This is a genomic window from Lacrimispora sphenoides JCM 1415, assembly GCF_900105615.1.
In the GTDB taxonomy this organism is placed as follows: domain Bacteria; phylum Bacillota; class Clostridia; order Lachnospirales; family Lachnospiraceae; genus Lacrimispora; species Lacrimispora sphenoides.
Window position 1 is genome coordinate 346,028 of sequence record NZ_LT630003.1, and the last position, 230,686, is coordinate 576,713.

At 41.9% G+C, this 230,686-nt stretch carries 207 protein-coding genes, 3 pseudogenes and 1 riboswitch (2 of these 211 cut by a window edge); of the genes and pseudogenes, 187 read left to right on the top strand and 23 right to left on the bottom strand.

Annotated elements, in window-relative coordinates; genetic code table 11:
• A protein-coding gene (gene mgtA, locus BMX69_RS01465) for a magnesium-translocating P-type ATPase (protein ID WP_100041352.1) crosses the window boundary here: on the bottom strand, window positions 1-2,543 show its 5' portion. Its footprint begins 175 nt before the window's first position; 2,543 of the gene's 2,718 nt are visible here — the first part of the coding sequence; the start codon lies at window positions 2,541-2,543; the stop codon falls past the left edge of the window.
• A 349-nt stretch (window positions 2,544-2,892) separates the two neighbouring features.
• Between mgtA and BMX69_RS24305 the strand changes: the two genes are divergently transcribed.
• The 4 genes from BMX69_RS24305 to BMX69_RS01480 all read left to right on the top strand — a co-directional run bounded on the left by BMX69_RS24305 (window position 2,893) and on the right by BMX69_RS01480 (window position 5,682).
• On the top strand, window positions 2,893-3,069 hold the full coding sequence (locus BMX69_RS24305) for a hypothetical protein (protein ID WP_166433160.1): 177 nt from the start codon (window positions 2,893-2,895) through the stop codon (window positions 3,067-3,069).
• Window positions 3,068-3,232, bottom strand: a riboswitch (M-box (ykoK) riboswitch). It overlaps the preceding gene by 2 nt.
• Window positions 3,233-3,489: 257 nt before the next feature.
• Window positions 3,490-4,086 (top strand): hypothetical protein, encoded by a 597-nt coding sequence (locus BMX69_RS01470; protein ID WP_147297045.1) that lies wholly within the window; start codon window positions 3,490-3,492, stop codon window positions 4,084-4,086.
• A gap of 166 nt (window positions 4,087-4,252) precedes the next feature.
• Complete coding sequence (locus BMX69_RS01475) at window positions 4,253-5,122, top strand: NAD-dependent epimerase/dehydratase family protein (RefSeq protein WP_054791447.1); 870 nt, start codon at window positions 4,253-4,255, stop codon at window positions 5,120-5,122.
• Window positions 5,123-5,130: 8 nt separating this feature from the next.
• Complete coding sequence (locus tag BMX69_RS01480) at window positions 5,131-5,682, top strand: VanZ family protein (RefSeq protein WP_100041354.1); 552 nt, start codon at window positions 5,131-5,133, stop codon at window positions 5,680-5,682.
• A 153-nt stretch (window positions 5,683-5,835) separates the two neighbouring features.
• On the opposite strand, the gene BMX69_RS01485 is transcribed toward BMX69_RS01480, so the two are convergent.
• The 3 genes from BMX69_RS01485 to BMX69_RS01495 all read right to left on the bottom strand — a co-directional run bounded on the left by BMX69_RS01485 (window position 5,836) and on the right by BMX69_RS01495 (window position 12,148).
• Window positions 5,836-6,687 carry an NAD-dependent epimerase/dehydratase family protein gene (locus BMX69_RS01485; RefSeq protein WP_100041355.1) on the bottom strand — a complete coding sequence of 284 codons (852 nt, stop codon included), beginning with the start codon at window positions 6,685-6,687 and terminating at the stop codon, window positions 5,836-5,838.
• Between the two features lie 70 nt (window positions 6,688-6,757).
• Window positions 6,758-7,726 carry an aldo/keto reductase gene (locus BMX69_RS01490; protein WP_100041356.1) on the bottom strand — a complete coding sequence of 323 codons (969 nt, stop codon included), beginning with the start codon at window positions 7,724-7,726 and terminating at the stop codon, window positions 6,758-6,760.
• Window positions 7,727-8,767: 1,041 nt separating this feature from the next.
• Window positions 8,768-12,148 (bottom strand): collagen-like domain-containing protein, encoded by a 3,381-nt coding sequence (locus BMX69_RS01495; protein ID WP_100041357.1) that lies wholly within the window; start codon window positions 12,146-12,148, stop codon window positions 8,768-8,770.
• 481 nt (window positions 12,149-12,629) lie between these two features.
• On the opposite strand from BMX69_RS01495, the gene BMX69_RS01500 reads away from it, so the two are divergent.
• On the top strand, window positions 12,630-12,887 hold the full coding sequence (locus BMX69_RS01500) for an amidohydrolase family protein (RefSeq protein WP_054791955.1): 258 nt from the start codon (window positions 12,630-12,632) through the stop codon (window positions 12,885-12,887).
• A 144-nt stretch (window positions 12,888-13,031) separates the two neighbouring features.
• Window positions 13,032-14,048, top strand: a complete 1,017-nt coding sequence (locus BMX69_RS01505) for an aminoglycoside phosphotransferase family protein (RefSeq protein ID WP_157724379.1) — start codon at window positions 13,032-13,034, stop codon at window positions 14,046-14,048.
• 113 nt (window positions 14,049-14,161) lie between these two features.
• Here BMX69_RS01505 and BMX69_RS01510 read toward each other — a convergent pair whose 3' ends face one another.
• A complete protein-coding gene (locus BMX69_RS01510; protein WP_054791957.1) occupies window positions 14,162-15,640 on the bottom strand; it encodes a DUF1846 domain-containing protein in 1,479 nt (492 codons plus the stop codon).
• Window positions 15,641-15,957: 317 nt separating this feature from the next.
• Here BMX69_RS01510 and BMX69_RS01520 point away from each other — a divergent pair, with 317 nt between their 5' ends.
• The 14 genes from BMX69_RS01520 (at window position 15,958) to BMX69_RS01585 (ending at window position 32,258) form a co-directional block, all read left to right on the top strand.
• A complete protein-coding gene (locus tag BMX69_RS01520; RefSeq protein ID WP_054791959.1) occupies window positions 15,958-16,830 on the top strand; it encodes a methionyl aminopeptidase in 873 nt (290 codons plus the stop codon).
• Window positions 16,831-17,397: a DNA-3-methyladenine glycosylase I gene (locus BMX69_RS01525; RefSeq protein WP_100041359.1), complete on the top strand. Its 567-nt coding sequence runs from the start codon at window positions 16,831-16,833 to the stop codon at window positions 17,395-17,397.
• A 200-nt stretch (window positions 17,398-17,597) separates the two neighbouring features.
• The gene (locus BMX69_RS01530; protein WP_100041360.1) at window positions 17,598-19,073 is read left to right on the top strand and encodes a putative glycoside hydrolase; all 1,476 of its coding nucleotides are present in this window, start codon (window positions 17,598-17,600) and stop codon (window positions 19,071-19,073) included.
• Window positions 19,074-19,088: 15 nt separating this feature from the next.
• Window positions 19,089-19,610, top strand: coding sequence for a DUF1653 domain-containing protein (locus BMX69_RS01535; protein WP_054791960.1), 522 nt, complete (start codon window positions 19,089-19,091; stop codon window positions 19,608-19,610).
• Between the two features lie 9 nt (window positions 19,611-19,619).
• Window positions 19,620-21,491, top strand: coding sequence for an excinuclease ABC subunit UvrC (gene uvrC / locus BMX69_RS01540; RefSeq protein ID WP_100041361.1), 1,872 nt, complete (start codon window positions 19,620-19,622; stop codon window positions 21,489-21,491).
• Window positions 21,492-21,550: 59 nt separating this feature from the next.
• Entirely contained in the window at window positions 21,551-22,483 is a 933-nt protein-coding gene (hprK, locus tag BMX69_RS01545; protein WP_025231831.1) for an HPr(Ser) kinase/phosphatase, read from the top strand.
• An 8-nt stretch (window positions 22,484-22,491) separates the two neighbouring features.
• Window positions 22,492-23,403 (top strand): UDP-N-acetylmuramate dehydrogenase, encoded by a 912-nt coding sequence (murB, locus tag BMX69_RS01550; protein ID WP_100041362.1) that lies wholly within the window; start codon window positions 22,492-22,494, stop codon window positions 23,401-23,403.
• Window positions 23,404-23,422: 19 nt separating this feature from the next.
• Window positions 23,423-24,304, top strand: coding sequence for an RNase adapter RapZ (gene rapZ, locus BMX69_RS01555; protein ID WP_025231833.1), 882 nt, complete (start codon window positions 23,423-23,425; stop codon window positions 24,302-24,304).
• A gap of 2 nt (window positions 24,305-24,306) precedes the next feature.
• Window positions 24,307-25,275 (top strand): DNA-binding protein WhiA, encoded by a 969-nt coding sequence (gene whiA, locus BMX69_RS01560; protein WP_054791961.1) that lies wholly within the window; start codon window positions 24,307-24,309, stop codon window positions 25,273-25,275.
• Between the two features lie 28 nt (window positions 25,276-25,303).
• Window positions 25,304-25,561 carry an HPr family phosphocarrier protein gene (locus BMX69_RS01565; RefSeq protein ID WP_054791962.1) on the top strand — a complete coding sequence of 86 codons (258 nt, stop codon included), beginning with the start codon at window positions 25,304-25,306 and terminating at the stop codon, window positions 25,559-25,561.
• A 219-nt stretch (window positions 25,562-25,780) separates the two neighbouring features.
• Window positions 25,781-29,263, top strand: coding sequence for a DNA polymerase III subunit alpha (locus BMX69_RS01570; RefSeq protein WP_100041363.1), 3,483 nt, complete (start codon window positions 25,781-25,783; stop codon window positions 29,261-29,263).
• Window positions 29,264-29,328: 65 nt separating this feature from the next.
• A complete protein-coding gene (gene pfkA / locus BMX69_RS01575; protein ID WP_025231836.1) occupies window positions 29,329-30,303 on the top strand; it encodes a 6-phosphofructokinase in 975 nt (324 codons plus the stop codon).
• A 27-nt stretch (window positions 30,304-30,330) separates the two neighbouring features.
• Window positions 30,331-30,924: a lactate utilization protein gene (locus BMX69_RS01580; protein WP_054791963.1), complete on the top strand. Its 594-nt coding sequence runs from the start codon at window positions 30,331-30,333 to the stop codon at window positions 30,922-30,924.
• 197 nt (window positions 30,925-31,121) lie between these two features.
• Complete coding sequence (locus BMX69_RS01585) at window positions 31,122-32,258, top strand: glycoside hydrolase family 88/105 protein (protein ID WP_100041364.1); 1,137 nt, start codon at window positions 31,122-31,124, stop codon at window positions 32,256-32,258.
• A 62-nt stretch (window positions 32,259-32,320) separates the two neighbouring features.
• Here the strand turns inward: BMX69_RS01585 and BMX69_RS01590 are convergent, their stop codons facing one another.
• Window positions 32,321-33,187: a helix-turn-helix transcriptional regulator gene (locus BMX69_RS01590; protein WP_100041365.1), complete on the bottom strand. Its 867-nt coding sequence runs from the start codon at window positions 33,185-33,187 to the stop codon at window positions 32,321-32,323.
• Between the two features lie 96 nt (window positions 33,188-33,283).
• Here BMX69_RS01590 and BMX69_RS24310 point away from each other — a divergent pair, with 96 nt between their 5' ends.
• From BMX69_RS24310 to BMX69_RS01620, 7 genes are all read left to right on the top strand, one after another.
• Entirely contained in the window at window positions 33,284-33,421 is a 138-nt protein-coding gene (locus BMX69_RS24310; RefSeq protein WP_166433161.1) for a hypothetical protein, read from the top strand.
• Window positions 33,418-34,800: an ABC transporter substrate-binding protein gene (locus BMX69_RS01595; RefSeq protein WP_100041366.1), complete on the top strand. Its 1,383-nt coding sequence runs from the start codon at window positions 33,418-33,420 to the stop codon at window positions 34,798-34,800. The genes BMX69_RS24310 and BMX69_RS01595 overlap by 4 nt, the downstream gene beginning before the upstream one ends.
• A gap of 96 nt (window positions 34,801-34,896) precedes the next feature.
• Window positions 34,897-35,565, top strand: coding sequence for a hypothetical protein (locus BMX69_RS01600; RefSeq protein ID WP_100041367.1), 669 nt, complete (start codon window positions 34,897-34,899; stop codon window positions 35,563-35,565).
• A gap of 3 nt (window positions 35,566-35,568) precedes the next feature.
• On the top strand, window positions 35,569-36,468 hold the full coding sequence (locus tag BMX69_RS01605; protein WP_025231842.1) for a carbohydrate ABC transporter permease: 900 nt from the start codon (window positions 35,569-35,571) through the stop codon (window positions 36,466-36,468).
• Between the two features lie 5 nt (window positions 36,469-36,473).
• Entirely contained in the window at window positions 36,474-37,325 is an 852-nt protein-coding gene (locus BMX69_RS01610; RefSeq protein ID WP_025231843.1) for a carbohydrate ABC transporter permease, read from the top strand.
• Window positions 37,326-37,436: 111 nt separating this feature from the next.
• The gene (locus tag BMX69_RS01615; RefSeq protein WP_100041368.1) at window positions 37,437-38,990 is read left to right on the top strand and encodes a glycoside hydrolase family 28 protein; all 1,554 of its coding nucleotides are present in this window, start codon (window positions 37,437-37,439) and stop codon (window positions 38,988-38,990) included.
• A 14-nt stretch (window positions 38,991-39,004) separates the two neighbouring features.
• The gene (locus BMX69_RS01620; protein WP_100041369.1) at window positions 39,005-39,841 is read left to right on the top strand and encodes a sugar phosphate isomerase/epimerase family protein; all 837 of its coding nucleotides are present in this window, start codon (window positions 39,005-39,007) and stop codon (window positions 39,839-39,841) included.
• Between the two features lie 116 nt (window positions 39,842-39,957).
• On the opposite strand, the gene BMX69_RS01625 is transcribed toward BMX69_RS01620, so the two are convergent.
• The gene (locus tag BMX69_RS01625) at window positions 39,958-41,448 is read right to left on the bottom strand and encodes a tagaturonate reductase (RefSeq protein ID WP_100041370.1); all 1,491 of its coding nucleotides are present in this window, start codon (window positions 41,446-41,448) and stop codon (window positions 39,958-39,960) included.
• Window positions 41,449-41,533: 85 nt separating this feature from the next.
• A complete protein-coding gene (locus BMX69_RS01630; RefSeq protein ID WP_054791967.1) occupies window positions 41,534-43,015 on the bottom strand; it encodes a UxaA family hydrolase in 1,482 nt (493 codons plus the stop codon).
• A 287-nt stretch (window positions 43,016-43,302) separates the two neighbouring features.
• Here BMX69_RS01630 and BMX69_RS01635 point away from each other — a divergent pair, with 287 nt between their 5' ends.
• From BMX69_RS01635 to lysS, 5 genes and pseudogenes are all read left to right on the top strand, one after another.
• Complete coding sequence (locus BMX69_RS01635) at window positions 43,303-44,310, top strand: LacI family DNA-binding transcriptional regulator (RefSeq protein ID WP_054791968.1); 1,008 nt, start codon at window positions 43,303-43,305, stop codon at window positions 44,308-44,310.
• Window positions 44,311-44,401: 91 nt separating this feature from the next.
• Window positions 44,402-44,758: a DUF6145 family protein gene (locus BMX69_RS01640; RefSeq protein WP_054791983.1), complete on the top strand. Its 357-nt coding sequence runs from the start codon at window positions 44,402-44,404 to the stop codon at window positions 44,756-44,758.
• The gene (gene dusB, locus BMX69_RS01645) at window positions 44,755-45,735 is read left to right on the top strand and encodes a tRNA dihydrouridine synthase DusB (RefSeq protein WP_054791969.1); all 981 of its coding nucleotides are present in this window, start codon (window positions 44,755-44,757) and stop codon (window positions 45,733-45,735) included. The genes BMX69_RS01640 and dusB overlap by 4 nt, the downstream gene beginning before the upstream one ends.
• Before the next feature lie 97 nt (window positions 45,736-45,832).
• On the top strand, window positions 45,833-46,315 hold the full coding sequence (gene greA / locus BMX69_RS01650) for a transcription elongation factor GreA (protein ID WP_025231851.1): 483 nt from the start codon (window positions 45,833-45,835) through the stop codon (window positions 46,313-46,315).
• A 72-nt stretch (window positions 46,316-46,387) separates the two neighbouring features.
• Window positions 46,388-47,884, top strand: a pseudogene (gene lysS / locus BMX69_RS01655) (lysine--tRNA ligase); the annotation flags it as partial.
• 331 nt (window positions 47,885-48,215) lie between these two features.
• Here lysS and BMX69_RS01660 read toward each other — a convergent pair.
• Window positions 48,216-48,401 carry a helix-turn-helix domain-containing protein gene (locus BMX69_RS01660; RefSeq protein ID WP_100041371.1) on the bottom strand — a complete coding sequence of 62 codons (186 nt, stop codon included), beginning with the start codon at window positions 48,399-48,401 and terminating at the stop codon, window positions 48,216-48,218.
• Between the two features lie 270 nt (window positions 48,402-48,671).
• Here BMX69_RS01660 and BMX69_RS01665 point away from each other — a divergent pair, with 270 nt between their 5' ends.
• Both BMX69_RS01665 and BMX69_RS01670 read left to right on the top strand, forming a co-directional pair.
• Entirely contained in the window at window positions 48,672-48,953 is a 282-nt protein-coding gene (locus tag BMX69_RS01665; protein ID WP_054791972.1) for a hypothetical protein, read from the top strand.
• Window positions 48,935-49,474, top strand: coding sequence for a relaxase/mobilization nuclease domain-containing protein (locus BMX69_RS01670; RefSeq protein WP_054791973.1), 540 nt, complete (start codon window positions 48,935-48,937; stop codon window positions 49,472-49,474). The genes BMX69_RS01665 and BMX69_RS01670 overlap by 19 nt, the downstream gene beginning before the upstream one ends.
• 317 nt (window positions 49,475-49,791) lie before the next feature.
• Here BMX69_RS01670 and BMX69_RS01675 read toward each other — a convergent pair whose 3' ends face one another.
• Window positions 49,792-50,100 carry a helix-turn-helix domain-containing protein gene (locus BMX69_RS01675; RefSeq protein ID WP_100041372.1) on the bottom strand — a complete coding sequence of 103 codons (309 nt, stop codon included), beginning with the start codon at window positions 50,098-50,100 and terminating at the stop codon, window positions 49,792-49,794.
• Window positions 50,101-50,308: 208 nt separating this feature from the next.
• On the opposite strand from BMX69_RS01675, the gene BMX69_RS01680 reads away from it, so the two are divergent.
• The 5 genes from BMX69_RS01680 (at window position 50,309) to BMX69_RS24880 (ending at window position 57,590) form a co-directional block, all read left to right on the top strand.
• Complete coding sequence (locus BMX69_RS01680) at window positions 50,309-51,259, top strand: helix-turn-helix transcriptional regulator (protein ID WP_100041373.1); 951 nt, start codon at window positions 50,309-50,311, stop codon at window positions 51,257-51,259.
• Between the two features lie 28 nt (window positions 51,260-51,287).
• A complete protein-coding gene (locus BMX69_RS01685; RefSeq protein ID WP_100041374.1) occupies window positions 51,288-52,547 on the top strand; it encodes a hypothetical protein in 1,260 nt (419 codons plus the stop codon).
• A gap of 18 nt (window positions 52,548-52,565) precedes the next feature.
• On the top strand, window positions 52,566-53,402 hold the full coding sequence (locus BMX69_RS01690) for a hypothetical protein (RefSeq protein WP_100041375.1): 837 nt from the start codon (window positions 52,566-52,568) through the stop codon (window positions 53,400-53,402).
• A 181-nt stretch (window positions 53,403-53,583) separates the two neighbouring features.
• A complete protein-coding gene (locus BMX69_RS01695) occupies window positions 53,584-55,146 on the top strand; it encodes a ferredoxin (protein ID WP_100041376.1) in 1,563 nt (520 codons plus the stop codon).
• Between the two features lie 428 nt (window positions 55,147-55,574).
• The gene (locus tag BMX69_RS24880) at window positions 55,575-57,590 is read left to right on the top strand and encodes an N-acetylmuramoyl-L-alanine amidase family protein (RefSeq protein ID WP_100041377.1); all 2,016 of its coding nucleotides are present in this window, start codon (window positions 55,575-55,577) and stop codon (window positions 57,588-57,590) included.
• Between the two features lie 464 nt (window positions 57,591-58,054).
• On the opposite strand, the gene istB is transcribed toward BMX69_RS24880, so the two are convergent.
• On the bottom strand, window positions 58,055-58,831 hold the full coding sequence (istB, locus tag BMX69_RS01705; RefSeq protein WP_054792194.1) for an IS21-like element helper ATPase IstB: 777 nt from the start codon (window positions 58,829-58,831) through the stop codon (window positions 58,055-58,057).
• Window positions 58,828-60,306, bottom strand: a complete 1,479-nt coding sequence (gene istA, locus BMX69_RS01710) for an IS21 family transposase (RefSeq protein ID WP_100041379.1) — start codon at window positions 60,304-60,306, stop codon at window positions 58,828-58,830. The genes istB and istA overlap by 4 nt, the downstream gene beginning before the upstream one ends.
• Window positions 60,307-60,496: 190 nt before the next feature.
• On the opposite strand from istA, the gene BMX69_RS01715 reads away from it, so the two are divergent.
• The 30 genes and pseudogenes from BMX69_RS01715 to BMX69_RS24315 all read left to right on the top strand — a co-directional run bounded on the left by BMX69_RS01715 (window position 60,497) and on the right by BMX69_RS24315 (window position 91,020).
• Window positions 60,497-61,429: a DUF932 domain-containing protein gene (locus tag BMX69_RS01715; RefSeq protein ID WP_100041380.1), complete on the top strand. Its 933-nt coding sequence runs from the start codon at window positions 60,497-60,499 to the stop codon at window positions 61,427-61,429.
• Between the two features lie 76 nt (window positions 61,430-61,505).
• Window positions 61,506-61,652 carry a hypothetical protein gene (locus BMX69_RS24020; protein ID WP_157724380.1) on the top strand — a complete coding sequence of 49 codons (147 nt, stop codon included), beginning with the start codon at window positions 61,506-61,508 and terminating at the stop codon, window positions 61,650-61,652.
• Between the two features lie 9 nt (window positions 61,653-61,661).
• Window positions 61,662-62,225 carry a JAB domain-containing protein gene (locus BMX69_RS01725; protein WP_242941337.1) on the top strand — a complete coding sequence of 188 codons (564 nt, stop codon included), beginning with the start codon at window positions 61,662-61,664 and terminating at the stop codon, window positions 62,223-62,225.
• A gap of 62 nt (window positions 62,226-62,287) precedes the next feature.
• Window positions 62,288-63,217: a YqaJ viral recombinase family nuclease gene (locus BMX69_RS01730; protein WP_054789635.1), complete on the top strand. Its 930-nt coding sequence runs from the start codon at window positions 62,288-62,290 to the stop codon at window positions 63,215-63,217.
• A gap of 87 nt (window positions 63,218-63,304) precedes the next feature.
• Window positions 63,305-63,928, top strand: a complete 624-nt coding sequence (locus BMX69_RS01735; RefSeq protein ID WP_278280704.1) for a recombinase RecT — start codon at window positions 63,305-63,307, stop codon at window positions 63,926-63,928.
• Window positions 63,929-63,938: 10 nt separating this feature from the next.
• Window positions 63,939-64,106 carry a recombinase RecT gene (locus tag BMX69_RS24885; protein WP_278280705.1) on the top strand — a complete coding sequence of 56 codons (168 nt, stop codon included), beginning with the start codon at window positions 63,939-63,941 and terminating at the stop codon, window positions 64,104-64,106.
• A gap of 117 nt (window positions 64,107-64,223) precedes the next feature.
• A complete protein-coding gene (locus tag BMX69_RS01740; protein WP_100041381.1) occupies window positions 64,224-65,168 on the top strand; it encodes a DUF5688 family protein in 945 nt (314 codons plus the stop codon).
• Between the two features lie 251 nt (window positions 65,169-65,419).
• A complete protein-coding gene (locus BMX69_RS01745; protein WP_100041382.1) occupies window positions 65,420-67,288 on the top strand; it encodes a hypothetical protein in 1,869 nt (622 codons plus the stop codon).
• A 380-nt stretch (window positions 67,289-67,668) separates the two neighbouring features.
• Window positions 67,669-68,322, top strand: a complete 654-nt coding sequence (locus tag BMX69_RS01750) for a hypothetical protein (protein WP_054789641.1) — start codon at window positions 67,669-67,671, stop codon at window positions 68,320-68,322.
• Window positions 68,313-69,503: a hypothetical protein gene (locus tag BMX69_RS01755; RefSeq protein WP_100041383.1), complete on the top strand. Its 1,191-nt coding sequence runs from the start codon at window positions 68,313-68,315 to the stop codon at window positions 69,501-69,503. Before BMX69_RS01750 ends, BMX69_RS01755 begins: the two co-directional genes overlap by 10 nt.
• A gap of 1 nt (window position 69,504) precedes the next feature.
• The gene (locus BMX69_RS01760; RefSeq protein WP_100041384.1) at window positions 69,505-70,530 is read left to right on the top strand and encodes an ATP-binding protein; all 1,026 of its coding nucleotides are present in this window, start codon (window positions 69,505-69,507) and stop codon (window positions 70,528-70,530) included.
• Window positions 70,531-70,554: 24 nt separating this feature from the next.
• Window positions 70,555-70,752, top strand: a complete 198-nt coding sequence (locus tag BMX69_RS01765) for an excisionase (RefSeq protein ID WP_054789645.1) — start codon at window positions 70,555-70,557, stop codon at window positions 70,750-70,752.
• 73 nt (window positions 70,753-70,825) lie between these two features.
• Window positions 70,826-72,082, top strand: coding sequence for a tyrosine-type recombinase/integrase (locus BMX69_RS01770; protein WP_054789646.1), 1,257 nt, complete (start codon window positions 70,826-70,828; stop codon window positions 72,080-72,082).
• A gap of 877 nt (window positions 72,083-72,959) precedes the next feature.
• Entirely contained in the window at window positions 72,960-75,014 is a 2,055-nt protein-coding gene (gene qatA, locus BMX69_RS01775) for a Qat anti-phage system ATPase QatA (RefSeq protein WP_100041385.1), read from the top strand.
• A gap of 13 nt (window positions 75,015-75,027) precedes the next feature.
• Complete coding sequence (gene qatB, locus BMX69_RS01780; protein WP_100041386.1) at window positions 75,028-75,828, top strand: Qat anti-phage system associated protein QatB; 801 nt, start codon at window positions 75,028-75,030, stop codon at window positions 75,826-75,828.
• Between the two features lie 2 nt (window positions 75,829-75,830).
• Window positions 75,831-77,189: a Qat anti-phage system QueC-like protein QatC gene (qatC, locus tag BMX69_RS01785; protein WP_100041387.1), complete on the top strand. Its 1,359-nt coding sequence runs from the start codon at window positions 75,831-75,833 to the stop codon at window positions 77,187-77,189.
• Window positions 77,183-77,911, top strand: coding sequence for a Qat anti-phage system TatD family nuclease QatD (gene qatD / locus BMX69_RS01790; protein WP_100041388.1), 729 nt, complete (start codon window positions 77,183-77,185; stop codon window positions 77,909-77,911). The genes qatC and qatD overlap by 7 nt, the downstream gene beginning before the upstream one ends.
• A 740-nt stretch (window positions 77,912-78,651) precedes the next feature.
• Complete coding sequence (locus BMX69_RS01795; RefSeq protein WP_054789654.1) at window positions 78,652-78,861, top strand: helix-turn-helix domain-containing protein; 210 nt, start codon at window positions 78,652-78,654, stop codon at window positions 78,859-78,861.
• Between the two features lie 15 nt (window positions 78,862-78,876).
• Window positions 78,877-80,742: a DNA cytosine methyltransferase gene (locus BMX69_RS01800; protein ID WP_100041389.1), complete on the top strand. Its 1,866-nt coding sequence runs from the start codon at window positions 78,877-78,879 to the stop codon at window positions 80,740-80,742.
• Window positions 80,743-80,745: 3 nt separating this feature from the next.
• Complete coding sequence (locus tag BMX69_RS01805) at window positions 80,746-81,906, top strand: hypothetical protein (protein ID WP_100041390.1); 1,161 nt, start codon at window positions 80,746-80,748, stop codon at window positions 81,904-81,906.
• Between the two features lie 232 nt (window positions 81,907-82,138).
• Window positions 82,139-82,680: pseudogene (locus BMX69_RS01810) on the top strand (IS256 family transposase); the annotation flags it as partial.
• 573 nt (window positions 82,681-83,253) lie between these two features.
• Window positions 83,254-83,772, top strand: a complete 519-nt coding sequence (locus tag BMX69_RS01815; RefSeq protein ID WP_054789661.1) for a hypothetical protein — start codon at window positions 83,254-83,256, stop codon at window positions 83,770-83,772.
• A complete protein-coding gene (locus BMX69_RS01820; protein WP_054789662.1) occupies window positions 83,773-84,405 on the top strand; it encodes a hypothetical protein in 633 nt (210 codons plus the stop codon).
• 131 nt (window positions 84,406-84,536) lie between these two features.
• Window positions 84,537-84,851 (top strand): hypothetical protein, encoded by a 315-nt coding sequence (locus tag BMX69_RS01825; protein ID WP_054789663.1) that lies wholly within the window; start codon window positions 84,537-84,539, stop codon window positions 84,849-84,851.
• 256 nt (window positions 84,852-85,107) lie between these two features.
• Window positions 85,108-87,186 carry an McrB family protein gene (locus BMX69_RS01830; protein ID WP_100041391.1) on the top strand — a complete coding sequence of 693 codons (2,079 nt, stop codon included), beginning with the start codon at window positions 85,108-85,110 and terminating at the stop codon, window positions 87,184-87,186.
• On the top strand, window positions 87,167-88,477 hold the full coding sequence (locus BMX69_RS01835; protein WP_054789664.1) for a 5-methylcytosine restriction system specificity protein McrC: 1,311 nt from the start codon (window positions 87,167-87,169) through the stop codon (window positions 88,475-88,477). Before BMX69_RS01830 ends, BMX69_RS01835 begins: the two co-directional genes overlap by 20 nt.
• Before the next feature lie 81 nt (window positions 88,478-88,558).
• Window positions 88,559-89,305: a hypothetical protein gene (locus BMX69_RS01840; RefSeq protein ID WP_166433162.1), complete on the top strand. Its 747-nt coding sequence runs from the start codon at window positions 88,559-88,561 to the stop codon at window positions 89,303-89,305.
• Between the two features lie 138 nt (window positions 89,306-89,443).
• Window positions 89,444-89,905 carry a PD-(D/E)XK nuclease domain-containing protein gene (locus BMX69_RS01845; RefSeq protein ID WP_100041393.1) on the top strand — a complete coding sequence of 154 codons (462 nt, stop codon included), beginning with the start codon at window positions 89,444-89,446 and terminating at the stop codon, window positions 89,903-89,905.
• Between the two features lie 322 nt (window positions 89,906-90,227).
• A complete protein-coding gene (locus tag BMX69_RS01850) occupies window positions 90,228-90,458 on the top strand; it encodes a tyrosine-type recombinase/integrase (protein WP_330387723.1) in 231 nt (76 codons plus the stop codon).
• 397 nt (window positions 90,459-90,855) lie between these two features.
• Complete coding sequence (locus BMX69_RS24315) at window positions 90,856-91,020, top strand: hypothetical protein (RefSeq protein WP_166433152.1); 165 nt, start codon at window positions 90,856-90,858, stop codon at window positions 91,018-91,020.
• A 92-nt stretch (window positions 91,021-91,112) separates the two neighbouring features.
• Here BMX69_RS24315 and BMX69_RS01855 read toward each other — a convergent pair whose 3' ends face one another.
• Together BMX69_RS01855 and BMX69_RS01860 are read right to left on the bottom strand one after the other, a co-directional pair.
• Window positions 91,113-92,423, bottom strand: coding sequence for a M56 family metallopeptidase (locus BMX69_RS01855; RefSeq protein WP_100041394.1), 1,311 nt, complete (start codon window positions 92,421-92,423; stop codon window positions 91,113-91,115).
• Between the two features lie 10 nt (window positions 92,424-92,433).
• Complete coding sequence (locus tag BMX69_RS01860) at window positions 92,434-92,793, bottom strand: BlaI/MecI/CopY family transcriptional regulator (RefSeq protein ID WP_100041395.1); 360 nt, start codon at window positions 92,791-92,793, stop codon at window positions 92,434-92,436.
• Between the two features lie 504 nt (window positions 92,794-93,297).
• On the opposite strand from BMX69_RS01860, the gene BMX69_RS01865 reads away from it, so the two are divergent.
• The 19 genes from BMX69_RS01865 to BMX69_RS01955 all read left to right on the top strand — a co-directional run bounded on the left by BMX69_RS01865 (window position 93,298) and on the right by BMX69_RS01955 (window position 111,030).
• A complete protein-coding gene (locus BMX69_RS01865) occupies window positions 93,298-93,978 on the top strand; it encodes a hypothetical protein (protein ID WP_100041396.1) in 681 nt (226 codons plus the stop codon).
• An 898-nt stretch (window positions 93,979-94,876) separates the two neighbouring features.
• Window positions 94,877-95,371, top strand: a complete 495-nt coding sequence (locus BMX69_RS01870; protein ID WP_100041397.1) for an HD domain-containing protein — start codon at window positions 94,877-94,879, stop codon at window positions 95,369-95,371.
• Window positions 95,372-95,390: 19 nt separating this feature from the next.
• Window positions 95,391-96,059, top strand: coding sequence for a class I SAM-dependent methyltransferase (locus BMX69_RS01875; protein WP_197678656.1), 669 nt, complete (start codon window positions 95,391-95,393; stop codon window positions 96,057-96,059).
• A gap of 338 nt (window positions 96,060-96,397) precedes the next feature.
• A complete protein-coding gene (locus BMX69_RS01880) occupies window positions 96,398-97,693 on the top strand; it encodes a LysM peptidoglycan-binding domain-containing protein (protein ID WP_100041399.1) in 1,296 nt (431 codons plus the stop codon).
• Between the two features lie 66 nt (window positions 97,694-97,759).
• Window positions 97,760-98,020, top strand: a complete 261-nt coding sequence (locus BMX69_RS01885; RefSeq protein ID WP_330387583.1) for a (2Fe-2S)-binding protein — start codon at window positions 97,760-97,762, stop codon at window positions 98,018-98,020.
• A 320-nt stretch (window positions 98,021-98,340) separates the two neighbouring features.
• Window positions 98,341-99,420 (top strand): sulfurtransferase, encoded by a 1,080-nt coding sequence (locus tag BMX69_RS01890; RefSeq protein ID WP_054789675.1) that lies wholly within the window; start codon window positions 98,341-98,343, stop codon window positions 99,418-99,420.
• 10 nt (window positions 99,421-99,430) lie between these two features.
• Window positions 99,431-99,916 carry a hypothetical protein gene (locus tag BMX69_RS01895; protein WP_100041401.1) on the top strand — a complete coding sequence of 162 codons (486 nt, stop codon included), beginning with the start codon at window positions 99,431-99,433 and terminating at the stop codon, window positions 99,914-99,916.
• The gene (locus BMX69_RS01900; protein WP_054789677.1) at window positions 99,909-100,589 is read left to right on the top strand and encodes a TVP38/TMEM64 family protein; all 681 of its coding nucleotides are present in this window, start codon (window positions 99,909-99,911) and stop codon (window positions 100,587-100,589) included. The genes BMX69_RS01895 and BMX69_RS01900 overlap by 8 nt, the downstream gene beginning before the upstream one ends.
• Window positions 100,579-101,580 (top strand): heterodisulfide reductase-related iron-sulfur binding cluster, encoded by a 1,002-nt coding sequence (locus tag BMX69_RS01905; protein WP_054789678.1) that lies wholly within the window; start codon window positions 100,579-100,581, stop codon window positions 101,578-101,580. The genes BMX69_RS01900 and BMX69_RS01905 overlap by 11 nt, the downstream gene beginning before the upstream one ends.
• Window positions 101,573-102,277: a TVP38/TMEM64 family protein gene (locus BMX69_RS01910; RefSeq protein WP_054789679.1), complete on the top strand. Its 705-nt coding sequence runs from the start codon at window positions 101,573-101,575 to the stop codon at window positions 102,275-102,277. Before BMX69_RS01905 ends, BMX69_RS01910 begins: the two co-directional genes overlap by 8 nt.
• Window positions 102,278-102,303: 26 nt before the next feature.
• Window positions 102,304-102,732 carry a C-GCAxxG-C-C family protein gene (locus BMX69_RS01915; protein WP_100043742.1) on the top strand — a complete coding sequence of 143 codons (429 nt, stop codon included), beginning with the start codon at window positions 102,304-102,306 and terminating at the stop codon, window positions 102,730-102,732.
• Window positions 102,733-104,070, top strand: a complete 1,338-nt coding sequence (locus BMX69_RS01920) for a TIGR04283 family arsenosugar biosynthesis glycosyltransferase (protein WP_100041402.1) — start codon at window positions 102,733-102,735, stop codon at window positions 104,068-104,070.
• 10 nt (window positions 104,071-104,080) lie between these two features.
• On the top strand, window positions 104,081-105,085 hold the full coding sequence (locus BMX69_RS01925) for an aminoglycoside phosphotransferase family protein (RefSeq protein WP_054789681.1): 1,005 nt from the start codon (window positions 104,081-104,083) through the stop codon (window positions 105,083-105,085).
• A 138-nt stretch (window positions 105,086-105,223) separates the two neighbouring features.
• Entirely contained in the window at window positions 105,224-106,126 is a 903-nt protein-coding gene (locus BMX69_RS01930; protein ID WP_054789682.1) for a rhodanese-like domain-containing protein, read from the top strand.
• Window positions 106,127-106,215: 89 nt separating this feature from the next.
• Window positions 106,216-107,409 (top strand): ABC transporter substrate-binding protein, encoded by a 1,194-nt coding sequence (locus tag BMX69_RS01935; protein WP_408610335.1) that lies wholly within the window; start codon window positions 106,216-106,218, stop codon window positions 107,407-107,409.
• A complete protein-coding gene (locus BMX69_RS01940) occupies window positions 107,409-108,278 on the top strand; it encodes an ABC transporter permease (protein ID WP_054789684.1) in 870 nt (289 codons plus the stop codon). The genes BMX69_RS01935 and BMX69_RS01940 overlap by 1 nt, the downstream gene beginning before the upstream one ends.
• Before the next feature lie 3 nt (window positions 108,279-108,281).
• Complete coding sequence (locus BMX69_RS01945) at window positions 108,282-109,103, top strand: ABC transporter permease (RefSeq protein WP_100041403.1); 822 nt, start codon at window positions 108,282-108,284, stop codon at window positions 109,101-109,103.
• Between the two features lie 28 nt (window positions 109,104-109,131).
• Window positions 109,132-110,154 (top strand): ABC transporter ATP-binding protein, encoded by a 1,023-nt coding sequence (locus BMX69_RS01950; protein WP_100043743.1) that lies wholly within the window; start codon window positions 109,132-109,134, stop codon window positions 110,152-110,154.
• 6 nt (window positions 110,155-110,160) lie between these two features.
• The gene (locus BMX69_RS01955; RefSeq protein ID WP_100041404.1) at window positions 110,161-111,030 is read left to right on the top strand and encodes a nucleoside hydrolase; all 870 of its coding nucleotides are present in this window, start codon (window positions 110,161-110,163) and stop codon (window positions 111,028-111,030) included.
• Window positions 111,031-111,130: 100 nt separating this feature from the next.
• On the opposite strand, the gene BMX69_RS01960 is transcribed toward BMX69_RS01955, so the two are convergent.
• Window positions 111,131-111,502 (bottom strand): helix-turn-helix domain-containing protein, encoded by a 372-nt coding sequence (locus BMX69_RS01960; protein ID WP_092246859.1) that lies wholly within the window; start codon window positions 111,500-111,502, stop codon window positions 111,131-111,133.
• A 179-nt stretch (window positions 111,503-111,681) separates the two neighbouring features.
• On the opposite strand from BMX69_RS01960, the gene BMX69_RS01965 reads away from it, so the two are divergent.
• The 56 genes from BMX69_RS01965 to BMX69_RS02235 all read left to right on the top strand — a co-directional run bounded on the left by BMX69_RS01965 (window position 111,682) and on the right by BMX69_RS02235 (window position 183,994).
• Window positions 111,682-112,464, top strand: a complete 783-nt coding sequence (locus BMX69_RS01965) for a LytR/AlgR family response regulator transcription factor (protein ID WP_092246862.1) — start codon at window positions 111,682-111,684, stop codon at window positions 112,462-112,464.
• Entirely contained in the window at window positions 112,461-113,765 is a 1,305-nt protein-coding gene (locus tag BMX69_RS01970) for a sensor histidine kinase (protein WP_100041405.1), read from the top strand. The genes BMX69_RS01965 and BMX69_RS01970 overlap by 4 nt, the downstream gene beginning before the upstream one ends.
• A 78-nt stretch (window positions 113,766-113,843) precedes the next feature.
• Window positions 113,844-114,005, top strand: a complete 162-nt coding sequence (locus tag BMX69_RS01975; protein ID WP_174715195.1) for a cyclic lactone autoinducer peptide — start codon at window positions 113,844-113,846, stop codon at window positions 114,003-114,005.
• Window positions 114,006-114,611 carry an accessory gene regulator ArgB-like protein gene (locus tag BMX69_RS01980; RefSeq protein WP_100041406.1) on the top strand — a complete coding sequence of 202 codons (606 nt, stop codon included), beginning with the start codon at window positions 114,006-114,008 and terminating at the stop codon, window positions 114,609-114,611. It abuts the gene before it with no gap.
• Window positions 114,612-114,790: 179 nt separating this feature from the next.
• Window positions 114,791-115,060 (top strand): hypothetical protein, encoded by a 270-nt coding sequence (locus BMX69_RS01985; RefSeq protein ID WP_054789692.1) that lies wholly within the window; start codon window positions 114,791-114,793, stop codon window positions 115,058-115,060.
• A gap of 20 nt (window positions 115,061-115,080) precedes the next feature.
• On the top strand, window positions 115,081-116,913 hold the full coding sequence (locus tag BMX69_RS01990) for a vWA domain-containing protein (protein ID WP_100041407.1): 1,833 nt from the start codon (window positions 115,081-115,083) through the stop codon (window positions 116,911-116,913).
• 80 nt (window positions 116,914-116,993) lie between these two features.
• Window positions 116,994-119,177: a transcriptional regulator gene (locus BMX69_RS01995; protein ID WP_100041408.1), complete on the top strand. Its 2,184-nt coding sequence runs from the start codon at window positions 116,994-116,996 to the stop codon at window positions 119,175-119,177.
• A gap of 45 nt (window positions 119,178-119,222) precedes the next feature.
• Window positions 119,223-119,654 (top strand): hypothetical protein, encoded by a 432-nt coding sequence (locus tag BMX69_RS02000; protein ID WP_054789695.1) that lies wholly within the window; start codon window positions 119,223-119,225, stop codon window positions 119,652-119,654.
• 24 nt (window positions 119,655-119,678) lie between these two features.
• Entirely contained in the window at window positions 119,679-120,107 is a 429-nt protein-coding gene (locus BMX69_RS02005; RefSeq protein ID WP_054789696.1) for a hypothetical protein, read from the top strand.
• Window positions 120,108-120,186: 79 nt separating this feature from the next.
• Window positions 120,187-120,639, top strand: a complete 453-nt coding sequence (locus tag BMX69_RS02010; RefSeq protein WP_157724381.1) for a J domain-containing protein — start codon at window positions 120,187-120,189, stop codon at window positions 120,637-120,639.
• Between the two features lie 37 nt (window positions 120,640-120,676).
• A complete protein-coding gene (locus BMX69_RS02015) occupies window positions 120,677-121,231 on the top strand; it encodes an FHA domain-containing protein (RefSeq protein WP_054789698.1) in 555 nt (184 codons plus the stop codon).
• A 76-nt stretch (window positions 121,232-121,307) separates the two neighbouring features.
• Window positions 121,308-121,844, top strand: coding sequence for an FHA domain-containing protein (locus BMX69_RS02020; protein WP_100041410.1), 537 nt, complete (start codon window positions 121,308-121,310; stop codon window positions 121,842-121,844).
• 15 nt (window positions 121,845-121,859) lie between these two features.
• Complete coding sequence (locus BMX69_RS02025) at window positions 121,860-122,696, top strand: PP2C family protein-serine/threonine phosphatase (RefSeq protein WP_100041411.1); 837 nt, start codon at window positions 121,860-121,862, stop codon at window positions 122,694-122,696.
• A gap of 43 nt (window positions 122,697-122,739) precedes the next feature.
• A complete protein-coding gene (locus tag BMX69_RS02030) occupies window positions 122,740-124,650 on the top strand; it encodes a PP2C family serine/threonine-protein phosphatase (RefSeq protein WP_100041412.1) in 1,911 nt (636 codons plus the stop codon).
• A 14-nt stretch (window positions 124,651-124,664) separates the two neighbouring features.
• Entirely contained in the window at window positions 124,665-125,990 is a 1,326-nt protein-coding gene (locus tag BMX69_RS02035) for a hypothetical protein (protein ID WP_100041413.1), read from the top strand.
• Window positions 125,987-126,679, top strand: coding sequence for a hypothetical protein (locus tag BMX69_RS02040; RefSeq protein ID WP_054789705.1), 693 nt, complete (start codon window positions 125,987-125,989; stop codon window positions 126,677-126,679). The genes BMX69_RS02035 and BMX69_RS02040 overlap by 4 nt, the downstream gene beginning before the upstream one ends.
• A 138-nt stretch (window positions 126,680-126,817) precedes the next feature.
• A complete protein-coding gene (locus BMX69_RS02045) occupies window positions 126,818-127,348 on the top strand; it encodes a hypothetical protein (RefSeq protein ID WP_100041414.1) in 531 nt (176 codons plus the stop codon).
• 82 nt (window positions 127,349-127,430) lie between these two features.
• Window positions 127,431-128,825 carry a phage baseplate assembly protein V gene (locus BMX69_RS02050; RefSeq protein ID WP_100041415.1) on the top strand — a complete coding sequence of 465 codons (1,395 nt, stop codon included), beginning with the start codon at window positions 127,431-127,433 and terminating at the stop codon, window positions 128,823-128,825.
• A gap of 11 nt (window positions 128,826-128,836) precedes the next feature.
• On the top strand, window positions 128,837-130,123 hold the full coding sequence (locus tag BMX69_RS02055) for a hypothetical protein (protein ID WP_100041416.1): 1,287 nt from the start codon (window positions 128,837-128,839) through the stop codon (window positions 130,121-130,123).
• Window positions 130,124-130,134: 11 nt separating this feature from the next.
• The gene (locus BMX69_RS02060; RefSeq protein WP_100041417.1) at window positions 130,135-130,725 is read left to right on the top strand and encodes a hypothetical protein; all 591 of its coding nucleotides are present in this window, start codon (window positions 130,135-130,137) and stop codon (window positions 130,723-130,725) included.
• A 31-nt stretch (window positions 130,726-130,756) separates the two neighbouring features.
• Window positions 130,757-131,287 (top strand): hypothetical protein, encoded by a 531-nt coding sequence (locus BMX69_RS02065; RefSeq protein ID WP_100041418.1) that lies wholly within the window; start codon window positions 130,757-130,759, stop codon window positions 131,285-131,287.
• A 48-nt stretch (window positions 131,288-131,335) separates the two neighbouring features.
• Window positions 131,336-132,721 (top strand): DUF4280 domain-containing protein, encoded by a 1,386-nt coding sequence (locus BMX69_RS02070; RefSeq protein WP_100041419.1) that lies wholly within the window; start codon window positions 131,336-131,338, stop codon window positions 132,719-132,721.
• 28 nt (window positions 132,722-132,749) lie between these two features.
• Window positions 132,750-133,985 carry a hypothetical protein gene (locus tag BMX69_RS02075; protein WP_100041420.1) on the top strand — a complete coding sequence of 412 codons (1,236 nt, stop codon included), beginning with the start codon at window positions 132,750-132,752 and terminating at the stop codon, window positions 133,983-133,985.
• Between the two features lie 89 nt (window positions 133,986-134,074).
• Complete coding sequence (locus tag BMX69_RS02080) at window positions 134,075-135,283, top strand: tetratricopeptide repeat protein (RefSeq protein ID WP_100041421.1); 1,209 nt, start codon at window positions 134,075-134,077, stop codon at window positions 135,281-135,283.
• Window positions 135,284-135,514: 231 nt separating this feature from the next.
• The gene (locus BMX69_RS02085) at window positions 135,515-136,210 is read left to right on the top strand and encodes a hypothetical protein (protein ID WP_100041422.1); all 696 of its coding nucleotides are present in this window, start codon (window positions 135,515-135,517) and stop codon (window positions 136,208-136,210) included.
• A gap of 68 nt (window positions 136,211-136,278) precedes the next feature.
• Complete coding sequence (locus BMX69_RS02090) at window positions 136,279-136,872, top strand: hypothetical protein (protein WP_100041423.1); 594 nt, start codon at window positions 136,279-136,281, stop codon at window positions 136,870-136,872.
• Window positions 136,850-141,781, top strand: a complete 4,932-nt coding sequence (locus BMX69_RS02095; protein ID WP_100041424.1) for a DUF6531 domain-containing protein — start codon at window positions 136,850-136,852, stop codon at window positions 141,779-141,781. Before BMX69_RS02090 ends, BMX69_RS02095 begins: the two co-directional genes overlap by 23 nt.
• A 44-nt stretch (window positions 141,782-141,825) precedes the next feature.
• A complete protein-coding gene (locus BMX69_RS02100; protein WP_100041425.1) occupies window positions 141,826-142,608 on the top strand; it encodes a hypothetical protein in 783 nt (260 codons plus the stop codon).
• A gap of 40 nt (window positions 142,609-142,648) precedes the next feature.
• Window positions 142,649-143,020 (top strand): RDD family protein, encoded by a 372-nt coding sequence (locus BMX69_RS02105; protein WP_100041426.1) that lies wholly within the window; start codon window positions 142,649-142,651, stop codon window positions 143,018-143,020.
• 93 nt (window positions 143,021-143,113) lie between these two features.
• The gene (locus BMX69_RS02110) at window positions 143,114-143,578 is read left to right on the top strand and encodes a DUF5071 domain-containing protein (RefSeq protein WP_100041427.1); all 465 of its coding nucleotides are present in this window, start codon (window positions 143,114-143,116) and stop codon (window positions 143,576-143,578) included.
• Between the two features lie 53 nt (window positions 143,579-143,631).
• Complete coding sequence (locus BMX69_RS02115; protein ID WP_100041428.1) at window positions 143,632-146,250, top strand: Hsp70 family protein; 2,619 nt, start codon at window positions 143,632-143,634, stop codon at window positions 146,248-146,250.
• A 10-nt stretch (window positions 146,251-146,260) separates the two neighbouring features.
• On the top strand, window positions 146,261-147,037 hold the full coding sequence (locus BMX69_RS02120; protein ID WP_100041429.1) for a hypothetical protein: 777 nt from the start codon (window positions 146,261-146,263) through the stop codon (window positions 147,035-147,037).
• A 455-nt stretch (window positions 147,038-147,492) separates the two neighbouring features.
• A complete protein-coding gene (locus BMX69_RS02125; RefSeq protein ID WP_100041430.1) occupies window positions 147,493-149,310 on the top strand; it encodes a glycoside hydrolase family 125 protein in 1,818 nt (605 codons plus the stop codon).
• Window positions 149,297-151,432, top strand: coding sequence for a glycoside hydrolase family 65 protein (locus tag BMX69_RS02130; RefSeq protein ID WP_054789734.1), 2,136 nt, complete (start codon window positions 149,297-149,299; stop codon window positions 151,430-151,432). The genes BMX69_RS02125 and BMX69_RS02130 overlap by 14 nt, the downstream gene beginning before the upstream one ends.
• Window positions 151,433-151,458: 26 nt before the next feature.
• Window positions 151,459-152,463 (top strand): LacI family DNA-binding transcriptional regulator, encoded by a 1,005-nt coding sequence (locus BMX69_RS02135; protein WP_054789735.1) that lies wholly within the window; start codon window positions 151,459-151,461, stop codon window positions 152,461-152,463.
• Window positions 152,464-152,518: 55 nt separating this feature from the next.
• Window positions 152,519-153,790: an ABC transporter substrate-binding protein gene (locus BMX69_RS02140; protein ID WP_100041432.1), complete on the top strand. Its 1,272-nt coding sequence runs from the start codon at window positions 152,519-152,521 to the stop codon at window positions 153,788-153,790.
• 30 nt (window positions 153,791-153,820) lie between these two features.
• Window positions 153,821-154,738, top strand: coding sequence for a carbohydrate ABC transporter permease (locus BMX69_RS02145; protein WP_100041433.1), 918 nt, complete (start codon window positions 153,821-153,823; stop codon window positions 154,736-154,738).
• On the top strand, window positions 154,728-155,552 hold the full coding sequence (locus BMX69_RS02150; RefSeq protein WP_054789736.1) for a carbohydrate ABC transporter permease: 825 nt from the start codon (window positions 154,728-154,730) through the stop codon (window positions 155,550-155,552). Before BMX69_RS02145 ends, BMX69_RS02150 begins: the two co-directional genes overlap by 11 nt.
• On the top strand, window positions 155,549-157,159 hold the full coding sequence (locus tag BMX69_RS02155; protein ID WP_100041434.1) for a glycoside hydrolase family 31 protein: 1,611 nt from the start codon (window positions 155,549-155,551) through the stop codon (window positions 157,157-157,159). Before BMX69_RS02150 ends, BMX69_RS02155 begins: the two co-directional genes overlap by 4 nt.
• Window positions 157,160-157,218: 59 nt before the next feature.
• A complete protein-coding gene (locus BMX69_RS02160) occupies window positions 157,219-160,458 on the top strand; it encodes a TIM-barrel domain-containing protein (protein WP_242941339.1) in 3,240 nt (1,079 codons plus the stop codon).
• Window positions 160,459-160,469: 11 nt separating this feature from the next.
• Window positions 160,470-164,300 carry a TIM-barrel domain-containing protein gene (locus BMX69_RS02165; RefSeq protein ID WP_100041435.1) on the top strand — a complete coding sequence of 1,277 codons (3,831 nt, stop codon included), beginning with the start codon at window positions 160,470-160,472 and terminating at the stop codon, window positions 164,298-164,300.
• 34 nt (window positions 164,301-164,334) lie between these two features.
• On the top strand, window positions 164,335-164,469 hold the full coding sequence (locus BMX69_RS24890; RefSeq protein ID WP_278280706.1) for a hypothetical protein: 135 nt from the start codon (window positions 164,335-164,337) through the stop codon (window positions 164,467-164,469).
• A 229-nt stretch (window positions 164,470-164,698) separates the two neighbouring features.
• Window positions 164,699-165,754, top strand: coding sequence for a LacI family DNA-binding transcriptional regulator (locus tag BMX69_RS02170; RefSeq protein WP_100041436.1), 1,056 nt, complete (start codon window positions 164,699-164,701; stop codon window positions 165,752-165,754).
• Window positions 165,755-165,809: 55 nt separating this feature from the next.
• Window positions 165,810-166,697 carry an ABC transporter permease gene (locus tag BMX69_RS02175; RefSeq protein ID WP_242941419.1) on the top strand — a complete coding sequence of 296 codons (888 nt, stop codon included), beginning with the start codon at window positions 165,810-165,812 and terminating at the stop codon, window positions 166,695-166,697.
• A gap of 14 nt (window positions 166,698-166,711) precedes the next feature.
• Complete coding sequence (locus BMX69_RS02180; RefSeq protein ID WP_100041438.1) at window positions 166,712-167,647, top strand: carbohydrate ABC transporter permease; 936 nt, start codon at window positions 166,712-166,714, stop codon at window positions 167,645-167,647.
• A 31-nt stretch (window positions 167,648-167,678) separates the two neighbouring features.
• A complete protein-coding gene (locus BMX69_RS02185) occupies window positions 167,679-169,151 on the top strand; it encodes an ABC transporter substrate-binding protein (RefSeq protein WP_100041439.1) in 1,473 nt (490 codons plus the stop codon).
• 80 nt (window positions 169,152-169,231) lie between these two features.
• Window positions 169,232-172,342 carry an alpha-mannosidase gene (locus BMX69_RS02190; RefSeq protein WP_100041440.1) on the top strand — a complete coding sequence of 1,037 codons (3,111 nt, stop codon included), beginning with the start codon at window positions 169,232-169,234 and terminating at the stop codon, window positions 172,340-172,342.
• Window positions 172,343-172,411: 69 nt separating this feature from the next.
• Entirely contained in the window at window positions 172,412-174,865 is a 2,454-nt protein-coding gene (locus tag BMX69_RS02195) for a glycoside hydrolase family 2 protein (RefSeq protein WP_100041441.1), read from the top strand.
• 354 nt (window positions 174,866-175,219) lie between these two features.
• Window positions 175,220-175,921, top strand: coding sequence for a VanR-ABDEGLN family response regulator transcription factor (gene vanR, locus BMX69_RS02200; protein ID WP_100041442.1), 702 nt, complete (start codon window positions 175,220-175,222; stop codon window positions 175,919-175,921).
• A gap of 1 nt (window position 175,922) precedes the next feature.
• The gene (locus BMX69_RS02205; RefSeq protein WP_166433221.1) at window positions 175,923-177,044 is read left to right on the top strand and encodes a sensor histidine kinase; all 1,122 of its coding nucleotides are present in this window, start codon (window positions 175,923-175,925) and stop codon (window positions 177,042-177,044) included.
• 221 nt (window positions 177,045-177,265) lie between these two features.
• Entirely contained in the window at window positions 177,266-177,976 is a 711-nt protein-coding gene (locus tag BMX69_RS02210; protein WP_408610320.1) for a M15 family metallopeptidase, read from the top strand.
• Between the two features lie 298 nt (window positions 177,977-178,274).
• Window positions 178,275-179,294 carry a LacI family DNA-binding transcriptional regulator gene (locus BMX69_RS02215; protein WP_100041444.1) on the top strand — a complete coding sequence of 340 codons (1,020 nt, stop codon included), beginning with the start codon at window positions 178,275-178,277 and terminating at the stop codon, window positions 179,292-179,294.
• A 119-nt stretch (window positions 179,295-179,413) separates the two neighbouring features.
• Window positions 179,414-180,487 carry an ABC transporter substrate-binding protein gene (locus BMX69_RS02220; protein ID WP_054789740.1) on the top strand — a complete coding sequence of 358 codons (1,074 nt, stop codon included), beginning with the start codon at window positions 179,414-179,416 and terminating at the stop codon, window positions 180,485-180,487.
• 37 nt (window positions 180,488-180,524) lie between these two features.
• Window positions 180,525-182,036: a sugar ABC transporter ATP-binding protein gene (locus BMX69_RS02225; RefSeq protein ID WP_100041445.1), complete on the top strand. Its 1,512-nt coding sequence runs from the start codon at window positions 180,525-180,527 to the stop codon at window positions 182,034-182,036.
• A 5-nt stretch (window positions 182,037-182,041) separates the two neighbouring features.
• The gene (locus BMX69_RS02230; RefSeq protein WP_054789741.1) at window positions 182,042-182,992 is read left to right on the top strand and encodes an ABC transporter permease; all 951 of its coding nucleotides are present in this window, start codon (window positions 182,042-182,044) and stop codon (window positions 182,990-182,992) included.
• Window positions 182,993-183,010: 18 nt separating this feature from the next.
• The gene (locus BMX69_RS02235; protein WP_054789742.1) at window positions 183,011-183,994 is read left to right on the top strand and encodes an aldo/keto reductase; all 984 of its coding nucleotides are present in this window, start codon (window positions 183,011-183,013) and stop codon (window positions 183,992-183,994) included.
• A 115-nt stretch (window positions 183,995-184,109) separates the two neighbouring features.
• On the opposite strand, the gene BMX69_RS02240 is transcribed toward BMX69_RS02235, so the two are convergent.
• Entirely contained in the window at window positions 184,110-184,379 is a 270-nt protein-coding gene (locus tag BMX69_RS02240; RefSeq protein WP_054789743.1) for a hypothetical protein, read from the bottom strand.
• A gap of 484 nt (window positions 184,380-184,863) precedes the next feature.
• On the opposite strand from BMX69_RS02240, the gene BMX69_RS02245 reads away from it, so the two are divergent.
• From BMX69_RS02245 to BMX69_RS02255, 3 genes are read left to right on the top strand one after another with little or no spacing between them, the layout of a single operon-like run.
• Window positions 184,864-185,439: a TetR/AcrR family transcriptional regulator gene (locus tag BMX69_RS02245; protein ID WP_100041446.1), complete on the top strand. Its 576-nt coding sequence runs from the start codon at window positions 184,864-184,866 to the stop codon at window positions 185,437-185,439.
• A gap of 14 nt (window positions 185,440-185,453) precedes the next feature.
• Window positions 185,454-185,702, top strand: a complete 249-nt coding sequence (locus BMX69_RS02250; RefSeq protein WP_025231926.1) for a zinc ribbon domain-containing protein — start codon at window positions 185,454-185,456, stop codon at window positions 185,700-185,702.
• A gap of 18 nt (window positions 185,703-185,720) precedes the next feature.
• Window positions 185,721-186,032, top strand: coding sequence for a carboxymuconolactone decarboxylase family protein (locus BMX69_RS02255; RefSeq protein WP_054789744.1), 312 nt, complete (start codon window positions 185,721-185,723; stop codon window positions 186,030-186,032).
• A 185-nt stretch (window positions 186,033-186,217) separates the two neighbouring features.
• Here the strand turns inward: BMX69_RS02255 and BMX69_RS02260 are convergent, their stop codons facing one another.
• Window positions 186,218-186,877, bottom strand: coding sequence for a DUF3298 and DUF4163 domain-containing protein (locus tag BMX69_RS02260; RefSeq protein ID WP_100041447.1), 660 nt, complete (start codon window positions 186,875-186,877; stop codon window positions 186,218-186,220).
• Window positions 186,878-186,977: 100 nt separating this feature from the next.
• Here BMX69_RS02260 and BMX69_RS02265 point away from each other — a divergent pair, with 100 nt between their 5' ends.
• The 4 genes from BMX69_RS02265 to BMX69_RS02280 all read left to right on the top strand — a co-directional run bounded on the left by BMX69_RS02265 (window position 186,978) and on the right by BMX69_RS02280 (window position 192,212).
• Window positions 186,978-187,442, top strand: coding sequence for a YbhB/YbcL family Raf kinase inhibitor-like protein (locus tag BMX69_RS02265; protein ID WP_100043747.1), 465 nt, complete (start codon window positions 186,978-186,980; stop codon window positions 187,440-187,442).
• Window positions 187,443-187,705: 263 nt separating this feature from the next.
• On the top strand, window positions 187,706-188,548 hold the full coding sequence (gene licT, locus BMX69_RS02270; protein ID WP_054789746.1) for a BglG family transcription antiterminator LicT: 843 nt from the start codon (window positions 187,706-187,708) through the stop codon (window positions 188,546-188,548).
• Between the two features lie 250 nt (window positions 188,549-188,798).
• Window positions 188,799-190,682, top strand: a complete 1,884-nt coding sequence (locus BMX69_RS02275) for a beta-glucoside-specific PTS transporter subunit IIABC (protein ID WP_100041448.1) — start codon at window positions 188,799-188,801, stop codon at window positions 190,680-190,682.
• 63 nt (window positions 190,683-190,745) lie between these two features.
• The gene (locus BMX69_RS02280) at window positions 190,746-192,212 is read left to right on the top strand and encodes a glycoside hydrolase family 1 protein (RefSeq protein ID WP_100041449.1); all 1,467 of its coding nucleotides are present in this window, start codon (window positions 190,746-190,748) and stop codon (window positions 192,210-192,212) included.
• A gap of 87 nt (window positions 192,213-192,299) precedes the next feature.
• Here BMX69_RS02280 and BMX69_RS02285 read toward each other — a convergent pair whose 3' ends face one another.
• Window positions 192,300-192,722: a pyridoxamine 5'-phosphate oxidase family protein gene (locus BMX69_RS02285; RefSeq protein WP_054789747.1), complete on the bottom strand. Its 423-nt coding sequence runs from the start codon at window positions 192,720-192,722 to the stop codon at window positions 192,300-192,302.
• A 97-nt stretch (window positions 192,723-192,819) separates the two neighbouring features.
• Here BMX69_RS02285 and BMX69_RS02290 point away from each other — a divergent pair, with 97 nt between their 5' ends.
• The 33 genes from BMX69_RS02290 to BMX69_RS02450 all read left to right on the top strand — a co-directional run bounded on the left by BMX69_RS02290 (window position 192,820) and on the right by BMX69_RS02450 (window position 224,298).
• On the top strand, window positions 192,820-193,761 hold the full coding sequence (locus BMX69_RS02290) for a helix-turn-helix transcriptional regulator (RefSeq protein ID WP_100041450.1): 942 nt from the start codon (window positions 192,820-192,822) through the stop codon (window positions 193,759-193,761).
• Between the two features lie 321 nt (window positions 193,762-194,082).
• Window positions 194,083-194,871, top strand: a complete 789-nt coding sequence (locus BMX69_RS02295) for a PTS mannose/fructose/sorbose/N-acetylgalactosamine transporter subunit IIC (RefSeq protein WP_100041451.1) — start codon at window positions 194,083-194,085, stop codon at window positions 194,869-194,871.
• A complete protein-coding gene (locus tag BMX69_RS02300; RefSeq protein ID WP_100041452.1) occupies window positions 194,864-195,703 on the top strand; it encodes a PTS system mannose/fructose/sorbose family transporter subunit IID in 840 nt (279 codons plus the stop codon). Before BMX69_RS02295 ends, BMX69_RS02300 begins: the two co-directional genes overlap by 8 nt.
• 36 nt (window positions 195,704-195,739) lie before the next feature.
• On the top strand, window positions 195,740-196,165 hold the full coding sequence (locus tag BMX69_RS02305) for a PTS sugar transporter subunit IIA (protein WP_054789749.1): 426 nt from the start codon (window positions 195,740-195,742) through the stop codon (window positions 196,163-196,165).
• A 23-nt stretch (window positions 196,166-196,188) separates the two neighbouring features.
• The gene (locus BMX69_RS02310; protein ID WP_054789750.1) at window positions 196,189-196,662 is read left to right on the top strand and encodes a PTS sugar transporter subunit IIB; all 474 of its coding nucleotides are present in this window, start codon (window positions 196,189-196,191) and stop codon (window positions 196,660-196,662) included.
• Between the two features lie 27 nt (window positions 196,663-196,689).
• Window positions 196,690-197,544 carry a MurR/RpiR family transcriptional regulator gene (locus BMX69_RS02315; RefSeq protein WP_100041453.1) on the top strand — a complete coding sequence of 285 codons (855 nt, stop codon included), beginning with the start codon at window positions 196,690-196,692 and terminating at the stop codon, window positions 197,542-197,544.
• Window positions 197,545-197,553: 9 nt separating this feature from the next.
• The gene (gene murQ / locus BMX69_RS02320) at window positions 197,554-198,465 is read left to right on the top strand and encodes an N-acetylmuramic acid 6-phosphate etherase (RefSeq protein WP_100041454.1); all 912 of its coding nucleotides are present in this window, start codon (window positions 197,554-197,556) and stop codon (window positions 198,463-198,465) included.
• 4 nt (window positions 198,466-198,469) lie between these two features.
• Window positions 198,470-199,474 (top strand): serine hydrolase domain-containing protein, encoded by a 1,005-nt coding sequence (locus tag BMX69_RS02325; protein ID WP_054789751.1) that lies wholly within the window; start codon window positions 198,470-198,472, stop codon window positions 199,472-199,474.
• A gap of 331 nt (window positions 199,475-199,805) precedes the next feature.
• Complete coding sequence (locus BMX69_RS02330; protein ID WP_054789753.1) at window positions 199,806-200,429, top strand: HD domain-containing protein; 624 nt, start codon at window positions 199,806-199,808, stop codon at window positions 200,427-200,429.
• 201 nt (window positions 200,430-200,630) lie between these two features.
• Complete coding sequence (locus tag BMX69_RS02335) at window positions 200,631-201,482, top strand: aminoglycoside 6-adenylyltransferase (RefSeq protein WP_054789754.1); 852 nt, start codon at window positions 200,631-200,633, stop codon at window positions 201,480-201,482.
• Between the two features lie 58 nt (window positions 201,483-201,540).
• The gene (locus tag BMX69_RS02340) at window positions 201,541-201,951 is read left to right on the top strand and encodes a DUF3795 domain-containing protein (RefSeq protein ID WP_054789755.1); all 411 of its coding nucleotides are present in this window, start codon (window positions 201,541-201,543) and stop codon (window positions 201,949-201,951) included.
• A gap of 131 nt (window positions 201,952-202,082) precedes the next feature.
• A complete protein-coding gene (locus BMX69_RS02345) occupies window positions 202,083-203,027 on the top strand; it encodes a Gfo/Idh/MocA family protein (protein WP_157724382.1) in 945 nt (314 codons plus the stop codon).
• Between the two features lie 213 nt (window positions 203,028-203,240).
• Window positions 203,241-203,939, top strand: a complete 699-nt coding sequence (locus BMX69_RS02350) for a histidine phosphatase family protein (protein ID WP_100041456.1) — start codon at window positions 203,241-203,243, stop codon at window positions 203,937-203,939.
• 77 nt (window positions 203,940-204,016) lie between these two features.
• The gene (locus tag BMX69_RS02355; protein WP_100041457.1) at window positions 204,017-204,778 is read left to right on the top strand and encodes a DeoR/GlpR family DNA-binding transcription regulator; all 762 of its coding nucleotides are present in this window, start codon (window positions 204,017-204,019) and stop codon (window positions 204,776-204,778) included.
• 391 nt (window positions 204,779-205,169) lie between these two features.
• Complete coding sequence (locus BMX69_RS02360; RefSeq protein ID WP_054789758.1) at window positions 205,170-207,524, top strand: glycyl radical protein; 2,355 nt, start codon at window positions 205,170-205,172, stop codon at window positions 207,522-207,524.
• A gap of 32 nt (window positions 207,525-207,556) precedes the next feature.
• Window positions 207,557-208,483 carry a glycyl-radical enzyme activating protein gene (locus tag BMX69_RS02365; RefSeq protein ID WP_100043748.1) on the top strand — a complete coding sequence of 309 codons (927 nt, stop codon included), beginning with the start codon at window positions 207,557-207,559 and terminating at the stop codon, window positions 208,481-208,483.
• A 19-nt stretch (window positions 208,484-208,502) separates the two neighbouring features.
• Window positions 208,503-209,183 (top strand): fructose-6-phosphate aldolase, encoded by a 681-nt coding sequence (locus BMX69_RS02370; RefSeq protein ID WP_100041458.1) that lies wholly within the window; start codon window positions 208,503-208,505, stop codon window positions 209,181-209,183.
• A gap of 73 nt (window positions 209,184-209,256) precedes the next feature.
• Entirely contained in the window at window positions 209,257-211,206 is a 1,950-nt protein-coding gene (locus tag BMX69_RS02375; protein WP_100041459.1) for a BglG family transcription antiterminator, read from the top strand.
• Window positions 211,207-211,363: 157 nt separating this feature from the next.
• Window positions 211,364-211,807: a PTS sugar transporter subunit IIA gene (locus tag BMX69_RS02380; RefSeq protein ID WP_054789762.1), complete on the top strand. Its 444-nt coding sequence runs from the start codon at window positions 211,364-211,366 to the stop codon at window positions 211,805-211,807.
• Window positions 211,808-211,820: 13 nt separating this feature from the next.
• On the top strand, window positions 211,821-212,888 hold the full coding sequence (locus BMX69_RS02385) for a PTS fructose transporter subunit IIC (RefSeq protein WP_054789763.1): 1,068 nt from the start codon (window positions 211,821-211,823) through the stop codon (window positions 212,886-212,888).
• A 14-nt stretch (window positions 212,889-212,902) separates the two neighbouring features.
• Complete coding sequence (locus BMX69_RS02390) at window positions 212,903-213,214, top strand: PTS fructose-like transporter subunit IIB (RefSeq protein WP_100041460.1); 312 nt, start codon at window positions 212,903-212,905, stop codon at window positions 213,212-213,214.
• Between the two features lie 489 nt (window positions 213,215-213,703).
• The gene (locus BMX69_RS02395) at window positions 213,704-214,936 is read left to right on the top strand and encodes an ABC transporter substrate-binding protein (protein ID WP_100041461.1); all 1,233 of its coding nucleotides are present in this window, start codon (window positions 213,704-213,706) and stop codon (window positions 214,934-214,936) included.
• 4 nt (window positions 214,937-214,940) lie between these two features.
• Window positions 214,941-215,831: a branched-chain amino acid ABC transporter permease gene (locus BMX69_RS02400; protein ID WP_100041462.1), complete on the top strand. Its 891-nt coding sequence runs from the start codon at window positions 214,941-214,943 to the stop codon at window positions 215,829-215,831.
• An 11-nt stretch (window positions 215,832-215,842) separates the two neighbouring features.
• Window positions 215,843-216,859 (top strand): branched-chain amino acid ABC transporter permease, encoded by a 1,017-nt coding sequence (locus BMX69_RS02405; protein ID WP_054789765.1) that lies wholly within the window; start codon window positions 215,843-215,845, stop codon window positions 216,857-216,859.
• A gap of 23 nt (window positions 216,860-216,882) precedes the next feature.
• Window positions 216,883-217,668 carry an ABC transporter ATP-binding protein gene (locus tag BMX69_RS02410; protein WP_197678668.1) on the top strand — a complete coding sequence of 262 codons (786 nt, stop codon included), beginning with the start codon at window positions 216,883-216,885 and terminating at the stop codon, window positions 217,666-217,668.
• Window positions 217,661-218,359 carry an ABC transporter ATP-binding protein gene (locus BMX69_RS02415; RefSeq protein ID WP_100041463.1) on the top strand — a complete coding sequence of 233 codons (699 nt, stop codon included), beginning with the start codon at window positions 217,661-217,663 and terminating at the stop codon, window positions 218,357-218,359. The genes BMX69_RS02410 and BMX69_RS02415 overlap by 8 nt, the downstream gene beginning before the upstream one ends.
• Before the next feature lie 12 nt (window positions 218,360-218,371).
• Entirely contained in the window at window positions 218,372-219,034 is a 663-nt protein-coding gene (locus tag BMX69_RS02420; protein ID WP_100041464.1) for a cytidylate kinase-like family protein, read from the top strand.
• Window positions 219,031-219,888 carry an aminotransferase class IV gene (locus tag BMX69_RS02425; protein ID WP_054789767.1) on the top strand — a complete coding sequence of 286 codons (858 nt, stop codon included), beginning with the start codon at window positions 219,031-219,033 and terminating at the stop codon, window positions 219,886-219,888. The genes BMX69_RS02420 and BMX69_RS02425 overlap by 4 nt, the downstream gene beginning before the upstream one ends.
• 6 nt (window positions 219,889-219,894) lie before the next feature.
• Window positions 219,895-220,986, top strand: a complete 1,092-nt coding sequence (locus BMX69_RS02430) for a DUF4392 domain-containing protein (RefSeq protein ID WP_330387594.1) — start codon at window positions 219,895-219,897, stop codon at window positions 220,984-220,986.
• Entirely contained in the window at window positions 220,974-221,663 is a 690-nt protein-coding gene (gene pxpB, locus BMX69_RS02435) for a 5-oxoprolinase subunit PxpB (protein ID WP_054789768.1), read from the top strand. The genes BMX69_RS02430 and pxpB overlap by 13 nt, the downstream gene beginning before the upstream one ends.
• A gap of 4 nt (window positions 221,664-221,667) precedes the next feature.
• Entirely contained in the window at window positions 221,668-222,696 is a 1,029-nt protein-coding gene (locus tag BMX69_RS02440) for a 5-oxoprolinase subunit C family protein (protein WP_054789769.1), read from the top strand.
• Between the two features lie 32 nt (window positions 222,697-222,728).
• Window positions 222,729-223,538, top strand: a complete 810-nt coding sequence (locus BMX69_RS02445) for a putative hydro-lyase (protein WP_054789864.1) — start codon at window positions 222,729-222,731, stop codon at window positions 223,536-223,538.
• Between the two features lie 10 nt (window positions 223,539-223,548).
• Complete coding sequence (locus BMX69_RS02450) at window positions 223,549-224,298, top strand: 5-oxoprolinase subunit PxpA (protein WP_054789770.1); 750 nt, start codon at window positions 223,549-223,551, stop codon at window positions 224,296-224,298.
• Window positions 224,299-224,499: 201 nt separating this feature from the next.
• On the opposite strand, the gene BMX69_RS02455 is transcribed toward BMX69_RS02450, so the two are convergent.
• The 5 genes from BMX69_RS02455 to BMX69_RS02475 form a co-directional block, all read right to left on the bottom strand.
• Window positions 224,500-225,156 (bottom strand): phosphatase PAP2 family protein, encoded by a 657-nt coding sequence (locus BMX69_RS02455; RefSeq protein ID WP_054789771.1) that lies wholly within the window; start codon window positions 225,154-225,156, stop codon window positions 224,500-224,502.
• A gap of 256 nt (window positions 225,157-225,412) precedes the next feature.
• A complete protein-coding gene (locus tag BMX69_RS02460; protein WP_100041468.1) occupies window positions 225,413-226,027 on the bottom strand; it encodes a helix-turn-helix domain-containing protein in 615 nt (204 codons plus the stop codon).
• Window positions 226,028-226,378: 351 nt separating this feature from the next.
• Complete coding sequence (locus BMX69_RS02465; RefSeq protein ID WP_100041469.1) at window positions 226,379-226,870, bottom strand: pyridoxamine 5'-phosphate oxidase family protein; 492 nt, start codon at window positions 226,868-226,870, stop codon at window positions 226,379-226,381.
• 25 nt (window positions 226,871-226,895) lie between these two features.
• Window positions 226,896-227,804 (bottom strand): AraC family transcriptional regulator, encoded by a 909-nt coding sequence (locus tag BMX69_RS02470; RefSeq protein ID WP_100041470.1) that lies wholly within the window; start codon window positions 227,802-227,804, stop codon window positions 226,896-226,898.
• Between the two features lie 124 nt (window positions 227,805-227,928).
• Complete coding sequence (locus BMX69_RS02475) at window positions 227,929-228,453, bottom strand: GNAT family N-acetyltransferase (RefSeq protein ID WP_330387595.1); 525 nt, start codon at window positions 228,451-228,453, stop codon at window positions 227,929-227,931.
• 301 nt (window positions 228,454-228,754) lie between these two features.
• Between BMX69_RS02475 and BMX69_RS02480 the strand changes: the two are divergent.
• The 3 genes and pseudogenes from BMX69_RS02480 to BMX69_RS02490 all read left to right on the top strand — a co-directional run.
• Window positions 228,755-229,057, top strand: a pseudogene (locus BMX69_RS02480) (ABC transporter permease subunit); the annotation flags it as partial.
• A gap of 366 nt (window positions 229,058-229,423) precedes the next feature.
• Complete coding sequence (locus tag BMX69_RS02485) at window positions 229,424-230,137, top strand: LytR/AlgR family response regulator transcription factor (RefSeq protein WP_160117904.1); 714 nt, start codon at window positions 229,424-229,426, stop codon at window positions 230,135-230,137.
• A 285-nt stretch (window positions 230,138-230,422) separates the two neighbouring features.
• Window positions 230,423-230,686 carry the start of an ATP-binding protein gene (locus BMX69_RS02490; RefSeq protein ID WP_242941420.1) on the top strand. Its footprint extends 756 nt past the window's final position, so 264 of the gene's 1,020 nt are visible here — the first part of the coding sequence; the start codon lies at window positions 230,423-230,425; its stop codon lies beyond the right edge, outside the window.

The following is a 230,686-nucleotide window of genomic DNA, read 5'->3' on the forward strand; positions in this document are numbered from 1 at the left end:
AAGGTGAGCAGTGTCACCGACAGGGAAGCATGGCTCTGGATAAAAGGAATCTTAGGCGTTCTAATCATATGAATGACAAGCGTCTGGCTCCACATGGATTCCACAAACCAGCCGGCCTGGAACAGTGCGATAAAGTATGCCTGCATAGCCGGGTCAGTAAGCTGATGGAACATAAGTCCGCCGGTCATGGCCGGGCAGATGATGAAATACATCAGCAGGTAGGTGGTGATGTCAAACACCGAGCTGGTAGGTCCGATCCATATCATGAATTTTCCGATGGAGGAAGCGTCCCATTTCCTCGGTACAGCAAGGTACTCTTTATCTACATTATCCCACGGAATTGCTGTACAGCTTAAATCGTAAATCAGATTCAACAGAATCAGATGGATGGGCAGCATGGGAATGAAGGGCAGGAAAGCACTGGCTGCAAGTACTGAGAACATATTGCCGAAGTTGGAGCTTGCTGTCATCTTGATATATTTGATCATGTTGGCGTAAGTTTTGCGGCCCTCGATAATGCCTTTTTCTAATACCATTAAGTCTTTTTCCAGAAGAATGACATCAGCAGACTCTTTGGCAATGTCAACCGCTGTGTCAACGGAAATGCCCACGTCGGAAGCCTTCATAGCTGCCGCGTCGTTGATGCCGTCGCCCATATAGCCAACGCTGTGTCCGTTATTCCGTAAGATTGTAATAACACGGGCTTTCTGCTGCGGAGACAGCTTGGCAAAAACGCTGACTCTTTCGGCGGCGCTGCCAAGTTCTTCATTGGACATGTTGTCAAGATCAGAGCCCAATAAGATGCGGTCCACGGAGAGGCCTACCTGCCGGCAAACGCAGCGGGTCACCTTATCGTTATCGCCGGTCAGAATTTTCACGTCTACGCCATGCTCTTTTAAGGCGGCGAGTGCTTCCGCCGTGGATTCCTTTGGAGGGTCAAGGAAAGCAAGATATCCCATCAGCACCATATCCGATTCGTCGGCCACGGAAAACGTGCCTACGGGAGAGGGATTGGTCTTTTGCGCAACGGCGATAACCCGCATTCCATCCTCGTTTAAATCATTTACCTTTTTAAGGATATATGCCTTGATGTCGTCGGTCAGCGGCATCACCTTTCCCTCATACTCGGCATAACTGCAAACCGACAGCATTTCCTCCACCGCGCCCTTGGTGATCATCTGTGTCTTGCCGTTTTTCACCACTACGCTCATGCGACGGCGCTCAAAGTCGAAGGGGATTTCATCAACCTTGGTAAACTGATCGGTAAGGCCGCGAAGTTCCGCTACCGTTTTCTGTTCTTCCAGGGTGCGCTCAATGACGGCGACATCCATGAGATTTTTCAGTCCTGTCTGGTAGTAGCTGTTTAAAAAGGCATGGCGCAATACGCGGGTATCTTCCTCCCCGTGGATATTCAAGTGGTATTGCAGCGCCACTTTATCCTGGGTCAGGGTTCCGGTCTTGTCAGTACAAAGAATGTCGATGGAACCAAGATTCTGGATCGAATTTAAGTTCTTGATGATTGTCTTTTCCTTAGACATAGCCACTGCGCCTTTGGCAAGGCAGGTGGTAACAATCATCGGCAGCATCTCCGGTGTCAGGCCTACCGCTATTGACAGGGCAAACAGGGTTGCCTGCATCCAGTCACCTTTGGTGAAACCGTTGATGAACAACACGATGGGTACCATGACCAGCATGAAGCGGATGAGCAGCCATGATACAGAGTTAACGCCTTTTTCAAAGTTGGTCTGAACAGGCTTATCACTGACATTCTTTGCCATATCTCCGAATATCGTGTCATCACCCGTTGCAACAACCACTCCTGCCGCGCTGCCGCTGATGACGTTTGATCCCATAAAGGCCAGGTTCGGATACTCTGCCAATGTATCGTGTTCCACACTTACGGCCCCTGGAATTTTCTCTACTGCCACACTTTCGCCAGTCAGTGCCGACTGGCTGACAAACAAATCTTTGGCCTGGATAATCCGCATGTCGGCGGGAATCATGTCTCCTGCAGCCAGGTGGACAATATCGCCCACAACGACTTCTTCCAGCGGTATTTCCGCGTTGCCAGTCTCCATCCGCCGGACGTTTGTGGTCGTCTTGATCATTTTTAAAAGCTTATCAGCGGCGTTGCCGCTTCTTGTTTCCTGCACGAAGCGCAGAATTCCGGAAATCAGCACCATTGTCATGATAATCACAACAGTCAGCGGATCTGCTTCTCCCGGATCTGCGAGAATGATGTCGGTAAATGCTGACACCGCCGTCAGCCCGATGAGGATGGCGGTAAAAGGATTGATGAACGCCTCGGCGATGCGTTTGGGCAGGGATACTTTTTTTCCGTGGGTAACTTTATTGTCGCCGTACTGTTCACGGGAAGCATCCACAAGATCCTCACTGAGTCCTTCCGTCGTCGTGTTCAGATTGTGAAACAGTACATCCGCTTTAGCAGCGGCGGCAGATTTTAACCTGGTTGCGATCTCGTCACGGCGTACCATGTCCTGGGTTACTTTTAACGTTTCTAAATTGTTTTTTACTTTTTGCATTGGTCTGCACCTCCATTTTAGTTTTTGTAAGATGTGAGGAAGCACAGCCCATACACTGATGAGCCTCGTCTATATTCAGGCCGCCGAAATGGAAAAAGGGTTCCATTCCGGCTCAGGCCTTCGGTTTCGCCCGTCAGGATCAGGGCCGCATTTACTTCCGGTTTCCATTTCGTTCACCTCGCTTGTTTTAGTAGTATTTATATAAACCCCAATGGGGAGAGTTTTTTTGTTAAAAAAGGGCATAAAAAAACCATCGTCAGTTTTTTCAAACCAAACGATGGACAACACGCAAAGCAGCAATAGGAGTTATGGCCTATAAAAGCCTTTGCCTAAAGCACTGGTTTTGGGCATGAGCACACAAAAAAAGCGCACTTATGTCACAAGCGGTATCATCCTGTCCATCGTTTATACGCTTACTACTTCCGTCGTCCATGTCCTCACCTCCAAATATAAAAATCCCCTGCCGTCATATAAAACGACGACAGGGGATAACATCCCTATAAAAACGCCTGACTGTATTATGTAAAGCGTTTCCCGCCATCGTTCAAGCTTTAGCTTCGCAGGGCAATGTAATTGCATTATTCCATGCCTTGTTTTTCGACATGGACTGTTCACCTTCTCATAGTGTTTCCACTATTTTGCGGCAGCAACCCGTATCCCTGCGGTAGCCTCACCTACCGAAACGGTCAAATTATTCATTAACCTGTTCTAGTATATGTCCCCGGTATCAATTTGTCAACCATTTCTTTACAATCCATATAAATTCAAATTGAGTACAAGAAAAATTAGTTTGAGAACAATATAATTCCGGAAAAATATAATATTTAATATTCTTATCTGGAAAAGTTTATAATTAGGAAATTCAGCTTTGGAGGAAATCCTGATCCGACAGATGAATAAGCAGATGAAAAGGACTCAATCCAGAAAAGAGGGAGGAAAAATATCAATGAGAAAAATTGATACGGGATACTTTATAAAAATTTTGGGGCTCAGGCTGGTACTTTTGGCAGCTGTACTCATAGCAACGGTCTATATGTTGTTATGGGAGCTGCCGCAGAAGCAATCTCTGATATGGACTTTTTTAACATTTGAATTTCTTTATTTTTTCTTTTGGCTTCCCAATAAAATCCTGGATTCTAACCTGGCGAAACATTCGAATCTCCATGAGCAGGTCCTGAAGGAGCAGGGGATTGTCATTGATTATTGTTTCAGTGCAAACGATGGAGTTTTTTTTCTGGATGTTGATAACGGCAAATTCGCTGTGGTTTTTAAATACAACCCCAAGGAACTGCAATACATTGACGGAGCTACCTTAGACAACATCTGTACGAATGACGGAGAGCAGTTCAATAACGGGACCAGACTGGTCAGCTGCCGGTTCTCAATCAACGGCCATAAACACAAAATAGTTACCCTTCGCGTTGCCGGAGGTCGTCAAATACATATGAAAGATCTCACGGTCTTGGAGGCTATTTCAAAAGCGGATATGCTGTGCGACCGGTTAACTGCAATAAAAAGCAAAGCCACATTGCCGAAAGGATAGACCAGGCGTGGACAAGGTCAGTTTACAAGGTTGGTTTACAAGAGTGACAATGAATAAATGCTCATAAATATTCGCCGCTATATTTCCATACCGATGTATGGTATACTTTATTAAATCGAAATTTGAAGTACAGACCATTTAAAAATATGGCGGATCGGAGAGCAGAATGGAAATTTTAGTTTTGGGCGGGACAAAATACTTTGGCATACATATGGTTGAAAAACTCATCAAAAAAGGGCATAATGTTACGATTGCAACAAGGGGAGTGACAAAAGATACTTACGGGAACAGCGTACGCAGATTAGTTGTTGAACGCAGCTCTGCCAAAAACATGGAGGAAGTATTTAGCAACAAGACGTTTGATGTGGTATGCGACAATATTGCCTATTGTTCCAATGACGTAAAATATGCGCTGGACTCTATAAAATGCAAACGCTATGTAATGACCTCCTCCATGTCTGTATATGATGATCTCCATATCAACACAATGGAAAGCGACTTCAATCCTCATGAAAAGCCGTTAAAATGGTGCAATAGAGCGGATTATCCATATGGTGAGGTGAAAAGGCTCGCAGAGTGCGCTTTATTTCAAGCTTATCCATCACAAAACGGCGCAGCCGTCAGATTCCCTTTTGTCATTGGTACCGATGACTATACAAAACGATTGTATTTCTATATCGAACATGTTGTTAAGGGGATTCCCATGTTTATTGACAATATTGACGCACAGATGGAATTTGTCAGTTCAAATGAAGCGGGCCGGTTTCTGGCTTTCCTGGCGGAGCAAGAATGTACAGGCCCAGTCAACGGCAGCAGTTCGGGAACAATATCTCTCCGAGAGATAATTGCATATGTTGAAGGAAAGACCGGAAGTAGAGCTATTTTGTCGAAAGCGGGAGATAACGGTCCTTACAACGGTGCGCCGGATTACAGCTTAAATACCAGACTCGCATCAGAATGGGAATTCGATTTTTCTCCGTTAAAATCGTGGATTTATGATTTGATTGACAAATATATTCAGGATGCAATGGCATAGGAGGTCTTATGAATAAACGAGAGCGAATTGAAACAGTCTTTTTATATGGTGTTTTCATTTGTTATATACTTTTGTTATTTAAAATACTGTTCCTATCAAGAGTTTCGCTTTTGGAGTTATTTCATAGACAAAGGACTATAGGCAGGTCAATTAACCTCATTCCTTTTCATAGTATAATGGAATATATATCTGGTGGTTCTGAGAATCTAAAAAGATTTGCTTTTGGTAATGTGATTGGCAATGTAGCTATTTTTGTTCCCTTTGGTATATATTTCCCATTATTTAAAAATGATAAAAGAGTTATGACCAATTTGCTGTTTATTTTTTCAGTGAGTTTATTGGTTGAGATCATTCAGGGGCTTTTGGGCATCGGAGCATCAGACATTGACGATGTAATTCTAAATTGTCTGGGCGGCTGGATAGGTATTTTAGGCTATAAGTTTTCAATACTTCTATTACGAGATGAGAAAAAAGTACGTACTACAATTACAATACTATCTACGATTATAGGATTACCTGTTATATTATTTTTTTTATTTGTAATTAAAATGAGATTCTAAATAAAGCATAATACGATAAATTCCTAATTTCATAACAGCTTGGAATGATGGGTTATAAGTCTGAAAGCTTGCAAATACTAAAAAGATTAGCATTTGCAAGCTTTACTTATTATATATATAGTACGATGAAATTTTTTGGCCATCGCTTACGTATTATTCCTGAGGTACATTTTCTCTCCAGAAATGAACAGGCTTCCAACCCAGGATCTTTTTTGCCTTTTCATTGGAATATAAGGTCTGATATTCATCAATTGGGGTACGAATGTCAGTCACGTTTGGATATTCAGCTTTCATCAGATCACAGCTTTTGATGTCCATACAGTTATCATCAGCGGCAAGATTCATTACGATAGAACCGAGTCCATCTTTTTCGATAGCAAGGCGGCATGCCACAGCGATGTCACGAGCGTCAATATAATTCCACATAAGTTGTTTGCGTTTCTCAGAATTATGTATAAAACCGGGGAAGTTCAAATATTTCTCCTTGTTTATAATATTGCCGATTCGAAACGAGACGATCTGCATTCCGCAGCGGCGGTTAATCGCGTCAGCAATTGTTTCTCCAACTATTTTTCCAAGGCCATAGCTGTCTTCAGGAAGTGCCGGGTGTTCTTCATCTACGGGAACATAAACAGGTGCCAAACCCTGGCGGGAGTTGCAGATTCCATAGGTACATTCGCTGGAGGCAATAACAGCTTTTGTAATTCCTAATCCTGCCGCCGCTTCGAGAATATTATAAGTGGCCATTACATTATTTCGAAATGTAACCTCATTGGGGAAAATGTATGCTGTAGGGATTGCAGCAAGGTGGATCACAGCATTTGCGCCTTCTAAGATTCCGTAACATTCGCCAAGGTTGGTTAAGTCAGCTGTCATATGACGTGTCAAAGGCTCGGCCGGCTTTCCTTTGTCTACACTCAGAACCTCATATCCCTGCTCTAAAAAATGCTTAACTACGTAGGGGCCAAGAAGACCCGCTGTTCCGGTTATCACTATTTTTTTCATATATAAATCCTCTTTCTATAAGTGATTAAAATATGTTACTAAGCTTATTACTTTTCCGTTTTTAATATTGTCATCGATTGTATCCAAAGCGTGTACCCGCCAGGGAATGCCATACAGCATCGCAAGCCTGCAGCATGTCATCATGAAGTGCGGCTCCCTCCAGTGAAGATATATTCTGTTCTAACTGTGAGAGCTTGCTGACACCGCTGATCACGCTGGTGACTTTGGCGCGGTTTGCACACCATTTCATGGAAAGTTCTAGAATACTAATACCATTCTCTGAAGCGATTTCTGTCAGCTTTTCAACAGCTGCAAAATTCTCATCTGACCAGTAGCGTTTATAATAGGCTTCACTGTTTGCGAAACGGGTATTCTCTGCCGGGGCGCCTGGCTTATGTTTTCCGGCCAGAAGTCCGCCTGCGATAGGGTTGTATACTGCCATTCCAAGTTCATGCGCCTGCAAAAATGGAATGAGCTCCGTCTCTACGCCGCGCGTAATGAGGTTGTATACGTTCTGCGTGATGACCGGTGCGATGTATCCCCGCTTATCGCAGATAGCCAGCATATCGGCAATCTGCCAGGCGGCAAAATTACTGGCACCGATATAGCGGACCTTTCCAGACTTAACAAGGCCAGTCATTGTCTCCAGAGTTTCCTCAATCTTTGTTTCGTAATCTGGGGCGTGCATATAATAGAGGTCAATATAATCCGTATTCAGGCGCTTTAAGCTGGCATCCACAGCGGAGACAATATTCCGGCGCGAAAGGCCCCTGTCATTGGGATTTACGCCCATCTGGCCGTTAACTTTCGTAGCGAGAATGATTTTATCGCGCCGTCCTCTTAAGGCCTTGCCGACGATTCGTTCGCTTTCGCCCTGATTGTACACATTGGCAGTGTCCCAAAAGTTTACACCTTGACCGCAGGCATAATCCATGATGGCGAGACTGTCAGCTTCACTGGTCTGAGCGCCGAACATCATCGTGCCAAGGCTTAGTAATGAAACTTTAATACTTGTTCCGGGCAAATTGTTATATTGCATATAGATTCCTCCTTTCGGAATGAGGAGCCGCTATCATAAAGCAACTCCAAAATCTGGCTACTCTGCTGAATTTAAGCTGTACACTACACCGCCTTAAGCAAACAGCATAGGCAGTAGACAGGCTGCCATAGTCATCATGTTTCCCGTTTCCCCTAAAGTATTTTGATATGCTCATTGGTAATGCTTGTGATAATTATAAACCTTAATGTTAACTTTAAGTCAATCGTTGTTTGTTTAGAAAACCGTAAAATGAGAAGATTATGAGAAGGCTATGAAAAGAATGAAAGGACTAAAAAGTAAATTGACCCTAATAGCTTGTCCACATTGTGCAGATAGCCTTTGTGACACATTGGAATGCCAGTAGATCATGCCTATGCCTATCCAGCCAGTCAAGAGTCGAGTAGTATTTTGCTGTCGCAAAATCTTTACTCTTAACCCCTTGACTGGCTGGATTTGCTATGTCATTGCGCTGTCGATAACAGGGAACAGGATTAAGCTCTGTCCCCGCCGTCGTTCTGTCGCTTCAAATACCCTTGTCTGTTTTTGAAACTTATCATTCAATCAAAGGGAATGGCTGGTCGTTAAGGCGCCGCCATAAGCAGTTTGACACTAAGCGATGCGTTTGCAGCGGCTGCCAGTAATAAGTCCCTGGGAATTTAAAAAGGAGAAGATAATTTTAATAAGTTATTTAAATTAAGTATCATGATAAGAAATTTCAAGGGTCAAAACAATGCTTTCGGAAGCTTCAGCGAGTCAAAAGCATACTGGTTTGAACAAAGTGAAGGCCAGCATCTAAAAATGCTGGCCTGACTATAAAGGTTTATTACCATCGTCTTACCAACCGTTTACGGGTGATTGAGACTTTCACTATTAATAAATAAGGGTATATTTCTTCCATTTGACTTTTTTACTGAATAAACAGGCCTCCTGAATAGAAGAAAGGAAAGCTTTACGCCTGAGTGCCACCGATGGTTATAAATCCCAGACTGTACTGCTGGGGTAATGGAACCATTAAAAATTAAGCATACCTAATAATCATTATCAAAGGCTTACATTCGTGAAGATTTGGTATATCCAAATGGTGACTCTAGCGCTGCCATTGGAAGCGAAAAGGTCTATTTCGTGCAAGGACCATAAGCCGGTAACTGGATTCTGCTGCCGTAGCCAGGTTCTATGCATTTCCCTGGACGAATTGAACACGATGGTGTCAATATCTAAGCTAGCTGAAAGCGTAAAGTTATCTCTGGTAAACGCATCAACTCCGGTTGTGTCAAATTGGCTGGAACGTTTCAAATCTATTAGTACAGGTACAGTGGCTGGTATTAAAAATAACGTCAACTGAGTGGCAGTGCTAAATTGTAAATGATAAATGACATTCCCCACCGGCACATCAATAAAGCTGCCGGAAGCGGAGAGATCGGCATTAAAAAACGCGGTTGGAATGGCACCGCTGGCTCCTGTTGGCCCAGTAGGTCCAGTAGGTCCAGTCGGTCCAACAGGTCCCTCAATTCCTTGTGGTCCCTGAGGTCCTTCTGATCCCTGAGGCCCAGTAGGTCCAATAACTCCTTGAGCGCCTGTAGAGCCAGTAGGCCCAGTAGGTCCAGTAGATCCAGTCGGCCCAGTAGGTCCAGTGGGTCCAACAGATCCTTCAATTCCTTGTGGACCCTGAGGTCCTTGAGGTCCAGTCGGTCCAATCGGTCCCTGGGCACCAGTAGTACCGGTAGAGCCAGTCGGTCCGGTAGGTCCAGTAGGTCCTTGGGCACCAGTCGGTCCGGTAGGTCCAACAGGTCCTTCGATACCTTGTGGTCCCAGAGGTCCCTGAGGTCCAGTTGGTCCGGTAGGTCCCTGGGCACCAGTAGCGCCGGTAGAGCCAGTAGGCCCGGTAGGTCCTTGGGCCCCTGTAGCACCAGTGGGTCCGGTAGGTCCAACAGGTCCTTCAATACCTTGTGGTCCCTGAGGTCCTTGTGGTCCAGTAGGGCCAGTCGGTCCCTGGGCACCAGTAGCGCCGGTAGAGCCAGTAGGCCCGGTAGGTCCTTGGGCCCCTGTAGCACCAGTAGGCCCGGTAGGTCCTTGAGCCCCTGTAGCACCAGTGGGTCCGGTAGGTCCCTGGGCACCAGTAGCGCCGGTAGAGCCAGTAGGTCCAGTAGGCCCGGTAGATCCTTGGGCCCCTGTAGCACCAGTAGGTCCGGTAGGTCCAACAGGTCCTTCAATACCTTGTGGTCCCTGAGGTCCCTGTGGTCCAGTAGGTCCAGTCGGTCCCTGGGCACCAGTAGCGCCGGTAGAGCCAGTAGGCCCGGTAGGTCCTTGGGCACCGGTAACGCCAGTAGGTCCAGTAGGCCCGGTAGGTCCTTGGGCCCCTGTAGAACCAGTGGGTCCGGTAGGTCCAACAGGTCCTTCAATACCTTGTGGTCCCTGAGGTCCCTGTGGTCCAGTAGGTCCAGTCGGTCCCTGGGCACCAGTAGCGCCGGTAGAGCCAGTAGAGCCAGTAGGCCCAGTAGGCCCGGTAGGTCCGGTAGATCCAGTAGGTCCAGTAGGTCCAACAGATCCTTCAATACCCTGTGGTCCCTGAGGCCCCTGAGGTCCAGTCGGTCCAATAGGTCCTTGGACACCAGTCGGTCCAGTCGGTCCAGTCGGCCCCTGAGCGCCGGTAGCCCCGGTCGGTCCAGTCGGCCCCTGAGATCCAGTAGCTCCGGTCGGTCCAGTCGGCCCCTGAGCGCCAGTAGCCCCGGTCGGTCCAGTCGGCCCCTGAGGTCCAGTCGCGCCAGTCGGCCCCTGGGCGCCGGTAGCCCCGGTCGGTCCAGTAGGTCCCTGGGCGCCGGTAGAGCCAGTCGGTCCAGTAGGTCCCTGGGCGCCGGTAGAGCCAGTAGGTCCAGTAGGTCCAGTCGTGCCAGTCGGTCCAGTCGGCCCCTGAGGTCCAGTAGGTCCCTGGGCGCCGGTAGCCCCGGTCGGTCCAGTAGGTCCCTGGGCGCCGGTAGAGCCAGTAGGTCCAGTCGGTCCCTGAGCGCCGGTAGCGCCAGTAGGTCCAGTAGGTCCCTGGGCACCGGTAGCGCCAGTAGGTCCAGTAGGTCCCTGAGGTCCAGTCGCGCCAGTAGGTCCAGTCGGCCCCTGAGGTCCAGTAGGTCCCTGGGCGCCGGTAGCCCCGGTCGGTCCAGTAGGTCCCTGGGCGCCGGTAGAGCCAGTAGGTCCAGTAGGTCCAGTAGGTCCAGTCGGCCCCTGAGCGCCGGTAGCCCCGGTCGGTCCAGTCGGCCCCTGAGGTCCAGTCGGTCCAGTAGGTCCCTGGGCGCCGGTAGCCCCGGTCGGTCCAGTAGGTCCCTGGGCGCCGGTAGCGCCAGTAGGTCCAGTAGGTCCCTGGGCACCGGTAGCGCCAGTCGGTCCAGTAGGTCCCTGAGGTCCAGTCGCGCCAGTAGGTCCAGTCGATCCCTGGGCGCCAGTAGCGCCGGTCGGTCCAGTGGGTCCCTGAGCGCCGGTCGGTCCAGTCGGTCCAGTAGGTCCCTGAGGTCCAGTCACGCCAGTCGGCCCAGTAGGTCCCTGGGCGCCAGTAGCGCCGGTCGGTCCAGTGGGTCCCTGAGCGCCGGTCGGTCCAGTCGGTCCAGTAGGTCCCTGAGGTCCAGTCACGCCAGTCGGCCCAGTAGGTCCCTGGGCGCCGGTAGCGCCAGTCGGTCCAGTAGGTCCCTGAGGTCCAGTCGCACCAGTCGGTCCAGTGGGTCCCTGAGCGCCGGTAGCGCCAGTCGGTCCAGTGGGTCCCTGAGGCCCAGTCGGTCCAGTAGGTCCCTGGGCGCCGGTAGCGCCAGTCGGTCCAGTCGGTCCCTGAGCGCCGGTAGCGCCGGTCGGTCCAGTCGGTCCCTGAGGTCCAGTAGCGCCAGTAGGTCCCTGGGCGCCAGTAGCGCCGGTCGGTCCAGTCGGTCCCTGAGCGCCGGTAGCGCCAGTCGGTCCAGTCGGTCCCTGGGCGCCAGTAGCGCCGGTCGGTCCAGTCGGTCCCTGAGCGCCGGTAGCGCCAGTCGGTCCAGTCGGTCCCTGGGCGCCAGTAGCGCCGGTCGGTCCAGTCGGTCCCTGAGCGCCGGTAGCGCCGGTCGGTCCAGTCGGTCCCTGAGCGCCGGTAGCCCCGGTCGGTCCAGTCGGCCCAGTAGGTCCAGTTGATCCGGTAGGCCCAGTGGGTCCAGTTAGTCCCTGTAAACCTCTAGGTCCAGTCGGTCCGGTAGGCCCAGTCGGTCCAGTCGGTCCAGTAGGCCCCTGTAAACCTCTAGGTCCAGTAGGTCCAGTAGGTCCAGTGGGTCCGGTGGGACCCTGCGGTCCTCTAGGTCCAGTCGGTCCGGTAGGCCCAGTTGGTCCAGTAGGCCCTGTCGGTCCCTGGGGGCATTTAGGTCTGCAACAACAGCATCTATCAAAACAACAAAAATCGTCGTTATTTCTACAGTTATTCATTATATCTCCCTTCTGTTAAGGTGTGATTTGCGAGTTCTAACTTAAAACCTTCTTTAACAAGGTTAAAATCATAATATAAAGGGTTTTTCACCGCTTTATAATGTATCATATGTGTTGAAAGACAAGTTTGTCAGACTAAAGACCTTTCATCATAAACTCAGGAGTAATTCAGCTAACGGACAAAGGTTTATGTCTTCTGTTAATTAAGTAAACCCAAATTGGTTAAGTCGGGAATATATGAAGAATACATTTCTATCATCGTTTTTTTGTTAAATGTTTGATATCTTAGTGAACTAATTGGAATCTATTTTTTCTGTGAAATGTGGACAGAAGTGTCTTCCCGAGATTTGATATGACTGATCAGGAGTCTTGCAGATAAGAGCCATTCTACAGTGGCAAATAGTAAAGGGCGCATTTTAACCTCCCATACCCATGTGACAGATGGGACGATTCGCCGCGGAATCACCTTCATCGAGCACACATGATGATGGATGTTGAATGCATTGAAATGATTGTGAAGCATGGAGTTTATTTGGTACCCACGATTATTGCAGCAACCAAAATCATCGAGATGGGATCAGCTGTCGGACTTACTAAGGAGACTGTGGAAAAAGCAATGATGTGCGTAGAGCACCATGGAGAGGATAAAAAGTGCCGGAAGGCAGGTGTGAAGATTGTTGTTGGCACGGATGCAGTTGCTGCAGAAGTAAGCCCATGGTATGATATTACAAGCATATAGAAGATTTGTTATGAAAGAGGGAAATGTATATAAATATGAGCCGTAAGAGCAGATTCAATAATGGTTTCATTTGCCGGTTATCTGACTTCATGCACGGTGACCCTATCAACTGCAAGGGATAATCTTTATAAGAGGAATATTCGCATGAATTTAAAAGAATTCTTTGAAACGATTTTAATGAGTTTTAACATGGGTAAAATGGTTTCGGAACCTGAAAAGGTTACAGGTGGTCTTACACATAAGATGTACAAAATTAGCACTGATAAGGGAAACTATATCATCAAATTATTAAATCCTAACATTATGAGCAGAGCTACCGCTATGAATAACTATAATCAAGCGGATATTATTGAAGAAAAATTAAAACAAAATAATGTTCCGGCAATATACTCTTTGATTTATAACAAAAAGAAAATGCAGGAATTAAACGGACAATATTTTTATGTATATAATTGGTATGATGGAAAATCATTAAAAAATAATGAGATAAAAGAAGTTAATTGTAATAAAATAGGAGAAGCTTTAGCCAAAATCCACAATATCGATTTAAAGAATAATGAATTCATAAGGAATGAAATCCATGTGGATTTTAATAAATATATTGAGTTAGCAAAGAAAGCAAATTCACCAATCTATGATTTGCTGCAAGATAAAGTTGAAATTTTAAATGCAAGTATGAATTGTGGTAATAAGGCAATAAAAAGTATGCCTAAGGTATTGAGTATCTGTCACAATGATATGGATAGTAAAAATGTATTATGGATAAAAGACGATTATAAAATAATTGATTTAGAGTGCCTGGGATATTCTAATCCATATTTAGAATTGTTTGAGCTTGCATTATGCTGGTCTGGTTATGAAAAATGTAATATCTATTACGATTTGTTTAATTCCTTTTTCAATTCTTATTTTAGGAATACAACACTAGATACCAATATTGATTGGGAAACTGTTTATTATTGTAATTTTGGAAGACTTGAATGGTTAGAATTTAATATAAAAAGGGCATTAATGATTGAATGCGACACAAAAGAAGAACAGGACTTAGGAATAAACGAAGTAAAAGAGACTATAGAACATGTTGTTTATTATGCAAAGGCAAGAGCTGAAATTCTAAACAATATTAACCAGTATAAAAGTAAAAACATAAAAAGCAGATAGGCTTACATCGAAAAAGCAAGGATATGGAATCCTTGCTTTTTCAATAGGAAGTTATTTTATTACATAAGTTAAATGGAGCAGCATGTCCTCGAGCACCAGCAGCATCTTCCTAATTAATGATAGATTTTCTTCTCTTCATAAATAGGTTCGCAGGTCAGATTTACACCCAATTTCTTAAACACCTTAACATCCACATCGGAAAGCAGTACCGAAGTATGGGCGTCACACCCCTTTAATTTCGGAAGCTGTTCCAGGGCAATCTGAGCATTGGGATCGGTTGCAGCACTGGCGGACAACGCAATTAGAACCTCATCCGTATGAAGTCTGGGATTTTTGCTGCCCAGATAGTTGATCTTTAATTTCTGAATCGGTTCAATGGCAGATGGAGAAATTAGATGGATGTCATGAGGAATATCTCCTAAAACCTTGACTGTATTTAACAGGAGAGCAGCAGATGCACCTAATAAGTTGGTCGTTTTTCCTGTGACAATGGTTCCGTCCTCTAATTCAAGGGCAGCAGCCGGAGAGCCTTTTACTTCGGCCAGCTTGTTGGCAGCATTCACAACCTTTCTCATGTCAGCAGTTATTTTTGCCTGCTTCATAAGAAGCTCGATTTTATAGACCTCATCTTTGGAACCCATATCCCTTGCTAGACGGGAAAGGGCCTGGTAATAACGCCTGATGATTTCCTGCATGGAAGCTTCCCTGCATACTTCATCATCCACCATGCAGAAGCCGACCATATTTACGCCCATGTCAGTGGGGGATTTATAAGGGCATTCTCCGTAGATTCCCTCAAAGATAGCACTTAGTACCGGAAAGATCTCTACATCACGGTTGTAATTAACGGTGGTCTTTCCATAGGCCTCCAGATGAAAAGGATCGATCATATTAACATCGTTTAAGTCTGCGGTAGCAGCCTCGTAGGCCAAGTTTACCGGATGCTTTAAGGAGATATTCCAGATGGGGAATGTCTCAAATTTCGCATATCCTGCCTTGATTCCCCGCTTGTTCTCGTGGTAAAGCTGGGATAAGCAGGTTGCCATCTTTCCGCTTCCAGGTCCTGGTGCAGTAATAATAACAAGGGGCTTTGTTGTTTCTATATAATCATTCCTGCCATATCCTTCGTCGCTGACAATAAGAGAAACATTGCTTGGATAACCGTCAATGATATAGTGGCGGTATACTTTAATTCCCATTTTCTCCAACTTACTTTTAAATAAGTCAGCAGCCTTCTGGCCGGAATACTGTGTGATAACAACGCTTCCCACATATAGCCCTTTATCCGTAAAGGACTGGATCAGTCGTAAGACATCCACATCATAAGTGATGCCCAGATCATGGCGGATTTTATTCTTCTCAATATCCGCAGCGTTGATAGCGATCACGATTTCTGCCTGGTCTGACAGCTGCATCAGCATGCGGAGCTTGCTGTCAGGTTCAAACCCTGGGAGCACCCTGGAAGCGTGATAATCATCAAACAGCTTGCCGCCGAATTCCAGATAAAGCTTGTCGCCAAACTGGCTGATCCGTTCCCTGATGTGTTCTGACTGCATGGTTAAATACTTATTGTTATCAAATCCGAATTTCATTTGTCCCTCCATGATGTGTGCTTACAGTTCAGTCATGCAGAAACAATTGTGTAATTATTTCCAGAGGGCAGACGCCCAACATGAATAATTTGGCGGCAAATACATATACCTTTCGGAAATATGTTTTATCCGCCAAATTAGAAATGGCATGGTTGAACCATATCGCATACACGAACTTTTTGACCATAGTACTTATAAATTGTATCATACAAATTATGAAATTACCACGGATTTTTTCCTATCACCTTCTTTTTCCTGAAACCCTTTACAACCGGCCTCAAACGTGTTAAAACGTTGTAGTAAGAAGGAGGATGGAAATGTTTAAAATAGGAAGAAATGATGCATGTTGGTGCGGTAGCGGAAAAAAATACAAAAACTGCCATCTGCCCTTTGACCAAAAGCTTGAAAACTATGCGGTCATGGGAGATGAGGTTCCAGAGCACTATATGATAAAAACGCCGGCTCAGATTGAAGGAGTCCGCCGTGCAGGAATTGTAAACAACCAGATTCTTGATCTGGTGGATGAGATGATAAAGCCTGGCATCAGTACGGAAGATATTAATACACTGGTACACGAGAATACTATCAAAATGGGAGGAATCCCCGCTACCCTTAATTTTGAGGGGTATCCCAAAAGTGTGTGCATATCCATCAATGAGGTAGTATGCCACGGAATTCCGGATTCTAACCGGATCTTAAAGGATGGGGATATTGTCAATGTGGATGTGACCACCATTGTTGACGGTTTCTACGCCGATGCCTCCAGAATGTTCTGCATCGGAAATGTATCGGATGAAGCATTAAGACTTGTCCGTGTCACAAAGGAGAGTGTGGATCTGGCTGTGAAGGAAGCCAGGGCATGGGGCCATCTGGGAGATATCGGAGCAGCTATCTCGGAACATATCTATGCCAATGGCTTTACGGTAGTGCGGGAGATCGGCGGACACGGCGTGGGCGTGGATTTCCATGAGGAGCCATGGGTAAGCCACATCGGCACACGGGGAACCGACATGCTTCTTGTACCAGGGATGATATTTACCATTGAGCCAATGGTAAATGCCGGAAAAGCCGATGTAGTACAGGATGACACTGACGGTTGGACCATCTATACAAAGGATGGAAGCCTGTCTGCCCAGTGGGAATATACTGTTTTGATCACGGAAGAAGGAGCGGAGGTGCTTGCAAGATAAATGGAGAAAAAACGATGCTTTTGGGTGGATGAATCCTCGCCGGTTTATGTGAAATATCACGACGAAGAGTGGGGAGTTCCTGTTTATGATGATAAAAAGCTTTATGAGATGTTCCTTTTGGAAACCTTTCAGGCAGGTCTTTCCTGGATCACCATACTGAGAAAGAGAGAATTCTTCCGGGAAGCCTTTGATGGCTTTGATGTGGAAAAGGTGGCATGCTACGGTGAGGAGAAAATAAATAGCTTAATGGAGAATACCGGCATTATAAGGAACCGGAAAAAAATAGAAGCTGCAGTAAAGAATTCCCGCGCTTTTATGGAGATCCAGCGGGAGTTCGGCTCTTTTTCCGAGTATCTATGGGGATTCACAAACAAGGAAGTCATCATCAATCAGGATGACAACTTCCCGGTAAAAACGGAGCTTTCCGACCAGGTTTCGAAAGATTTAAAGAAGAGGGGAATGGCCTTTGTAGGTTCTGTTACCATCTATTCCTATCTTCAGGCAATTGGAGTGGTCAATGACCATGAGCTTTCCTGTTTCTGCCGGGAGAGCAGTCAGAACGGCTGAAAACAGAGGCAGATCATACAAAGGAAAAGTGGGGAATTATTTGGATAAAGAGTACATAGCTTATGAAATAAGAGGCTAAAAGAATAAGGCTGCATCCGGAAAATGTAATTTTTATTGGAAAATTTTACAAATTGTGGTAAAATGTTAAATATTTATTACATTCAACACCTGAAACCATAAAGAAAGTGAACAGGAGTATTATGAAAAGATGGCTTTTGGCAGTGATTGCATTCTCATTGGTAACCTCCGGATGCAGCAGGTACAAAGGAATTTCCGACCCCCCAGAGAAAGACAACAAAACAGAAGAATCTCAGCAGAGTACAGAGGAATCCGAGCAGAGCACAGAGGCAGAGGCTGGGAAGCTTCCTGTTGAAGTTTCCGCAAAACCGGGAAAGAAGCCGGTAAAGGTAAAGGGAATCTATATTTCCGGATATATGGCCGGCTCTGAAGGGCTCCAGAAAATATTGGACAAGATCCAGGGTACTGAGATTAATACGGTTGTCATTGATGTGAAGAATGATGACGGGCGGATTACCTTTGCCATGGCGGATGCACCTACGGTTAATGAGATCGGTGCCACAGAAAAGTACATCAAAGATATTGATAGTCTCATGGCTCAGTTAAAGGCCAGGGGGCTTTATACCATTGCCCGGGTGGTGGCGTTCAGGGATCCTTATCTGGCCGAGAAAAAGCCGGAATGGGCACTTAAGAACAAGGACGGAAGTTTACACCGGGATAACAAGGGACTGGCCTGGGTGAACCCTTACCGGACAGAGGTATGGGATTATCTGGTGGAGGTGGGAACCGAAGCTTCCAAGGTTGGATTTGATGAAGTCCAGTTTGACTACATCCGTTTTTCCACGGACAGCTCCATGAAGCAGGTGGTATTTGACGAAAAGGATACCAGGGGCCGTTCCAAAACAGATATTATTACGGAATTTATCCAGTATGCATATGACAAGCTGTCTTCCCGCCATGTTTTTGTTTCGGCAGATGTGTTTGGCACCATCATCGGAAGCAAGGTGGACGCAGAGGCAGTAGGGCAGATCTATCAGGAGATGGCATGCCACCTGGATTATATTTGTCCCATGATCTACCCTTCCCATTACGGTGACGGTAACTTTGGAATCGATCATCCGGATATGGAGCCATACCGTACCATACGAGCCGCTTTAAAGCTGTCCAGGCAGGATCTGGAAACTGCCAGAGTGGCTGGGAAGCATCAGGCCATTGTCCGTCCCTGGCTCCAGGATTTTACGGCTTCCTATCTGGAACACCATATTACTTACGGGGCTAAGGAAGTAAGAGCCCAGATCCAGGCGGTCTATGATGCAGGCTATGATGAGTGGATTCTTTGGAGTGCATCCAACCGGTATACCTGGGATGGTTTCTTAAGCCGGGAGGCGGCGAAGGAGGAGGCAGAGAAGCTTGCCAGAATAAGAGAAACGGAAGCGACCTCTTCCATATCAGCTGAGGTATCAACAGAAGTAACAACTAAGGTATCAACAGAAGCTCCAACTGAGGCACAGACGGTAGGTAAAGAAGAGAGAACAGAAAAGAGCCTGGAAGGAAGCACAGCAGCAGAGACGGAACAGGAGACGAAGAAGGAAAATAAAAAGAAAACCAGACCCAAGCCCGATGTTGTCATTGTGACCACAGGCGGCTTAAGGGATTAGGAAGTGAGGAAAGCCATGGACAGAGCACCCAGACCAGGAGATTTTTACCGGCATTTTAAAGACAAGATGTACCAGGTGATAACCGTTGCGGTTCATTCCGAAACAGGAGAAGAGTTGGTTGTTTATCAGGCGTTATATGGATCCTTTGGAACATATGCCCGTCCGTTGTCCATGTTTATCAGTGAGGTGGACCATGAAAAGTATCCGGATGTAAAGCAGAAATACAGGTTTGAACGGGTGGACACCGGTTCTGAACAGCCTGTAGCGGAAGCCAGTCTCCAAAGTGTGGAGAGTTTGCCCCCGGATGATTGCCATCATGAAAATAAAAATCTCCTTGCATTTCTTGATGCCGGGACGTATCATGAGAAGTTGGAGGTTCTTGAGAATCGGAAGGACCATTTTTCTGCGGAAGAGCTTTTGGCAATCTGCGAGATTATGGAGATCGGAAGGCCGGATTCAGAACCTGAGGAGAAATATTATGCAGTGAAAAGGTATCTGGAGCTGCAGAATAAATACGAGGGATCAAGATTGAGGTGATTTGTTTCAGTGGACCACAGGTCATTTAATATAGAAGAAGAATTAAAAAAACTGCCGTCCCAGCCTGGCGTGTATATCATGCACGACAAGCGGGACGAAATCATCTATGTGGGAAAAGCCATCAGCTTAAAAAAAAGGGTCAGGCAGTACTTTCAGAGCAGCAGAAATAAAACGGCAAAAATCGAACAAATGGTGTCGAGGATCGCCCGGTTTGAATACATTATAACAGACTCTGAGCTGGAAGCCCTCGTGCTGGAATGCAATCTCATTAAGGAACATCGTCCCCGTTACAATACCATGCTAAAGGATGATAAGACCTATCCCTATATCAAGGTAACGGTTTACGAGGACTATCCCAGGATCTTATTTTCCAGGGATATGAAAAAAGATAAAAGCAAGTATTTCGGACCATATACAAGCGCCGGAGCGGTAAAGGATACCATTGAGCTGATCCATAAGCTTTATCAGATAAGAACCTGCAACCGGAATCTGCCAAGAGACATCGGGAAGGAACGTCCCTGCTTGAATTACCATATCAAGCAGTGTTCGGCCCCGTGCCAGGATTATATCAGCAAGGAAGATTACTGGAAATCCATAAACCGTGCCCTGGACTTTTTAGGCGGAAAATATGGACCTGTAATTAAGATGCTGGAAGAGAAGATGCAGGCGGCATCGGAAGAAATGGATTATGAAAAGGCCATTGAGTACCGGGATCTGTTAAACAGTGTAAAGCAGATCTCCCAGAAGCAGAAGATCACGGACAGCGGCATGGAAGACCGGGATATCATTGCTATAGCAAAGGATGAAAAGGATGCCGTGGTTCAGGTATTCTTTGTCCGGGAAGGCAGGCTTATCGGCCGGGAGCATTTCCATGTAAGTATCGCAACGGCAGAGGATAACAAGCAGATCCTGACCAGTTTTGTCAAACAGTTTTATGCAGGAACTCCTTTTGTTCCAAAAGAGCTGTGGGTGCAGACCGATCTTGAGGATGAAAGCGTCATAGGGGAATGGCTTTCTGCAAAGCGCGGTCAGAAGGTCAGAATCGTAGTTCCCCGGAAAGGCCAGAAGGAACGCCTGGTGGAACTGGCGGAGAAAAATGCCGCACTGGTTCTTTCTCAGGATAAGGAAAAGATAAAGCGGGAAGAGCTTCGTACCATCGGCGCCATGAATGAGGTAGGCGGCTGGCTCGGCCTTTCCGGCATTAAGCGGATCGAGGCATTTGATATTTCCAACATAAGCGGCTTTGAGTCTGTAGGCTCCATGATTGTCTATGAAAATGGAAGACCCAAGAGAAATGATTACAGGAAGTTTAAGATCAAATGGGTCAAGGGTGCCAATGATTATGCTTCCATGAATGAGGTGCTCACAAGAAGATTTTCTCATGGCCTTAAGGAAGCGGAAAGCTTAAAAGAAAAGGGCGTGGATGAGGAGCTTGGAAGCTTTACCCGTTTCCCGGACTTAATCATGATGGATGGAGGACGGGGGCAGGTAAACATTGCCCTGGAGGTTTTAAAGGAACTGGATATTTCCATTCCTGTCTGCGGTATGGTAAAGGATGACAATCACAGGACAAGAGGGCTTTACTATAATAACGTGGAAATTCCCATTGACAGGCATTCCGAAGGATTTAAGCTGGTCACCAGGATCCAGGATGAAGCACACCGGTTTGCCATCGAATACCATAGAAGTTTAAGAAGCAAGGGACAGGTAAAATCCATTCTTGACGATATTCCTGGCATAGGCCCCAATAGGAGAAAGGCGCTGATGCGCCGGTTTAAAGGGCTGGAAGCCATAAAGGAAGCGACCGTGGAGGAGCTTTCCGAAGTACCGGGTATGAATGCTCTGGCAGCGAAAAGCGTTTACGAGTTCTTCCACATATAGCTTTTCAAATGACGAAATCTGTGTTAGTATGAAAAAAACAGATGGAAAAGAGGAGCGCCATGCATGGAGTAGCTATTACTGATTTGATAAAGAAGATGAATTTCCGGAACATGACTCCGGAGATTGACGCGGAAAAAATTGTGATCAGCCATCCGGATGTCAATCGTCCGGCTTTACAGTTAGCCGGATTTTACGACCATTTTGACAACGAGCGGGTGCAGATCATCGGTTATGTGGAACAGGAATACATTCATCAGATGGAACATGACAGAAAGCTTGAGATGTACGACAAGCTTTTATCCAGCCAGATTCCGTGCCTGGTATACAGCCGGAGCCAGAGTCCGGACGAAGATATGCTGGCGTTTTGCAACCATTACGGCGTGCCATGCCTTGTATCAGATAAAACCACTTCCGATCTTATGGCGGAGATCATCCGCTGGCTTAAAGTGAAGCTTGCACCCTGTATCAGCATTCACGGGGTTTTGGTTGACGTATTCGGCGAAGGCGTGCTGATCATGGGAGAAAGCGGCATTGGAAAAAGCGAGGCGGCTCTGGAACTGATCAAACGAGGTCACCGTCTTGTAACCGATGATGTGGTGGAAATCCGCAAGGTTAGCGATGAGACGCTGATTGGAACCGCACCGGAGATTACCAGGCATTTTATTGAATTAAGGGGCATCGGCATCATTGATGTCAAGACGCTGTTCGGCGTGGAAAGTGTAAAGGATACTCAGGCCATAGATATGGTGATCAAACTGGAGGACTGGGATAGAGATAAGGAATACGACAGAATGGGAATCGAGGACCAGTATACGGAATTCCTTGGAAACCGGGTGGTATGTCATTCCATTCCGGTGCGTCCGGGACGTAATCTGGCCATTATTGTTGAATCTGCTGCCGTCAATTACAGACAAAAGAAGATGGGGTACAACGCGGCTCAGGAATTATATAACCGCGTTCAGGCAAACCTTTCAAGAAAACAGGATGATTGAGGTGTCTGATGACTGGATTTTATGAAAAACTTCTTGGTGCAGCTGATAAAGACCATATAAAAGTTGGGGAAGAGATGCGAAAGCATACCTCATTCCGGGTGGGGGGGCCTGCCGCCTGCTTTGTGATTCCGGCAGATGAGAAAGAGCTTGCTGCTGTTATGGCTCTTTGCCGTCGGGAAGAGGTGCCTTTTTTCATACTTGGCAATGGAAGCAATCTTCTGGTTGGAGATGAAGGCTATGATGGAGTGGTCATTTCCATGGACCGCTTAAACCACTGCCAGGTGGATAAAGAGACAGGGGTTTTAAAAGCTGGAGCCGGAGCACCGCTTGCCCGGATTGCACTGGAAGCATATAGGGCGACCTTAACCGGTTTTGAATTTGCAGCCGGGATACCGGGCACCCTAGGTGGAGCTGTGGTGATGAACGCCGGAGCTTATGGTTCGGAGATGAAGGAGGTTCTCCGGTCTGTTAGAGTATTGACACCGGAGGGAGAAGTAAGGGAGCTGCCTGCTGACCAGCTTTCTTTAGGATACCGAGCCAGCTGCATTATACCAAAGCAATATGTTGTGTTGGAAGCCAAGATCCGGTTAAGGGATGGAGATGAGGTTTCAATTAAAAACCGGATGGATGAACTGGCCCGCAGGAGAAAGGAAAAACAACCTTTGGAATATCCAAGTGCGGGAAGCACCTTTAAGAGACCGGAAGGGCATTTTGCCGGCAAGCTCATAGAGGAGGCCGGATTAAGAGGTTTTTCCCTGGGCGGCGCTCAGGTTTCGGAGAAGCACTGCGGTTTTGTCATTAACAAAGACGGCGCAACTGCAGCTGATATCAGAAACCTGTGTGAAGAGGTGAAAAAAAGGGTATTAAAAAATTCCGGAGTAGCTCTTGAGATGGAGGTAAAGACACTGGGGAAGTTTTAACGGTGCAAAGGAGAACAACGTGAGGCTTGTAATTGTAACAGGCATGTCAGGCGCAGGAAAGACCCAGGCGCTTAAGATGCTGGAGGATATGGGATTTTATTGCGTGGATAATCTTCCCATTCCCCTGATTGAAACGTTCGCAGAGCTGACCCTGAGCAATCAGGGAGGGATCCGGAACGCAGCTATGGGGATTGATATCCGAAGTGGAGAGGATTTATCGGTTTTAAACAGGATTTTTGATGATTGGTCAAGAAAACGGGTACCCTTTGAAATTCTCTTCCTTGATGCAGGTGACGAAACACTGATTAAGCGCTATAAGGAAACCAGGAGAGCCCATCCCCTGGCGGCTGGCGGAAGGATCGACAGCGGGATTGAAAAAGAACGGGTAAAGCTGGGGTTTTTAAAGGAAGAAGCGGATTTTATCATCGATACCAGCCGGCTTCTTACAAAGGAACTCAGGCAGGAGCTGGAAAAAATATTTGTGAACCGGGAATCCTACCGGAATTTATATATCACGATCCTTTCTTTTGGATTCAAGTATGGGATTCCGTCGGATGCGGATCTGGTATTTGATGTAAGGTTTTTGCCAAATCCCTACTATGCAGAAGATCTGCGGCCTAAAACCGGAGAAGAAAAAGAAGTGCGGGACTATGTGATGCAGCATGGGACCGCTGCCCTGTTTTTAGACAAGCTTAACGATATGCTGGAATTTCTGATTCCCAATTATGTACTGGAGGGAAAGAACCAGCTGGTAATTGCCATCGGATGTACAGGCGGCAAGCACCGGTCGGTCACCATTGCCAGGTCTGTTTATGACAGGTTTAAGTCCAGGGAGGAATTTGGGATTAAGATCGAACACCGGGACATCGATAAGGATAATATACGGAAAAGGATGGTCTAGCCATGTCATTTTCTTCCAAGTTAAAAGAAGAGCTTTCCAGACAGATCAGTCCGGCAAGGCATTGCCAGATTGCTGAGATGGCTGCGATCATAAGCCTTTGCGGAAAAATAATCATATCGGAAGACGACCGCTATACGATTAAAATTAATACGGAAAATGTGGCAGTTGCAAGAAAGTACTTTACATTATTGAAAAAAACATTTAATATAAGTACTGATGTGTCCATTAGAAGAAATGCTTATTTAAATAAAAACCGTACCTATACGGTGACAATCCGGGAACATGAGGAGGCGATCCGTGTTTTACATGCCACAAAGCTTCTTGATGAAAACGGAGAAATAGGGGAAAACTTAAATCTTGTAAGGAATGTTGTCATTCAGCAGTCCTGCTGCAGGAGGGCATTTATCCGTGGTGCATTTCTCTCTTCCGGATCCATAAGTGATCCTGAGAAATTCTACCACTTTGAAATCGTATGTGCAACAGAAGAAAAAGCACAGCAGCTAAAGTCCATTATCGCGACCTTTGACCTTGAGGCAAAGATCGTTAAGAGGAAACGCTATTTTGTGGTTTATATAAAAGAAGGAAACCAGATCGTAGATATTCTGAATGTTATGGAAGCTCCGGTGGCCTTAATGGAACTGGAAAACATCAGGATCTTAAAGGACATGCGCAACAGTGTGAACCGACAGGTCAACTGCGAGACTGCCAATATTAATAAAACGGTATCAGCTGCGGTAAAGCAGATAGAAGATATAACATATATCAGAGATACAATCGGACTTGATAATCTTCCGGACAATTTAAGCGAAATTGCCAGGGAACGGTTGGAGAGGCCGGAAGCAACATTAAAAGAGCTTGGAGAAGCTCTGGACCCTCCTGTAGGCAAATCAGGAGTGAACCACCGACTTAGAAAGCTTGGCGACCTGGCAGGGCGGCTGCGCGGGACAGGCATTAGCAGCGGAATGGAATAATCCGTTCATAGGATTGAGGAGGATAATTATGGTAAGAAAAACAGTCACCGTTGAACTTGCATCAGGCTTAGAGGCAAGACCAGTTGCTATGCTGGTTCAGGTTGCAAGCCAGTATGAAAGCAACATTTATGTTGAAATCGAATCCAAGAGAGTAAATGCAAAGAGTATTATGGGCATGATGACTCTGGGACTTGCAGCGGGAGAACAGATTACGATCACTGCGGACGGTACGGATGAGGAACAGGCGGTTGCCGAAATCGAAAAATACTTAAGCAATCACGAGTAATATTTAAAGAATACTGTATGTTCCAGGCGGAGGCTCTGATATTGGAGGCTCCGCCTCTTGTGCGTGCGTTACAATTCAGATATAATCTGGTACAAAAGGTTTTCCGGCATGTTTCTTTATGGTATACTATTTACAAAAGCAATGAGCAGTGTGAAACAGGACTCTCAGGCTTTCACTGCGGCCTTATACATACATAGGTAAAGAAGAAGGGAGGCACAAATGGCATTTACACATTTACACGTCCATACGGAATACAGTCTGTTGGACGGCTCCTGTAAGATAAAAGAGCTTGTGGCCAGGGCAAAGGAGCTTGGAATGGACAGCATGGCCATCACTGATCATGGGGTGATGTATGGCGTCATTGATTTTTACAGGGCGGCCAGAGAGGTGGGAATCAAGCCCATCATCGGGTGTGAGGTATATGTGACCTCTGGATCAAGGTTTGACAGGGAAACCGTGGGCGGGGAGGACCGTTACTATCATCTGGTCTTATTGGCGGAGAATAACCAGGGCTACCAGAACTTAATGAAGATTGTCTCAAAGGGCTTTGTAGATGGATTTTACTATAAACCAAGAGTGGATTATGAGATTTTAAAGGAATACAGTGAAGGGATCATTGCATTAAGTGCCTGTCTGGCAGGAGAGGTACAGAGGCTGGTCGGCCGCGGACAGTATGAGAAGGGAAGGGAAGCGGCCCTTCGCTATCAGGAAATATTCGGGAAGGGGAATTTCTTTCTGGAGCTTCAGGATCACGGAATACCGGCTCAGAATACGGTAAACCAGAACCTTTTACGGATGAGTCAGGAAACCGGGATCGATTTGGTGGCCACCAATGATATCCACTATACCTATGCAGAGGATGCCACACCTCATGATATCCTGCTGTGTATTCAGACCGGAAAAAAGGTGGCGGATGAGAACCGCATGCGCTACGAGGGGGGCCAATATTACTGCAAATCCGAAGAGGAGATGCGTACGCTCTTCTCCTATGCAGGAGAAGCCATTGACAACACTTACAAGATTGCAGAGCGCTGTAACGTAGAGATTGAGTTCGGCGTAACCAAACTGCCAAAGTACGATGTGCCGGATGGGTATGATTCCTGGTCCTATTTAAACAAGCTATGCCTGGAGGGCTTTGAGCGCCATTATCCCCAGGATGACGGGGAACTAAAGGAAAGGCTTGATTATGAGCTGGATGTCATTCATACCATGGGGTACGTGGATTATTTCCTGATCGTATGGGATTTCATTCATTACGCCAGGTCCCAGGATATTATCGTGGGGCCGGGACGGGGATCCGCAGCTGGGAGCATCGTGTCCTACTGTTTGGGGATCACGAACATCGACCCTATCCGCTATAACCTTCTGTTTGAGCGTTTCTTGAATCCGGAGCGAATTTCCATGCCTGATATTGACGTGGATTTCTGCTTTGAACGGCGTCAGGAAGTTATCGACTATGTGGTCCGGAAGTATGGAAAGGACCAGGTGGTCCAGATCGTGACCTTTGGTACCCTGGCGGCCAAGGGTGTGGTAAGGGATGTAGGAAGGGTGCTGGACATGCCCTACGCCCGTTGCGACACCATAGCAAAGATGATCCCGGGAGACCTTGGCATGACCCTTGAAAAGGCTTTAAAGCAAAGCCCTGACTTAAGAAATGCATACGAGGAAGATCCTGAGGTCAAATACCTCATTGACATGTCTATGCGTCTGGAAGGCCTGCCCAGGCACACGTCCATGCATGCTGCCGGAGTTGTGATCAGCCGGACTTCTGTGGATGAATATGTTCCTCTTTCCAGAGCAGCCGACGGAACCATTACCACACAGTTTACCATGACGACTCTGGAAGAACTGGGGCTTTTAAAAATGGACTTCCTTGGGCTGCGCACTCTGACCGTTATTCAGAATGCGGTAAAGGGCATAGAGAAAAACAGGCAATTATCCATTGATATGGACCGGATCAATTATAATGACAAGGCAGTGCTGGATTCCATTGGTACCGGAAAGGACGATGGAGTGTTCCAGCTGGAAAGTTCCGGTATGAAGAGCTTTATGAAGGAGCTGAAACCGGGAAGCCTGGAAGATATTATTGCCGGAATATCCCTTTACCGCCCAGGTCCTATGGACTTTATTCCAAAGTATTTAAAGGGGAAGAACGACTTAAGCTCCATAACCTATGAATGCACCCAGTTAGAGCCCATCTTAGGTCCTACTTATGGCTGTATCGTATACCAGGAGCAGGTAATGCAGATCGTAAGGGACCTTGCCGGATATACCATGGGCCGCAGCGACTTAGTGCGAAGAGCCATGTCAAAGAAGAAGACTTCTGTCATGGAAAAGGAACGGCAGAATTTTGTTTATGGGAATCCAGAAGAGGAAGTAACCGGGTGTATCTCCAATGGAATCGATGAAAAGACGGCAAATCAAATCTATGACGAGATGATCGATTTTGCCAAATACGCCTTTAATAAGTCCCATGCGGCAGCTTATGCGGTGGTATCTTATCAGACCGCCTTTTTAAAATATTATTATCCCCAGGAATTTATGGCAGCACTTCTTACTTCGGTCATGGATAACGTAACAAAAGTATCCGAATATATATTAAGCTGCAGACAGATGGGAATCTCCATTCTTCCGCCGGATATTAACGAGGGAGAAAGCGGGTTTTCCGTTTCAGGAGGATCCATCCGCTACGGCTTGTCGGCCATTAAGAGCGTAGGAAAGTCCGTGGTAGAGCAGATCGTTGCGGAACGGGAACAAAATGGAATATTTCACGATATGGAAGATTTTATTGACCGGATGAGCAATAAAGAGGTCAATAAAAGGACTCTGGAAAATTTCATAAAATCCGGATCATTGGATACTCTTCCAGGTACAAGAAAGCAGAAGCTTTTGATTGCACCGGAGCTTTTGGAGCATAAAGCCAAGGAACGGAAAAATACCATGGAAGGCCAGATGACTCTGTTTGATATTGCAGGGGAAGAAGAAAAGAGCCATTTTCAGATTACGTTCCCTGATGTGGGAGAATTCATAAAGGAAGATCTTCTGGCATTTGAGAAGGAGACTCTTGGCATTTATTTAAGCGGTCATCCCATGGAAGCTTACGAAACCACCTGGAGAAATAATATTACCGCAACCACCATAGATTTTGTTGTGGACGAGGAAACTGGAGATGCCGGTGTTTCCGACGGTTCTTACGTGACCATCGGAGGTATGATTACAGGAAAGACAGTAAAAACTACTAGAAACAACAAAATGATGGCATTTCTTATCCTGGAGGATCTGGCAGGATCCGTGGAAGTAATCGTGTTCCCCAAGGATTATGAGAGCAAGAGGGAGCTTTTTGTGGAAGACTCCAAGGTCTTCATACAAGGCAGGGTATCCGTGGGAGAGGATCCGGTGGGAAAACTGATCTGTGAGCGGGTAACTCCATTTTCAGCTCTGCCAAAGGAACTGTGGCTGAAATTCCCTGATAAGGAATCCTATATGGTGGTAGAACGGGAAATCTTAAATGACCTAAAGGAATCAGAGGGCGATGATTCAGTCATCATCTATCTGGAAAAAGAACGGGCCAGAAAGGTTCTGCCGGCCAACCGGAACGTGAACGCGGGAGATGGACTCCTGGATGCTCTGGTTAAAAAACTTGGTGAAAAAAATGTCAAGCTTATAGAAAAAAAACTTGAAAAGATTGGGAAAATGAATTAGAATACAACATGTATGCAATGAAAAACTTACAATAACAGATATCCGTGAATCAGGAGGAAGCTACTATGGCAAAACAAGTGAAAACCATCGGCGTATTAACCAGCGGCGGTGATGCACCAGGTATGAACGCTGCAATCCGCGCAATTGTCAGGACTGCAATCCATAAAGGATTGGAAGTAAAGGGAATCATGAGGGGATACGCAGGCCTTCTGCAGGAAGAAATTGTTGATATGAACAGCACCAGTGTATCCGATATTATTCACCGCGGAGGAACCGTTTTATATACAGCCAGATGTCAGGAGTTCACAACTGCCGAAGGGCAGAAAAAGGGTGCTGAGATCTGCAGAAAACATAATATCGACGGCATTGTGGTCATCGGAGGAGATGGTTCATTCCGGGGAGCCGGTAAGCTTTCCGCGCTTGGGATCAATACCATTGGACTTCCTGGAACCATTGACTTAGATATTGCCTGTACGGATTACACCATAGGCTTTGATACGGCTGTCAACACAGCCATGGAGGCCATTGATAAGGTACGTGATACATCCACTTCCCACGAGCGCTGCAGCATCATCGAGGTAATGGGACGTAATGCAGGCTATATTGCCCTTTGGTGCGGTTTTGCAAACGGCGCCGAGGACATTCTCTTGCCGGAGCGCTATGACGGCGATGAACAGGCCCTCATTAACCGTATCATAGAGAACAGAAAGCGGGGCAAAAAGCATCATATCATCATCAATGCAGAGGGCATCGGCCATTCCTCCTCTATGGCTAAGAGAATCGAGGCTGCCACAGGCATTGAGACCAGAGCTACCATCCTGGGCCATATGCAGAGAGGCGGCGCGCCTACCTGCAAGGACCGTGTCTATGCTTCCATTATGGGCGCAAGGGCAGTAGAGCTTCTGTGTGAGGGAAAAAGCAACCGTGTCGTAGGCTATAAGCACGGAGAATTCCAGGATTTCGATATTCAGGAAGCCCTCAGCATGACAAAGGACATCCCGGAAGACCAGTATCAGATCAGCAAGATGCTTGTAAGATAATTGAGTCAGATTCAGCTGGAGGCGAATATGGAATATACGGTGATCAGGCAGAATTTTGAAAAACACGGGTTTTCCACACAGCTTTTTCCTACAAAAGAAGAAGCACGTGATTATCTTGTGGACGCTTTAAAGAACCAGACCATTGGATTTGGCGGAAGCGTGACCCTTTTGGAAATGGGTCTATATGAAGCACTGCTTAAGAACAATGCCGTGGTATGGCACAACAAGGTGCCTTCCAGAGAAGTGCGGCATCTGGCAAACTGCGCCAATATCTATATAACCAGCGCCAATGCCGTATCGGAGACCGGGCAGATCGTTAATATCGACGGAACTGGAAACCGGGTGGCTATGACCGCTTTTGGACCTCAGACATGCTATTATGTTGTGGGCAAAAACAAAATTACCCCCAACTTGGAGGACGCCATTTACCGAAGCAGGAATGTGGCTGCTCCGCAAAATGCCCAAAGAATCCATGCGAAGACGCCGTGCGCCCAAAAAGGAGATAAGTGCTATGACTGTAACAGCCCTGAACGGATCTGCCGAATAACGGCGGTGATCGACCGGGCTCCTATGGGCATGAAGTGCGAAATCATCTTTGTGGATGAGGCACTGGGTTTTTAATGAAATGAAATAGAATGAATTGGCGAGAGCAAACGGGATTTTTAGTAAATTCCCGGCTGTTTCCCGCCATTTTTTATTGTCTGTTTTTTAATGCAATTTGACAACCGGGTTTTTTCCGGTTATGCTTGTATTAAAATGACCATAGCGAAACGAACGCTTAAGGGGAGAAAAGGGAAGAAAATAAGGAGAAGAAGAACATGGATGCAATTGAAAGGTATATCAATGAACTGATGGAGAAGAGTACACCGGACCGTCCGTTATGGAACGTTGAGAAGCTGCTTCAGGGGGAGAAGACCGGATGGAATTACATAGACGGCTGTATGATCAAATCCATTTTAGAAATGTACGCCATTACCGGGGATTTAAAATATCTGAATTTTGCGGACACATTTATCGATTACAGGGTGAGAGAGGATGGGACCATTGACGGATATGATGTGGAAGAACGGAACATTGACAATGTCAATGCAGGAAAAACCCTGTTCGAGCTTTACGACCTGACGGGTAAGGAAAAATACAGAAAAGCCATTGATCTGGTTTACAGCCAGATCGGAAAGATGCCGCGGACAAAAGAGGGAAACTTCTGGCATAAGAATATTTATCCAAACCAGGTTTGGCTTGACGGTCTGTACATGTGTCAGCCATTTTATATGGAATACGAAACCCGGTTTAATCAAAAGGAAAACTGCGGCGATATTTACAGCCAGTTTGCCAATGCGATGAGGATCATGAGGGATACGGAAACCGGTCTTTACTACCATGCGTACGATTCTTCCAGAGAGATGTTCTGGTGTGACAAGGTGACCGGGCTGTCCCAGAATTTCTGGCTGAGAGCGTTGGGCTGGTACGCCATGGCTCTTTTAGATACCATGGACAAGTCAGATCCGTCGGATAAGGAAAGCTTAAAGGAGATGGAGGAAGCCTTCCGTGACCTGATAGACTCTATGTTAAAGTACCAGGATGAAAGCGGTATGTGGTATCAGGTGGTAAACTTAGGCGGCATGGACCGGAATTATCTGGAAACCAGCGGAAGCGCCATTTTCTCTTATGCCATTTTAAAGGGAGTCCGTTTGGGTTATCTTCCGGAGTCCTATGCCGGTTCAGGCAAAAAGGCCTTTGAGGGAATCTGCAATACCTATCTTCATCTGGAAGAGGGGGATATAAGCCTGGGAGGAATCTGCCTGGTGGCCGGACTTGGCGGCAAAGAGAGAAGAGACGGAACTTTTGATTATTACATGTCCGAGCCCATTGTTAAAGATGATGCCAAAGGGGTAGGACCCTTCCTTCTTGCCTATACGGAGATGAAAAGAACCGGCTGGGTATACAATCAATAAAGAAACAGGAATATAAATGGGGATTGGGTCCCGGATTACCGGGTTCCAATCCCCAAATCATATTATCTTAAACTATTCTGTGAATATTTCTTCGGTGAAATCCCCACTTTTCTTGTAAAAGCTTTAAAAAAATTACTGTAGTCGTTAAACCCGCACATGCTGTAAACCTCATTGACGCTGTAGCCGCCTGACAGAAGTTTCTGGGCCAGTTCGATGCGGCGGGAGATTATGTAGGAATTGATGGTTGTACCGGTGCTTTTCTTGAACAGCCTGCAAAGATAAGAGGTACTTAAATAAAAATGGGCCGCAATATCTCCGATGCTTAGCTGGGAATCGATGTTGTGGTGGATATAGGCGATGATGTCGGTCACCTTACTGCTGAAATACTGTTTCTGTTCTACCGATTCCTTTCCAAGAAAGGCCTCTGCAGCCAATTTTGTCATGAAAACCATATACTCGGCAAAGGCAGAACGTTCCACCACATCCTGACCGAATCCCTCTTCCACAGCTATTTTATTAAAAAAATACATGAAATGCCGCTGCTGTCCATGGTTTAAGGCGATACGGTGGGAAAATCTCTCAGGTCTGTGGGTAAAACAGTAGGTCAGATCCGTCTGCGGCGTTGAGATGCTCTCCAGATAGGAGGGGTCTATGAATATAACAAAACGTTCCTGAGGGCTGGTGGTATCCATCTGCAGCAAATGATGCTTTTCATATTGGCTGATCATGAACAGGCTCCCCGGTTCAATCAGGTAATTTTTATTATCGATCAAGAATGTGCTGCCTCCGCTTAAGGAAAAGTGAAACTCGTGGCAGCGATGACTGTGCATGCTTAAAACTCCCAACTCGTTGTGGAGATGTACAATCGAGAATGACCGGGAGGCAATGCATTGATCTATTCCATCTGAAAAAGAGGTAAGTACTTTCATAAACCATAAATTCCTTAGCTATTTATACTAAAGTTATACCATAGGATGTCAATATTTGCAATGTTTTGTGCGAGATTTGAAATGAAATATAAGTAGATGGATGTTATAATAAGGAAAAAGCTGAGTGTAAGCGCTTACGCAAACATGTTAAAAAATGTAGAAAAAGTGGAACCACTTACACAGGGCTTTGAAGAACTCAATTATGAGGGTAAGAAAAAGGAGAGAAAACTATGAAAAAAATCAAACAGTGGGCTGCGATGGGGTTAGCAACTGTTATGACAGTGTCCTTAAGCGCCTGCGGCGGGGGAAAGAGCACAAGTGGGACAGCAGCTTCTACAGCGGCAGAGACAACTGCTGCAGCGGCAGGTGAAGCGACAACGGCGGAGCCAACTACTTCCGGAGAGCCGGTAGAGCTTAAGTTTTCCTGGTGGGGCGGCGATACCAGACATGCTGCAACAGAAGAAGCGATTAAGGCATTTGAAGCGAAATATCCAAACATCAAGGTGACCCCTGAGTATGGCGCATGGACCGGCTGGGAAGAGAAGCAGTCTTTAAATATTTTAGGCGGAAATGCTGCTGATGTTATGCAGATCAACTGGAACTGGATCGAATCCTATAGCCAGGGCGGAACAGCATTTGCCAATCTGGAGGATTACTCCGATGTTCTTGATTTAAAACAGTTTACACCGGAAAGCCTTGACCTCTGTAAGGTTGACAATAAGTTAATGGCTGTTCCGATTTCATTAACAGGACGTGTATTTTATTGGAATAAAACTGCATTTGAAGAAGTAGGCTGTGACATTCCTACTGATCTGGATTCCCTGTATGCAGCAGGTGCAGCATTTAAAGCAAAAGATCCGGATATGTATCCTTTAGCCCTTGGCGAATACGATCGTATGATTTTAATGGTTTATTATCTGGAATCCAAGTACGGTAAAAACTGGGTTGAAGGCGGAGAGGTCAACTATACGGAAGATGAAGTTAAGGACGGAATGGATTTCATTACCGAACTGGAAACGAAGCATGTCATTCCGACGTTGGCAACCATTCAGGGTGATATGGCTGACTCTCTTGACAAGAATGCAAAATGGATCGATGGCAAGTATGCAGGTATCTTTGAGTGGGATTCCTCTGCTTCTAAATTCATGGCAGCACTGGAAGGCAGCGTAAACAAGCCTGGCCAAAAGTTCGTAGTCGGTGAGTTCGTTAAGATGGGCGATAACAACGGAGGCTTTACAAAGATTTCCATGGCATTTGCTGTTGCAGGTAATTCCAAGCATCCAAAGGAAGCAGCAATGTTAATCAACTTCTTGTTAAATGATGAGGAAGGCGTTAAGATCGTTTCCACAGAGAGAGGGATTCCTTGCTCTACAGAGGGCTTAAAGATTCTTGAGGCGAACAAACTTGGCGATTCTCTGACCATTGAAGCTAATACAAAGGTTATGAATTACAGCAAGTTCAACTTAGACAGCAAGTTCGAGCACAATGATTTAAAAGCAAATCCTGATGGCGTTTACTATAAAGTATTTGGTAAGTTAAGCACAGGGGAAATTGATTCCAAACAGGCAGCAAGTGAACTGATTAAGGGCATTACAGAGACTCTTGAGAGTTAGTTAAGAATTCTGACAGTTTGAATAAGTGATACATATTTCATACGAGCCGCCATAATTTTATGGCGGCTCCCATAAAGAAAAGGGCAGACAAAAGTTATGGAATGCAGAATTAAGAGAATAAAACCATACCAGCTGACGGGGGCAATACAGATGTATGAAGCTACCGGCGAAGAGGTCTGTAAGGAGGCTGTAATGACTTATCTAAGCGGACTGGAAGCTCCGGAAGGATTGGCAGAAGGTCTGCCGATACAGGATAGCCTGGCCTGCTTTTTTGCTTTGGATCAGACAGGGAATGATAAATACAGACAGACGATAGAGTCATTCATCGGGCAGAATGATTGGACCTTAGATTTTATGCCCTTTGTAACAGCATACGAGACAAGGTATAAAAGAAAAGAACATTATAATGAGATTGCAGCTTTGTTCCGGGGGGAAGAAAGGCTTGCAGGAAGTGATCTGATAGCTCTAATAGAAACAATTGGCCAGATGTCAGAAGAAATCTATGAATATTATAGGGAATTAAGGGATTTATTTAAAACCGCAGTCAAGGAAAAAGTAAAGGAACTCCCGGATTCTTCTGAAGCCCTGGAAATCGGTTATTCCATCTTGAGAGCATGCAATATGGGCGTGCTTCAAAAAGAGAAATACAGTGATTTCGGGGAATTAATATGGAAAACGATCGAAAGTAACGATAAAGATACATGCGCAGGCCTACAGGAAATGCTCAAAGCGCAACATACTATATTAAAAAAACAGGAGGAATAAAGTATGAAGTCAAAAGGTATCCGTAAGGTTCTGGCAGACAATGCAGGATTCTTTTTCATCTTACCATGGCTGGTCGGATTTATACTTTTCAAAGTTTATCCGTTCGCCTCTTCCCTATACTATAGCTTTACAAACTATGATTTGTTTAATGGCATATCGAAGACAGGTATGATGAACTATAATAAAATTTTCACAGATTCCGACATTAAAAAAGCATTTTATGTTACATTTAAATATGCAATTTTCGATGTTCCCTTAAAGTTGATGTTCGCATTGTTCATCGCATATATCCTGAACTTTAAATTAAAAGGAGTTAATTTCTTCCGGACTGCGTATTATGTTCCGTCTATTCTGGGAGGATCCATTGCCATCGCAATTTTATGGAGAGCCGTATTCAATACAGACGGCCTGATTAATACCGTTCTTGGCGTATTTGGTGTTGAAAAGATCAACTGGATGGCAAGCGGAGGCGGTGCCCTGACCGTGATTGTACTTTTAAGGGTCTGGCAGTTTGGTTCTGCCATGGTGATCTTCCTCGCAGCCTTAAAGGGTGTCTCTGAAGACTTATACGAAGCAGCTTCCATTGACGGGGCAGGAAAGTGGACACAGTTCTTTAAAATTACGGTTCCTTTAATTACACCGGTTATTTTCTACAACCTGATCACTCAGTTATGCCAGGCGTTCCAGGAATTCAACGGGCCATTCCTTGTAACAAAGGGAGGACCTAACGGTGCGACTACTTTGATCTCCATCCTGATTTATAACAACGCATTCTTACGGCATAAGATGGGTATGGCAAGTGCACAGGCCTGGATCCTGTTCCTCATTGTTATGACCTTTACGGTAGTAGCGTTTGTAAGCCAGAAGAAGTGGGTTTATTATTCAGATGAGGATGGGAGGTAAATGACATGACGAAAGAGACTAAGAGAAAGATCAGTGCAGCGATCCGTTATGCATTACTGATTCTTGTCGGATTTATTATGGTATACCCCCTGATCTGGATGGTAGGTGCTACTTTTAAGACAAATTCGGAGATTTTTACCAGCGCATGGTTTTGGCCTAAAAAGCCTGTGACCGATGGTTATGCCAATGCATTTGTAGATTACGGCGGAAAGATCAATCTGATCAAATCCATGCTCAATACATACAAGATTGTTGTGCCAAAGGTTCTTTTCACCGTTGTATCAGCCACGATCACGGCTTATGGTTTCGGCCGGTTTGAATTTAAGGGAAAGGGAATCCTGTTTTCTCTTATGATTTCCACCCTGTTTCTGCCTCAGGTAGTGTTAAATGCTCCCCAGTATATCATGTTCAATAAATGGGGCTGGACCAACTCCTATTTACCGTTAGTGGTTCCCTCCCTGTTTGCAGGAGATACCTATTTCTTATTCATGCTGATACAGTTTTTAAGAGGTGTGCCAAAGGAACTGGAGGAAGCTGCCAAAATTGATGGCTGCAGTTCCATTAAAACCTTATGGCATGTGATTGTTCCCATGTTAAAGCCATCGCTGGTGTCCGTTGCACTGTTTCAGTTTATGTGGACGTCCAATGACTTTATGGGACCGCTTATTTACGTTTCCGATATGCCCAAATATACGAATTCCATATATTTGCGCATGTCCATGGATGGTGATGTAGGATTCCAGTGGAACCGGATTCTGGCGATGTCTTTAATCTCCATTATTCCTTCCCTGATTGTATTCTTCTGTGCCCAGGATGCCTTTATTGATGGTATCGCAGCAGGAGGCGTGAAAGGATAATGAAAAGTACGGGCGTGGTAAGTAATTGCCGCGCCCTTTTTAACATCATCAAGTAGGATCACGGATTGCTAATATCCGATTGACGCAGGAAAAAGTAGAGGTGAAGTCAGAATGGAAATAAAAATTGTCTTTAAAACGGCACGGTCCGTAACCCTGGAGACTGTTACGGAGCAGATTTATGAATTTGAAAAACCGGGAAAGATTCTGGTAAACGGAAATGTTTATGGAGAAACGAAACGGGTTGTCTTTACGTTGTTTGACTTAAAACCTGATATGGATTATAATATTTCTCTGGAAAGAAATGGGGAAAGGGCGGAAGCCAGTTTCCATACCGACTATGAATTTGTAACATTAAATGTAAAAGATATGGGAGCCAGGGGCGATGGAATCCAGGATGATACCTCCTTTATCCAGGCGGCTGTCATGGCTTGTCCGAAGGACAGCCGGGTACTGATTCCAAAAGGAAAATACCGTATTACCAGCCTGTTTCTAAAAAGCCATTTAAGGCTTGAGCTGGCGGAGGGAGCGGAACTTCTGGCAGATACGGACCGGAACAAATATCCCAGATTTCCTGGAATGATCGAGAGCTATGATGAAAAAGAGGATTACAATCTGGGGACCTGGGAAGGTAATCCTCTCCCGATGTTTGCAGGAATCATAACCGGTATCGATGTGGAAGATGCGGTGGTCTATGGCAGCGGCCTCATCAATGGTCAGGCTTCCTTTGATAACTGGTGGGATAATGTCCGCCGGATGAAGGTGGCATTCCGTCCACGCATGGTATTTTTAGAAAGGTGTAAAAACGTTACCCTTCAGGGCTTTTCCTTAAAAAACAGCCCTGCCTGGGTGCTTCATCCATATTTCAGCCAGGACTTAAAATTCCTCAATCTGGATGTTTATAATCCGGCAGATTCTCCCAATACGGATGGTCTGGACCCGGAATCCTGCAAGAACGTGGAAATACTGGGCCTTCACTTTTCTTTAGGAGATGACTGCATAGCAATCAAGTCTGGAAAAATCTACATGGGCCGCAGGTATCAAACACCTTCTGAAAACATCGTGATCCGCCAGTGTCTGATGGAAGACGGCCATGGGGCGGTGACTGTGGGAAGCGAAGTGGGTGCAGGTGTTAGGAATATCCGAGTGGAGCGCTGCCTGTTTTCCAATACGGACAGAGGCCTTCGGATCAAGACAAGAAGAGGCCGGGGAAAGGACTCTGTGCTTTCTGAAATTTATTTTGACCACATACACATGGATCATGTCATGACACCATTTGTTGTAAACAGCTTTTATTTCTGTGATCCCGATGGAAAGTCTGATTATGTACAGTGCAGAGAGGCCCTTCCTGTTGATGAACGGACCCCAGAGATCAAGAGGCTGTACTTTACCAACATCAAGGCGGAAAACTGCCATGTGGCGGCTTCCTTTCTCTATGGGCTGCCGGAGAAAAAAATTGAGCGCATTGAATTTAAAAATGTTGATATTTCCTTTGCGTACGAGGCAAAGACAGGAGCCCCCGCCATGCTGTCCGGAGTAGGAGAGTGCAGGAAAAAAGGATTTCTCATCAGTAACGTAGACACCCTGATCTGTGATCATGTGAAGATTTCCGGCCAGGAAGGGGAAGCCTTTGAGTTAAGCAGTATCAATCATTACGAAGTGAGATAAAGGAGGAGTTTATTATGCAGATCGGAATCCGGTTACATGATGTCGCACCTGGAACCCTGGAGGAACGGGTGAAGATTGCCCACGAACAGGGATTTACCTGTGCCCATTTGGCCCTGGCAAAAACTGTGCAGGAACATTCCGTGGAGAATTCCGCGCTGACGCCAGGCTATGCTTCACATTTGCGTAAAAAATTCGCAGAACATGATGTGGATATCGCAGTTTTGGGCTGCTATTTAAATCTGGCTCATCCAGATCCGGAAGAAATCAAAAAAATCCAGGAGCGTTATTTCGCGCATCTGCGTTTTGCCTCTATTTTAAGCTGCAGCGTTGTCGGAACCGAAACTGGCGCACCGAATAAGGAATATTGTTATGAACCGGCCTGCCACACAGAGGAAGCCCTTCAGACATTTATCACCAATTTACGTCCGGTTGTGAAGTGTGCGGAAAAATTCGGTGTGATTCTGGCAATCGAACCGGTGTGGAGCCATATTGTATACAATTCGAAACAGGCACTAAAGGTACTTAAAGCCATTGATTCGCCTAATTTAAGAATTATCCTGGATCCGGTTAATCTTTTGTCAGTAGAAAACAGCGGTAATTACGAGCAGGTAATAAGAGAAGCCATTGAGGATTTAGGCTGCTATACAGATGTTCTTCATATGAAAGACTTTGTAGTGGAAGATGGCCGCATCATATCCGGCGCTCCGGGAACCGGTGTTATGAAATACGATGCGATCCTGGATTTTGTGAAAAAGGAAAAGCCGTATATCCAGATGACCATTGAGGACAGCAGGCCGGATAATGCAGAATGGTCAAGGAAATTTCTTGAAAGCTACGCTGCGGACTCATAATAAATAAAAAAAGAAACCGGGTCCTTGTTCAGGACTTCCGGTTTCTTTTGATTTGTGGGAGATATGTCTTATTAATCAAGAAATGCTTTGCTACGCATGGCTACACTTTCTTCCAATCAGTTTAAACATTCCTTCATAACTTCATATGCGCCTTTTTCTTTAATACCTGTTAAATAACCAGCTACGGCTTCTTCAAATCCTGGAATTTCACTTAAATCCTCATCCCAGAAGTCTGCATTGGTGCAAACCGCGTGAACAAGGGAAGCCGCATCGTCATCCTTATGATCATAGAAGAACTGAAGAATCGGCTTATCATCCTTGATGGTGTATTCATCACCAGCAGGACGTACTGCAACAAGGCCGTCGACCGTAAGGTTCATTCCGTTGTAGAATGCAATGTAGAAAGCGAAGGAGGCTGTTATACATTTAGGTAGTGTGCCTGTTTTCTCCACGTAGCTTTTAAGGGAAGGCATAACACGGGCTTTCCATTTGGAGGTGGTATTTAAGGAAATGGATAACAGGGCATGATCAATAAATGGGTTTTTGAAACGCTCCGTAACAGAGGATGCAAAACTCATTAATTCTTCCTTTGGAAGGGTCAGGGTAGGAATGATCTCATCATAAATGGTCTTATTCATAAAGCCGCAGATCACTTCGTCATCCATGCAGTTGCGGACAATATCCTGTCCGGCAAGGTAAGCGCCTAATACAAAAGATGTATGTGCGCCGTTTAATATGCGGACCTTTCTCTGCTTATATGGCTTGTGATCGTTACAGATGATAACAGGGAGGCCTGCTTCTTCAAAAGGCAGTTCTTTCTTTAAGCTGTCCGGTCCTTCGATGACCCAGAAGCCGAAGACTTCACCGGTATCGATGATGTTATCCTGATAGCCTAATTCTTCACAGATGGCAGCAGCTTCATTTCTCGGATATCCGGTTACGATGCGGTCTACCAGAGTGGAGCAGAAGATGTTCTCCTCTTTGATCCAGTGAATGAATTCATCGCCCAGGTTCCATTGCTCTGCGTATTTTAAAACACACTTTTCCAGCTCTTTTCCGTTGTTATCGATCAGCTCGCAGGAGAGGATAACAAAGCCCTTTCCGGCTTCCTTTCCGAACTTTTCAAATCTTCTGTAAAGGAACTGGGTCAGTTTTCCAGGGTAGCTGTCAGCCGGAACATCTGTAAACTGGCAGGAAGGATCGTAGGTAATACCTGCTTCAGTGGTATTGCAGGCAATGTAACGCAGGTCAGGATTATCCGCACAAGCCAATACGGACTCATAATCTGCATAAGGATTTAAGCATCTGCTTACACAGGAGATCACCCGTTTGGCATTTACCTTCTGCCCGTTTTCAAAACCACGGAGAAAGAGGGTATAAAGTCCTTCCTGTTCGTTGATCATATCCGCAAGACCTGGTGCAATGGGCTGGCATAAAACAACCTTGGAATTAAATCCGGTTTTTTCATTCAGGACATCGATAAAATAATCCACAAATGCCCTTAAGAAATTGCCTTCGCCGAACTGCAGCACACGTTCCGGGGCTTCCTTTAAAAGATATCCGTCATACCCAGGTTTTTCCAGTGTTTTATAACATAACTTTTCCATTGAATTTATCTCCTTTTTTCTTCATTGCATATTTCAATCCGCATTCTGCATTCATATAGGGACACAGAATGGCATAGTAGTTGAATTATAAGGTCACGCCTTGCTTAAAGATAGCCATGTCATGGAAACCTGCTTCTTCGGATTTTACCTTTTTGCCGGAAGCTACCTCGATGACAAAATCAAAGAATTCATTTTTAAGGGTATCCATATCCGTACCCTCGACCAGTACGCCGCAGTTGAAATCAATCCAGTTACTTTTCTTTGTGCTTAAGGCAGTGTTGGTGGAAATCTTCATGGTCGGTACCGGGCAGGCAAATGGTGTACCGCGGCCTGTGGTGAACAGAACGATGTGGGCACCGGAAGCGGCCAGTGCCGTGGAGGCCACTAAGTCGTTACCGGGAGCACTTAAGAGATTTAAGCCCTTATCGCGTACCGGTTCCCCGTATTTTAATACATCTACGACCGGAGCGCTGCCGGATTTCTGGACACAGCCTAAGGATTTGTCCTCCAGGGTAGAGATACCGCCCTTTTTGTTGCCAGGGGAAGGATTTTCGTAAATGGTCTGGTTATGGCTGGTGAAATAGTTCTTGAAATCATTGATCAGATCCACGGTTTTATCAAAGGTCTCTTCATTCTGGCAGCGGTTCATAAGAAGCGTTTCCGCACCGAACATCTCGGGAACCTCCGTCAGGATGGTTGTTCCGCCTTTGGAAACCAGCATATCGGAGAATGCTCCTACCGTGGGATTGGCCGTGATTCCGGATAAACCGTCGGAACCGCCGCATTTCATACCAATGATGAGTTCGCTGCAGCTTACAGGCTCTCTGTGGAACGTGCCTGCGTATTCAGCCAGCTGTCCGATGAGCTCCATGGCATCAACCATTTCATCCTCAGACTCCTGAGTTACCAGGAATTTCACTCTGTTCTCGTCGTAATCGCCGATATAGGGTTTCAGTTCGGAAACGCTGCTGTTTTCACAGCCAAGTCCCAGGACCAGAACGCCTCCGGCGTTGGGATGGTTGATTAAATCAGCCAGAATGGTTCTTGTATATTCCTGGTCGTCACCCATCTGGGAACAGCCGTAAGGATGAGGGAATGCGGCGATTTCGTCAATGGAGCCGCCTACGTATTTCTTAGCCATACGCTCCAGAGCAGTGGCTATGTTATTGACACAGCCAACAGTGGGAATGATCCAGATTTCATTGCGCACACCCACTTTACCGTCCGGCCTACGGTAGCCTTGAAAGAAACGTTCTTCTGTGGGGATAACAGCCGTTTCCTGTTTCTCGTACGTATAAGCAAGTAAATCCCCCAAACCTGTTTTTAAATTATGCGTGTGAATCCAGGCCCCTGTCTTAATATGTTCCTTTGCCATGCCAATGGCACAGCCGTATTTGATGACGGATGAGCCGGCAGGTATATCGGCGAGGGCGAATTTATGACCCTGTGGGATATCTTCCAGGAGTGTAACGGTATTTCCGCCTATCTCTGCGGCAGTGCCGGAAGAAAGCGGCTTTAATGCAACTGCTACATTATCTCCGGAATGAATTTTGATAAAATCCTGCATAAGCTTCCTTTCCTTTCTTGGTACCAGAATCAATCGGTACATGTAATGTAAGTACTTACATAAAACATACACTATTTTGGTGCAGACGTCAATAGGGAAAGAAAAAAAGAGATTTTTCTTTTTATTTAGGGGAACAATTTAAGAAAAAAACAGATTTTTTTAAGAAATAAAATCAACAATAACAGTTGCTTTACAGAAATTTATCCTGTATAATGAAGCGAGAAAAGTGTAAGCGCTTACGCTTGCTTTGTGTGTGGAAATTTTGATGAGTAAAAGGGACTACCAGGATGAACATTTATGACATTGCAGAACTTGCAGGAGTTTCCATCGCTACCGTATCCCGGGTGGTGAACGACAGCCCCCGTGTGAGTGAGAAAACAAAACAAAAAGTCAGGACGATTATGGAAGAACATGGCTATACTCCCAATGTATTTGCCAGAGGCCTTGGGCTTGATTCCATGAAGACCATTGGGATTTTATGTCCAGATGTATCAGATGCATATATGGCTACAGCGGTAGCCCATTTAGAGAGCCGCATGCACGAGCATGGTTACGACTGTATTTTGTGCTGCAGCGGATTTGAACAGTCCGTAAAAGAAAAGTATGTCAGCCTTCTTCTTGCGAAGCGGATTGATGCGCTCCTCATGGTTGGTTCTACTTATGCAGGAACAGGGGAATCGGATAAAAATACGCAGTATGTCCGCGATGCAGCAAAGCAGATTCCGGTATTTTTGATCAACGGATTTTTGGATGGTGAGAATATTTATTGTGCTTATGGAGATGATTATCAGGCAACCTACGATGTGACCAGCCAGATGATTGAGACAGGACGGAAGAGAATCTTGTTTCTATGTGACTCCCATTCTTACAGTGCAAATCAGAAATTGGCAGGCTATGAATCCGCTTTAAAAGCCCACGGGCTTCCTGTGCTGGGAGATTTAAAGCTTTATGTAAAGAACCGGATCCATACGGTAAGGGATATTCTTCTGGAACGCCGTGATTTACGATTTGACAGCGTGGTAGCTACAGATGACGGTCTTGCCGTAGGTGCGATTAAGTATGCCAATGCAAAGCTATTAAAGGTACCGGAAAATTTGTGTATTACCGGATTTAATAATTCCGCCCTGTCGATCTGCAGCGATCCGGAGCTTTCTTCCATTGATAACCGGGTCGAGGAATTATGCAACATCTCCGTCGATAATATGATGAAAATTCTTCTGGGAGAAGAAACGGAAGTTAACAGGAATAACCGGATTCCATGCCGGCTAATCAAGCGGTGTACCACTGATTTTTAGCCTATTGTCATTTCTTTCCGTGTATGCTAAAATATAATCTCAGTAAATATTGGAAATGCGCATTAATAAGGAAAGAGCGGTGGCAGAAACGATGGAGCATGATGGAGATAATGTGGTGCTTTGCGGCGCCAATTCCTATGAGCAGAAATATTATTTTAACCAGCAGTTTGTGGCCCTCCCCGAAAGCATCAAGCAGGATCTTCAAATTATGTGCGTGCTTTATACCGAAGATGTAGGAGGAATCCTTATCATGGAATACGATGAGGATGGCACCCTGGAATTTAAGGTAACAGCAGAGGAGGGGGATTATCTGTTTGATGAGATCGGAAGCGTGCTGAAGATCAAACAGTACCGGAAAGAGAAAAGAGAACTTCTGGAATCTTTGGAAATGTATTACCGGGTGTTTTATCTGGGAGAAGAATTGGAAGGCGGAGAAATAGATACGTGAAGCTTAGAATTGGAAATTTGACGTTGGACAACAACCTGATACTGGCACCGATGGCAGGAGTTACGGACCTGCCATTTCGTTTTCTCTGCAGGGAGCAGGGCTGCGGTATGGCAGTAACGGAGATGGTCAGCGCCAAGGCAATTTTATATAAAAACAGAAATACAAATGAGCTGCTAAAGGTGGCCGATGGGGAAGGCCCTGTCAGCCTCCAGCTTTTTGGTTCTGATCCGGATATCATGGCGGATATCGCTGCTAAGGTGGAAGAAGGGCCCTATGCATTCATTGATGTGAACATGGGATGTCCCATGCCGAAGATCGTTAATAACGGCGAGGGGTCGGCGCTGATGAAGGATATCAGGCTTGCAGAGCGTATTTTAACCGCTATGGTAAAGACCGTTAAAAAGCCTGTGACCGTAAAATTCAGAAAAGGCTTTACAGATGAGGATTGCAATGCCGTGGAATTTGCCAAAATGGCGGAAAGCTGCGGAGTGGCGGCAGTTGCTGTTCATGGCAGGACCAGGGAACAGTATTATTCAGGAACAGCGGACTGGAATATTATAAGGAAGGTAAAGGAAGCTGTCTCAATTCCGGTCATTGGAAACGGCGACGTATTTAAGCCGGAGGATGCCAAGGCTCTTCTGGAGGAAACCGGCTGTGACGGGGTGATGATCGCCAGAGGAGCCAAGGGGAATCCCTGGATCTTTAAAAGGACCCTTCATTATCTGGAAACAGGAGAACTGCTTCCAGCACCCACCAGAGAAGAGATTTCTAATATGATCATCCGCCATGGTGCCCTGGAGATGGAGCACAAAGGGGAAGCGGTGGCCATGCGTGAAATGCGCGGGCATATGGCGTGGTATACAGCCGGACTTCCTCATTCTGCAAAGCTTAGAAATGATATCAACCAGGTGGGAACCATGGACGAATTAAGGCATTTTGCGGAAGATAGGATCGGAAAATTCCGATCAGAGAAGTAGAATAAGGAATAGTTACATTCTTGACATTTTTAGATGTTTACGCTATAATATTTGGAATGCGAATGAGCGAGTATGAAACCAGGAGGAATCAAAAACCATGGTAGACAAGAAAAATATTTTAACCTACGAAGGCCTTAAAAGATACGAGGATGAGCTTCATAATTTAAAGGTAGTAAAAAGACAAGAGGTCGCCCAGAAGATCAAGGAAGCCAGGGAGCAAGGTGACTTATCCGAGAACGCTGAGTATGATGCCGCTAAGGATGAGCAGAGAGACATTGAGATGCGTATTGAAGAGCTGGAGAAGCTCCTTAAAAATGCAGAGGTAGTGGTTGAGGATGAGATTGATTTAGATAAGATTAATATTGGCTGCAAGGTAAAAGTCTACGATGTTGATGAAGACGAAGAAATGGAATTCAAAATCGTGGGTTCCACAGAGGCAAACAGCCTTCAGAATAAAATTTCTAACGAATCCCCGGTTGGTCATGCACTGATGGGCAGGAAAGTTGGAGATGTGGTAGACGTTGAGACACAGTCCGGCGTGATCCAGTATAAAGTTCTGGAAATCCAGAGAGTGTCTTAGAAAATTAGCCGTTCGATGAGCCGATTGGCGAATCGAACTTCCTTAACATAGTTCACAAAGGAGTGCAAACAGGTGGCAGAACAGCAGAATCAAAACCAGAATCAGGTGAAAGAAGAGGACTTAAACCATTTGCTGAAGGTCCGCCGGGAAAAGCTGGCAGAGCTTCAGGAATCGGGAAAGGATCCGTTTAAAGTTACAAAGTACGATGTTAACGTACACAGCGGTGAAATCAAAGAGCATTATGAAGAATGGGAAGGTAAGGAAGTATCCATCGCAGGACGTCTTATGTCAAAGCGTGTAATGGGGAAAGCTTCCTTCTGTAATGTACAGGATTTAAAGGGCAATATTCAGTCCTATGTGGCCAGAGACAGTATCGGAGAAGAGGAATACAAGGAATTCAAGAAGCTGGATATCGGTGATATCGTAGGCATTAAGGGAACTGCGTTTACAACAAAGACGGGAGAGGTTTCCATCCATGCTGAGAGCGTTATCCTGCTTACCAAGAGCCTTCAGATTCTTCCGGAGAAATTCCACGGTCTGACCAATACGGACATTCGTTATAGACAGAGATATGTGGATCTGATCATGAACCCTGAAGTAAGGGATACGTTTGTAAAACGTTCCCAGATCATCAAGTCCATCCGTGACCATCTGGATGCCCAGGGCTTTATGGAGGTGGAGACACCTATGCTGGTTGCTAATGCAGGCGGCGCTGCGGCAAGACCATTTGAAACTCACTACAATGCTCTTGATGAAGATGTAAAGCTGCGTATTTCTTTGGAACTTTACTTAAAGAGACTGATCGTAGGCGGTCTGGAAAGAGTTTATGAAATCGGACGCGTTTTCCGTAATGAAGGCGTGGATACCCGTCATAACCCAGAGTTTACTTTAATGGAATTATATCAGGCTTATACCGATTACCACGGCATGATGGATCTGGTAGAGGATTTATTCCGGTCAGTTGCCCTTAAGGTCCTTGGAACGGCTGTGGTGAACTATGATGGTGTGGAAATTGACTTATCAAAGCCATTTGAACGCATTACCATGGTAGATGCTTTAAAGAAATACAAGGATATTGATTTTACCACCATTCATACGGATGAGGAAGCTAAGGCTCTCGCAGACCAGTACCATGTGGAGTATGGGGCACACCATAAGAAGGGCGATATTTTAAGCATGCTTTTTGAGGAATTTGTTGAAGAGCATCTGGTACAGCCGACCTTTATTATGGACCATCCGGTAGAGATTTCTCCTCTTACCAAGAAAAAGCCTGATGATCCGGAATATACGGAGCGTTTTGAGCTGTTCATTACAAAGCGTGAGATGGCAAATGCTTACTCTGAGTTAAATGATCCTCTGGATCAGATCGAGCGCTTTAAGGCTCAGGAAGCACTTCTTGCAGCTGGAGACGATGAAGCGAATTCTATGGATGATGATTTTGTAAATGCACTCATGATCGGTATGCCTCCTACTGGCGGTATTGGTATCGGTATTGACAGGTTTGTTATGCTGCTTACGGATTCTTATGCGATCAGGGATGTGTTGTTGTTCCCGACGATGAAGTCACTTGAGAAGTAATAGATTGCGAAAAGCTAGTATAATCAAGGCTTTTAAGCAAGATGGCTATTTGATTAATTATACTTTTTTACCAATTTTGTACCAATTAGAACAGAATTAATGCAACTTAGTAAATGAATGAGCTATTATACGACATTGCTTGTATAATAGCTCATTCATTATTTTTTTGTCATATAGGGACTATCTATTTGATGTAGAATAAAGAGTAGCAAAGATAGAAAGCTGTGAATAATCTGAAATTGAAAATGGATAAAGAAATGACCCCCTGGTAGGATACAATTCTATCAGGGGGTTATTATGGTGAAAATATAGAGTCATTGCACTACTTCATATTTGCTGCCGCCAAAATATAAGATTCCACAGCTTTTTTGGGAATCTTGTAAATTCGACCAACTTTAAAGGCAGAAATGGATTTTTCTCTAATTAGCCGATAGGCAACATTCTCACTGATTTTTAAAACTTCACAAAGCTCGTTTAGTGTTAGGATATCTCCGTAGTCATTAAGCATTTTATTTTTTCCTTTCAAGTTTATTTGATAATTATTATATAAGATGTTCGTATTCTAATATGTAAAAATGCTAATAAAGGTCACATGATTTTAGATACTGCTGTTTTATTTTAAATATGGCATAACATATTTGTAAGCAAAGATAATAGACTGTCCGACAGTTTTCCTTTGCTTGCCAGAGTATGTATCCCAGAGATACAAAAGTATTAGAATCATGAATATTGATATGTAACCAATGAATGTAATAATTTAAAGTAACAGGAGGAAAAAATGGAAGTTACAAAGAAAATAACTATACGCTGTCCCCAAGATAGATATATAAATCTGAAGGAGAAACTGGAGAAGTTAAATATGACGCAATCAGAATATTTAAATACTCTGATTGAAAATGACTTAAAGGATAATAATGTTGTATTAAATCAAAAAGAGCTAATATGTGCAATAAGTAGGATATCTACATGTATAAATCACCTGGGAGAAAATTATCCAGAAGATGAAGATGTCAGGGAATTAAAAGAGGAGGTACGTTCATCATGGCGAATATTATCATAGTAAACCAAGATTATCAGAATGAAGATGCAATTTATAATACAATTAATTATGTATTTGGCTCTGAATATTATCAGTATTCCGGAGCGGTAGGCTTATTATGGTATCCATCCTTAAGACAATGCCAAACTGACAAAGTATTGGGTGTAAATGAAATAGACAGTAATATAAAGTATTTAGCAGATTCGTTTCGAGCTGTAAAAACGGCATATAACAAATTGGATGGTCAGCAGGTGGTTCATATTGTAGTGGGATTTGAATGCAAAGATATTATGAATCCGACGTTGGCTTATATTTTTGCAGAACGGTTTGCTAATTACATAGGGCAGAGATTTCAAGTGATATATGGTGTTCATCAAGGCAGTGATTATAGTAAATATTATCTTCATGTGCATTTTATAATTAATACAATTAGCTATGTGGACGGGAATAGATTCTATGATCGGCGAGGAGATTATTATGATCTCGGTAATGCTGCAAAAGAAATCATGCCAAACGCTAAGTGGAATGTCTATAAGAAGTAAAATGAGTCGTTTAATAAAGCATAAAGGAAATCTAAGCAGCCGAAGCGTAGGAGCCATGAAGGCGCTACGGAGCGGAGAGAGTCTGCTTAGGTTTCTTATATGAGCAATGTAACAAGGATATTGATGTATGGATATACTGAAAGAGATTAGTTATATATTATATAAATGGCACTGCTGAGTGCCTCAACAGCTGCACCGGTTCATAGAAATAGGGTTCGTACTATGTATAGAGATGAACTAAAAAGCATAATTTTAAAATCTCACTAAAATAAAATATATAGTAAATTTTATTTTAAGAAGCTACGTAAACACTGAATTTATTTTTTCAATCTTTTAGCCAGATATACTAATGCTAAAAGATCACTTTCGGATAGAGAAGAAGCTTCTTCAACTAACTGTGAAATGAGAATTGGATTTTCTCCATCCGAATCAAAGAAATATTTCGGAGTAACTTCAAGGTATTCGCATATGTATAAAAATTCCGTCATGGACGGCAGTGATTTTCCTGTTACAATTCCGTGAATATATGACCGAGAGTGACCTAAATCAAGGCTCATGCGGTGTTCGGAAACATCTTTTTTAATTCTAAGTTCTGTAATTTTCTTACGTATATAATCTGCATCCATTACTTTACCACCCCTTTGTCTATCATAAGGCTTGATCGTTAATATTGCGCATTTTTAAAAACTCTATTTTAAATCATATTGAACGCTATAAGAATCAATGATATACTATTATCATAAAATTTGTGGAAATTTGTAAGATTTTGATAGAGTGACATATTCTGTCCATGGTAATATGCTATAAAATAGTCATAATAGCAAGGAGGGTACGATGGGGAAATATGAATATGATAGAAAACAGGAACGCCTTTTAACGTTGTACACAAAATTAATAGAAGGAGAGGTTATATGTAAGAAAACCGAAGCAGAATACTTTCATGTCAGCCCCCGTTCATTACAGAGAGATATTGATGATTTGAGAATATTTTTGGCAAATCGTTCGGTTAAGACTGGAAGTATGCAGCAACTTATCTATGATAAGAAGTTAAAAGGTTACAGGCTTGTAGACATCCGGAATTTAAAAATGACAAATGGAGAACTTTTGGCATTGTGTAAGATTCTTTTAGAAAGTCGTTCTCTTACCAAAGAAGAATTTTTTCCACTTATTGAAAAGCTGTTAGAAAATTGTTCTTCTCCAGAAAATAAGCGGGATATATCTACTCTGATTGCAAATGAAAAGCATCACTACATAGAACCTCATCACCATACAAAAATTATTGATGCAATATGGAATCTTGGGGAAGCAGTTCGCAATCAAAAGTGTGTAAAAATAGAATATAAGAAGCTTAAAAGCAAAGATACTGTAAATCGGATGGTGAAACCGGTAGGAATTATGTTTTCAGAATATTATTTTTATTTAATAGCCTTTATCGGTGATAATAAGAAGGAAAGTGAGAGTCAAGTAGATCTATTTCCCGCAATCTATCGAATTGACCGGATTCAGAATTTTACTGTTTTGGAAAAGCATTTTTTCCTTCCATATAAAGGGAGGTTTGAGGAAGGAGAGTTTAGAAAGAGAGTGCAGTTCATGTATGGAGGGAGTCTTCAGCGGATTACTTTTCAGTATTCGGGACTTTCTATTGAGGCGGTTTTGGATCGCTTGCCTACAGCGCAGATTTTGGAAGAAAAGGATGGGGTTTATACGGTAACAGCGGAAGTGTTTGGAAACGGGATTGAAATTTGGCTTAGAAGCCAGGGAGATGTTGTAAAGATTAAAAATTGAAAATATATTTGAAAAGAAGGTGATATCCATGGATGATGAAAAAATTGTTTTTTCATATTCTTCAGCATATGGAGTCTTAGACGATTCTAAAAAAAAGGTACGTTATTATCAAGCTTTAAAAAATACTCAAAAGCAATTGGAAACCTTAAATATGTCAAGAGGTGGTAAAAATACGAGTGGTTTTGTTTTTGAAGCATTGGATTCTGCGGATACAACAGTAAAAGGCATATCTTCTGGGAAAATTCGGATGATGGTCAATGATAATGGGGTTGCTGATTTCACGACTATTAGATCTGATGGAACTACTACTTTACAACAAGCTAAAATGGGATATGAAAATAACCCGTATCAAATTCACGTTGATAAATATAAAGAGCAGACATTTGTAATTAATAAGGGAAACACCAAGGTAAAAACTTATCTTGAAAGAAAAGGGGTTATTGTAGAGGAATCTCCAATTTCAAAAGGCCAAGCTGATCTGACCACTAATATCATGAAAAACGAAGCAAAAGTCAATCAAAAGATTACTGGTAATAATACAGCACCTATTACGAGTAAATTGGTTGGTATGGTTAATCAAATGCAAGCTGCTCATCAATTTGGTATATCTGCAGCAAAATGTACTGCTGCATTTACTGCGGGCTTTAGCTTTGGCAATAATGTGTATGAATATATTGAAGGTAATAAAGCTTTTCAAGATTTAATATTAGAAACAGCGAAAGACATTACTCTTTCTGCTGGTGCTACCTATGCTTCGACTACAGGTGGATATCTAATTGCTGGTGCTTTAGCGGACACTGTCATAGGAACCACAATTGGAACAGTTGCTTCTCAAGCCACAGCAGTCATGGTTAGCACAAGCATTGGTTCAACATTGGTTTCTGTAGGCTCAATAATAGTATCAATGTCAGCGGCCATGGGGCCTGCATTTATTTTTGGGATGGCAATAGGTACAGGATATTCTACTATAAAGCTATTGAAAGACAGTTCCGAAAAAATTAGTTATAAGATGTCAGGTATTAATCATGTAATTAATGAAGCGCTAGAGAGCATGGAATATGCTCAAAAAGAGGTGGCTACTTTGATTGATGAGACTTTTAGAATTTGGGATTGTAAGTTTGAAGCTAGTTTTAGACAAATCCTCAAAGCTACTCTTGATAATGATTTTGAGGAAATGTCATCTGGTTTAAACACCATTTTAGAGGTATTTGGAGAGTCTGTTATGTTTAAGACCATAGATGAATTTGATGATTTTTTCTTTGACGATAATACTATATTAAATTTATAACTGTATTGGAGGAAGGATATGATAGATCCTATAACTGGCGCCATTGTAGCAGGTGTCCTGGGGAAAGTAGTCAATGATTTTTGTCAAAGTGATAAACTTAGTTCCCAAGCATCAGAAAAAAACTTAAAATCAATGAATCAAATTGGAGAAGCCAGAGCGGCACAACGTCTAAAACAGGAAGAGACAAGGCAGGCAATGATAAGATTAGGCAATCGTAAAAAAGGAATATTGTCTAGTTCTATGAAAAAATTTTTAGGTGTTTATGAACAATTAAAAAAAATAAATTTTGTAGTTACAGATGGAATTGCTGAACTATCAAATTTGCCTTCCACTTTAACTGAAGAAGTTTCTGGTCAAATTTTATATGTCAGTACCCACATGACTGAGAAAGAGCTGATCTCAACTTTTGTTTTTAATTCTCTCATTTGGGGTGTGGTAGGGGGAATCAGCACTTCTATTAAAAAGGACTCTCAAAGAAAATTAGATATGGCACAGGCTAGGGCTAAGCAAGCCAGAGCAATAGCTGAACAGGCGACTACGATAGGTATGGCTTATGAAGCAGTCTTTGAACGTGCAAGCAGGATTACAGATGTATTAACAAAATTAAATTTACTTTTTCTAAAAAGCCTATCAAATACACAGGATATTATAGAAAAGAATGGAACTGATAAAAATAATTATTCTTTGCAAGAACGTGAAAGCTTGGCTACTTGTATTAATTTGGCAAAGGCAGTTAAATCTATAATTGATACTCCGCTATTGGATGAATCTGGTAAAATTACCATTCAGTCTTTAAAAGCAATTGAAACTGGTCAGAACTATCTTCAAAAGATTAATTGTGAAATGAATCAATAAGTTATGAGAAGAAACTCCGCTATTAATTTAAATACGCTAAAAAAGATAACAATATTATCTGCCACTAAATAACTAATATGGGCTTGTTGTAGAAGCCTTTTTAACAGTTTGTTTTTTTCGTTCATACAAACGTATTGAGTGTATTTAAAAATAATTCTAATGTAAGAAGGAGATTTATATTATGGGATCACATTCACAGACATATTACGGAAGAAGAGTCTCTATTGCAACGGCAGGAAGTTCTGATAGAGTTGCGAGAGAAGCTCTTGCAAGATCATTTAAACTCACAAAAGTACCACCATTAAATATTGAAGTAACAAAAGATGCCAATGATACTAATTGGGAGAAATTTACATTTAATGGCGGCGGAATAAGATATTCAGAAATCATCAATAGTATTACCTGCTTTGATGCAAATGCAAAGATACTTGAGGTTGAGGATGATATGATTGGACTTGGTATTAATACGGATGAAGATCTTGAGTACATTATGAAGTATTATGAGACTGAGCTGAATAAAAAACTAAAAGAGGTTTCTACAGATCAGCCTGAATTCTTGGTGACTATAGAAGAGCTAAAAGTCTTACCAGAGGTTTTGTTAGAAGATGAGATAAGTATACCAGAAAACGAAGATATGATAAAAGAAAATGCAAATGAAATATCTGATCATTCTCCAAAGTTTATAAGTAAAAAGGTTAAGGAAAAACCAATTGTTGATAGTTTGCAAGCATCTCACAGGATTAGAATTGATTCTGGCTGTATTGCATGTGGAATTTGTCTGGCTTCTAGTAATTTTTTTCAAGAGAATACAAATGGTACTGTTAAGGTTTGTGGAGCAGGTATCATAGATGCGATAGAACTTCCTACTGCTCAACAAATCATAGATGATTGTCCTGTACATGTTATTCGCTTGGAAACGATAAAGGGAAAATTAAGACAAGAAGTTGAAATGCTAATTCATGATAAATTAGAGAATTATAGTTTGCCTATTCCTGTACGTTCAGAATTTGAATTTGACAAAAAAAATATACATGTTTCTATACCATGGTCTCAAAATGAGAGAAAATATATTTATTCAAGCGATAATCGAGCAAAGGCTGCAGGGCTAGAGGAATTTAACCGATTAATGTTTACGCAAAGGGAGAATATCATTCAACAAATTTTTGTTGAATATAAGGCTAATAAACTTCTTCCTTATTCTCGTTATGAGAAAACCAGCAATAATTTTTATTTTAAGGTTGAACAACAAATCAGTGAGCTACTGGAAAATGTAAGCGCAGAAGTAAAAACATTGAATTCTCATATAAAGATTTCTAAAGATTTTTCTAATTTTACATTGAAGTTTAATCCAAATGAAGCCGACGTGATAGGTTATTTTAAAACGGGTTTGGAGATATTGCAATCCAATCGAGTATTACAATATCTTTCAGGAGAGTACTATTCCCTTTCTTCCTATGAAATTTATTTTAATACTGATGATTCAGAGGAATATGTGGGTACGGGACTGTTTGGAAATGATAAATACATTACTAAATACTGTTTTTATAATCTAAAAGAGGCTTTTGAAACATTGGCTAAGGATATTACTGATGGCTGTCAAATAAAAGGATCCGAAGCAGTTGAAGATGCATATGGAATGCTAAGGTCTTTTTTTGAAGAAGCGGAAAAAGATATCAAGCAGCAGCTTTTATTAAAAGCTTCACAGTTAAAGCAAGCAATAAAATCGGTTGAAGCATGTATTTAGTGATTTAAAACCAGACTTCATAAGCTATATGGTAATTATTTAATCGAGCAATTACATATGTATTTATCATGATTTGATTTTGGATATCGAAATTTCATTTCTGGAACTGGAGAAGTTTGAATAGAACAATTACCAAAAAATACTTACAGTGAAGATACAAAACAATTCATCCAGGATTTCAACAGATGCAGACTAATTATTACGCGATGATTCTATTTGGAAGTAAATATAAGTAATTTCATTTATATATTATCTTATTGAATAAGTAAAAAACTATTCAATAAAAATAATTAGTGAGGTTTTATATGAGGAGAAGAAAACGTTATGAAGTGGTATCTGGAATTTACGAGAGGGGGATTCCACCCTAAAGAAAAGTAAGCGTAAGCTATTGTGTGGTTAAAAGAGCCATAATATAAAGGAGACAAAAGATGAGAAAAAATTATAAAAGGTTGATTGGTACAGTTTGTAGTACTGTGGTGCTGTGCTCTGCCATAGGGTTTAATGCATTTGCTGATAAATCTGAGGGCTTTAAAGAGGATGGAGTCCCGATAGCAACAGGAAGCACAGCTTCACCTAATATAACCACACCCGAAAGTGGTACAGAAGAGATTCGAGGAGAGCAAGAAGATGCAACAAGTAATACTGAATCTGGAGAGGCAAAACCGAAAGAAACAGAGACAGAAACAACAGTACAGGAAAAAAATGTGTTAAATAATAAGACTTTAAAGGATAAACAATTCCCCACTTATACAAAAGGCGATATTAATGCAGGTCTATTGGAAGAAACGCCCCAATTTATACCTGTTACAAATCCACATTGGATATCAGATCAACCAGGAATGGCAACGTGGGATGAATTAGAATCAGAACAACAGCAAAATGTAAAGGGAATTTTTCTGGTTATTTATAAGGATGGTAAAAAGATCGGACAAAGAAATGCTAATGTTGGATATGCAACAAGTTTGAAACTATTTGAAAGTTTTGATGGGGATGGATCCTATCAGTTTAAAGCTGTATACCGCATGTCGGATCAATATGACGGAGAAGAGGATTATTTATCTGATTTGAGTGATAGTTTTGAATATTCACTTACCGGAAAGACCATGCCTATTCCGACCGGATTCCACTGGAATAAAGACGGCAGCGTTACATGGAACTCTATTAATACGTCTGATTTACCAGGCTGGGACACCAATAGCTTCATAACTTATAGCGTCTCATTTTATGAGGGCAATGCCGATAAACCTTGGGATACATGGTTTATGAATGCAGCTCCCAGTGTACGCCAGATTCTAAAGATGCAACCTGGAAAATCATACAGATTTCGTATTTCAGCAACAGGAGATGGACTTAACTATAACAACAGCGAATTGTCTGATTTTAGTGAATTCTTCGTTATGCCTGTTTCAGAGTCTACAGTAAAAGTTAAACTGGATGCTCTTAACCAAGTTGGGGATGCAAAATTAAGTGCGACAATTAATAATTTCGCTTTAACTGATGATGAACGAGAAGCGATGAAAACTGCCATCCAAAACAATGAATCTGCTGCGGAGCAACTAAAGGAATTGGAAAATCGTTATAAGGCAGCCAATGGAAAAAATATTTTTATTCAAGCAGAAAGCAGTATCGTAGACAGCAGCCAGATTAACATAGCAGGTGCGGTCCTTAACAATGCGTCCAAGATAATGTTCACACCCACCCAGTCAACGGATACCACATTAAACCAATACCGCAATCAGGTATCTATGAATATATCTCTTGACACCAATGAATTGAAATTTCCGGTACTGATTACTATGCCTGTTCCTGATAATATGAATGTAGAAAAAGTGAAAATTTATCATTACCATGAATCTGGACCTACTGAAATAATTATCCCAAGGATTTTTGTTGACAATGGCGTAAAAAAAGTAGAGTTTGCTGTTAGTGGTTTCAGTGTATTTACCTTTGTAGATACATCGTCCGCTAACACTTCGTCTGGAGGAAGTTCATCCGGAGGAAGTTCGTCTGGCGGCGGTGGAGGAATGACTTCATCAAAAACAACTTCTGGTGTTCCTAGTTCCGCTCCTGCGCTTACTGGAATATGGGTAAAGAATGAGACAGGTTGGTGGTTTGAAAAGACAGATAAAAGCTATCCCAAAAATCAATGGGCTAAAATTAACAATACTGTTTATCGCTTTAATGAATCTGGATATATGGTGGAGGGCTGGTTTGTACTAAATGGAAAATGGTATTACCTTATCCCGTCTTCTGGGGCTATGGCCACTGGCTGGGTAGATATTCAAAATAAATGGTATTATCTTAACAATGATGGAAGTATGGCTGTTGGTTGGATCAAAATTGCAGATAAATGGTATTATTTGAATGCAGATGGAAAAATGGCAGCAAATACCGTGACACCAGATGGTTATCATGTAGACGTAAATGGAGTATGGATTCAATAACAGATTTCATAGGTTACAAAAAGGGTATGGCTCAATTAGTCATACCCTTTTTGCATTATTGGTTGATTACGTACCTGTTTTTGAACAGCCATTAAGTTGTAACTATTAACATTTGTGAATGTCAATGAAAATATTTACCACCTGACATTTTGAAAGTTTACCAGGTTGATACCGAATTAGTTTACCATTCCAACGATTTTGACATTCAAAAAGTTTACCACTCGTGACACTGAAAAAGTTTACCATTTGACAGTGAAAGAGTTTACCACTTTGCTTCTGATAAAGGGGAATACCCTGGAGCATTCCCCATATGTTATTACATTGTAACAACGACATCTGTCAATTCATCAAGTGCCTGGCAGTAATCATCGATTTCCTGTTACAGTTCTTTGATCTCCATCTGCTGATCAAAAATGGTTTCAAGCGCCTCTTGGTATTTGATATACAACTGGTTGTATGGTAGGTTATTCATGAACAGATTCCTCCTTCCCGTTTTCTGATACCACAGCGGCATGTTCTGCACGGTAAGGATTATCCGAATTCATATTTAATACATGTGACCGAAAAGTAAGCCTGTCAATTAATGCAGTTACCATGGTCTGGTTTTCAAACATGGTAGTCCATTCGGAGAACCGTAGATTTGTTGAAACGATGACACTTTTCCGCTCTGCACGGTCTGCCACGACTTTGAATAGTAGCTCTGACTGATGCCGGTTAAAGGTCAGATAGCTCAGCTCATCAATAATAAGTAATTCAGCTTTGGATATCTGTTTTTCCAATCGAACCAACCGATGATTGTCCTGAGCTTCAATGAGCTCATTGGAAAGATTAGCTGCTGTATAGAACTTTACATTCATGCCCTGCATACAGGCCTTCACGCCAAGCCCTATGGACAGGTGGGTCTTGCCGGTTCCAGGATTGCCTATCATTACGATATTCTGTTTCTTTGTAACAAAGTCGCAGGAGGCAAGTTCTTTTAAAAATGCTTCGTCCATGTGTTCGAAGCGGGAAAGATCCAGTTCATCCATGGTCTTTATATAAGGGAAAGAAGCCACTTTTATTTTTCGTTTGCGAGTGCTTTCCTGTCTGGAATCCAGTTCCAGTTTCATCAACTGTATGAGGAAATACTCATAGCCCTGATTCTTATCTAACTGTCGTATAACATCGGCGTAATTGTTGAACATCGGTGTCCGCAACTGCTTAGAATACATTTCAATGGTTTGTACCTGCAATTCTTTCAATGTATAGCCACCCCACATTTCTCATCGTATTTGGTGAGATCCATCTGAGTAACCGGAATTTCATTACTTAGATATACGATATTTGATTCTGGGTTCTCATGGAGCTGGCTCCGTATCATATCCACGGACGGCACGATGTTTTTTGGAAGCTGTTCCCTGATGGAAAGGATTCTTTCTTCGCCATAGTCAACGCATAGACGCAGGAGCTTTACCATCTCCTTATTGCCGCCCGGAAGCAGTCTTCCCCAGTCGAGCAGTTCCTTGGTCACATTTCGTCTGACAGGCTTTGCCTGAAATACAGCGCGTGGCTTTCTTTCCAGAAGGTCGATGTAATGCTCCAAACGGTATTCTATTTTACCGGATCCATAGAGCCGACAAAAGGTTGAAGCCAACTCCCCCTCATGGAAGATACATACCTCATTGGCATAGCCTTTTACAGTCATCTGTTTACGTAGATAGCGGACAGGGACCGAGTAATCATTCTTATCAAACCGGAGGGTTGAATAATCTCCAACTGTTGGAGTAGCAATACGGCTGGTATCGTAGCGGTAAGCTGGGATCTGCTTTAAATAGTACCATTCTTCCTCATAAGCTTCCTTTACGGTGCAGGAGCGTGAATCTACCTTGTGAGCGTTCCGATAATTCAGACAATCCTTGATAAGATGTTCATTCAACTCTGCAAGGTTAGCGACTCTTGGAACCGGCACCATGAAATTTCGGCGGGCATAACCCACCAGATTTTCTACCAGACCTTTTTCATTACCACTGGCAATGTTACAGAAATCTGTTTGGAAAGCATAGTGGGCGGCAAATGACCTATACCCTTTCGTAGCTCTGGCATGCAGACCAAAACCGTCACTTACAGCTACCTTGGCATTGTCAAAGATGAGCCTTTTAGGAATGCCCTTGAAATAATCAAACATTCTCTGCTGGGCTTCCAGAAAGGACTCCAGATTCTGTGAATAAAATGCCTGTACAAAAATGTCGCAGCTGTAGCAGAGCCTTCCGCAGAAGAAGTTGATTTTTGTTTTCTTACCATCCAGATAGATGGTGGCTTCACCCCAGTCGATTTGAATGGCATCGCCTGCATCGTATTCCAATGGGATATCGGCCTGGGGAGGGACAAGATGTTCAGCCCGTAGATTTCGTACTACTTCCCGAACTGTAGAGTAGGAACCAGTAAAGTTTTTTTCTACAACAAGCCGGTCATATATTCGTTTGGCAGTATGCTGTTGTTTGGACAGCTTTTCTTCCATGTCCTGCTTTATGCAGGCAATGATAAAGCTTTTGATGTCATTTGTAATGACGTTGTTTGTGCGGGTGTAAGATTTGCGCACATTTGGATGTGTACTGCCTTCGCAATACTTTTTGACGGTCTGTCTGGAAATGCCTAGACGTTTGGCAATAGACCGCTGGGATTCACCCTCCGTATGGAGAGTGCGGATTTGGGAGTATAAATCCACTTCAATAATCACCTTTCTTTCATCTCCTTGTAAGATTTTTGTACTTCTCAATCTTACAGGAATTTATTTCAAGGTGGTAAACTAATTCAGTGTCAAATAGTGTTGAAGTGGTACACTTTTATAATATCATTTACAAACATTCATGGATATATATTATCTCCTTGAATATTAATCAATAGATCAATTCAAGGAGGTAATTTTTATGTCAGCAAATGTAGAAACAATGTTTTACACAAGAGAAAGACCCTGGCACGGATTGGGGAAGATGGTAATGGAAGCTCCTACATCAAAAGAAGCACTGGCTTTGGCGGGACTGGACTGGCAGGTAATACAAAAGCCGATTGTAACAGAAGATGACATTCCCATTCCAGGCTTTAAGGTAAACATCCGAAATATCGATGAAAAAATTTTGGGAGTCGTTACAGATCGCTATAAAGTGGTTCAAAATGAGGAGGCTTTTGCTTTTACAGATGAGCTTCTTGGCGAAGGAGTCACCTATGAAACTGCAGGGAGTCTTCAGGAAGGGAGGCGTACATGGATATTAGCAAAACTCCCTCACCGCTATATTATCTCTGGGGATGAGGCTATTCCGTATCTTGTTTTTATGAATAGCCATGATGGAACTGGGGCGATTAAAGCTGCCATGACTCCTATCCGGGTGGTTTGTAATAACACACTAAACCTTGCACTAAAAAATGCAAAACGGATATGGTCCACAAACCATACTGGAAATATTTCCAGAAAATTAGATGATGCCAGAAATACATTGTTTTATGCACATCTTTATATGGGAGAGTTAGGAAAAGAAATTGACAGGTTGAATCAGATCAAATTATCAGAAAGACAGGTGTATGAATATATTGATGCTTTATTTCCACTCTTAGAGCAGCCAACCGAACAGCAAAAAAAGAACCTGATGCAGATGAAAGAAGATATGAAGCTTCGATATTTTGAAGCACCGGATCTTGCCCATATAGGAAAAAACGCCTATCGGTTTCTTAATTCTGTCTCTGACTTCGCAACGCATGCTAAACCACTTCGCGAACGTGCCAATTATAAAGAAAGTCTGTTTTCCCGAACCGTAGAAGGAAATGCTATGATTGACAGAGCCTATGAACTGGTACGGGCATCTTAAGTGTCCTGAAAAGTGGCCCAATCTTCAACAGTGCAAGGACTATTCTGAGATATGCAGTCATTTTAGTGTGGAAGAAATGAATCGTTTTGAAGAACAATTAACAGAATATTTATGTATGGGTGATATAACGGAAGAATTTTTGCTTGTCGTTCCAAGGGTAGTGTGCTGGTATGAAGGGCTGCTGGAAACAAAGGATTTTATAGAAGAAGCAATATTGTTATGAGGGGATACCATGAAAGCGGTATCCCTGATTATTTTAGAGAGGGAAAGATTAATGAAAGAAAAAACTCAGATAGAAAGAATTACGGATTTGATGAGAAAGCCTGAAATCAAGAAGAGAATAGGAATTGTTCATCTACAAATGGTAAAAGACAGCAAAAGCTTATGTGGATTATCACCGTTTACAAGTCCCCAAAAAGCAGTGGATATGATGAGGCCTTTGTTTGAAATGTCGGACCGGGAAATAGTTGCCGTATTGTCTTTGAATGTAAAATTGGAACCTATGGCAGTGGAAATTGTGGCAGTAGGTGGAATTAGTACCTGTATGGTGGATGTGAGAAATATTTTCAAACATGCACTTCTTAACAATGCTTCCTATGTAATCTGTTTTCACAACCATTTATCTGGAGATCCACAGCCGAGTCATGAGGATCATATGGTTACAGAAAGAATCCAAGAAAGCGGAAAATTGCTTGGTATTCCTCTGCTTGATCACCTAATAATAGGAGCGTTTAGCTTTTATAGCTTCAAGAAATCGGGGCTGATTGAACCGTACAATTCTAATGATGCAGCATAAGAGGAAAATTTCAAAAGAGTAAATAAGAGAGCAAAATGATTTTAGAAAAATAGGAGGCATCTATGTCTATAAAAATTTCAACAACAGATTTAACTCATGAAGAGTGGCGTCGATTAAGAAAGGCAGGGATTGGTGGGTCAGATGCCGGGGCGATTTGCGGACTGAATCCCTATTCGAGTCCAATGAGCGTTTACTATGAAAAGACATGCTTAGAGACAGAAGATTTTGATAATGAATTTATGAGACAAGGGCGTGATCTGGAAGATTATGTGGCTCGGCGTTTTATGGAAGAAACTAGTTTGAAGGTACGCCGTTCTAACGTCATGTATCAAAGTGAGACATATCCGTTTATGCTGGCAAATGTAGACCGTTTAATATCCGGAGAAAATATGGGATTGGAATGTAAAACGGCAAGCGCATACAGTGCAGATAAATGGGTGGAAAATTCCGTACCGGCTCATTATGAACTCCAATGTCACCATTATATGGCTGTGACTGGCGCTAAAGCGTGGTATCTGGCTGTCGTAATACTTGGAAAGGAGTTTAAGTATAAAAGAATCGACAGGGATGAGGAACTGATACAAAATCTTATTACTATAGAGCAGGACTTCTGGGAGAATCATGTTTTAACCCGAAATATGCCTGATCCTGATGGCAGTGGCATTTCAAATGAAGTGATTAACCGTTATTTTCCTTCAGCTGTTAAAAAGTCTATCCCTCTTTCCGCTAACTTAAATGAACAGCTTAAAAGGCGAGAAGAAATTATTCATCTGACAAATAAACTAACACAGGAGCAGAACCAAATTGAGCAGCAGATCAAGCTTTACATGGGAGAATATGAAATAGCATTTAATGAGAATTACAGAGTTACCTGGAGTAATGTGGATACGGTCAGGATTGATAGCAAGCGGTTAAAGGAGGAACGTCCAGATCTTTACCGGAATTTTGCAAAAAGTAGCCAATCCAGGCGTTTTACTGTAAAGGTTGCTTAAACAATGCTAATTTAGTTTTTGGATTATTAGAGAGGGACCATCTTACGGAAAGCAGGATGGTTCTGTTTTAGTGAAGGAGTGATATATATGGCAGATGTAAAGCAGGAGTTGGAGAAAAGGGCGGCAGGAAGTGGAGGACAATCCGTAAAATTGACAAAAAACATGACAATTGTTGACATGGTAAAGGCATTGGAGCCAGAAATCAAGCGAGCACTTCCCTGCATACTTACACCCGAAAGGTTTTCTCGTATGGCATTGTCAGCAATTAACAATACTCCTAAGTTGGGGGAATGTACTCCTATGAGTTTTATTGCGGCTTTGATGAATGCAGCACAACTTGGACTAGAACCTAATACACCACTGGGGCAGGCATATCTGATTCCCTATAAAAACAAGGGTGTGCTGGAGTGCCAATTCCAGTTGGGATATCGGGGATTGATAGACTTAGCATATCGTAACGAACGGATGCAGAGTATTGAGGCGCAGGTGGTCTATGACAATGATGAATTTTCCTATGAACTGGGACTTCATCCGTCTTTGATACATCGTCCAACTTTTGATGAGCCGGGAGAAATCCAGGCTTTTTATGCTATATTCAGGCTAGATAACGGCGGTTTTCGATTTGAGGTTATGAGTAAGAACTATGTTGACTCTTTATGCCATGCGCTATTCAAAAGCATTTACTTCAGATTTCAGTCCCTGGAAAAATAATTACGAAGGAATGGCAAAAAAGACTGTGATTAAACAACTTCTCAAGTATGCTCCCATCAAGTCAGATTTTCAAAAAGCCATTACTCTGGATGAGACAGTAAAAACGCAGCTATCTGTTGACATGAGTGAGGTTCATAATGAAGAATTTATGGAAGGTGATAATTCTACAACAGTTTAGCAGGTAAGGATAAGATAGGTGGCTGAGAATAGTTGGTAATAAGAAAAAGGTTAAAATATGTAAAGGAGCATATCTGACAGTAGGCTTCTTTTTATTTACATAAAAACAGGAGAAAATATGGAGGAAGAACAAATGAGTTACAATCAATTTTTGGAAGAAATAAGGGTGGCAGTACAGGAGATATTAGGGAGAGGTTATAATATTCAGATTCAGCAGATCAGAAAAAATAATGGCGTCTTGCTGGATGGACTGATTATTGGGAAAGCAAAAAACAGTGTTGCACCTACCATTTATTTAAATTCCTATTATATGGACTACTCTCAGGGAAAATCAATAGATAAGATTTTGGAAGACATTATGTTCATATATAAGGAAAATTCAGATGTGAACCTTGGAGAAATGAGAAAGCTTTTGGACTTTAGCAATTTGAAAGATAGGGTTGCTTTTAAACTAATACAGAAGGAAAAAAATCAGGAACTCTTGAAGGAAATACCATATTTTGAATTTTTGGATCTGGCAGTAGTGTTTTATCTTCTTTTGGATGAAAATCACGGAGGGCAGATGACAGCATTGATTCATAATTCCCATATGGAACAGTGGGGATTAACTATAAAGGAGTTAAGTTGTTTTGCCAAGAAAAATACTCCTGTCCTGTTGCCACCTGAGATTCGAACAATGGAGGAGGTAATAAGAGATATATTTACAAAGCAGTTAAGCGAGTTCAGTGATGATTTGTTTGAGGACTTGTTTGGAATGGATCAGAGCAATCCCTCTATTTATGTGCTTTCAAATAAAAACCAGATCAATGGTGCAGTATGTATTTTATATGAAGACTTATTGAAACATTTTGCTGAAGAACAGAAATCGGATATAATTATTTTACCATCGAGTGTGCATGAAACCTTGTTAATTCTGGACCGAGAAAATCTGAAGTATGAAGAACTGAAAGAAATGGTTTGTCAGATCAATCAAAGTGAAGTACCGGAAGAAGATATGTTATCTAATAGTATATACCGCTATGAAAGAAACATGGAACATATTGTCCTTGTTAAGGTAGAGTAAAATGATTATAGAAGTCGTTTTATCCGATTTATTAGATTTAAGGACTATACAAAAAAAGATGAGTAAAGAATTGAATTAGTGGCAAGAGCCATGTATAATAGTGGCACAAAAGAATACTTTATAGGAAATTTTCTATTCATAAAAAGGCTTCAATTTTATGGAGTAATAATTGGAGCCTTTATAATGTATGAGGAATGATGAAGAAATTATGAGCTGTTACAATAAGAACATTTAAGGCAGGAGCATAAAAAGTGAAGGATAATAAAGCAAAAGAAAGCATCCAGAAGACCGTTTTCATAAATTTTATATTAGAAGAATTGGAAAAGAAAGGATTAGATATAACAAAGGATGCTTACAACCAAAAATCAGCATCTAAAGAGCTTGAACATGAGTTTGTAATGGAGGAAGGAGTATTGATATCAAAAGCATGGTGGATTGAGAAGAACATTGTTGGTCAAGATCGCTTAAGAAAAATTTATGGAAAGTATACTCTAGGGATTACGCATAGTTTTTCTGCTTTAGAATTAAATGATAGTATTTGGATTAGGGATCTCGTAGATACGTTAGATAATGATGAATGGGATGAATTTGAAATAGAAAGATATTTTTATCGAAAAGAGGAAGATGGATGCGGACTTGTGTGTCGGTTACAAAAGTTGGGAATTGATTTACAAAGGTTTCCAAATGACGGAGAAAAAGTGAAATTATTATTTTTTCTATGCTGTTTTGAGAAACAACGTCGTATTAAAATGATACCATTTCTCTCTAATCCAACTCTTGAAAATGTTGACAATGGAATTATAGGTGGCATTACAAGAAATGGTGCATTAATATCAGAAATTAAAATCAATATCCAAAAGGAAATCACTAATAGGTATATAAAAGACTCAAAAGAGAAGTTGAAAAATATTTCATACCAATGGCAGAATATAATTGAGCGAGTATTGTATAAGTTGGATTTAGATGTGGGGGGATGGAATGAAAAAGACTTGGAACGTATTGATTTACAACTCCAGTTTGTTCAATCTATGTTTCTAAGTAATAAAATTATACAATATAAGGATACTTTATTAGAAACGTTTTATTTAAAAATATTGCAGCATGAGAATCTTGGTCGAGAAAACGATATTATAGATATTCAAGAAGTAGACAGACAAGGAGATGATCCAGATGCAAGTTGGGTTAATCAATATAAAAAATTGTTGAACCAGGTAGTGAATGAAGGAGAAATAAAAGAATTTATTAAAGATAATAGAAAAAAGCTGGCAAACATGGTTTTTCGCAAAAAAACATCAAGTAATGATTTAAAAAAATTTGATGGGGCCTCAAATAAGATTGTTTTTTACCTGGGAATGTTAGAGGATAATACGCTATGGAAAAGAGAAGATGGGATTCCGGTGTTAATAATTATAAGTTGTATTCAGGAAATTATTGAGTTAAATAAAAACGAAAAGGTTAAAAATCAGTTTTATCGATATAAAACGGAAGATTTGAGGACCTTGAATACTGAATTATATCGGGGTAAGGAGGCATACGCAAAAAGTCAGATTGCATGGGTTGAAAAAGTTCGATACCGCTATAATAGTAATTTGGGAAAAAGGGACAGAGCTATAATTACATATAAAATCATAACTCATTTGGACAATCTTATAATAAAGATTTACGAAAGCAACAGTTTGGAGGATATGCAGGTTCTGCATTCATATTTGTTGATGCTTGTGCATGCTATTGTGGATGATAATGAGGTGATTGAAAAGAAGTTCACATGGTTTTCTGATATTGCAAGTAGAGAGTGTGTAGGGTATAAATTAATTGCTGATGATCAAATAAAACAGTTTTTTATTGGGATATTGGGTAAGATGCCTTATTTTGATAATTTAGCAGAGCAGACAGGTGATTTTATTAAAGAGGTAGAGAAAGGAAGTCGTAAGGGAGAAAAGTATTGGCCGTTTGAAATAACAACAATACCATATTTAGACAGACTGGAAGGTTATTTGTGCGTTACAGTTGATTCTATTCAAAAAATTATTGTTTTAAGAAAATTGAAGCTCACATCATCGGAAAACATAAGACTTATATTATATTCGGCAGGATATTCTGTTGGTTTTTGTCTGGAGTAAAAATATTGCTTATGTGACTAAAGAGGGCATCTTTATGATTCATCGTTAATTTACAAATTAATGATAGATCATAAAGATGCCCTCTTTATTGGCATATCTAAAGTTTAATTGCTATTTTCCATTTTAACTTATGCTTTGTAAGAATAAGTTAAAACTTTACATTTTTGTGGTTTTCGATTAAATCAAAATTCTGGTACCATCGCATATGTAGCAAGGTTAAGGCAAAAAGGATTTCTAATCTGCTTTTTTATATAAACCCACAAAAAGCAGAAAAAGGAAAGAAATTTCTTAAATAACAGCCTTTTACCACAAAAAAACCAAGAATAAAAATTATTTCTGTGGGTTTTGGCAGAAATAATTTCTCAAAGGAGGAAAAGCAGATGGGCAATATACCAGTGTTTAGAAATCATGGCTATAATGAAATACAAAGTCAGATAATGCGTCAGACGTCTATGCAGGAGGCAGAAGATCGCTTATGGTTCCAAAATGAATCGGCAAGAATTGAATTGCAGAAGCAGGCGGAACTTTCGACAATAAAGGTGTATGAAAGCGAGCATAAAGCAAAGGTCTGCGCTGATATTGCAACGAGGAGAGAATTTTTGTGTACAAAAATCCTTGTTGGAAAGGACGGAACTGTAAGTCTTAATAAAGAACTGTTTGGTGCTGATGCAAAAGGGAAACTTCCGATAAAAATTTTGCAGGCGAAGAAGTTGATGGCTATGGGAAGTAGGCATGGCTCTGGCATTCTTATTATTCAGGTAGAAAGTAATATAGGCCTGGAGTGCGATTTGATTTTTAGTCCAGACCATCTGGACAATCGGTTTATTAACAGGCAATTTGATAAAAGGGGAATCTCTTTCGGCTTTGGCTTGAAAAAAGAACTTGAGGTTAGAAGAGAACTGATTCTTCACCTGTTACGCGAAGCTGAGGTAATAGAAATTCCTGTAAAACATGGCTGGTATCAGGAACAAGGGGTGTGGCAATATGCTTTTCCTGAGAGTACAACTTGGAAAGAGGTGTTAGCATGGATGTGAAAGATGTATTTAGTACATATATTCAAGAGTTATATACAAGGTATGAAAAAGAAGAGGGGGATAAAGCTATGATTACTAAAATTGCTTTTCTTATTTATCCGATTTTAAAAGAGATGGGATTCGGTAGTACTGGTTCGGTTGCTCTTGTGACAAATACAGAAAATGCAAGAAAAATAGTAATGCGTGATTTAAGTGGGCTATCGGAATACAGTTTATATCCAATTACAATTTCGCCGAAAGAGATTAAGAAACTCATGAATGATGCGGAATATGAACTACTAGCTTTTGCATATGTAAGAGGTTCAAACAGCAAAAGTAATCTTGAAATGCTGAAGGCAGCGTGCCATGCTGAAGCGATTCCAGACCATAAGTTCACAGCGTTGCCAATAATTACTTTTTGTGGGGGGATTCCAGATGATGCCAAAGACTTTTTAACTGGACAGATAAGTATTCAACCGAAAGCAGACGCCATACTTGCAGGAGTTCACAATAATGACTGTGGAGTAAATTTCTCGAGGATGATAATAGAATTTGTTTGCTGCAATTGGGCTGTATTGCAAATGGGGATAAGCAGATTGTCAGAGGACAGCTCCTTCCAAAGGACAGAGCTTGATAATCCAGGGGTGGGTATGTTTTTTATCGCAGAAAAACTGTTAGAAGTGTTTCTAGAGTGCAACAAATATTCTCCTGAAGAAAGAGAGATGCTTGCTTTGCAATGGCAAAGTTCTTTGAAGAGTATTGTAAATGAGTGGCAGATTATTTCGGATGGCTTGCCATGGCTGGAGGTTCTATGTAATATGATTCGCGGTGCGAACACAAAAGTTTCAGGAATCCTTGACCGAAATCAGGTGAGTGCTTGTGAAATAGTTAACGTTGAGACAAAGCCGCTATACGATGATCATTATTATTATTTGTCCAGCAATATTTTTGATGAACTCTGTTTGCCAATTACTGAGTCGATAAGTCTGAAACAAATAAAGGGGTTATTGAACGAATCAGGAATTTTGATAGGAGAGGGAAGGGAAAGGCAATACCTAACTGTAAAAGTACCTGTTATCACGGAATATGGTACGATTCTATATCCAAGAAAGATTCGATTGTGTAGGGAGTGGCTTGATCCTGTCGGCGAATTGACCTGGAAAGAAATAATAGAGGCTAATGTAGAAAGTGAGGAAGATTAATATGATAACACCAACACTGGGACATGTATTAGGATTAAATAAAAATATTAAGTTATCTCCGTCTGCTTTAAATCAACATATTCTTATTACTGGGAAATCGGGAAGTGGAAAGACTGTGGCGCTAAAAAAGATAGAGGAAGGTATTGCGTTACAGGGCGGGCGCGTTCTGGTATTGAATTTTAGCGGAACACATGATTCGTTGCAGGATAAGAGTGGAGTAAAATTCATCAACGCACGTACAGATGGAATTCCCTTATCGTTATTCTCTCCTGTAATTCGTTCGGATGGGAACAGGGAAGATGCCGATGATATTTGTGAAGCAGTAGTTGACGTGTTTTCAAATCTAGGGAAATTTGGAAGCAACCAGAAACGTATTCTTTCAAGGGCCTGTTATAAAGCAATAGAAAATCATATGCTTTGGGATAATGATATGGATTGCTTGTATGCTTTTCTTGAAGAGAGCGATGATGATGGAAGCCAGGGAATTATCGACAAATTCTGGAATGTGTTGAGAAAAGGGAAGTTTATAGAAAATGGTACATTATGGGAAAAAGAAGCGATTACCGTAATAGACTTTTCAGAATTTAATTTATCATCACAAGTGCAGCTTGCCGAGATGGTCATTGCAATTCTGTGGCGTCAGCATAGAATTAACGGAAAGCAGGCAGAGGAACCCGTATGGCTTGTTTGTGATGAATTCCAATCTCTGAATTTAAAAGAAGGGTCTGTGCTAACGCAAATTCTTCGTGAAGGCAGAAAGTTTAAGCTATTTCTTCTGATGGCTACGCAGACGCTATCATCATTTGATGTCGGCTGTCGTGCTATTCTGCAGCAAGCTGGGACGAAGCTCTATTTTCGCCCATCCGAAAGTGATGTTCGAAAGGTATCAAAGGATATTCCGGGTATTCAACAGGAGAAAGTACAGCAGTTACTTCATGGTTTGACAGTTGGTGAATGCGTTGCCATAGGAGAATTCCTGATTGGAACTCTCAGTGTGGAAAAGGTTTTAAAACTATCTTTTCGTTAGAGGATATTGTAAGGAGGAATCACTATGAAAGTGGAAGTGCCATTGTGGGAAAAATCTAATTTAACGCTGGAGGAGGCTGCACTTTATTCCGGAATTGGACAGGCTAAACTAAGAGAATTGACCAATGACGAAAAGTGTCCGTTTGTTCTCTGGAATGGCTCTAAACGGTTGCTAAAACGCCGAAAGTTGGATGAATATACCGATAAGGCGTATTCGCTCTAAAGTCAAGGAGTCATATGGTAATATGAAAATTGCCTTATGGCTCCTCTTTATAAAAAGGAAGGGGATTAGTTACATGGCAGGAAATGACAAAAGAAAAGATAAGGATAGAAAGGTACTCCGCACAGGAGAAGGCCAGAGGAAAGACGGTTATTATATTTACCGTTGGACTTCCAGAAACGGAAAGCGTCATTGCTTAACAGCAAAAACTTTGACAGAACTCAGGGAAAAAGAAGATGCCATCACGAAAGATAAGAGTGATGGCATCAGAGTAGATGCTCAAAATGTGACGGTAAATGATATATTCAATTTATGGTGTAGCATGAAGCGTGGCTTGAAAGATAACACATTTCAAAATTATAAATATATGTATGGAATGTTTGTTGAACCGGATTTTGGAAAGCTTCGCATAGTCATCTTGAAAAAATCTGATGTAAAGCATTTTTATAATCTTCTGGCAGAGGAAAGATATCTTAAAGTCAGTACGATAGATTCCATACATACTGTGCTTCATCAGGTACTGACTGTTGCTGTAGATGATGGATATATTCGCAATAATCCGGCTGATAATGTTCTAAAAGAGTTAAAGCTCTCACACAACTTTGATACTGAAAAGAGAAAAGCTCTGACGGTTGAGGAACAGGAACTTTTTCTGAATTATTTAAGACGGAATAATCAATACAGCCATTGGCATCCTATATTTGCAGTAATGATAGGGACTGGTATGAGAGTCGGAGAAGTGACCGGGCTAAGGTGGGAAGATGTAAACCTGGAAGATGGTCTAATTGATATTAATCACACGCTGGTGTATTATAATCATGAGGTCGATGGGTGCTATTTCAATATCCATACGCCAAAGACTAAGGCAGGAAAAAGACAGATTCCCATGCTTAACTATGTAAAAGAAGCATTTCTGGAAGAAAAGCAGTATCAGGAGTTTAATAATATTCATTGTGAGGTAACGATTGATGGATATACGAATTTTATATTCGTTAATCGTTTCGGATCGGTTCAGCATCAAGGTACATTAAATAAAGCTTTGCGCCGGATTATAAGAGATTGTAATGATGAACAGCTGGCTAAGAATATAAAGAATCCTGTTTTGCTGCCAAGATTTAGCTGTCATTCACTGCGTCATACGTTTACAACACGCCTTATAGAGAACAATGTTAATCTGAAGGTTATCCAGGATGCTTTGGGACATAAAGATGTCCAGACTACATTAAATATATACGCTGATGTAACGACTGCATTGAAAAAGAAAGAATTTAGCAGCTTGGAAAATAAAATGATGTGGAAAGAAGTTATTGAAGAAGGGAATGATGTGGAATAGGTTTTTTGTACTAAGGTAAACAGGCTTCTATAAATATTTTGGAAATTTATGTATTGACTGAAAAGAGTGATGGTTTTGAAATTAGGGGGATGCCGTACTAGCCAAAATGTTTAGCTGGGCGGCAGCCCCTTCCAATGATGAAAAGTTTAGACAGGTAAAAGCCCTTGCGATTAAGTGTAAATGGTAAATAACCAGTCTACTTTTGGTTTTCTCGTTTGAGGCAATAATGATGTAAAGTTTAAAAAGTTTCTAACAAACTTTTCACACAGAACTTAAGGAGAAACTCCAAATGGACACACGACTTGCAATCAACCAGATCCGACTCAGTAAGTGGACCAGAATTATTAAAGACCGTTGTCAAAGTGGTCTGAAAATCGATAAATACTGTGAGCAACACTAGTTATCACGTCATGCCAATTGCTGGCTAAGAAAAGTGAAAGAAGCAGCTCTGATACATAAGCAGTTTTATTGAACTGCCGGTACTCCCGGAAAAAAATGGTCCCAACAACAAGTGAAAATCTTTTTACTTATTAAATGACCATTGCTATTGAAAATACTATATTGGTAGTCTGCGTATCCACTCCAATGGAACTTCTTTCTAAAGTTCTGGAGGTGGTTAGTAATGCTTAATGAACAAGGGCATTTTTTGTTTGGATAAATTTTTTTAGTACTGGACCTGTGTCAATACTTTGGACACAGAAAGTTGATCTTCTCCTCCCCACCTAGAATAATACGGAGAGTATTAGATTAACGACTGTTTTGCTGGCGATTGCTGATTAGTTTTATCGCGTTTATGACAGTTCATGAATGTAAAAAACTATACATGGATTACAAATAATGATATAATTTTTTATAAAGTTAAGGGGTGGTGAAGCAAATGATTTTATCAGATAATGAAACAAGAATAGATCGTTTGAATAACATGGCAATTGCTAAGACAATTGTAGCTATTATTAAAGACAGTAATAAATCAATTTCGATTGGGGTACATGGAGACTGGGGAGCAGGTAAATCAAGCGTATTGGCTATGGTTGAAGATCAAACGACATTAATTTGTCAAGATAATGCATCAATGTATGCAATTGTTCGATTTAATAGTTGGCAATATCAAGGATTTGAGGACGCAAAAATTGCGTTAATGAGTGCTATCGTGTCACAGCTAGAAGAGATGGCTGAATTATATTATAAGGAACATAAAGTTGAAGATAATAAAGAAGATATAAAAGAAATTGGAAAAAGATTGTGGAAGAATCTTGATAAGCTAAGTCTTGCCAAGGGGGTTGGCAAAATTGGTGTTTCTTTAGTGACCGGAACAGCACCATTAGTTATAGCGGAGAGTATTATTGGCGTAATAAAAGAAAATGTAACAGATCCAGATAAGGCAGGAACATTAATAGAAAAAATAGGAAGTTTAGTTAAAAATCCATCAGAAGAACCATCAGGATATAAAGAGATAGACGAGTTTCGTCAGAATTTTAAAGAATTGTTTAAAGCCGCTCATGTTAACAAACTTGTTGTACTAATTGATGATTTAGATCGTTGTTTACCTAAGGTTGCAATAGAAACGCTTGAGGCTGTGCGTATGTTTCTGACTTTGGAAAATGCAGCTTTTATCATTGCAGCTGATGATGCGATGATTCGCTATTCTGTAAAGGAGTATTTTCCAGGAATATTAGAACAAAATAATTTAAGCTTAGATGCTGATTTGAGATCAGATTATAATCTGTTCGCAGATAAATATTTGGAAAAGCTTATTCAGATTCCATTACATATACCGAGAATTGGACTAAAAGAAGCGCAATTGTATATCATGCTTTTACTAATAGAATCTAAATTAGGTGAATCAGATAAATTAGAAAGAATTGGAGATGTTGTCATTGAAAAACTTCACAAGCCATGGGCACTGGAACAACTATCTACAGAAGAGATTAAAGAAGCTTTAGTGGATAAGTATGATGAGGCAATTGAGAATATCAAAATTGCAAAAAGCATTGATAAAATATTATCTAAACACACAAATGGAAACCCGAGGAATATTAAACGCTTTATTAATATGCTTCTATTAAGAAATGAGATTGCTCAGAATCGCGGATTTGATGCAAATGATTTGCAAATGGCGGTATTGGCTAAAATGATGTTAGCAGAGCAGTACAATAGTGAATTTTATAAAGCCCTGGCAGGAGAATTAGATGAGAACGGACATTGTAAAGCATTTGAAACCTTTGTGGAGCAGGAGGAACAGGAAGATCATCTAGATAATGAAACTACGAAGAAAGTTGTTAATACAAAGCTTACAAGTACTATAGTATCTAAGATGAATTCACAAAATGCAAAAGAAGTTGAGCAAGAAGTAAAAAAAGAAATGAAAGAGGATAATAAGCGTACTATAGTAAAACAAGAAACATTTAAATATTTTCTTGGGCAAAGAGACGTTATTAATTGGATACAAATTCCGCCATCCTTAGTTAAAGTCGATTTAAGACCCTATTTTTTTGCTTGTACAGAAAAAGTTGATTTCTTCTTTAGCAATTCCACAGAGCAGTTACAGGAATTAGTTTCTATAGTTCGATCGGGTAAGTTGAACACTGCAAGAAAAAAGGAAGATATTTTAGCTTTAAATAGTACAGATGCCAAGAAATTATTTAAAATAGTGTCACAGGATGTATTCACTCAAAATTTATCGGATACTAAACCGCCTAGAAGTATAGAAGGAATTAGACTTTTGGTTGAGTATCGATCAGAACTTCAAAATGATTTGGTTGAATTCCTTTTGACATTACAACCTGATAAATTAGGCATATGGGCTACGGGTGAATGGGATTCATGTATTCCTAAAAAATCAGAAGCACGCGAAAAATTAAAAAAGTTTTTAAATGGCATCGCAGAGAATAGTAGCGATCCAATTACTAGAAGAGCTGCAAAATATGTATAGGGGGAGATAGATTATGGGAACATCTACAAGGAACAAAGGCCAATCTGGACACACGCCGTTAGTACCTTCTTGGTTAGAGGAGGATGATATAGAAGGACAGACACAATCAGATGAACAAATACCTCAAGATGGAGACGAAAATCGATTTTCAGGACCTAGAAAATCATTTACACAATATGTAAATGGTGGAGGTCGTGATGGTAGCTCAATGAGGAGCTCAGTATCGAGGTATATTAGTCATTCGTTAGGCGGGAGCTATAGAGCAACTACTCGTCTAGGATCTGCAAGAAGTAGCACTGCAAAACTGTATAATATATTATATACGTTGTCAGGAAGTAATGGTGTAAGAAAAGTTGGACAACAACTTTCACTGAATAATTTGACCAATCTTCCTGCATCAGAATTTTTCGTAGAAATAGCATTATTTATTTGTCCAGATGGAGGACCAAATGATGAGGGGATTGCAAGAGCTGCATATTATGATGCAATAGCAGAAAACCCGGAATTATATGGAAAACTAACAGAAGAATTGACTGCTGAAGATTGTTTTTCGGTTTTGCAAAATTATATGGAAAAGGTAGTCTTAGAACACGTTATAAATGATATTGCTAATAAAACAATAGTTCTTCCAGATGACATTGATCAGGTTTCAAATATTGAAAAAAAGTTAGAGCAGTTGATTAAACAGGGTATATCAGATGCTTGTGCAGAGGTTACACAAAACAAAATAGAAATGACAGGTGATAAAGCGCAGGAAATTACAGATTCGATTTATCAGAGGACATATGAAATATTAGAAAGTCAGGAGGATTAAGTATGTACAGATATCATTTGATAGCTTCGTTTAACAAAGAGCTAAAACTGCCAAAATATAAAATAATTTCGGAAAAAAGTAAAGTTCAAGCACAACTGCCAATGTTGACAACTGCTGGGAATTTTCGATATGGTCTTCAAACAACCATTAATGAACTTAAGAGGCAGAATATATATCCTTCAGAAACTGGATATGATGCAATTATCTTTGGATTAATGGTATATATTGCAGATATGAAAATATCTAGGATTAAACAATCACAGGATTCGTGGACAAGGGAAATTATCTTGTCTATACCAGTTTATGATAATCGTTGGGAAAAACATAAAGAAATTTTAGAACGAATGCTTAGATTTTTAACAGGAGATATATGGACAATAGAATTCAGTAAAAGAGGATCAGAGTTTGTTCAAAAAGAGAAACGGAGTATACGTACAGAAAAATATGAAACAGCATCATTATTTTCCGGAGGTATGGATAGCCTCATAGCTTCTATAAATTATATGGAGCAAAAGCAACCAACACTTCTGGTAAGTCATGCTGGAGAATCAAGGGTAAGAAGTTGGCAAACGAATTTGTTAAAAATTTTGGATCACGAGTATCCAGATGTGTGCCATGAAAATGCATATTTATGGACTAGTCTTAGAGATATTGAATTACCAGAAGCGGATCAAGATAAAAATCAGCGAAGTAGATCTTTTCTATTTATTGCAATAGCAATGTTTGCAATGAGTGGAACAAAAAATTGTACAAGATTGTTTATGCCAGAGAACGGATTAATAGCATTAAATGTACCACTAGACTCCACTCGTGTTGGTTCACATAGTACAAAGACGACACATCCTTTTTATCTTAAGTTATGGAATGAAATTAGTCAGGATATGTTTGGTATTTCTATCACAAATCCATACTGGAATAAAACAAAGGGTGAGATGGCAGCGGAATGTTTAAATAAAGACATACTCAAGGTTGCAATGGGTGAATCGTTTTCCTGTTCGTCAGTTAATAATGCTAGTATTAGGGGGGGACATTCTCAGCATTGTGGGCACTGCTTACCGTGCATTATTAGAAGGGCTGCAATGTATCATGCGTTTGGAGCTTATGATCCATCGGAGTACTTATATTCTGAAATTAAAAATATTGAGAACAATCGAGAATTAGTGGGTGAACAGTTGCGTTCTTTTCAATACGCAATTCGGAAAGTAACACAAACACCAAATGCTAAAAAAATATTAATTCATAAGTCAGGTCCACTAAAAAATGATGAGAAATATCTTACAGAGCTATCGGATATGTATTACCGAGGCCTTATGGAAGTAGAACAATGGATTCAGGATAATGGAGGAAAGAATAATTGCTAGTTGACACACATTTTCATTTGGATTTGATGGAAAATATGCAGTCTTTAATAAAACAATTTCGTGGAGTGGATGTTGGAATAATTGCTGTTGGTACAACACCATTGGCTTATAGTAGAGAATTAGAATTTGTTTCTGGAATTAATAATATTAGGGTTGGACTAGGGTTTCACCCTCAGCTTGTGGAACAAAGAGAGTATGAAATTGATTTGTTTTTACAAGAATTAAAAAAGACAAGATACGTTGGTGAAGTTGGACTTGATTTCAATAAAGACAATATTAGATCGAAAAAACAACAACTTTATTTTTTTCGAAAAATAGCTCAAACATGTGCAAAACAGGGAGAAAAAGTTATATCTATTCACAGTGTTAATGCTACTAATGAAGTAATCAACATTCTTGAAGAAGAAGGTACATTTAAAAACTGTATATGTATATTGCATTGGTTTACTGGAACAGCAATACAGAGAAAAAGAGCAGTTGAGAATGATGCTTATTTTTCCATTAATCAAAAAATGGCGAAAACAAAGTCAGGTCAACAAACAATTCGCAATATTCCTGCTGATAAATTATTATTAGAGACAGATGCTCCATTTACGGGAATGATTAGTTCGGTAAATAATTTACAAAACGAACTTGAAAGTATTATTCAAGATATTTCACTGATTCGTCGTGAAAATATGATGCAACAGATAAAATGTAATTCTGAAAATATTTTTGATTAAATAGGTGTGTTTAATTGCATTTCTTGTTATGTGCTGGGGATCTTCAAGCCAATTAACAGTGTTTATGGTCCTATGTCAAGATTTAGCACAAGTTAAAATGAGAATCGAATCCTCATATTAATCAGCATGCAAGATTCCATCTTTCAGACTCTTTTGATAAAGTTTCTCATAATCGTCTAGTGACATATAATTGCAGTGACTGTGAATCTGCTTGGTATTATAAAAAGCTTCCAGATATTCAAAAACAAGCTGATATGTGTGTTTGAAATTCTGGATTTTAAGAGTGTGTGATGAAAAGTTTGTAAATGCAGATCTTCTATGATAATTACTGAGCTGGAGGGCTATGAATGTAGCTTCCAGCTTGAGACCGTTTCAAGTTTTGAGTAAACAAAACAAACTGATATAAGATAAGTTAATAGTTATGAAAGGGCAGAGCTGATTTGTATTGGATCTGCCCTTATCTGCGTGTGCCCGGTGGGCACACGTTCCAACGAGTGTAGGTCTTGTCCGATACGGTATTGCAGCTTATTGTCATGACTTTTTGCCTCCAATTAAGAAAAGCCGACAAAAGCACTTGAACCATAGAATGCAACTCTATTTCAAAAGAAAAACTATGATGATTAATTTGCGTTCTAAATTTGAGATTCTCAAATCTAGATTTTTTTTTGAATTTCATTGAGAAAATGGAGGTATTCTGATATAATTTCTATGTCGTTAGATTAAGGATAAGGAGAAGAAGAATGAGTGTAAATTATGACAAATTATGGAAACTCCTCATAGATAAAAAAATGAAAAAAACTGATTTCATGAGAGAAGCAGGAATAAGTTCTAATGCTTTAGCACATATGGGAAAAAATGAGTCGGTTTCACTTGATTGCATTGAAAGAGCATGTAGACTGTTTGGTTGTAAAGTCGATGATTTATTAGATTTTGTTGAAGAAGAAAAGTGAATGTGAGGTAAGAGAATGAAAGACAAGCATACAATTCGTACATTGAGTTTGTTCTCAGGTGCGGGTGGCTTAGATATAGGTTTTCATAAGGCGGGATATGATATTGTTGGTTGCGTAGAGATAGAAAAACAGTATTGTGATACTTTGATTGCAAATCGAAATATGAAGAGATATTTTAATCCAAATGCAAAAATATATTGTCAGGATATAAGACAATTTGATGCAAACGAATTTGTTAATATGGGAATTGAATGTGTTATTGGAGGACCACCATGTCAACCTTTTTCAGCAGCTGGGAGAAGAGCAGGTGGCGTTCCGGGAATGCAAGATGAAAGAGGAATGTTATTTGAAAGTTATTGTAATGTATTAAGGATTCTTAAGCCAAAAGTATTTGTGTTTGAAAATGTTTATGGATTAAAGGGTGCAAATAATGGAGAAGCATGGAATGAGATAGTAGCTTCTTTTTCTGAAATAGGGTATATAATAGAAGCAGAAATTTTAGATGCAGCCGATTACGGAGTTCCGCAACACAGAGAGAGATTGATTCTTGTAGGAAGACTTGACGGAGATTATTCGTTTCCAGAGCCAACTAATGGACCAGATTCTTCATCAGGTAAACAATTAGTTTCAATTTTCGATGCAATAAAGGATCTAAAAGACGAAGCAAGTGGGAGTGAGGATTTAGGTGGCATGTACGGTCATCTTTTACCACTTATACCAGAAGGATTAAATTATTCCTTTTTTACAAAGGAAATGGGGTATCCAGAACCATATTTTGCTTGGAGATCCAAATTTCATGATTTTTTGTATAAGGCAGATAGGAATAAACCTAGTAGAACATTAAAAGCACAGCCAGGCAAATTTACAGGACCATTTCATTGGGATAATAGGCATTTTTCAATACATGAATTAAAAAGGATTCAAAGTTTTCCTGATGATTATGAATTAACAGGAACAAATACACAAGTCATAGCACAGATTGGTAATTCAGTCCCACCAAAGCTTGCTGAGGTAATTGCAGTATCAGTTCGGGAACAATTACTGCGTCCTACTGATAATCTAACATATAAGACTCGAGATGTTGGATTTAAATCAACATTCAGAAAACGTCAAAGAGAAACAAGTAATTATTATAAACAAGTTGCAGAAAACGAAATAATTAAAAGATTTGGTTCAATAAATGCTGATAAAATAATTGGTGCGTACTTTGGTTTCGATAATAGTTATTATATTGGATATATATCAAAATTTTCGAAGGAGACACTAAAAAAGAAACCAAGTATAAAGCAGACGGAAAAATATCAATCTGTATATAAAATCCAATCAAAATGCCAAAACGAGAATATTGATATTGATATGACAATGTGTAATGGTAAAAATTTACTAAAGGGAACAATATGTATTAGAGGTCTTCGTAAATACTTGTTAAAAGTTGATACTCTTCAATTGACATTTAAAATAGGAGATATATGTAATATATTTGATGTGTGGGATGTAATTCAAAAAGAGTTAGTAGACATGAGTCAGTTCTATTCATTAATTGATATTTATGGTCATTATGCAAATCGTGGAGATACAGTTAAAGTTTCTACATTATTCCAAGAGATACCAGATAATGAAACATTAATAAAAGAAATTAATTTTTTCGGCGACTCGGATAACTGTGGTTTATATATATCAAGAGCAGATGTATCGGAAAAAATGGGATTATCAATCGAAGATATAGACAAATTTGTTGAGAAAATGAGAAATCTACGTTTTGATGTACGAACCGCAAAAACACATCCTACAATACGAACAGATGAAATTATTTGTACTTATCCATTTCCAATGTTATCAGAAAGAGTTTTATTTAATAAAAAAAGTGTGAGGGAGGCATAAACTATGTGTGACAATTCAGAAAAGAAAGAAATTGCTTCAGACGTTTCGGAACAACAAGAGAAAGAGTTGCTAAATAATATTCTTTCAAAATGTTATGATGAAGCTGAGAATGAATTTAAAAAAGATAATCAGACAGACTTAATAACCTATATTGGTGATGAGGATGCAAAAACAATTATTGAGTTAGCAAACATAAAACATGCATCAAGAGGAGCGGCACTTACGCTTGCAATCTATAAAATTCTTCATCCAGAGCAGGATATTAGAAATCATAAGTCCGAATATGAAAACGGCTTTTCAGCAAGGGGGGTAGATACAAAAGTAACAGTTCCTTTTTTACTTGAACACGGATTACCATATAATGTAGAGTCGCATTGGCTTAGTCAGACATTGTCATTTGCTGGTCCATTTTTGCCGGATTCAGTTCTTAAAACAGTTCCCAAAAAAGCAGGACCTGATTTAATCATAACTGCTAATCTAATACAGAATGCAGACAGTAATGAACGTTTAGAAAAAATTGTTATCTTAATTTTAGAGAAAATGATTGAGGAGAGGAACAAAGGGAAAATACCACTAACGAAGCCAAAAAACTTAAGTATAGACCAAGTGATGCAATTATTGCATGAACATTTTAAGAGTCCTTATCAGAAAAATGCTCCTAGACTCCCTCAAGTTGCATTGTATGCAATGTACCAATGTCTAATGAAGGACGTTGGAAGATATTCTGATTTTGAGTTAAAACCGTTGGAGAGAATGAAGACTGCAAATAGAAAAAGTGGTACTGTAGGTGACATTGATATCTGGAAAGATGGGAGACCGATTGAAGCTGTAGAAATAAAATTTGAAATTCCAATTAATAAGTCACATGTAAGTGAAACAATGCAAAAAGTTAGAGCAGAATCAGTTGAAAGGTATTTTATTTTATCTACGGCAGAGACATTACCTAGCGATATAGATGAAATACAGAGAATGAAAGATGATTTTATGAAAACAAATGGATGCGAAATAATAGTAAATGGTGTTTATGGTACATTAAAATATTATTTACGTTTACTAGAATCAACAAATGAGTTTATAAATTCATATACGGATTTATTGTCTATTGATGAAGATGTTAATTATGAGCATAAGAGTGCGTGGAATAAAATATGTGCTGAAAGATAGTGAGTGTAAAATAACCAGAGTAATATTCTGGTTATTTTTTTGTGTGCAGAGGTGCAACCTTTGACGGAGTTGAGAGGCAGAGCCTTCAACAAGTTAAGGGCGGTAACCATTGCCCAGGTTAATAATGCTTGCGTCATTAAATACTGGGTATTACGATGACGTATAATTAATTACGCAAATTTTTTTTAATAGACATGGTCTATAGTCGTTTGGTAAAATTAAGTCACCACAACCAAATACTCTCAACGCCTTGCTGGATCATGAAGCAGATGAACTCGTTAATGCTGAAAAATACGAACCTTCCGGTGATCACAAAGGGTATCGTTCCGGACATAACAGCAGAAACTTTCAACCACTGCCGGTGAGGTCAAATTGAAGATGCCAAAGTTAAAAGGCGTTCCGTTTGAAACTGCCTTTATTGAGCGATATTGCCGCAGAGAATGCTCTGTGGAAGAAGCCCTCATTGAAATGTACCCCGCGGGTGTTTCTGTCCGCCGCGTTGAAGACATTACCGAGGCGTTATGGGGAACCAAGATTTCACCTGGAACTATAAGCAATCTAAATAAAAAGGCCTATGAACATATTGAAACGTGGAGAAGCCGCAAACTTACCGGTTCTTATCCGTATGTCTTTATAGATGGTGTTTACTTAAAGCGTAGCTGGGACGGCGAAATACAAAACGTCTCTATCCTTGTTGCCATTGGAGTCAACGAGGATGGATGTCGTGAAATTATTGGCGCGGCCGAAGGCATGAAGGAAGACCGTGAAAGCTGGTGACATTCTTTGTATAATTATCCTGAAAGGATTGCCTAATGGGTATTAGTCGAAAAACCGGAAGCTTGCAGCAAATATGTCAATGGTGCAATTGATAATGAACTTTATCGTGCGATTGAACAAATTAATTTGTTGTTTGAAGAATATACAAAAACTATTATATAGTCTTTGATTAATGTTATCTCTACCCTCCTGGGAGTCGGGCAGATGGGTTGGGTGGTCGGAATGGTATACAAAGAAAAGGGAATCTTTGATAAATATACAAGTTTTTGGAACTAAAAAAATGTAATGAAACAAAGAAGTTAGAGAGATATTTTAGAACCCAGCATTCAATATCAGCTAATTGATATGATTGAAAAAAGCTAAAGAAAAGGTGAATTTGTCGACGTTTTAAACACAAATGGAGACCTAGATCCCTGGCCCTTTTATAATATATTGCTGGTGGTAAAAAGAGAAAAAATTCTTGAAAATCAACATTAAATTAAAACTGCAATTGTCAGAAATGGAAAACTTATAAACATTGATTATCATATGAAACATTGGACAACATGGACATAAAAAAGGAAATAAAATATGATTCTTTCAGATAAACATCAAGCAAGAAAATTAATTGAAATTATTGAATCAAACATTAAAAAAACAAAGGATCAAATTGTAGCTATTCTTGCTGAAAATGAAGCAAAAGATGCCCTTGCAAATCTTAAATTTGATAAAACATCTTTTGATCCATTAAGTGGTGAGCCAATTAACTTTATTGAAATGCTTAACCAGGCGTATTCAGATCTTGTGGTACTAAAGGCTGTTGAAGATCTTATGAGTAGATACGAGGACAAAGCCTTAGAGCTTAATATGGGTGCATTAACTGGCTTTGATATTGTATCTACAGACAAGAAAGTTGTTGCAGAGTGTTTTGCAACAGTAACAGCCTTCAATAACCAAAAAATAAAAAAGGATTCTAAGAAGCTGATGCAGTTAAATGATGACGTTAAAAGATACATATATTTCTATTCAAGAGAAGATTCACAAGATAGAATAGTAGCTTTTACTGAAAAATATGGAAGCATAAAATACATAAGAATTGAGGCGTTTTAAGTGAGTGAATCAATTACACTTAGTGAAGTTAAAAAAATATGTTCTACAATTAATGTAGGTAAGCTATTGAAAGACAGTAAACAGAGTTACGCTGAGATTTGTCGATTTGGGAGTATTACTGATAGGAATCAAATAAAAAGCATTCAGAAAACAATAAGAAAACATAAATTATTTGATTATGTTGATGAAGATCAAAAACATTTATGGGCTTTTTATGGTTATATCGGAGCTGATGATTGGGTTTGTATTGAAGTTGGGAGTAGCGATGATATTTTAGAAGAGATCTGTGGAATTGTGAAGTTGATGTATGAACCTTCTTGTGATGTGGATAAAAGATCTGTTCTTCATAAGGATGTAGTAATATATAAATCAAAGAGTTATACGGATAAGATTTGCTATAAATATCGATACATGAACAAATTGTTTAATGAATTCTGGTGGATTGAAATTAATGTAGATAATCACCAAGATGGTAATGATAATGGATATGATAAAATTAATTTTGCAGAAGTGTCATATGCAGTTAAGAATAAGGCTCTGATTTGGAATCCGGCACCAACTACTACAGATAGAAAAAATAGAACAAATACAGAAAAACAGATTTTAGCTGAGGTTTACAAAATAAATTCGTAAATAAGTAGAATATATATTTGACGTAAATAAGAGATCTTAGAATTTTGCAAAAAGGAAAAGCGCAAGGTAACAGCGAAGGATATTATTAATGCTTTGTTTCCCGGTAAACCACAGCCGTTTTTAAAGCAAATATGAAGGTGGCCTTTATCAATTTAATTCCAGTTATTATCTATGCTGCTGTTATTACAGGTCAGTTTATGGATAAGTTCTCTGGAGGTATTAAAATCGGTGTGGGAATTGTTTTTGTTATTGCGTATATGGCATTAACATTGATTCCTTATGTTCCTTTTGCAGTAAACATTGCAAGCACGATAATGTATGCAGGTCTGCTTTGGGCTTTGTGTGATAAGGTTGGAGCTACTGTGGTAAGAATCTTTTTGAAGGTGATTACCGCTGGATTTGTTGGTTTATTAGAGCTTAGCATTGCAATGGCGAGGAAAGATTAAACCTTGTTATGCTTAACGATGCAGTTCCTGCAGGAGTTAAATTAGAGTAGGTTATAAAACTAGTGTCTTAGATTAAATATCGATATCAAATATATTAAATATCTAGGACGCATTTTATTTTTATTGAAAGTATTCGCTAAGACGAATATAATCAAAAATAGGTATATTGTTGTCTAATCGGAGGATAGATAATGGATAATGGGACATAAAAACAAATAGAATAGAAGCTGGTAATAAATGTAAAGGAGGAAGAACAATGGCTATTCCAAAATTTGATGAGAAAAGTATAATTGAGGCACTTAAGTTCATTGATGAGAATGGTGTACCTGACAAAAATAAAAGTACACAGTATGTGCTCGTAACAGAAGACGGAAAAAAGTATCCTCCTAAATATGTAATTGCAGTGGCAGATCATATTGAAAACGGAGTAGAAATAGCAACTGACGGATATAATGCAGTTGAAGCAAAGGGATACTTTGAGGCACGTGGATATAAAATTGAAATTAAACAGGAGAAGTTTGAGCTTACGATCACAGCTGAGTCTATTGTTTCAACAGATAATAGATTTATTATTGATGATCTTGGCTTGGGAGATAACTATGAGCCAATAGATGCTTATTTTATATCCGCAAATAAAGAGACTATTCGAAGAAAAAGAAATAAAAGTGAAAATAGAATATCAAATCAGTCTTTACCAAGATTGGCTTTCCAGATTTATGAAAAGCAGATTGTGTCTTTGTCTGATTTAGATAAAAAGGAGTTCCCTGTATGTAAGTATAATCCTAACCAGGATTATGTTCGTGGAATATTCCCAAGTGAAGAAGCGTATAAACAGTACAAAAATTCTATGGAGTTTTTAACATACTGGAGAGAAAATGGTCCTAAGTTTATTATCTACTCTTGGAATGTATTTTCAACACTTATCTTTGTTCAGGAGTGCTTAAAACGATTCGGAAATACAGGAGATAAGTTCATTTTGGTTTATAGAGATAAGACCAAGACTGAAAATACTGTAGCAAAGGCTGTAGAAGCAGAAGAGAAAAAATCTTCACAAGAGTGTAAGAATCCTTATTCTAAACTGTTATTAGAATCGAAGAATATCATCTTCAGAGGAGCTCCTGGTACAGGAAAGTCTTATCTTGCCAAGCAAATTGCTGCAGATATTATTAGTAATGGGTACACCAATCAGTATGCTGATTTAACTGACGAACAGAGAAGACAGGTTGAATTTGTTCAATTTCATCCAAGCTATGACTATTCGGATTTTGTGGAAGGTCTTCGTCCAAAGATGAATGAAGATGGAAGCATGGGATTTGAATTACAAGATGGTATCTTTAAGAGCTTTGTTGATAAAGCAAGAAGCAACTTTGAGGATTCTCAGAAGTCAAAAGAAATCAGAGAACAAGAGGTTTCTGCAAAAACCATTATGGCTAATTTCTTTGCCAATATTGAATATGGAGACAATGAGTATCAGACAATTAAGGGAAGTAAGTTCTCTATTACAAATGTAGATGATAAACATATTTACATTTCAATTCCAGGTAATGAAACAGCTGACAAGCTTAGTTTGAATATTGCTGAAGTTCGTAAGATGCTAGAATCAGGCATGGAGTTTAATAAGGTCAGTGATATCACAAACTTTTTTGGAAAGCAGTTTGCAACTCAGTCTTATTCATATGACTTTGCACTTTTTAAGGCAATTAAAGAGGCTGGATCAGATGGGATAAAAGCTTCTGTTGCACCGGAAGAGTTGAAAAAATATATCTTCATTATCGATGAGATTAACCGTGGTGAGATTTCAAAGATTTTTGGAGAATTATTCTTCTCAATCGATCCTGGTTATCGTGGTAAATCAGGTGAGGTTGCTACACAGTATTCAAATATGCATGCAAATCCTGATGAGAAGTTCTATATCCCAGAGAATGTATATATTATTGGAACAATGAACGATATTGATAGATCTGTGGATAGCTTTGACTTCGCAATGCGTAGAAGATTTAGATTTATTGAAATCAAAGCAGATGATACGCAGGACATGCTGGAATCATTAGAGAATGAAGAACTTAAGAATGATGCTGTTAATAGAATGGATAAGCTGAATGCAGAGATTCTTAAGGTAGATGACTTGAATGAGAACTATCAGATTGGTGCTTCATATTTCCTTAAATTAAAGACATTAAGCTTTGATGATCTTTGGACTGACTACCTGCATCCGTTATTACAAGATTATGTTCGTGGATTATACGACGAAGAGGGCATCATGAAGAGATTTGCCAGAGCATATGGATATCAAGCTTTAGGTGAAGGTGATGCAGATGAAGCAACTGAAAATTAAGGATAATCAATATAAATTAAAAGAAGAGTTCTTTGAAGTTAAATCCGTAGTAGATCGAGTTGCAGATAAAACATTAGAACAGCTTGAGCGAGAGGGCATTTTTGTATTTCCTGATATAATTAAAGAAGCAGAGGATATAACAAAGGATCAGATGATTCTTCAAAGCTATAATGATATGTATTGCTCTGGAAATGTCATGGGATTCCTTGGCTCAGGTGATGAACGTCTCGCAATCGAGTCCAGATTTAGCTTGGGTGAGAATGATTATTTCTTTCAGTATCTATTAGAAAAAGTGCTGGATTTTCCCAACTTTATTAACTTAAATACTAATGCTAATCAGGACGACAGAATGTTTAACTTGCTGTTATTCCTCTTCCCACATTACCTCAAGAGTGCTGCGCGCAAAGGAGCATATAAGACTTATATCCGTAATGAATATAATGATGGGAATGTAAGAGGAACAATCGATGTGGCAAGGCATATTAAAAAGAATATTCCGTTTGTGGGGAATATAGCTTATAGTCAGAGAGAATATTCATTTGATAATTATTTGATGGAGCTCATTCGTCATACAATCGAGTTTATAAAGAGCAAACCTTATGGTTATAAGCTGCTTAATACAGCAAAAGATGAGGTTAAACTGATAGTAGACTCGACACCGGAATATCATGTTGCCGATATAAGATCAATTATTGAAGCAAATAAAAAGAAAACGCTTAGGCATGCATATTATCATGAGTATAGAGATCTTCAAAGATTATGTATTTTAATCTTACAGAATCAGAAGCATCAGTTTGGATTCGTTAATCGAAAAGTATATGGCATTCTCTTTGATGGAGCTTGGCTTTGGGAAGAGTATGTTAATACGCTTATTGGAGATATCTTCTATCATCCAATGAATAAAGCTGGAGCAGGTGCTCAACGCTTATTTGCTGGTGGAATTGGTTTGATCTATCCGGATTTTATCGGAAGAGATTCAGAAAACAGAATCATTGCAGATGCTAAGTATAAGCCAATAGATAATATAGGAAACAAGGATTATCTTCAGGTGCTAGCATATATGTTCAGATTCGATGCAAAGAAGGCATATTACCTATATCCAGATGCAAAGGAGTCTGGTGATTTTCTTTTGATGCTCAATTCGGGTTCTACATACGAAAAGAATGTATTAGCCAGAGAAGACATTAGTATTACTAAGCATGGCTTAAAAATACCGAGTGACTGCGCAAATTATAATGACTTTGTAGAACAAATAAAGATTAGTGAAAGGACTTTTAGTTCATCATTGTAGTACTAGTTAAAGGGGGAAATAAGCTTGAGTGAACAGAAAGTACAATGTAGACTGTGCGAGCAGTTTTTCGATGATCTGGATATGAGTGAAGAGCATTATCCTGCTCATAGTGTTGGAAATGATGATATTATTCAGTTAGATTTTATTAAGCTCGCAGATGATTTCATGGGTGAAAACAAAGAATTAAATAGAAAGATTGGAAATGCGATTAGGAATGGAGAGAATTTGCAAAGTACAGCGGAAGAATACTTTGATAATAGTCTAGCGGAAGATTTGTATCCAAAAGGAAGAACTGCACGTACATTATGTCGGAAATGTAATATGTTTTTTGGCAAATATGACGAGGCATATAAAAAATTCTTTGATGAAGATGGTAATCCAAAGAAGATAAAGGGTTTTCAAGAGCAGACGAAGCTTCAAATTGTAAAGGCATTATACGCTAAGTTTTTATCGATACCTGAGACACAAGGAATAAAGTTTGATTTTTTAGATTTTCTGAGAGATCCAGATGCTAAGAAATACAACGGAGAATGGCGGCTTTACTTTGTAAAGCGTGATTATTCTACAGATCCAATGGGATTTAAAGATATTCAAACAGGTAAGATTGACTGGAATATGGATGGTAAGATGCTAGTATTCGAGTTATCTGATGAAAAGTTCATATTCAATTTACTTAACTTCGAAAAACATGATGCATTTGAAATGAATAATATTTTTGACATCATGGAAAAAAACTACTCTTTGGTTGTAGGATGTCATGATATGTCAGGGGGATATCATGGTCAAATGATGCTTAAAAGAGCATTTAGCGGTATGGAGATGACTTAATGTAATAGCTTGTGGTCACGATGACCACAAGTGACCTAAGATGGTGTGAGGTGAAAAGAATGTATGAAGCATTAACTGAGTATATTACTAAATTAGATCGTTCAGAATACGGTGGTGAAAATACCTAATGATGAAGTGATGTCAGAATTTCAAGTATTGATCGCAGAAATATCAGGTGTTGACGGACTGGACTTGCAACAAATGCTTTCTTGTCTGATTAATAAAGATATGAAACGGTTTTTTGAATTGTATCAGGATATTGTAATATCCTGTACCAGTTATATGAATGCAAAGGAAAATGCATATCATATGCTGTTTTTAGGGATGTGCATTGCACTTAGAGGAGCTTATAAAGTAACAAGTAATATAGAGGCTGGATATGGAAGAAGCGATATCACCCTGGAAGCATTAATGAATGCTCGCAGCCATGTAATTATTGAATTTAAGCAAGGGGAAGATCTGGAACGTCTGAAAGAGGAGGCGTTAGAGCAGATTATTGAGAACCAATATTATACAGGATTAAAGGGGGAAGTTATTTGCATTGGACTAGCGCATGATAAAAAACGATGTAGTATGGTGCATAAGACTTTGCAGATTTAATAAATATATATTGAAGAAAGTTATTTAAGGTTAGGAGCTTATTTCATGTAATTTTAAAAATAGTTGTAAGATTTTCTCAAGAGTGGTTGATTTGATAAAATGTTTGTTACTGTTAAGTCAAAAACAGCTTATAGGTTGTCATTTCAACAAAGCCTGGAGAGAACCAACTATGTGCTTACGATTTTTTTGTAAATGTCTTCACATAAAAGCGTTGCAACTTTAATGCGATCTGATCTTCGAGAGAGAATAAAGCTTGAGGATTATAAAATTTGATCGACAATAAACTTTGGCTGATAGTAGTTGGCTAAGAATAAATCCTGTTTTGCTGCCAAGATTCAGCTGTCATTCACTTCGCCATACATTTACGACACGCCTTATAGAGAACAATGTTAATCTGAAGTTTATTCAGGATGCTTTGGGACATAAAGATGTCCAGACTACTTTAAATATATACGCTGATGTAACAACTGCATTGAAAAAGAAAGAATTTAGTAGTTTGGAAGATAAACTGATGCGGAATGAAGTGGCTGGGTTAAAGAATGATGACGAATAGGAACCATGTACCAATTCTTTACCAATTTTGTACCAATGTGAACATGCTTGTACGAAGATGTATGAAGAGTTATAAATTGACGTATAAGTGCGTTGGTTTTGAAAATTAAGATATGAAGATATATGCAGACATATGTTTTTCATGTTTTAATCTTCCCTACGATGAAGAGCAAAGATATTTAAAAACATGTAAAATGCTTGTATTTACTGGATATTATGAATGTGGAAAAATCAAAACATTAAAATTTAAATGTTTGACACCAATTTCATAAGAGCCTTGGAATAATAAAATTTATAAGTCCATATGTTTGTATGTAAAATATGAGCATGTGGGCTTATTTTAGTGCCTGAAATTAAAACCTCTATATAACAGTAACAGGTAATACAGCGTATACTTTTTGGAATGGGATTTACAACAGGTTAGGGATACGCCAGAAGAATCATTTGAGGAATATAAGAAGATTAAACAGGCAGATGTATTATTGATGGCTGCCAAATACAAGAATAGGGTTCCAAAGCATATTTACGATCCATTGCTGAAGGTGGAAGTAAAACCATATTAGATATATAATGTTATGGATAGGGTAGTAGCATAGAATCACCTCGCTACTACCCTTTGTACTAATTAAGTTTTTATGAGCATGAGATTCAATGTTTAATGAGGGCATTTGGTATATTTAGCTTCGCTTTCAAGAGAACCTAATTTCATAGACCCACATTTACTGCATCTTTGTGCTGAATAGGTTTTTGTCAAACAGCTTCCATTTTTATTTTTTGTATGTTTTGAATATTTACCATCTACAAAAGTATGTGTGCATTTTTTTCTTGTAAGTGGACGATCATCAATACGATAAGTATTTCCATATATATCTACAAATTGTGAGTTATATGTAATTTGTAGGTTTTTTGAATTTTCAGGTTGCAGATTACTTGAAAACATAACCATCTGGTTTGAGTCTGTAAGATAGACATCATCAGATGGCTGCTCTGCCCATGTCATCGTATGTGGTTTGTCATAGGCAAATACTGTAAAGCTGCTACATGCTACTGCCACAATGGAAAGTAAGATTGCCAACCTGTTTTTCTTTCTTTGTTCTTTCATAATTAAGTTTATCCTTTCTTTTATCTTTTTTTTATTATTGCTAAAGGAGTTAATATAGTTCATTGGCCCAATTGGGTTTAGCGCAGCCATATCAATAATTAAATGCCCATATTTTCTTTTGTTTTCTCTACTTAGAGATTGAGTTATGGCCTCATCACATGCGAATTCACATGACTCATCTAAATAAGAATCCAGTTTATATACTAGTGGATTAAACCAATAGATTCCAATTGCTATTGTACGAAAAAGCTTGACTAAAATATCATATCTTCTAATATGATATAGTTCATGTTTTATAATTAGTTCATGTTTAAAAGTATCTTTGAGTGTAGGCATTACAATGATAGGCTTATATATACCAATGGTGAATGGTGAAATATTAATATCTGAAAGATAAACTCTTATGTTTCTTTTGATATGTAATTGGTTTCTGTACTTTTCTACAATATTCAATAATTCGGGTGAAAATGTTTCATGGTTAATGTGAAGAATAAACTTTCTAAATCTTCGATGTTTCCATATATGATATGAAAGGGATATAAAGGTGATTCCTATCCATAGATAAGTAACAATCATATTAATTCCATAAGAGCTATTAAAACGAGATCCTTCTGGTGTTATCATAATTATTGGGGCATTTCCTTTAATCAATAATTCAATTTCTTGACAATCGAGAAAATACTGAAATAACAAAGCGATAACCACCTTTATATACCCAAGCGGAATAAGCATCATGAATAAGGCTATCTTCAAGATCGTATATCGTTGGTATTGACTAAAGAGATTTTTATTATAATAATCCAAAATCATAAAAATAATAAATAATGTGTTGCTTGATATTATCATTGTAAAAATTATATTCATTAACGTTTACCTAATCCAGATCGTTTAAATAGTCCTTTAATTCATTGGCCTCTTCGGAGCTTATATTTTTATTTCCAGCTAAAGCTACTATTAGTTGTTTTAATGAGCCATTAAACATAGTATCTAGCACTTCTTTTGCCTTCTTTTGCGCAAATTCTTCTTCGGTAAAGGCATACATATATTTTTTCTTATTTTTCACCAGAAATCCTTTCTCCTCCATACGTACTAAATACGTATGTATGGTCTGCCTTTTACATTCTTTTCCATTATTATTAAAATAAACCCAAAAATCTGCGGCGGAAAACCATTGCTTCTTTTGCCAGAGTAATTTCATAATATCTTGTTCCGTTTGTGATAAAGTATATTTCATTTTTGTACATCCTTTTTCTTTATTTAATTAAATATTACTACTTGAATGTAGGAATGTCAATTAGTGTAAGTTAACTTTCGTGAAAAAAGTATTGACATGTGTTAAAATAGATGCTAGCATTAAATTACTACACATAGTAGAAAAAGTAGAATGAGGGATTTGTTTGTGAGGTGAGCAGTTGTGATAGCTGGTTTTATTGATTGGGATATTTGTCTTTTTGGATAGTAAATTTCAGTTCAAAGAGATAAAGAAATTATATATTATTAAATTAAAAAAGAAAGTGAGGTGATTCCAATGGACTTATTTTCCTGGCTTAATTTGTATCGACAGACTGGAAATTCATTGCTGAATATAGTATTTTATGATTCTAAGTATCAGTTATCAGTTCCATAAACAAACCTTTGGGGCTTGGGAAGATCATATCATAGCTTAGATATTGAAATTCCTTACCCGGAATCAGCGTTTTTCAAGATTGAAAAGATGAGTATATTTAAAGGAGGATACATGAAAAGTAAAATAGCAACAATTGTATTGGCAGGAATGATGGCAGTAAACGCATATATTACAGCTTTAGCGGGTATACCATCTACAAACGGTTTAACACAAAATGCCGACGTTTTTATGGCAGAACTCGAGCGAGCTATTGAATCATCTCCTATATTAGACATTAGTAATTATGATGTTAGTATTACTGGAAAAACAGCAAGAAACATTAGAAGTAGTAATGGTCAGATTGTTTTAAGAAATGTTGATGAGATTGTTAGATTCCTAGAACAACAAGAATTGGATCAGAAAAAATTTTACGAAAGCGTTGAAACTATAACTGAAAATAATAAAGCACGTGCTGCTGGTGATGTAACAAAAACTATAAAATATACTAGATCGCTTATTACGAAATATGTTTTATCTGCCAAAGTAAAAGTAAATAAAAACACTGGTATTATTAGCAAAGTTTCTTCTCCGAAATTAACAATGACTGGAGGTTTAGGAGTTAAGATTGAAGATCAAACTTATTATACGGATATCATTGATCAGAAGGCAGCATATGTTGAGTGTGAATATACAAATGTAAGTGAGATTAAAATTCCCGGCGTAACAGATATTGAAATTCAACGCAAGGGCTATCGCACATATATGCATTATCGTTATGATACCGTTTACGATACTGGAAATGAGGCGCTGTAGAATTGGATAAACAATTATTGTTTGATATGGTTGTAACTGGTGCCAATGTTATTATCCCGTTGGTTATTGTTATAATTATTATACTTATACTTTGTATACTATATAAAAATAAAAGAAAGTGAAAATATACTCAAATTTCAAAGGTATTGTCGGTATTAGCTTAAATATTTAAAGAAATATATAAATTTAGGGGTTTGCATGTAAATGTGATAAGTCTGTTTCGATGTCTGCGTAAACTCAAATACTGATATAAGATAACCTTTAACTTCCATGGGGAGAGATTATTTTTTTGACCCCTTTGTTTGTATGTTTCTGAGTATATCAAGAAGAGTTGACTTATGACGCATTATTCAATAAAGGGTACCAACTCAAAAAACGTAGGACAATATATAGGTTCACTTGTAGGTATATTTATTGTATTTAGTTTTATTTTATATTATATAATAAAACCACTTACAATAAATGATGTATTTCAGCATAAAAAGCGAATGAAATTTTAATATAGGAGATAAAATAAGAGTTTATTATGATGGGAGTATTGCAGAGAGTTACAGATCCTAGATCCGGATGGTAAGGGACGAATCCTATTACTGTTCACGACGATAAGTCATTGGAGAAATAATTTGATACCAATTGAACAAGAGCCTTGGTATGGTATAAATCAAATATTTGGATATTAGCATAAGTCCTTTATCAATTGTAGAAATATGATTGATAGAGGACTTATTTTAGTGCTTTAAATTATAGTTTAAGATTTCAACTATCAAGATATGAAGGTTTTTTTATTGTCCAAGATCAGGTAAGTTAAAATTTCACAGATTAAGTACTATTTTTTTGAGTGGCAAACGGAAATATGATATAATTGAGACTATACAACTATGGAAGGATTCTATATGAAATGAATAAACAACATGGATTGGGTAGTACTGATAAAATGCCGAGAGAATACTTGGAAGCTTTATTTTTGAGTGATAAAGAATTACAATTGTTAGAAGATGAACTTTATATAATCTCTCCAGAATTAATTGTTTGCAAAGATTGTGAACAAAATATGCCGGCTCACCGTGTACCAGTGCTTGCCCATACCTATGAGATAGTAAACGGCGTAAGGAAAGATATCACTCTGAAACTGGCTGCTTTGTTTCATGATATCGGCAAACCATATACCAAGAGAACAATCAATGGAGTTGACAGCTTTAAGGGGCATGAGAAGGTCAGTGAATTACTGGCGGATTTGATTTTGCAGAGACTGGGCTTTGAAGATAATATCCGACAGGATGTTTGTTTATTAATTAGATTTCATGATTTTGATTTATCCCCCACGAAAGAAAGTATTGATGATATCACACAAAATATGCAGAATTTGAGAGATTATGTTCCTCTCCTTTTTTAATGGAAAAGAGGTATTAAATATGAAAGCCTATGAACGTGAGACCGATATGTGGAACAAAATTTTTGAAGAATATCAGCCATTGGATCTAAGAGAGATAGAACTAAAGGTTGAACCAATGTTTGACGAAGCGTTGAAATTGTTTGCCAGCAGAACAAAACGAGTATTGGACTTTGGATGCGGAACTGGTGATGTTTCTTTTCAATACCTTCAGTATCAACCAGATCATCAGATTGTCGGAGTAGATAAAGCAGAAACTGGTATTAGATTTGCAAAAGAAACAGCCAAGCTAAGTCATTATAGAAGAACCCATTTCTTTACTGGAGGAAAGGAATTCTTAGATCAGTTTGAGAAAGAGGAGTTTGATGGAATTATTTTATCAAATGTTCTGGATGTAATGCCTAAAGATGTCTCCAATGAGACGATGCTTAAGTTAAACAGTCTCTTGAAACATGACGGCTGCTGGTTTATCAAAATGAACCCTTATTATTCCAAAGAAGAACTTGAATCGTTTGGATATCAGAAAAAAGGGGGAAATCTATATGAAGAAGATGGGATTCTTCATCTTCGGCAGGCCACTACAGAATATTGGAAGAAACAGTTATCAAGATTTGGTGAGATGATTGCCTATTTAGAATTCCAATATACCTGGCAGAAAGGCATGAATAGGCTCTTTATTATTAAAAAATAAACATTTAGTGGAATGTCAGTTACTTATAGATGATATCCGGAACATCCCTTCCCGCTCCTTTGCAATGCACATAAAGTCCCTGAAATACAGCAGATCAGGCTAAAAATACTAATTGACATTAGTATACAACCAAACGGAAAAGCTATCCCTTAACGCAAATAGGGGATAGCTTTTAATCCTTTCGAATTGCTCTTTTGAAGGTGTAAACCTGGACAAGGGCTGTCTAGTCCCGCTATTAAATATGATTATCAAAAAATTATGTAATTGTTTGTAACATATTGTTATGAACAGGTAGGATTGGCATATAATAGAATTAATAAGATCATTTGAGGATAGCTATGATCATACACGTTGTCCAACCTGGTGAAACCATCTTTACAATATCAGAGTATTACAAAATCCCTATTGACAGATTAATATTGGAAAACGGAATTATTAACCCAGACAATTTAGCAATAGGCCAAACGATTGTGATTGTTCAACCTGAAATAGTTTATACCGTCCAGGATGGTGATACTTTAGAAAGTATTGCAGAGAAGCACGGTGTTTCAACAATGGAATTATTAAGAAATAATCCCTATCTCTCCGATAGAGAATATTTGTACTCCGGTGAAACGATTGTTATAAAATATCAAACGGATAAATCCAAAACAATTGCCACCAGTGGTTATATCTTTTCCTATATAGATAAATCTGTTTTAATAAAAACACTTCCTTTTTTAACGTATTTGACTATTTTCAATTATAGAGCTACAAGTTTAGGAGAGATTATCGCAACTGCTGACGACACGGAACTTATCCAGCTGGCTAAATCATATGGTGTTGCGCCCATGTTGTTTGTTTCCACGATTTCGGGAGAGGGAATAGCCAGCCGTGAAGTGAACTATGAAATTTTAAATAACCCTACTATACAGGATAGCCTTATTAATAATGCTCTTCAAATAGTAAAAGCAAAAGGTTATTATGGTATCAACATATATGTCGAAGACATCACCTTAGACAATATAAATAATATTGCAGAATATTTGAAAAAAGCTTCAGCGATATTTCATTCAGAGGGTGTCAGGATCGTGATCACCACAACACCGGTTACGAATAGTGAAACCCCATATGCCAGTTTTGAAAAATTAGACTATTCAAAATTTGCTGAATATGTGGATGGAATTATATTTTCATCTTATGACTGGGCAAGGACTTACAGCTATCCAAGCTCAATCTTTCCGGTTGATTTTTTGAGAGGCTTGTTAGATTATGCGGTTAGTATTATTCCATCTGAATTAATTTTTCTAGGTATCACTACACTTGGTTATGATTGGACACTTCCCTATGTTCCCGGTGCCACAGAAGCCACTGTAATAACCAATGAAAATGCGGTACTAATTGCAGCGGAAAATAATATACCAATACAATTTAATGAAGCGGCGCAATCACCTTATTTCTATTATATTGACAGTAGTGGAATTATGCATGTAATATGGTTTAAAGATGCAAGAAGCTTTGATGCACGGGCAGCGCTGGCTGGAGAATATAATCTCCAGGGTTTATCTCTTTGGACTGTTATGAGATTTGATGCCCAAATGTGGCTTATTATTAATAATCAATATTATATAGAGAGACGTTTGGGAATTAGTTAAACAATCATGTGATTTTTCAATATTGTTGATAACATGAACAGAAGTATGGTAAAATTCTAATTCAGCATGATTAACCAAAATGGCTTAAATTTAGATAAAGGAAGGAAAAAGAAAACAATGGACAATCAGGAAATTATTGATAAATTAACGAAGGTATGTATCTGCAAAGGAGTTTCTAAACAAACAATAAAAAAGGCAATTTCAGAAGGTGCAGATACCGTTGAAAAAGTATGGAGTAAGACGAATACTGGCAATGGCAGCTGTAAAGGAAAACGCTGCGGAGAAAAAATTCAGCAGATTTTGGATAACTGGGAAGAAGAAAAGTAATTTTCACATTGATTTTATGACCCGGCTAAGTGCCTCCATCTAATTAATTTATCGGGTGATTATAGGAAAACATTGCTATAATAATTTGTAAAAAGGCTGTTGCAAAGTGATTTGCAATGGTCTTTTTTTAGCCAAGAAAGTAACAGTTTGAACGTTTATCCTATGAAAAGATTCTGTTTCGTGGTATGCAGATAAAAAGTATTTATAGATAGAATCTATAAATGACTGGTTACTTATCGATTAAATCAATTGGACTCAAAAGCAGTACCTACTTATAATTAATATAGCTAAAAATTATACATATTGGGAGAAGAAGTATTATGAAAAAAAGGGTACTGGGTGTATTGCTGTGTCTTTCCATAGCAGTATCACTGACAACAGGATGTGCAGCAAAGACTGAAAGTAAACTTGCTGAAAGCGAAAAGAAGACGGAGAAGGAAGAAAAGACTGATGTAAACGCTGATCCGGTGGATAAAAAAAAGGTGTACGTATCACCGGACTGGGTGCAGAGCGTAATTGAAGGGAATCAGGAAGAGTCAACTGATTATGTAATTCTGGAATGTGCATGGGGAGAGGAAGCAGATAATCCTGCATATACAGAAGGACATATCAAGGGTGCCTATCATATGAATACGGATTACATAGAATCAGAAGAATATTGGAACATCCGCACACCGGAGGAAATAGAAAAGCTGATGGCTGATTACGGTATTACAAAAGATACGACAGTCATATGCTATGGAGCGGATGGAATAAATTCTGCAGATGACAGAGTCGCATTTACTCTGCTCTGGGCAGGAGTAGAAAATGTAAAATGCTTAGATGGCGGGTTTGAGGCCTGGACCAAAGCCGGTTACGGCACGGAAAAAGGCAGTAATAAGCCGAAGGCAACAGACAAGGGATTTGGAACAACAGTTCCTGCCCATCCGGAATATGTTATTTCCATTGATAACGTAAAAGGAAAGCTTGAAAGTGACAGCAATTTCAAATTAGTGAGTATCAGGAGCAAGGCGGAATTCTCTGGAGAAACCAGCGGATACGGATATATCGATAAGGCAGGAGAACCCAAAGGCGCGATTTGGGGACATGATACGGACGATGGTTCTTATAATAAGGCAGATGGAACGACAGTCGGTATGGATGTGCTGGAAGGATATTTAAAAGAATCCGGAGCCTCTCTTGACAATGAACTGGCATTTTACTGCGGAACGGGCTGGAGAGCCACAATCCCATTTTTGATCTGCTACGAAAACGGCTATACCAACGCAGAGCTTTATGACGGAGGCTGGTATCAGTGGCAGATGGATGACAGCTTACCGGTGCAGGTGGGAGATCCTGTAAGCGGTAAATGTGAATATACCACGGTAGGTAATCTTTCCAAGGACAAAGCAGCAAAATAACAATAAGTATATGAGCGCTGGACGCGGAAGCGGCAGCGCTTATTTTAACATGGGAAAATGCAAAATGAAAAAGTTTGGATATTTTATTATAACCTTTGCAGAAATTCTATTTTTAGCGGGTGCATACATCATCCAATATTTTACCCGGAAAAAAATGGGGATGGCAAGATATGTGATCTATAAAAGTCAAGGCTGGGAGCGCTCGTTTCCCATGGAAACATTGAAATACACTTCTATTTCAGTATTGACAGCATTGACACTTCTGCTTTTGGCAGCTTTGGTTATCCGGCGCGGGCAAAAGGGGAGACTGGAGATTGCAATGCATGTTGCTATGGTTATACTTACAGCGTTTTACGGAACTTATACTTATATTGGATCCACAAAGACGATGAGAGCGTACTATTTTATCAGCCTGATGTTCGGAGCGGCAGCGCTGCTGCAAATCATAAAAACAGGGGCGGTACATGTGATGCGGAGAAAGAAAAAGGATGAATAATAAAAAAGTGTGGGTATTTGCAGGAATCATCGTTATGATTCTTTGCTTTAATCATGTATTTGGGTGGTCCTCCTATATCAGTAATATGGATAATCTGGCTTTTCTAAAGCAGGCGGTAGAGGATAATCTACCCTATGCCATTGCAATCTATATGCTGCTCACCATTGCAGGCTGTGCCTTTCTGGCCCTTCCAGGTGTCACATTTGCAATATTTGCCGGTCTGTTATTTGGCCCTGTTCTGGGTACGGTATGTTGTTCTGCGGCTACCACAATCGGGGCGGTTTTTGCATTTGCGGCGGGTAGGTTCTTTTTAAAAGACACCGTCAGACCAATGGTGGTAAAGAATAAATATCTGAATAAATGGTTGTTTGACAATTCTGGAAAAAACCAGTTGTTTGTCCTCATCATTACAAGGCTTGTTCCGGTATTTCCCTATAACCTCCAAAACTTTGCCTACGGTATTACAGATATTAAATTCAGCACTTATATGATCGGTTCTCTGGTTTTCATGCTTCCGGGTACCGCGATGTACACGGTTGGAACGGCCGGGCTTGCGGACAAAGAAAACCGGATTCTGTATATGGGGATCGCGGCTGTATTGGCAATTGGGGTGATGGGAATGGGGGTATTTTTAAAGAGGAGATACATACAGGAGGAGCAAGATGGAAGATAAGCCGAGAATCATGGATCCGGATGCATGCGTTCATTGCCATATCTGCCGGCAGCACTGTCTCTTTCTGGAAAAATATAACATAGATATCGGTGATAAAGAAAAGCTGGAGGAGCTTTCTTATCACTGCTTTTTATGCGGCAGATGTTCTGAAGTCTGTCCCAAGGGAATTGACGGAAGAGAAGTCGTTTTAGGGATGCGAAAGGAGCAGGTTCGCAGGAATGATGGACAACTTCGTGAAAAAGGCTACGGAATGCTTGTAAGGGAGAAACAGAACTATTTATTTCAGAACTACGGTCTTGGGGCGAAAAAGAGCGTCCTATTTCCGGGCTGTAATTTCCCGGCCTATTATCCCAAGACGACCAGGTACCTGATGGAACTGTTTCGGGAAAGAGCAGGAGCAGGGACGGTATTTGACTGCTGCGGAAAGCCAATTGCAGAACTGGGAATGGAGAAGCAGGAAGAAGAGATTATTGGAAGAGTGGAGAGAAAGCTAAGAGAAAACGGCGTGGAGGAGGTGATTACCCTCTGTCCAAACTGCTACGCTTATTTAAAACCCCGCCTGAACGTAAACGTAGTGAGTATATATGAAAAACTTCGGGAGCTTGGAATCGGGAAGATGATTGAGGGAAGGCTCACCATATTTCCGCCTTGTCCGGACAGGGAAAATAAAGAGCAGTTGGACTTCATACGGGCGTTTTTAAAGGAAGAACCGGATCTGATCTCTCATGTGCAGTGCTGCGGGCTTGGAGGCTGCGCCGGGAGCAAAGAAAAGGATCTGGCAAAACAGATGGTATGCAGCATCGGGCAGGAGAGTGAGAGGACCATATATACTTACTGTGCTTCCTGTTCAGGGAACTTTGTAAGAAAAGGATACAAGGATACAAAGCATATACTTTTAGAAATACTAGAGAGAAACGAGGGGCCGGACACAGGCAGATCTGTGGTAAACCGAATAATGACAAAATACCGGAGAGAGAAAAATAATGAATAAAAAGAGTAAATGGATTAAGAAATTCGTGTTGATATTGGGGATTGGGGCTGCGATAGCAAGTTATTATGGGATACCATCAGTAAAAGAAACTATGAATCTGGTATTTAAAATGTTTGCAAGCGGCGATTTTGGAGTAGTGAAAGATTTCATCGCATCCTGGGGGGCGTATGCAGCTGTAATATCCTTTGGGCTTATGATATTTCAGTCTATAGCGGCTCCTCTGCCAGCCTTTCTCATTACCTTTGCAAATGCCAATCTGTTCGGTTGGTGGCAGGGAGCGATCCTCTCGTGGACAAGTGCCATGGCGGGAGCAGCGCTGTGCTTTTATATTGCAAGAGTTCTGGGAAGAGATGTGGCAGAAAAGTTTACAAGCAAGGCCGGATTAAAGCAGGTGGATGCGTTCTTTGAAAAGTATGGAAAAAGTACGGTTCTGGTCTGTCGTCTTTTGCCCTTTGTATCCTTTGACCTTGTAAGTTATGGGGCAGGACTTACTTCCATGTCCTTTGGCTCCTTCTTTCTTGCAACCGGAATCGGTCAGCTTCCGGCGACCATTGTGTATTCCTATGTGGGAGGAATGCTGACAGGCGGAGCAAAATTATTAGTAACAGGGCTTATGATCTTGTTTGCATTGTCGGCGTTCATAGTAATGGCAAGAAAAATATACGTGGAAAAGCAAAGACAAAAAGGAGAGAAGTAAGAATGGGTACTTATGAAAGACAGCATATCACCTTTGAAGAAATCCAGGAATTATTCCTCCAGGGATTTGACTGTTCTCAGGTAGTTGCAGGGGCGTTTGCGGATGAATTAGAAGTCGATAAGAAACTGCTTAGGAAGGTTTCTGCCTGCTTTGGGGGAGGTATGCAGTGCGGGGAAACATGCGGCGCTGTTACGGGGGCTTTGATGGTGCTTGGAATGAAATACGGGCATAGTGAAGAGGGAGATACCGGGCAGAAGCAGGTAATGAAGCAGAAAACCGGGGAATTTAAGAGGCTGTTTGGGGAGAAATATCCTTCCTGTATCTGCCGTGTTTTACTGGGGCATGATATTTCAAAGAAGGAAGAACTGGCAAAGGTGATGGAACAGGGGTTGCTTCTTCAGTTCTGCCCCAAAGTAGTGGAAGATACAATAGAAATTTTAGGAAAGATTATATAAATGAGACGGGCAATTATCATATTTACAAGGGTACCAATACCGGGAAGTACGAAGACCAGGATGATGCCCCAGCTTCGTCCGCGGCAATGTGCAAAGCTTCATATCTGTTTTTTGAATGACATAAAAAAGGAATGTGAAAAGTGTAAGGCTAGTATTTTTGTCTGTTATACTCCGGATGAAGATAAACAAAAAAGGGATCTAGAAGAAGTAATGGGAAAGCAAAGAGGGTACTTTCTGCAGCGGGGGGAACATCTGGGAGAACGGATGTATCGTGCATTTGAAGAAGTATTTGCTATGGGGTATGAGGAATGCATTCTGATTGGAACCGATGTGCCGGAGCTTCGGTCCGATGATCTTAATCGGGCATTTGAAGTGCTTCAGACCCGGGATGTGGTGTTCGGGAAAACCTATGACGGAGGATATTATCTCGTAGGGATGAAGAAAGCCCGGCGGGAGGTCTTTGGCCTTGACCGGTATGGGCATGGAGCAGTTTTAAAGGAAACCATAAAGGCACTTTCCCAGGCCGGAATTACGGTGGGCTATACGAAGATGCTTTGGGATATGGACACCCCATCGGATTTAAAACAGTACCGGAAACGAATGCGTGTTAAGAAAGAACTGAAACAGACGGAAACCGGGCGGTATGCGGCTGGAATCACTCCGGTCTCTATCATTATCCCCATATATAATGAAGAAAAAAGAATTGTAATGTTTCAGGAGCAGTTAAAGGAACTGCAGGGAAAATGTGAAATATTGTTCGTGGATGGGGGAAGCACAGACCGCACACTGGAATTAATAGATCCCGGATATACCGTGCTGCATAGTGAAAAAGGCAGGGGAAGGCAGATGAACGCAGGAGCGAAAGTAAGCTGCGGAGATATTCTGTTTTTCCTCCATTGTGACAGTGAGCTTCCGCCAAAGCCACTTGCGGAAATCAGGCGGGTGATGCGGGATCATCAGGCAGGCTGCTTTGGGATAGCATTTCACTCCCATAACTTTTTCATGTTTACATGCAGGGTGATTTCCAACCACAGAGTTAAGGACCGAAAGGTCATGTTTGGAGATCAGGGAATTTTTGTGGACCGGGAGTTATTTTTTGAAGCTGGAATGTTTCCCGAGATTCCGATCATGGAAGACTACCAGTTCTCACTGACATTAAAGGAAAAACAAGTGAAGCTTGGGATGACAGGAAGAAGAATTTATACATCGGACAGGCGTTTTCCAAAAGGGACCGTACCAAAGCTGAAGCTCATGTGGAAAATGAACCGGCTACGAAAAATGTACCGGGACGGAGTATCCATAGAACAAATCTCGGATATGTACCGGGATATCAGATAGGGGTGGAGATATGGATCAGGTAAAGGGATTAAGAGAATACATCAAATGGAAGGGATATCGGGAAAGACTGGGGCTTTTGGAGGAGGTTACAGAAGAATACCGGATACTGGCTCAGGGTGAGTATAACAGAAACTACCTGTTTCTCCATCCGGTGACAGGGAAAAAGCTTATTCTGAGAGTGAATTTTGGAAGCCAGATGCATCTTGAAGATCAGATTGGGTATGAATTCCGTGCTTTGGAGCTGTTAAAGGATTCGGGACGCACGCCAAGACCCTTATATGTGGATGGGACTAAGGAGAAGCTTCCCTTTGGAGTAATGGTAATGGAGTATCTTCCCGGACATGCATTGGATTACGAAAAGGAACTGCTTTATGCAGCAGACTGCCTGGCGGATATACACAGCATTGACCTTGGGAGGGAGACGCCGCTGGTGGCGCCGGACAATCCTTTAAAAGCAATTTTGGAAGAATGCGAGGAGATGTTCCGGACGTATGAAGAGTCTGCTCTTGGAGACGAAGGAAAGAAAAGAAAAATACGCAGGATGCTGGACAGAGGCTGGGGAAGGGCAGACAGCCTGCCAAAGCCAGCCTACCGGTGCTGCATTAATACGGAGCTGAATTCAACGAATTTTCTTATTAACGGAGTAGGAAAAGGGAATTACTTGATTGACTGGGAAAAGCCGATCTACGGCGATCCGGCACAGGACCTTGGGCACTTTCTTGCACCTACCACAACCTTCTGGAAGACAGATGTGATTCTGGAAAGTGAACAGATGGAGAAGTTTACAGATGCGTATATCAAAAAGGCAGCAGGGAGATTTAATATTGACGGCCTGAAAGAACGGACCTGGGCGTATATTCCCATTACGTGCCTGCGGGGCATCACCTGGTGTGCAATGGCCTGGGTGGAATATAAGCAGCCGGACAAAGAAATAATCAATGAGTCAACAGCCCGTAAACTGGAGGCGTATTTAAGCTATGGATTCCTGGATAAAATAGCAGGATTTGTTGGCTGATAGTAGATATATAAATATATGGAATTAATGAATCGGTAACTATGGCGATTTCGCTTAAATGAAGTGAATTGCCTTTATAATCATCATAACGGTGCTGAAAAAATATATACGCACCGGAAAACTAAGGAGGAAATATTTATGAAAAAGAAGTTTTTATCAGCTGTTTTAGTGTCAGCAATGACGGTATCTATGATTGCGGGATGCAGCTCTGGAAATGGAGCAGAGAAGAAAGAAACAACGGCAGTGGAAAGTACAGCAGCAGAAAGCACAGTGGCAGCAGAAGGCACAACGGCAGCGGAACTTACATCAGCAGCAGAAAACACAGGGAAAGAAGAATACCAGTTTGTATCTGCCGGGGATGCAGTAAAAGCGGGGGCTGACGGAAAAACACATGTCCTTGATGTAAGGGAGTGGTCTAATTACGGAACAGGAAGAGTTGCCAATTCGGAATGGTGTCCCATCTTCCCGCTGGAAGACGAATCCCTGACAGATCAGATGAAAGCATATGCGGAAGAAAATTTAAAGGACGGAGAGAAAATCTATATTATCTGCAACAGCGGGCAAAGAGGGGCTCAGAAGTCAACAGAGGTGTTAGAAGAAGCCGGAATCGATGCAGGTCTTATCTATACAGTTGAAGGGGGAGCAAAAGCCCTGGCAAAAGAAAAAGGGGCGCTGACAACAAACCGTGCGGAAGAAGGTATAGACTGGCAGTATGCAAAAGCAGCAGATGTGATTGCAAAGAAAGATGCTCAGATCGTGGACGTGCGTGATGATGATACATATGCAGGAAGCCATTTGGAAAATTCTCTTCAGGTGAATTTAAAAGATTTTGAAAGTGCAGATGCACAGACCGCAATGTATGAACTGGCGGCAGAGAAGCTTAATAAAGATGAGCCGGTATATTTCTTATGCTACAGCGGAAATAAATGCGCAAAGACAGCGATTTCCGTATTAAAGGATGCCGGCTTTGATGAAAAGAATCTGTTTATCATTGAAAACGGGGCAAAAGACGGTGACGTTCAGGCAGCATTTGTAAAGTAATAAACCTGCAGTAAGACAGTGAAAGACGGAGAAACGATATGAAAAAAAGAATTTCTGCATCGCTTCTGGCGGTTGTTATAGCTCTATCCATGACAGCCTGCGGGAACAATGAAGGACCAAAAGAAGAGAAAAAAACGGCTTTAGAAACAGAAGAGATGTCCTTCGACAGAATGAAGGAGGAAGCAAAGGGCACTACCGTAACATTTTATGGATGGGGCGGGGATGAGAAGCTCAATGAATGGCTGGACAATACCTTCGCAACGGTAATGAAGGAAACGTATGACATTACCATGGAACGTGTCCCAATGGATATTGATCAGGTGTTAAGCCAGTTGTCAGGAGAAATCCAGGCGGGCGAAAAGGACGGAAGCATTGACATGATCTGGATCAATGGAGAAAACTTCCGTTCTGCGAAAGAAAACAATATGCTCTATGGGCCTTTCGCGGATAAACTTCCCAATTTTCAGGATTATGTAGATGTAACGTCCGAAGATGTAACGCTTGATTTTGCATACCCCATTGAAGGGTTTGAAGCTCCTTATGGAAAAGCGCAGATCGTTCTGATTGCGGATACGGCTGTAACCCCGGACATGCCCAAAAGCGCTGAAGACTTTAAGGAATTTGTCCGGAAGTATCCGGGAAAGGTGACTTATCCGGCGCTACCGGATTTTACAGGAAGTGCGTTTGTAAGAAATATGATCTATGAGATCTGTGGATATGAACAGTTTTTGGATATGAAAGGGGATAAGGAAACGGTAAAAGCTGCTGTAGAACCAGCTATGGCATATTTAAGGGAGCTGAATCCGTACTTATGGAATGAAGGAAAAACCTTCCCGGATTCCTCAACGACCCTGGACAATATGTTTTCAGACGGAGAGGTTGTGCTGAACATGACCTATGATGCCTACGGAACTGCTGTTAAGATAGCGGACGGGGCATATACGCAGACAACACAGTCGTTCCAGTTTGAGAAGGGGACCATCGGAAATACCAACTTTATGGCTATTGCAGCAAATTCCGGAAATAAGGCAGGTGCAATGGTGGCAATCAATGAAATGCTGTCTCCGGAAATTCAGGCTGACCGTTATGATACATTGAAGGTCATACCGGTTCTTGATAATTCAAAGCTTTCAAAGGAACAGAAAGCATCATTTGATGAGGTGGAGCTTGGAAAGGGAACGATTCCCCAGGATGAGCTGTTATTAAAACGTCTTCCGGAAATGCCGGCTGAGCTGGTTCCCATTATTGAAGAAATATGGACAGAAGAAGTGGCAGGAAAATAATGAAAGATAAGCTGATGCCATACTTGCTTTTGGCTCCCCAAATATTGCTTACCATTTTGTTTATGATTGGTTTAGTAACTGGAATTACCCAAAGCTTAGGGGTAATTCCAGCTTTTGGGTTAAAGAAGCCAACGCTTTTGTATTATAAGGAGGTTCTGTCACGGCCGGATATGATGAGATCGGTGCTGTACAGCCTTAGGATTGCACTGTTTTCATCGGCTCTTGCAACGGCAGGCGGCGTATTTTTTTGCGGTGTATGCGTCATGGGAAAGAAAACTCAGGGAGCAGTTATGCGTATCATCCAGCTTCCGATCATCGTGCCTCATGTGGTTGCGGCGCTTTTTGTCATCAATATTTTTTCCAGGAATGGAATCCTGGCCAGGGCTGCCTATGCGTTTGGCATGATACAGGAACAGCAGCAGTTTCCAATGCTAATCTATGATCCTCACGGGATCGGAATCATCATGGCATATCTGTGGAAGGAAATTCCCTTTATTATTTATTTCGTCCTCGCACTGATGGCTAATATAAACGGAAGTCTGGGAGAAGCGGCGACAAATCTTGGAGCGAAAACGTGGACGGTGTTCTGGAGGGTGACGCTGCCCTTGTGCAGAAATACAATTATAAGCGGATTTTTGATTATTTTTGTTTTCGCACTGGGGGCGTATGAGCTTCCTCTTTTACTTGGGGCCACGGTACCCAAGGCATTGCCGGTTATTGCGTATCAAGAGTATATTCATCCGGAATTAAGACACCGGCCTTATGCCATGTCTTTAAATGGAATTATTATCATAATCTCCCTTATCAGCGCACTACTATATTTTCTGATGATGCGGAGAAATGTGAAATGTTTAACGGAAGAACAATAGACCATGAAGAATAAAAGAAAATCAATATTTATAAGCATGATGCGGTTCATTTTGCTGGCTGCCATTCTTATTCCGGCGGTTACTCTGTTTCTATGGATTTTCACGGAGCGGTGGACATGGCCGTATCTGGTGCCTCAGGTGTTTTCAAAGAGAGCTATTTTAGAAATAGCAGGAAGAAAAAAGGAGCTTTTGCAAATCCTCTGGTCGAGCATTCTGATTTCCACGGTTGTAGCTGCCTTATCTGCGGTGATCGGCATTATGACGGCGAGAGCCATATTGTTATACCGTTTCCCCGGAAAACAGCTGGTGTATTTTTTCACCATCCTTCCATTTATGGTTCCTGCCACCGTATTTGCAATGGGGATACAGATTACATTTATTAAAATGGGGTTAAACAACAGGATTGCAGGGATCATCATTGCTCATCTGATCTGTTCGCTCCCTTATGCTGTGCGCCTCATCATGGATGGGACGGCGGCTGTAGGAAGCAGGCTGGAAGAACAGGCCAGAGTCCTGGGAGCCTCTCCTTTTCAGGCCTTTTACAAAACGTCTCTGCCGATGCTGACGCCTGTGATTCTTTCAGCGGTCAGCATGTCATACATCGTTTCTTTCAGTCAGTATTTTGTAACGCTGTTGATTGGAGGAGGAAATGTAAAGACCTTTACGATCCTTATGGTTCCCTATCTGCAAAGCGGTAATAGAAACATTGCCTGTATTTACAGCACCTTGTTTCTGGGCGTGACATTGCTCGTGTTTGGGGTGTTTGAATGGGCGGCAGGCCGCTATATGAAACATGGGGCCGGAGAATATTATACATCGGAATGAGATGACAAAAGAAAAGGGTGAGATAACAATGAGCCTTATGGTAGAAGATTTAAAAGTAGTACTGCAGAAAAAAGAGATTCTTCATGGGATCAGCCTGGATATACGGAAAGGGGAATTCATCTCACTTCTTGGTGCATCCGGGTGCGGGAAGACGACACTTTTGAAAAGCATAGCGGGACTTCTGGAAATCGAACAGGGAGAAATCCGGATCCAGAATGCATCTGTTGCGGGGGTTCCCCCTGAGAAAAGAGGGACAGTCATCGTATTTCAGGATTTACGGCTGTTTCCCCACATGACTGTGGTACAGAACATTGCATTTCCCATGGAGCTTCAAAAGGTGGCGAAAGATGTTCGGAGGGTAACGGTGAAAAAGCTGTTGGAAGAAGTACAGCTTACGGGATTTGAGAACCGGAAAATAAAAGAAATGTCCGGGGGGCAGATGCAGAGAGTTGCGTTGGCAAGAGCCCTTGCTGCAAATCCGAGAGTGCTGCTTTTGGATGAACCGTTTTCAGGACTGGATGAGTGCTTAAGGCTGGAGATGGGAAATCTTGTGAAGAAGCTTCACCAGGAGCGGAAGATTACCACGATTCTTGTGACCCATGAGAAAAGAGAAGCGATGCAGATGTCGGACAGGATTGCGCTCATGAGTGAGGGACGGATTTTACAGTACGACACGCCAAGGAATATGTTCTGTCATCCGGTTTCAAAAGCAGTAGCGGAATATTTCGGCAGGGTGAACTATGTGAAAGGAAGAATGGAAAACCGCTGGTTCAGCAGCAGTCTGTTTGAGATGAGTGCAGAGCTGGAAGACGGGGATTATGAGGCGATGATTCGGCCGTTTTCCGTGAAGCTTGAAAGAGAAGGAGCTTACACAATTATCGGAATTTCATTTATGGGAGAGATGGTGGAAGTGAAGATAGAAGTACCGGAGGGCATAATATTAAGTCAGGTCACGAGTCACGAGCTGGATAGGCTGGGACTGGAAGAAGGGGACCGGGCCGGTATTTTTATCGAGGAAAACGGAGTGACTTGGTTTCGGAAAGGAGCGTAACATCAGATGAAGCATGTGGTATTTGACTGTGACAATACGTTTGGGGTAAAGGACTGTGATGTGGATGACGGTCTGGCCCTGATGTACCTTCTTGGCTGTCCGGAAGCGAAAGTACACGGAATTACGGCAACTTATGGGAATAACCGGTTGGATATTGTATACAATACCAGCCGAAACATGTTAAAGGAACTGGGACGTGTGGACATTCCGGTGAAAATGGGCGGGGAAAAATGCGGAGCGTACGAAAGTGAGGCGGCAGACTACCTTGCAGAGATGGCGGATAAGTATGCAGGAGCTTTATCGATTCTTGCAACCGGCTCTCTTACGAATCTCCGGGGGGCTTATGAAAGGGACAATCATTTTTTTGAGAAGGTAAAAGAAATCGTGGTAATGGGAGGAATTACAAGCCCGCTTGTGTTTGAGAAAAAGGTGATGAATGAGCTGAATTTCTCCTGTGATCCCTTTGCCACGTGGACGGTGCTTACGAAAGGAAAGAATGTCTCGGTGATCACAGGGAATCATTGCCTGAAGGTGTTGTTTACAAGGGAAGAATATAAGGAACGTTTATTCGGCTCAGACAACAGGGCCGCCGAATTCATTCGGGAGAAGACGGATTATTGGTTTGGATATAATGAGGAGGACTATGGCATCGGCGGATTTTATAACTGGGATGTGACCGCGGCAGTATATCTGATGAATCCGGAGCTGTTCGTGGATGAGAGAAAGGCGCTGTTGATTTCGACGGAGGATTTGAAGCGAGGGTATCTGCAGGAGGCGGAAAAAGGAAACTGTGTGTGTAATCTTCCGGTGATTGATGGGGAAAAGGCGTTTAAGGATCATATTTATGATGCATGGATGCGGGTTCCCATGGATTAAGGCGGTGGGGGTGGAGATGATACTTTGATATTCTTGGAATATTGGTATGCGAAGACGATAAATGACGCAGTGAAATGGTTGGGAGACCTTTTTCACTGCGTCATTCAATTTTTGTAAATTCAATGATAAGTCCATTGAAAATATCAAGCTGCCTTGTAGTCAGTCCTTTGGATACATATTTAGGCTTACTGCTGTGAAACTCCTTCATTAATGTATTTATGATATTGATCTGGCTAGTCGTTAAGTTATTGACCATAATTGTTTTTCCTTTTTCTTTTCCTGCCAGAAAATCCAGGCTTACATCAAAAAGTACAGATAAATCGATTAATGTCTCTAAGGTAGGCAATTTTTGATTGTTTTCGTATTTGCTTATCAACGATTTACTTTTATTGATCTTTTGTGCCAATTGCTCCTGAGAGTATCCTTTTTCTTTCCGTAACTGTTTTAACAGCTCTCCAAAATCATACATCATGAGCCTCCAATACCAGTTTTTTTTGTTTGTTATTAGTATATAACGCAAACGTTGACTATTTGGAAACTTTGTAATAATATATAGTTGTTAATCGGAAACATTGAGGTTTTTGAGAACAATTATTCGTATATTATGGTATAATTTTCAGAGATAATACAAGAGATAAAAGAGGAAACAGTATGAAAATAGCTATATGCGATGATTGTCAGGAAGATATCAGACAACTGGAGGAGTGCATCAGAGAAAGCAAATTCTGCCCCCAAAGCCAAGATTTTTATGAGTATTCCAGTGGGGAAGCTCTGCTGGCCGATTATAGGGATTTCGATATTGTATTTCTGGATATGAAAATAGGGGAAGGGATGAATGGAACTCTTACAGCTCAAAACATACGAAAGCGTGATACAAAGGTAATTATTGTATTTTATTCTGATTTTGAATCACCAGCCAGCAGAATATCTTCTGTACGGCCTTATGATTATCTGCTGAAGAGGTATTCGAAAGAAGAATTGTCCCAAAGTCTGGATATGGTGTTGGAAGAAGTACAGAACAAGGAAGAGTCACCCAAGCTGCCTGTTGTGTGTGATGGGAAAGTATTTATTTTACAGATATCAGATATTATATACGTTCAAATCTATAATAAGGGAAGCCAAATATGGCTGACAGATAAAAAAGCAGAGGAAATCTGGGGAGGTGTATCCTCAGAAAAGGAGCTTAAACAAACGATTGAAACTAAAACGAAATTAAAGGAGTACTACCAGGAACTAAGAAATTACGGTTTTATTTATGCCAGTGAAAGCTACATCATCAATGCTGAGAAGGTCGTATCCCGGCAGAAAGATTTTGTTCGGATGGAGGGTGGCCACAATCTTACAGTGGTCAGAAGAATGAAAAAAGTGTTTGATGAAGAACTTGGGAAATATTATGGAGTTAGGTATATTCGGGAGAGGATAAAAAAGGAATGAATATAGCACAAATTATATATGGGCCGGTGATGTATCTAAACTGCGTGTTTGAAATCTTTTTATTATACAACTTATTGGAAGGCGTATTCCAGCCGTATGAAGACCGTAAAAATGTCAGGCTTCTGGAAATAGCAGCATGCAGCACGGTGATTTTTTTAATCAACAGTTTAAATCTGCCCACTGTAAATTTATTTTGTGTACCGCTTATGTATATGTTCTTTGTATGGTTAATGTTTCGTATAGAACTAAAATATAATTTTCTTTATGTTTTATTTTACTATGTAATTTTAGCGGTAACAGAATTTACATTTCATCATATCTATACGTTGCTGGAAATTGATGTTTCCAAAGCATATTTTAGTATGGTGCTTTTTTTAATCATTCAGAAGACATTCGAATTTGCAGTAGTACAGATAATAAAAAAGCGTCACCAGGGCCCTTATGAAAGCGGCAGCTTTCAGTATTTAAAATATTTATTTATACTTCCTATTGCATCTTTGGTTTTGCTGAATGGATTTTTATTACCAAAGCAATATTCCGGCGGCTATCTTTTAATCTGTTTCGGTGGGGTATTATTAATTCTATCCAATGTAGTTGGTTTTTCTACTGTGGAAAAATTATTAAACGCAGAAAGAGTGGCCAAAGATGCGGAATTACTGGCGTTAAAAACTAAATTGGAACGAAGCCACTATCAAAGGATGGAGGAAATGAATCAGGATTACGCAGAATATTTACATGAAATGAACCGTGTAATCCGAATCATGGAGCAACTGTCATGCACAGAGGATCAGGGCGCGGTTAAAGGTGCGATGGAGAAAGTATCGCAGATGGGTAAGACTTCTATGAAACAATGTTATATCAGTGACCAGATCACCAATGCTATTTTTATAGAACGAGAGAAAAATGCCATGGATAAAGGCGTAGATTATCAGGTGGATATCCAATCAGGAATCGATGTGAGCTTTATTGACGATTTAGATAAAATCAGTATGATTGGTAATCTGCTTGACAATGCGCTGGAGGCGGCCGAAGAGTGCAAGGAAGGTTATGTATTTGTAAGCTTATATAAGGGAAATGAAGCACTTGTCATATTAAGGATAGAAAATAATTTTAAAATCAGGCCCCATAAGATAGGAGAGAAATATTTTACCACAAAAATTGAAAAGAAAAAGCATGGTTTCGGGATCAAAAAGGTAGAAGAATTATCAGAAAAGTATGGAGGTATATTAAATTGTTATGAAGAGGGAGACACCTTTGTAGCGGTGCTGATGTTATCAAGCATACCAAATTTGGCAAATTAACGACCAAATTCGGCCAAGCTGTTGATTCCTCTGATAAAAACATGGTATGCTGAATAAAAATACATAGGGGGTATCTTTATGAGTAAAATAACGAAGAAGTTGAAAAGCCAAAATTGGACTGTTTTTATGATGAATGCTTTAGCACTGCTAGTGGTAGCTCAGAATGTAAATGCAGCGTGTGCCTGGCTGCAGCATCAACCCGAGGTACCAGAGGAAGCCAAACGTTTTAGAAAATTTTAGGTGACAGCAAAGACCATGATTGAAAAGTTAGCAAAAAAAGTTGTGACCTGGCAGGTGCAGAAAGATTATCTGTTAATAAAAGATGAAACATTATATATATATGCATATGAGCTGCTAATTGGGCAGGCTGTCAATATACTGATTGCCTGCTTTTTGGCAATTGTTTTCCATGCATATACTACGGTGTTGATATTTCTGGTATCTTATATCCCTCTGCGTTCTTATGCGGGAGGTCATCATGCCAAGTCATATAATATGTGTACGATAGCTTCTACGGTGATGGTATGCATCGTTTGCATTGCTGCAAAAGTAATACCAGACGATACCATTATTTGGATAAATCTGGCGGGGGGAATGATAAGCGGGATTCTGATCTTTATGCTGGCACCGGTGCAGGATCACAATAAACCTTTGGAGCAGGTTGAAAGAGAATGCTACAGGAGACGCAGCAGGGTAATCTGGGCGGCAGAAACTGCATTGTGGGCGGTTTGCTATTTGTTAAATGCCAGAAATATCAGCCTTGCTGTTATATTAGGGCATTTAGCCTTGTCTGTTATGTTATGTATGGGTAGTGTGAAAAATAAAATATATACAGAAGAATCATGATACGGATGAGAAAAAGGCGTTGCTGGAGCAGCGCCTTTTTTTAGATCAAGAGAAGCTAAGTCGACCAAATTCGGAAAGTTAGTGACCAGATTCAGCCATCGCATTGTATTGTTTAAAATAGTGTGATATTTTGTAAAAAAATGTAAAAAAATAGTGCTTTTTGTAGCGAGAGGTGTTTTATGCCATTTACAAAAATTAATCAAAGCTTTTATCGGTATGAAATCACTTACCGAATTTTAAACTGGGACAAAACAGAAGAGATCAGGACGGATAGTCTGGATACGGATATTTTGTATAATAAACTGAATTTCTGGAACAAAAAGCGCCATATGAGGGATTGTGAGAGAAAAGTGATCAGTAAAGTAATTCAGGATGGCCGGATTTCCAGGCTCCAGATATTGAACGAGAATTTTATCCTGATTCCCAGATATATCTGCAGGGTTAACTAGAACTTTAAGAGGAGGGCGATATGAAAATATGGAGAAAAATCTTTCTGGCTACAGGGATGATTATTTTGCTGTTTACAGTCAGGCAAATCACGTCGGTGGCGGGAGTAAACCAGGGATTCAACGAAACTGAAGGTGAGGTGGTGTTTCTTTTGGACACCAGCGGTTCCATGAATACCTATGACAAAAAGCGCCTGGCAATTGATGCGATCCGACAGGCGGCCTACAGCCTCCCCTCAAATTATAAAGCTGGATTGGTATCTTATAATACAGGAATTCAGACAATCGCTCCGATGGGTACCGGACTGGAACAGATGGATGCGCAATTAGCGGCTATTACATACAAAGGCTATACCAACGCCGGAGAAGGATTGAATCAGGCTGTGGGACTTTTTTCAGACAAGGAGGGTATGGACCGCAGCATCGTCATGTTGACGGATGGTGAAATTGATATGCCTGACCAGCAGGCAAAAGAGTCTTCCCGTATCCTATATTCAGATGCGATGAAGAGGGCAAAGGAAGCCGGTGTGAAAATTTACATTATTGCCGTAGGCAGTGAGTTAAATGACCCTCAGATGCATATCTTTGCCGGTGCTGAGATGACGGACGGGGCCATCTACTGGCAGGGTCAGTCAGGTACTCTGGTGCAAATTATGAACCGTATCCTGTATGAGCGTATGAACATCCCAAAGAAATCCGTGGGGGTGACGGATGGAAATGGCGGCAGCCTTCATGCGGAACTGCCCTCACCGGGGGCAGAGCATGTGCGAATCATTCTGACTGCCAGTCAGGGGATTCAAAATGTTACTGCGGATTATGCGGCAGAAGAAGGCCGTATTACCGGCGGGCAGAACTTTGCGGTATTGGAGATGACCAGACCAGCCGAAGAAGCTGTGGAGGTCCATTTCCAGACGTCGGAGTTAGCTGGAGTAGAAGCATATATGACCGTGGAATATACGGCTGAACCTGTAATAGAAGTCTCTTATCGGAGGGAAGCTTCCGAAGCGGGGGAAGAACGTAACGGGAGAACAAAAGTACCTTTGGCTGATAAGCAGTATGCCGACCTGAAAATATGGCTGAAAGATATAAAGGGAAAAAACGTCAACCTCTGGAATGCTCCTTATTATGAGGGACAGGAAGTGCCTTTCCGTGTCAATGGAGTCACGGAAACAGGAAGAATAAATAACGGAATTATACCTTACTCCCTCCACATAGACGGGATCGATGAGCTTTCAATTGAAATTGATTCTGGTAGTTTTGAAGAGCATTATGTGATCACCCAACCGGCATTTATAAAACTTGCGCCACCCCAGGAGCCTGTACCGGAGCCGGATTACCGCCCATTGTGGATCATTTTAGGAATACTTGCGGCGGCATTGATCCTCATACTGGCCTTGTGGGTGAAGAAAAAGAATACCACAGTGGTCTATGTGGCACAGTCCCCGGCCTCAAGGGAGCCTGCAAAGAAGATGGAGACTAAAGCCTGCACTTATTCAGGGAAATTCAATCTATACGTGGTAAGAACTGTGGATGGCAGGGACGTGCCTCCCCAGACTTACCAGCTATTCGGTAGAAATAGTGGCCGTATGACCTTGGATCAGATTCTTTCCGCCTGTAAGATCAAGTTGGGGAAGATCGGAGAGGAGGACATTATCATCTATCCTGGGCCGGATCATTCGGTAATAATTATGGATCAGTCGGAGCGGTGCACTGTGCTGCGGGGGATGGAGATTCTAAAAAAGGGTATGGGATACCCGGTGTTTTATAACGAAAAGATTACCATTACCTTTGAGGACGAGTCCACGGAGATGGAAATCCATTATAAAAACTTAAAGCCAAGTGAGAGGAAAGCGTAACAATGAAAGGAGCGCGGAAGGCGTTCCGGTCAGCGTGAACTTGCTCTTTCAGATAGATAACAAAAGGAGGAATAAGCAATATGGGAAATGTAATAAAGCAGACCAACCGGACCATGCTGATGGAGGTCATTAATCCGGAAAAACTGGATTTATTAACTTTGGTTGGAGATGTCCGGGGGGTGGAAAGCCTTTCCGATGAAAAAATCAAGGAAATCAACGACTCCTTAATGGTTCGCAGTTTTGATGAGCTTTTGGAGAAATTTGCACCGACTGTTTATTGTTACTATAACGCCAACAACCAGAGAGTGGTTTATCAGTTGGATAAACCGGAGCAGGTGCCAGAGGAAATGCTGACGGAAATTCCATTAAACCGTCAAAATGAATTTATGGGAATGCTCATGTCCATGGTGGAAACCAAGCGTTCTGAGGGGACCATCAACGTGGATTTTAAGTTTGAAAAGCTTACGGACATGATTTCCCCGAAAAAGGTAATGGATGCAATCAAGCAGAACCGAAAGGAGCTGCAATATACTTATGGCGAATACGCCAGGCTGGATGAGGAGGATCCCCAGAAGAGAGATTTAGGGGATAAGCTGAATGTCATGTTTGAAGAGGCGAGCGCCAATTATAACAATATCATGGCCTTGCTTCCCCTGGCGATAGAGGACATTAAAACCAGGCTTCTTTTAGGAGACGGAGGAGATAAAAAAGACAGTACCCCCCTTGCCTTAGGCGTCCTGAGTATGGGGGAGCAGGGAGAACTGAGGGTCTTAGAGGCACCTAAGGTGGAAACGACAGCCTTGGTTACGATTGATGATCATGTGAATATGGGATTAATCGAAGCTTTAAAAGAGGACTATGAAGCTCTGAATGAGGAGAACAACGACTATGTAGGGGCTTTGGTAGCGAGAACCTTTTGCCCATTGTCCTCCACCATGGAGAGCAGTATTGACATAGCAACAGAGGTTGCCAATTATAATTCCTATCTGGAATTTTATAAGGAATCCAAGGATGCCTTCATTAAGACCGTAAAGCCGCTGATCGAAAGGCTGCTGGGCGCCTGGTGCTATTTTGAACAGTATCCGAAGGAGCTGAAAGGAATGCGCCCTTCCATGTTGGTGACAAATGTTTCCAATGAGATGCTTGCAAAGAGCAGCAATATCCCCAGGCTGATTACATACTTAACCACAGTGAATGCAAAGAATGATTTCACAAATACAGTATGGTATGCCATCGTACCGAACGTATCCTTAGACCAGAACAGCAAGATGAAGCTGACCAGAGAGCGGTTTAAGGGAAATTCTAAAACAGAAAAGAATGATACAAACAGTGTGGAATCCTTAATAAGGCTTCTTGATGTCTTTAAAGATTACAAAGTGCAGTGTTTCTTCAGTTATGAGACTGATGACACCACTACATTCAATGCCTTGGCAACCGAGGGGATCGGTAAGTATGAGGATCGCTGCGCTGCTCTTATGGGCAAGGAGTACAGTGAGTTTGCCATTCCCTGTCTGCCCAACTATACGATTATTCCGAAAGATAAATCAGGCGTCGTCTTAGACAGCCGGATGGTAGTCGGTGATAACCATACGGCAGAGCTTTCCAGGGAAAAAGAAGACATTATGAAGCTGTGGATTGACGGGGTTTACGTAGGCGCTGCCTATGTGGCGGCAGGTATAGCAGCAGCTTATCAATGCCCGGAATACTTAAAGTCAAAGTTTGGGCCAGGCGTTAAGCTGGATATGGAACTGCCAGGAGTGAGGTTTGACATTGAGGCCGATGATCATGGGCTTATTGCCTGCACTACCATGGCAAAAGAGATTACCGGATTCACCAATTCCATTAAAAATGATATCAACCGGAAGAACTTTGGATTTATATTCAGTTCGGAGAATGCTTCTTATAAAGGCAATGACATAACAAAGATCATGATTTACAAGGCCCGGAATCTGATGTCCGATGGTTCCATGTTTGAGCCGATTTATAAAACACAGGTGACTACCTATATTGAACGGGTGATGCGCCACGGAACCGGGGACTTTAAAGAGGATTCCATTGTCCAGTTCTTTTCCAATAATCCCAACAGCCAGAAAAGCCGGTGGCTTTCCAGAAGGGAATACTTAAACGGAATCCTTGGAGCAGGAGATGATATCAGCTGTAACATCAACGAGGAAACAGGTTTCTGCACCCTGGATATCACCTTTAATGGCAATGTAAAGAATTTGGAAGTAGAGATTAACCGATTATCGGCGAATAAGGCGTAATGGCCTTTGAAGCATAAATTTTTCAGAAGAAAAGGAGGAAATAAGATGGGATTTCGAATGAAAATCACCGGAGGACCAGAGGAAATCGTGTTTGATGAGCGGAGCATTACAAAAGTGGATTTTGACTCCATTTCCTCGGCGGACTCCAACGCAAGGGCCACAGATTTCGGCCTGACAGTGAAGGTATGGGGCAAGATGCTCTACAAGCTGGGAGGAGAAGGAAACGATCCCACTTTGGGGCTGGTAAAGTGGTCCCAGGTGCCGTCTGAGAAGGCAGACTGCTATAGGAATGCTGAAGTCACCGTAGTATCCGCCAGCCAGGTGGTGCGTCAGTTCACTCTTCCAAATGCATTCGTCATGGAATACACCGAGGAGGTGGATGACGAGAGTGGTGTTGGAACCTTCTTCATTCACATGAAACAGAAGAAGGATGAAAACGCGGCGACTAAAATTGAAGGCGGCTTTGGCGGCGAATAATAGAATCGAAAGGAGGTAACAGACATGTCATACATAGTAAAAATCGAGGGACAGGAAAGCTTTGAAATTGCAAAAGAAAGTGTTCGTAGTGTGAAGTTCACCACGGATATTCCGTTGGATTCCAATGCCAGGACCAAGGACGTGGGCAGCACTCTGACCATAACCGGAAGGATTTTAACCGCAGTGGATGGAGATCCGTTTGACAGCACCAGAAAGCTGGCCCTGTGGTCAGTGGTGCCTGCAGAAAAATCCGATTGCTACCGGAAGGTGACGGTGGAACATATAGCAGCCGGAATCATGGAAAGAAAATACTATTTCCCAAATGCCTTTGTGATTGATTATAAGGAGGATTTTGGGGATGTGGAAGGAACTGGAACGTTTACATTAACGATCAAACAGAAGAAAGATAAGTTAGGCATGATTACGGTGGAAGGTGGATATCCGGCCGCATAAGGGACAAGAAGGGTGCAGCCGGGAAAATCGGTTGCGCCCTTTTTCCAAAGGTCAATAGATGGCACGAGCAGGGAAGGATATGGACAGAATGAAGAATTTATACCATGTGTTGGGAATTACAAATACAGCCACAGAGGAAGAGATAAAAAAAGCATACCGGACGCTTTCTAAGAAATACCATCCGGATGTCAATCCGGGAGATAGTGAAAGAGAAGAGCGGTTTATGGAAATATCGGAAGCCTATGCCATTTTGCAGAACTCTCAGAAGAGACAGGAATATGACAAGATGCTGATGGCAGAGGAAAAAAATACAACAGTAAAAAAGGAAAAAAAGATTACGGACGACCCATCAGCAGAAAGTTCCATGCATTTTAATTTCAGCCGTATGGATGAGCAATTTGCACATTTTTTTGGTTTTCAGCCTAAAAACGGGAAAGTGGATGAGAAAGCGTTTAATAAAAGTGGGAAAACAAAGACAAATCCAATTGATATGACGGAGATGTTTGAAAGATATATGGGCATAAAGAAATAAATATGTCTGCTGGGTGAAAAAAACGGGAGGAAAGAAGATGAACCAAAAGCGCATGATAGATTTAGAGGCAGCAGCAGTCTGGTTAACATTATCTTGGGTGACATGGTCGTATCCAAATCAGTTCCAAGGCCAGAGAGCGGTGATGTGGGCCGCTGTCATCCTGACATGTGTATTTCTAGTTCTGGCGTTAAAGGACCGGAGGCGAAAAGGATCGGTAGGACGGATCCCCAGCGGTCTGCCGACAGATTCGGAATTGATAACAGAGCTTGTGCTGTTAAGTGAAGAGGATAAGTCTCGGATGGTCTGGGAACTGTATGGAAAAACCACTGCGGTAATCGGACGTGATGTAAAGGAAAATCATGTGGATGTGGATTTGAGCGGCAGCTCTTTTGCCAGTATGGTGGACATCGAGCATGCGGTGCTAAACTTTTCCTCTGGAAACTGGTATGTGGAGGATTTGGGCAGTGCCAATGGGATTAGCGTGAGAAAAGCTGGGGACGGCCGGCTTTACAGACTATCGGCCGATACTCCATGCCGACTGGATCGGGGGGACTGTTTGTATGTTGGGCTGAACCGGCTGTTGCTGCGATAAACCTAATATTAACAGCCGGAGGCCGGCAGGATACAGGAATAAATGTTGAAAAGAAGAGAAAAAGGAGCTGAAGATAATGAGCAATCTGATCCGGTGCCAGAACGGGCATCTATTTTCATCGAGGAGATATGGGACAGTATGTCCGTACTGTAATATTGAAACTGCTACCAAAGAAAAACAGGAAACAGGCGGTAAAAGCGGGGAGGAGCTGGAGGAACTCCTGTTTGTTCAGGAGATATCCCCGGTATGCGGTTGGATTGTCTGCATCTCCGGTCCCAGGCAGGGGAAGGACTATAAGATCAAGTCCGGAAAGAACTTTGTGGGCCGGGCGGATGATATGGATATACAGATATTGGGTGATAATAAGATTTCCCGCAGGAATCACGGGGTAATCGTGTTTGACCCGAAAAAGAAGGAAACCGTTCTTCTGCCGGGGGACAGTAATGGACTTGTGTACCATAATGATGCGGCTGTCTATACCCCAACCATATTAAATTCCTTTGATGTGATTGAAATGGGTGACAGCAAGTTTGTATTCGTTCCCTTCTGCGGAGAGAATTTCATGTGGAATGATAAAGGCAGGAATACGCCGGATAGAGGGCAGGAACAGTAAGGATGGGAGGAAACCATGACAATTCCTGGATACATAGCCATTGCTTTAGGGACAGCCGGCAGTGGCCTGACATTATACCGGTTTTGGTTGTCGGTAGCTTTAGGGAGAAAAGAACAATTGAAAAGCTGTGAAATGGCAGCAAGTATGACCATCGGAACTCGTGAGATTCAGGAGGATTCCTATGGGTTCGTGGAGTCGGAGGAAGGGCTGATTGCAGTCCTTGCTGACGGACAGGGTAAGCATTATGGAGGAAAGATCGCCAGCAGGACGGCCGTGGAGGTATTCCAGGACATATTCCGGGACAACAATGCATTCTACAATCCCCAGTATTATTTTCGAAAGGCATTCCAGGGAGCAAACAGGGAAATCCTGAAGCAGCTGGAGGAAAATCAGGGCTGCGCCTCTGTGGCAGCCGCATTAATCAGGGAACGGAAACTCTATTATGCTACGGCAGGCAATATAAAGATTGCTGTCTACCGGAATAAGGAACTGGTTCCGGTAACTGCAGGTCATACGATCAATGTGCTGGCCAGACAGAAATTCATGGAAGGTAAGCTGACCAGACTGGAAGCGGTTTCCCTTTTGGAGCATCATCGACTGTATAACTATGTGGGTCAGGACGGATTTCATGATGTTGAATTTTTTGATACCCCTATTGCGCTTAACAGTGGAGAATATGTCCTTCTTATGAGCGATGGACTATATGAAGGGGTGAAGTGGAAGGATATCGAGGAATGCCTTGAAGAGACAGGAACATCTCAGGAGAAAGCATTCCGGTTGGTAGAAATGATCAACACGAGCCAGGAAGAGGATAAGGATAATTCGTCCGTTGTAATAATCCGAGTCAGATGAAAGACCAAAGGGACAGGAAAAAGGTGCAGGAGGTTCATACAGGATGAGGAAGCAGAACAGTACGTTCAAGACGGCATTTATTTCGGAGGCGGGCTCTGAGCTGGAAAACAACGATTATTTTGCATTCGTAGAACTGGAACAATATGGATGTTATGTGATTGCGGATGGGTTAAATGAAATACCGGATGCCAAGAGTGCCAGGCTGGCTATTGAAACGGTGCTTCTGGCATTTCAGGAAAATCCTTCTATCAAAAAAAGGGCGGTCCTTTCTTATTTAAAAGTAGCGGACAAGGCACTTAGGGAGGCGGACAGCCGGAAACGGCTGAAGGCTTCTGTTGCCGTAATCGTGACGGATTATGCAAAGATCCGCTACGGCTATGCAGGAAATACCAGGCTTTTCCTATATCGGGATGGGAAGATGAAAGAACAGACGCAGGATATGTCTTTGGGAAACGATTTAAAGAAGGAGAAAAAACTTCCTGAGGATGTGCTTGCCAGACATGAGGAGCGGAATAACCTATATACTTATTTTGGTCAGGGAAAAGGGTTTACCCCATACGTGTCTAAAAAGATAAAGCTGGTAAACGGAGATATTCTTGCGCTGTATACACGTGGCATATGGGAAAATTTAGACGGCGGAGAGTTAAATGATGTATTTTCTGAGGCTAAAGGGGAACCCCAGGAGAGCCTGGACAGCATTGAAGATCTGCTTTTGTCCAGACAGCCCAAAGAACTGGGGAATTACACGTTTGCTGCTATTTTTGTAGGCAAAGTATTTCTGAACCCTAATCAAAAGAAACGTATTAATAAGATGATTACGGTGGGTACTGCTATTCTGACACTTGTACTGGTTGGGAGCCTGATCTTATTTATCTTTTATAGGCAAAGGCAGGCTCAGATTGCAAATATGGAACAGAAATATTTTAATACCATTGAATATATCCAGGACAATAATTATCTGCGTGCAAAGATCGAGTGCGAAGAGGCATTGAAGGTAGCGGAGAAGCTGAAAGATAAGAAGCGGATACGGGAAATTTACGATTACCAGAAGCTGATTGAGGCAGTGAACGCTGCGGACAGCGCTTATAGTAATAAGAAATATGAAGAGGCCCAGACAGGCTATACAACGGCAAAGGAACGGTCCCGGTACGCGGACCGGATTGCAGATGAATATATAAATAAGCAGCTTGACATGATCACTGATTATCGTTCCGTGTTTGACTATATCCAATTGGGGGACATCCTGGTGGCCCAGGGGGATTATGCAAGGGCAGAGGAAAAATACTTACAGGCTAAGAGCCTGGCTACGAGGAGCTATTTTGAGGAAGGTCGCAAGGATGCAATAAAGGCATTAGAGGACATGTATGCCAGCCGTGACAAGGCAGAAGAGGCAGACACCCAGGAAGCAAAGGCAAAAGCATCTGATGAGACAGGAGCGGCACAACTTGCCTCTCAAGGGGATAAGGCGTTCTCGGAGGGAGATTATGAAGGAGCAAAGGCTTATTATGCTATGGCCCTCGAGAAATATCAACAATTGGGAGATATGGTTCATGGGGATCTAGTCCAGACCAGGATTGCTTCCAGCGAACAGAAATCTACAGAAAGCAAAGAGAAGGAACAACAGGCAGAGGGGTATGTGAAAGCCGGCAGGGAACAAGAAATAACAGGCGATAAGCTGGAGGCAAAAAAACAGTATCTGCTTGCAAAAAACCTTTACAAGGAATTGAAGCTGGACGGCAAGGTAACGGAAATAGAGGGACTATTGGAGCTTCTGGATATAGCTGCCATGCAGGAGAATGTAAAAAAAGAAAGCAAGATGTCTGCTGAAAATAATGGTCAGAAGGAAAGCCTTCCGTCAGGAGAAGACTCTGATGTGATAAAAAAGGAAGGTGGAGAGATCGGACCAGGAGTAAGGGGCTTAGAGGCCCCCAAAAAACCGAAGGATCAGCAGTGATTGGAGGTGGCAGAGTGGATAAATGGGATGATAATAATCTATCAGATATATTAGAATATCCATTTGATTTTGAACGCTACATAGAGGAACGTTTACGGGAAATTGATGATCTGGATGAAAGACGGTTTGCCAAGACCGTCCTGTTAGATGGTTTGGGAAAACTGATACAATGTACGGAAAGTAAATACCGGGAGCTGGAGCGCCGGGTATATGAGGAGGTTGAGACCCGGGATAATCAGTATGAAACGGTCATGACGGTGGTTTGCCGGGATCATTATGATCCTACAAACGGAACTCTTTTTCCTGTAATTGACATGGACTTAGAGACAGAAAACCTGGCGGAGCAGCTATGTGCTGAAGGGAAAGTCTATCTTGGGACCATTTTTCTAAAGGCGGATGAAGAGGCGAACCGTCGGTTTCGGGCAGCAGGTCCGTTTGCCGGTACTCTTTTGTGGAAAGGAGAGGAACAAGATGCAGCTTTTCTTGCCTGCCCGGCGGGAAGGTATCGGGATAGGATGGAACAGATTTATCAGGTGTTTCAGGATAATCATATTTTGTGGGAAACCATTAACACAGGATTTCTGGACAAATTCTACGATGTGTATCTGGATACATGGGGATCTATCGGCAGTATAGATTTAAAACCCGGTGAGGTGTCCCTTAAAGAGGCCATCATAAAGCTGGGAGAATTCGCAGTTGCCGTCCGGCATGACATTATTCCTCTTTGGAACATGGAATGGATCAGTTTTGACAGTGCCGACTTTATGCTCCCTTGTATCAGCGGAACCTATTACGAGCATGAATTTTCTTTAAAGGATGCCGAGGAAAAGGATGGTTATCTGATCCAGACTAATGAGGAAATCCTGGAGATTCGCCATGAAAAAGAAAAAATCATCATCAAATCTCAGAAGGAAACCTTTGAAGGCTGGAAGGCATTGCACATCATCCAGAGGAAAACCGTCCGGTCTTTAGATTATAATGAGCCGCTTCTCACGAATCATAAACGTGATACATTCTTCCGCCGGTATTCGGAGAATCGTTCCGTGCAGCTCATGACAAAGACGGATCTCTTTCGGCGGATCATGGAGCTTGACATTAGGGAGTACATCGAGGTGGTTGGATATGAAATCTGTGACAATGGAAAAGAGTATCCGGCGGAGGAGGGAATGAACTGGTTTGTGAAGGATGAGTTGTTTCCCATGGAAAGCCGGAAGGTCTTGCTGTTAAAGTTTGAGGAAAAAAAGCCAGAATGCTTTTTGAATGACAGCATGGTGCGTTTTGTTATATCTCAAATACAGATGGAAATCAGTGAGTACCGATGCATAGGGGTGATGGCATGAACTATATTTGGGAGGCGGCTCTGGCAGCAGACAGAGCTGGGACTGAGAGAGAAGCAGTGAGGTTTATCTCTGTTAGAAATGGAAGCCCTTATGCCGAGGTGGTGTTAGAAAATATCAACAGCCTTGAGCTGGAACGACCGGAGGTAGAGGTTAATCCTCTTTACCGGTTTTCCAGGGAGTTTTCGGGAGTGTTTGACATCAATAATGAGGGATACCAAAAGACCAGGGAACTGTTTTTTGATGTGGCGATGCACTATATGGTGCAATTGGATCTGCGTCAGGGGCTTTCAAAACAAGAGTATGCCCTGCGTTTTCTATTGAAAGACTTACTAGAGGGGGTGTGTGGGAGTCAGGCAGCTAGTGTTATCAAGGGGTTTGAAAAAGAGAAAACCAGGCGGCTTCTACGTCTGATCTTAAAGCTGTACCAGTGTGGAAGCTCTATTTATCTTTTCAGAGAGGTTATGCGGTGCATGTATCCGGATTCTATGGTATATGCCAGCAATGAGGCGGTGCGTCAGGTGTTGATATATGTAGGAGCCAAAGAAACGGATGTTGAACGGGAGCGGTTGGAATTTCTTTGGGGTATGTTCCTGCCTGTTAATTTTGAGGTGTTCCTGTTTTGGGAGCACCATTTTGGGATTCTTGACGTGGAAGAGACTATGAGATTGGATGAGATAATATTATTTTAGGCAATAGAAATAATACAGTTTTTATTGGATGAGTGGCAGATATTAACGATGTAATACTTCATATTTTTACGTTTATATATATTCAATATTTTTGGAAAAGGCTAGAAATATAAGAAATGGCAGGGGGGAAGACACTTAGTGAAATATTTTATACTCAAACCAGATGAAAATTTTTTTGATGGACCAATATTAAGGAATCAGAGAAATACATTTAATCATAGATGGATATGCAAAGAACATTTTTATAAAATACCAAAGAGAAATATTATTTCTGTTACCACTACAAAAGATACAATATTTCCAGCCATCATCACTTCTCCATATTTGCTGGTATCGGAAGTGTTCCGATCTGTAATCGAAATGTATGGCGACATGGTTTTGGCAAAAGATGTTGTGTTAGTAGATTCTGAGAAAGGTTACATAAAGCAATATTTTATGGTTGTCTTGGAAGAGTTGGCTGGCGAGATTGAGACTGAAAAAAATGCAGGAGTTTTAAAAAAGACAATTATCCTTCGGAGTGAAGGGATACCTTTGAAAGAACGAAATATTTTTATGATGGAATTGGATAGATGCAGGGATATTGTTATTAGTTTGGATTTTGCAGAAAGTATATTAAGACGAAAGGTCCAGGGGATTTGTGTTGAGGAGATTGAACTGAGGGAAAAATAAAAGGGAGCTTAATGTCCGGGAATCCTATATATTTTGGCAGCTTGCCTGGATCTAATAAATCATCAGAAACAAAGGAGTAAATATGGGTGAGAGAAGAATAGCAATTAAACCATTTGAAATGATTTCTATATTAGATTATGTGGGAATACAGGAAGTGAATGAACACGGAATTGTAAAAGTTAAAGGGCTGATTCGGGCAGAGTATAAGGAAGAATATATCAGAATGGCTGCTGGAGAAACATGGGTACAGATACTGGCATATGATGACAATGGAAATGAAAGCATCCTGTTTTATGGTGTACTTACAGATTTCAGCATTCAGTCGGCAGGAAACGGCTGTGTTATGGAACTGATTCTTTTTACTGGTACAAGGCTGATGGATTATAAAAAACATTTCAGAAGTTTTCAGAAAGATAGTTATACATACAAACAAATAGTGGAGATATGTAATGAAAGTTATTCTCAGTCAGGAGTGATTATGACGGAAGGAAAAGACAGTTTCCTGCCTGGTTTTGTTCTGCAGTATGAAGAAACAGACTGGGAATTTCTGAAAAGAATTGCAAGTTTTCATAATACGGTAATTGTGCCAACATGCAAGGTAAAAGGAGAAAGATATTTTTTTGGACTTCCAGATAGAAAGGCAATGATCGAATTTGATACAGAAGACTACACTGTTCGACAGGAAGCAGAAGAGTATACTCGTAAAAGTGCAGGAGGGCTAAATATCGGAAAGGCAGACGCTGTCAGTTATATCGTAGAAAGCAGGGAGTTCTTTGAATTAGGGGATAAGGTAACTTTTCAAGGTATGAACTTATATGTGGCTAAGATTCAAACATCATGGTTGGGAAATGAGCTGTCACATAAATATTATTTAAGAACCCCAAAAGGGCTGAAAGTGATTAAGTCATATCTTGACGATATAATTGGACTGTCGTTGTTTGGAACTGTGACTGCGGTGAAAGATGAGCGGGTGAAAGTTTCAATCAGAGATGATGAAAATCGACAAAGTGGAAACCGGTGGTTTTCGTATTCAACAGTCTATTCCTCACCAGACGGCGCTGGCTGGTATTGTATGCCTGAGACAGGAGATACAGTGAGACTGTATTTTCCGTCAGAGGATGAAACAAATGCATATGTAATCAGTGCATTTCAAGAAAATCAGGGGGCTGGGATAAGAAGAAATCCAGATAACAAGATTTGGAGAAATAAAAAAGGGAAAGAAATCCGCATAACGCCAGATCAGATTCTTATTACCAATAATAAAGGAATGTCTGTGGAGCTTTCTGACCGGAAAGGGATCAAAATCGTAAGTGATTCCTCAGTTTCCATAAAAGCGGCCGATGACATCTGTATCAACAGTATGAATGCGGGAGTAGAATTGTCTGCTTCGAACAGCATTGTATTAAGACAGGGAGATACTGTGATGAGAATGGCAGATGGAATCTCCTTCAACGGTGCAAAAATTAATCTGCAATAGGATGGTGGAGTATGAATATAAGGATTAATCAGGAAATTTCATTGGAAACGGAAATTCCATTTCTATCAATTCAAGAGTTTTTCATGACATGGGAAATAAATAAACATTCAGAAGTAAATATATCAGGAATTATAAGAAGCAGTACAAACAGGCTGTTAAATCATGATTATTCACAGGGAGAAATAAAGCTTATAATGGCTGGAAATGAAATGGAGGAAGCTTCTAAAGTACTGTTTTGTGGATTAGTTGAAACGTTTGATTGGAAATACAGTCATGGTGTAACACATATGATGGTAAAGGCAATATCTGCATCTGTACAGTTGGATGAAAAGAAAACCAGCTGCACGTTTCAGAATTCAAACAAAACATATGCAGAAGTGGCCAGAGATATGAGTAATTTGGTAAATGGGAAGGTAATATCAACTACGGGAAATGAGAAAATAGAAAAGCCAGTTATTTGCTATAAAGAAACCATTTGGGAATTTGAAAAAAGAATGGCGAGCCTGCAAAGCAGTTATATTATTTCAGATGTAGTAACTGGTCGTCCGAACATTTGGTTTGGAATGCGCAGAGGAGAAGAAATTAATGAGAAAGATCCGGATTTAAAGGTAGAGATTAAAAAGAATTATGCGGATGGAGAAAAAGGAAGAGCGATTCGACGTTATTGCATGGAAAGCAGAATCAGTTATTCATTGGGAGACTGGCTTCTTATTTATGAAAAAAAATGCGTAATCTATAAGAAAATTGTAAGACTGGAACATGGGGAGACCCGGTTTGTCTATTGGCTTTCGGAAGAGAAAGATTTAAAGACAGAACCCTACTATAATAGTAGATTTACAGGCATGGGATTGATAGGAACAATTGAAAAGACGAATAAAGAAACATTCAGAATCCGATTTGATATGGATAACAAAAGAGGAGATTATTCTTATACATGGAGACCGGAATCAGGAAATTCTTTATATGCTATGCCAGAAGAAGGCAGCAAAGTAGAGGTGCAGTTTATGAATCATGATGAGAAGCAGGGAATTGGCGTCAGGTGTTTGCACAGCCTGAAAAATCAGGATGCGAACACCGAAAATAAGTTATTTGAAACATCTGAAGTAAAAATTGGCTTATTTAATGACAGCATCGAGCTGGCAACATCAGAGGAATCACTGAATATACTTGATGATTCCGTAATAGATATAGAAGGAGACAATCTGGCAATTAAATCTAGTGGAAAAGTAAAATTATATGCTAAGAATATCAGGTTATCTGCTTCTACTGAGGTCAAAGCACTTACAGGTTTGCAATAAGGAGATCAGATATGGTGGAATACGATGATGAGCAGATTATCGCAGTAAAAAAACAAATGAAAGCTCTGCAGACTGCTAACATAAAAGAACAGGGAATTTACATTGGCGAAGAATATTTTAAGTTTCAGTCAGTTCATATTTTTGATAATGTCAGTATTTACTTGCCGGAAAGTTTTATTGAAATGCCAGATAAAATAAGAAAAATGAAATATCCATCTGATAACCGGCCTGATGTAATTAAAACGAACTTAAATACAAATATCAATTTTGCATTCAATTGGCTGGAGAATTTAAATTGTATCAATCAGGGAGAGGAGTTGTCTGGACAGATAAAAGATGTACTTATTAAAACGAATCCTTCATTTGTTTTTTATGAAGACCGTAATGGAAAAACCTACAGTGGAAATATAATTAAAATGTTTGATTTTAAAAGCTATGGAATTGACGAACAAATGTACAATATGATGTGCACTATATCATTTCATGGCGGTATATTGCATGGTATCTTTAATTGCCTGGATAGGGATTCCGAGGATTGGAAGGAGGTTGCCTGGCAGGTATTTCAGACATCTATGGAATCTGAACAAAGCAGCGACAGTTAAATCAGTAAAATAGCCAATGGAAGGAGACCGTATGGTAGAAGAGAACAGGAAGATAAGCAGCTTGGATACGCAGGAAATAAGCTATCATCTTTCTGCAAACCTGGAAAAATATCTGGAAAGGTTTGAGAAAATCGAAAAGAGGGAAAGGACTTTTAACTTTTGTGCCGGATTTTTTACAAATTCCTGGATGGCCTATCAGTTTATGCTTCCAGAATGTCTAATTGCTTGGTCCATAGAATTTGGAGCACAGTTTTTCATAAGTATGTGGTTGCTATATGGTAATGTAAATGACAGGTATTTGTCTTTAAAAATAAGATTGGGATTTTATTTGTTTTGGATATTAAAATTTATTTTATTCGGATTTTTTGGTGACAGATGGCTGTTTAAAAGTATAAAAGTAAGAATTAAAAAAGCCCGTGAAGGTAAGGTTGGAGTGGTCTCCTATATGACAGCTTCCGAGAAGGCAGTTGTCTTTCGGGGCGTTTCAGTGGTAGCGTGTTGGATCATCATGCTGCTTTCGGAGCAATGGCAGTTATTTCTCATTGATCTGATTGTATATTGATGGAAAATATAAGGAAATGTCTTTTATTGATAATTGAGAGGGAATTTTATGGAAGAAAAAGAGATTCTTAAGCAGATGGCGGCAAGCCAAAACTTACAAAATACAGCTAGTGAATATGTAGTAAGGGGAGCAATGATAAAGTGTTCCAACGGAGAAAAAGCGGCAGTGCTCAATCTACCGGAAGATCATGGAGCTTACATACAAGGGCAGCCGCAAATTAATGTGCAGGATAGTAAAACGGCAAATATTCATGGATTTGGAACATGCAAAATGACCGATAAAAAATGTACTCCTGAGCTGTCAACTTGGCTAAATGGGAGCAATGAAAACCAAATGTTTGATAAAAATACTCTGAAATATGAAAGCGCTGTTCCTTTTCGTGATTCCTATTGCATTTGTATGAGACAGGGGGGAATTGTAGAACCGATCAATTCGGGTCAGGTTATTCGTAATCCGGTTCCGAAAAGGGTATATATTACGGATGACAGAACTGCTATTGTAGCCAATAATATTAGATTTCAAATTTATGACCCAACTAAAGGAGTGGCGATTGGCCCTGTAGAAACTTGGGAAACAATACTGGAATGTGAAAAAATGAAAACAGAATTTGATGTAGTAAAAGCAATACTTGGCTATTCTTTTAATATTGAAGATTTAAGCAGGGAAGAGTTAAGTATTGATGAATATGGTACGGAATGGACAAAACAAAATAAACCGAAACCTATTCAAGATAAAAAAGTGATAATACCTACTGTTCCCGGGGCAGGAAGTTCAATGCAACAAAAAGTCAATATTATGTATGGATTTCAAGCAGGGATGGATATTTTGAAGAATATTGCTAATGCAATTGAACGTACTTATGTCAACTTTTATTTTGAGAGATCTAGTCTAGGAAAACATAGAGTTACTATATTGGCTGGAACACAATCAGAATTCTGGAAATATTATAATTATGAATTTTTTGATAGAGATAGAAGTTTTGTATATGATGTTTGCAAACAAGTTAATAGTTTTATGAGTTATAAAGCTCTAAACGATTACTTTCAATTTGTAACGGAACAATACAGGCAGGCAATTAAAAATGGAAAATCAAGAGCAAAACTTCTTGTGCAGGAGGAAGAATTGCAGCTAAAAAAGAAAGAACATTATGACTTGATTATTAATTTGAACTTTGAAAGGAAAATACAGCGCTTTCAAGTCTACCTATTTTCAAGAGAGAAAAAAATGAGCCAAAAATTAGTCACATTACCACATGAATCTATAGCCATTGTTAAGAGGATAGGTTATAGCGGAAAAATAACCAAATTGATAGAATTAATTGATGCCACGGTTACTACAGAAGGAAATGATAAGTTTTGGGAATTGATGGAAAAAGCATTAGAAGATGCAAACGATAAGAAGACTAAAATTAATTTAGCGGATTTATCAGATTAATAATTAATAAATTTAAATGGAGGAGTGAATGAAGAAGAGAAGATTCATTTGTTTCACTATAATAGTTTTGTGTATCATAATCCTTTTTGCATATGTTAGAAACCGCCAAAGAAACGTAATACTTATGGATGATACATGGTATGCTTTGGACGGTAGTTGGATATTGCTATTGAGTCATGGAGAACCAGTTCAAAAGGATTATGTGGAAATAGCAAAACAATTAAAAGGCAATTACCTTGATGTGAATGAGGCAATAAATAAACTGTCTAAATTAGAGCAGACAGTAGATGTTCAAAATGCACTTGCAGTGGGTTATATACGCCTTTTCAAAGCAGAAGAAGCTGAAGCAATTTTAAGGAGTATTTTGGAAGAAAAAGATACTGATGAAGAAAGAAGTGTCTGCGTACTTTCTAATCTTGGAGTAGTCGAATCAATGAAAGGTAAATCAGAGGAATCCTATAAATACTTTTTCGAGGCCAGTCAGAAAAAGATTCAAGATCCCTTTCAGCAGCTTGTAGTTCAATCGAATTTGGTTATTAGGAATGCTTATGTTAAGAAAAGAAGAGGCGAGGGTATATTAAATGAAATAAGGGAAATTAAAAAATTGATAGCAAATGAAAGAAAAATACTAGGATCTAATCAGATGCTTGGAATTTATAATTATCAATCGTTAGGAATTGCGAGCGGTATGTATGATGGTAAGTTTAATAAAGGTATTGAATATATGAAAAAGGCTCTTGAAATAGCAAAAGTAACTTACCATTATCCAGATTTAGAGGCTTCTATTGAATACTGTTTAGCACTTATTTATGAGGAAGGTGAAAAAAATTATGTTGAGGCGTTAGAACATATCAATCAGGCTATTGTTATTATCAATGGCTGGCTTCCTAATAATCATGAAAGTGTTATATCATACTATTTAGAACGCGGAAATATATTAACAGATTTACGACGTACAGATGAAGCTATGAGTGATTATACATTTGTATTAGATAATAGCAGCTCTTCCTCACAGTATTCTGTTCTTGCATATTATTACATGGGATATGAGTATGAAGAACAGGGAGAAACAGAACTTGCTATAGATGCTTATATCAATGCATATTGCGTAAATCAAAAACTAGGGGAGAAAAAAGTAGAAGAGGACTCTTATGATAGGCTTCTTCATTTATACACAGAAGGTAACTATAAGGAGGAAGTAATTGATTTTGAGGAATGGCTTGAAGAAAAAAAAATAGAATATTTTCAAGATAGTGTCAAGTAAATTACGTGTTTCTTTATCGTTTGTTCAAAAGAGTGAAACAAAGTTAGCGTTTGACTTAATGGCTATTATGGTTAATGAGGAAATTTAAAATGCGGTGTTTTAAGTATTTAGTATTTGTATTTAATATCTTAATACTAATAACTGGTTGTAGCAGAAATCAAACGGGCCTGATAGATGATACAGAGTTTATTGTAGACGATTCTGCAATTTTAATGCTTTGTAAAATAACAGGTCAAGAGGCGAATAAAAAATTAATGGTACAACTGAAAGGTAATGGGGATTCTTTAATTGAGGTAATCAAAGTTTTAGAAGATATGAAACAGGATGCAAGCATAAAGAATGCTTTAGGTGTCAGTTATCTGCGATTGAGGAGGTTTCAGGAAGCAAATAGTAAATTTCAGGAAGCACTTCGCATTGCTGTTTCAGATGAAGAGAAAATGTGCATTTTGTCAAATATGGCTGAAGTCATGTTATATCAAGAAAATAGGGATACTGCTAAATATTATGTAGAAGAAGCTCTAAAACTGGAGGTAGACGATCAGGTAAAAAAGCTGGTTTTACAATCGAATCTTACAGCTATTGAATTGCCTTTTAAAACAGATTTTATCCAAGAAATAGGAAATATAAAAGAACTTATTAAGAAAGAAAGGAAAATACTGGGTTCAAATCAGTTTATTGGTATTTTCAATTATAAGACATTATCTTGGGCCTGTTATTATGCCGGTAATATGAAGAAATGTGAGTATTATATATATAAGGCGTGTAAATTGAATGATAAACTGTATCAGTATATTCCTGTTGAAGCTAATTTATACAAAACTTTGTCATTTATGTATGAACCAGATTATAATTTGAATAAAGCCTATGATTATGTAAATAAAGCTATAGATCTTTTGGAAATATGGCAAGTGCAAGATCATTATGATTTATTAAATTTATATGAATTAAGAGGTAATATATATTTGAATTTAGGGTGGGCCAAACTAGACTTGGCAATCAATGATTATGAGCATGTTTTAGAACAGTGCTTGCCTTACCATGACTTAGTTGCAGTATCTTATTATAACTTGGGAAACGCATATGGGTATTTAGGAGATACAGATATGATCATTGAATCATATGCGAGAGCTTATTACATTTGGAATTTGGAAGGCTATGAGAATTCTAATCAGAAAATAGAAGAAGCGTTAAGAAGAATATATGAGAAACAGGACGACAAAGATGATGATTATGAAAGCTGGTTTCAGACTCAAATTATACAGGGAAAAGAAGATTTAAACAAGCTATGGAAGGAATGATATGTCAGCCTATTTGACTTAATGGGGAGGAAATATATATGTAATATTAATGCTTTCGAAACATCATAATATTTGGAATTTAGGAGGCAATGAGGATTCCAATCAGGAGATAGAAGAAGCGATAAGAAAAATATAAACAAAACAGGTAAACAATTCTGATGATTACGAGGGTTGGTTCCAGAAGCAAATAATCCAGGCAAAAGATGACTTAAGAAAACAGTGGGGAGAATAATGGATACGTTTATAAAGAAGAGAAAAAATTATTATATATTAATGATATTAACTGGTATGTTTTTATATCTAGAAGGGAAAATGATATTTATTGAACACTTGATAATAGGTATAATTAATATTTTATACCCATTGATGGATTTAAGATTTGAGGTATTCAGTACTTTTATTGAGTTGGTAATTATATATGGGGAAATAGTGATATTATTATTAATTTTATCCCGATGGTGCTCAAATAAATATGATGCATGGAGCGGATTCAGAAAATCTTTATATTTTTATATTGGCGCTTCAATAATTCTAGAGAAAATTGTTTTATATTTATTTTATTATGTTATTTCAAGTTTGCTAAATACAATATTAGGAATTGTAATATTAACCACAATGCTGAAGATATTGATTATTTTTTCTATAATGCTGATAATATGTAAAATTTCGATTAAAGATAAAAAGCAGGCATTTTTCAAGGAAAAGAAAATTCAAAAAAGTTTTATCATAGTAGTTTTAATTACAGTTTGTATTTCGATTTTTGTTATATTGGGACAATGGATTGGCTACACTTTTAGCTCGGCAAATTTTAATGATTTATTTAATCTAATGACAGGTGCTACACCTGAATATCTGATAATTGACAAATGGATTCTCCCCTATTTATGCAGAATATGTGCAGTACTTTTTCTAGTGGACAGGAATTAATTAAAAAGTCACCAGGAGATTGAAATAGAAGAGTATCAGCAGAAATTATTTGATAGAAAAGAGGACATATGACACGTCTGGAAGCAATGGAACGGTACTTAAAACCATTTATAAACGATCAGATAAAAAGAAAGATAACAGATGTAAAAAAACAAAGACTTGATATTATTCCAAATGAAATAGTGGAGATTTTATCAGTAGCCCTTGAAAAACAGAAGAAGCAGATATGGGAACCTGCTTATATGTCCATCTTTCATTTACATAGCAGTTTAATGACCGGTACTTATGAATATCAGATTTGCCTTATGAATGGACGAATGTATTTTGATGACGAATGTGTCAGTTATAATTGGTTTCCGGCTTTTTTATATGATAACCTGGATGAAGAGAGATCTGCTTTATCAGGAGAATTAATGAAAAAATTTGTAAGAATAAAAGAATATGAAATTGATTATGCAGTTCGCCAGTTAGCAAAAGGATATAAAAAAGTAATGGAAGTATATTTAACGAAAACGCTTGTTGGCTTGTATCAAAATGAAATATTTATAAAATTAAAGAAAGAAGTACCATTTCACTTTATATTTGGAGATTACATGGGAGAAATACGGTCTATTCTAATTTACGAAGGGGGAAGTGTCGGTGAAGAACATTTTGGGAAATAGCTTTATCATAAACCAGGAAGTAAATATTATTGGAAAGAAGACTGAAGTAAAAACAAAAGGAAAAAGCTGGCCGGATATTTCCTTAAATAACAATGCGGAACCAGTTAATATTCCAGCCATTGTTTCTGCTGCACTAGGAGCATTACCTGTTTGTTCCGGAGCAAAAAATATATCACCAGCGCTTATGGCGGCTATGGGAGCAATTGGTACAGCCGGAACCATACAGGTAACACAAAATCAAACAACAGGACAGTATAATTCCAGTTATATCCTGTCACTTATGAAAGTATTGAATGGTGCGTATGCGAAGAGTGGAAATCTGAGCGAAGAAGAATTAAAAAAATTAATTATGTTTATGATAAATCAGATGCTAGAAAAAGCAGGTCCTGGATTTTCTCAGTGGAATCAGGTACTTATAGAACTTATGCAAAGTGCAACTCTGGCTGACTTTATGAAAGGGGTACAGTCCGCTGTATGTGCGATTACCGGAGACCCTGTCAATGCTAATACTGGAAATTTTATTTATGAAAAAGAAGATATTCATATAAATGCCACTGTACCGTTGTGTTTTAAACGAACCTATAACCGGATTGATAAAAGAGAAGGCTGCATGGGAGATGGTTGGCGTCATAATTATGAGATAGAGCTTCTGATCGAAAATGACCGCTACGTTATTATTTGGGAAGATGGACGGGAAGAGATTTACATAAGGTTGGAAGAAGGTGGGATAAAAGCACTATTTGGCTGCATCTGCCGTCTGGAAGAGAAAGAAAAGGGCTTTTGGTATAAAACTCAGGAAGGCATGGTCTACATATTTGATCAGAAAGGTCGTTTAACTGCTAAGAATGATACAAATGGCAAGGGATTGTGTTTTACTTACGGAAGAAATGGAAAACTGGAATGTGTTTCAAATGGTTATGGGATAAGCATAAGTTATGGATATGACAGTGTATCGGGACGGCTGATTTCCGTAACAGACCATACGGGACGCAGCATTACACTTGGTTACGAAATGGGGCGTTTATGCTATGTTACAAATGCCGGCGGTGAAAGCTACTGCTATTATTATGATAATGATAAGACACTTTACAGGATTCAGAACCCAAGAGGTGTAATGGTTCTGGAAAATGAATATGATGATCAGGGCCGTACGCTTTGTCAACATTTTACTGATGGGGGAAAGATTTACTATGATTATCAGGAAGAAAGTAACCGTACCCTTGTAACCGAGCAGAATGGAAGCAAGGTTGCATATATCCATGATGAGCGATTCCGCAACATCAAAACAGTCTATGAAGATGGAGAAGAAAGGTTTGCATATAATGAGCGTAACCAGATGATCCAGTATGCTGATAAGAATGGAAACAAGACAAGGTTTTCCTATGATGATAAAGGAAATATGTCCCAGGTTATTTACCCGGATGGTTCTAAGAATAACATGACTTATGATGCGAATAATCGCCTTCTTATGTTGTCAGTTAATGGTATTGAAAAACTTAAAAATGTATATGATTCAAAAGGGAATCTGTTAAGAACTTCGGACGCATTGAACCGGCATCGGGAATTTGAATATGATAAAAGCGGGAATGTCATACAAGTGAAGCAGCCGGATGGCAGTGTAACATCATTAGAATATGACAGTCGTGGAAACATCACCAGTATTATTGATGAGGCAGGAAGACAGTTGAATTATGAGTATGATGATTCTAACCGGGTCATTCGTACAGTGGATGGAAATGGATATTGTACCAGGTTTGCCTATGACAATTGTGATCGAATTTTCTGTGTAACAAATGCTCAGGGAAAACGGCGTATCTATGAATATACAAAGAATGGGAAAGTAACAAAGGTTATAGATTTTAACGGGGCTGTTGCCAGCCAGAAGTACAATTGCATGAACCAGGTTGAAGCTTATAGCGGACCGGATGGGGAGGTACTTAGTGCAGAATATGATCTAATGCAGAACGTCATCCGTAGGATTCTGCCAAACGGAGCAGAGTTGGTTTATACCTATGATGGGTTAAACCGCATGGAGCAGATGACGCTTCCTATGGGAGGAGTCATCTATTATGAATATGATCCAAATGGAAACCGTACTGCAGTAACCGATCCAAATGGGAACCGCACAGATATGGAATATGATGAGCGTAATCGGATTACCAAAGTAACCGATCCTTCTGGTGCATCCACCCAATATGAGTATGATATGGAAGGACATTTAATCAAAGTTACTAACGCTATGGGCAAATCTCATACCTATGTTTACGATGAAGCAGGACAGCTCATCAGCGAGACAGATGTTCTTGGTAATAAGACTTGCTATGATTATAATGCCTTAGGAAAGCTATCCTGCGTTATAGATCCGGAGAAACGAAAGACCATCTATGAGTATGCTCAGGGAGGGGATCTTTCCAGAACGATCTATCCAGATGGAACGTTTGAAACTTATTTATATGATAAAAACGGTAATCTGATACGTCGCCAGAATCATAAAGGAGATTTTCTTGAGATCACCTTTGACTGCCTGAATCAGCCCATTACGGTAAAAAGCAGTTTTGGGCAGGAAAAGCGTTATACATATAATGCTGTGGGAAAAGTGACATCAGTAACAGATACTTTGGGACATGTGACCCGTTATTTGTATTCACCAGGAGGGAAACTGACCTCTGTGATCGATGCTGCAGGGAACCGGACGGAATATGCTTATGATGCGTTAGGAATGCTGATTACCATATGCCAGCATCAGGGGAAAGAATTCCTGTTAAATGGAGCAGATCAGAAATTTGTAAATGATTCCGAATGCAAGAATCATATTCATATTACCCAATATGAACGTAATCTGGCCGGAGAGATTGAAACTATTACGAATCCTCTTGGATTGCAGGAGCATTATACTTATGATTTGGCCGGGCAGATGATATTAAAAAAAGATAGGGAAGGATATGAGACACATTACGCATATCATCCATCGGGGGACATCGAAAAAGTTACCTATGGGGATGGCCGCAGTGTAGCATTTTCTTATAATTCTCTTCGACAGCTGAATGAGATACAGGACTGGCTTGGAACAACTAGAATTGAGCTGGATGAGATAGGCAGGGCGAAAAAAATTACTGACTATAAAGGACGTGAGATTTCCTATCAGTGGGGCAAAATGGGAGAACGGAAATCCTTGGTTTATCCGAATGGGCGTAAAATATCCTACGAATATGATGAACTGGCACGTTTAAGCAGGCTGACTGATGGAGAACGGGAAATTAGTTACTGCTATGACGAGGATGGACATTTATCAAAAAAGATTTTTCCGGATGATATAATCAGCAGTTACAGCTACAATTCCAGGGGATTATTGGAGAGCTTGATTCACCAGCAGAACAGAGAATTGCTAGAGAAGTACGAATATGAATATGATCTGATGGGAAATAAGACAGCAATAGGAAAAAGGCGAAAAGCAGTATCTTCCTTGTCAGGTATTCCAGCAGAAACAGAACGGCGCATGCAGGAAGAAAGCGGAAATTATGAGTATCGGTATGACAGCATGAACCGGCTCATAGAAGTGAGGAAGGACCGGAAGCGAATCAGCCAGTATGAATATGATGCTTTTGGAAATCGTGTTGGGAGGCAGACGGAAACAGAAAATATCCGTTATCATTATAATGCGGCCAATCAACTGATTCATGAGGAAGGGATTTTTCCTGAACAATCCTATCAGTATGACGCAAGAGGAAATCTTACGGCGATTCTTCAGGGAGAGATAACAGCCAATCAGTATGTTTATGATGAGACGAACCGTCTTGCAGCGGCTTTTCATAAAAAAGGGCAGGCCGTCCGGTATGAGTATGATGGGCTTGGCAACAGGGTTGGCAGAAAAGAATATGTTTTTGATAAAACAAACTTTGTCAATCAGTTCCAGGCAGGAATGATACCTGTGGAGAATCCAGCCAGAGAAGTGGAGTATCTTCTGGACTTGACCAAGCAGTATTATAATCTGCTGGAAAAAACGGAATCAGAAGAAAATGATGCATATACCCAAAGCTATATCTGGGATAATAATGCGGCATTTATGACAGAAGTGAGTAGTACGCATATTTATCTGCAGGATGAACTGGGAAGTACGGTTCGTCTGGTTGGAAGACAGGAAAAAGGACAGATGGTATATGGATATGATGAGTTTGGTCAGGATTTATATGGAACGCAGGGGGAGGTACAGCCTTTTGGATATACAGGATATCAGAGAGACCGGACAGCTAACACATATTTTGCACAGGCAAGAGAGTATATGCCTGAGATTGGGAGATTTACGGGGGAGGATATTATAAAAGGGACTGTTAATCATCCATATACTTTAAATTGTTATGGATATTGTTGGGAAAATCCTATGAAATGGGTGGATTTAAATGGAAAGCGTCCTAAAAAGCTGTCAAGTTCCGATTACTGGGGATGGTATCTGGAAGAATTAGGTGAATCTGCAGACAGGGCATGGAAAAAAATGTGTCAGAATATCCAGGATGAGATTGATAAAATTGTGGATATTAATGCAGAAGTAGGTATGGGGATTGGTGGAAACTATTATATAGGTCCGGTAGAAGGCACTTTTATAATGAAGCTTGGTTGTTGGGAAATTGATGAGCATGGAAAAGTAGAGATGAAAACTGAAGGAGAATTAGGTGTTAATTTATTTGATTTAGGTTTTTCAGGAGGTGGCTCTTATAACTATACAACAAAAAAAAGTTATGGCTCGATTGGATTAGACAATTTTGAATTTGGTGATGGTATAAAGTGGACTTTGGGAGCCAGTGCTTATGTAATTTTTGGTGGCGGAGGCAGCGTTTCAATTAATATTAGTGAAATAGGGAACTTATTGTACCGCGGTATAGAAAAAGTTCTGAGCTGCGATAGTCAAAAGTAATAACTCGAAAATTGATTCACCATCGTTAATTTATGGAGGATTCTATGAAAAAACAATTAATTAGTATCATATTCTTGATAATTATTGCTGTAAATTTTGGGTTTCCAAAAGTAATAAGCGCTGCCAGCCAAGATATCAATGATACCCAGGACGAAGTATCAAATCAGTATTTGGAACCATTGCTGGCCGCATTAAAAAGTCGCAATAATGAAGAAATGCGTAAATTATGGATTGAAGAAATGGGAAAGGCGGAATCTAAGGAAGGCGATCAGACCTTTGAAATGCTTTTCGATATGTGGAATGGAAAAGATTGGACTTCCGTAGAAAAACTGGATGAAAAAAGGAGGCTAGCAGAGGGGGACACACCAAGCGCAACAATATACCGCTATAAAGTGATGAATAAAGAAAGCACCACTAAAATAGAGTTTGCTGTTGAAGATGCCAGTAAGAGAATAGATGCTATGAATATTAGCCTCGATCTTCAAACAACAGCGGCATTACTAATCAGAAGGAATTTTGGCGTGACTCCATGTTTATTTATAGGTCTGGTGGTTGCTGAAATTGGATTTTCATTGTATGTGGCATTTTTATGCATAAGAACTAAACCCAAACTATGGGGAATCTGGTTAGCTTTTATATTAACTATTTATGGCGGAATTGCGATTGCTACAAAAGGAGATTTAATTGTATCATTTTTTGTTTATACTTTTGCTTTTCCTAGGTTATCAATTCATCAGAATTCGGTAAGTAAGGTATACCTATCTGTGCCTATTGGCGCCATTATATATTTAATAAAATATAAAAGGAAAAGCATCAAAAATCAGTAAATCTATTAGAAAAACCAGAAAAGAAAAAGTTGGAAAATTCATGAGATGTGTATGTGCGGCAGGGATTGATCATGTTATTCTTACATTAATAGGTATGATTATTATGGCTTTATATACCGGTGGAATTACTTCACAGTCAAATTCGATTTTTTTCAATAAACAGCTACTTATTATAATCATATTGGTATTATTGTATTATTTTACGCAGGATTTATTTTTTCAGGGGAGAAGTTTGGGTAAAATGCTCGTTGGTTTGAATCTGAAATATAAAGAAATGACTATCGGATTTGCCATGAAACATACATTTTTTAAATGGTTTGCTTGCGTGATTTGGCCAATCACTCTGATATATTATTGTTCAGAACATTGTATGTTTTATGACCGTATTTTAGGAAAAAGAGAAGAGCAGTAAGTTCATATATCACTTAATATAAATATAATCTGTCTGAGGAAAATCACCCAACCTATTGCAGGGTCATAAATAAAAATACTGGGAGGCTCTTTAGTGTCAATTGATGAATTATTAAAATTACATGAATATGATATATACAATAATAGAAATATTGACCCAAACATATTATGTGAATTGGCAGAAATTTTTTCAGAAGAATCTATAGATATACTTAAATACTTTTCTTATACTAAATTTTCTTCTAAATTTTGTTGGACAAATTTTATATTTATCATTAAGGAAATGAAATATCCACAAAAATTAAAAGGACTGCCATGCTTATTTGAGTTGCTGCAGGATATAAATTGGCCGATTTTTCAGGAGGTAGCTGCTGCATTGATGTCTTTTGATAAAAAAGACATTATTCCTTTTATGGTAAGGTACTTATATCAAGCATATTCGGAAGAAGACGGAATGTGGATTTCAGGGATATATATGATTGCACGAATTATGAATATTCAACCTTCAGATTTTCAAATTGGGAAAACTTGTGATTTGCTTCATTATAGGGATGTTTAAACAATATGATTATCATATTAAAAGATTAAGCGAAAGATTAGGATGAAATAAAAATGGACAAATATGGATATGTGTTAAACCGGCAGGAAGAAAAGGTTCCAGACAAACGCTATCACAAAGCAGATCTGGAACTGATGACGACATTCCAATTGCGTGAAATCTGCCGGAAGGAGAAAATCATCCAAGGAGTTTTAGATCCAATGGATAAAGAAGAACTGATCCGGGTTATCTTAAGGTACCGGGGGGCGGATGAATACTTCCTGATCCAGAAACAGGATGAGAATGGCCTGCAGGCTCTGGAAGGGGTGCTGCGGGGAACAAAACTTCAGGAAAAGCAGGATATCAGATTGCAGTGCAGCTCCAGGATTGTGGCTTATGAAGGGCTTGCAATCGGTTTCTATGACGGTCTGACGCTGCCTTATGACAAGGAGCTGGCTGGTACCAATGTCCTGGTAGTAGGGGGAGATATGACGGTCTGTGCAATCTTAAATCTAATGCCCATGGGGGATCGGACAGATTGCCTGCACTTAGTCAAAGCTGCAGAGATCACCTGCCGGGAATCCAGTGTAAAGAACTACAGCCTTTACTGTATGGGGCGGCGGGAATCGGAGATGCTTTATGATATTTATAATGGAAGATATAGTTACATGCCGGAGCATATGGAGGTTTACCGGGTCCAGCTTCTGGATTTTGATGTAAGGAAGCCGGTTCCTTTATCCATGCCCATAGCCATGGATTTTGGAACCACCAATACGACAGCCGGGGTCTATCTGGATAACCAGTATTTTGAAAAAGCCGGGGTGAATGACGGGGAAAGAGGACTAAAAGAAAATGACATTAACTATGCCCTGTTCTACGATACCTCCGGAGACTGGCAGGAAACCACCCTGTTTCCCAGCGTGGTAGGGGTACTTTCCGTAGAAGCCGGGAGACCGAAGTTTCTGTTTGGATATGAGGCCATACGCCTGGCAGATTCTAGCTATATTGACGAGGGTTTCTGCGTATTCTATGACATTAAGCGTTGGATCGGAGACTATGAAAGGCAGGAAGAAATCACAGACTGCCAGGGGAGAAGGGGATTTGTTTCCAGAAAGGAAATCCTGAAAGAGTATTTTGACTATGTCATTCAAGCGGTAAGAGACCGGTTCAAGTGTGAGGTCCAGACAGTACATATTTCCTGCCCGGTGAAGCAGAAAGCCCGGTTCCAGAAACTGTTTGCAGAAATTCTGCCAGACTACGGAGTGGAAGGAAAGGACATGATCGACGAAGGCGTGTCTGTTTTGTACAACACTATATCCGAAATGATCCGGAAAGGCACAGTGGAGGAAGGGGAAGAGTATAAGGCTCTGATTATTGACTGTGGCGGCGGAACCACTGACTTGTGTTCCTGCAGGTTCCGGATTTGGGACAGGCGCATGGCTTATAGTGTAGAGATTGACACTTCCTATGAGAATGGGGATACGGATTTCGGGGGAAATAACCTGACCTATCGGATCATGCAGTTGTTAAAAATAGCAATCGTGAATCGTCTGTATCCGATGAATTTGAATCAGGAAGGGCATATTCTGGCTGGATACGACATGGATGTATTCCGTTACGTAGACCAGCACGGTACGAAAGAACTGTATAGGGAACTGGAGAAAAATTATGAAGAAGCGGAGGAATTTCTGCCCACCCGTTTCCATGAATATGAGAATAGGAGCAGGGCGGGTTATTATAAGGTAAAGAACAACTTTTATTTCTTGTTCCGCCTGGCGGAAACAGTGAAGAAAGAGTTTTACGACCATGTGGGAACACTCAGGACCGTGTTATCCTCCCAGCCGGTAAAGGATGATACTGTAACCTGGATTTCTGTGGACAAGTGGAAGCTGTCCGGATATACAGAAAGAGGGCTTGAAGCCATTAAGGAGTTCCCTGCGGTATATTTCAGCGTCTATGAGCTGGAATTATTGTTAAAGGGAGATATTTATGGGCTTATCCGTCAGTTTATGGAACCAATGTATGAGGAGGATAAACTGGGTGAGTATTCTATCATCAAGCTGACCGGACAATCCTGTAAGATCGACATATTCCGGGATGCCTTAAAGGAGTTCGTGCCGGGAAGGACGATCCAGTTTAAGCAAAAGAGCGGAGATCAGACGAAGAATTTTGAATTGAAGATGACCTGTGTGGATGGGGCACTCCGTTATTTAAAGGATAAGAAGTATGGATTTGCAGAGATTGCCATCCATACTGGGGAATCGGCCCTGCCTTACCGGATCACAGCCTTTTCCCACAATGGGGAAGAGGTGGAACTGATCCGGCATCTGGAACGGAACAGCCGGAGCGGAATGATATCCAGGAATATGGAAGACTTAACACTCAAGCTGTATTTAAAAGACATGGAAGGAAAAGATCGGTACCAATATACCTGCCATAGTTCCCTGGCTGATTTTGAAGAAAAGAGTTATGAGGAAATTAAGGAGAAACATGGGGGACATATCCTTCAGGCAGACACGGATGATATAGTGGAAAATGAAGTAAAGTTCTTCATATGGGCCAGCCCCATGGACCTGATATTTTCGGTAGTACCGGTATATCGGAAGATTGGAAAGCTGTATCTTGGAGTAGAAGAAGAGTTCTATTTTGAAAATGAAAAATGGGTTCAGAACTTTTTTGATGGGATGAAATAAGGAGGAGCTTATGCAGAATCTATATCCATTGTTTGAACGAAACCGTATATTAAAAAAGGAATTGCTATGGTCACTCCGGGATTATTCCTTTGCACACCTCCAACTGGAATATCAGGAATATAGCCAGGGGATCCTTCGGGGCTGCGATATAACAGTCCGGGGGGATAAACTGGTAGTCAGTCCGGGAATTATAAAATACGGACCGTTTATCTGCTTGATGATGGAGGAAGAAGTGATTGAATATACCCCATTGGAGCAGATGCAGTTTTTGAAATTAAAAGCAGAGATTGACCGGTCTTCTCCTGATTATATCGCGTACCGTACAATGCTTTTACTGGATCAAAATGAAGCAAAAGACGAAGATGAATTTGAACTCTGCCGTTTTCATTTAAGGAAAGGGGCGCAGTTAAGGAGCCAGTACACAAGTTTTTCAGACATGATAACCGGGTATGATACCATCAATCTGATTTATGGGAGCTGGGGAGGTCTGGGAGGAAGAAGTATTGCTCCTGCAGTTACCAGATATTTTGCCAGAACTGTTCTGGAAAGTGGGAAAAGTCAACCTGAGGATCGGTCGTTTGCTTATCTGTGTTTAAGTCAGGCAGGAGCAGTACCGGTCCAAGCTTTAACTGCCTATGCCAGACACCGGAGTGGGGGCGGCTGGGATAAAGCAATGGATAACCTGTCTCTCTACCAATCCATGAGTACCATAATTGGTGAGATACAAAAGGGTGAGGAAAAGGTCATAAGTAGCAGGAAGGAAAGACGCAGGATACTTGTGGATTAATCCAACCAGCCAGAATGGGGAAGTGTATTTAATGAATTCGGTTACATCGGGTTCTCTTAAGTCTAAGGAGAGGCTCATATATCATCATGGGAAACGTATACGGGCGCATTTTTGGGCGGTGTATTGGGGGGAGTAGTGGCAATATCCGCTGCAAACATTGGGGGTTATGCTCCATTCATCATAGGGGCAGTAACTGGTTCATCCTCATCTGCAAGTATCAGGCCGAGGATCTGGAAATGTTCCGCTTTTAGGAGCAAAGCCCCCCATTTTTAATTAGCAAAAATGGGGGGGCTTTTGTCGGTCAGCTATAGGTTTAAAACTTCATTTAATATAAAGATATTTTTATTTAAAACATATTGACAAAAAAAGATAACAGAGTATATAATTACTATACAATATCAATAATTTTATACTGACTACTTAAACGTTTCAGTAAAAATCGGGGAGGTGTTTTTATGCAAGATTGCTATATGCCCACGGGGAACGAATTTGTCAGCCTGCCGACATTGAACCAGACTACGGCTTCGATAGAAAGCTTTACGGTGCTGCATATGGGCTACAAAGGGATGCTGGCTTTTTGGGGCGGCGAAAGCGAACCTCTCATACGGCCTTTTGTGCAGGCGGAGGAAGGGGATCTGCTCTGTGATTTGGAATGGCAGCGGGAAGGTAACTGGATTCCCAGGTTTGAATCGGTGAAGGAAGGCGTTCGTACAGAGGGAATTTATCTGGCTCCCATAGGACAGAAGGCTTTTGCCATACGTTTGACCGTCACGAATCATTCCGGCAGAGAACGTAAGATTTCCTGCGGTGTCAGAGGGGTGTGGGGAAATGTGACCCACAGCGTCAACGAGGATAAGACGGTTACGGGACAGAGAAAGGTCTACCGCTCCGGCTGGAATGAAGGACCAGTCTTTGATTTATCCATTGGAATGCCGGTTATGGCATTTGCACCTATGGCGGCATTGCCTGTTAAATGGGAATTTGAACAGAATGAGGAAATACGCTACAAAGGGACCCATGATTGCCTGTTAAAATCCGGCGAGTCAGTGGTACTGGACATTTTCTGGGGCGTGGGTTTTGAAGAGGTGGCTGCGGCCACGGCGGCTAAGGAGCTTTTGCGGCAGAGTTTTGATGCGGTTTATGAGGAAACTCTCTGCTGGCTATCCAAGCGGCAGAAAACCGTGGGCATACCAGAGATGGATTCTCTGTTAAACCGGAACTTGTTTTTTAACTTCTTTTATGCTACGGGTATGACCATGGATACAGAGGAAGTGGTCATGGTCACTTCCAGAAGTCCCAGGTATTACGTCAGCGCAGCCTATTGGGACAGAGACAGCCTGCTGTGGAGTTTTCCCTCCATTCTTAAAGCGGACCCGGAGTATGCAAAGGAACTTCTTAATTATGTATTTACCCGCCAGATCAGACAAATCGGCATTCACAGCCGTTACATAGACGGGACGGTTTTGGAACCGGGATTCGAACTGGATGAACTCTGCGCCCCTATAATGGCCCTCAGCCGTTACGTAAATGCTACGGGAGAGGTTTCTGTTTTACAGGAAAGCCATATTGAGAGTGGAGTAAAGAAAATTCTTTCGATTCTAAAGACCAAGAGAAGTGAGGCCCTTCATCTGTATGAAACTTTTTTACAGCCTACGGATGACATGCGGGTTTATCCTTATGGCACATATAACAATGTTTTAACTTGGCGGTGCCTGCGGGATCTGGAGAAGCTGTATCAAAATTTATGGCCTACTGAAACGCTTAAGTGGCTGGAAGAGGAAGTTTCGTGCCTGTTTGACGCCATTAGAACCCATTGCAGGAAGGAGTATCAGGGAAAAATGATTTTTGCCTGGTCCGTAGATGAGGATGGGAACTGGGACGTTTACGACGAACCGCCGGGAAGCCTGGAGCTTTTGCCCTATTTAGGCTTTTGCGGCAAGGAGGATCCTGTTTGGCAAAATACAATTGAGATTTTACGAAGTCCGGATTACCAATACTCTTTTGCAGGAAAGCCTTTTTCCGACATTGGCTGCCCCCATGCGCCCCACCCCTGGATAATGAGCGTTGCCAACGGGCTGGTCAGCGGCAGGAAGGAAGCGTCTTTAGACTTTCTGCGCAGGGCTTCCATGGACAATGGAATCGCCTGTGAAAGCGTAGATGAAATGACAGGCGAATGTACCACGGGAGCCGCGTTTGCAACTTGTGCCGGATTTCTGGCCTATTGTTTAATGGAAGGGCTGAATGAGGGAGGTGTGGATCATGATTCAGTATGAACCATGGAGGATTCGCTGTGAGGGCAGAGAAGATCCCAAATTTTTGGAAAGTATATTCAGCCAGTCAAATGGCTATCTGGGTTCCCGGTGTACGTTTTTTATGGATGGGGCGAAGGCTTACGAGCGCTGTAATTATCTGGCGGGCGGCTTTGATTATATCAGTCCCGGTGTCACGGATATGGTGAACTTACCGGATTTGTTTCACTTTCAGCTATCCCTGGGGACAGGGGAATACCAATCCTTTACCCAGACCCTGGATATGCGCAACGGCCTTTTTGAGAGGAAGTCGGTGTGGAAAGATAAGGAAGGAAGAGAAACGCAAATTGACATTTCCCGTTTTATCAGCATGGACAACAAACACGTGTCAGCCCTTTCACTGGAATTGACGGCATTAAACTACAGCGGGAATGCAGCTGTTTTCATGGGGATAGACGGGAAAACCGTGAACCTTCCTGTGGATGACGACCAGACTAAGGAAAACTTGGATACCGTGTCTTTGCTCTCTGTTTCTGAAACGGAAACGGGGGAGGGCTACTGTTTCCTGAAGGCTGGCAGTAAAGCTTCCAGCCGTTTGCATGTAGCCATGACTGCCCGGATTTTCCAGAACCAGGGGACTGCTAAGGACGCTTCGACACCTGACTGTCCGGCGAAAGAACTGAATATTCCTCTGTTGGAAGGGGAAAAGGTGAGGATCGAAAAGATTCTTTATACGGAAGCGGTTCTGGTGGATTCGGAAACGTTCCCCCAAGGCGGGCAGGACTTGCGCCCTCATGTCATAAACCGTTCTTTTGCGGAACTGCTAAAAGACAGCGAAGGGGCCTGGAAATCCCGCTGGGACCAGGCCGACATAGAGATTACCCAAAAAGGAAACGACAGCACCATTCAGTCCGCCCTGCGGTACAATTTATTTCAGCTTATTCAAAATTGCCCCTTTGAGGACGCGACAGTCAGCATTGGCGCAAGGGGCCTGACCCATGGACGGTATAAGGGCTGCTGTTTTTGGGATACGGATATTTTCCTGCTGCCGTTTTACCTGTATACGGACCCGCAGGCCGCAAGAAATTTAATCCTGTTTCGCTTAAATACTCTGCCGGACGCAAAGAAGAACGCAAAGGCGCTGAATCTGCCGGGGGCAAGGTATCCGTGGATGTGTGCCATAGGAGGAATAGAACAGTGCCAGAGCTGGGACATCGGGCGTTGTGAGATTCACATTACCGCAGACGTAGCCTATGCGGTTGATAACTACTTAAAGGTTTCAGGAGATGAAACCCTGGATAGCCAGTCAGCGCAGCTGTATGTGGAAACCGCAAGATATTGGGCCGGAAGATTTTCCTATGACCAAAGAAAGGATGTATATAACCTGCTCTTTGTGAAAGGACCCGACGAATACTGCGGCGTTTCGGGAAACAACGCCTATACAGTACTTTTAGCCCGCCATAATCTCCGGCTGGCTTTGCAGGCGGTCCAGAGGAAAAAAGCGGCAGCTAAGGCTTCGGAAATGAAAACATGGCGGGACATCATAGAAAAAAGCCGGATTGAGTATGATTCAGACAGGGACTTGTACATTCAGGATGATAATTTCCTCCGGCTGGAAGCATTTCCGGGGCAGAAGGCCGGGGATGGAAGCGCAGCTTACCATCAGTACGATTTTGACTGGCTCCAAAGGTATCAGGTGTTAAAGCAGGCGGATCTGGTACTGCTCATGGTACTGAAGCCAGAATTGTTTACGGACCGGGAGCAAAAAGCGATCTGGGATTTTTATGAACCGCTGACACTTCATGATTCCAGCCTAAGCTTTGGGATTCACGCATGGGCGGCGGCATATTTGGGCCTGGAGCAGAAGGCTTGTGAATATTTTGATAAAAGCCTGTTTCTGGATCTGGAAAACCGGATGAAGAATACGGGGCGGGAAGGCATTCATTTGGCTGCGGCAGGGGCCACCTGGCAGTCGGTGGTTTTTGGATTCGCAGGTCTGGCACTGGGAACCGACGGCAAGCCGGAGTTATCTCCAAAGCTTCCAAAGGACTGGGAACGTTTATCTTTTCACTTTTATATCAAAGGAAAGCGGTACCTTGCGGTGATTGACGGAGAAGGCGGTAAGATAGAAGCGGAAGAGGATTAAAAAATAATAAGAAGGAAGGTGATTTTATGAAGCGGCCTGGTTTAAAGGATGTGGCAGAAAAGGCGGGGGTTTCCATAGCCACGGTGTCTTATGTGATCAATAATACGCCCTCGCAAAGCTTAAGTCCTGAAACAATTAAGCGGGTGAATGATGCCATAAAGGAACTGGGATACATCCCCAATCTGGCAGCCCGCACCCTGGTAAACAACAAAAGCAATTTATTAGGGGTGCTGATTCCCCAGACGGAATCAGGAAAAGAATTAATGTTCTCCAATCCCTTTTACGGCGATTTCATGTCGGCGGCAGAGTATACAGCCCGCAAAAGCGGTTATCACATCATGATTTCCGGAGCCGATTCCGGCCAGACTTATGCGGAAGTGGCAAGGACCCGGGGACTGGATGGAGTGATCGTGGTGGGGATGAATGACGACGAGGAATGCCGTCAGTTAAAAACCTTGAACATTCCAGTGGTATTGGTGGACAGTTACTGCGAAGCTGCCGGCTTTCACAGGGTCAGCGTGGATGATATGCAGGGCGGGTACATGGCGACGAAGTACCTGTTGGAAAAGGGACTTAGAAAGATTGCCCATGTGACAGGGCATGTCAATGACAGGGGCGTGAATTTCCTGCGCCATAAGGGGTATGAAAAGGCACTGGGAGAGTACGGATTGAATCCGGAGAAATCCTTGTTATTGTCGGGGGAAGTGTCCTTTGAATACGGCTGTGAAATGGGTGAATATCTGGCTGGGATGGCCGAACGGCCCGACGGGGTGTTTGTTTCCGCAGACATTCTGGCGGTGGGCTTATGTATGGGACTGCGCGGGAGGGGCGTTAAGGTTCCAAAGGACATTTCCGTCATAGGTTTTGACGATTCGCTGCTTTCCAAAACCTGTGATCCGCCCCTTACCACCATACATCAGGATGTAGCGGCAAAGGGTACGGAAGCGGTGAAACTTCTGATAAATGAGAACCACACACTACAGAACAAGGTATTTCCATTAACTTTGGTAGAAAGGGGATCAGTGCGCTGATCCTTTTACGAAAACAAAGCAACATCCATTCTTTCTATTAAGGAGACAGTTTATTATGATGAAGTTAGCAAAAAAATGTAGATGGGCCGCAAGTGCAATGGTATGTACCGCAGTTTTACTTTCAGGCTGCAGTTCCAAAACTGCTGAAAAACCTGGAGCAGGAGAGGCGGTCACAATCCGCCTGGACCAGTTTTCAGGCAGCGGTGCATCTGAGGGGGCACTGAAAGAAATGATAGCAAAATTCAACGAGCAGTATCCAGGCATCAAGGTAGAACTGCAAAGCTTTGGTTATGACGATTATTTTACTCAGTTGCAGTCTAAAATCGTCGGCGGCAGCGCGGCAGACGTATTTGAATTGAATTTTGAGAATTTTGTAGCCTATGCGTCGGAAGATGTACTTTTGGACATCGGGGCTCTGATGGGGGATACTTCAGGCTTTAACCAGACGGCTTTGGAAGCCTTTCAGTACGGGGGAAAACAATTTGGAATTCCCAATTCCTTTTCTAACGTGGTGCTTGTATACAACAAAGATTTATTTGACAAGGCAGGAGCCGCCTATCCCACCGACGACTGGACCTGGACGGAAATGTTAGAAGCTGCAAAGAAAATCCGCTCCCTTTCCGGGGACACCTACGGCTTATACCGCCCCGTAAGTTTCCATGAATTTTACAAAGGAGTAAAGCAGAACGGCGGAAGCTTATTAAGCGGGGATGGTGGGAAGTTTACGGTTAATTTACCGCAGAATGTGGAAACCCTGGAAATCATGTCCGGTTGGGTGACTGACAGCAATGTTATGCCTTCAGATGCACAGATGGGCGGCATGGGCGACTGGGATTTGTTTAAATCCGGACGCCTTGGCATGATTATAACCGGAATCTGGGCCTTCAGCGACTTTACAGACAACTGCGATTTTGCCTGGGATGTGGCGGTGGAGCCGGGAAATACCGCGAAAGCCACTCATTTCTTCTCAAATGCCTACGTGGTTAACAAAGAAACCGCCAATCCTGAAGCCGCCGCTGCTCTGGCCGCCTTCCTGGCAGGAAGCAGGGAAGCCGCACAAATCCGAGTGGATTCAAGCTGGGAACTTCCGCCAGTTATCTATCAGGACGTACTTGATTCCTATCTAAAGGTAACCCCGCCGGAGAACCGGGAAGCTGTATTTAAATCTCTGGATTATCTTGTAACACCGCCGGTGGTGAAACAGCAGTCTGAAATGCAGGAGATCATCACCAAGCACTTAAACAACGCCATTTCCGGGAACGTTACCGCTAAAGATGCTCTTGATGACTGTCAGGCGGAACTGGAACAGAAAATCAAATTAAACTGACATTATCGAGCCTGACAGGAGGGAACTGCTATGTATAAAAAACAGGGGGTAAGAGCCTTTATCTTTCTTTTGCCAAGTATGGCCGGACTTGTGTTATTTAATTTGATTCCTATTTTTGCCTCGCTGCTGCTCAGCCTCACCGATTGGTCGGGGTTAAGCAGAGTAAGGCTGTTCCACGGTTTTTTTCAATTTGTCGGCGACAAGTTCGTGGGGTTTTCCAATTACTCCCAACTTATCAAAGATCCTGAGTTTTGGGTGGTTTTGGGGCATAATGCCTATTTTATTCTGCTGTACCTTCCACTGGTCCTGCTGTTTTCCTTAATGGTTGCCCTGATCATTCAGAGGAAGAGCCGCATGGCCTCTGTCTACCGGATGCTTTACTACATACCGGTACTGACCAGCTGGGTGGCTGGAGCCTTGATCTGGAAATGGATGTTAAGTCCGGAATACGGGCCGATTAACAATGCCTTATCTGCCATAGGGATCAAAGGGCCTTTATGGCTCCAAAGCGAGAGTTGGGCAATGCCCTCCATCGTCCTCGCCAGCGTGTGGAAGGATATGGGTTTTTATGGAATGATACTCCTTAGCGGCCTTTTGGCCATAAATCCGGAGTACTACGAGGCTGCCGAGATTGACGGGGCGGGTTATTTTCAAAAGTTTAAAAGCATCACTCTGCCCCTGCTGTCACCGATTTTGTTCTATGTCATTATGTTGTCCCTGATCAATGCCTTTCAGCTTTTTCCGCAGATCATGGTCATGACCAAGAACGGCGACGCAGGACCCAACGGGGCCACCATGGTCATGGTGGAGCGGATTTACAAATACGCCTTTAAATTTGGCCGTATGGGCTATGCGGCGGCCTGGTCCTGGGTGTTGTTTATCATTATTTTTGGCTTTACCGTACTGCAAAACGTGCTGCAAAGAAAGTGGGTGTACTATGAGTCGTAAAGCGGCATCCGGAGTTTTATACCATTTGACGGCTGTTTTGCTATCGGTCGTAACCTTGCTTCCGTTTTTCTGGATGCTGTCCACTTCTTTTAAGAACTACGGTGCAATCATGGCCCTGCCCATACAGTGGATACCCAAAAACCCGACCCTTAAGAATTTCTCGGATTTGTTCAGCAAAGAGGGAATGACCGTTTCTATGTTTAATTCCCTTGTGGTCTCCATCAGTTCCGTAGCCGTGACGATCATCAGTTCCGCCATGGCCGCCTTTGCCTTTGCGAAACTGGATTTTAAGGGGAAGAACACCATTTTTCTTGTTTACCTGGCAACCATGATGATCCCTTCCCAGGTGCTGTTCATCCCCCTTTACTTACTTATGGGAGAGCTGAAACTGGTGGATAGTCTGGGAGCTTTGGTACTGCCCAGTATATTCAAGGTGTTTGCAGTGTTTATGCTGCGCCAGCGCATGATGACGATTCCTAATGTCTATATGGAAGCGCCCGCGATTGACGGCGCGGGAATTTTTACTGTCTTTATACGGATCATATGTCCCATGTGCAAGTCCAGCCTTGCCACTCTGGCAATTATCTGCTTTATGGACGCATGGAATGACTACTTACTGCCATTGGTCATGCTGACTACAAAGACAAAGTTTACCCTGCCCATTATTCTAAGTTCCTTAAACGGGCAGTACAAAAGCGAATACAACTTACTTATGGCGGGAGCATTGGTCTCCATGCTGCCGATTCTGGCGGTATATGCTATGGCGCAGAAGTATTTTGCAGCAGGATTACAGGTAGGAGGTGTGAAAGGATGAAATGTTTGCTTGCTGGTCAGGCCGTTTACGGATTTGGAGAACGGTTTGACGCATTGAATCAGGAGGGGCTTGTCCGTGAAAATCATGTATACGAAACCTTTACCAATCAGGGGGCTTCCACCTATTTGCCCATTCCCTTTGCATTGACAGACGGGGGAGGGGGTCTTTATGTGGACACAATGGAGAAGTTTACCATATTCACGGAAAAAACCGCTGACGGGATCGTCTTTACGCTTCCGGACCAATATGATGTGCGGACATTTACGGGAAAGCCCTTGGAGGTTCTTAAAGAGTTTACGGCACTTACGGGGCGGCCCAGAGTGCCGCCGGACTGGGCTTTTGGCCTTTGGATGTCCGCCAACCGCTGGGATAGGCAGGAGGTGATAGAAGAAGTGGTGGAGGAAGCCGTCAGGCAGGGGATGAAACCTTCTGTGGTGGTAATCGAAGCCTGGAGCGATGAAGCCACCTTTTACCGCTTTGACAAAGAACGTTTTCCCGATCCGGAAGGGATGATCCGGGACCTTCACGAAAAGGGAATCCGTCTGATTCTATGGCAGATTCCGGTTTTGAAAAAGCTGGAGCCTTGGCGCACTTGCCCGGAACACGAGGCAGACTGTGCCGAAGCGGTCCAAAAGGGCTTTGTCGTTACCAATGCCGACGGATCTCCCTATCTGATTCCGGAAGGGCGCTGGTTCGGCGGTTCCATGATACCGGATTTCACCAATCCGGCGGCCTGTGACTGGTGGTTTGGGAAACGGCAATATCTGCTTGATATGGGAGTGGACGGCTTTAAGACCGACGGCGGGGAGTTTGTATACGACGACGGCGCCCGCTTTTTTGACGGTCGGACCGGTGCCCAAATGAAAAATGGTTATGCCATGGTTTATACCAGAGCCTATACGGACTTTATAAAAGATGACCGTATGCTTTTTTCCAGGGCCGGATATACGGGAGCTCAGACCACGCCTATGCACTGGGCCGGGGATCAGCAGTCCACTTGGGAAGAACTGCGCCATGTGGTGACGGCGGGTTTAAACGCCGGATTGTCAGGTCTGCCCTTCTGGGGCTTTGACCTGGCGGGCTTTGCGGGAAAAATGCCTTCCGCCGAATTGTATCTGCGATCCTTCTGCCTAGCCTGCTTTGCACCGGTCATGCAGTGGCACTCGGAACCGGCTTCCGGCCAGTTTTCTGAGCTTCTGGCGGCTTCAGAAGAAGAAATCAACGACAGAAGTCCATGGAATATGGCTAAGGTGACAGGCAGGCAGGAAATCATTGACATTTGCCGGAAATTTACAAAAGAAAGGGAGAGGCTGCTGCCTTATATTCTTAAGGAAGCAGGCGTAAGTGCAGACACGGGCCGCCCCCTGATGGCCGCATTGGTGATTGACTGGCCGGAGGATAAGGAAGCTTGCGCAGTGGACGACGAGTATATGTTCGGTTCGCAGCTTTTAGTGGCTCCGGTTTTAGAGGAAGGAGTGGTAGGACGGCAGGTATATCTGCCAAAAGGAAATTGGAACGATTATTGGACAGGAGAACAAACTACGGGTCCATGCCGTTTGTACAAAGAATGCCGGGCGGGAGAACTATTGGTCTGGCGTTTGAACTAGTTTAACAAAAAGAAACCATTTCACAAGGAAATAATACTTATGAAAAATGGAGGGGACATATGAGAAAGAAGCTAATGGCCATTTTACTGAGCATATGCTGTATTTTGCTCAACGTTTCACCAGCCTTTGCGCTTGAAGGAACGTGGCACAATCCTTATGGATTAAATGATATTTATGAAATAGAACCTACCGAGCGTTCACCCAGGAATCCAATAGCAGGCCAGTCCGTGCGGATACACAGCACCACCTGGCCTGTGGAATCCGGCCAGACGGTTTGGATTTCCTACACCGTAAACGGTGTCAGAAAGGCGGACGTAGGCGCAGGCTGGTCCTATAACAGCGGGAACAATTCTTATTGGGAGGCGGATTTGGGCTCCTTTGCAAAAGGAGATACAGTGGAGTATACGGTCCACGGGGACGTAAATGGCACGAACGCCAAATCCATCGGTCCCTTTACCTTTCACGTGACCGACTGGGAAAAAGTGAAATCCGTATCTTTAAATTCCTATAACAACGGAACCGTCCTTTTTGACGTGACGGCAGATACGGGGAATTTCTCCCCTAAGCTGGCTCTTAGCTTTACGGACGAGGAGACGGTGCGTTTCCAGCTTTCCCCAAAGGGAAACGGAAAATTTGCTACCGGTATTTCCGGTTACACCGTGACAGATAATGCCCAAAAGGTGGAGATAGATACCGGAAAACTGCGGGTTACCGTTACAAAGAACCCATACGCCTTAGAGGTGTTCAGTTACGAACACAACAGGGTTTTGACTTCTAACGGCGGAATGGGCAAAGAGATGTCCTGGCTGACCGACGGAAAGGACGTGATCGGGCAGTTCCGGGACGGATACTTCTCCCCTTTCGATGAGCGGTTCTATGGTTTCGGAGAGCACTATGACGGTGCGGAGAAACGGGGAGAGGTGGTTGAAACCTACATTTATAATCAATATCAGAACCAGGGCAGTAAAACCTATTTGTCGGTTCCCTTTTTCGTTACCAGCAAAGGCTACGGAATTTACTTAAATACCACCTGTTACTCCAGGTTCGATATGGCAGCAGCCGATGGGGACCGGTATGTGTTTGAAGCTGACACGGAACATGTGGATTCGCCCCTTTTGGATTACTATCTGATCAGCGCAAGTACGGCTGCGAAAGTGGTGGGAAAATACAACACAATTTCCGGATTGCCCCAGGAACTTCCCAAATGGGCCTTCGGTTTGTGGATGTCAGCCAATGAATGGGATACCCAGTCAGAAGCGCTGGAAGCCATGAACCAGTCTAAGAACAACGACATTCCGGCTACGGTTTTAGTGCTGGAACAGTGGAGCGACGAAAACACATTCTACGTCTGGAATGAAGCTACCTATACGCCGATTCAAGGCTCGGCTGCTTTCCGCAATTCGGATTTTACCTATGGCTCTAAATGGCCCAATCCAAAGGCGATGACAGACACTCTTCATGAAAATGGCATGAAACTGGTGCTGTGGCAGATACCCGTATTAAAATACACGCCTTACTCCTATGCGCAAAAGGACAATGACGAGGCCTATATGCTCCAGAAGGGATACGCCGTTTCCGACGGGCATGGAGGGCCCTACCGCATACCCGAATCAGGATGGTTCGGAAACAGTCTGCTTTTGGATTTCACCAATCCTGAGGCAGTCGATTGGTGGATGAATAAGCGCTCCTATCTTTTTGACGACATAAAGATAGACGGCGTAAAAACAGACGGCGGGGAAATGGTCTGGCGTAAGGATACTTCCTTCCATGACGGCAGTACCGACCTTTCCATGCGAAATGCATATCCCAACGCCTACATAAAGGGATATAACGACTTTGTGAAGAAAAAGACAGGGGAAGGAATTACCTTCAGCCGGTCGGGAACCGCAGGCGTTCAGTCCTCCGGAGCCTTTTGGGCAGGAGATCAGACCTCCAGCTTTTCCGCTTTCCGGGACGCTTTGAGTGCCGGTTTGAGTGCCGGAATTTCAGGGATCCCTTTCTGGAGCTGGGATTTGGCCGGGTTTACGGGGAACTTCCCTTCGGCTGAGCTCTATAAGCGCAGTACCCAGATGGCTGCTTTTGCCCCGGTTATGCAGTTCCACTCCGAGAAGGCCAACCCCTCTCCCAGTGAGGAACGCTCCCCCTGGAACGTTCAGAGCCGCACAGGTGACAGCAGTATCGTTCCCATGTTCCGCAAATACATCAACACCCGTATGAACCTGCTTCCCTATATTTTCAGCGAGGCGCAAAACAGTGCAAAGGGCGGAACACCCATGATGAGGGCCATGTTCTTAGACAATCCGGAAGATGCCAATACCTATGACCTGGAAGAACAGTATATGTTCGGGCGCAGTCTTTTGGTGGCGCCTGTGGTCCAGGAGGGACAGACAGTAAAGAGCGTTTACTTACCCGAAGGGGAATGGATCGATTTCTGGCACAACGCCCTGACCGCGGGCGGCATGAAGAAAGACTATTATGCGGATGTGAACTCGATCCCCGTTTACGTGAAATCCGGCAGTATTCTGCCCCTTAATTTAAATAAAAACTATGAGATCGGCGGTTCCATCGGCAATGATGTGGAGAATTACGAAAACCTTACGTTCCGTATCTATCCGGAAGGGGAAAGTACCTATACCTTGTCCCATAGTGACCGGAGTACCATGACGGTCCGGGCTACCGAGAATTTTGCGGCTGGTACTGTAACTGTTCATCTGCCTTCCTGCCAGATTCCAATCACCACGCAAGTCTTTGGAACCAGACCCGGCAGTGTAAATGCAGACGGTCAAACATTACAGGAAGTGAAAACTCTGGATGACTTAATAAAGGCGCAGAGTGCGTACTACTACAACGAAAATGAAAAGCTTACCTATATCAAAACACCGTCCGGTCCGGCTAAGAAGATCGAATTAAACGACGTAAACAAAGCGCCTTATGAAGCCGAACACGCATCCCTGCATCAGGTTTCCACCAACACGGATTACAGCGGCTATTATGGGGAAGGCTTTGTGGATCAGTTTGCGGATAAAGGCGACTGGGTGGAATTTGAGGTATATTCAAAAGAAAAACGCACGGCTTCCCTGTCAGTCCGTTATTCTGCCGGAGTGACCGCAGGACAGCGTTCCGTAAGGGTCAACGGGGGAAACATCAGCGCTTTGGCCCTGCCGGCTACTTCCGGCTGGGGTGCCTGGAATACCGCAGACATTCCTATTAACTTAAACAGCGGCAGAAACACGATCCGGATCTCCTATGAAGACGGAGATTTTGCCGGTATTAATCTGGACTGTATTCTGGTTAAATAAGGGGGAGCAGTATGAAACAGAAAAAACGTTTTCTATCTTTAAGTTTAGTATTTACCTTATTGTTCACCGCTCTGTGGCCGGCCTTTGTGCCGGCCCCGGCCAGGGCGGCCGTATCTGCTTTAGGTGACGTAATTAGTACGCAGGTCAATGGAACCACACTGGTCCTCACCGTGGACAGCGGTTCCTCTCCTTCGGATAAATTAACGCTGGAAGTTTGTGACGAGGATATTCTGCGGGTGAATTACCAGCCTGATGGAGTAGTTTCCAGTGAGCGGACCCCCATGATCGATCCAGGTCTGAAATGGGATGCAAGTGCCGCCGTCATTAATACAACTTCCGATCCCATGACCATAAAGACGGACGAAATGCAGGTTGAAATTAACAAAAAGCCCTGCCGGATGACGGTGAAGAAAGCCGATGGCACGACCTTGTTTTGGGAACCTCAAAGCGGTGGAGTTTTCCACGATGGCGTTCGCTTTGTCCGCCAGGATTCCACGAACCTGTACGGAATCCACAGCTTTGACTGTTTTGATGAAAACGGTAATCTGCTGCGAAATGACAACACCCAGGCTGCCAGGGCAGGCCAGCAGGGCAATTCTGGCGGTCCCTTCCTCTGGTCCACAGCAGGCTATGGTTTACTGGTGGATTCGGATGGCGGCTACCCCTATACCAATTCCAGGGATAAGAAAATGGAATTTTACTATGGGGGAACTCCGGTGGAAGGCCGCAGGTATGAAAAAGATAATGTAGAATATTTCATTTTGCTGGGAGAGCCAAAAGAGATTATGAAAGGCTATTCCAAAATTACAGGAACTTCCCCCATGCTCCCCAAGTGGGCGCAGGGCTTTTCCAATTTTGAGTGGGGGATCAACGAACAGGAATTGATGGAAATGATTGATACCTACCGGGCAAAAAACATTCCCTTGGACAGCTACGCGTTTGACTATGACTGGAAGCTTTACGGACAGGACAACTATGGGGAATTTAAGTGGAATACGGGGAATTTCCCCTCTGCAGGAAGCGGTGCCTTAAAAAACACCATGGACGCAAAGGGCGTGAAAATGATCGGAATTACCAAGCCCCGGATCGTAACAAAGATTTCCGGCGGTACAACTACCGCACAGGGACAGGAAGCGGCAAATAACGGATATTTCTATCCGGGACACAATGAATACGTGGATTATTTCTATCCTGTCACGGTACGCAGCATTGACCCTTACAAATCCGGAGAGCGGGCCTGGTGGTGGAACCACTCCATTGATGCATTTACAAAGGGGATCGTGGGCTGGTGGAATGATGAAACAGATAAGGTTTCCTCCAATGGGGCTGAGTACTGGTTCGGAAACTATAACACCTTGCATCTTGCCCAGTCTATTTATGAAGGACAGCGGGACTATTCCAAGAATAATACCCGTGTGTGGCAGACGGGCAGAAACTACTATCCAGGTACCCAGCGCTTTGCCACCAGTATATGGTCAGGAGACGTTGCCACTCAGTTTTATAAAGGTGAGCGGGTTTCCTGGGCTGCCGGCTTAAACGAACAGAAGGCTGCCCTGCTTTCTACCGTAAATAACGGACAGCCGAAATGGGGTTCAGACGGAGGGGGCTTTAATCAAAATTCAGGAACCATTGAAAACCCCAGTCCGGAGCTTTACACCCGCTGGCTCCAGTTTGAATCCGTTGTGCCTGTGTTCCGGGTGCACGGAAACTTAAACCAACAGCGCCAGCCCTGGTATTACGGCTATACGGCAGAGGAAAATGTAAAAGCAGCCATTCACTTGCGCTACTCCCTGATGCCTTATTTCTATGCCTATGAAAGAGAGGCTTACGAAAGCGGCTTGGGCCTGGTGCGTCCTCTGCTGTTTGATTATCCTCAGGACGACAAGGTAAAGGATTACTCGGACGCATGGATGCTGGGAGACTGGCTTCTTGCGGCTCCGGTTACGGAGCGGGGGCAGTCCTGCAAATGGATTTACCTCCCAGAGGGAAACTGGATTGACTACAACAGGGGAACCGCATATAACGGTGGAGAATATATTCCTTACAGCCTGGACACCCAGTCCTGGTCCGACCTGCCACTCTTTGTGAAGGAAGGGGCCATAATCCCCTCACAGGATGTAGAGGATTACGTAGGTCAGAAGGAAACGGAACGCATTTTTGTAGACATTTTCCCTTCATCCCAGAAGACGGAGTTTCAATATTATGACGATGATGGCATTACCTATGATTACGAAAACGGAACGTATTTCTCTCAGACCATATCCGGTCAGAAAAGTTCCGGACAGGTTAACGTCGGCATATCGGCCAAATCCGGAAGCTACAAAAACGGTGTGGATTACTATTACCTGGCTGTTCATGGCAGCGCCGCCGGACAGGTGAAGAAAAATGCCTCCCAGTTACAGGAATACACCGACTTAAATGCCCTATTTGCCGCAAACGGCGGGGGATTTGCAAATTCCAGGGACATTTACGGGGAAGTTACTTATATAAAAACCCAAGCGGGCTTGTCAAATGCGGATACACTGGTGTTAACCGGTAACCCGGCAGTCACACTTTCCGATCAGAAGTACGAAGCGGAATACGCCTCCCTTTCCGGTAAAACAGTGGCCGGCCAGCCCCAGGTGGGCAGGGACCATACAGGATTTTCCGGCACTGGTTTTGTGAACGGTATGGAAACAGAGCAGGCGGCAGTGACTTTCTATGCAAAAACCGCAAATCCGGGGGATTATGAGGTAACCTTGCGCTGTTCCAACGGTGCAAAGACCGCAAAAACCTTATCCGCATACGTTAACGGCACATACAGCGGCCAGGCGGACATCGCTTCTACCGGAAACTGGGATTCCTGGGGAGATGTGAAAATACTCCTTCCCCTCACCGCGGGCAGTAACAGCATCACGTTCAAATACGATCCGAAGGCAGGGGATACAGGTTTTGTAAATATTGATTATCTGTCGGTTCCCTTTGAACCGGAACGCATGGTAATAGAAGCGGAGAATGCTCCTCTTTACGGGACTGCAAAAACGAACCAGGATCATTGGTTCTACAGCGGCAGCGGTTTTGTGGATACCATGGTTTCACAGAATGCGGAAGTAGCCTTTGAGGTCGATATGGAACAAGGCGGAGCCTATACCGCAGATTTCCGCTACAGCAACGGAAACCAAAGCACGAAGGATTTAAACTTATATGTAAATGGAAGTTATGCAGGCAATCTGCAATTTGCCGCTTCAGGCGGAAATTGGAACATCTGGAAGACCGTGAGCACCAATCTGGCGCTTTCAAAGGGAAGAAACCGGATTTCCCTTCGCTACGACGCGGGCAATTCCGGCAACATTAACCTTGACAAATTGACCCTGTCTGGTGCCGGTTCCGGTACTTATCGGGAAAACCTTTTGGACAATGGGGATTTCGAGCGTTCCACTTCCTTTAATTCCAACTGGACAGAGTGGCATCCCAGCGGCCAGGGGTTAGCTTACGGCATTGATTCCGGTTCCGGCACAAATAAGCCGGAATCTCCGGTGGAAGGCGACAAGCGGGCGTATTTCTACCATGCAGCCGCTTATGAGCAAAGCATTCATCAGGGGCTTAACGTGGAAAACGGAAGCTACCGGGTGGAAGCCTTTGTAAAGGTGGTAAATACTTCTCCGGGAGTTAGCCGCATGGAGATCACAAACTACGGCGGCAATGCGGTTTACGTGGATATGCCAAAGTCGGGAAGCGGGTGGCACAAAATAGAGGCGGACAATGTATTGGTCACAAATGGTACCATTGACGTTGGATTCTATTGTTCTTCCAGCGGTGGGACCACGGTACATATTGATGATGTGAGATTGTATAGGAATTAACAATTTACCTGCAGCGGCACATGGAGAAGGTCTTGTGAAAAGTCTTCCGATGTGCCGTTGCTTTTGCTCTTCCAGCAGAAACGCACGGTTTATATTGAAGCGAATCGGATACGGAGATTTTTTTGATACGGTTGTTGGCTGCTATGATGAAGCAAAAGAGGAGTGGTGAAAAGTAAATGCTGATGAACAATGAATATGCACATGTTGTAACCTTACAATAAAAGCTGATATTTTTAATATGAAGAAAATAAAGGAAAAATATACTAAAATGTAAGTTGGAAATTATTCAAATAAAACAAAAAAATATATAAAACAAAAATATAATTGACAAATCATACAAAAATGTGTTAAGTTACAATTAGTTAAAGTTAACTAAAGTAAAGGTTTTGGAGAAAAAGATGATGAAAAAACGTAAGGTTTCCATGCAAAGTATAGCAGATGAACTGAAAATCAGTAAGGTAACGGTGTCCAAAGCTCTGAATGATAAAGAAGGAGTGGGCGAGGAATTAAAGAATAAGATTAAAGAGGCTGCTGCCAGACAGGGATATATTATGCCGGTCCAAGAGGAAACTGAACGAAAGAAGATTGGCATCATTATGAATGGCCGCTTTATCTCAGAAGGTGGCGGCGGGGCTATTTATATGCGCATGTATGAGAAAATTGTCAGAGAGCTTGGCCGCTATAATTATTCCACCATGATGCTCACACCCAGCCCTGCGACTATTTGCGATGATATTTCTATGATAAAGAACGAGAATCTTTTTAAGGGGATTCTCGTCTTGGGTCTTTTAGATCAAGAGGTACGTGAACAGGTTAAGGAAATTGATATTCCCAAGGTTTACGTGGATATCTATGACCGGACGCACCGTTCAGATTCGGTGGTGTCCGAGAATATTTACAGTATGTACGACATGACCCGGTATCTTATCCGGATGGGTCACAGAAAGATTGGATTTGTAGGAACCATTAATTCCACTACAAGTATTACCGACCGTTATCTTGGCTTTTTGCGGGCTATGTTGGAAAAAAACATGCAGTTAAGAGACGATTGGGTAATTCCTGACCGGAGTCTGGAGGGAAAAGCTGTTGATATAGAGCTGCCAAAAGAGATGCCCACTGCTTTTATTTGTAACTGTGATGAAACGGCCTTCCGGCTGACACGAACTCTGAATAATCATGGGTATACAGTGCCGGATGATATTTCCATAGGAAGTTTTGATGATGATATTTATGCCAAGCTGACGGATCCCCAGCTTACTACCGTAGCAGTGAATGCTTCATTAATTGGAAAAGTATCTGTCAGGCAGATAATCGAAAACATTGAAAAACCTGATAAGAAACCCGAGACAAGACGGATTGAAGGCGAAATCATTTATCGGAATTCAGTGAAAAATCTGAATTTGGAAGATGAGGAACGAATTGAAAAGAGGGATAAGGTTGAAAACATTAAATAGTAACACAAAGGCAAAAAAGAGAAAGGCTACAAAAGGTGACTGGGAACTTACCCTGATGGCGGTGCCCACAACCGTTTGGTATATTTTGTTTTGCTTTATGCCCATGTTTGGACTTATTATCGCTTTTAAGGATTATAAAATTCAGCCTGGGAAAGGTTTCATCTATAATGTTATCCATAGCGAATGGTCGGGATTTAAGAATTTTGAGTTTCTGATTAAATCCAATGATTTGTATGTGATATTAAGAAACACGATTGTTTACAATCTGATTTTTATTGTTATGGGCACTGCACTTGCAGTAATACTTGCCATTATGATGAATATGCTCCATAGCAGAAAAAGATCCAAAGTCTATCAAACGCTGATGTTTTTCCCTTATTTTATGTCCTGGGTTGTTGCAGCATATTTTCTGGATGCGTTTTTAAATTATGACAACGGTCTGATTAATAATATGATGCGAGATGTAGGAAAAACGGCAAATCAGTGGTACATGAACAAAAATGTATGGCCATTTATTCTGGTTATTATGTATTTGTGGAAGAGTACAGGATATAACATGGTTATTTATTTGTCCAGTATTTCGGGAATTGACCAGACGCTCTATGAAGCGGCGGTGATTGATGGTGCAGGCAAATGGCAGCAGACCAGATATATTACGCTTCCCAGCCTAAAAAATGTAATTATTATGATGTTCATTTTGAATGTGGGCAAGATTTTCTATTCTGATTTCGGACTTTTTTACCAGTTGTCACAGGGGGCTAAGGGCTCGATTTTCAATTCGGTTGCAACCATTGACACCTATGTGTTTAATGCATTGAAGTCAGCAACTCCAATCGGGATGACATCGGCGGCATCCTTCTTCCAGTCGGTGGCATGTTGTATTACCATTCTTGCGGCAAATGCGATTGTGAAAAAGATTGATAACGAAAGTTCAATCATTTAGAAAGGAAAACTGAAATGAGAAAAAGAGCAGTAAAAGATATGGATATGGCCGACAGCTCAACACTTAACCGCATATCACCCGCAATCAACATCAGCTTTAACGTTCTTTTCATTCTGTTTGCGTTGATTTGTATTATCCCGGTTGTTTTTGTGTTTATTATTTCTATCTCATCTGAGCAGTCTATAAAATTGAACGGATACCGTTTCTGGCCTCAAGAGTTTTCGTTGGAATCCTACCTCTTTTTGTGGAAGGAAGGAAAGATGATCATAAGGGCACTGGGCATATCGGCAGCAGTAACGGTGGCAGGAACAGCTTTTGGGGTTATTCTGACCACTCTTATGGGTTATGTGCTGTCAATCCGAAAATTTAAATTTAACTCATTTTTTACCATGGTTGTATTCATTCCCATGATTTTTAATGGGGGTATGATTTCCTCTTATGTAATCAACACCCAGTTTCTACATCTGAAAAATACACTGTGGGCGCTTATTCTGCCCCTGTGTGTCAGTTCGTTTCATGTAATTATCTGTAAAACATTTTTTAAGCTGAATATTCCGGAATCCATTGTAGAATCCGCCCAGATAGACGGAGCCAGTCATTTCACCATCTTTGCACGGATTGCATTCCCGCTGTCCAAGCCCATTGTTGCCACCATTGCATTGTTTTTGTCTTTCGCTTATTGGAATGACTGGTTTCAGTCTTCTCTGTACATAACAGATACCAAATTATTTTCCATCCAATCCTTACTGGATCATATTCAGAGAAATATGGAGATGATGGCAAAGAACCCTTCGTTAGGTGTGACTTTACAGCAGTATATGAATAACATGCCTAAAGAAGGGGCGAGAATGGCGATGGCGATTATAATTATTGTACCAATTGCCTGCACCTATCCGTTCTTCCAGAGATATTTTATTTCAGGACTTACGGTTGGTGCAGTGAAAGGATAGAACTTATTCAAAAAAAGAAGGGAGAGGTATTATGAATAAGAAAAAAATATTGGGGCTTTTTACAGTATCGGTTTTGGGGCTATCCATGCTGGCCGGATGCGGTGGAAACAGTGCGGTAATGAGCAACAAAGAGACAAAAGTAACGGAAGCGAAAGAAGGAACGGCTGATGGCGAAGTGGTAACGATTAAATGGATTCAGGTTGGAAATGGAATGCCGGAAAATTATGACTCTTGGCTTCAACAGTTGAATCCTTACCTGGAAGAAAAAATCGGTGTAAATGTTGAGATGGAGATTGTTCCTTGGGGTGACTGGGATAAACGGCGAAGCGTAATCGTCAACTCGGGCGAGAAGTTTGATATTCTTTTTACGGATATGAATCGTTATAATTCAGAGGTAAATACCGGAGCATTTCTGGATATTACAGATTTGCTAAAGGAAAAGACTCCTGACCTGTATCAAATGGTGCCGGAGGATTACTGGAAGGCGACCTCCATCGGCGGCAGGGTTTATGCAGTGCCAACCTACAAAGACAGCTCGTCTTCCCAGTATTTTATCTGGGATAAAGCCATTGCAGATAAATATAAGATTGATTTTGAACATGTAACAGATTATGAGAAGCTGTATGAAGCCTTAAAGGCGGTCAAGACTGGTGAGGGTTCTGCCCCCTATTATATGTCCAAAAACGGAGCAGAATTCCTTGCTACCAACTTCTTCGATCAGATAGGTGCAGGCCTTGTACCTTTGGGTGTAAAGTACAATGATGAGACCAGGACTGTGGTAAATCCGCTGGAGGATGAAGAGGTACTGAAAGAACTGGATATTATCCATAAGATGTACATAGAAGGCATCATCAATGGTGATGCGCCAAATGCGGATGATGCAAACAAATACAGAACATTTTTTACCGCTCAGGGCTGGAGCGGTGCTGCTAAGAACATATGGGGTCCTCAGAATGGCATTGATGACTGTGTGGCAGTAAAATTTGGCGAAACCGTTGTGTCCAACACCACTGTTAGAGGATCATTAAACGGCATTTCTGCAGGTTGTGAAAATCCGGAGAAAGCGCTGCAGCTTCTTAATCTTGTGAACACGGATCCAAAGGTAAGAAACTGGTTCTTCTATGGTGTGGAAGGTGAAAACTTTGTCTATGAAGGTGAAAAGATAAACAAACTGAATTCAAATTGGGGCATGGCCGGGTATACTCAGGGAACCTTCTTTATTGTGGGTCAGCTTATTAGTGATGAATTTAACCAGTGGGATGAGGTAAAGGAATTAAATGCTGAAGCGGCTCCTTCGGTTATGCTTGGATTTGATATGGATACCAGTGAGGTAAAAACAGAAATTGCAAATTGTACGGCAGTATATGAGAAGTATAAGGCTGAACTCTGGACGGGTGCCAGAGAACCCCGAGAATTGGTAAAGACCATGAGGGAGGAGCTGAATAAAGCAGGATATGAAAAGATTCTTGCTACAGCTCAGGCACAGGTGAATGCCGCAAAATAAAGAGATGAAAGGGGCATGTGGAATATGCCCCTTTTGTAAAATAATAAAGCTGATAATGAGCGAAGATGCAGGGAGACATTATGTGGTTTATTGATAAACGGATTGAGGTTATTTGCAATCAGCTGAAAGAGCTGGCAATTGTAAAAAAAGAGCGTATCAAAGAGATTGAATTTAAAAAAGGGAGATTTTTCTACCCGGAGGATGCGGATGCAAATGTGCAGCCATGGGAGAAATTTGACCAGCAGAAAATGAAATGGTATGGCCCCGACGCCCATTACTGGTTCAGGGCAAATTATCAGGTGGAAGATGAACAGGAAGGAAAGACTCTTCGGCTGGGGGTAAAAACCCAGGTTGACGAGTGGGATGACGGGAAAAACCCTCAGTTTTTGTTGTTTCTGAATAAAACAGCGATCCAGGGGCTGGATATGAATCACCGGGTCGTTCATCTTACCGATCATGCCATGCGGGGAGAAAACTACATCTTTGATTTACAGGCGTATACAGGTACACTTCATTCGGAATTTAACCTGTTTCTTGAGATGCAGCAGGTTGATTTGCTAATTGAGCAGTTGTATTTTGATCTTTTAGTTCCGCTGCAGGCGTTTACCCGGATGGACAAGGATGACAAAATACGGCTCGACCTTGAGACGGTTTTAAACAACACCATCAACCTGCTGGATTTAAGGACGCCTTATTCCGCGGAATTTTATACTTCTGTACACAAGGCAGTCAATTATATTGAACAGGCTCTGTATGTTAAGATGTCGGGTTATCATGATGTGATTGCAAGTTGCATCGGACATACCCACATTGACGTTGCCTGGTGGTGGACGGTGGAGCAGACCAGAGAAAAGGTGGCAAGAAGTTTTTCTACTGTTCTTAAATTAATGGACGAATATCCAAACTATAAATTTATGTCCAGCCAGCCTCAGCTTTATGTGTTTTTAAAAGAGCGGTATCCGGATTTGTATGAAAAGGTGAAAGCCAAAGTAAAGGAGGGGCGCTGGGAAGTGGAGGGCGGCATGTGGGTGGAAGCCGACACAAATCTTACCTCCGGCGAATCTCTGGTCCGTCAGTTTCTGTATGGGAAGCGTTTCTTTCGGGAAGAGTTCGGCATTGAATGCCGGGAACTGTGGCTGCCGGATGTGTTTGGGTACTCTGGTTCCCTGCCTCAGATTATGAAGAAGAGCGGTATTGATTATTTTATGACCACAAAGCTTTCCTGGAATCAGGTGGATAAGGTTCCCAATGATACCTTTATGTGGAGAGGAATTGACGGAAGCGAGGTATTTACCCACCTCATTACAACCCTCGGTGTGGGCCAGAGTGAAGACGACTTTTTTACTACCTACAATGGGATTTTGCATCCTGATGCCATTATGGGCGGGTGGAAACGTTATCAAAATAAGGAATTCAACAATGATATTCTGATTTCTTATGGCTACGGAGACGGAGGAGGAGGCCCCACAAGGGAAATGTTAGAAACCTCTAAGCGCATGGAAAAAGGTATCAGAGGAATTCCCAAAGTGGAACAGAAATTTACCAGACAGTACTTTGATGAGCTGTATGAGCGGGTAAAAGATAACTGCCGTCTGGAGACCTGGGAAGGAGAACTTTATTTTGAGTATCACCGGGGAACCTACACCTCCATGGCACGAAACAAGCGGGCTAACCGCAAAAGCGAAGTGATGATGATGGATGCTGAATTTTTCCTGACTTTATGCGCTATGAAAGGGTGTAACTATCCGTCTGAAGAGCTGGATCAGTTGTGGAAGACAATACTTTTGAATCAGTTCCATGATATTTTACCGGGAACTTCCATTAAGGAAGTGTACGAAGTAACCCGGAAAGAGTATGAGGAAATTAATCACATTGGTGGTCAATTGATTCAGCAGAGCCTTGATTCGTTGTGCAGGCAAAAAGGTAAAATAACCGTGTTTAATACGCTGTCCTTTGACCGCAGTGATGTAGTAAGTCTGCCAAAAGAGGTGACAGGAAGCCTTAAGGATGCAAAGGGACATACTTATCCCATTCAGGAAGGAGAAAGTACCAACTTCGTATATCTGGAGCGTCTTAGCTCCAAAGGGTATAACACCTATACGAATGAGCCGGAAAAAAGCGGGGACGTTACCGCTCGGATTTCCGGTGATGGTTCCCGTTTTGAAACGCCATTTTACCGGGTGGAGATGGATCAGGCGGGAATGTTTACCTCCATATATGACAAAGCTGCCGGGCGTGAGCTGGTCCAGGAGGGCAGGTGCGCAAATCAGTTCCGGATGTTTGAAGATAAGCCTATCTATTATGATAACTGGGATATTGACATATTCCATACGGAAAAAAGCTGGATTGCTGATGAGGTGGATAAGTTTGAATGGATGACCAACGGTCCGGTAAGTGCGGTGCTTAAGATAAAGAGAAGAATAAGCAATTCATTGATTGTACAAAAGATAAGCTTTTACAGACATGCAAAGCGTATAGACTTTGATACTTATGTGGACTGGAAGGACAGCCAGTGTCTGCTGAAGGTAGAGTTCTCTCTGGATATTCATTCGGATGAAGCGGCATTTGACATTCAGTTTGGAAACCTGAAGCGCAAAGTGCATCAAAATACCAGCTGGGATAAGGCGCGATTTGAAAGCTGCGGACATAAGTGGGTGGATTTATCCGAAGGCCATTATGGCGTCAGCGTATTAAATGACTGTAAATATGGACATTCGGTAAAGAATGGCTGTGTATCCCTGACGCTGATTAAATCCGGTATTGAGCCGAATAAGACCACCGATCAGGAGGGGCATTTCTTTACCTACTCGCTCTATCCCCATGAGGGAAGCCTTTACGACGGAGATACCATTCGAGAGGGCTATAAACTGAATTATCCTTCTCACGTTGTACTTGCAGGAGCACCAAAGGAACAGGACAGCTTTTTATGGACAGACCGGAAAAATGTGATTGTGGAGACGGTGAAGATGGCGGAAGATAAAAATGGAATCATCATCCGGCTGTACGAAAGCGAAAACACAAAGACTACGGCAACGCTTACCTTTGGCATGGATAGCAGGTTGCTGACGGTGACCGAGTGCAATCTCATGGAGGAACCGGTTGAAGGTGAGGTAGAGAAAACAGAGGATGGATTTACCTTTACCATCAAGCCCTTTGAGGTTAAGACATACAGAGTGAATCTGGATAAGTGAGGAAGAAAACATGAACAAGTCCTTTCAAAATCAGAGCCTTGTGCCTATAAGGATGGGGAGGCAGTTTCGATGAATAAAATATTATTAAATCAGGGGTGGAGACTGGATTATGAAGGAGAGACATTAAATACGCAGATTCCTTTTTCCCTCTATTACGATTTGCTGAACCATAAGCGTATTGATGATCCCTTTTACCGGGATAATGCAACCCTTCTGACAAGCTTGTCGGAAAAGGATTATACCTATCGGAATGACTTTGCATTTATAGAAGAAATCGACGAGAGAAAGCAGTACTTTTTGCATTTCGACCGGGTAGACACCATTTCTAACGTTTACCTGAATGATATCCATGTAGGATATACCGACAATATGTTCTATACCTTTGAGTTTCCTGTGAATCACGCATTGAAAAAGGGAACGAACCATCTGCGGGTGGAATTTGAATCCCCCATTCACTATATGAATGAGCAGATTGAAAAAAATGGAAGAATCCCCTGCAATACCGATACTTTGGACGGATTTCCCTATCTGAGAAAATCCAGCTGCATGTCCGGATGGGACTGGGCACCCCGCCTGCCAGACATGGGGATTTATAAGGAAGCATCTATTGTGGTGGTGGAAAAGGGACGTCTATCCAATGTTCATATCCGCCAGCAGCATATGGATGGGCGGGTTACCTTAAACCTGGTTACCGAGCGTGAAATCAATGGAGCGATGGCCGGAGATGCAGAAAAGATAGAGACGATAGTACGGATTACCGACCCTGAGGGCAGGTTGAATATCTATGAGAACAGCCCGGAAAACATAGAAATTGAAAATCCCAGACTTTGGTGGCCCAACGGTCTTGGGGATCAGCCTCTTTATCAGGTGGAGGTTGAGTTTTATATTGGAGGCGACCTCCAGGATGTGTATAGCGCACGCATTGGTCTTCGCACCATGACCATGGCGGTTGAAAAGGATGAGTGGGGGGAGAGCTTTGCCCATGAAGTAAATGGAGTTAAGGTTTTTGCCATGGGGGCGGATTATATTCCCGAAGACTGTCTGGTTCCCCGGGTAAGCAGGGAGACAACAAAAAAATTGCTGACTCAGTGTATACTAGCCAACTACAATGCAGTCCGGGTATGGGGCGGAGGTTACTATCCGGATGATTACTTTTTTGATCTTTGTGATGAGATGGGATTGATCATTTGGCAGGATGGCATGTTCTGCTGTTCTACCTATCTGCTGACTCCGGAATTTGAGGAGAATATTACAAAAGAATTGGTTCAAAATGTGAGAAGGCTGCGCCATCACGCCTGTCTGGGGCTCTGGAGCGGAAATAATGAGCTGGAAGAGCTGATCCTTGCAGGAGAGTATGGAAGCTTTGAAGAAACTGTGTCTCTGCGCGCAGATTATATTAAGATATTTGAATATATCATTCCCAAAATCATTAAGAGTGAAGATCCGGACACCTTCTACTGGCCTTCAAGCCCTTCCTCAGGAGGCGGTTATGATTTTCCCAATGACCCAAATCGGGGAGATGCACACTACTGGGCGGTATGGCACGGGTTCAAGCCATTTACGGAATACCGCAAACAGATGTTCCGCTATGCTTCGGAATTCGGATTTGAAGCAATGCCGGCGTATAAGACCATCGAAAGCTTTACCGGCGAGGATGACCGGAATTTGTTCTCTTATGTGATGGAGCGCCACCAGAGAAGCAATATGGGCTATGCCAAGATGATGAACTACATGGCTCAGACCTTTTTATATCCAACTGATTTAAAAACATTGGTATATGTATCCCAGTTAATGCAGGGAGAAGCCATGAAGTATGCGGTGGAACATTGGCGGCGTCACCGGGGACGTTGTATGGGAGCTATTGTATGGCAGTTAAATGATTGCTGGCCAGTGACTTCCTGGTCATCCATTGACTATTTCGGACGCTGGAAAGCGCTTCATTATTATGAGAAAAGGTTTTTTGCTCCGATTATGATTTCCTGTGAAGAGGAGGGGCAGCTTTCCCAGAATCCAAATATTAACACACGTCCTTATCCGTTAGAGAAAAGCTTTCGCTTAAATGTGGCCAATGAGACGATGAATGAGCAGTTGGTGAAAGTGCGATATTCTCTGCGCAATGCCAAATCAGAAATAATTGGAAAAGAAATGATCGTTGAAAGAAAGGTCTCTGCAATGAGCACCATATGGCTGGATAAGGTAGATTGTTCGGAGGCCAGCCTTTATGAGGATCATGTACACTTTGCCTGTGAACAGGACGGAGTGGTGATTTCTGAGGGAACAGCCATTTTTACCATGCCCAAATTCTACCGCTACGAACAACCGGAGCTTTCATGGCGCATGGAGGGGGCAGACATCATCATTACGGCAGAGGCATATGCCAAATCGGTTGAGATTCTCAATGAGAATGAGGATCTGGTTCTTACCGATAATTATTTTGATATGGAGGCGGGGGAAAAGCGGGTGAGCATTATCAGCGGTTTGCCTCAGGGACTGCATTTAAGAAGTGTCTTTGATATCCGGTAAATAACACTTGTTTAGAGGGCGCCTGGATTGCTTCGAATGAGAGGATAAAGATTGGGCCTGAGTCAAAGATGATTATTAAAAAGGCAGAGCCGGATGAGACGTTTTTATAACGTTTCATCCGGCTCTGCCTTTTAGCTGAAATTGTAAATGATAAACAGAAGAAAAAGATATTAGCAATAAAAGGCATGATACACATTACACATGGGAATAATACGTTCGTATGCGCCTAAGATCAAACCCAAACGATATACTTAAGAAAATCTTAATGATTTATCATGGAAAAAATCAAAATCAGCCCCATACAAAATGGTAAAATCATACATAACTGACGTTCAGGGAAAGGAATTAAAATCGATGCAGGAAAAAATACTTGTCGTAGATGACGAGCACGAGATTTCAGATTTGGTAGAACTCTATTTACAAAATGAAAATTATTCGGTATTTAAGTTTTATACGGCAAAAGAGGCTCTTGCTTGCATTGAGACTACGGAGCTTGATATTGCAATTTTGGACATCATGCTGCCGGATATGAGCGGTTTTACACTCTGCCAGAAGATTAGGGAGAAGCATGCTTACCCTATCATCATGCTGACAGCCAAGGACCAGGAGATTGATAAGATTACCGGGCTCACCCTGGGAGCCGATGATTATATTACTAAACCATTTCGTCCGTTGGAGCTGGTAGCTCGGGTAAAGGCACAGCTTCGGCGTTATAAAAAGTATAATTCAGCTCAGGCAAATACCACCGAAGAAAGTATCATCGTGCATTCCGGTTTGGTGTTGAATAGCAGCACCCATGAATGCCTTTTGAATGAAAAACCACTGGATCTTACGCCCACCGAGTTTTACATTCTTCGTATTCTCTTAGAACGAAAAGGAAAAGTGGTCAGCGCGGAAGAACTTTTCCGCGAAATCTGGAAAGACGAGTATTATACGAAAAGCAATAACACCATTACCGTCCATATCCGCCATTTACGGGAAAAAATGGGGGATACTGTAGAGAATCCGCAATATATTAAGACAATCTGGGGAGTGGGGTATAAAATTGAACTATAATATGCAGGAAGCATCTGGATACAGAAAGTTCAGGCAAAAGATGCTTTGGCAGCTGATAATTATGGCAGTTATATCATTTTCCGTGATTGTAGTCATCTATATGATGGTTTGGAAAGGCAAAGTAGGCAACCTTCTGGTAAAGTTTTTCCAAAGGTTCCTGCACATGACGCAAGAAGAAGCATTTACCGCTTATCACTATGTGTTCCGCTATAATTTTGGACTCTTTTTCCTTGGTGCTGCGCTTATCGTATTTTTTCTGTTATTGTTCATTTTTATCCAGCGGTTCACCCGGTATTTCGATATAATCAATCATGGGATTGATGCTCTGGTATCAGAACAGGATGAGTTCATTCAACTCGTTCCTGAAATGGCCGCCATTGAGGAGAAGCTGAACACTGTCCGCAAGACTTTGGCTGACCGTGCTTACCGTGCCCAGGAAGCAGAGCAGAGGAAAAGCGACCTCATCATGTATCTGGCTCATGATATACGGACGCCGCTCACTTCTGTGATTGGTTATCTAAGCCTGTTGGACGAGGCTCCGGACATGCCGTTGGAGCAAAGGGCAAAATATGTCCATATTACATTGGAGAAAGCATACCGGCTGGAAAATCTGGTAAATGAGTTCTTTGAGATCACCCGCTATAACTCGCAGCAGATCAAGCTTGAAAAACAAGTAGTTGATTTATACTATATGCTGGTTCAAATGGCGGACGAATTTTATCCGGTTCTCGCCACTAAGGGAAATACCATTGCGGTCCACGCGGATGAAAACCTGACCGCTTATGGAGATCCCACACAGCTGGCCCGTGTATTCAATAATATTCTGAAAAACGCGGTGGCTTACAGCAATCCCCATTCGGAAATCTCCATTTCCGCGGGAGAATGGGATCATAAGGTGGTGATTACGTTTCGAAATCAGGGAACGACGATCCCCGGGGAAGAATTATCCTCTATTTTCGAGAAATTCTACCGGCTGGACAAAGCCCGCGCTTCCAATACAGGTGGAGCTGGCTTGGGATTGGCCATTGCAAAGGAAATCATAACCATGCACGAAGGAACGATAATGGCGGATAGCAAAGATGGTATTACGGCCTTTACGGTATCTCTTCCGGTTACGAATTAGTAAGATATCAATCGTATATTAGGCTTTTCTTAGGAATTTAACAACTCCATATTAAAATGCAGGAAGCTCCTGTCTGGTAAGATATTTACCAGCAGGAGCTTCCTGCATCCCAGCCATTTAAAGGAGAGAACTTAATTATGATGGTTAATAAAAATAATAATTTTAGCGGCTATGAAAGGAAAAGAGCATTGAAACAACATTCACACAAGAGAAGGAACCATATGATATTGCGGTTGATCTCAGTGGCAGCGGTCATCGGCCTGCTCTGGTACTGCATCAATGGTTTGAACTTGAAAGAAGTTTCGCCTGAACCCATATTATCCGTTGGGACAGGCAGTTTCAACGTTCGTTCATCCGACTCCGAAAAAAGTGATACCGATGAGACTTCGTGGAGCCTTATTTTAGTCAACCGCTGGAAGGCGATTCCGGAGGATTACGACGTAGATTTGACCGAATTATCGAATGGACAAACTGTTGATACACGGATATACCCAGCACTTCAGAAACTGTTTGATGCAGCAAGGTCTGACGGTGTTTATCCCGTGGTCGTTTCAGGATACCGAACGGCTGAGAAACAGAAGAGCCTGATGGATGAAAAAATTGCCGCATATAAAGCGGAAGGATATTCCGCTTCCCAGGCAAAAGCCGAAGCAGAAACATGGGTCGCCATTCCCGGTACAAGCGAACATCAATTGGGAATTGCAGTGGATATCAACGCGGATGGGGTTCAATCAAGCGGAAGTGAAGTTTATAAATGGCTGAATCAAAACGGTTACCGTTATGGATTTATCCTCCGCTATCCGCCGGATAAAACAGAAATCACTGGTGTCAGCAATGAGCCGTGGCACTATCGCTATGTAGGAATTAAGGCTGCCACCGATATGCAGGATCAAAACCTCTGCCTTGAGGAATATTTGAGAGAAAAAAATTGAAAAAAGGATTAAGAGCATACCAAAGATTGTGTCAGCCTCCAAACTGATGTGAGATTAAATTATTTAGTTTAGCTCATTAAATTCGAGAAAGCAGCAGAAGAGGTCAGATTCTATGATACCGGTACCATAAAATTAGTAAATAAGTGGGGAAAAGTTTTATATTAATAACGATAAAAGTAAAAAAGTAACCAAAAATATTGAAAAAATAGAGTTGACATGTAAAAAGTGCTGTGATAATATGGGATTAAAATATGAGGGACCGGTACCACACCCGAAAAAGAAGTGCAAGGAGAATGATATGCTGACAATTCATGAAGTGGCAGAACTGGCAGGTGTTTCGAAATCAACTGTATCCAGAGTTTTGAATAATAATGGCTATGTAAATGAGGAGACCAGGCGCAGGATTGAGAAAATCATACAGGAACATCAATATAAGCCATCTGCAGCAGCAGTCAGCCTTTCCAAACAAATCGGGAGCACAATCGGTGTGGTTATCCCTGAGATCGACAATTCATTTTTTGGAGAAGTCTTAAAGGGAATTAATGAAGTAGCGGATCAGAATGGTTTTTCTATCATCTACTGTGACACGCAAAATAATGGGGATAAAGAATTAAAGGCGTTATCAGCCTTAGAACAGCAGAGGGTCCGGGGAGTTATTATTACACCGGCCATGGGCTACGGCGATAGAGAGTCTGTGGATAAATTAAAGAATGCTTTGGCGAAGCTGGATGTACCAGTGGTAATTGTAGACAGGGATTTTGATTATTCTCAGTGGGATACCATCTATTTTCAAAATTACGAGAGCGGTTATATTGCAACGGAAAGCATGATTAAGGCTGGGAATACCAAAATCGGCATTATCCAGGGTGATATGCAGCTTAAAATAGCGAGAGAGAGGTTTCGGGGATATCAGGATGCCATGGCGGCAAATGGACTGGAGATTCCGGAGCAGTATGTGCTGAAGGGGGATTTTACCATAGATACGGCATATGCACTTACCAAAAGCATGATAGACAGCAAAGAACTTCCTGAAGGCATGGTTACTTGCAATAACCGTACCAGTATAGGTTTTATTAAAGCTATGATAGAGAGCGGTATTACCATTGGGAGTGATATTGCAGTAGTAGGAATTGATAATGTTCCCATGCTGGACGTGCTGGGTTTTCCATTCAGCTGCGTATCCAGGGATACGATCGAGATGGGGCGCATGAGTATGAAGCTTCTTATGGAACGGATGAATAAGCCGGATGTACAAAGAAGCATCTGGGTGGCCCCCTGCAGGCTTGAGCTGAACGGCTCAGAAAAAACAAACCGATAACGTTTGTTTTTTTTACCAAATGTGGGAGCGGTTCCACATTTGAATGACAACGTATATGCACGGGAGAGACGTCCTCCCGGATATATAAAAAAACCATATATGAATGAGAGGGATTTATTATGAAGAAACGAGCTTTAGCACTGATGATGACGGTCATGATGGCAGGAACACTGACTGCATGCGGCGGAAATTCAACCGCAAAGTCCGCGGAAACGACTCAGGCGGCGGCAACAACGGCAGCAACAACGGCGGCGGAAAGTGAAAAGCCGGCAAAACCAGAGGCAAAATCAGGTCCTTACAAAGTAACGGTGATTATCAAAGCAACAGACTCCTCCTACTGGCAGACGGTATTGCTTGGGGCGAAGGCAGCAGCTGCTGAGAGCAATGGGGAGATTGAAGTGACGACTGCCGGCCCGGCATCTGAGACAGGAATTGATGAGCAGGTTACAATTCTTGAAAATGCAATTTCCGCAAAGCCAGATGGCATAGTCATTGCCTCCATCAGCTCTGAGGCAACCGTTCCGGCTGTAGAAGAGGCGGTAGCAGCAGGGATACCCGTTGTAACTGTTGATAATAAATTAGCAACCAATGTTTATACCCAGCATCTGGCAACCGACCATTACGCAGCTGCATCAACGGCAGCTGAGAAAATGGTGGAGCAGTGGAAGGAAGCAGGAGTCGATCCAGCCGGTAAAAAGGTTGCTGTGATCAGTGCGGACTCCGGTTCTGCTGTAAATCAGGCTCGTTGTGAGGGATTTGCAGATAAGGTGAAAGAACTGGTTCCTGATATTACATTAATAGAGACTCAGTATTGTGACAACGATATTGCAAAAGCACAGGATGCAGTTGACAACCTGATTCTTGCAAACGCAGATTTAATCGGAATCTTCGGAGATAATAACCACATGGGAGATGGCATTGCGAATTCGATTGCCCAGAATGAGAAGTCCGGAAGTATCATTGCCTATGCATTTGATTCTGATGATACGGAAATCGAAGCAATTAAAAATGGTGCATTAACTGGAATCGTTGTTCAGGATCCATACGGAATGGGATATGAAGGGGTACTTTCCGTAATTGCATCTTTAAAAGGCAAGAATGTTGAACATGATGTTGTAGCAGCTACGACTCTGGTAACCAAAGACAATTTGGATGTGCCGGAAGTGCAGAAGCTGCTGTACCCGGGCAAATAATAAAAGTCAATTGCCTAAAGTTTATGGAGGTTGGCAAATGCAGGAACAAATAACACCCATTGTCTCCATGAAAGGAATTGTAAAGGAGTTTCCAGGTGTACGGGCGCTTTCCGGCGTAGACCTGGAGCTCCTTCCAGGAGAAGTGCATGCGCTAGTAGGTGAAAATGGCGCGGGTAAATCCACAATTATTAAAATACTGATGGGAGTCTATGCCAAAACTGAGGGAGAAATCTATTTAAACGGGGAGAAAAAGGACATCAAATCCCCGTTTCATGCACAATCTCTGGGATTGGGGGCAGTGTATCAGGATGTAAATCTGGCGCAGCATCTTTCTGTCGCTGAGAACTTCTTTATGGGGCAGCTGCCCAGAACAAAATTCGGTACCGTAGATTATACCCGCATGTATAGGGAAACAAAAGAAACACTGGACTCCATCGAAGTGCATGTAGATCCGAAAGCGATTATCAGAACGCTGTCAGTGGCACAGCAGGAGATGGTAGCTATTGGAAAAACCATGCATCAAAAGGCAAAGGCAGTCATTTTTGATGAGCCGACAGCACTGCTGACGGCGGATGAGACAAAACAGCTGTTTGGAATCATCCAGAAGCTGAAACAGGACGGCGTAGGGGTTTTGTATATCTCACACCGTATGGAAGAAATATTCCGTATTTGTGACCGGGCAACTGTTTTAAAGGACGGCTGTCTGGTAGGAACCGTTGAAATCGAAAATACGGATGAAGACCGCCTGATTTCCATGATGGTGGGAAGAAATGTAAATGATATGTATCAGATTGAGCATGTGGAACCGGGTGAGACGATTCTAAAGGTAGAAGATATCTCCAGGGGCACAACCTTTCAACATATCAGCTTTGAAGTAAAACGGGGCGAGATCTTTGGCATGTTTGGTTTAGTGGGTTCCGGTCGGACTGAAATTGCAAGAGCGATTTTCGGAGCCGATGCCAAGAATTCGGGTAAGGTGACCTTTTTGGGAAAACCGGCAGATTTTACCAGGCCGGTTCAAGGAATCCAGGCCGGAATCGCACTGCTCCCGGAAGACAGGCGGGCTCAGGGCCTGGCACTGGGAATGTCGGTTGCAGACAATACCAATATGGTTGCAGTACGCCAAATCACTCGTCTGGGAGTCATGAATAAAGGCAAAGGCGAGCAAATTGCCCGGCATTATGCAGAAAAACTCAGGACAAAGACACCTACGGTTTACCAGCGGGTAAAGAATCTGTCCGGTGGGAATCAGCAGAAGGTAGTTATATCAAAATGGCTGGCCCAGGACAGTGATTTGTTTATCTTTGATGAGCCCACAGTCGGCGTTGATGTGGGGGCAAAGCTTGAAATCTATAAAGTATTTGAATCACTGATTAAGGAAGGAAAGACCATAATCATTATATCCTCCTATCTTCCGGAGGTAATGGGACTTGCAGACAGAATGATGGTGATGTATGAAGGACGTCAGATGGGAATCATTACCCGGGAAGAGTTTACCGATGAAAACATCATGCGTTATGCTTCGGGTATGAAAGGAAAGGAGTCATAGAGGCTATGGCAGAGAAGAAAAAACAAAATCTGTTCCTGTCTCGTTTTCAGACAGAGCTGCTCTTAGTTGGAATTTTAATTGTATTATTTTTGTTCTTCGGTGTGAAGTCACCGGTATTTTTAAAGGTGGATACACTGATGAAGCTGTTAAAGCAGGCTTCTATCTATGGAATTATAGCAATCGGTATGACCTTTGTCATTACGTCATCCGGTATTGATTTGTCTGTTGGCTCAGTCGTCGGTTTGTCGGGGATTGTGGTTTCCATGTGTATGGTAAACGGGATCCCGGTCATTCTATCAATCCTGTTTGCCATCGGTGCAAGTATATTCGTTGGATTGTTTAACGGAGTCCTGGTACATAATGCTAAAGTGCCGCCGTTCATTGCGACCATGGCATCCATGACGGTTGTCAGGAATGTGATTCTGCTAATGACAGGGGCCAAAACCATATCCAACCTTCCCCAGAGCTTTACGTCATTTGCATCAGGATCTGTATTTGGAATCCCCAATATGTTTCTGACCTGGCTCGCGATTATTTTTCTGGGTATTTTCATTACAGGAAGAACTGTATTTGGAAGGAATATCTATGCTTATGGAAGTAATAAAGAATCCGCAAGGTTAAGCGGAATCAATATTTCTACAACGGTGTATGGAGTGTATATATTCTCTTCGATTGTCTGTGGAATTGCGGGCATTCTGATGGCAGCCCGTCTTGGCAATGGGGTACCAACCTCTGGTGTTGGTTATGAGCTTGATGCAATCGCCGCTTCTGTTGTAGGTGGTGCGAGTTTAGATGGTGGAGAAGGTTCCGTGATCGGTACTGTTCTTGGCGCTATGATTATGGCTACGCTGCGTCAGGGCGGAACATTGCTTGGAATCAATTCGTTTATCATGGAAATTATAATAGGCTCGTTAATAGCAATAGCAGTTGTGATTGATAAAATGCGAAAAAGCTGATAGATGGAGGAAGAGGCTATGATTTACAAGAAGGTTGGAAAAATTGCAGAAAAAATCTCGGTAGTTGGAATTGGGTGCTGGAATTTTGGAGGCGATTGGGATTCCATGGATGATAAGAAATCATCCCGGATTGTTCATGCAGCTATTGAAATGGGAGTAAATTTCTTCGATGTGGCACCGGTTTATGGCTGGGGGCATTCGGAGACAGTTCTGGGAGCAGCACTTAAGGAAGGCGGTCACAGAAACAATGTACTGATTGCTTCCAAAGGCGGTCTGCTATGGAATGAGAAGCATGAGACAACAAATAATCTCTCAAAAGTGAGCCTGCTAAAAGAGATTGATGAAACTTTGACCAGACTTCAGACGGACCATGTGGATATCTATCAGATGCATTGGCCGGATCCCAATGTGCCATTGGAGGAAACCGCAGAGGCCCTGGAAGAGATGAAGAGGGCCGGAAAAATCCGTTATATAGGATTGAGTAATTTTTCACAAACAGATGTAGAAAAGATGATGGAATATACGGATGTTCATTGCCAGCAGAGCCTTTACAATATGCTGGAACGGAATACAGAGAGCTATCACAGCATCCCTTTGGATTATAAGACAGAAAAAGAGGTACTTCCTAATGTGAGGAAGTTCGGTCAGGCATTTCTGCCGTACAGCCCGCTGTTCCAGGGACTTCTGGCCGGTAAATTCCATTCAGGGTTAAACTTTTCTGAAAATGATATCAGAAATGCAAATCCCAAGCTGGCAGGACCGGCATTCCGGCAGTATTTTGATGGTGCGGAACAGATTAAGAAGATTGCAGAAGCATATGGGAAACCAATGAATGAGGTCGCTTTGAACTGGCTGAGGCAGAAGGAGGAGGTTACTTCTATTATTGGAGGAGCTTCTACTGTGGAGCAGCTGGAACAGAATATCCAATGTACCACCTGGGATATTGATGATGAAATGATGGATAAGATTGATAAAGTGCTGGAACCATTTGAGAATTTGTGAACAGGTGCTATAAAATAGCAGAGCTATATCATTAATTATGAAGCTGAAGCGTTGATCAGGAGCGGTAGTCTTGAAAGATCATTTCTTAAGACTGCTGCTTTTTTATATAGTAGAATTAGGGGGTAAAATGATCAATCACTGCATGAGAAGTGAGAGAGACCAGCAAAGCCGTGAAATTCTGAAAGGATTTCGTGGCTTTGTCGATTCCAAAATCACCTACTGGAAATATACCGGAATCACATAGGCCCAGTGCCCGTTTTGCTGTGACACCTCCATAAAAGTCCCTGTAGCCTTCTGCTGTGTCTGTAAAGGTATCCTCTGCCATGTACTGGGAAGCGCTGATGGCCGTATGGATCTTATAAGCCTGGCTGTGGTATGGCTTCATATGGGAGCTGCAGTCTCCCTCTACAGTTTGAGGATCAGTGTTAAAGTCTAAGGATCAGTGTTAAAGTCTAAGGATCAGCGTTAAGTTGCTTCACGACCTTATTAAAAGTACTAAATAAACGATTAAAACTGATTTGATATAACTAATTAATAATATAAAAAAGATTTTACATAACTATATAATTATGCGAATGTCATGCTAAATGGGCATAAAGCAAAAATGTACAATAATTGCTGCTGAAGTAAATAATTACTTTGAATCGGTGAAGGCATCCATACTGCTTCATTAATTCGATTTTTAGATATAGGAAAAGCCTGTCTCCCCTGGTAAGCCGAGAATAAATTAGATTCTATAAAAAACTTCTGCTTGCGCTTAAAGGATTTAAAGTTGTAATTATTAGTTATAAAAAATATGAAATATATCTTGACACTCAATATAAAATAAAATATAATGAGTACATACTCACTGAGTTGGAGGTCATTGTTTGAAATCAAAAAGGCAATTGCAAAAAGAAAATACTAGAAAAAAGATACTTGAAACAGCATATCAGATTTATTCCCAACAAGGCTTTTCAGCTACAACGGCTGTTATAGCAAAGGAAGCGGGCGTATCTCACGGCACAATATTCGTCCATTTCTCATCATTGGATGAACTGCTTTGCTGTCTGATACAGGATTTCGGTGATGCTTTGGGATCGGAGATACACCGTCTTGCGGAAACAAAAGATAATATGGAAGAGTTGTTGAAGGCTCATTTAGATGTTTTAGCCAGACATGAGAAGTTTTATATCCGAATGATCGCGGAAAGGAGTTTATTGCCGGAGGAGGCAAGATTAACGTTTTCCAATATTCAATCCATTGTTGCCTACCATTTTAACAAGGTATTTGAGCGCGAAAACAATACATGTAAGGACATCCCTGTGTACCTGTTGTTTAATACATGGGTGGGTCTGATCCATTATTATTTATTAAACAAAGATTTGTTTTCACCGGATACGCCGATTGTAGAGCGGTATGGCTCTGAACTTACGGAAACATTTTTAAAATTAATTAAAAAATAAAAGGAGGATTTAAAATGAAAGTTTGTATTGCTTGCGGTATGCCAATGGCAGATGCTTCTGAATTTGCCTGCGGTGACACAACGAAGGATTATTGTGTACACTGCGCCCGACCTGACGGCTCTATGCAGTCGTTTGAAGAGAAGAAGGCAGGTATGACTAACTTTATCATCAAAACACAGGGGTTTGATGAAAAGGCTGCGGCCCAAATGGCCGAAAGCAGCATGAAAAAGCTTCCGGCATGGAAGGGATATTTCAATAGTTAAAAAAGGAGAGGTGATGATATGAAGGTTAGTCCAGCGTTTCAGGCATTTGCAAAAGAAGCTCCTGAGGTACAAGAGGCTTGGATGGAAATGGTACAAAAAGTGGACGGTGCAAGCGCACTGGATAAAAAGACGAAAGAACTTGCCTATCTTGCGGTGATGGCTGCCGTTGGTCTTGAAAGTGGATTGCCGTTCCATGTTAAGATGGCAAAATCCAAAGGCGCAACAAGAGAAGAAATTATTAGCAGTATTCTGGTGGGATTACCCGCTGTTGGGAATACAATAGTTAAGTCCTTACCCATAGCTTTGGAAGCATATGATGAGGAAGCGTGAATACGGCCAGATATGGAGGGAGCCGGCAAGATGGGGGGATCCTGCCGGCTGGTATGAAAAAAAGTTTGATTTAAAAGGTTTTGCCCTTTGTAATTATTAATATACCGGGGAAATATGATAAAACTTTGATAGAACTGTGAACACTTTGTGAAGATGTACACTGTGTATATCATTGGCTTAAAAAGTCAGGCATTGGGAGAGCCTTCTTGAAAAGGAAAGAGAAATTCCGGGATTCCTCTTACATAGGGAGCGATATCATACTGCTGATAGTAGATGACAATCCCCGATGGCTTAATAAAGAATCCATTGATGTTAAAGTTACCCCGCAGAAGAGATGCATAGTCATCAAAATACTGCGAGGGGGTTGTTTTCATCTGTTCTTCTATCTGCTGTTGTATCCCTTTAAAAATATATTCCGTAAATTGGGGATTGTTAGGGAAAAAGTCCTCGAGGCTCAGCTGCTTGCCGGTATTAAAGTCCCATGTTTGGGAATCCCGGGTCGTATTTCCATGGGCTCCTCCCAGATACATATATTGATCGGTATAAAGGCTGGTGATGCATTTCTTATTGTATGTTGTCTGAAAAACCGATAAAAATTGATAGCTGTTAAAGGGAAACTGATTTTTTTGTACGTACCTTGCCTGATCTACAGCCTGAGGATACAGTACGGTTCGGCAGTAGACCTCAGACTGTCTCGACCGGAATTCATAGAATTTATTAATACTCTGCGCTGCGTCGGAACTGCATGAGGAGGTAAACTGGGGATAATGAATCGCATAGGTAAACACAGTGATCCCGTTGTATCGCATGATATCCGTCAGCGTTTTTTTAGAGATTATCTGCATGGGAGCCTCATAAATGGAAGGTTTGTATAATATATGGATAAATCGATTTAATTATGAGCTTAGTGGATTCACTGAGTTTCACATAGAAAAGGATGATTATATGAAAAAACAACTAACAGTAACCAGTCCGGCTTTTGAAAACGAAGCCGTTATACCGATTCAATACACAGGGCGCGGAGAGGACATTTCACCAGAGCTGCATCTGTCATCCTTAAATGAAAACGCCAAGTCCCTGGCTATCATAATGGATGATATGGGACACCCAATTCCCGCATATAATCATTGGGTTATCTGGAATATTCCCGTCATGGAGACAATCCCCCAAAACATCCCTCATGGATCCCATATTGCAGAACTTAATGGGGCAACTCAGGGACGTGGATACGGAAGAAACAGATACCGCGGGCCAAAACCGCCGTTCAACTGGTCCCATCTCTATCAGTTCAATGTATATGCTTTGGATTGCATGTTGGATCTGCCAGGCAAATCCAGAAAGCGGGATTTATTGGCTGCTATGAAAGGGCATATTTTACAGGAGTGCTGTTTAGTAGGAAGATTTCGGTAAAACTGCAATAATACTGCAGGTCCAATCATTTACTGGATCACGTTTTGTTGAGTTCATTTAAACCTTAGAATCATTCTCTTGACAATATGACGGAATAATGCTATATTGAAGACAAGTTAATAGTGAGTGTTACTGACTCGATCAGGCATCATCAAATACAAATGTCCGCATAATAGTGGATATTGGTGTTTGATGATTTTTTTTGTCCTATTTTTATGATTGTTACTAAAAACAGTTAATTTTAAAGAGAAAGGAGGTGTTTTATGTTCGAGTTTGTTAAATCACTGAATAATAACATCGTTCTTGCCTACGATGAGAATCATAACGAAGTCGTGCTGTTTGGAACCGGGATCGGTTTCAACCGGAAGAGGGGAGATATGGTTTCAGAATCTTCTGTCAGTAAGTTTTTTATCAACGGCAGCAATAAACGGCTGGCTTCCATGGTTCAGAACCTGTCGGAAGACATTGTTTCCGTAACGGAAGAAATCATACAGTATGGTTCCAGGATATTAGAAAAACAACTTCATGCCTCTATCTTAATCATACTTGCCGACCATCTTTATTTTGCTGTTGAGCGGGCGAAGAAAAATCAGAATGTGGACAATCCGCTGCAATGGGAAGTCCCCCACCTATATCCAAGGGAATATGAAATCGGAGGAAAGGGGGTGAAATTAATCGAGGAACGTCTTAAGGTAAAATTGCCGCCCCAGGAGGCATCCTTTATAGCCCTTCATTTTGTAAATGCACAATTTGAAAGCCAGGATATGAGTGATACCTTAAAAATTACAGAGATCATCAGCCGGATCCTGGATATTGTCAGCTACCATTTTCAATTGATATTGGATGAAAACTCCTTATACTACTCCAGGTTTATTGTGCATCTGCGGTATTTTATCATACGGCAGGAAACGCATATGAAGGACACCATAGGACTAAATGACGAAGATTTATTGGAAACCGTAAAAATCCGTTATAAAAAAAGCTATCAATGCGCCCTTAAGATTGCAAAATATCTTTATGATGCTTATGCCTGGGATGTTTCCAAGGATGAAATTATTTATTTACTGCTTCACATCGAAAGAATAACAAATGTTACAAACAAGTAATTAAAACAAGAGTGTTACTATTCAATTAGGCATTGTCTGCGAACTGGGGTTTATTTTAACCTCATAAAGTAAGTCTCCCATTTCAATACCGGGAAGGCATAAGTGGTGGGTAGGACTTACTTGTGCCAGAAGTGGTTCAAGTCCCTTCTGACAAGCTGCCATAGCAGCTATGAGGTTATGAGCAGGTAGCAAAGCGGATTGTGAATATCCGATTGACTACCAAAAATAAAACGAAAAGGAGACTTTGTGTATGGAACATTTAAAGTTAGCTCAGGAAATCATCCAGTATTGTGGTGGAAAGGATAATATTACCCAGGCCTGGAACTGCATTACCAGGCTGCGTTTTCACTTAAAAGACAGGGAAAAAGCAGATGTGAAGGCCATACAAGCTTTAAACGGTGTCTTAGGAGCCCAGTTTCAGGGGGATCAATTTCAGGTGATCATCGGTAATGAGGTATTAAAGGTATTTGAAGGAGTTAAGAAAGAATTGGGAGATCTGGTCGTTTCTTCGGAAGAAAAGACTAAGAAGGATAAGAAAAGAGAAAATCCGATCAACGTAGTGTTTGGTGTGATCTCAGGTATTTTCAATCCCATTTTACCTGCAATAACCGGAGCCGGAATTATAAAAGGGATCCTGGCGCTGCTGATATTTCTTAAAGTGCTGAATCCGGAATCAGACAATTATTTTGTTTTAGATATGATTTCTAATGCCACCTATTACTTCCTTCCATTTCTGGTTGCCTTTTCAGCGGGAAAGAAATTCGGAGTGAATGAACATCTGGCTGCGACTCTTGCCGGAATCATCATGTACCCTGCATTTGTGAGTTTAAGCGGACAGGGGATCAGTACGGTGAAATTCCTGTTTCTGAATATTCCTGTCATGGATTACAATTCCACGGTGATCCCAATTATTTTGGGTGTCCTGTTACTGAGCATCGTATATAAATTTATAGACCGTTTTGTACCGAGCTTTTTAAAACTGATCGTGACGCCAATGGCTTCCCTTCTGATTACGGCCCCAGTGGTTCTTGTATTCATCGCTCCTTTGGGAAGTTATGTAGGCAAATATGTGGCAGCCTTTTTCATCTCCTTATTTGGAGTAGCGGGTCCTGTGGCCGGCTTACTGATGGGAGGACTTATGTCGGTCATCGTAATAACCGGCATGCATTATGCATTTTTCCCGTCTACCTTTGATGGGCTGGGCGGCGTTGGCTACGATATCTTACTGCTTCCCATGAGTATTGTAAGTAATATGGGACAGTGTGGTGCTGTACTTGGAGCTGCTTTTAAAATAAAAGATAAAAAGATGAAATCCATAGCATTTTCCAGTGCGCTTTCCGCATTGTTTGGCATTACGGAACCTGCTATATATGGGGTGAACTTAAAATATAAAAAGCCCTTCTATGCCGCATTGACAGGCGGAGCTGTGGGAGGAGCTATTTACGGAATCTTTCATGTTAAGGCTTATGCGTTCAGCATTCCGGGAATTACCGCTTTGCCTACTTATTTGAAAGAAGGAGAGTTAAACAACTTTATCTGGGCGTGTATCGGTGTTGCTGCTTCATTTCTCACTGCTTTTATCATAACGCTGCTGCTTCCTATGGAAGGAAAGGAAAAGACAGAGGGGAAGGAGAAAGAGGTTGATAAAAACTCCCAGGATCATGAAGGGCAGATGGTAAAAATACCGGTTGCTGCTCCCATGACCGGAAAAGCGGTAGGACTGGATCAGGTTCCTGATAAGATGTTTGCGGAAGGTATCCTTGGCAAAGGGATCGCAATCATACCGGATGAAGGGATAGTGAAAGCGCCCTTTCAAGGACAGGTAAAAATGATAGCACCTACAAAGCATGCCATCGGTCTGATCTCTGACCGGGGAGTAAACATAGTGATCCACATCGGGATCGATACGGTGAATCTACAGGGAAAGGGCTTTGAAGTCCTCGTAAAAGAAGATCAGTGGGTAGAGAAGGGAGAGCCTTTGATGAAGGTGGATTTAGATTTCATCAGGGAGAACCATTTAAATCCCATCACTCCCATAATTGTAACAAACTCAGATGAATATGTGAATGTACTGGATATCCCTATGGATATGGCACAGGCGGGAACCAGTGAGATCCTGATCGCATTCCAGTAACATTCCAATATAAGACAAGCAGTTCCTATCAATTCAAATACGATTCAAAAAAGGAGAATAACTATGAAGCAGGAAGTAAACTACGGATTTCCAGAAGGTTTTTTATGGGGCGGGGCAACCGCTGCCAATCAGATCGAAGGAGCCTATAAAGAAGATGGAAAAGGAATGTCCACATCGGATTATGCAGCCTATAAAGATCCCTATGCAACAGGAGAAGTAAACAATTTTACGTTCAATGTTACCTCAAAGGAACTGGAAGAGTACTGGGGCAATGAGGACAAATATAAATTTCCCAAGCGCTGGGGAATCAATTTCTACCATCGTTATGCGGAGGATATTGCACTGTTTGCGGAAATGGGATTTAAGGTGTTCCGGTTCTCCATTTCCTGGGTGAGAATTTTTCCTACGGGTTTGGAAACCGAGCCAAATGAAGCCGGATTTGCATTTTACGATAAGGTGATCGCCGAGCTGAAAAAGTATCACATAGAGCCCCTTATTACATTGTCCCATTATGAAATGCCCATCGCTCTGTCAGAAAAGTATAATGGCTGGCAGAGCCGGGAGCTGATTGATTGCTTTGTCCGGTTTGCAGCCGCATGTTTCAAACGATACAAGAATGACGTGAAATACTGGATCACATTTAACGAAATGAATATGAACTTAAACAGCTTATACACCGGGGCTGGAAGTTTTCCTGACAGAGTGGATCACTTAGAAGAGGCGGCTTACCAGGCATCTCATTACCAGTTTGTGGCCAGTTCCCTGGCAGTGAAAGCGGGAAGAGAAATCATGCCTGATGCGAAAATCGGCTGTATGATCAACCGGATTGAGTCCTATGCAAAGACCTGCAAGCCGGAGGATCAGTTGCAGGCATTAAAGGCTGACCAGATCAACCTCTTTTATCCAGAGGTACAGGCAAGAGGAGAATATCCTTCCTACATGTCACGGTATTTCAAAGAAAAGAACATAAAACTGGAAACTGAACCGGAAGATTTTCAGATCATCAGGGATTACACGGTAGATTTCATCGCATTCAGCTATTACATGACCCACGTTACAGAGGACAGGCCGGATGCAAATGAACTGGCTGGAAAACTGGACAGCCCGATCAAGAATCCTTATTTAAAGTTGACAGAATGGGGGTGGCCCATTGACCCTATCGGGCTGCGCATTACACTGAACAAAATGTATGACCGTTATAAAAAGCCACTGTTCCTGGTTGAAAATGGACTGGGAGCCAGGGACAAGGTGGAGGCAGATGGAAGCATTCATGATGATTACCGGATAGACTATATCCGTGAGCACGTAAAGCAGATGAAGGAGGCAGTAACCGACGGAGTGGACTTAATGGGCTATACGACGTGGGGCTGCATTGATTTAATCAGCTGCGGAACATCGGAAATGACGAAACGCTATGGTTTCATCTATGTGGATCAGGATGATGAAGGAAATGGTACGTTAAACAGATCCAGAAAAGATTCCTTCCATTGGTATAAAAAAGTGATAGAAACCAACGGAGAAGAACTGTAGGATCAGAGAATGTATCAGGCTATTATAATATAGAAAGAATGGCATAGCGTAAAGGCTGTGCCATTCTTTCTATATTTATGCTCATGATCAGTCGTCTAAATCGTATGTCTCTATGTTCTCAAAATCTAAGGTGACAACAGCTGAGTCAAAGGAAATTTCATAGAGGATTAAGTAATCTCCGGCTTGTTCTATCATATCTTTGTAGCCGGGGATTTTTTTAATGAAATGTTCCGCTTTGTCAAATACAGTGCTGCTGCTTTTTTTAACAGTGCCTTTCGCCTTAATATGCTCATTGCCTGCGTGGGGAATGGTTGTAAATGCTACCTTATGATTGTGTTCCAATTCCTTTACTTTCTCATTATCCTCAAACGTGGTAAAGAGTAACACTTTGGCGGCTTCGTCAAAGCAGAAATTTACAATCCTCACATTGGGCTGGCCGTCAGTACAAGTAGCCAGAGCAATTTCAGTTTGTGTGTTGATCATTCGGGTGAATTCTTGTTTTGCGTTCATAATTAATTCTCCTTTGCTTTATTTATTGCTATGTTTGCAGTATAATATATAATGGTTTCAATTTGTGAAACCATTTAAACAGAAAGAGGAAAAATCCATGAAAAAATCAGAACGGCTGAATGATATGATGATATACCTAAACGATAAAAAGTTTTTCAGTCTCAAAAGCATAATGGACAGATATTCTATTTCCAAAAGTACAGCACTTCGGGATATTCAGTCTTTAGAAGAAATCGGCATGCCGATATACTCTAAGACTGGGCGGAACGGATGTTATGGTATCCTTTCCAATCGATTATTATCCCCCATTGTCTTTACGGTTGACGAGGTTCAGGCGTTGTATTTTGCCATGCAAACGCTTAACGCCTATCAATCGACGCCTTTTCATTTGAACGTCCAAAAGCTAAAGCATAAGTTTGAAGGGTGTATATCAGAAGAACGAATAAAAAAACTACGGAAAATGGAATTGATTTTTCGCTTAGGGAGTTACAAAAATAAGAATGAATGTAACTGCCTGCAGGATATTCTGCGCATGGCGGTTGATGAAAACGTGTGTGAAATCCTCTATACAAAGGGAGAGCTTAAGAAGCAGTATGATGTTCAGTTCTTTGATATTACCTCCGCCTATGGTCAGTGGTATGCAACGGCGTATAATTTCCAGACGAAAAAACCCCAAGTGTTCCGCTGCGATAAAATTCATTTTGTACAGCCTAGCGATAAGTATATAGCAAAACCGCTTTCTGAATTTCTTATTTCCCCGAAAGAAATGTTTCGGGATCATGATTCCATTGACTTTGAGGTCGGTGTTACTGCCAAAGGAGTGGATCTTTTCTATAAAGAGCATTATCCGTCAATGGAGCTATATCAGGAAAATGGGAAATATTATATAAGAGGCTTTTATAACAAAGGGGAAGAACCGTTTATCGCCGATTATTTCACTATTTACGGAGAACGGATCATCTCGATCAGTCCAGCCGGCTTGAAAAACCTAATTCTTGATCGGTTAGATACAATAAAGAATCATTTAATTTCATTATAAGGTTAAGGAAAGTTGAACAAAATTAAAAAAGTATCGGCCCAGTCAGCCGATACTTTTTTAACTTCCTACATGGTGATGCCCATAAACATTTTGTTTTATCCTGCTCCGGAAAGGAGGTTCTAATAAGCCCTTTTGTACCCTAATAGAGCAAATTCCTTTATTGTATTATGTAATATAATTACATTTAAAACTAATTTAATTAATATATTGTAAAATGATTACATACATGCTATAATACTAAATATAAGCGCTTATACTATAAAAAACCATACACATTGCCTATGGAGTGAAAAGGCATGAGGCATGAAAAGGAGGTAAAACATGCAGGGAGTTTCTTTGTTGGTTGTTATTGGATTGATTCTGTATACCGTGATTGCAGTGGTTGATCAGATTTCCATTCAATGCGGATTGTATACCCCGTTGTTCGCGGCTGTGATTACCGGGGCATTATTGGGGGATTTGCCAACAGGTCTGGTAGTTGGTGCGACATTACAGCTCATGACATTGGGAGTTGCTACTTATGGAGGTGCTACGGTTCCGGATTATTTATCAGGAGCGATTATGGGTACCGCTTATGCAATTATTTCCGGACAGGGGGCAGAATACGGAATCGGTCTGGCTATTCCCATCGGATTGCTGTTAACTCAGATGGACATTCTGGGAAGGATGACCAACTCATTCTTTCAGCATTACGCAGACCGTTGTGCAGAAAATGCGGATTACAAAGGAGTGGAGCGGGCAAATTTACTGGGACTGCTGCCCTGGGTCCTTTCCAGGGTGATTCCGGTCGCATTGGGACTGTTTTTTGGAGAGGCAGTGGTGAACGGAGTAAATGCCATTATCCCGGCCTGGTTTATGACAGGACTTAAAACCGCAGGCGCCATTCTTCCTGCAATGGGTATGGCCATACTGATGCGCTATCTGCCCATTAAAAAATACTATCCGTATTTTATCATCGGATTCGTGCTGATTGCCTTTGGAGGCGCTACGTTTACCGTTATGGCGGCCGCATTGATCGGCCTCGCACTGGCTGCTCTTCATCTTTCGAGAGTTAGAGAGCGGGTGGCAGTGCAGACTTTGGATGATGAGGAGGTTGAAATCGATGGCTGACAAAAACCAGACAGGAAGCGTGAAATTGGAAAAAAGCGATATCAATAAAGTATATCTGCGTAATCTGTTTACTTTACAGTTTGGCTGGAATTACGAAAAGATGCAGGGTCTTGGATATGCCTATGTCATCATGCCGGTTTTAAAGCGGCTGTATTCCAATGATCCCGAGAAGATGAAACGCGCACTGAAGATGCACCTGGGTTATTTTAACACGACTCCGGCAATGTCTCATCTGATCGTCGGTGCCGATATGGCGCTGGAGGAAGAACTGGGAATTGAGGCGGAGGAGGCCATTACCGGTTTAAAGACCGGACTTATGGGACCGTTTGCAGGAGTCGGTGATACGTTGTTCATCGCCATTTACCGGGCCATTGTGTTCTCCATTGCGTCCTATATCGCCATGCAGGGGAATCCAATTGGACTTATCATACCTCTCATTGCATGTGCCGGGGTATTATGGATACGATATAAATTTACCACCATCGGCTATCAGTCCGGACGAAAGCTTGCAACCGGGTTTGCGGATAAAATTTCTCCTATTACAGAGGCGGCCAGCATCCTGGGTCTGACTGTAGTAGGGGCACTGATCCCTTCTGTAATCAAATACCGTACGGATCTGCAGTTTACCATGGGAGAAGTAACCTTCGCCCTTCAGGATATGCTGGATAAAATTATGCCATCCCTGCTTCCTCTTGGTATCGTTGTATTTTCATACTGGCTCCTTGGGAAGAAAAAGGTGAACTCTACAAAATTAATTTTTATTCTCATCGGTTTGGGTATGGTACTTGGCAATCTGCAATCCATGCTGACCTTTGTGGCTGGTTTATTTTAGAAAAAAGGAAGTTGAAACAGGAAAGGAAATAGTGGTATGATTGGAATCATAGTAACCGGCCATGGTGAATTTGCCTCTGGTTTAACCAGCGGGTTAAAGCTGCTGGCTGGAGAGACGGAATATTATGAAGCTATTGATTTTAAAGCGGAGGATTCCACGGAAGATCTGACAGAAAAACTGAGGTCAGCGATCCGGAGGCTTAAGGACTGTGAAGCAGTGGCAGTGCTTGCGGATCTGACAGGAGGCTCCCCCTTTAATATGGCTTCCAGACTTAAAATGTCCGGTATCCATGAAAATATGGAGGTAATCGGAGGCATCAACCTTCCTCTGGTCCTTCATGCCTATATGTCCAGGGGAATGATTTCGGATATCCGGGAGCTTCTGGATGCCTCCCTGGAGATGGGAAAACAGCATATGATGTATTTTCAGACATCGGATGATGCATGTGAACTGGAAGAATAGGAAGAAGAAAAGGAGAAAGATTCATGGCAATTGTTCATGCGAGAGTAGATGAGAGACTGATTCATGGTCAGGTAGCTATGGTTTGGACCAATACCGTAGGGGCGTCCCGGATCATTGTGGTTAACGATGAAGCGGTAAAGGATGAACTGATCATTGCAGGCCTTAAGATGGCAAAACCGGCAGGAGTAAAGCTTTCCATCCTGTCTTTAAAACGGGCTGCTGAAAAATTTGCAGAAAAGGCTTACGAAGAGGATAAGGTATTTCTGATAACAAAGAACGTGACGGATATGGCAGCGCTGATCCGTTCTGAAGTTCCGATCAAGGCTTTTAACGTAGGAAATGTGGCAAAAAGAGAAGGAAGCAGACCCATTAAAAAATCAGTGAATCTGACGGCAGACGATGAAAAGGATATCCGGGAAATGGTACAGCTGGGAGTGAGTGTAACAGCTCAGATGCTGCCCAATGAGTCGGACCAGTCGATATTAAACATGCTGTAAAATAAATCGGATGCAGGAGGAGGCGGAATGGAATCAGTACGGTTAAAGATAAGAGAACAATACAATGAAATGAGTAAGGCAGAGAAGAAACTCTCGGATTTTGTATTGTCAGATACCAAAAACTGTCTTGGGATGACGGCAGTGGATATTGCAGGAAAAAGCGGGGTATCCTCCGCCTCTGTGATCCGTTATGTTCAAAAACTTGGTTTTGATGGGTTGGAAGGTTTTAAGCTGGCACTTGCTGCAACTGATGCCCAAAATGACAAGGAAGATATGGTAGACCCCATTATTTCCAAAGAAGATGATTTAGATACGCTGTGCCGGAAAATGGATGCCCTGGTGGATGCGGCATTTCAGGATTTTTTCTATCAGCTGAATAAAGATGCATTAAAAAAAGCAATCAACAAAATCAAGAAAGCCCGACGCATTTATCTGGTGGGGATCGGAAGTTCCTCGCTGCCTGCTTATGATCTGTTCCATAAATTAAAGCGGGCCGACCTCAATGCAAATTTTTACCAGGATATTAATATGATGGTGGAATTTTTCAACTACATTGATAAACGGGATGTGGTGATCGCATTTTCCTATAGCGGGCAGTCCCAGGAAGTCCTTTATGCCTGCGGGATTGCAGAAAAACAGGGAGCATCGATTATAGCGGTTACACGCAGAAGAGATTCTCCCCTTCAGGATCTTGCAGATATATGCCTCCATGTGCCGGACAACGAAAAGGTCATGAGGATCGGTGCATTTACCTCTCTTCATACCTCCATCATGATGGCGGATCTTCTGTATATGGGAGTGATCCAGGAGAATTTAGAGCATTATGAGGTGGAGCTGATCAAAACCAGGAAGATGGTAGCAGGGCTCAAAATTAAAAAATAGAGGAGTTTTATGTGCAATATAGAAAAGCTTACAACGGAATCTACCAATGAAGCTACCCGGAACATTGACAGGCTGGAATCATTGGAAATCGTTACATTAATAAATAATGAAGACAAAAAAGTGGCTGAAGCCATAGAAAAGGTGCTTCCCCAAATCGCGGAAGCAGTGGAGTCAATTGTAGAGCGTTTCAAAAAAGGCGGACGGATCATTTACTGCGGTGCAGGATCGTCCGGCCGTATGGGCACTCTGGATGCAGTAGAACTGACTCCCACTTACAGCGTATCCCCGACCCGGGCCTTTGGCCTTCTTGCAGGCGGTGATAAGGCCATGTATACAGCGGTGGAGGGGGCAGAGGATTCAGAAGAACTGGCAGTGGAGGACTTAAAACGGGTGAAGCTTACGGCCGATGATTGTGTGATCGGCATTGCTGCCAGCGGAAGGACTCCTTACACAAAGGCGGCATTGGAATTCGGAAAACAAACTGGTGCCTTTACCATTTCCGTAACCTGCAATCAGGACAGCGCCATGGCAAAGATCGCGGATATATCCATTGCTCCGGTAGTGGGACCAGAAGTAATTAACGGATCCACCAGGATGAAGGCAGGTACCGCTCAGAAAATGGTAGTTAATATGCTTTCCACAGGAGCCATGATAAGGCTTGGAAAGGTATACCGGAACTATATGGTTCATGTACAGCCTACCAATGAAAAGCTTGTGAAGCGGGCGGTAAAGATGATCGTAGACTTAACCGGTGCGAAAGAGGAGCTGGCTCTTCACGTGCTTTATGAGGCAGATAAGGATGTAGCTGCTGCCATCGTGATGATCGAATGCGGCTGCAAAAAAGATCAGGCAAGGGAAGCCCTTTTAGAATCCGGCGGTCAGGTGAGGAAAGCCATTGCAGCTGTGAAAAACGGAGTTTAGTCAGATGATAAGAGCCTGGAATGATAAAAATGAGACGATTTTGGATGAAATGGCAGAGCAGCTTGTTCGGGACCATGTGATCTGGGGAGCCAGCTGGGGCTTTGTCAGTGATCAGGGGATCCGCTTAAAGTACGCCGGAAAGCAGGGGGCTGTGGTTCCCTATTGTGACCGGAACGTGGAAGCAGGTATGTATTATGACCTTGCTTCGCTGTCTAAGGTGATTGGGACGACCACCCGGGTCCTTCAGCTGGTGGAAAAAGGAGTGATAAGCCTTTCTACTCCGGTAAAAGAGATCCTGGGCCGGTTTTCCTATGAGGATGTCACGGTGGAGCACCTGCTGCTTCATTCAAGCGGCCTTCCTGCCGAGATTCGGAACAAAGAGAGCTGGAGCCGGGAAAATCTTCTGGAATATCTCTATACCACACCAAGGGAAAGAGAGGCCGGAGTAGGCTTCCTGTATTCGGATGTGGGTTTTATCCTGCTGGGAAAGATCATTGAGAATCTGGATGAAACAACTCTTGAGGAGACCTTCCGGGAGAATATTTTTAATCCCCTTGGGTTGAAGGATACCTCCTATTTGGTTCAGGGCAGCAGGGAACGCTGCATCCCTACGGAATGCACGGAGCTAAGAGGCTGTATCTGTGGAGAAGTTCATGACTCGAAAGCCTATTTTCTGGGGCAATGCGGAAGCGCCGGCTTGTTTTCTACATTGGAAGATATGGTGAAATTTGTCAAGGCTTATCTGGAACATTCCCGGCTTTTATTTGGAGAAGAGATGTTTGAAAAACTTTGCAGTACGATTAAGTTTGAACGCACTCTGGGCTGGAGCAAAGAGTATGGAAGGGATACGCTTTATCATACCGGCTTTACAGGAACCTCAGTCTTGATGGATTTGAAGGGCAGAAAGGGTTTTGTTCTGCTGACAAACAGGACCCATCCCAGCCGGGACAATGAGGAGTTCTTAAAGATGAGAAAGAAGATGAATGAAGTTTATTTAAAGATGGTTTAAAAGATATATAAAAATGGGGGCAGCTTTTTCTCAAAAGGCTGACGGAAAAGATGAGAGAACGTATATGGAGTATTGGGATAAGTACGCGGATCATTTTGTGGAACAAAAACTATAAATGCAGGAAAAGTGATAAAACGGCGATCGGCTACCTTTTTATGGAGTCTGTCGCCGTTTTTTGTCAGCAATTTGTTTTATGGTCTGCATGTGGAAGGATCTCATCTGCCGCTTCCGTAAGTGAGAATGTTGTTTATTTCAGTAATTATTTGAAATAATAGATATTAGCGTAAACTGGATATTTCAATCGTAATCAATAGAAAGAAAGGCAGATGTTATGGCAGAGGAAAATAATAATATGGAAGAACTATTCCGGCAGATGGATCATCACTTGCTTCATGATGAACGTCCATCAGAATATCTGGAGCAAATCAGCAGGGAACCATGGTTTTTGGATTACCCGTTTTCTATGCTTGGCAAGATGAAGGAAACCCCGCAGTCAAAACGGTTTCATCCGGAAGGAAGCGTATGGAACCATACGATGATGGTAGTAGATCAGGCAGCGGAACAGAAGGCAAAGAGTAAAGATGCCCGGACTTTGATGTGGGCGGCACTGCTTCATGATATCGGCAAACCGGTAGTGACGAAGATCCGAAAGGAGAAAATTACCGCATATAATCATGATGCTGAGGGAGAACATCTCACGGAGGACTTTTTGTCCTGTTTTTCCGACGATGCCAATTGGATCAGGGCAGTCGCAAAATTGGTCCGGTATCATATGCACATTCTGTATGTGACAGACGGGCTTCCTTTTGGGGATGTCGATGGCATGAAGCGGGAGACCGATATCAGTGAAGTTGCACTGCTTGGGCTCTGCGACCGGATCGGAAGAGGCGGAAGCGTTCCGGAAGATGAGATAAAGGCGGTCAGATTATTTTTAAAGAAAATGCGGAGCATGTGATTCTTGATACCTCACGCTGTCCCAATTGCCCGAGCAAACGGTATTCTCCCTGACCTGCCCCGGTTAATAATCTCCACAATAGAATGGCAGATATTCCCTGATTGTGGTAGAATGAGGACAAGAGTAAACATCGGATCGCACGATGCAGATAAATGCAATAGGTAAATAAGTGGAACGGAGCAAAAGTGAGAGGGGATAAGTATGGACCGGTTCGAAAACATCATTAACAACTTCGTACTCTGGGGCAATAAAAGTGACGGATTATATGCAGCTATGATTATTGGTTCCTGGACTAGAAACGATCACCCGGCAGACGAGTTTTCCGATCTTGATATTGTTATGATTGTCGATAATCCCGACCCTTTCCTGCAATCCAATCAATGGCTTGAGCAGATTGGCTGTTTCCATATTTCTTTTATTGAGAATACAATAGGCGGCGCGAAAGAAAGAAGGATACTTTTTGATGATGCGCTTGACGTTGATTTTGTTATTCTTTCAAAGAGCCAATTGGAAAACGCTGTAAAAAGTGGTGAGGTTGACATACTGAAGAGTGGCTATCGCATTTTAATTGATAAGATTGACCTGGAACATACTTTATCACCGCTTTCTGTAGAAAATTCGCTTTACACTCTATTATCGGAACATGAATTTAGCAATGTGGTAAACGATTTTTGGTATCATGCCGTCTGGTCAGCAAAGAAATTAATGCGTGGTGAATTATGGACGGCGAAATCATGTGTTGATAACTATATGATGTGCAAACTATTAACCATTATTGAGTGCCATGCCCACGCTTTCAATGGTCTGAAATATAATACTTGGCACAATGGCCGTTTCATCGAGGAATGGGCGGAAGATTGGATCATTCAAAAACTTTCGGACTGCTACGCTCATTATGAAAGAAATGACATTAAAAATTCACTGTTAGCAACTATGGATTTATTCAGGTCAATAGCTGTAGTAATTGCAGAAAAATTGGATTATAAATACCCAGCCGAGGCTGATAACTATTCGACCGATTGGGTTTTAAAAGCACTGTCAGCAGAAAAATGATGTTTACATTCTTAGTACACGGCGCAAGTGGAGTAAAAGTACGAGGGAGGGAACCTCTATGATAATGCCGAAAGAAGATATTGAAACAACGATGTTTGCTCCTTGCGGAATGAATTGCATGGTTTGTTATAAACATTGCTACCACAAAAAGCCGTGTAACGGATGCTTGAAGAGTGATGACGGAAAACCGGATCATTGCAGCAAGTGCAAGATAAAAGATTGTGTAAAGACAAAAGGATTTTCCTATTGCTATGAGTGTACTGACTATCCCTGCAAGCAAATGAAAAGGCTTGAAAAAAGCTATAACACCCGTTATGGTGCTAGCCTAATCGAAAATAGTTTGCTTGTAAAAGAACATGGTTTAACCGAATTTATGAAGCAACAAAAAGAAAAATACACCTGTCCCACTTGTGGCGGTATTATCTCAATGCATGACAATGAATGCAGCGAGTGTCAGACAAAGCTTTAAAAATAGATTTTTGCCTGATAGCCTGCAACAAAATACAGGGTGTGGCTACAGCTTCGGGCCAACTTGTTGCGAAGTTCAGAGAGTTGGCGAGGGCTAGAGGCTTAAAATTAATGAATCCAGGGGGGCATACTATGAAAATAAATTATGGAATTATATCAACGGCTGCCATCGGAAAACGGTTTATCGGTGCAGTAAAGGCCAATGGAGGATCGGTGGTTACGGTGGCGTCAAGGTCACTTGACAGAGCCAGGGCATTCTGCCAGGAAAACAATATCGAAAAGGCTTATGGCTCTTATGAAGAACTTTATCAGGACCCGGAGATCACGGCTGTGTATATTACCACAATAAACCGGGAGCATTTTCATGAAATGAAACAAGCATTGAATTACGGAAAGCACGTGCTTTGTGAGAAACCGTTTACGCTGTCAAAACCGCAGGCAAAAGAAATCTTTCAGCTGGCTAAGGAAAAAGGGCTGTTTGTGATGGAGATGCAAAAGAGCCTTTTTCTTCCTGTCACTGATTTGATTAAAACATATATCGATTCAGGAATGTTAGGAAAACTCCATCAAGTGAATATGAGTGCATCCTTTCAAAGCCCAAAGGCTTCATGGATGCATGAAAAGGATCAGGGTGGAGTTGTTTATGGAAGTGCTTCCTATACCTTTGAATATCTTGATTATCTGCTGGAGCCTGCCGAAGTATTCGTGCAGGCACTGGGGACCAGGGGGAAAACAGGAGTCCAGGACTCTGTCAGCCTTAATATAAAAATGGATGATGTTCTGATCAGCAGCCGTATATCCATGCGGGCACCGGCAGAAAGTTTTGCTGTTTTTTATTTTGAAAATGGGTTTATAAAGACCAAGGAATACTGGAAAGCGGACCGCTGCGAAATACATACCGGCAAGGACGTTGAGCTGATTGAGAGAACGGTAGATTTTGAAATGAAATATGAAGTGGTACATGCGGAAGAATGCATCAGACAGGGCCTAACAGAAAGCCCGGTTATGAGAGCGGAAAGAACACTACGCTGCTGCGGTCTTGTGGATCAGGTAGTGGAATCGTTAGACAGGCAGTAGTGAAAGCAGCCTTTTTGGCATTTTCTGATTAATTTAATGATACAACAAAATACCCTGATGGTTATACACAGTCTTTTTTTCTGTGTTCAACCATCAGGGTTTTGTTTCCCCTTTTTTTGTTTGTACAAAGTGTATATAGAAGTTTTATTGTGTTTAATTATGATAAATGCTATGATAAAAAGGACTATCATAAGTACAGAAAAGAGGACAGGTATGAAGCTAATTCTAATAAGGCACGGAGAACCAGACTATTCCATTGACTCTCTCACAGAAAAAGGCTGGAAAGAGGCAGATTTGCTTTCCGAAAGGATCAGTAAGCTTTCAGTTTCCGCTTTTTACTGCTCACCTCTTGGAAGGGCAAAAGATACTGCAAAAGCAACAATTCAGGCGCTCCATGCTGAGGCAGAGATTCTGCCCTGGCTCAGAGAATTTAATGCGCCGGTTGATAACGGGGCCGGTGAGACCAAAACCATACCCTGGGATTTTATGCCCGGTTACTGGACAAACCAGAAGGAACTTTATGACAGAGATTTATGGTTTGAAAATGAGAGGATGAAAACAGGGCCTGTAAAAGAAGAATATGAAAAAGTAGCTAACGGGCTTGATGAATTATTAAAGAAGCATGGATATCAGAGGGAAGGCGGATTGTACCGGGCGGTTTCGGGGAGTGATGATACCATCGTCCTGTTCTGCCATTTTGGCGTGACCTGTGTTATGCTGTCTCATCTGCTGGGAATCCCGGCCCCACTATTGTGGCATGGTTTTTTTCTGGCACCTTCATCGGTCACCACACTTGAAACAGAAGAGAGAATAGACGGTGAGGCTTATTTCCGGTGCAAGGGAATGGGGGATACGGCTCATTTATATGTGAAAGGCGAACCAGCCTCAAACGCAGGTTTTTTCCCAAGATAGACAAATCAGAAAATCCCTGATGCATATCAATAAGAAATATGATATAATAGGAAAAAGTAATAAACGGAGGCGGTTGTATGTTTGCAGAAGAAAGGCAGAATCAAATTGTAGCTCTTGTCAACAAAAATGGTTCCGTGCGTGTAAAAGAACTCAGCGAGAAGTACCAGGTAACGGAAGACAGCATACGGAAAGATCTGACGTTTCTTGAGAAAAAGGGGCTTTTAAAAAAGACATATGGCGGAGCTATGAAAAAAAGGGTCAATGTTCATGACTTAAACGTGTCCCAAAGAAAAGACAAGAACATTGAGGCCAAGCAAAAGATTGCCGCTAAAGTCATGGAACTGATTAAGGACGGGGATATGGTATTTCTGGATATTTCAACTGCAAATCTGGAACTGGCAAAGCTCATTACGAAATCTTCTTTAAATATCACGGTCGTTACCAATATGGTGGATATCATGCTGGAATTCATGGTTCCCACCACAGCCAGGCTCATTTTTATCGGAGGAGCCTTCAGTATAGGAAAAGATGGGTTTGTAGGAAGCTTTACCAATAAGCAGATCTCAGACTTCCGGTTTGATATCGCATTCCTTGGAGCCGTTGGAGTTGATGTGTTTGAAAATAACGTTTCTACCTATATGGTGGAAGACGGGCTTACAAAAAGTGCGGTGCTGGAAGTGAGCAAAAATGCTTATATGATGCTGGAGACCAGGAAATTTAATACCGACGGCACTTATAAATATGCGAGAATTGATAGTTTTACCGGCGCTGTAATGGAAAGTAAGCCGCCTGCCGAAATAGAAGAAAAATTGAAAGAGCATAATATTGAGTGGTTATAAGGATAAAAGAAAAAAATAAAAAATAAAAGATAAAAAATAAAAGATAGAAGATAGAAGATAAAAGATTAGGTTAAAAACATGCTTTTCCGTTCTGGCGTATGGGGAAGCATGTTTTTTATTTTATCCAGGAAAAAACGTACTATCCAATCTCTTCACTTGCAAGGACTTATAATCTCCTGTAAGGAAAAATGGTTGTTGAAAAAACCCCATACCGGCAAGCCATATGCTCTTGGTACGTTTAATAAGACTTAAAAAATTACTTATTCGTGCACACTTCTAAAAAATAAAAAGTAATAAAAAATAATAATGATATCGTTGACAAAAACAATATAGAGGAATATACTAAAGTAAGAAAAACTAATAATAAAAAATAAAAATAAGGAGAAAGTACATGGAAAACCTGATAATGACAGACCGTATCAGTATCCTGAAGAATAAGATGCTGTCAGAGCCAAGATATGCATCGATTGAGCAGGCGAAGATCATCACGGATACTTACAAGGCAAATGAAGAAAAACCGAGAATCATCCAGCGGGCATTGTCTTTAAAGGCTGCATTAAAGCAGATGGAAATCCACGCTGAACCGGAAGAACTGATTGTGGGCAACCGGACGGCCGGAGTACGGTATGGAGTTGTCTTTCCGGAAAGCGGCAGCACCTGGGTGAACCGGGAATTTGAAACACTGCCGACCAGGCCTCAGGACAGATTTGAGGTCAGACAGGAAGACATTACATATTTCCGTGAGGTAATCGGGCCCTACTGGAAGGGAAAGTCCTTAGAAGATGTGCTGCGGGAACGCTACGGAAAAGAAATCGATCATATTGCAAAGGTGGTTAAAATCAACCAAAAGGACCATGCCCAGGGGCATATATGTCCAAACTGCAAAGAATGGCTTCGTAAAGGTCCGGCAGGAATCAAACAGGAAGCGGATGACCGTTTAAGGATCGCAGGAGGACAGCAGAGAGAATTCTTTGAAAGCGTGTCGATTGTGATGAGCGGAACCATTTATTTTATGCAGCGTTATCAAAAGCTTTTGCTGGACATGGCACAAGGGGAAGCAGATGAAGGCAGGCGCTGCAGTATGGAAGAGGTGGCCCGCATCTGCAAAAAGCTGTCCGAACAGCCGCCGGAAACGTTTCATGAGGCAGTTCAGTCCTTGTGGTTCCTTTTTGTGGTCCTTCATATGGAATCCAATGCCTCTTCCTTTTCGCCGGGAAGGATGGATGAATTCCTCTGGGAATATTTTGACCGGGACATAATGGAAGGGCGTCTTAATGAACAGGGAGCATTGGAGATCATCGAGTGCCTGTGGCTGAAATTCAATGAGATCGTATATATGCGAAATGCTAACAGCGCCAAGTTTTTCGCAGGCTTTCCCATCGGATTTAACATTGCCATAGGCGGACAGGACGCCGAGGGAAATGATTTCGTCAATGATCTTTCGTTTCTTCTGTTAAAAGCCCAGGAACACTTAGGACTTCCCCAGCCGAATCTTTCCGTAAGGCTTCATGAACATACGGGAGATGCTCTTTTAAAACAGGCGGTCAAGGTGGTCTCGATGGGAAGCGGCATGCCACAGTTTTTCAATGATAAGGCGGTGATTCCGTCCATGGAAGAACTGGGGGTGGCCTCAAAGGATGCCAGGGACTATGCCATTGTAGGCTGTGTGGAGCTAACCACCCAGGGAAATAATCTGGGTTGGAGCGATGCAGCCATGTTTAACTTAAACAAGGCTTTGGAACTGACTTTGACAGGAGGGAAATGCCTTTTGACCGGAGAACAGCTAGCCCCCAACTATGGGGACTTAACCACCTACGAAACCTTTGAAGAGCTGGAAACCGTATTTCAGAGATATTTGGATGAATACATGGATTTAATGGTAAAGGCCTGTGAAGAGGTGGAAAAGGCCCATATAGACTTGCTGCCTTCCCCATTTCTGTCCTCCGTCATTGATGAATGCATGAAAAAGGGAATGGATGTAACTGCAGGAGGAGCACGTTACAACTTCTCCGGAATCCAGATGATTCAGGTGGCCAACTTAGCAGACAGTCTGGCTGCCATAAAGCTTCTTGTATTTGATAAACATAAAGTAGAGGCCGGAGAGCTGCTGGAAGCGCTTAGAGATGATTTTGAAGGAAAAGAAGTGCTGCGCACCATGCTTTTAAACAAAGTGCCCAAATATGGCAATGATGTGGACTGGGTGGACCAGCTGGGGGCCAAGTGGGCGGAATATTTTAAAAAGCGCCTGTCCCGATATACCAATTACAGAGGCGGAAAATACCATACCGGTATGTATACGGTTTCTGCTCATGTTCCCATGGGAGAGAATGTAGGAGCTTCACCGGATGGAAGGCATGCAAGACAGCCCCTGGCTGATGGCGGAATGTCTCCTGTATATGGAAGGGATATCACGGGACCTACGGCAGTACTGAAGTCCGTATCAAAACTGGATAAAAACCTGACCACAAACGGAGGGCTTCTTAACATGAAGTTTTTGCCGGAATTTTTCCGGACAGAGCAGGGAATCAATAAGTTTGCCCTGTTTTTGCGAGCCTTTGTGGATCTGGAGATTCCTCATATCCAATTTAATGTGGTCCGTAAGGAAGATTTGATTGCGGCAAAGAAAAATCCGGAACAGTATCGAAGCCTTACCATCCGGGTAGCCGGGTATACCGCTTATTTTACGGAGCTTGCCGATGAACTTCAGAATGAAATCATCGCCAGGACCAGTTATGCAGATATCTGATGAAAAACATAAAAAGTATGGAGGGAATCAATATGGAGGAGAGGACAGTAAAAGGGACCGTCTTTGATATCCGCCGTTTTTCCACCCATGACGGCGGAGGAATCCGTACAACTGTATTTTTAAAGGGCTGCCCCCTATCCTGTGTATGGTGTCATAATCCGGAAGGGATCAGCAGGTTGGTAAGGCCATTGTACTTCCCGAACAAATGCATTGGATGCCAGATCTGTTGCTCTCTTTCTGAAAACAGAGGAATTTACATGACAGAAAAGGGAATCAGGCTTGATGTTACAAAAACGGAGGACTGGGACCGGATCATAGAGGAGTGCCCTTCCGGGGCAATCCTATGGGACAGCACCAGGATGACCGTGGAAGAAGTTGTGGAAGAGATACTTAAGGATGCCCCTTTTTATAAATACGGCGGCGGCGTCACCCTGTCCGGGGGAGAACCGCTGCTCCAGCCGGAGTTTGTACTCTCCATTTTAAAGGAGATGAAGAAAAGGAACATCCATACGGCGATTGAGACAGCTCTCTATGTGCCAACAGAAACACTGGAGGCCGTACTCCCATGGCTGGATATAATTTATGCGGATTTTAAGATTTTTGACCCGGAAGTCCATAAAAAATCTATCGGTGTGACCAATGAGCGGATTAAAAAACACATTCGTCTTTTGCTGGAATCTGAGAATAGAGACCATGTTATTATCCGCACCCCAATGATTCCAGGGCTTACCACAGAGGAAGATAACATTGCAGGAATCAGCCGGTTTATCTCAGAGGTTTACAAGGAAGTGTCTTATGAAATACTGAATTACAACCCCCTGGGGGAAGCTAAGTACCATTTAGTAGATAAAACTTATTGTTTTAAAGTTAACCCAAAACCCTACTCCCGTCACGACATGGAGCGGTTTGCAGAAATCGCCAGATCTAACGGAGTAAACCATATCATTTTAGAATCATGAGAAGGAAAGGAGAAGAAGTATGAAATTTATTATTGATGATGCAAACATTGAGAAGATTAAGGAGGTATACGACACATTTGCAGTAGATGGTGTTACGACCAATCCCACTATTCTGGCGAAAAACGGAAAGCAGCCCTTTGAGACCCTAAGAGAAATCCGTGAATTTATTGGGCCGGAAGCGGAGCTTCATGTGCAGGTGGTTGCAGCAGATGCACAGGGGATGGTTGAAGAGGCCCACAGGATCCAAAAGGAACTTGGAATGAATACCTATGTAAAGATCCCTGCCACAAAAGAAGGATTAAAAGCCATGAAAGCCCTGAAAAAGGAAGGAGCCAATGTGACAGCCACGGCCATCTACACCCAGATGCAGGCATTTTTAGCAGGAAAAGCCGGGGCAGACTATGCAGCACCATATGTGAACCGGATCGATAACCTTGGAGCAAATGGCGTAAGGACGGCAAAGGACATTCACGACATTTTCAAGAAAAATGGGTTAAAGACAGAAGTTCTGGCAGCCAGCTTTAAAAATTCCCAGCAGGTCCTGGAACTTTGCCAGTATGGGGTCGGTGCGTCTACGATTTCTCCGGATGTCATAGAGGGGCTGATAAAAAATGACTCTGTAACGATGGCGGTAAGCGCTTTTACCAAGGATTTTGAAGGGCTGTGCGGTGCAGGCAGGACCATGAAGGACTGCATGTAGTCATTTATGTAAGCAATGAGCCGGTCGAATACGATTTGCGTGCTTTTCTTTGTAGAAAGGAGAAGATATTTCCATGCTGTCCGATAAAGCATTACGGATTATGAAGATTCTTGTACTGAATAGAAACACTCCTATCACTGTAAAGATGCTGTCCGTGATGTTAGACATGTCGGAGCGTACGGTAAACACTTATTTGAAAGAGGTTGGCAGCTTTTGTGATAAACAGGGAATCAGCTATGTCGGTAGACGGGGAGTAGGTGTTTACCTGGAGCTGGGGCCTGAAGATATGAATGGGCTGCCAGAGCTTTTAGTACAGGAAGCCCCTTATTACGATGAACAGGACAGGCAGTTTTATATCCGCCAAATAATGCTTCAGGGCTGGGAGAATTATACCATATCCCTTTTTGCAGAAGAACTTTACGTGTCCAGACAGGTCATCGGGGCAGACTTAGACGAAGCGGAGCGCTGGTTTCAGAATTATGAAATTACGATCCTTAGAAAATCCCGTACAGGAGTCACCGCCAAAGGAACGGAGGCGGGGTTCCGTTCTGCTTTGGCTGCACTCTTCAGAGAACAGAAGGTTGAACCTGAGGAAGAAGATCTGTCCTGTGATTACAGGATTGGCATCGAAAAGGCACAGCATTTATACCAGGTTCATGAGAGAAACCTGGTAAAAGGAGTTTGCCGGGCGCTTCAGCTGTTTGAGGCAAAATCCTATCTGGTTTTTGTGGATTACAGCTTCATTATGATGGTGGAATACCTTTGTGTACAGATAAAGCGTATGGAACGGGGGTTCATGGTCAAGGAGGAAGAACTGGTCTTACTTTCTCCTGGGAGAGCCGGTAGTGTTCTGTCTGAAAGCCTGGCGGACACCCTGGAATATGTCTGTGGAATACGCTATCCGGCAAAGGAACGCAGCTATATTTACCTGCTGCTTTCCGGAGCGGAATTTCAGCAGGAAGAGCATGTCCGGCAGGAGGACGAAAGCGCCAGACAGCAGGTAGAAGAGATCTGCAGTCATATTGTTTCCTATTTGTCTGCTGCAACAGGGTTGGATTTTTACAAGGAGAAACGATTGTTTTCCGGATTGGAGAGCTTTCTTTATAAATGTATTGTAAGGACCCGGTGCGGATTTGAAATCAGAAATCCTTTTCTTGAAGATGTGAAAACCAATTACGGAATTATCTTTAACACATGCTTTGGCATGGGGGCTTATATCCGGGAGGTCATTGGCAGAATTCCTTCTGAGCATGAAATAGCATTTTTAACTCTTTTGATCGGCGGTGCCCTGATCCGGATTGAAAAAAGAGTAAATGCAGTACTGGTAGGAGCCGGAAGTCTGTTTCTGGCAGAAATGACTACAAAAAAGATTGAGAAAAGGATGGATGGTCTCAGGATCATTGCGGTTCTTTCCAAGGATGAGCTGGATAAAGCGCAGGCATTATCCTGTGATATGGTGATTACAACGATCCAGGGACTAAAGTGTGAACTGCCGGCCGTCTATGTAACACCGGTTGTGGATGACCGGGATGCCCTCCGGCTTCAGAAAGCCTGCAGCGAAGTATTTACTTTAAGACTTGGAAGGCCGGAACAGGTCACCCTTAGATCGTACATCCGCCCGGAGTTTATCTTACTGGATGTGGAGACGGTATCAAAAAATAAATTGATTGAAATAGGCTTCCAGGTGTTAAGGGATTATGGCTGTGTCACCGATCGGTATTATCAAGAGGTCCTTTACCGGGAAACCATCAGTTCTACGGAGATCGGCAATGGTGTTGCAATTCCCCATGGAATAGAAAACAGTGTTCTGATGCCGGCAGTATGCATGATCCGCCTTAAACAAAAGATAGACTGGGGAAGTGCGCCGGTAGATATTATTTTCATGCTGGCACTGAATTTTAACGATGGGGAAACGACACGGCGTTTTTTTAAGTCGTTTTATGAAAAGGCAGGAAATGAGAATATCATAAGGCTGTTGAGGACAGTGCGGACAGAAGAAGAGATCATGGAGATCTTGCAGTAAGGAGAGAAAAGATGGCAATGCCATCTTTTTTTCATTTGCTTTAAATTGCAGTTGAGTTTATGCAAAAAAACGACAATAGGCGTGTTGAAAATAATAGTAAACAGGAATAAAATACAATTAATAAATAACAAGAAATAACAAAGGAGTGTTTTACTGCATGGAAAAGCCACTGATGTCCAAGGAACTGATTGTATTTGATATGGAGGCAGAAAGCAGAGAAGAGGTGATTGAACAGCTGGCCGCCCTGATGGAACAAAATGACCGTCTATTAAATAAGACAGGATATGAACAGGATGTACTGACGAGGGAAGAACAGGCATCTACGGCAGTAGGATTCCTTACGGCAACCCCTCATGCCAGGTCCGGCCATGTGAAATATCCCTCCTTGACCTTTGCACGGCTGAAAAAGCCTCTTAAATGGGATGATCAGGAAGAGGTAGAGCTGATTTTCCAGGTGGCAGTGCCGTCTGAGGGGCAAGGAGACCGTCATCTGGAAATATTGGCGGGTTTGTTTCGGAAACTGATTTACGATGAATTCAGAGATGCATTGTTAAAAGCAGACACCAGCGATAAGGTGTTGGAACTGGTAGGGGAATTATAGGAGGAGAAGAGGAATGTCTGAATTAACTAAAATTTTAAAAGGAACAAGGACACATCTGATGAACGGCGTATCTTATATGCTTCCGGTGGTGGTAGGCGGCGGTGTATTGATGGCGGTTGCTGTTATGATGGCAGGGAAAGGGGCGGCCCCGGAGAGCGGTTTGGCAGGAAGTATCTGGCAGATCGGGGTCAGTGCTTTAGGGCTTATGGTACCAGTGCTGTCTGCCTATATTGCAGTTTCCATTGCCGATCGTCCCGGAATTGCTCCCGGGCTTGCAGGCGGCGTACTTGCTGGCAGCATTGGAGCGGGTTTTCTGGGAGGAATCGTTTCCGGTCTTTTTGCCGGCATTATTTGTTATTATTTAAAAAAGATCAAGCTACCTAAAGCTGTTCAGTCCTTAAAGTCCATCATAATAATCCCCATAGTCAGCGTCCTGCTTACGGGTATCCTGATGCTGTTCGTGCTTGGCGGTCCCATCGCCTCTTTGATGAAGGTGCTTACCGAATTCCTGACTAATATGAACGATGGAAATAAAATCCTTTTAGGTTTGATCGTGGGAGCAATGATTGCCTTTGACTTAGGCGGGCCGGTAAACAAAGTTGCATTCAGCTTTATGGTTGCAACAATCAGCATGGGGATCTATACATATGCAGGCCCATGTGCCATAGCCATTGCAGTTCCTCCGCTTGGAGCGGGCACTGCCTCTCTGATTCTGAAAAACAAGTTTACAGCAGAGGAACGGGAAGCAGGAATCGGTTCTTTGGCCATGGGAGCGGTAGGAATCTCTGAAGGAGCGATTTCCTATACCAGTGCAGACCCTCTTCATATGATTCCTATAAATATGATAAGCACAGCGATTGCTTCTGCTCTTGCTTATGCCATTGGAGTGACATGTCAGGCAGCCTGGGGAGGCTTGATCGTCCTTCCGGTAGCAGGTAACCGTTTGGGATATGTTGCCTGTATGGCTGTTGGAGTTGGAATTTATGTGGCTTTGTGCGCAGTGTTTAAAAAGAATGTTTCAGAAGAAAATGAGGCTCTTGCAGCCGGTGATGACGATGATGTGGATATTTCATTTGAATAAAGGAGAGAATTACTATGAAAATTATAGCAGTGACAGCGTGCCCTTCTGGGGTTGCTCATACCTACATGGCTGCCGAAGCCATCAGTAAAAAGTGTAAGGACAGAGGATGGGAAGTAAAGGTGGAGACACAGGGATCCATTGGTGTGGAAAATGAAATCACGTGTGAGGATGTGTTGAATGCCGATGCCGTCATTCTGACAAAGGATATGCCGATTAAGAGGGAAGAACGCTTTAAAGGAAAGCTGATTGCAAGAGTTGCAATTGGAGATGCTATTAAAAAAACAGATGCAATTCTCAATAAAATTGAAAGTGCTGTAAATAAATAGCTGTGGTTTTGGAAATAGTGGCCTGGTATGGCGGAGGGAGTGTCCGAATTTTGGATGAGTTATGCCAGGCTTTAAAAGAAGCTTAGGGTGAGTACTGTTTCAATAATTTGCATGGATATAGGGTGGCTTGCACCAAGGCAACAAGATAAAGCCAGAACTCGATGAATTTACAGAAACGTTCTGAATAACTAAGAATATTAAGTCAAGACCATCAAAAACACAAAGCTGGAAAAAACACTTGAATTTTAAAAATGCAAATGCTATAATCCAACCAATATATGAAACGAGAGAACAAAGGGGTCTCAAGCGTACACAGTACGGTTGCGGCTCCTTTTGCTTTTGGATATTTGCCATGCATGTGATCAAATGTTCTAAGGCAAAAAAGTCTCTTAAGGAGAACAAGGAGGTTTTCCCTGCATTTTGAGGGAAGCCTCCTTGTTCCGTCTTTATTTTCGTTTTGTATGATAATAGATTGAGGAGGAAACGATTATGAAAAAAAGATTATTACCCGTAACTCTTATTACAGCAGTGACGGCAGCGCTTCTTGCCGGCTGCGGCTCATCTGCACAGCAAAGTGCTGCAGGAGGCAGTACAGCCGCTGCAAGTTCAGCGGCTTCCCAGGATAGAGAGTCTTCCCCTGAAGGCGGAGACGGGAAAACCGTTAAGATCGGCGTTTACGGTCCTGTCACAGGGGGGTCTGCTGTTTATGGGGAAGGCGCGCAGAATGCCATTAACATGGCGGTTGAAGAAATCAACGACGGAGATTCCGGTTACAAGATTGAAATTGTAAATGGCGGAAAAATAGTAGATGACGGCGGTGATGCCAAACAGGCAATTAATGCTTATAACAGCTTGATGAAGGAAAGTCCCGATGCCATCGTCGGAAGTTTTTTTTCGTCTGTCACCCTTCCCGTTGCCGAACAGGCCTCCAAAGACAATATGCTCCTTCTTGCAACAGGTGCTACCAATAAAGACGTGACCTTAAAAGGTCCCACCATTTTCAGGAATTGTTTTATTGACCCGTATCAGGGTAAAATGGCTGCTCAGTTTGCAAAGGAAAAAGGCTGGACAAAAGCTGCCATTATCTATGCCAAGGATGATGATTATTCCAACGGCTTAAAGGATGCATTCATTGAGAATGCCGAGGCAAACGGAATTGAAGTGGTATATGTAGGGGAATGCACCACAAAGGATACAGATTTTTCATCCCAGACTTCCCAGGTAGTAGCAAAAGGAGCAGACTTCCTGTTTTATCCCGCATTCCTTGATACGGTTCCCCTTCTGATAGGCGCGGCAAGGGATGCAGGCTTTGATGGAGCCGTCATGGGAGGCGATGGCTGGGATGGAACTGATACGGCAGGATTTGAAGAAAAATTTGAGAACTGCTATTTTACCAACCACTATTCTTCGGAAGATACTGCCCCGGCCGTAGTCAATTTCGTATCCAAATATACGGAAAAGTACGGTACGGAAAGCTTAAATGCCTGTGCGGCTCTTTACTATGATGCCATTTACATGCTGGTGGAAGCTGCCAAAAACAGCGGTTCATCCGATACGGTTTCCCTGATAAATGGGATGACGGGAATGACTTTTACAGGTGTGGGAGGAACCTTTACCATGGATGCAAACGGAGATCCGGAGAAATCCGTGGCGATCAATACCTTTGAAAACGGCAAGGTAAAATGGCTTATGACTCTTTCACCGGAAGGAGCAAAGGAATAAAACTATGACATTTTCATTATTCTTTCAAAGCCTGATAAACGGACTGAACCAGGGTGCTATCTATGCTTTGATAGCACTTGGTTATACCATGGTGTACGGAATCATCCGTATGATTAACTTTGCCCATGGAGATTTTATCATGATTGGAGCCTATACCTTATTTTATACAATTCCTTTCATGATCCATGCAGGAATGCCTGCATGGATTTCCGTTTTCCTTGCCGTGGTCATCTGCGGGTTGGTGGGAGTCATGGTAGAGGTGGTAGCCTATAAACCGATCCGCAAGGCAGGTTCCATGTCAGCCCTTATTACAGCACTGGCTATGAGTCTGTTTCTGGAAAATCTGGCCATGGTTCTCTTTGGAGCCAAGCCCCATAATGTCCAGAAGATATTTGATTTACCCTCTGTAAACGTGCATGGAGTGACTCTTCCACTGAACGTTATTTTAACCATCAGTATCGGAGTGGTTATGATGGCGGGCCTTCAGATATTTATAAAGAATACCAAGATGGGAAAAGCCATGCGGGCAGTTCCCCAGGACCGTGATGCTTCCATACTTGCAGGAATCAATGTCAATAAAGTGATCACTATGACCTTTGCCATCGGTTCCGCGCTGGCAGCAGTCGCAGCCCTTATGTACTGCGCCAAATATCCCCGTGTCACCAACGATATGGGGGCCATGATGGGACTTAAGGCTTTTATTGCCGCTGTTCTTGGCGGGATCGGAGTCATCCCCGGAGCCATGCTCGGAGGAATCCTTGTTGGCTTGATTGAGATTTATGTTAAGCTTTTTGCACCAGGCTGGTATGAAGCGATTACTTATGCCATTCTGATTGTGATTCTTTTGGTGAAACCGTCCGGCATTCTTGGCAAGAATGTGGGCGAGAAAGTTTAAGGGGGTAACCCATGGAAAAACGGTTTAAAGTTTCCTATTTCCTTAATTTCCTTGGTGTTCTTGCAGTTTTTTTCCTGTTTGTCCTGCTTTTTGAAAACAATGCTTTTGGCAAGTCCACCCTATATATCAAGGGGATCAGTACCACTGCATGTTATACGGTCATTATGGTGGCTTCCTTAAATCTGGTAGTGGGCTGCATGGGGGAATTTTCCCTTGGCCATGCCGGTTTTGTATCAGTAGGGGCATATGTTTCGGCTATTGTATCCAATGGACTTGCCGGAAAGGGACTGCCGGATATCGCCTTATTCCTGGTTGCTCTCCTTGTTGGAGGAATTGCTGCCGGCATGACTGGAATCCTGGTGGGAATACCGGCTCTCCGCTTAAGAGGAGATTATCTTGCCATTGTGACCATTGCTTTTGCAGAGATTATCCGGGTTCTATTCTGCAATCTTTCTATAACTGGCGGCGGAAAAACCATGAGCGGCATTTTAAAGCTTTCCAATTTCTACTGGAGCTTCTGGATCATGGTAATCTGCCTTACTGTCATGTACATGTACGTGCGCAGCCGCTATGGCAGAGCGGTGAAAGCCATTCGGGAAGATTACATAGCGGCATCTGCCTCAGGAATCAATGTTACTTATTATAAAGTGCTTACTTTTACCGTAGCCGCTTTCTTTGCAGGAATCGGCGGGGGTGTTTATGCCCATTACATGACGGCCATGATTCCAACCAACTTTAACTTCATGTACTCAGCGGAACTTCTCTCAGAGGTAATCATCGGAGGAAGCGGCTCCATTACCGGCTCTATTATCGGAGCGGCTTTTCTTTCTTCCCTCCCGGAGATGATGCGCCAGTTCTCCCAGTACCGGATGCTGGCATATTCTGTAGTACTGGTACTGGTTATGATTTTTAAACCGGGCGGTATCTTTGGAACATGGGAGTTTTCTCTCATTCGTGTATGTGAACGGCTGACAGGCAGAAAAGGCGGTTGGGAAAAGAACCGGAAAAAAACAGAAGGAGGTGTATAAATATGACAGGAGCAGAAGGTACCATGCCGGTATTAAAGGCACAGAACCTGGGAATCCAGTTCGGCGGATTAAAAGCGGTGGACAGCTTTAATATGGAAATCGGAGAATCGGAGCTGGTAGGGCTGATCGGTCCAAACGGTGCTGGAAAAACTACAGTATTCAATCTGATCACCGGTGTTTATAAACCGACGGAAGGATCCTTTTACTTAAATGGCCAGTCTATGAATGGGAAAAAGACTCATCAGATTGTCGAAGCAGGAATTGCAAGAACATTCCAGAATATCCGGTTATTTAAGAAAATGACCGTAATCGATAATGTAAAGGCAGCCATGAGCGCCAAGCTTTCCTACAATCTGTTCCATGCTGTTTTTCGTACGCCGTCCTACTGGAAGCAGGAAGAAGAACTGAAAAGAAGAGCCGGGGAACTGCTTAAGATCGTGCATTTAAATGGAAAAGAAGATTATGAAGCAGGAAATCTGCCCTATGGAGAGCAGAGGCGCCTGGAGATAGCAAGAGCCCTGGCTACGGATATGAAGCTCCTTCTTCTTGATGAACCTGCGGCAGGGATGAACCCGACAGAAACGGAAGAGCTCCTGGAGATTATCAACTATATCCGCGATGAATTTAAGATCTCCGTGCTTCTAATCGAGCATGATATGAGCCTGGTCATGAAAATCTGCGAACGGATTTCTGTCCTGGATTTCGGTACTACCATTGCCTCCGGGACCCCGGAGGAGATTGCCAATCATCCAAAGGTCATTGAAGCCTATCTGGGAAAAGACGATGAGGAGGTAGAGAAAGATGCTTAAGGTAAAGGATCTGGCAGTGTCTTACGGAGCCATTGAAGCCATTCATGGGGCATCCCTGGAAGTTCATGATGGAGAAATCGTTTCCCTGATCGGAGCCAATGGAGCGGGAAAAACCACTATTTTAAGAACTATTTCAGGGCTAAAAAAAGCTGATAAGGGAGAGATACTCTTTGACGGAGCCGATTTGTTAAAAACAGAACCCAGCAAGATCATCAATTTAAAACTGGCACATGTACCGGAAGGACGGCATATTTTCCCTCAGATGACTGTAGAGGAGAATCTGGAAATGGGGGCATTTACCGATGGAAAAGACATGGCGGCCAATATGGCAGACGTATTTGTACGTTTTTCCCGTTTAAAAGAACGGAAAAAACAGCTGGCAGGAACCTTGTCCGGCGGTGAACAGCAGATGCTAGCCGTAGGCCGGGCCCTTATGGCAAAACCTAAGATGATCCTGATGGATGAACCGTCTATGGGACTGTCTCCATTGTTGGTAAAAGAAATATTTTCTATTATCAGAGAATTAAACAAAAAGGGGATCACCATGTTACTGGTAGAACAGAATGCAAAAATGGCCTTATCCGTATCAAACAGAGCCTATGTAATGGAGACGGGAAAAATTATTATTGAAGGAAGTGCCGGAGATCTGCTAAAGGATGACAGGGTAAAGAAAGCATATCTTGGACAATAGGAGGATACGATTATGGATGAGAATAAGAATTATTTTGCCATTGCCATCACTCGTACCTGCGGAAGCGGAGGAGGAAGCTACATCGGTAAAAAACTGGCGGCTGATTACGGGATCGATCTGTATGACAGAAAGCTTTTGCGTCTGGCATCAGAAGACAGCGGAATCAATGAGGCGATATTTGCAAATGCAGATGAAAATACGAAAAAAACTTTTTTATACCGTGCCTCAAGAAGAGTCTACAGCGGCGAAGTCATTCCTAAGGAAAGCGGCAATTTTTTATCGGATCAGAACCTTTTTAATTATCAGGCCAAGATTTTGCAGGAGCTTCTACATCATGAATCCTACGTCTGCATCGGCCGGGCAGCGGATTTTATCTTAAAGGATGAGCCCAATGTAGTATCCGTGTATCTGGATGCCCCCTATGGATTCCGCTTAAAAAGAGAGATGGAGCGGCAGGGAATATCCGAACAGGAGGCTGCAAAGTATATAGACAAACTGGATAAATACAGGAATTCCTATTATATGTACCATACCGGAAGGCAGTGGAAGAACCCTGAAAATTATGACCTTTGCCTGAACACGGAAAGTCTGGGGCTGGATCATTGCGTGGAATTAATTAAGAAATTTGTAGAGTTAAAATTTGGGATTTGTTCCAGTGAAAAGGAGATATTATGAAAGAGCTTGCTTATTATGATGGAAGGATCGGAGCCCCTGAGGAATTGATGGTTCCCTTTCAGGACCGGGTTCATTTTTTTGGAGATGGAGTTTATGATGCTACCGTTGGAGGAAATCATAAAGTGTATCTTCTGGAGGATCATCTGGACCGTTTTTACTCCAGTGCCAAAGCTCTGGATATTAAGATTCCCATGGATAAGAAGGAGCTTGGAGAACTTCTGACCAAACTTCTTTCCATGGTGGAGGGGAATACTCATTTTGTGTACTGGCAGGTGACAAGAGGGACGGCTCCCAGGGATCATGCTTATGACGAGGCAATGCTTGGAAAGCTGTGGGTCATGATAAGGCCAAATAAACTAAAAGACCCTGATGTTCCCATCCGCCTGATAACAATGGAAGATACCAGGTTTTTTTACTGCAATATTAAGACATTAAATCTTCTCCCGTCTGTGCTTGCCTCTCAGGAGGCTTTAAAAGCTGGAGCAATGGAAACTGTTTTACACAGAGGAGATACGGTGACGGAGTGCGCCCACAGCAATGTTTCTATTTTAAAAAACGGAACCTTCCTTTCCCATCCCAATGATAACCTGATCCTTCGGGGGATTGCAAAGACCCATATGATTCAGGCCTGCTACAGGCTTGGAATCCAGGTACTGGAGCGGGCATTTACCATGGAAGAGCTTATGGATGCCGATGAGGTCATCGTGACTTCTTCTTCTAATTTTTGCCTTCATGCAGACGTTATTGACGGAAAGCCTGTAGGTGGAAAGGATCCGGCGACGTTAAAGAAGATTCAGGAAGCTGTTTTGGAAGAATACTTAGAGTATACAGGAAGAGATAGTATATTTGATTAGGAGTGGATGATGGATAGAGGCGGACTGGAAAAGAGAAATGTGGGAGAAAACCTGGATGCTCTGATGAATTTAGATCCCAGGGGCTATGGGGTATGCCGGATTCTTTATGCCGGGAGCCGGGAGCAGATGGGGGAGCCTCTTACCATGAGAGCGGCGGAAATGCTGTGTGAAACGGTGAAAGAAGATGATCTGGTTTATATACTGACAGGTTTTGTGCTTCTGCCTCATAAGAAGCCGGAGATGGATGGAATGGTCAGTTCCATGCTGCTGGCAAGAGCACTAGTCATGGCTTTTGGGGCAAAACCTGTTATCATCTGCCCTGAGGACTGTGTGAAGTCGGTAGTGAAATGTGCCTGCGTGGTAGGCCTTCATATTTACCAGGATATAGGGACCGTAAGGGAACTTCCTCTCAGCATGGGAGTGATAGCCTTTACAAAAAATCCGGCCAGGGCAGAAATCGAAGCGGAATGGCTGATAAAAGAAGGGCTTCCCGGAGCGGTAATCTCTGTGGAGGCTCCCGGTTCCAATGAAAATGGTGTTTATCACAATTCAGCCGGAGACAATGTAACAGAGCTGGAAGCCAAGACAGATATACTATGGGAAATGCTTCGGAAAAAGGGTGTCCTAAACATAGCCATCGGTGATCTTGGCAATGAGATCGGCATGGGAGCCATAGCAGATCATATTAAAAAATACATACCTTTAACGGCTCCCGGGGAATGTGTATGCGGCTGCGGAGGCGGAATTCTGGCGGCCAGCCGGGCGGACCATGTGATAACGGCAACCTGTTCTGACTGGGGCTGCTACGGTTTGATCGCGGCACTGGCTTACTTAAAGCGGGATATGGAGATTCTTCACCGGGAAGAAATGGAAGCGGAACTGATGAGAGCGGCGTCAAGAACCGGTCTTATTGATATGACCGGTTCACTGATCCCTGGAATCGATGGATTTAGTACCCGGCTGAATACAGGAATTGTCAGCCTGATGCGCCAGTGTACGGCTTATGCAGTCCGATATTCCCATAATTCCGATCACTGGTTTCGTTCTGTGCTGGAAAAAGGATTTTTTGAAGAAGGGGATGGGCCATGGTTCAAATAAAACCGGTCGGTGACTGCGGCGCCCTGGTGGAATTGGGTGATTCCATCAGTGAGGAGGTAAATGCGAAGGTAATGGAATTAAACCGGAAGATCCATGAGCTTCCGGTGGAAGGGATTCTTGAGACAGTACCTGCCTTTTGTTCTGTTCTCGTTTGTTATGACCCTTTGAAAACAGATTATGATACGGTATTAAAGGTTCTTTCTCTACTGTCAGAATCATTGGAAGGCAAAACAGGGATAAGAGGGAGGCTGGTGGAAATTCCGGTCTGCTACGGAGGCAGCTACGGACCGGATCTTTCCTTTGTAGCAGAGCATGGAAAGATCACGGAGGACGAGGTGATCCGGATTCACAGCAGCAGGGATTACCGTATTTATATGCAGGGATTTCTTCCGGGCTTTCCCTATCTTGGAGGAATGGATGAACGCATTTTCACTCCCCGGTTAAGCTCGCCCAGAACCAGGATTCCGGCGGGGAGTGTAGGAATCGGAGGAGAGCAGACAGGAATTTATCCCATGGACTCTCCAGGAGGCTGGCAGTTGATCGGACGTACGCCTTACTGTCTTTTTAAGCCGGAGCAGGTGGGAAAACCTCTTTATGAAGCCGGTGATTCCATTCGTTTTGTGCCTATCAGCCAGGAAGAATATAAAGAAATAAAAAGAAAACAGGAAAAGGGGTGACGGGATGGGATTTGAAATCTTGCGTCCTGGAGCCTTGTCCACGGTTCAGGATAAAGGGAGAAGAGGATTTTTAAGCCAGGGCATCCAGGAAAGCGGTGCCTGTGACAAGTATTCCATGAAGCTTGCCAATCTTCTTGCCGGGAATCTGGAAGAACCGGAAACAGCGGCAGTTATCGAATTTACGTTAAAAGGCGGTGAGATCCGTTTTAACTCTGACGAGATCATCGCCTTTGCAGGCGGGGATATGAAACCCTGTATCAATGGATTCCCGGTTCCCATCTTCTCTCCGATTCTGGTAAGGACAGAAGATATTCTGACCATGGAGCTTGCGGCTTCCGGCCTTCGGACTTACATGGCGGTCTATGGAGGAGTAAAGGTTCCTTCTGTCATGGGAAGCCGTTCCACCAATTTAAAATGCCGCATTGGTGGCTTAGAGGGAAGGGCACTCCTTGAAGGGGATCGACTGAAGTCAGGAAAAGATCTCAGACAGTTTAAGAAAATAAGAAAGAAATTAAAAGGGAATGAAAAGCTGGCAGCCGTGGGAGAGAATGAACCATGGCTGCGTCATTCGTCAACACCTTACCGCTTTTATGGAGATGACCGTATGGTTCTTCTGCGTGCCGTAATGGGCCCCCAGGAAAATGCTTTTACGGAACTGGGACTTAACACTCTGATACGGAACCCTTTCCGGTTAAGCATGGACTGCGACCGCATGGCCTGCAAACTGGAGGGCGAACCCATTGAAATGAAAAATGGAGCAGATATCATATCTGATGGAATCGTAGAAGGCTCAGTTCAGATCTCATCTTCTGGACTTCCTATGGTTTTGATGGCAGATCATCAAACTACCGGAGGATATGCAAAAATCGCTACGGTGATCAGCACGGATATCCCTGCACTGGCCCAGCGAAAGCCGGGGGAGTGGGTGGCATTTCAGTATGTAACTCCAGGTGAAGCCGTGGCAATCTGCCGGAAGGAAGAAGATAAGCTGAGGAATTTTAAGGAACGGCTTAGGAATATCATTTACGGGTAAATAGACCATAAGACAGGAAAGAAGGAATGAACATGGAACCAGAGTATAGACACAGAGAACCCAAAGAAGTCCGCCGGCTGATCAGGGAGGGGGTGATCCACAGCCCTACCACCGGAATGTGCGGCGGCTATGCCCAGGGAAATCTGGTGATCCTTCCCGAAGAGCTGGCCTGGGATTTTCTTTTGTTCTGCCAGAGAAATCCCAAGGCCTGCCCGCTCCTGGAAGTATCGGATGCAGGGAGCAGGAGTTTTCCCCTGACGGCAGAAGGAAGTGATATTCCAAGGGATATTCCCAGATACCGGGTGTATGAATACGGCGCGTGCACCGGTGAATACACAGATGTATCAGAACTATTTGAGGAGTATCAAAGAACCAGGGGAAAGCTGGTAAGCTTTCTTATTGGCTGCAGTTTTTCTTTTGAAACAGCACTTTTGGAGGCCGGGATACCGGTGAGACAGATTGAGGAGGGGGTAAATGTTCCTATGTTCCATACGAACATTCCCTGTACGTCCGCAGGAATATTTTCAGGTAATATGGTGGTAAGCATGAGGCCCATTCCTCATCATCAGGTTTCCTATGCGGTTGTAATTACTGCTTCCATGCCAAAGGTGCATGGGGCACCTGTTCACATCGGTTATCCGGAAGCTCTTGGAATAAAAGATATCAGCAAACCGGATTTTGGGGATCCGGTGACCATAAATAATGGAGAGGTGCCTGTTTTCTGGCCCTGCGGGGTAACTCCCCAGGCAGTGGTCATGAACAGCAGGCCCCCCTTTGTAATTACTCACGCTCCGGGACACATGTTTATTACGGATTTAAAAAATGCAGAATTAAAGAATTAGAGGTGAGAGTATGCCGGTCATTGACTTAAACTGCGATCTGGGGGAAAGCTTCGGCGCTTATAAAATAGGACTGGATGAAGAGGTGCTGCCCTATGTTACATCGGCAAACATTGCCTGCGGCTTTCATGGGGGAGATCCTGTGGTAATGGAACAGACGGTGGCTTTATGTAAGAGATATGGAGTGAGGGCAGGGGCCCATCCGGGTTTCCCTGATCTGGCGGGATTTGGAAGAAGAAATATGAGCCTTACTCCCAATGAAGTAAAAACCAGTGTTATGTATCAGATCGGGGCATTGAACTCTTTTTGCAGAGGAGCCGGAATCAGGCTCTGTCATGTAAAACCCCATGGGGCCTTGTACAACATGGCGGCAAACGATTATGAACTGGCAAAAGCCATATGCCAGGCGATAAAAGAAGTGGATGGCAGCCTGGTTCTCCTGGCTCTCAGCAATAGTGAGATGCTTCGGGCGGCCAAGGATACAGGAGTGTCTGCTGCCAGTGAGGTATTTGCAGACCGGGCCTATGAAAGAGATGGAAGCCTGGTTCCAAGAAGCCGGAGAGGCGCGGTGATTGAAGATGAGGAACTGGCATTAAAGCGGGTAATCCGAATGGCGAAAGAAGGGGTGGTGGAAGCCATTGACGGAAGCACGGTTTCCATTGATGCGGATTCTGTATGTGTTCATGGAGATGGAGGGAAGGCTCTGGAATTTGTAAAGAGGCTAAGAAAAGGATTTTCAGAAGCAGGAATAGAGGTAAAATGATTTTAACGGCCAAACCAAAGGCGTGGCATGGAACTGTCATGCCTTTTTTGTATTTTTCCGATTACAGAAAAGCTGAAATTATCAAGCACATAGAACTTCTGCATCTATTTATTAGAGAAAGAAAATGACGGTTTTGATTTTTATTTCAAAACCGTCATTAGTATACTGGGTAGCAATTTGATAATATTGGTATTCCAATATCTATTCGTTCTTTGATACCTGTCTAGCCGTAGCGTAATATATAATAATAAGTGCAGAACCCAACAATAAACCTCCTACAATATCGGTGAACCAATGTACCCCTGATATAAAACGCCCAATCACCGTTACGGCGATGATAGCAACAGATATGACCTCCGCCGAAATTCTAATTGATTTATTTCGTATCCGGGAATGGAATTGCATAATAGCGGTAGTCATGATACATAGTACAATCATCGTATGGGAAGATGGATAGGACGCTTCTAATGTACTTACCAAGATAATTGGTCTGTAATTAACAATAAATATTTCAAACAATACATATGAAAATATTACGATGATATAAAATACTCCAAGTAATATAATATCGCTGTCTACACACTTGATACTTTTTCTTTTTATTAGCTGCACTAACCCTAATATAGCAAAACCCATAGCAACAAGGATAGCTGCAACACCAATCCAGTCTGTGATGTGGTACCAAAGCAAGTTTTGCCCAAGCAGTTTGAACATAAAGCCATTTAAGGTAGAAAATCCAACCGTGGATTGCTCCGGACCTATGGGGCTGACGTCAAATGTTAAAACCGCCACCGTAAATAGTATGAATAGCAAGAATAATATTCCGGCAAGAATAAAACACTTTTTATTTTTCATCATATCTTCCTCCTTTCAGAACATAGGGCGGCAAACTATTTAAGCCAAGCCGTATTCCATATGGTTTTACTAATCTGTTTGTTTTAATGATAAATTCCATTCATAAAATCCTTTCTGTAATATTGATATGTGTGTGTGCCAGCCACATCATCATTGTGTGGTCAAGTATGGAAATATTCAAGATACGAATCGTCACAACGGCAAAAACCCTCCGACACTTTTCGTGTCGAAGGGTTTTTACAAGTCTTTTCAGATCAATTTACATTATTCGGCTGCTCTTTATCAAAAGAACCACCTTAATCATTAAAAATAGGAAAAGGAGAGAAGTCGCAGAGGGTTGACGAGTTGCAACATAAACAAGAATACAAAAAGCCTGTAACAGAATAGAGCAGGTTCTGCTAATACGATCCCATTTATCATTCAAAAAATGTTGAGCAATTATTTGTACGATACCCATCATTGCCATTAGAATAGGCGAAACAAGATAAATCGTCCATGTAATGGTGCTTACGTCTGGGTTCGAAAACAAACTCACTGCCCGAATCAGGTCACTATCCTGTCGAATATAAAGCGGAAGGAAATAAAAGGAGATTGTCATAACATCTAAAGTACCATAAACCAGACTGAAAATCTTATTTATATTAGTGCGGTTCTCGTTTGCCGCAAGGGAAATCAACTCCTCACCTGACAACAAATCATCAATAGATACCGAGAAAAGTTTTGATATATTTTTGAGCGAATCGATATTCGGGTATCCCTTGCTACTTTCCCATTTTGATATAGCCGTTCTGGATACAAATAATTCTTCTGCAAGCTGTTCCTGTGTCCATTCTTTTCCTTTTCGTAATTGTTGTAATTTCTCGCCAAATTCCATATACAATACCCCTATTAGTCATCTGTTTTTATGCGGCCATCAATAGGCTATCTCAATGCGACAGGCGCTGCGATACTGCAATACACGCCTATCAGATATGCCCCGTATCATGGCTGCTTTAATTGTTGCGATCATAGCGACACTTCCATGATTATTATACTTTAACTTGTTATAGACGAATTATACCACAAAAAGCGGTTCAAAGAGAGCCCCAAGACTATTTATACAAAACAAAGAAGCAAGGCATATGTCTTGCTTCTTTGTTAGTAGATTAATATTATATGGATCATGCGTTGCATAGATGAAATCTCTTAGGGGCGTATTAATTAAGTACTGGAAATGTTTCGTTGATTAAAAAATACCTCCATGTTCCATCTCAGTCTTATTTACAAAATCCATATGGTATAGTTTTTCCCAATGATTAATGTTTAATGTTCCCTTAGTGAGATGGATTGCCAAAAAGCAACAGTTTTCATCCTTTTCATTATTAGCCATATCGTACCATTCGGCAAAAGCTGTACGGAGTTTGGTTCTTATTTCGGCATTATTTGGATCAAGCACCCAACCGAGATTTTCACCTACTCCATTAGCGGTGAACATCTCTAAACAACCCGCAACCGAAACCTCCGAATTTTGCGAGATTTGCTGCATTTTGTTTGATTTTCCATGTGTTACAACATAAAATGTGCCGTCTTCATAATAGGCGTCCACACTACGGACAACCGGGCGGGGCATTCCGTTAGCGCCCGGCTCCCGCGCAATCGTAGCGAGGGAAATAACATTGTCTTTGCCGTTTCCGAACTTTTCTTCGATTAATTTTAAGCCTTCTTCGTAATTGCTCATTTACTTTTCCTCCAGAATTAATTATTTATTTTTCTCGTTTCTTAAAAGGAATCCACAATTCCACATAAGAGATGTCGGACGTACTTTTATAATACATCTCAGGGAAAAATCCATCGGCAATTAGATTGTGCTTTTTAAGCCAGAACCGAGTGTATTTCATTGCCTTACCCATATTAATTATCATTTGTTCATGATTTTCCGATTCAAAGCCACAGACGATATATTCTCGTATGGGAAGCTGCCAATTTGTAAATCCAGGATTTTTCTCGTCTTTTTTTACTTCTGCACCAACAAAATAACTCGAATAACCGTCTGGTGCATCGCCGTGATATGAAACACCAACCCAGCGCCCCTCTGAGATATGTGAGATATTCGGAAGAACCCTAAAAAACCTGTCCCAGATCTCCCCAACCGTGTCAACGCCGGTTCTTTCGCCAAACATTTTACCATATTTGAATGGATAATATCCTGTAACACCAAGAAAATTAATTGGCTCTTTAAGAAATTTACGGTTCATTTCCAAAACCAATCCATCACTAATCAGCGGTACACCCTCATCAATCACAATATAACCAAGCGATAAATCGGGTTTGTCAAAATTCTGTAAGCCAATCGGTTTATCTCGATATTGTGAAGGGGTAATTCCATAGGTTTCTTTAAACGCTCGCGTATAAGTTACGTGACTACCAAAACCGTATTCCATTGCAATATCAATAATGCGGTTTTCTTGATCACGCAGCATCGTGATAGATTTTGCCAATCGGCGCAATTTAATATAATCCCGAACCGATGTTTTTACCAATCGAGTGAATAATCTCTGGTAATAAAACAGTGACAGTACGGCTGTTTCAGCCAGTTCTTCGATGTGGATTTCTTCATCAAGATGTTCTTCGATGTGGTTCAGAGTTTTTTGTATGGCTTCCCATGCATGCATATAGATTCCTCTCTATAAGACAATATACCACAGACGAAAAACGAATGCTTAACGGTGTCTGCTCTTTTTTATCTGATCAACAGCTTGAATAAATTACACCTTAAAAATTACCAAGTAAGGTGTATTATTTTAAATTATAATAATCTTCTTTTAAAAGTGCATACATAGAAGCGTCACAAATTCCCTGATTATTAATGTCAGCATTACGCAATGTTCCCTCAAACGTTAACCCACATTTTAACATTACCTTACCTGAATTTGGATTTCTTGGATCATGTCGAGATTCAATACGCTTAACATCGACTTTTTCAATCAAAAATGGAATAATCCCCTTAAACGCCTCAGTGGTTATCCCTTGATGCCACCATTTTCTCCCGATACAGTAACCAATATGTACCATATCAATTTTTTCGTTCATATGTACAACGCTAATCGTACCAATAGGTTCATCGCTATTTTCTTTTAATACGATTGCCCATTGATAAAATTTATTGTCAGAATAACGATTAATCCAATCTGATAATATACGTTCAGCTGCTTCGACAGACATAATAGGTGACCATGTTAAAAATTTTGTTACTTCTACATCGTTTGCCCAATTATTAAACAGTGCTCGCGAGTCGGATATAATAAATTTGCGTAATTGCAATCGATCTGTTTCTATCTGTACCGTTCCTAAATGATTGATAGTTCCCCCCCCCTATCATATGAATACTAACTATTTTGCTTTTAATAATTATCAATTTATCTGAGTATATACCATAAAATACAAAATTACAAATATTAAAAAGCACTATATATAAATTGCTTTTCTTACTTTAACATCCATTATTTTTGTATCAGAATGGGATGTATTAGATTAAGTATGATCGTGAATATATGGAGAAAAAATCGATAATATATGCTTGATATATAAACTCGCGTAGAGGGTACGCGGAGTGGGCCGGGTGCGGATGCTGAATAATTTGTATGGCCTGGCAATGCTATACACAAATATGATGATACCTTTTTCTGTTGTAACCTTATGCGGCTTTTTTGACGGAGTACCTAAATCTCTGGAAGAAGCGGCATGGATTGATGGCTGCGGCTATCTGCAGGCATTATTTCAGGTGATTGTACCAGTTATTATGCCAGGCATCGCCGCCACATTTATCTTTGCGTTCATCAATTCCTGGAATGAACTTTTTATGTCAGTTATGTTTATTGATGTGGATAAATTTAAGACAATACCGGTAGGACTTAACGCTCTGATCGCTTACAGCCGGATCGGTGAAAGGATGATTGAGGATATAAGGGAATGTAATTTTTACCTTAGGATTTGAATAGGACGGAAAACAGAAGAAAGATCATATAGGGGGAAACTTAAAGGGAACGGTATGATGCGGTTCCCTTTTGTTTTAGAAAGTAGTCCTGTAGAATCGGTATGCGTATTGACATAAGATTTTGTAAAATCTATAATGTTATCATTGGTTTAAGCTTTATAAGTTTCGGAGTAATTTGCTTTGCTTCTTATCTTTGATATGTTAAGAAATGATCGCCAAGAGATTATTTGAACCTTAATAGAATTTTGGCTGACAGATATAGAAATAAGAAAGTAATACTTTTAGGGGAAAATGATTGTGATTGAGATAGCTGTTTGTGATGATGAACGTTACTTGCTGAGAGAATTGGAAACATGTTTGTATGAACTTGGAAAGAGTGCGGGGATTCAGGTAGACGTGGAATGTTATGAAGACGGAAAAGACCTGGTTAAAGTAGTTAACGAAGGAAAGCGGTATGACATTATTTATCTGGATGTCCGGATGAGACATATGGATGGCCTGGAAGCGGCATATAAAATACGTGAAATAGACCGTACAGTGCAAATGGTGTATGTGACATCTCATGACAGATGCATGAAAGAAACCTTCCGGGTTGCACCAATTGGATTTATTACAAAACCCATAAAAAAGAAAGAATTTGAGGAAACCTTTTATTATGCATTAAGGCTTGTAGAGGAACAGGATGCGTATTACCGTTTCCGGTATATGAAGTCGGATTATAAAGTGGCAATACGTGATATTCTGTATTTTGAAAGCAGGCTTCGGGTGGCTGAAATTACTTTGCAGGATGGCTGCTTAAAAGAATATAGAGCGTTAAATGATATAGAAAAAAGCCTGGAACAAAGCACAGGGAGATTTTTACGGATACATAAGTCTTATCTGGTAAATTACCAGCATGTTATTCGAATGGGGTATGAAGAAATAGAGATGCCGAAAGGAATCATATTGCCCTTGAGCAGGACGTACAAAAAGTCGGTAGAAGAAAAATTGAGACAGTTTAAAAAGAGGTAAATAATGAATGCAGTTAAAATGATTTTTACAGGTATAAGTATGTCGTTATATTCTACTTATTTACTGAAAGTATATCTTGATATTTTTCTTGTAAAGAGGAGCGGATGTACGAGGGTGGTTGGTTGGCTGCTTTTTTTCCTATGGCAGATTTGCATCAATACGGAAATAGTTTTTTTCCATCCGGTAATAAATTTGATAATGACATTAATGTCAATTTTGTCAGTTGGTATTATTTCTTATGAAGGGATTTTTTGGAAGCGGTGTTCATTTCCTTTAACATTCGTGATGATGTGGATGCTTTTGGAAGGGATAGCAGAAGCTGCCTATTCATATCTGAATAATGGGCAAAGTCCGACATTTTTGTTTAACTCTATTTCTTCAAAAGTCTTATTGTTTTTAGTAGTGATGGGAATCCGACGGTTTATGAACCGTCATGGAGGCGGAAGAGTGGCTTATGGCGGAGGCGTCCATATAGTCATATTTTTGTTATCAGGAATGGTGTTATATCCTATCTTTTATATGCTGGTAGAAACATCGGAAATAAAAGGA

Bases quoted from the DNA above. Each gene is read 5' to 3' on its own strand.
- BMX69_RS01620 (WP_100041369.1), top strand. From the start codon at position 39,005: ATGCAGATCGGAATCCGGTTACATGATGTCGCACCTGGAACCCTGGAG.
- BMX69_RS01695 (WP_100041376.1), top strand. From the start codon at position 53,584: ATGGGATCACATTCACAGACATATTACGGAAGAAGAGTCTCTATTGCA.
- licT (WP_054789746.1), top strand. From the start codon at position 187,706: ATGTTCGAGTTTGTTAAATCACTGAATAATAACATCGTTCTTGCCTAC.
- BMX69_RS01760 (WP_100041384.1), top strand. From the start codon at position 69,505: ATGATAACACCAACACTGGGACATGTATTAGGATTAAATAAAAATATT.
- BMX69_RS01500 (WP_054791955.1), top strand. From the start codon at position 12,630: ATGATGATGGATGTTGAATGCATTGAAATGATTGTGAAGCATGGAGTT.
- BMX69_RS01690 (WP_100041375.1), top strand. From the start codon at position 52,566: ATGATAGATCCTATAACTGGCGCCATTGTAGCAGGTGTCCTGGGGAAA.
- BMX69_RS02050 (WP_100041415.1), top strand. From the start codon at position 127,431: ATGGGTGAGAGAAGAATAGCAATTAAACCATTTGAAATGATTTCTATA.
- BMX69_RS02470 (WP_100041470.1), bottom strand. From the start codon at position 227,804: ATGCATGCATGGGAAGCCATACAAAAAACTCTGAACCACATCGAAGAA.
- BMX69_RS01670 (WP_054791973.1), top strand. From the start codon at position 48,935: ATGGCGAATATTATCATAGTAAACCAAGATTATCAGAATGAAGATGCA.
- BMX69_RS01840 (WP_166433162.1), top strand. From the start codon at position 88,559: ATGAGTGAAGAGCATTATCCTGCTCATAGTGTTGGAAATGATGATATT.
- BMX69_RS02285 (WP_054789747.1), bottom strand. From the start codon at position 192,722: ATGAACGCAAAACAAGAATTCACCCGAATGATCAACACACAAACTGAA.
- BMX69_RS24305 (WP_166433160.1), top strand. From the start codon at position 2,893: ATGAGCACACAAAAAAAGCGCACTTATGTCACAAGCGGTATCATCCTG.
- BMX69_RS02450 (WP_054789770.1), top strand. From the start codon at position 223,549: ATGCCGGTCATTGACTTAAACTGCGATCTGGGGGAAAGCTTCGGCGCT.
- BMX69_RS02060 (WP_100041417.1), top strand. From the start codon at position 130,135: ATGGTGGAATACGATGATGAGCAGATTATCGCAGTAAAAAAACAAATG.
- BMX69_RS02025 (WP_100041411.1), top strand. From the start codon at position 121,860: ATGACAATTCCTGGATACATAGCCATTGCTTTAGGGACAGCCGGCAGT.
- BMX69_RS01675 (WP_100041372.1), bottom strand. From the start codon at position 50,100: ATGGATGCAGATTATATACGTAAGAAAATTACAGAACTTAGAATTAAA.
- BMX69_RS01955 (WP_100041404.1), top strand. From the start codon at position 110,161: ATGAAGCATGTGGTATTTGACTGTGACAATACGTTTGGGGTAAAGGAC.
- BMX69_RS01920 (WP_100041402.1), top strand. From the start codon at position 102,733: ATGAGACGGGCAATTATCATATTTACAAGGGTACCAATACCGGGAAGT.
- BMX69_RS01485 (WP_100041355.1), bottom strand. From the start codon at position 6,687: ATGAAAAAAATAGTGATAACCGGAACAGCGGGTCTTCTTGGCCCCTAC.
- BMX69_RS02185 (WP_100041439.1), top strand. From the start codon at position 167,679: ATGAATAAGAAAAAAATATTGGGGCTTTTTACAGTATCGGTTTTGGGG.
- BMX69_RS02330 (WP_054789753.1), top strand. From the start codon at position 199,806: ATGGCAGAGGAAAATAATAATATGGAAGAACTATTCCGGCAGATGGAT.
- BMX69_RS01795 (WP_054789654.1), top strand. From the start codon at position 78,652: ATGAGTGTAAATTATGACAAATTATGGAAACTCCTCATAGATAAAAAA.
- BMX69_RS01835 (WP_054789664.1), top strand. From the start codon at position 87,167: ATGAAGCAACTGAAAATTAAGGATAATCAATATAAATTAAAAGAAGAG.
- qatA (WP_100041385.1), top strand. From the start codon at position 72,960: ATGATTTTATCAGATAATGAAACAAGAATAGATCGTTTGAATAACATG.
- BMX69_RS01585 (WP_100041364.1), top strand. From the start codon at position 31,122: ATGGATGCAATTGAAAGGTATATCAATGAACTGATGGAGAAGAGTACA.
- BMX69_RS01580 (WP_054791963.1), top strand. From the start codon at position 30,331: ATGGAATATACGGTGATCAGGCAGAATTTTGAAAAACACGGGTTTTCC.
- BMX69_RS02385 (WP_054789763.1), top strand. From the start codon at position 211,821: ATGTCTGAATTAACTAAAATTTTAAAAGGAACAAGGACACATCTGATG.
- BMX69_RS02280 (WP_100041449.1), top strand. From the start codon at position 190,746: ATGAAGCAGGAAGTAAACTACGGATTTCCAGAAGGTTTTTTATGGGGC.
- BMX69_RS02100 (WP_100041425.1), top strand. From the start codon at position 141,826: ATGAAAAAACAATTAATTAGTATCATATTCTTGATAATTATTGCTGTA.
- BMX69_RS02205 (WP_166433221.1), top strand. From the start codon at position 175,923: ATGCAGGAAGCATCTGGATACAGAAAGTTCAGGCAAAAGATGCTTTGG.
- BMX69_RS02340 (WP_054789755.1), top strand. From the start codon at position 201,541: ATGATAATGCCGAAAGAAGATATTGAAACAACGATGTTTGCTCCTTGC.
- BMX69_RS01945 (WP_100041403.1), top strand. From the start codon at position 108,282: ATGAAGAATAAAAGAAAATCAATATTTATAAGCATGATGCGGTTCATT.
- BMX69_RS01735 (WP_278280704.1), top strand. From the start codon at position 63,305: ATGGCAGATGTAAAGCAGGAGTTGGAGAAAAGGGCGGCAGGAAGTGGA.
- BMX69_RS02425 (WP_054789767.1), top strand. From the start codon at position 219,031: ATGAAAGAGCTTGCTTATTATGATGGAAGGATCGGAGCCCCTGAGGAA.
- BMX69_RS01995 (WP_100041408.1), top strand. From the start codon at position 116,994: ATGGGAAATGTAATAAAGCAGACCAACCGGACCATGCTGATGGAGGTC.
- BMX69_RS02240 (WP_054789743.1), bottom strand. From the start codon at position 184,379: ATGAAGCCATACCACAGCCAGGCTTATAAGATCCATACGGCCATCAGC.
- BMX69_RS02400 (WP_100041462.1), top strand. From the start codon at position 214,941: ATGACATTTTCATTATTCTTTCAAAGCCTGATAAACGGACTGAACCAG.
- BMX69_RS02005 (WP_054789696.1), top strand. From the start codon at position 119,679: ATGTCATACATAGTAAAAATCGAGGGACAGGAAAGCTTTGAAATTGCA.
- BMX69_RS01625 (WP_100041370.1), bottom strand. From the start codon at position 41,448: ATGGAAAAGTTATGTTATAAAACACTGGAAAAACCTGGGTATGACGGA.
- BMX69_RS01495 (WP_100041357.1), bottom strand. From the start codon at position 12,148: ATGAATAACTGTAGAAATAACGACGATTTTTGTTGTTTTGATAGATGC.
- BMX69_RS01470 (WP_147297045.1), top strand. From the start codon at position 3,490: ATGAGAAAAATTGATACGGGATACTTTATAAAAATTTTGGGGCTCAGG.
- BMX69_RS01595 (WP_100041366.1), top strand. From the start codon at position 33,418: ATGAAAAAAATCAAACAGTGGGCTGCGATGGGGTTAGCAACTGTTATG.
- BMX69_RS02375 (WP_100041459.1), top strand. From the start codon at position 209,257: ATGCTGTCCGATAAAGCATTACGGATTATGAAGATTCTTGTACTGAAT.
- BMX69_RS01825 (WP_054789663.1), top strand. From the start codon at position 84,537: ATGAAGGTGGCCTTTATCAATTTAATTCCAGTTATTATCTATGCTGCT.
- BMX69_RS02325 (WP_054789751.1), top strand. From the start codon at position 198,470: ATGATAAGAGCCTGGAATGATAAAAATGAGACGATTTTGGATGAAATG.
- BMX69_RS02000 (WP_054789695.1), top strand. From the start codon at position 119,223: ATGGGATTTCGAATGAAAATCACCGGAGGACCAGAGGAAATCGTGTTT.
- BMX69_RS01480 (WP_100041354.1), top strand. From the start codon at position 5,131: ATGAATAAACGAGAGCGAATTGAAACAGTCTTTTTATATGGTGTTTTC.
- BMX69_RS01510 (WP_054791957.1), bottom strand. From the start codon at position 15,640: ATGAAATTCGGATTTGATAACAATAAGTATTTAACCATGCAGTCAGAA.
- BMX69_RS01910 (WP_054789679.1), top strand. From the start codon at position 101,573: ATGAATAAAAAGAGTAAATGGATTAAGAAATTCGTGTTGATATTGGGG.
- BMX69_RS02230 (WP_054789741.1), top strand. From the start codon at position 182,042: ATGGCAGAGAAGAAAAAACAAAATCTGTTCCTGTCTCGTTTTCAGACA.
- BMX69_RS02335 (WP_054789754.1), top strand. From the start codon at position 200,631: ATGGACCGGTTCGAAAACATCATTAACAACTTCGTACTCTGGGGCAAT.
- BMX69_RS01750 (WP_054789641.1), top strand. From the start codon at position 67,669: ATGGGCAATATACCAGTGTTTAGAAATCATGGCTATAATGAAATACAA.
- BMX69_RS01755 (WP_100041383.1), top strand. From the start codon at position 68,313: ATGGATGTGAAAGATGTATTTAGTACATATATTCAAGAGTTATATACA.
- BMX69_RS02250 (WP_025231926.1), top strand. From the start codon at position 185,454: ATGAAAGTTTGTATTGCTTGCGGTATGCCAATGGCAGATGCTTCTGAA.
- qatC (WP_100041387.1), top strand. From the start codon at position 75,831: ATGTACAGATATCATTTGATAGCTTCGTTTAACAAAGAGCTAAAACTG.
- pxpB (WP_054789768.1), top strand. From the start codon at position 220,974: ATGGTTCAAATAAAACCGGTCGGTGACTGCGGCGCCCTGGTGGAATTG.
- BMX69_RS02455 (WP_054789771.1), bottom strand. From the start codon at position 225,156: ATGATGAAAAATAAAAAGTGTTTTATTCTTGCCGGAATATTATTCTTG.
- BMX69_RS02410 (WP_197678668.1), top strand. From the start codon at position 216,883: ATGCCGGTATTAAAGGCACAGAACCTGGGAATCCAGTTCGGCGGATTA.
- BMX69_RS02195 (WP_100041441.1), top strand. From the start codon at position 172,412: ATGAATAAAATATTATTAAATCAGGGGTGGAGACTGGATTATGAAGGA.
- BMX69_RS01715 (WP_100041380.1), top strand. From the start codon at position 60,497: ATGTCAGCAAATGTAGAAACAATGTTTTACACAAGAGAAAGACCCTGG.
- BMX69_RS01905 (WP_054789678.1), top strand. From the start codon at position 100,579: ATGGAAGATAAGCCGAGAATCATGGATCCGGATGCATGCGTTCATTGC.
- BMX69_RS02310 (WP_054789750.1), top strand. From the start codon at position 196,189: ATGGCAATTGTTCATGCGAGAGTAGATGAGAGACTGATTCATGGTCAG.
- BMX69_RS02300 (WP_100041452.1), top strand. From the start codon at position 194,864: ATGGCTGACAAAAACCAGACAGGAAGCGTGAAATTGGAAAAAAGCGAT.
- BMX69_RS02390 (WP_100041460.1), top strand. From the start codon at position 212,903: ATGAAAATTATAGCAGTGACAGCGTGCCCTTCTGGGGTTGCTCATACC.
- BMX69_RS01570 (WP_100041363.1), top strand. From the start codon at position 25,781: ATGGCATTTACACATTTACACGTCCATACGGAATACAGTCTGTTGGAC.
- BMX69_RS01970 (WP_100041405.1), top strand. From the start codon at position 112,461: ATGAATATAGCACAAATTATATATGGGCCGGTGATGTATCTAAACTGC.
- BMX69_RS01845 (WP_100041393.1), top strand. From the start codon at position 89,444: ATGTCAGAATTTCAAGTATTGATCGCAGAAATATCAGGTGTTGACGGA.
- murQ (WP_100041454.1), top strand. From the start codon at position 197,554: ATGTGCAATATAGAAAAGCTTACAACGGAATCTACCAATGAAGCTACC.
- BMX69_RS02355 (WP_100041457.1), top strand. From the start codon at position 204,017: ATGTTTGCAGAAGAAAGGCAGAATCAAATTGTAGCTCTTGTCAACAAA.
- BMX69_RS02445 (WP_054789864.1), top strand. From the start codon at position 222,729: ATGGAACCAGAGTATAGACACAGAGAACCCAAAGAAGTCCGCCGGCTG.
- BMX69_RS01770 (WP_054789646.1), top strand. From the start codon at position 70,826: ATGGCAGGAAATGACAAAAGAAAAGATAAGGATAGAAAGGTACTCCGC.
- BMX69_RS02220 (WP_054789740.1), top strand. From the start codon at position 179,414: ATGAAGAAACGAGCTTTAGCACTGATGATGACGGTCATGATGGCAGGA.
- BMX69_RS02105 (WP_100041426.1), top strand. From the start codon at position 142,649: ATGAGATGTGTATGTGCGGCAGGGATTGATCATGTTATTCTTACATTA.
- BMX69_RS02295 (WP_100041451.1), top strand. From the start codon at position 194,083: ATGCAGGGAGTTTCTTTGTTGGTTGTTATTGGATTGATTCTGTATACC.
- BMX69_RS01660 (WP_100041371.1), bottom strand. From the start codon at position 48,401: ATGCTTAATGACTACGGAGATATCCTAACACTAAACGAGCTTTGTGAA.
- BMX69_RS24880 (WP_100041377.1), top strand. From the start codon at position 55,575: ATGAGAAAAAATTATAAAAGGTTGATTGGTACAGTTTGTAGTACTGTG.
- BMX69_RS01615 (WP_100041368.1), top strand. From the start codon at position 37,437: ATGGAAATAAAAATTGTCTTTAAAACGGCACGGTCCGTAACCCTGGAG.
- BMX69_RS02405 (WP_054789765.1), top strand. From the start codon at position 215,843: ATGGAAAAACGGTTTAAAGTTTCCTATTTCCTTAATTTCCTTGGTGTT.
- BMX69_RS01950 (WP_100043743.1), top strand. From the start codon at position 109,132: ATGAGCCTTATGGTAGAAGATTTAAAAGTAGTACTGCAGAAAAAAGAG.
- BMX69_RS24020 (WP_157724380.1), top strand. From the start codon at position 61,506: ATGAATCGTTTTGAAGAACAATTAACAGAATATTTATGTATGGGTGAT.
- BMX69_RS24310 (WP_166433161.1), top strand. From the start codon at position 33,284: ATGGATGTTATAATAAGGAAAAAGCTGAGTGTAAGCGCTTACGCAAAC.
- BMX69_RS01875 (WP_197678656.1), top strand. From the start codon at position 95,391: ATGAAAGCCTATGAACGTGAGACCGATATGTGGAACAAAATTTTTGAA.
- BMX69_RS02395 (WP_100041461.1), top strand. From the start codon at position 213,704: ATGAAAAAAAGATTATTACCCGTAACTCTTATTACAGCAGTGACGGCA.
- BMX69_RS02070 (WP_100041419.1), top strand. From the start codon at position 131,336: ATGGAAGAAAAAGAGATTCTTAAGCAGATGGCGGCAAGCCAAAACTTA.
- BMX69_RS01490 (WP_100041356.1), bottom strand. From the start codon at position 7,726: ATGCAATATAACAATTTGCCCGGAACAAGTATTAAAGTTTCATTACTA.
- BMX69_RS01935 (WP_408610335.1), top strand. From the start codon at position 106,216: ATGACAGCCTGCGGGAACAATGAAGGACCAAAAGAAGAGAAAAAAACG.
- BMX69_RS01930 (WP_054789682.1), top strand. From the start codon at position 105,224: ATGAAAAAGAAGTTTTTATCAGCTGTTTTAGTGTCAGCAATGACGGTA.
- BMX69_RS02040 (WP_054789705.1), top strand. From the start codon at position 125,987: ATGAACTATATTTGGGAGGCGGCTCTGGCAGCAGACAGAGCTGGGACT.
- BMX69_RS01925 (WP_054789681.1), top strand. From the start codon at position 104,081: ATGGATCAGGTAAAGGGATTAAGAGAATACATCAAATGGAAGGGATAT.
- BMX69_RS01890 (WP_054789675.1), top strand. From the start codon at position 98,341: ATGAAAAAAAGGGTACTGGGTGTATTGCTGTGTCTTTCCATAGCAGTA.
- hprK (WP_025231831.1), top strand. From the start codon at position 21,551: ATGCATGGAGTAGCTATTACTGATTTGATAAAGAAGATGAATTTCCGG.
- BMX69_RS02430 (WP_330387594.1), top strand. From the start codon at position 219,895: ATGATGGATAGAGGCGGACTGGAAAAGAGAAATGTGGGAGAAAACCTG.
- BMX69_RS02130 (WP_054789734.1), top strand. From the start codon at position 149,297: ATGATTCAGTATGAACCATGGAGGATTCGCTGTGAGGGCAGAGAAGAT.
- BMX69_RS01525 (WP_100041359.1), top strand. From the start codon at position 16,831: ATGGAGAAAAAACGATGCTTTTGGGTGGATGAATCCTCGCCGGTTTAT.
- BMX69_RS02020 (WP_100041410.1), top strand. From the start codon at position 121,308: ATGAGCAATCTGATCCGGTGCCAGAACGGGCATCTATTTTCATCGAGG.
- BMX69_RS01725 (WP_242941337.1), top strand. From the start codon at position 61,662: ATGAAAGCGGTATCCCTGATTATTTTAGAGAGGGAAAGATTAATGAAA.
- BMX69_RS02065 (WP_100041418.1), top strand. From the start codon at position 130,757: ATGGTAGAAGAGAACAGGAAGATAAGCAGCTTGGATACGCAGGAAATA.
- BMX69_RS01860 (WP_100041395.1), bottom strand. From the start codon at position 92,793: ATGAAATATACTTTATCACAAACGGAACAAGATATTATGAAATTACTC.
- BMX69_RS02415 (WP_100041463.1), top strand. From the start codon at position 217,661: ATGCTTAAGGTAAAGGATCTGGCAGTGTCTTACGGAGCCATTGAAGCC.
- BMX69_RS02290 (WP_100041450.1), top strand. From the start codon at position 192,820: ATGAAAAAATCAGAACGGCTGAATGATATGATGATATACCTAAACGAT.
- BMX69_RS01640 (WP_054791983.1), top strand. From the start codon at position 44,402: ATGGAGCATGATGGAGATAATGTGGTGCTTTGCGGCGCCAATTCCTAT.
- BMX69_RS02090 (WP_100041423.1), top strand. From the start codon at position 136,279: ATGACACGTCTGGAAGCAATGGAACGGTACTTAAAACCATTTATAAAC.
- BMX69_RS02180 (WP_100041438.1), top strand. From the start codon at position 166,712: ATGAGAAAAAGAGCAGTAAAAGATATGGATATGGCCGACAGCTCAACA.
- BMX69_RS02075 (WP_100041420.1), top strand. From the start codon at position 132,750: ATGAAGAAGAGAAGATTCATTTGTTTCACTATAATAGTTTTGTGTATC.
- BMX69_RS01610 (WP_025231843.1), top strand. From the start codon at position 36,474: ATGACGAAAGAGACTAAGAGAAAGATCAGTGCAGCGATCCGTTATGCA.
- BMX69_RS01740 (WP_100041381.1), top strand. From the start codon at position 64,224: ATGGAGGAAGAACAAATGAGTTACAATCAATTTTTGGAAGAAATAAGG.
- BMX69_RS01600 (WP_100041367.1), top strand. From the start codon at position 34,897: ATGGAATGCAGAATTAAGAGAATAAAACCATACCAGCTGACGGGGGCA.
- BMX69_RS02345 (WP_157724382.1), top strand. From the start codon at position 202,083: ATGAAAATAAATTATGGAATTATATCAACGGCTGCCATCGGAAAACGG.
- BMX69_RS01805 (WP_100041390.1), top strand. From the start codon at position 80,746: ATGTGTGACAATTCAGAAAAGAAAGAAATTGCTTCAGACGTTTCGGAA.
- BMX69_RS02015 (WP_054789698.1), top strand. From the start codon at position 120,677: ATGAACCAAAAGCGCATGATAGATTTAGAGGCAGCAGCAGTCTGGTTA.
- BMX69_RS01990 (WP_100041407.1), top strand. From the start codon at position 115,081: ATGAAAATATGGAGAAAAATCTTTCTGGCTACAGGGATGATTATTTTG.
- BMX69_RS02115 (WP_100041428.1), top strand. From the start codon at position 143,632: ATGGACAAATATGGATATGTGTTAAACCGGCAGGAAGAAAAGGTTCCA.
- BMX69_RS01855 (WP_100041394.1), bottom strand. From the start codon at position 92,423: ATGAATATAATTTTTACAATGATAATATCAAGCAACACATTATTTATT.
- pfkA (WP_025231836.1), top strand. From the start codon at position 29,329: ATGGCAAAACAAGTGAAAACCATCGGCGTATTAACCAGCGGCGGTGAT.
- BMX69_RS01765 (WP_054789645.1), top strand. From the start codon at position 70,555: ATGAAAGTGGAAGTGCCATTGTGGGAAAAATCTAATTTAACGCTGGAG.
- BMX69_RS02155 (WP_100041434.1), top strand. From the start codon at position 155,549: ATGAAATGTTTGCTTGCTGGTCAGGCCGTTTACGGATTTGGAGAACGG.
- BMX69_RS01535 (WP_054791960.1), top strand. From the start codon at position 19,089: ATGGACAGAGCACCCAGACCAGGAGATTTTTACCGGCATTTTAAAGAC.
- BMX69_RS01590 (WP_100041365.1), bottom strand. From the start codon at position 33,187: ATGAAAGTACTTACCTCTTTTTCAGATGGAATAGATCAATGCATTGCC.
- BMX69_RS01565 (WP_054791962.1), top strand. From the start codon at position 25,304: ATGGTAAGAAAAACAGTCACCGTTGAACTTGCATCAGGCTTAGAGGCA.
- BMX69_RS01520 (WP_054791959.1), top strand. From the start codon at position 15,958: ATGTTTAAAATAGGAAGAAATGATGCATGTTGGTGCGGTAGCGGAAAA.
- BMX69_RS02145 (WP_100041433.1), top strand. From the start codon at position 153,821: ATGTATAAAAAACAGGGGGTAAGAGCCTTTATCTTTCTTTTGCCAAGT.
- BMX69_RS01965 (WP_092246862.1), top strand. From the start codon at position 111,682: ATGAAAATAGCTATATGCGATGATTGTCAGGAAGATATCAGACAACTG.
- BMX69_RS01665 (WP_054791972.1), top strand. From the start codon at position 48,672: ATGGAAGTTACAAAGAAAATAACTATACGCTGTCCCCAAGATAGATAT.
- BMX69_RS02150 (WP_054789736.1), top strand. From the start codon at position 154,728: ATGAGTCGTAAAGCGGCATCCGGAGTTTTATACCATTTGACGGCTGTT.
- BMX69_RS01475 (WP_054791447.1), top strand. From the start codon at position 4,253: ATGGAAATTTTAGTTTTGGGCGGGACAAAATACTTTGGCATACATATG.
- whiA (WP_054791961.1), top strand. From the start codon at position 24,307: ATGTCATTTTCTTCCAAGTTAAAAGAAGAGCTTTCCAGACAGATCAGT.
- BMX69_RS02030 (WP_100041412.1), top strand. From the start codon at position 122,740: ATGAGGAAGCAGAACAGTACGTTCAAGACGGCATTTATTTCGGAGGCG.
- BMX69_RS01975 (WP_174715195.1), top strand. From the start codon at position 113,844: ATGAGTAAAATAACGAAGAAGTTGAAAAGCCAAAATTGGACTGTTTTT.
- BMX69_RS01895 (WP_100041401.1), top strand. From the start codon at position 99,431: ATGAGCGCTGGACGCGGAAGCGGCAGCGCTTATTTTAACATGGGAAAA.
- BMX69_RS02125 (WP_100041430.1), top strand. From the start codon at position 147,493: ATGCAAGATTGCTATATGCCCACGGGGAACGAATTTGTCAGCCTGCCG.
- BMX69_RS02080 (WP_100041421.1), top strand. From the start codon at position 134,075: ATGCGGTGTTTTAAGTATTTAGTATTTGTATTTAATATCTTAATACTA.
- BMX69_RS02135 (WP_054789735.1), top strand. From the start codon at position 151,459: ATGAAGCGGCCTGGTTTAAAGGATGTGGCAGAAAAGGCGGGGGTTTCC.
- BMX69_RS02235 (WP_054789742.1), top strand. From the start codon at position 183,011: ATGATTTACAAGAAGGTTGGAAAAATTGCAGAAAAAATCTCGGTAGTT.
- BMX69_RS02140 (WP_100041432.1), top strand. From the start codon at position 152,519: ATGATGAAGTTAGCAAAAAAATGTAGATGGGCCGCAAGTGCAATGGTA.
- BMX69_RS02465 (WP_100041469.1), bottom strand. From the start codon at position 226,870: ATGAGCAATTACGAAGAAGGCTTAAAATTAATCGAAGAAAAGTTCGGA.
- BMX69_RS01865 (WP_100041396.1), top strand. From the start codon at position 93,298: ATGAAAAGTAAAATAGCAACAATTGTATTGGCAGGAATGATGGCAGTA.
- BMX69_RS01800 (WP_100041389.1), top strand. From the start codon at position 78,877: ATGAAAGACAAGCATACAATTCGTACATTGAGTTTGTTCTCAGGTGCG.
- BMX69_RS01530 (WP_100041360.1), top strand. From the start codon at position 17,598: ATGAAAAGATGGCTTTTGGCAGTGATTGCATTCTCATTGGTAACCTCC.
- BMX69_RS02085 (WP_100041422.1), top strand. From the start codon at position 135,515: ATGGATACGTTTATAAAGAAGAGAAAAAATTATTATATATTAATGATA.
- BMX69_RS02275 (WP_100041448.1), top strand. From the start codon at position 188,799: ATGGAACATTTAAAGTTAGCTCAGGAAATCATCCAGTATTGTGGTGGA.
- BMX69_RS01985 (WP_054789692.1), top strand. From the start codon at position 114,791: ATGCCATTTACAAAAATTAATCAAAGCTTTTATCGGTATGAAATCACT.
- BMX69_RS02210 (WP_408610320.1), top strand. From the start codon at position 177,266: ATGATATTGCGGTTGATCTCAGTGGCAGCGGTCATCGGCCTGCTCTGG.
- BMX69_RS02370 (WP_100041458.1), top strand. From the start codon at position 208,503: ATGAAATTTATTATTGATGATGCAAACATTGAGAAGATTAAGGAGGTA.
- qatB (WP_100041386.1), top strand. From the start codon at position 75,028: ATGGGAACATCTACAAGGAACAAAGGCCAATCTGGACACACGCCGTTA.
- BMX69_RS01505 (WP_157724379.1), top strand. From the start codon at position 13,032: ATGAATTTAAAAGAATTCTTTGAAACGATTTTAATGAGTTTTAACATG.
- BMX69_RS02010 (WP_157724381.1), top strand. From the start codon at position 120,187: ATGGACAGAATGAAGAATTTATACCATGTGTTGGGAATTACAAATACA.
- murB (WP_100041362.1), top strand. From the start codon at position 22,492: ATGACTGGATTTTATGAAAAACTTCTTGGTGCAGCTGATAAAGACCAT.
- BMX69_RS01940 (WP_054789684.1), top strand. From the start codon at position 107,409: ATGAAAGATAAGCTGATGCCATACTTGCTTTTGGCTCCCCAAATATTG.
- BMX69_RS02460 (WP_100041468.1), bottom strand. From the start codon at position 226,027: ATGGAATTTGGCGAGAAATTACAACAATTACGAAAAGGAAAAGAATGG.
- greA (WP_025231851.1), top strand. From the start codon at position 45,833: ATGGTAGACAAGAAAAATATTTTAACCTACGAAGGCCTTAAAAGATAC.
- BMX69_RS02305 (WP_054789749.1), top strand. From the start codon at position 195,740: ATGATTGGAATCATAGTAACCGGCCATGGTGAATTTGCCTCTGGTTTA.
- BMX69_RS02315 (WP_100041453.1), top strand. From the start codon at position 196,690: ATGGAATCAGTACGGTTAAAGATAAGAGAACAATACAATGAAATGAGT.
- BMX69_RS02225 (WP_100041445.1), top strand. From the start codon at position 180,525: ATGCAGGAACAAATAACACCCATTGTCTCCATGAAAGGAATTGTAAAG.
- BMX69_RS02170 (WP_100041436.1), top strand. From the start codon at position 164,699: ATGATGAAAAAACGTAAGGTTTCCATGCAAAGTATAGCAGATGAACTG.
- BMX69_RS02420 (WP_100041464.1), top strand. From the start codon at position 218,372: ATGGATGAGAATAAGAATTATTTTGCCATTGCCATCACTCGTACCTGC.
- BMX69_RS01885 (WP_330387583.1), top strand. From the start codon at position 97,760: ATGATTAACCAAAATGGCTTAAATTTAGATAAAGGAAGGAAAAAGAAA.
- BMX69_RS24885 (WP_278280705.1), top strand. From the start codon at position 63,939: ATGGCAAAAAAGACTGTGATTAAACAACTTCTCAAGTATGCTCCCATC.
- BMX69_RS02350 (WP_100041456.1), top strand. From the start codon at position 203,241: ATGAAGCTAATTCTAATAAGGCACGGAGAACCAGACTATTCCATTGAC.
- BMX69_RS02440 (WP_054789769.1), top strand. From the start codon at position 221,668: ATGGGATTTGAAATCTTGCGTCCTGGAGCCTTGTCCACGGTTCAGGAT.
- BMX69_RS01960 (WP_092246859.1), bottom strand. From the start codon at position 111,502: ATGATGTATGATTTTGGAGAGCTGTTAAAACAGTTACGGAAAGAAAAA.
- BMX69_RS02190 (WP_100041440.1), top strand. From the start codon at position 169,232: ATGTGGTTTATTGATAAACGGATTGAGGTTATTTGCAATCAGCTGAAA.
- BMX69_RS02260 (WP_100041447.1), bottom strand. From the start codon at position 186,877: ATGCAGATAATCTCTAAAAAAACGCTGACGGATATCATGCGATACAAC.
- BMX69_RS02365 (WP_100043748.1), top strand. From the start codon at position 207,557: ATGGAGGAGAGGACAGTAAAAGGGACCGTCTTTGATATCCGCCGTTTT.
- BMX69_RS01685 (WP_100041374.1), top strand. From the start codon at position 51,288: ATGGATGATGAAAAAATTGTTTTTTCATATTCTTCAGCATATGGAGTC.
- BMX69_RS01635 (WP_054791968.1), top strand. From the start codon at position 43,303: ATGAACATTTATGACATTGCAGAACTTGCAGGAGTTTCCATCGCTACC.
- BMX69_RS02360 (WP_054789758.1), top strand. From the start codon at position 205,170: ATGGAAAACCTGATAATGACAGACCGTATCAGTATCCTGAAGAATAAG.
- BMX69_RS02380 (WP_054789762.1), top strand. From the start codon at position 211,364: ATGGAAAAGCCACTGATGTCCAAGGAACTGATTGTATTTGATATGGAG.
- BMX69_RS01680 (WP_100041373.1), top strand. From the start codon at position 50,309: ATGGGGAAATATGAATATGATAGAAAACAGGAACGCCTTTTAACGTTG.
- BMX69_RS02215 (WP_100041444.1), top strand. From the start codon at position 178,275: ATGCTGACAATTCATGAAGTGGCAGAACTGGCAGGTGTTTCGAAATCA.
- BMX69_RS01815 (WP_054789661.1), top strand. From the start codon at position 83,254: ATGATTCTTTCAGATAAACATCAAGCAAGAAAATTAATTGAAATTATT.
- vanR (WP_100041442.1), top strand. From the start codon at position 175,220: ATGCAGGAAAAAATACTTGTCGTAGATGACGAGCACGAGATTTCAGAT.
- BMX69_RS01870 (WP_100041397.1), top strand. From the start codon at position 94,877: ATGAATAAACAACATGGATTGGGTAGTACTGATAAAATGCCGAGAGAA.
- BMX69_RS02255 (WP_054789744.1), top strand. From the start codon at position 185,721: ATGAAGGTTAGTCCAGCGTTTCAGGCATTTGCAAAAGAAGCTCCTGAG.
- BMX69_RS01630 (WP_054791967.1), bottom strand. From the start codon at position 43,015: ATGCAGGATTTTATCAAAATTCATTCCGGAGATAATGTAGCAGTTGCA.
- BMX69_RS01900 (WP_054789677.1), top strand. From the start codon at position 99,909: ATGAATAATAAAAAAGTGTGGGTATTTGCAGGAATCATCGTTATGATT.
- BMX69_RS02175 (WP_242941419.1), top strand. From the start codon at position 165,810: ATGGCGGTGCCCACAACCGTTTGGTATATTTTGTTTTGCTTTATGCCC.
- BMX69_RS02165 (WP_100041435.1), top strand. From the start codon at position 160,470: ATGAAACAGAAAAAACGTTTTCTATCTTTAAGTTTAGTATTTACCTTA.
- BMX69_RS01880 (WP_100041399.1), top strand. From the start codon at position 96,398: ATGATCATACACGTTGTCCAACCTGGTGAAACCATCTTTACAATATCA.
- BMX69_RS02055 (WP_100041416.1), top strand. From the start codon at position 128,837: ATGAATATAAGGATTAATCAGGAAATTTCATTGGAAACGGAAATTCCA.
- BMX69_RS01730 (WP_054789635.1), top strand. From the start codon at position 62,288: ATGTCTATAAAAATTTCAACAACAGATTTAACTCATGAAGAGTGGCGT.
- BMX69_RS02265 (WP_100043747.1), top strand. From the start codon at position 186,978: ATGAAAAAACAACTAACAGTAACCAGTCCGGCTTTTGAAAACGAAGCC.
- BMX69_RS01830 (WP_100041391.1), top strand. From the start codon at position 85,108: ATGGCTATTCCAAAATTTGATGAGAAAAGTATAATTGAGGCACTTAAG.
- BMX69_RS01605 (WP_025231842.1), top strand. From the start codon at position 35,569: ATGAAGTCAAAAGGTATCCGTAAGGTTCTGGCAGACAATGCAGGATTC.
- BMX69_RS02160 (WP_242941339.1), top strand. From the start codon at position 157,219: ATGAGAAAGAAGCTAATGGCCATTTTACTGAGCATATGCTGTATTTTG.
- BMX69_RS02120 (WP_100041429.1), top strand. From the start codon at position 146,261: ATGCAGAATCTATATCCATTGTTTGAACGAAACCGTATATTAAAAAAG.